General features: G+C 71.1%; 204 protein-coding genes and 18 pseudogenes (1 of these 222 only partly in view). 105 read left to right on the top strand and 117 right to left on the bottom strand.

The genetic code is table 11. The features are described from left to right. Positions 1–643 carry the 3' portion of a hypothetical protein gene (locus tag ACFQ9Z_RS17465; protein ID WP_365291042.1) on the top strand. Its footprint begins 62 nt before the window's first position, so only the last 643 of its 705 coding nucleotides appear in the window; its start codon lies off the left edge, out of view; it ends in the stop codon at positions 641–643. A 60-nt stretch (positions 644–703) separates the two neighbouring features. Here the strand turns inward: ACFQ9Z_RS17465 and ACFQ9Z_RS17460 are convergent, their stop codons facing one another. Next, complete coding sequence (locus ACFQ9Z_RS17460; RefSeq protein ID WP_143632813.1) at positions 704–1,204, bottom strand: DinB family protein; 501 nt, start codon at positions 1,202–1,204, stop codon at positions 704–706. A 208-nt stretch (positions 1,205–1,412) separates the two neighbouring features. On the opposite strand from ACFQ9Z_RS17460, the gene ACFQ9Z_RS17455 reads away from it, so the two are divergent. From ACFQ9Z_RS17455 to ACFQ9Z_RS17440, 4 genes are read left to right on the top strand one after another with little or no spacing between them, the layout of a single operon-like run. Further along, complete coding sequence (locus tag ACFQ9Z_RS17455; RefSeq protein ID WP_383017776.1) at positions 1,413–2,663, top strand: cytochrome P450; 1,251 nt, start codon at positions 1,413–1,415, stop codon at positions 2,661–2,663. Then, entirely contained in the window at positions 2,660–7,951 is a 5,292-nt protein-coding gene (locus tag ACFQ9Z_RS17450) for an amino acid adenylation domain-containing protein (RefSeq protein WP_383017773.1), read from the top strand. Before ACFQ9Z_RS17455 ends, ACFQ9Z_RS17450 begins: the two co-directional genes overlap by 4 nt. Before the next feature lie 52 nt (positions 7,952–8,003). Further along, positions 8,004–8,216 carry an MbtH family NRPS accessory protein gene (locus tag ACFQ9Z_RS17445; protein WP_143632818.1) on the top strand — a complete coding sequence of 71 codons (213 nt, stop codon included), beginning with the start codon at positions 8,004–8,006 and terminating at the stop codon, positions 8,214–8,216. Beyond that, the gene (locus ACFQ9Z_RS17440; protein WP_383017770.1) at positions 8,213–9,646 is read left to right on the top strand and encodes a hypothetical protein; all 1,434 of its coding nucleotides are present in this window, start codon (positions 8,213–8,215) and stop codon (positions 9,644–9,646) included. Before ACFQ9Z_RS17445 ends, ACFQ9Z_RS17440 begins: the two co-directional genes overlap by 4 nt. On the opposite strand, the gene ACFQ9Z_RS17435 is transcribed toward ACFQ9Z_RS17440, so the two are convergent. The 3 genes from ACFQ9Z_RS17435 to ACFQ9Z_RS17425 all read right to left on the bottom strand — a co-directional run bounded on the left by ACFQ9Z_RS17435 (position 9,639) and on the right by ACFQ9Z_RS17425 (position 17,649). Continuing rightward, on the bottom strand, positions 9,639–12,905 hold the full coding sequence (locus tag ACFQ9Z_RS17435; protein ID WP_383017767.1) for an amino acid adenylation domain-containing protein: 3,267 nt from the start codon (positions 12,903–12,905) through the stop codon (positions 9,639–9,641). The two genes, ACFQ9Z_RS17440 and ACFQ9Z_RS17435, sit on opposite strands and share 8 nt — an antisense overlap. Before the next feature lie 93 nt (positions 12,906–12,998). Then, positions 12,999–14,231: an MFS transporter gene (locus tag ACFQ9Z_RS17430; protein WP_383017764.1), complete on the bottom strand. Its 1,233-nt coding sequence runs from the start codon at positions 14,229–14,231 to the stop codon at positions 12,999–13,001. A gap of 55 nt (positions 14,232–14,286) precedes the next feature. Then, positions 14,287–17,649 carry an amino acid adenylation domain-containing protein gene (locus tag ACFQ9Z_RS17425; RefSeq protein ID WP_383017760.1) on the bottom strand — a complete coding sequence of 1,121 codons (3,363 nt, stop codon included), beginning with the start codon at positions 17,647–17,649 and terminating at the stop codon, positions 14,287–14,289. Between the two features lie 323 nt (positions 17,650–17,972). On the opposite strand from ACFQ9Z_RS17425, the gene ACFQ9Z_RS17420 reads away from it, so the two are divergent. The 5 genes from ACFQ9Z_RS17420 (at position 17,973) to sbnB (ending at position 27,660) form a co-directional block, all read left to right on the top strand. Then, a complete protein-coding gene (locus ACFQ9Z_RS17420) occupies positions 17,973–22,541 on the top strand; it encodes a condensation domain-containing protein (RefSeq protein WP_383017757.1) in 4,569 nt (1,522 codons plus the stop codon). Next, positions 22,534–24,195, top strand: a complete 1,662-nt coding sequence (locus ACFQ9Z_RS17415) for a condensation domain-containing protein (protein ID WP_383017754.1) — start codon at positions 22,534–22,536, stop codon at positions 24,193–24,195. The genes ACFQ9Z_RS17420 and ACFQ9Z_RS17415 overlap by 8 nt, the downstream gene beginning before the upstream one ends. Next, a complete protein-coding gene (locus ACFQ9Z_RS17410) occupies positions 24,192–24,947 on the top strand; it encodes a thioesterase II family protein (protein ID WP_235902651.1) in 756 nt (251 codons plus the stop codon). Before ACFQ9Z_RS17415 ends, ACFQ9Z_RS17410 begins: the two co-directional genes overlap by 4 nt. Positions 24,948–24,950: 3 nt before the next feature. Next, on the top strand, positions 24,951–26,417 hold the full coding sequence (locus ACFQ9Z_RS17405) for a condensation domain-containing protein (RefSeq protein ID WP_383017751.1): 1,467 nt from the start codon (positions 24,951–24,953) through the stop codon (positions 26,415–26,417). A 202-nt stretch (positions 26,418–26,619) separates the two neighbouring features. After that, entirely contained in the window at positions 26,620–27,660 is a 1,041-nt protein-coding gene (gene sbnB, locus ACFQ9Z_RS17400; RefSeq protein ID WP_281294190.1) for a 2,3-diaminopropionate biosynthesis protein SbnB, read from the top strand. A gap of 138 nt (positions 27,661–27,798) precedes the next feature. On the opposite strand, the gene ptlI is transcribed toward sbnB, so the two are convergent. The 10 genes from ptlI to gap form a co-directional block, all read right to left on the bottom strand. Continuing rightward, entirely contained in the window at positions 27,799–29,172 is a 1,374-nt protein-coding gene (gene ptlI, locus ACFQ9Z_RS17395; RefSeq protein ID WP_383017748.1) for a pentalenene oxygenase, read from the bottom strand. 114 nt (positions 29,173–29,286) lie between these two features. Beyond that, positions 29,287–30,300 (bottom strand): pentalenene synthase, encoded by a 1,014-nt coding sequence (gene ptlA / locus ACFQ9Z_RS17390; RefSeq protein WP_383017745.1) that lies wholly within the window; start codon positions 30,298–30,300, stop codon positions 29,287–29,289. Positions 30,301–30,424: 124 nt separating this feature from the next. Beyond that, positions 30,425–31,438, bottom strand: a complete 1,014-nt coding sequence (locus tag ACFQ9Z_RS17385) for a polyprenyl synthetase family protein (RefSeq protein ID WP_383017742.1) — start codon at positions 31,436–31,438, stop codon at positions 30,425–30,427. Then, complete coding sequence (gene ptlD, locus ACFQ9Z_RS17380) at positions 31,435–32,334, bottom strand: neopentalenolactone/pentalenolactone F synthase (protein ID WP_383017740.1); 900 nt, start codon at positions 32,332–32,334, stop codon at positions 31,435–31,437. Before ptlD ends, ACFQ9Z_RS17385 begins: the two co-directional genes overlap by 4 nt. Before the next feature lie 36 nt (positions 32,335–32,370). Beyond that, the gene (gene ptlE, locus ACFQ9Z_RS17375) at positions 32,371–34,125 is read right to left on the bottom strand and encodes a neopentalenolactone/pentalenolactone D synthase (protein WP_383018441.1); all 1,755 of its coding nucleotides are present in this window, start codon (positions 34,123–34,125) and stop codon (positions 32,371–32,373) included. Positions 34,126–34,142: 17 nt separating this feature from the next. Next, positions 34,143–34,979 carry a 1-deoxy-11-beta-hydroxypentalenate dehydrogenase gene (gene ptlF, locus ACFQ9Z_RS17370; protein ID WP_383017737.1) on the bottom strand — a complete coding sequence of 279 codons (837 nt, stop codon included), beginning with the start codon at positions 34,977–34,979 and terminating at the stop codon, positions 34,143–34,145. Between the two features lie 100 nt (positions 34,980–35,079). Next, complete coding sequence (locus ACFQ9Z_RS17365; RefSeq protein WP_383017734.1) at positions 35,080–36,534, bottom strand: MFS transporter; 1,455 nt, start codon at positions 36,532–36,534, stop codon at positions 35,080–35,082. A gap of 57 nt (positions 36,535–36,591) precedes the next feature. Beyond that, a complete protein-coding gene (ptlH, locus tag ACFQ9Z_RS17360; protein ID WP_383017731.1) occupies positions 36,592–37,443 on the bottom strand; it encodes a 1-deoxypentalenic acid 11-beta-hydroxylase in 852 nt (283 codons plus the stop codon). Positions 37,444–37,581: 138 nt separating this feature from the next. Beyond that, entirely contained in the window at positions 37,582–38,778 is a 1,197-nt protein-coding gene (gene penM / locus ACFQ9Z_RS17355; RefSeq protein ID WP_383017728.1) for a pentalenolactone synthase, read from the bottom strand. A 179-nt stretch (positions 38,779–38,957) separates the two neighbouring features. Then, positions 38,958–39,962, bottom strand: a complete 1,005-nt coding sequence (gap, locus tag ACFQ9Z_RS17350; RefSeq protein WP_383017724.1) for a type I glyceraldehyde-3-phosphate dehydrogenase — start codon at positions 39,960–39,962, stop codon at positions 38,958–38,960. 140 nt (positions 39,963–40,102) lie between these two features. Between gap and ACFQ9Z_RS17345 the strand changes: the two genes are divergently transcribed. The 4 genes from ACFQ9Z_RS17345 (at position 40,103) to ACFQ9Z_RS17330 (ending at position 43,443) form a co-directional block, all read left to right on the top strand. After that, positions 40,103–40,564, top strand: a complete 462-nt coding sequence (locus tag ACFQ9Z_RS17345) for a MarR family winged helix-turn-helix transcriptional regulator (protein WP_383017721.1) — start codon at positions 40,103–40,105, stop codon at positions 40,562–40,564. Between the two features lie 565 nt (positions 40,565–41,129). Further along, a complete protein-coding gene (locus ACFQ9Z_RS17340) occupies positions 41,130–41,972 on the top strand; it encodes a phosphotransferase (RefSeq protein ID WP_383017718.1) in 843 nt (280 codons plus the stop codon). A gap of 189 nt (positions 41,973–42,161) precedes the next feature. After that, positions 42,162–42,734, top strand: coding sequence for an NADPH-dependent FMN reductase (locus ACFQ9Z_RS17335; protein ID WP_383017715.1), 573 nt, complete (start codon positions 42,162–42,164; stop codon positions 42,732–42,734). A gap of 34 nt (positions 42,735–42,768) precedes the next feature. Continuing rightward, a complete protein-coding gene (locus ACFQ9Z_RS17330; RefSeq protein WP_383017712.1) occupies positions 42,769–43,443 on the top strand; it encodes an HAD family hydrolase in 675 nt (224 codons plus the stop codon). A gap of 52 nt (positions 43,444–43,495) precedes the next feature. Here the strand turns inward: ACFQ9Z_RS17330 and ACFQ9Z_RS17325 are convergent, their stop codons facing one another. Further along, positions 43,496–44,449 (bottom strand): hypothetical protein, encoded by a 954-nt coding sequence (locus ACFQ9Z_RS17325; protein WP_383017709.1) that lies wholly within the window; start codon positions 44,447–44,449, stop codon positions 43,496–43,498. Positions 44,450–44,692: 243 nt separating this feature from the next. On the opposite strand from ACFQ9Z_RS17325, the gene ACFQ9Z_RS17320 reads away from it, so the two are divergent. Continuing rightward, positions 44,693–45,805 carry a PP2C family protein-serine/threonine phosphatase gene (locus ACFQ9Z_RS17320; RefSeq protein WP_383018438.1) on the top strand — a complete coding sequence of 371 codons (1,113 nt, stop codon included), beginning with the start codon at positions 44,693–44,695 and terminating at the stop codon, positions 45,803–45,805. A gap of 184 nt (positions 45,806–45,989) precedes the next feature. On the opposite strand, the gene ACFQ9Z_RS17315 is transcribed toward ACFQ9Z_RS17320, so the two are convergent. The 3 genes from ACFQ9Z_RS17315 to ACFQ9Z_RS17305 all read right to left on the bottom strand — a co-directional run bounded on the left by ACFQ9Z_RS17315 (position 45,990) and on the right by ACFQ9Z_RS17305 (position 49,635). Continuing rightward, the gene (locus tag ACFQ9Z_RS17315) at positions 45,990–46,691 is read right to left on the bottom strand and encodes an alpha/beta hydrolase (RefSeq protein WP_383017706.1); all 702 of its coding nucleotides are present in this window, start codon (positions 46,689–46,691) and stop codon (positions 45,990–45,992) included. 220 nt (positions 46,692–46,911) lie between these two features. Further along, the gene (htpG, locus tag ACFQ9Z_RS17310; protein ID WP_383017703.1) at positions 46,912–48,846 is read right to left on the bottom strand and encodes a molecular chaperone HtpG; all 1,935 of its coding nucleotides are present in this window, start codon (positions 48,844–48,846) and stop codon (positions 46,912–46,914) included. A gap of 135 nt (positions 48,847–48,981) precedes the next feature. After that, positions 48,982–49,635 (bottom strand): type III effector protein, encoded by a 654-nt coding sequence (locus tag ACFQ9Z_RS17305; RefSeq protein ID WP_383017700.1) that lies wholly within the window; start codon positions 49,633–49,635, stop codon positions 48,982–48,984. A gap of 340 nt (positions 49,636–49,975) precedes the next feature. Here ACFQ9Z_RS17305 and ACFQ9Z_RS17300 point away from each other — a divergent pair, with 340 nt between their 5' ends. Next, the gene (locus ACFQ9Z_RS17300) at positions 49,976–50,725 is read left to right on the top strand and encodes a class I SAM-dependent methyltransferase (protein WP_383017697.1); all 750 of its coding nucleotides are present in this window, start codon (positions 49,976–49,978) and stop codon (positions 50,723–50,725) included. 241 nt (positions 50,726–50,966) lie between these two features. Here ACFQ9Z_RS17300 and ACFQ9Z_RS17295 read toward each other — a convergent pair whose 3' ends face one another. Next, on the bottom strand, positions 50,967–51,860 hold the full coding sequence (locus ACFQ9Z_RS17295; RefSeq protein WP_383017694.1) for a LysR family transcriptional regulator: 894 nt from the start codon (positions 51,858–51,860) through the stop codon (positions 50,967–50,969). Positions 51,861–51,961: 101 nt separating this feature from the next. Between ACFQ9Z_RS17295 and ACFQ9Z_RS17290 the strand changes: the two genes are divergently transcribed. Next, on the top strand, positions 51,962–53,083 hold the full coding sequence (locus ACFQ9Z_RS17290) for an alcohol dehydrogenase catalytic domain-containing protein (RefSeq protein WP_383017691.1): 1,122 nt from the start codon (positions 51,962–51,964) through the stop codon (positions 53,081–53,083). A 17-nt stretch (positions 53,084–53,100) separates the two neighbouring features. Further along, positions 53,101–53,241: a hypothetical protein gene (locus ACFQ9Z_RS17285; protein WP_383017688.1), complete on the top strand. Its 141-nt coding sequence runs from the start codon at positions 53,101–53,103 to the stop codon at positions 53,239–53,241. Positions 53,242–53,429: 188 nt separating this feature from the next. On the opposite strand, the gene ACFQ9Z_RS17280 is transcribed toward ACFQ9Z_RS17285, so the two are convergent. From ACFQ9Z_RS17280 to ACFQ9Z_RS17265, 4 genes are all read right to left on the bottom strand, one after another. Further along, positions 53,430–54,635, bottom strand: coding sequence for a cytochrome P450 (locus ACFQ9Z_RS17280; RefSeq protein WP_383017685.1), 1,206 nt, complete (start codon positions 54,633–54,635; stop codon positions 53,430–53,432). Then, entirely contained in the window at positions 54,635–55,645 is a 1,011-nt protein-coding gene (locus ACFQ9Z_RS17275) for a DUF1259 domain-containing protein (RefSeq protein ID WP_383017681.1), read from the bottom strand. The genes ACFQ9Z_RS17280 and ACFQ9Z_RS17275 overlap by 1 nt, the downstream gene beginning before the upstream one ends. Positions 55,646–55,986: 341 nt before the next feature. Next, positions 55,987–58,389, bottom strand: a complete 2,403-nt coding sequence (locus ACFQ9Z_RS17270; RefSeq protein ID WP_383017678.1) for a glycoside hydrolase family 65 protein — start codon at positions 58,387–58,389, stop codon at positions 55,987–55,989. Between the two features lie 95 nt (positions 58,390–58,484). Continuing rightward, complete coding sequence (locus ACFQ9Z_RS17265; protein ID WP_383017675.1) at positions 58,485–59,414, bottom strand: pyridoxamine 5'-phosphate oxidase family protein; 930 nt, start codon at positions 59,412–59,414, stop codon at positions 58,485–58,487. A gap of 114 nt (positions 59,415–59,528) precedes the next feature. Here ACFQ9Z_RS17265 and ACFQ9Z_RS17260 point away from each other — a divergent pair, with 114 nt between their 5' ends. Beyond that, positions 59,529–60,206, top strand: coding sequence for a CBS domain-containing protein (locus ACFQ9Z_RS17260; protein ID WP_383017672.1), 678 nt, complete (start codon positions 59,529–59,531; stop codon positions 60,204–60,206). 12 nt (positions 60,207–60,218) lie between these two features. Here ACFQ9Z_RS17260 and ACFQ9Z_RS17255 read toward each other — a convergent pair whose 3' ends face one another. From ACFQ9Z_RS17255 to acsA, 7 genes are all read right to left on the bottom strand, one after another. After that, positions 60,219–60,506, bottom strand: a complete 288-nt coding sequence (locus ACFQ9Z_RS17255; RefSeq protein ID WP_383017669.1) for a DUF1876 domain-containing protein — start codon at positions 60,504–60,506, stop codon at positions 60,219–60,221. Between the two features lie 123 nt (positions 60,507–60,629). Further along, positions 60,630–61,448 carry a universal stress protein gene (locus ACFQ9Z_RS17250; RefSeq protein WP_383017666.1) on the bottom strand — a complete coding sequence of 273 codons (819 nt, stop codon included), beginning with the start codon at positions 61,446–61,448 and terminating at the stop codon, positions 60,630–60,632. Positions 61,449–61,499: 51 nt separating this feature from the next. After that, on the bottom strand, positions 61,500–61,769 hold the full coding sequence (locus ACFQ9Z_RS17245; RefSeq protein WP_383017663.1) for an acyl carrier protein: 270 nt from the start codon (positions 61,767–61,769) through the stop codon (positions 61,500–61,502). A 5-nt stretch (positions 61,770–61,774) separates the two neighbouring features. Beyond that, positions 61,775–63,319: a dihydrolipoamide acetyltransferase family protein gene (locus tag ACFQ9Z_RS17240; protein ID WP_383017660.1), complete on the bottom strand. Its 1,545-nt coding sequence runs from the start codon at positions 63,317–63,319 to the stop codon at positions 61,775–61,777. 1 nt (position 63,320) lies between these two features. Then, complete coding sequence (locus ACFQ9Z_RS17235; protein WP_383017657.1) at positions 63,321–64,400, bottom strand: alpha-ketoacid dehydrogenase subunit beta; 1,080 nt, start codon at positions 64,398–64,400, stop codon at positions 63,321–63,323. After that, on the bottom strand, positions 64,397–65,422 hold the full coding sequence (gene pdhA / locus ACFQ9Z_RS17230) for a pyruvate dehydrogenase (acetyl-transferring) E1 component subunit alpha (protein WP_383017654.1): 1,026 nt from the start codon (positions 65,420–65,422) through the stop codon (positions 64,397–64,399). The genes ACFQ9Z_RS17235 and pdhA overlap by 4 nt, the downstream gene beginning before the upstream one ends. Beyond that, on the bottom strand, positions 65,419–67,251 hold the full coding sequence (gene acsA / locus ACFQ9Z_RS17225) for an acetate--CoA ligase (protein WP_383017651.1): 1,833 nt from the start codon (positions 67,249–67,251) through the stop codon (positions 65,419–65,421). The genes pdhA and acsA overlap by 4 nt, the downstream gene beginning before the upstream one ends. 289 nt (positions 67,252–67,540) lie before the next feature. On the opposite strand from acsA, the gene ACFQ9Z_RS17220 reads away from it, so the two are divergent. The 8 genes and pseudogenes from ACFQ9Z_RS17220 to ACFQ9Z_RS17185 all read left to right on the top strand — a co-directional run bounded on the left by ACFQ9Z_RS17220 (position 67,541) and on the right by ACFQ9Z_RS17185 (position 74,204). Next, on the top strand, positions 67,541–68,725 hold the full coding sequence (locus ACFQ9Z_RS17220) for a 4Fe-4S dicluster domain-containing protein (protein ID WP_383017648.1): 1,185 nt from the start codon (positions 67,541–67,543) through the stop codon (positions 68,723–68,725). Further along, positions 68,722–69,540 (top strand): FAD/NAD(P)-binding protein, encoded by an 819-nt coding sequence (locus ACFQ9Z_RS17215; RefSeq protein ID WP_383017645.1) that lies wholly within the window; start codon positions 68,722–68,724, stop codon positions 69,538–69,540. The genes ACFQ9Z_RS17220 and ACFQ9Z_RS17215 overlap by 4 nt, the downstream gene beginning before the upstream one ends. 1 nt (position 69,541) lies before the next feature. Next, on the top strand, positions 69,542–70,393 hold the full coding sequence (locus ACFQ9Z_RS17210; protein WP_383017642.1) for an oxidoreductase: 852 nt from the start codon (positions 69,542–69,544) through the stop codon (positions 70,391–70,393). Between the two features lie 24 nt (positions 70,394–70,417). Continuing rightward, positions 70,418–71,764 carry a Ni/Fe hydrogenase subunit alpha gene (locus tag ACFQ9Z_RS17205; protein WP_383017639.1) on the top strand — a complete coding sequence of 449 codons (1,347 nt, stop codon included), beginning with the start codon at positions 70,418–70,420 and terminating at the stop codon, positions 71,762–71,764. Beyond that, complete coding sequence (locus ACFQ9Z_RS17200) at positions 71,761–72,234, top strand: hydrogenase maturation protease (RefSeq protein ID WP_383017636.1); 474 nt, start codon at positions 71,761–71,763, stop codon at positions 72,232–72,234. The genes ACFQ9Z_RS17205 and ACFQ9Z_RS17200 overlap by 4 nt, the downstream gene beginning before the upstream one ends. A gap of 101 nt (positions 72,235–72,335) precedes the next feature. Beyond that, a pseudogene (locus ACFQ9Z_RS17195) lies at positions 72,336–72,925 on the top strand (DUF1214 domain-containing protein); the annotation flags it as partial. Further along, on the top strand, positions 72,858–73,670 hold the full coding sequence (locus ACFQ9Z_RS17190) for a universal stress protein (RefSeq protein ID WP_383018435.1): 813 nt from the start codon (positions 72,858–72,860) through the stop codon (positions 73,668–73,670). The pseudogene ACFQ9Z_RS17195 and the gene ACFQ9Z_RS17190, both read left to right, overlap by 68 nt. Before the next feature lie 90 nt (positions 73,671–73,760). Then, on the top strand, positions 73,761–74,204 hold the full coding sequence (locus tag ACFQ9Z_RS17185; RefSeq protein ID WP_383017633.1) for a universal stress protein: 444 nt from the start codon (positions 73,761–73,763) through the stop codon (positions 74,202–74,204). A 27-nt stretch (positions 74,205–74,231) separates the two neighbouring features. Here ACFQ9Z_RS17185 and ACFQ9Z_RS17180 read toward each other — a convergent pair whose 3' ends face one another. The 6 genes from ACFQ9Z_RS17180 to ACFQ9Z_RS17155 are packed head-to-tail and all read right to left on the bottom strand — an operon-like array spanning position 74,232 to position 80,780. Then, the gene (locus ACFQ9Z_RS17180) at positions 74,232–74,888 is read right to left on the bottom strand and encodes a potassium channel family protein (RefSeq protein ID WP_383017630.1); all 657 of its coding nucleotides are present in this window, start codon (positions 74,886–74,888) and stop codon (positions 74,232–74,234) included. Then, the gene (locus tag ACFQ9Z_RS17175; protein ID WP_383017627.1) at positions 74,885–75,544 is read right to left on the bottom strand and encodes a potassium channel family protein; all 660 of its coding nucleotides are present in this window, start codon (positions 75,542–75,544) and stop codon (positions 74,885–74,887) included. The genes ACFQ9Z_RS17180 and ACFQ9Z_RS17175 overlap by 4 nt, the downstream gene beginning before the upstream one ends. After that, the gene (locus tag ACFQ9Z_RS17170; protein WP_383017624.1) at positions 75,541–78,396 is read right to left on the bottom strand and encodes a cation-translocating P-type ATPase; all 2,856 of its coding nucleotides are present in this window, start codon (positions 78,394–78,396) and stop codon (positions 75,541–75,543) included. The genes ACFQ9Z_RS17175 and ACFQ9Z_RS17170 overlap by 4 nt, the downstream gene beginning before the upstream one ends. After that, a complete protein-coding gene (locus ACFQ9Z_RS17165) occupies positions 78,386–78,844 on the bottom strand; it encodes a cyclic nucleotide-binding/CBS domain-containing protein (protein ID WP_383017621.1) in 459 nt (152 codons plus the stop codon). The genes ACFQ9Z_RS17170 and ACFQ9Z_RS17165 overlap by 11 nt, the downstream gene beginning before the upstream one ends. Positions 78,845–78,881: 37 nt before the next feature. After that, positions 78,882–79,871: an Acg family FMN-binding oxidoreductase gene (locus tag ACFQ9Z_RS17160; RefSeq protein ID WP_383017618.1), complete on the bottom strand. Its 990-nt coding sequence runs from the start codon at positions 79,869–79,871 to the stop codon at positions 78,882–78,884. Positions 79,872–79,901: 30 nt separating this feature from the next. Further along, a complete protein-coding gene (locus ACFQ9Z_RS17155; RefSeq protein WP_383017615.1) occupies positions 79,902–80,780 on the bottom strand; it encodes a universal stress protein in 879 nt (292 codons plus the stop codon). A gap of 347 nt (positions 80,781–81,127) precedes the next feature. On the opposite strand from ACFQ9Z_RS17155, the gene ACFQ9Z_RS17150 reads away from it, so the two are divergent. Continuing rightward, positions 81,128–81,550, top strand: coding sequence for an Hsp20/alpha crystallin family protein (locus tag ACFQ9Z_RS17150; protein ID WP_383017612.1), 423 nt, complete (start codon positions 81,128–81,130; stop codon positions 81,548–81,550). Positions 81,551–81,613: 63 nt separating this feature from the next. Here the strand turns inward: ACFQ9Z_RS17150 and ACFQ9Z_RS17145 are convergent, their stop codons facing one another. From ACFQ9Z_RS17145 to ACFQ9Z_RS17105, 9 genes are read right to left on the bottom strand one after another with little or no spacing between them, the layout of a single operon-like run. Next, positions 81,614–82,234, bottom strand: coding sequence for a V-type ATP synthase subunit D (locus ACFQ9Z_RS17145; RefSeq protein ID WP_383017609.1), 621 nt, complete (start codon positions 82,232–82,234; stop codon positions 81,614–81,616). Further along, complete coding sequence (locus tag ACFQ9Z_RS17140) at positions 82,231–83,625, bottom strand: V-type ATP synthase subunit B (protein WP_383017606.1); 1,395 nt, start codon at positions 83,623–83,625, stop codon at positions 82,231–82,233. The genes ACFQ9Z_RS17145 and ACFQ9Z_RS17140 overlap by 4 nt, the downstream gene beginning before the upstream one ends. Next, on the bottom strand, positions 83,622–85,409 hold the full coding sequence (locus ACFQ9Z_RS17135) for a V-type ATP synthase subunit A (RefSeq protein WP_383017603.1): 1,788 nt from the start codon (positions 85,407–85,409) through the stop codon (positions 83,622–83,624). Before ACFQ9Z_RS17135 ends, ACFQ9Z_RS17140 begins: the two co-directional genes overlap by 4 nt. Next, positions 85,406–85,918: a hypothetical protein gene (locus ACFQ9Z_RS17130; RefSeq protein ID WP_383017600.1), complete on the bottom strand. Its 513-nt coding sequence runs from the start codon at positions 85,916–85,918 to the stop codon at positions 85,406–85,408. The genes ACFQ9Z_RS17135 and ACFQ9Z_RS17130 overlap by 4 nt, the downstream gene beginning before the upstream one ends. Then, the gene (locus tag ACFQ9Z_RS17125) at positions 85,915–86,133 is read right to left on the bottom strand and encodes a V-type ATP synthase subunit F (protein ID WP_383017597.1); all 219 of its coding nucleotides are present in this window, start codon (positions 86,131–86,133) and stop codon (positions 85,915–85,917) included. Before ACFQ9Z_RS17125 ends, ACFQ9Z_RS17130 begins: the two co-directional genes overlap by 4 nt. Before the next feature lie 11 nt (positions 86,134–86,144). Beyond that, a complete protein-coding gene (locus ACFQ9Z_RS17120; protein ID WP_383017594.1) occupies positions 86,145–86,558 on the bottom strand; it encodes an ATP synthase subunit C in 414 nt (137 codons plus the stop codon). Further along, positions 86,543–87,985, bottom strand: coding sequence for a V-type ATPase 116kDa subunit family protein (locus ACFQ9Z_RS17115; RefSeq protein ID WP_383017591.1), 1,443 nt, complete (start codon positions 87,983–87,985; stop codon positions 86,543–86,545). Before ACFQ9Z_RS17115 ends, ACFQ9Z_RS17120 begins: the two co-directional genes overlap by 16 nt. Beyond that, positions 87,972–88,901 carry a hypothetical protein gene (locus ACFQ9Z_RS17110; RefSeq protein WP_383017588.1) on the bottom strand — a complete coding sequence of 310 codons (930 nt, stop codon included), beginning with the start codon at positions 88,899–88,901 and terminating at the stop codon, positions 87,972–87,974. Before ACFQ9Z_RS17110 ends, ACFQ9Z_RS17115 begins: the two co-directional genes overlap by 14 nt. After that, entirely contained in the window at positions 88,898–89,335 is a 438-nt protein-coding gene (locus tag ACFQ9Z_RS17105; RefSeq protein WP_383017585.1) for a hypothetical protein, read from the bottom strand. Before ACFQ9Z_RS17105 ends, ACFQ9Z_RS17110 begins: the two co-directional genes overlap by 4 nt. A 166-nt stretch (positions 89,336–89,501) precedes the next feature. Between ACFQ9Z_RS17105 and ACFQ9Z_RS17100 the strand changes: the two genes are divergently transcribed. The 4 genes from ACFQ9Z_RS17100 to ykgO all read left to right on the top strand — a co-directional run bounded on the left by ACFQ9Z_RS17100 (position 89,502) and on the right by ykgO (position 91,896). Next, positions 89,502–90,386 carry a CBS domain-containing protein gene (locus tag ACFQ9Z_RS17100; RefSeq protein WP_383017581.1) on the top strand — a complete coding sequence of 295 codons (885 nt, stop codon included), beginning with the start codon at positions 89,502–89,504 and terminating at the stop codon, positions 90,384–90,386. A gap of 131 nt (positions 90,387–90,517) precedes the next feature. Then, positions 90,518–91,423, top strand: a complete 906-nt coding sequence (locus tag ACFQ9Z_RS17095; RefSeq protein ID WP_383017577.1) for a universal stress protein — start codon at positions 90,518–90,520, stop codon at positions 91,421–91,423. Positions 91,424–91,552: 129 nt separating this feature from the next. Beyond that, positions 91,553–91,717 (top strand): 50S ribosomal protein L33, encoded by a 165-nt coding sequence (gene rpmG / locus ACFQ9Z_RS17090; RefSeq protein ID WP_383017574.1) that lies wholly within the window; start codon positions 91,553–91,555, stop codon positions 91,715–91,717. Positions 91,718–91,773: 56 nt separating this feature from the next. Further along, entirely contained in the window at positions 91,774–91,896 is a 123-nt protein-coding gene (gene ykgO / locus ACFQ9Z_RS17085) for a type B 50S ribosomal protein L36 (RefSeq protein ID WP_028801377.1), read from the top strand. Between the two features lie 389 nt (positions 91,897–92,285). On the opposite strand, the gene ACFQ9Z_RS17080 is transcribed toward ykgO, so the two are convergent. Continuing rightward, complete coding sequence (locus ACFQ9Z_RS17080) at positions 92,286–92,840, bottom strand: hypothetical protein (protein WP_383017570.1); 555 nt, start codon at positions 92,838–92,840, stop codon at positions 92,286–92,288. Then, entirely contained in the window at positions 92,831–93,397 is a 567-nt protein-coding gene (locus tag ACFQ9Z_RS17075) for a thioredoxin family protein (protein ID WP_383017567.1), read from the bottom strand. The genes ACFQ9Z_RS17080 and ACFQ9Z_RS17075 overlap by 10 nt, the downstream gene beginning before the upstream one ends. 166 nt (positions 93,398–93,563) lie before the next feature. On the opposite strand from ACFQ9Z_RS17075, the gene ACFQ9Z_RS17070 reads away from it, so the two are divergent. Further along, positions 93,564–95,336, top strand: coding sequence for a P-loop NTPase fold protein (locus ACFQ9Z_RS17070; RefSeq protein WP_383017564.1), 1,773 nt, complete (start codon positions 93,564–93,566; stop codon positions 95,334–95,336). A 42-nt stretch (positions 95,337–95,378) separates the two neighbouring features. Here the strand turns inward: ACFQ9Z_RS17070 and ACFQ9Z_RS17065 are convergent, their stop codons facing one another. Continuing rightward, complete coding sequence (locus ACFQ9Z_RS17065) at positions 95,379–96,296, bottom strand: LysR family transcriptional regulator (RefSeq protein WP_383017561.1); 918 nt, start codon at positions 96,294–96,296, stop codon at positions 95,379–95,381. 100 nt (positions 96,297–96,396) lie between these two features. Between ACFQ9Z_RS17065 and ACFQ9Z_RS17060 the strand changes: the two genes are divergently transcribed. The 3 genes from ACFQ9Z_RS17060 to ACFQ9Z_RS17050 all read left to right on the top strand — a co-directional run bounded on the left by ACFQ9Z_RS17060 (position 96,397) and on the right by ACFQ9Z_RS17050 (position 98,610). Next, positions 96,397–97,458, top strand: coding sequence for a zinc-binding dehydrogenase (locus ACFQ9Z_RS17060; RefSeq protein WP_383017558.1), 1,062 nt, complete (start codon positions 96,397–96,399; stop codon positions 97,456–97,458). Positions 97,459–97,468: 10 nt separating this feature from the next. Continuing rightward, positions 97,469–97,909 carry a VOC family protein gene (locus ACFQ9Z_RS17055; RefSeq protein WP_383017555.1) on the top strand — a complete coding sequence of 147 codons (441 nt, stop codon included), beginning with the start codon at positions 97,469–97,471 and terminating at the stop codon, positions 97,907–97,909. Between the two features lie 332 nt (positions 97,910–98,241). Next, positions 98,242–98,610 carry a nuclear transport factor 2 family protein gene (locus ACFQ9Z_RS17050; RefSeq protein WP_383017552.1) on the top strand — a complete coding sequence of 123 codons (369 nt, stop codon included), beginning with the start codon at positions 98,242–98,244 and terminating at the stop codon, positions 98,608–98,610. Between the two features lie 211 nt (positions 98,611–98,821). On the opposite strand, the gene ACFQ9Z_RS17045 is transcribed toward ACFQ9Z_RS17050, so the two are convergent. Together ACFQ9Z_RS17045 and ACFQ9Z_RS17040 are read right to left on the bottom strand one after the other, a co-directional pair. Next, a complete protein-coding gene (locus ACFQ9Z_RS17045; RefSeq protein WP_383017549.1) occupies positions 98,822–99,565 on the bottom strand; it encodes an SOS response-associated peptidase in 744 nt (247 codons plus the stop codon). Between the two features lie 208 nt (positions 99,566–99,773). After that, positions 99,774–100,373 carry a cation transporter gene (locus tag ACFQ9Z_RS17040; protein WP_383017546.1) on the bottom strand — a complete coding sequence of 200 codons (600 nt, stop codon included), beginning with the start codon at positions 100,371–100,373 and terminating at the stop codon, positions 99,774–99,776. Positions 100,374–100,957: 584 nt separating this feature from the next. Here ACFQ9Z_RS17040 and ACFQ9Z_RS17035 point away from each other — a divergent pair. After that, a complete protein-coding gene (locus ACFQ9Z_RS17035; RefSeq protein WP_383017542.1) occupies positions 100,958–101,734 on the top strand; it encodes a YqjF family protein in 777 nt (258 codons plus the stop codon). A gap of 196 nt (positions 101,735–101,930) precedes the next feature. On the opposite strand, the gene ACFQ9Z_RS17030 is transcribed toward ACFQ9Z_RS17035, so the two are convergent. The 3 genes from ACFQ9Z_RS17030 to ACFQ9Z_RS17020 all read right to left on the bottom strand — a co-directional run bounded on the left by ACFQ9Z_RS17030 (position 101,931) and on the right by ACFQ9Z_RS17020 (position 104,440). Continuing rightward, on the bottom strand, positions 101,931–102,935 hold the full coding sequence (locus ACFQ9Z_RS17030; protein WP_383017538.1) for a MerR family transcriptional regulator: 1,005 nt from the start codon (positions 102,933–102,935) through the stop codon (positions 101,931–101,933). A 298-nt stretch (positions 102,936–103,233) separates the two neighbouring features. Beyond that, positions 103,234–103,590: a helix-turn-helix transcriptional regulator gene (locus ACFQ9Z_RS17025; RefSeq protein ID WP_383017535.1), complete on the bottom strand. Its 357-nt coding sequence runs from the start codon at positions 103,588–103,590 to the stop codon at positions 103,234–103,236. A 364-nt stretch (positions 103,591–103,954) separates the two neighbouring features. Then, on the bottom strand, positions 103,955–104,440 hold the full coding sequence (locus ACFQ9Z_RS17020) for a DUF6328 family protein (RefSeq protein ID WP_383017532.1): 486 nt from the start codon (positions 104,438–104,440) through the stop codon (positions 103,955–103,957). Positions 104,441–104,840: 400 nt separating this feature from the next. Here ACFQ9Z_RS17020 and ACFQ9Z_RS17015 point away from each other — a divergent pair, with 400 nt between their 5' ends. Next, positions 104,841–106,190: a dihydrofolate reductase family protein gene (locus ACFQ9Z_RS17015; RefSeq protein WP_383017529.1), complete on the top strand. Its 1,350-nt coding sequence runs from the start codon at positions 104,841–104,843 to the stop codon at positions 106,188–106,190. A gap of 148 nt (positions 106,191–106,338) precedes the next feature. Here ACFQ9Z_RS17015 and ACFQ9Z_RS17010 read toward each other — a convergent pair whose 3' ends face one another. From ACFQ9Z_RS17010 to ACFQ9Z_RS16985, 6 genes are all read right to left on the bottom strand, one after another. Next, positions 106,339–107,226: a neutral zinc metallopeptidase gene (locus tag ACFQ9Z_RS17010; protein WP_383017526.1), complete on the bottom strand. Its 888-nt coding sequence runs from the start codon at positions 107,224–107,226 to the stop codon at positions 106,339–106,341. Between the two features lie 160 nt (positions 107,227–107,386). Further along, positions 107,387–107,608 carry a hypothetical protein gene (locus tag ACFQ9Z_RS17005; protein WP_383017523.1) on the bottom strand — a complete coding sequence of 74 codons (222 nt, stop codon included), beginning with the start codon at positions 107,606–107,608 and terminating at the stop codon, positions 107,387–107,389. Positions 107,609–107,866: 258 nt separating this feature from the next. After that, positions 107,867–108,430 (bottom strand): RICIN domain-containing protein, encoded by a 564-nt coding sequence (locus ACFQ9Z_RS17000; RefSeq protein ID WP_383017520.1) that lies wholly within the window; start codon positions 108,428–108,430, stop codon positions 107,867–107,869. A 5-nt stretch (positions 108,431–108,435) separates the two neighbouring features. Beyond that, positions 108,436–108,981, bottom strand: a complete 546-nt coding sequence (locus ACFQ9Z_RS16995; RefSeq protein ID WP_383017517.1) for an RICIN domain-containing protein — start codon at positions 108,979–108,981, stop codon at positions 108,436–108,438. A gap of 1,092 nt (positions 108,982–110,073) precedes the next feature. Continuing rightward, complete coding sequence (locus ACFQ9Z_RS16990; protein WP_383017514.1) at positions 110,074–110,730, bottom strand: hypothetical protein; 657 nt, start codon at positions 110,728–110,730, stop codon at positions 110,074–110,076. Between the two features lie 288 nt (positions 110,731–111,018). Next, entirely contained in the window at positions 111,019–112,341 is a 1,323-nt protein-coding gene (locus ACFQ9Z_RS16985; RefSeq protein ID WP_383017511.1) for an MFS transporter, read from the bottom strand. A 317-nt stretch (positions 112,342–112,658) separates the two neighbouring features. Here ACFQ9Z_RS16985 and ACFQ9Z_RS16980 point away from each other — a divergent pair, with 317 nt between their 5' ends. Continuing rightward, entirely contained in the window at positions 112,659–113,369 is a 711-nt protein-coding gene (locus ACFQ9Z_RS16980) for a peptidylprolyl isomerase (RefSeq protein ID WP_383017508.1), read from the top strand. A 235-nt stretch (positions 113,370–113,604) separates the two neighbouring features. On the opposite strand, the pseudogene ACFQ9Z_RS16975 reads toward ACFQ9Z_RS16980, so the two are convergent. Then, positions 113,605–114,024, bottom strand: a pseudogene (locus ACFQ9Z_RS16975) (amidase family protein); the annotation flags it as partial. Between the two features lie 149 nt (positions 114,025–114,173). Next, entirely contained in the window at positions 114,174–114,449 is a 276-nt protein-coding gene (locus ACFQ9Z_RS16970) for a hypothetical protein (protein ID WP_383017505.1), read from the bottom strand. A gap of 125 nt (positions 114,450–114,574) precedes the next feature. Here ACFQ9Z_RS16970 and ACFQ9Z_RS16965 point away from each other — a divergent pair. Next, positions 114,575–114,730 (top strand): annotated as a pseudogene (locus tag ACFQ9Z_RS16965) (IS5/IS1182 family transposase); the annotation flags it as partial. A 423-nt stretch (positions 114,731–115,153) separates the two neighbouring features. Here ACFQ9Z_RS16965 and ACFQ9Z_RS16960 read toward each other — a convergent pair. Further along, positions 115,154–116,104: an NADP-dependent oxidoreductase gene (locus ACFQ9Z_RS16960; RefSeq protein ID WP_383017502.1), complete on the bottom strand. Its 951-nt coding sequence runs from the start codon at positions 116,102–116,104 to the stop codon at positions 115,154–115,156. 535 nt (positions 116,105–116,639) lie between these two features. On the opposite strand from ACFQ9Z_RS16960, the pseudogene ACFQ9Z_RS16955 reads away from it, so the two are divergent. Both ACFQ9Z_RS16955 and ACFQ9Z_RS16950 read left to right on the top strand, forming a co-directional pair. Beyond that, positions 116,640–116,970, top strand: a pseudogene (locus ACFQ9Z_RS16955) (site-specific integrase); the annotation flags it as partial. Positions 116,971–116,980: 10 nt separating this feature from the next. After that, positions 116,981–117,547 (top strand): MerR family DNA-binding protein, encoded by a 567-nt coding sequence (locus tag ACFQ9Z_RS16950; RefSeq protein ID WP_383018432.1) that lies wholly within the window; start codon positions 116,981–116,983, stop codon positions 117,545–117,547. Positions 117,548–117,569: 22 nt separating this feature from the next. Here the strand turns inward: ACFQ9Z_RS16950 and ACFQ9Z_RS16945 are convergent, their stop codons facing one another. Both ACFQ9Z_RS16945 and ACFQ9Z_RS16940 read right to left on the bottom strand, forming a co-directional pair. Beyond that, the gene (locus ACFQ9Z_RS16945; protein WP_383017499.1) at positions 117,570–117,980 is read right to left on the bottom strand and encodes a (2Fe-2S) ferredoxin domain-containing protein; all 411 of its coding nucleotides are present in this window, start codon (positions 117,978–117,980) and stop codon (positions 117,570–117,572) included. Then, positions 117,977–118,315 (bottom strand): annotated as a pseudogene (locus ACFQ9Z_RS16940) (heavy metal translocating P-type ATPase); the annotation flags it as partial. The gene ACFQ9Z_RS16945 and the pseudogene ACFQ9Z_RS16940, both read right to left, overlap by 4 nt. On the opposite strand from ACFQ9Z_RS16940, the gene ACFQ9Z_RS16935 reads away from it, so the two are divergent. Next, positions 118,278–118,436 carry a hypothetical protein gene (locus tag ACFQ9Z_RS16935; RefSeq protein WP_383018476.1) on the top strand — a complete coding sequence of 53 codons (159 nt, stop codon included), beginning with the start codon at positions 118,278–118,280 and terminating at the stop codon, positions 118,434–118,436. The pseudogene ACFQ9Z_RS16940 and the gene ACFQ9Z_RS16935 overlap by 38 nt on opposite strands. 122 nt (positions 118,437–118,558) lie before the next feature. Here ACFQ9Z_RS16935 and ACFQ9Z_RS16930 read toward each other — a convergent pair whose 3' ends face one another. The 3 genes from ACFQ9Z_RS16930 to ACFQ9Z_RS16920 all read right to left on the bottom strand — a co-directional run bounded on the left by ACFQ9Z_RS16930 (position 118,559) and on the right by ACFQ9Z_RS16920 (position 119,987). After that, positions 118,559–119,092: a GNAT family N-acetyltransferase gene (locus ACFQ9Z_RS16930; RefSeq protein ID WP_383017496.1), complete on the bottom strand. Its 534-nt coding sequence runs from the start codon at positions 119,090–119,092 to the stop codon at positions 118,559–118,561. Positions 119,093–119,340: 248 nt separating this feature from the next. Then, positions 119,341–119,490: a hypothetical protein gene (locus ACFQ9Z_RS16925; RefSeq protein ID WP_383017493.1), complete on the bottom strand. Its 150-nt coding sequence runs from the start codon at positions 119,488–119,490 to the stop codon at positions 119,341–119,343. Positions 119,491–119,579: 89 nt separating this feature from the next. Continuing rightward, a complete protein-coding gene (locus ACFQ9Z_RS16920; RefSeq protein WP_383017490.1) occupies positions 119,580–119,987 on the bottom strand; it encodes a peptidoglycan-binding protein in 408 nt (135 codons plus the stop codon). A gap of 423 nt (positions 119,988–120,410) precedes the next feature. Between ACFQ9Z_RS16920 and ACFQ9Z_RS16915 the strand changes: the two genes are divergently transcribed. Further along, entirely contained in the window at positions 120,411–120,605 is a 195-nt protein-coding gene (locus tag ACFQ9Z_RS16915) for a hypothetical protein (protein WP_383017487.1), read from the top strand. Positions 120,606–120,830: 225 nt separating this feature from the next. Here the strand turns inward: ACFQ9Z_RS16915 and ACFQ9Z_RS16910 are convergent, their stop codons facing one another. Continuing rightward, positions 120,831–122,429 (bottom strand): IclR family transcriptional regulator, encoded by a 1,599-nt coding sequence (locus ACFQ9Z_RS16910; RefSeq protein ID WP_383017484.1) that lies wholly within the window; start codon positions 122,427–122,429, stop codon positions 120,831–120,833. A 180-nt stretch (positions 122,430–122,609) separates the two neighbouring features. Between ACFQ9Z_RS16910 and ACFQ9Z_RS16905 the strand changes: the two genes are divergently transcribed. The 10 genes and pseudogenes from ACFQ9Z_RS16905 to ACFQ9Z_RS16860 all read left to right on the top strand — a co-directional run bounded on the left by ACFQ9Z_RS16905 (position 122,610) and on the right by ACFQ9Z_RS16860 (position 131,676). Beyond that, positions 122,610–122,891 (top strand): transposase, encoded by a 282-nt coding sequence (locus ACFQ9Z_RS16905; RefSeq protein WP_383018429.1) that lies wholly within the window; start codon positions 122,610–122,612, stop codon positions 122,889–122,891. Beyond that, positions 122,852–123,067, top strand: a complete 216-nt coding sequence (locus ACFQ9Z_RS16900) for a hypothetical protein (protein WP_383017481.1) — start codon at positions 122,852–122,854, stop codon at positions 123,065–123,067. The genes ACFQ9Z_RS16905 and ACFQ9Z_RS16900 overlap by 40 nt, the downstream gene beginning before the upstream one ends. Before the next feature lie 100 nt (positions 123,068–123,167). Next, positions 123,168–124,229, top strand: coding sequence for a phosphotransferase family protein (locus ACFQ9Z_RS16895; protein WP_383017478.1), 1,062 nt, complete (start codon positions 123,168–123,170; stop codon positions 124,227–124,229). Between the two features lie 29 nt (positions 124,230–124,258). Then, positions 124,259–125,476 carry an acyl-CoA dehydrogenase family protein gene (locus ACFQ9Z_RS16890; RefSeq protein WP_383017475.1) on the top strand — a complete coding sequence of 406 codons (1,218 nt, stop codon included), beginning with the start codon at positions 124,259–124,261 and terminating at the stop codon, positions 125,474–125,476. A gap of 1 nt (position 125,477) precedes the next feature. Next, on the top strand, positions 125,478–126,260 hold the full coding sequence (locus ACFQ9Z_RS16885; RefSeq protein WP_383017472.1) for an enoyl-CoA hydratase/isomerase family protein: 783 nt from the start codon (positions 125,478–125,480) through the stop codon (positions 126,258–126,260). 40 nt (positions 126,261–126,300) lie between these two features. After that, complete coding sequence (locus tag ACFQ9Z_RS16880) at positions 126,301–127,944, top strand: L-lactate permease (RefSeq protein ID WP_383017469.1); 1,644 nt, start codon at positions 126,301–126,303, stop codon at positions 127,942–127,944. A 21-nt stretch (positions 127,945–127,965) separates the two neighbouring features. Further along, the gene (locus tag ACFQ9Z_RS16875; RefSeq protein ID WP_383017466.1) at positions 127,966–130,074 is read left to right on the top strand and encodes an acetate--CoA ligase family protein; all 2,109 of its coding nucleotides are present in this window, start codon (positions 127,966–127,968) and stop codon (positions 130,072–130,074) included. Positions 130,075–130,132: 58 nt separating this feature from the next. Then, positions 130,133–130,309: a hypothetical protein gene (locus tag ACFQ9Z_RS16870; RefSeq protein ID WP_383017463.1), complete on the top strand. Its 177-nt coding sequence runs from the start codon at positions 130,133–130,135 to the stop codon at positions 130,307–130,309. 396 nt (positions 130,310–130,705) lie between these two features. Further along, a pseudogene (locus ACFQ9Z_RS16865) lies at positions 130,706–131,035 on the top strand (hypothetical protein); the annotation flags it as partial. A gap of 2 nt (positions 131,036–131,037) precedes the next feature. Further along, positions 131,038–131,676 carry a hypothetical protein gene (locus tag ACFQ9Z_RS16860; RefSeq protein WP_383017460.1) on the top strand — a complete coding sequence of 213 codons (639 nt, stop codon included), beginning with the start codon at positions 131,038–131,040 and terminating at the stop codon, positions 131,674–131,676. 757 nt (positions 131,677–132,433) lie between these two features. Here the strand turns inward: ACFQ9Z_RS16860 and ACFQ9Z_RS16855 are convergent. Next, positions 132,434–133,183, bottom strand: coding sequence for an IclR family transcriptional regulator C-terminal domain-containing protein (locus tag ACFQ9Z_RS16855; RefSeq protein ID WP_383017457.1), 750 nt, complete (start codon positions 133,181–133,183; stop codon positions 132,434–132,436). A 114-nt stretch (positions 133,184–133,297) separates the two neighbouring features. Here ACFQ9Z_RS16855 and ACFQ9Z_RS16850 point away from each other — a divergent pair, with 114 nt between their 5' ends. The 7 genes from ACFQ9Z_RS16850 (at position 133,298) to ACFQ9Z_RS16820 (ending at position 140,146) form a co-directional block, all read left to right on the top strand. After that, positions 133,298–134,596, top strand: a complete 1,299-nt coding sequence (locus ACFQ9Z_RS16850; protein ID WP_383017454.1) for an aromatic ring-hydroxylating dioxygenase subunit alpha — start codon at positions 133,298–133,300, stop codon at positions 134,594–134,596. After that, entirely contained in the window at positions 134,596–135,060 is a 465-nt protein-coding gene (locus ACFQ9Z_RS16845; protein ID WP_383017451.1) for an aromatic-ring-hydroxylating dioxygenase subunit beta, read from the top strand. Before ACFQ9Z_RS16850 ends, ACFQ9Z_RS16845 begins: the two co-directional genes overlap by 1 nt. After that, positions 135,057–136,031, top strand: coding sequence for a PdxA family protein (locus tag ACFQ9Z_RS16840; protein WP_383017448.1), 975 nt, complete (start codon positions 135,057–135,059; stop codon positions 136,029–136,031). Before ACFQ9Z_RS16845 ends, ACFQ9Z_RS16840 begins: the two co-directional genes overlap by 4 nt. Position 136,032: 1 nt before the next feature. After that, a complete protein-coding gene (locus tag ACFQ9Z_RS16835; RefSeq protein ID WP_383017445.1) occupies positions 136,033–137,040 on the top strand; it encodes a 2Fe-2S iron-sulfur cluster-binding protein in 1,008 nt (335 codons plus the stop codon). A 23-nt stretch (positions 137,041–137,063) separates the two neighbouring features. After that, positions 137,064–138,434, top strand: coding sequence for an MFS transporter (locus ACFQ9Z_RS16830; protein WP_383017442.1), 1,371 nt, complete (start codon positions 137,064–137,066; stop codon positions 138,432–138,434). Positions 138,435–139,179: 745 nt separating this feature from the next. After that, positions 139,180–139,302, top strand: a complete 123-nt coding sequence (locus ACFQ9Z_RS16825; RefSeq protein ID WP_383017439.1) for a hypothetical protein — start codon at positions 139,180–139,182, stop codon at positions 139,300–139,302. A gap of 85 nt (positions 139,303–139,387) precedes the next feature. Further along, positions 139,388–140,146 carry an MIP/aquaporin family protein gene (locus tag ACFQ9Z_RS16820; RefSeq protein WP_383017436.1) on the top strand — a complete coding sequence of 253 codons (759 nt, stop codon included), beginning with the start codon at positions 139,388–139,390 and terminating at the stop codon, positions 140,144–140,146. Positions 140,147–140,323: 177 nt separating this feature from the next. Here the strand turns inward: ACFQ9Z_RS16820 and ACFQ9Z_RS16815 are convergent. Continuing rightward, positions 140,324–141,557 (bottom strand): annotated as a pseudogene (locus tag ACFQ9Z_RS16815) (hypothetical protein); the annotation flags it as partial. A gap of 171 nt (positions 141,558–141,728) precedes the next feature. Between ACFQ9Z_RS16815 and ACFQ9Z_RS16810 the strand changes: the two are divergent. Beyond that, complete coding sequence (locus ACFQ9Z_RS16810) at positions 141,729–142,265, top strand: hypothetical protein (protein ID WP_383017433.1); 537 nt, start codon at positions 141,729–141,731, stop codon at positions 142,263–142,265. A gap of 57 nt (positions 142,266–142,322) precedes the next feature. Here the strand turns inward: ACFQ9Z_RS16810 and ACFQ9Z_RS16805 are convergent. Both ACFQ9Z_RS16805 and ACFQ9Z_RS16800 read right to left on the bottom strand, forming a co-directional pair. Further along, a pseudogene (locus ACFQ9Z_RS16805) lies at positions 142,323–142,475 on the bottom strand (sterol-binding protein); the annotation flags it as partial. A gap of 292 nt (positions 142,476–142,767) precedes the next feature. After that, a complete protein-coding gene (locus ACFQ9Z_RS16800) occupies positions 142,768–143,220 on the bottom strand; it encodes a hypothetical protein (protein WP_383017430.1) in 453 nt (150 codons plus the stop codon). A 118-nt stretch (positions 143,221–143,338) separates the two neighbouring features. Here ACFQ9Z_RS16800 and ACFQ9Z_RS16795 point away from each other — a divergent pair. Next, positions 143,339–143,744: pseudogene (locus tag ACFQ9Z_RS16795) on the top strand (DUF4240 domain-containing protein). On the opposite strand, the pseudogene ACFQ9Z_RS16790 reads toward ACFQ9Z_RS16795, so the two are convergent. Further along, positions 143,632–144,438, bottom strand: a pseudogene (locus tag ACFQ9Z_RS16790) (IS256 family transposase); the annotation flags it as partial. The pseudogenes ACFQ9Z_RS16795 and ACFQ9Z_RS16790 sit on opposite strands and share 113 nt — an antisense overlap. 285 nt (positions 144,439–144,723) lie before the next feature. Here ACFQ9Z_RS16790 and ACFQ9Z_RS16785 point away from each other — a divergent pair. From ACFQ9Z_RS16785 to ACFQ9Z_RS16765, 5 genes are all read left to right on the top strand, one after another. After that, on the top strand, positions 144,724–145,356 hold the full coding sequence (locus ACFQ9Z_RS16785) for a UbiX family flavin prenyltransferase (RefSeq protein WP_383017427.1): 633 nt from the start codon (positions 144,724–144,726) through the stop codon (positions 145,354–145,356). A 46-nt stretch (positions 145,357–145,402) separates the two neighbouring features. After that, positions 145,403–146,014: a UbiX family flavin prenyltransferase gene (locus tag ACFQ9Z_RS16780; protein ID WP_383017424.1), complete on the top strand. Its 612-nt coding sequence runs from the start codon at positions 145,403–145,405 to the stop codon at positions 146,012–146,014. A gap of 51 nt (positions 146,015–146,065) precedes the next feature. After that, the gene (locus ACFQ9Z_RS16775) at positions 146,066–147,487 is read left to right on the top strand and encodes a non-oxidative hydroxyarylic acid decarboxylases subunit C (protein ID WP_383017421.1); all 1,422 of its coding nucleotides are present in this window, start codon (positions 146,066–146,068) and stop codon (positions 147,485–147,487) included. Next, complete coding sequence (locus ACFQ9Z_RS16770; RefSeq protein WP_383017416.1) at positions 147,484–147,723, top strand: non-oxidative hydroxyarylic acid decarboxylases subunit D; 240 nt, start codon at positions 147,484–147,486, stop codon at positions 147,721–147,723. Before ACFQ9Z_RS16775 ends, ACFQ9Z_RS16770 begins: the two co-directional genes overlap by 4 nt. Positions 147,724–148,078: 355 nt before the next feature. After that, a complete protein-coding gene (locus tag ACFQ9Z_RS16765) occupies positions 148,079–148,531 on the top strand; it encodes a hypothetical protein (RefSeq protein ID WP_383017413.1) in 453 nt (150 codons plus the stop codon). Positions 148,532–148,907: 376 nt separating this feature from the next. On the opposite strand, the gene ACFQ9Z_RS16760 is transcribed toward ACFQ9Z_RS16765, so the two are convergent. Beyond that, positions 148,908–149,177 carry a hypothetical protein gene (locus ACFQ9Z_RS16760; protein WP_383017410.1) on the bottom strand — a complete coding sequence of 90 codons (270 nt, stop codon included), beginning with the start codon at positions 149,175–149,177 and terminating at the stop codon, positions 148,908–148,910. Between the two features lie 79 nt (positions 149,178–149,256). Next, positions 149,257–150,762, bottom strand: coding sequence for an ISL3 family transposase (locus ACFQ9Z_RS16755; RefSeq protein WP_383017407.1), 1,506 nt, complete (start codon positions 150,760–150,762; stop codon positions 149,257–149,259). A 648-nt stretch (positions 150,763–151,410) separates the two neighbouring features. Between ACFQ9Z_RS16755 and ACFQ9Z_RS16750 the strand changes: the two are divergent. Both ACFQ9Z_RS16750 and ACFQ9Z_RS16745 read left to right on the top strand, forming a co-directional pair. Next, positions 151,411–151,952 (top strand): annotated as a pseudogene (locus tag ACFQ9Z_RS16750) (dethiobiotin synthetase). A gap of 546 nt (positions 151,953–152,498) precedes the next feature. Beyond that, entirely contained in the window at positions 152,499–153,056 is a 558-nt protein-coding gene (locus ACFQ9Z_RS16745; RefSeq protein WP_383017404.1) for a DUF4253 domain-containing protein, read from the top strand. On the opposite strand, the pseudogene ACFQ9Z_RS16740 reads toward ACFQ9Z_RS16745, so the two are convergent. The 4 genes and pseudogenes from ACFQ9Z_RS16740 to ACFQ9Z_RS16725 all read right to left on the bottom strand — a co-directional run. Then, a pseudogene (locus tag ACFQ9Z_RS16740) lies at positions 153,015–153,513 on the bottom strand (IS5 family transposase); the annotation flags it as partial. The gene ACFQ9Z_RS16745 and the pseudogene ACFQ9Z_RS16740 sit on opposite strands and share 42 nt — an antisense overlap. Before the next feature lie 61 nt (positions 153,514–153,574). After that, a complete protein-coding gene (locus ACFQ9Z_RS16735) occupies positions 153,575–154,498 on the bottom strand; it encodes a transposase family protein (RefSeq protein ID WP_383017401.1) in 924 nt (307 codons plus the stop codon). A gap of 57 nt (positions 154,499–154,555) precedes the next feature. Beyond that, on the bottom strand, positions 154,556–156,829 hold the full coding sequence (gene tap, locus ACFQ9Z_RS16730) for a telomere-associated protein Tap (protein ID WP_383017398.1): 2,274 nt from the start codon (positions 156,827–156,829) through the stop codon (positions 154,556–154,558). A 433-nt stretch (positions 156,830–157,262) separates the two neighbouring features. Further along, positions 157,263–157,832, bottom strand: a complete 570-nt coding sequence (locus ACFQ9Z_RS16725; RefSeq protein ID WP_383017395.1) for a dienelactone hydrolase family protein — start codon at positions 157,830–157,832, stop codon at positions 157,263–157,265. Positions 157,833–157,899: 67 nt separating this feature from the next. Here ACFQ9Z_RS16725 and ACFQ9Z_RS16720 point away from each other — a divergent pair, with 67 nt between their 5' ends. Next, positions 157,900–158,463 (top strand): ArsR/SmtB family transcription factor, encoded by a 564-nt coding sequence (locus ACFQ9Z_RS16720; protein ID WP_383017392.1) that lies wholly within the window; start codon positions 157,900–157,902, stop codon positions 158,461–158,463. A gap of 63 nt (positions 158,464–158,526) precedes the next feature. Next, a complete protein-coding gene (locus tag ACFQ9Z_RS16715) occupies positions 158,527–158,895 on the top strand; it encodes a hypothetical protein (protein ID WP_383017389.1) in 369 nt (122 codons plus the stop codon). Between the two features lie 160 nt (positions 158,896–159,055). Here the strand turns inward: ACFQ9Z_RS16715 and ACFQ9Z_RS16710 are convergent, their stop codons facing one another. After that, on the bottom strand, positions 159,056–159,484 hold the full coding sequence (locus tag ACFQ9Z_RS16710; RefSeq protein ID WP_383017386.1) for a VOC family protein: 429 nt from the start codon (positions 159,482–159,484) through the stop codon (positions 159,056–159,058). A gap of 162 nt (positions 159,485–159,646) precedes the next feature. On the opposite strand from ACFQ9Z_RS16710, the gene ACFQ9Z_RS16705 reads away from it, so the two are divergent. Continuing rightward, the gene (locus ACFQ9Z_RS16705; protein WP_383017383.1) at positions 159,647–159,781 is read left to right on the top strand and encodes a hypothetical protein; all 135 of its coding nucleotides are present in this window, start codon (positions 159,647–159,649) and stop codon (positions 159,779–159,781) included. Positions 159,782–160,559: 778 nt separating this feature from the next. Here ACFQ9Z_RS16705 and ACFQ9Z_RS16700 read toward each other — a convergent pair. The 4 genes and pseudogenes from ACFQ9Z_RS16700 to ACFQ9Z_RS16685 form a co-directional block, all read right to left on the bottom strand. Beyond that, entirely contained in the window at positions 160,560–160,967 is a 408-nt protein-coding gene (locus tag ACFQ9Z_RS16700; RefSeq protein WP_383017380.1) for an STAS domain-containing protein, read from the bottom strand. A 491-nt stretch (positions 160,968–161,458) separates the two neighbouring features. Continuing rightward, a pseudogene (locus ACFQ9Z_RS16695) lies at positions 161,459–162,077 on the bottom strand (hypothetical protein). 134 nt (positions 162,078–162,211) lie between these two features. Continuing rightward, on the bottom strand, positions 162,212–162,538 hold the full coding sequence (locus ACFQ9Z_RS16690) for a MerR family transcriptional regulator (protein WP_383017377.1): 327 nt from the start codon (positions 162,536–162,538) through the stop codon (positions 162,212–162,214). A gap of 1,094 nt (positions 162,539–163,632) precedes the next feature. Next, positions 163,633–163,764: pseudogene (locus ACFQ9Z_RS16685) on the bottom strand (transcriptional regulator); the annotation flags it as partial. A 673-nt stretch (positions 163,765–164,437) separates the two neighbouring features. On the opposite strand from ACFQ9Z_RS16685, the gene ACFQ9Z_RS16680 reads away from it, so the two are divergent. After that, complete coding sequence (locus ACFQ9Z_RS16680; protein ID WP_383017374.1) at positions 164,438–166,240, top strand: hypothetical protein; 1,803 nt, start codon at positions 164,438–164,440, stop codon at positions 166,238–166,240. A gap of 468 nt (positions 166,241–166,708) precedes the next feature. On the opposite strand, the gene ACFQ9Z_RS16675 is transcribed toward ACFQ9Z_RS16680, so the two are convergent. Both ACFQ9Z_RS16675 and ACFQ9Z_RS16670 read right to left on the bottom strand, forming a co-directional pair. Further along, a complete protein-coding gene (locus tag ACFQ9Z_RS16675; protein WP_383017371.1) occupies positions 166,709–168,631 on the bottom strand; it encodes a glycoside hydrolase family 5 protein in 1,923 nt (640 codons plus the stop codon). A gap of 558 nt (positions 168,632–169,189) precedes the next feature. Then, positions 169,190–170,458 (bottom strand): hypothetical protein, encoded by a 1,269-nt coding sequence (locus tag ACFQ9Z_RS16670; RefSeq protein ID WP_383017368.1) that lies wholly within the window; start codon positions 170,456–170,458, stop codon positions 169,190–169,192. Between the two features lie 499 nt (positions 170,459–170,957). Here ACFQ9Z_RS16670 and ACFQ9Z_RS16665 point away from each other — a divergent pair, with 499 nt between their 5' ends. Then, positions 170,958–172,187: a hypothetical protein gene (locus ACFQ9Z_RS16665; protein WP_383017365.1), complete on the top strand. Its 1,230-nt coding sequence runs from the start codon at positions 170,958–170,960 to the stop codon at positions 172,185–172,187. 257 nt (positions 172,188–172,444) lie between these two features. Here ACFQ9Z_RS16665 and ACFQ9Z_RS16660 read toward each other — a convergent pair whose 3' ends face one another. After that, the gene (locus ACFQ9Z_RS16660; protein WP_383017362.1) at positions 172,445–172,804 is read right to left on the bottom strand and encodes a MerR family transcriptional regulator; all 360 of its coding nucleotides are present in this window, start codon (positions 172,802–172,804) and stop codon (positions 172,445–172,447) included. 62 nt (positions 172,805–172,866) lie between these two features. On the opposite strand from ACFQ9Z_RS16660, the gene ACFQ9Z_RS16655 reads away from it, so the two are divergent. Then, positions 172,867–174,012 carry an alkene reductase gene (locus ACFQ9Z_RS16655; protein ID WP_383017359.1) on the top strand — a complete coding sequence of 382 codons (1,146 nt, stop codon included), beginning with the start codon at positions 172,867–172,869 and terminating at the stop codon, positions 174,010–174,012. A 125-nt stretch (positions 174,013–174,137) separates the two neighbouring features. Here ACFQ9Z_RS16655 and ACFQ9Z_RS16650 read toward each other — a convergent pair whose 3' ends face one another. The 3 genes from ACFQ9Z_RS16650 to ACFQ9Z_RS16640 all read right to left on the bottom strand — a co-directional run bounded on the left by ACFQ9Z_RS16650 (position 174,138) and on the right by ACFQ9Z_RS16640 (position 178,999). Continuing rightward, complete coding sequence (locus ACFQ9Z_RS16650; protein ID WP_383017356.1) at positions 174,138–175,634, bottom strand: alpha/beta hydrolase; 1,497 nt, start codon at positions 175,632–175,634, stop codon at positions 174,138–174,140. A gap of 179 nt (positions 175,635–175,813) precedes the next feature. Continuing rightward, a complete protein-coding gene (locus tag ACFQ9Z_RS16645) occupies positions 175,814–177,460 on the bottom strand; it encodes an amidohydrolase (RefSeq protein ID WP_383017353.1) in 1,647 nt (548 codons plus the stop codon). 54 nt (positions 177,461–177,514) lie between these two features. Next, entirely contained in the window at positions 177,515–178,999 is a 1,485-nt protein-coding gene (locus tag ACFQ9Z_RS16640; RefSeq protein ID WP_383017350.1) for an APC family permease, read from the bottom strand. Positions 179,000–179,337: 338 nt separating this feature from the next. On the opposite strand from ACFQ9Z_RS16640, the gene ACFQ9Z_RS16635 reads away from it, so the two are divergent. Then, positions 179,338–180,069 carry a TetR/AcrR family transcriptional regulator gene (locus ACFQ9Z_RS16635; RefSeq protein ID WP_383017347.1) on the top strand — a complete coding sequence of 244 codons (732 nt, stop codon included), beginning with the start codon at positions 179,338–179,340 and terminating at the stop codon, positions 180,067–180,069. A 26-nt stretch (positions 180,070–180,095) separates the two neighbouring features. Beyond that, positions 180,096–180,297 (top strand): annotated as a pseudogene (locus ACFQ9Z_RS16630) (hypothetical protein); the annotation flags it as partial. Between the two features lie 78 nt (positions 180,298–180,375). On the opposite strand, the gene ACFQ9Z_RS16625 reads toward ACFQ9Z_RS16630, so the two are convergent. Beyond that, on the bottom strand, positions 180,376–181,188 hold the full coding sequence (locus ACFQ9Z_RS16625; RefSeq protein ID WP_383017344.1) for an alpha/beta fold hydrolase: 813 nt from the start codon (positions 181,186–181,188) through the stop codon (positions 180,376–180,378). Positions 181,189–181,300: 112 nt separating this feature from the next. Between ACFQ9Z_RS16625 and ACFQ9Z_RS16620 the strand changes: the two genes are divergently transcribed. Next, positions 181,301–182,125, top strand: a complete 825-nt coding sequence (locus ACFQ9Z_RS16620) for a helix-turn-helix domain-containing protein (protein ID WP_383017341.1) — start codon at positions 181,301–181,303, stop codon at positions 182,123–182,125. A 395-nt stretch (positions 182,126–182,520) separates the two neighbouring features. On the opposite strand, the gene ACFQ9Z_RS16615 is transcribed toward ACFQ9Z_RS16620, so the two are convergent. Continuing rightward, positions 182,521–182,985 carry a MarR family winged helix-turn-helix transcriptional regulator gene (locus ACFQ9Z_RS16615; RefSeq protein WP_383017338.1) on the bottom strand — a complete coding sequence of 155 codons (465 nt, stop codon included), beginning with the start codon at positions 182,983–182,985 and terminating at the stop codon, positions 182,521–182,523. A 414-nt stretch (positions 182,986–183,399) separates the two neighbouring features. On the opposite strand from ACFQ9Z_RS16615, the gene ACFQ9Z_RS16610 reads away from it, so the two are divergent. The 3 genes and pseudogenes from ACFQ9Z_RS16610 (at position 183,400) to ACFQ9Z_RS16600 (ending at position 184,663) form a co-directional block, all read left to right on the top strand. Further along, entirely contained in the window at positions 183,400–183,666 is a 267-nt protein-coding gene (locus ACFQ9Z_RS16610) for a hypothetical protein (RefSeq protein ID WP_383017335.1), read from the top strand. Between the two features lie 53 nt (positions 183,667–183,719). Further along, positions 183,720–183,989: pseudogene (locus tag ACFQ9Z_RS16605) on the top strand (LysR family transcriptional regulator); the annotation flags it as partial. Positions 183,990–184,177: 188 nt separating this feature from the next. Continuing rightward, positions 184,178–184,663 carry a DUF427 domain-containing protein gene (locus tag ACFQ9Z_RS16600; RefSeq protein ID WP_383017332.1) on the top strand — a complete coding sequence of 162 codons (486 nt, stop codon included), beginning with the start codon at positions 184,178–184,180 and terminating at the stop codon, positions 184,661–184,663. An 86-nt stretch (positions 184,664–184,749) separates the two neighbouring features. Here the strand turns inward: ACFQ9Z_RS16600 and ACFQ9Z_RS16595 are convergent, their stop codons facing one another. Continuing rightward, complete coding sequence (locus ACFQ9Z_RS16595; protein WP_383017329.1) at positions 184,750–185,679, bottom strand: NAD(P)H-binding protein; 930 nt, start codon at positions 185,677–185,679, stop codon at positions 184,750–184,752. 308 nt (positions 185,680–185,987) lie between these two features. After that, positions 185,988–187,109 (bottom strand): PP2C family protein-serine/threonine phosphatase, encoded by a 1,122-nt coding sequence (locus ACFQ9Z_RS16590; protein WP_383017326.1) that lies wholly within the window; start codon positions 187,107–187,109, stop codon positions 185,988–185,990. Positions 187,110–187,406: 297 nt separating this feature from the next. On the opposite strand from ACFQ9Z_RS16590, the gene ACFQ9Z_RS16585 reads away from it, so the two are divergent. From ACFQ9Z_RS16585 to ACFQ9Z_RS16570, 4 genes are all read left to right on the top strand, one after another. Continuing rightward, positions 187,407–187,709 carry a lamin tail domain-containing protein gene (locus tag ACFQ9Z_RS16585; RefSeq protein WP_383017323.1) on the top strand — a complete coding sequence of 101 codons (303 nt, stop codon included), beginning with the start codon at positions 187,407–187,409 and terminating at the stop codon, positions 187,707–187,709. Beyond that, complete coding sequence (locus tag ACFQ9Z_RS16580; RefSeq protein WP_383017320.1) at positions 187,706–188,416, top strand: hypothetical protein; 711 nt, start codon at positions 187,706–187,708, stop codon at positions 188,414–188,416. Before ACFQ9Z_RS16585 ends, ACFQ9Z_RS16580 begins: the two co-directional genes overlap by 4 nt. A gap of 584 nt (positions 188,417–189,000) precedes the next feature. Further along, a complete protein-coding gene (locus ACFQ9Z_RS16575) occupies positions 189,001–189,387 on the top strand; it encodes a DUF4440 domain-containing protein (RefSeq protein WP_383017317.1) in 387 nt (128 codons plus the stop codon). Between the two features lie 141 nt (positions 189,388–189,528). Continuing rightward, entirely contained in the window at positions 189,529–190,035 is a 507-nt protein-coding gene (locus ACFQ9Z_RS16570; RefSeq protein ID WP_383017314.1) for a DinB family protein, read from the top strand. Positions 190,036–190,172: 137 nt separating this feature from the next. Here the strand turns inward: ACFQ9Z_RS16570 and ACFQ9Z_RS16565 are convergent, their stop codons facing one another. The 3 genes from ACFQ9Z_RS16565 to ACFQ9Z_RS16555 all read right to left on the bottom strand — a co-directional run bounded on the left by ACFQ9Z_RS16565 (position 190,173) and on the right by ACFQ9Z_RS16555 (position 191,956). Next, positions 190,173–190,706, bottom strand: a complete 534-nt coding sequence (locus tag ACFQ9Z_RS16565) for a 2'-5' RNA ligase family protein (RefSeq protein ID WP_383017311.1) — start codon at positions 190,704–190,706, stop codon at positions 190,173–190,175. A 156-nt stretch (positions 190,707–190,862) separates the two neighbouring features. Continuing rightward, a complete protein-coding gene (locus tag ACFQ9Z_RS16560; protein ID WP_383017308.1) occupies positions 190,863–191,267 on the bottom strand; it encodes a pyridoxamine 5'-phosphate oxidase family protein in 405 nt (134 codons plus the stop codon). Continuing rightward, entirely contained in the window at positions 191,264–191,956 is a 693-nt protein-coding gene (locus tag ACFQ9Z_RS16555; RefSeq protein WP_383017305.1) for an NAD(P)-dependent oxidoreductase, read from the bottom strand. Before ACFQ9Z_RS16555 ends, ACFQ9Z_RS16560 begins: the two co-directional genes overlap by 4 nt. Positions 191,957–192,032: 76 nt before the next feature. On the opposite strand from ACFQ9Z_RS16555, the gene ACFQ9Z_RS16550 reads away from it, so the two are divergent. After that, positions 192,033–192,656 carry a TetR/AcrR family transcriptional regulator gene (locus ACFQ9Z_RS16550; protein WP_383017302.1) on the top strand — a complete coding sequence of 208 codons (624 nt, stop codon included), beginning with the start codon at positions 192,033–192,035 and terminating at the stop codon, positions 192,654–192,656. 228 nt (positions 192,657–192,884) lie between these two features. Here ACFQ9Z_RS16550 and ACFQ9Z_RS16545 read toward each other — a convergent pair whose 3' ends face one another. Then, positions 192,885–193,916, bottom strand: a complete 1,032-nt coding sequence (locus ACFQ9Z_RS16545; protein WP_383017299.1) for a zinc-binding alcohol dehydrogenase family protein — start codon at positions 193,914–193,916, stop codon at positions 192,885–192,887. Between the two features lie 129 nt (positions 193,917–194,045). On the opposite strand from ACFQ9Z_RS16545, the gene ACFQ9Z_RS16540 reads away from it, so the two are divergent. Continuing rightward, positions 194,046–194,408, top strand: a complete 363-nt coding sequence (locus ACFQ9Z_RS16540) for a winged helix-turn-helix transcriptional regulator (RefSeq protein WP_383018426.1) — start codon at positions 194,046–194,048, stop codon at positions 194,406–194,408. A gap of 763 nt (positions 194,409–195,171) precedes the next feature. Further along, positions 195,172–195,309 (top strand): hypothetical protein, encoded by a 138-nt coding sequence (locus tag ACFQ9Z_RS16535; RefSeq protein WP_383017296.1) that lies wholly within the window; start codon positions 195,172–195,174, stop codon positions 195,307–195,309. Positions 195,310–195,399: 90 nt separating this feature from the next. On the opposite strand, the gene ACFQ9Z_RS16530 is transcribed toward ACFQ9Z_RS16535, so the two are convergent. Further along, positions 195,400–195,777 carry an STAS domain-containing protein gene (locus ACFQ9Z_RS16530; RefSeq protein WP_383017293.1) on the bottom strand — a complete coding sequence of 126 codons (378 nt, stop codon included), beginning with the start codon at positions 195,775–195,777 and terminating at the stop codon, positions 195,400–195,402. 386 nt (positions 195,778–196,163) lie between these two features. On the opposite strand from ACFQ9Z_RS16530, the gene ACFQ9Z_RS16525 reads away from it, so the two are divergent. After that, positions 196,164–197,402: a protein kinase gene (locus tag ACFQ9Z_RS16525; RefSeq protein ID WP_383017289.1), complete on the top strand. Its 1,239-nt coding sequence runs from the start codon at positions 196,164–196,166 to the stop codon at positions 197,400–197,402. A 94-nt stretch (positions 197,403–197,496) separates the two neighbouring features. Here ACFQ9Z_RS16525 and ACFQ9Z_RS16520 read toward each other — a convergent pair whose 3' ends face one another. Together ACFQ9Z_RS16520 and ACFQ9Z_RS16515 are read right to left on the bottom strand one after the other, a co-directional pair. Beyond that, complete coding sequence (locus ACFQ9Z_RS16520) at positions 197,497–197,913, bottom strand: YeeE/YedE thiosulfate transporter family protein (RefSeq protein ID WP_383017285.1); 417 nt, start codon at positions 197,911–197,913, stop codon at positions 197,497–197,499. Next, positions 197,913–198,569 (bottom strand): YeeE/YedE family protein, encoded by a 657-nt coding sequence (locus tag ACFQ9Z_RS16515; RefSeq protein ID WP_383017282.1) that lies wholly within the window; start codon positions 198,567–198,569, stop codon positions 197,913–197,915. Before ACFQ9Z_RS16515 ends, ACFQ9Z_RS16520 begins: the two co-directional genes overlap by 1 nt. Positions 198,570–199,921: 1,352 nt before the next feature. Between ACFQ9Z_RS16515 and ACFQ9Z_RS16510 the strand changes: the two genes are divergently transcribed. Next, complete coding sequence (locus tag ACFQ9Z_RS16510; RefSeq protein WP_383017279.1) at positions 199,922–200,239, top strand: hypothetical protein; 318 nt, start codon at positions 199,922–199,924, stop codon at positions 200,237–200,239. A gap of 87 nt (positions 200,240–200,326) precedes the next feature. Here the strand turns inward: ACFQ9Z_RS16510 and ACFQ9Z_RS16505 are convergent, their stop codons facing one another. The 3 genes from ACFQ9Z_RS16505 to ACFQ9Z_RS16495 all read right to left on the bottom strand — a co-directional run bounded on the left by ACFQ9Z_RS16505 (position 200,327) and on the right by ACFQ9Z_RS16495 (position 201,819). Further along, on the bottom strand, positions 200,327–200,953 hold the full coding sequence (locus ACFQ9Z_RS16505) for an isochorismatase family cysteine hydrolase (protein ID WP_383017276.1): 627 nt from the start codon (positions 200,951–200,953) through the stop codon (positions 200,327–200,329). Positions 200,954–201,055: 102 nt separating this feature from the next. Next, a complete protein-coding gene (locus tag ACFQ9Z_RS16500; protein WP_383017273.1) occupies positions 201,056–201,373 on the bottom strand; it encodes a putative quinol monooxygenase in 318 nt (105 codons plus the stop codon). Between the two features lie 59 nt (positions 201,374–201,432). After that, positions 201,433–201,819, bottom strand: a complete 387-nt coding sequence (locus ACFQ9Z_RS16495) for a hypothetical protein (RefSeq protein ID WP_383017270.1) — start codon at positions 201,817–201,819, stop codon at positions 201,433–201,435. Between the two features lie 269 nt (positions 201,820–202,088). Between ACFQ9Z_RS16495 and ACFQ9Z_RS16490 the strand changes: the two genes are divergently transcribed. Next, on the top strand, positions 202,089–202,418 hold the full coding sequence (locus ACFQ9Z_RS16490; protein ID WP_383017267.1) for a hypothetical protein: 330 nt from the start codon (positions 202,089–202,091) through the stop codon (positions 202,416–202,418). Positions 202,419–202,486: 68 nt separating this feature from the next. Further along, the gene (locus tag ACFQ9Z_RS16485; protein ID WP_383017264.1) at positions 202,487–203,008 is read left to right on the top strand and encodes an LGFP repeat-containing protein; all 522 of its coding nucleotides are present in this window, start codon (positions 202,487–202,489) and stop codon (positions 203,006–203,008) included. A 160-nt stretch (positions 203,009–203,168) separates the two neighbouring features. On the opposite strand, the gene ACFQ9Z_RS16480 is transcribed toward ACFQ9Z_RS16485, so the two are convergent. Beyond that, entirely contained in the window at positions 203,169–203,900 is a 732-nt protein-coding gene (locus tag ACFQ9Z_RS16480; RefSeq protein WP_383017262.1) for an alpha/beta hydrolase, read from the bottom strand. Positions 203,901–204,128: 228 nt separating this feature from the next. On the opposite strand from ACFQ9Z_RS16480, the gene ACFQ9Z_RS16475 reads away from it, so the two are divergent. After that, positions 204,129–204,677: a putative immunity protein gene (locus tag ACFQ9Z_RS16475; protein ID WP_383017259.1), complete on the top strand. Its 549-nt coding sequence runs from the start codon at positions 204,129–204,131 to the stop codon at positions 204,675–204,677. 107 nt (positions 204,678–204,784) lie between these two features. Here the strand turns inward: ACFQ9Z_RS16475 and ACFQ9Z_RS16470 are convergent. Continuing rightward, positions 204,785–205,736 (bottom strand): annotated as a pseudogene (locus ACFQ9Z_RS16470) (SDR family NAD(P)-dependent oxidoreductase). 241 nt (positions 205,737–205,977) lie between these two features. Continuing rightward, positions 205,978–206,295 (bottom strand): annotated as a pseudogene (locus tag ACFQ9Z_RS16465) (TetR family transcriptional regulator); the annotation flags it as partial. Between ACFQ9Z_RS16465 and ACFQ9Z_RS16460 the strand changes: the two are divergent. Next, positions 206,254–207,156: a DMT family transporter gene (locus tag ACFQ9Z_RS16460; RefSeq protein WP_383017256.1), complete on the top strand. Its 903-nt coding sequence runs from the start codon at positions 206,254–206,256 to the stop codon at positions 207,154–207,156. The pseudogene ACFQ9Z_RS16465 and the gene ACFQ9Z_RS16460 overlap by 42 nt on opposite strands. A 212-nt stretch (positions 207,157–207,368) precedes the next feature. Then, entirely contained in the window at positions 207,369–207,626 is a 258-nt protein-coding gene (locus ACFQ9Z_RS16455; protein ID WP_383017252.1) for a hypothetical protein, read from the top strand. Positions 207,627–207,663: 37 nt separating this feature from the next. On the opposite strand, the gene ACFQ9Z_RS16450 is transcribed toward ACFQ9Z_RS16455, so the two are convergent. Genes ACFQ9Z_RS16450 through ACFQ9Z_RS16440 form a run of 3 tightly spaced genes read right to left on the bottom strand, consistent with a single transcriptional unit; the run spans position 207,664 to position 210,000 of the window. Further along, a complete protein-coding gene (locus tag ACFQ9Z_RS16450; RefSeq protein WP_383017248.1) occupies positions 207,664–207,909 on the bottom strand; it encodes a non-oxidative hydroxyarylic acid decarboxylases subunit D in 246 nt (81 codons plus the stop codon). Between the two features lie 32 nt (positions 207,910–207,941). Then, the gene (locus ACFQ9Z_RS16445) at positions 207,942–209,369 is read right to left on the bottom strand and encodes a non-oxidative hydroxyarylic acid decarboxylases subunit C (RefSeq protein ID WP_383017245.1); all 1,428 of its coding nucleotides are present in this window, start codon (positions 209,367–209,369) and stop codon (positions 207,942–207,944) included. A 28-nt stretch (positions 209,370–209,397) separates the two neighbouring features. Next, complete coding sequence (locus ACFQ9Z_RS16440) at positions 209,398–210,000, bottom strand: non-oxidative hydroxyarylic acid decarboxylases subunit B (protein ID WP_383017242.1); 603 nt, start codon at positions 209,998–210,000, stop codon at positions 209,398–209,400. Positions 210,001–210,161: 161 nt separating this feature from the next. On the opposite strand from ACFQ9Z_RS16440, the gene ACFQ9Z_RS16435 reads away from it, so the two are divergent. Further along, positions 210,162–210,998: a helix-turn-helix transcriptional regulator gene (locus ACFQ9Z_RS16435; protein ID WP_383017239.1), complete on the top strand. Its 837-nt coding sequence runs from the start codon at positions 210,162–210,164 to the stop codon at positions 210,996–210,998. A gap of 49 nt (positions 210,999–211,047) precedes the next feature. Here the strand turns inward: ACFQ9Z_RS16435 and ACFQ9Z_RS16430 are convergent, their stop codons facing one another. Then, a complete protein-coding gene (locus tag ACFQ9Z_RS16430) occupies positions 211,048–211,866 on the bottom strand; it encodes a nucleotidyltransferase domain-containing protein (protein WP_383017236.1) in 819 nt (272 codons plus the stop codon). 110 nt (positions 211,867–211,976) lie between these two features. Here ACFQ9Z_RS16430 and ACFQ9Z_RS16425 point away from each other — a divergent pair, with 110 nt between their 5' ends. Beyond that, positions 211,977–212,573 (top strand): hypothetical protein, encoded by a 597-nt coding sequence (locus ACFQ9Z_RS16425; protein ID WP_383017233.1) that lies wholly within the window; start codon positions 211,977–211,979, stop codon positions 212,571–212,573. Between the two features lie 67 nt (positions 212,574–212,640). Here the strand turns inward: ACFQ9Z_RS16425 and ACFQ9Z_RS16420 are convergent, their stop codons facing one another. Further along, entirely contained in the window at positions 212,641–213,645 is a 1,005-nt protein-coding gene (locus ACFQ9Z_RS16420) for an ArsR/SmtB family transcription factor (RefSeq protein ID WP_383017230.1), read from the bottom strand. Positions 213,646–213,980: 335 nt separating this feature from the next. On the opposite strand from ACFQ9Z_RS16420, the gene ACFQ9Z_RS16415 reads away from it, so the two are divergent. Beyond that, positions 213,981–214,784 (top strand): hypothetical protein, encoded by an 804-nt coding sequence (locus ACFQ9Z_RS16415; RefSeq protein WP_383017227.1) that lies wholly within the window; start codon positions 213,981–213,983, stop codon positions 214,782–214,784. A gap of 32 nt (positions 214,785–214,816) precedes the next feature. Here the strand turns inward: ACFQ9Z_RS16415 and ACFQ9Z_RS16410 are convergent, their stop codons facing one another. The 3 genes from ACFQ9Z_RS16410 to ACFQ9Z_RS16400 form a co-directional block, all read right to left on the bottom strand. Then, a complete protein-coding gene (locus ACFQ9Z_RS16410; protein ID WP_383017224.1) occupies positions 214,817–215,230 on the bottom strand; it encodes a VOC family protein in 414 nt (137 codons plus the stop codon). A gap of 94 nt (positions 215,231–215,324) precedes the next feature. After that, positions 215,325–216,230, bottom strand: coding sequence for a DUF2690 domain-containing protein (locus ACFQ9Z_RS16405; RefSeq protein WP_383017221.1), 906 nt, complete (start codon positions 216,228–216,230; stop codon positions 215,325–215,327). A gap of 35 nt (positions 216,231–216,265) precedes the next feature. Next, positions 216,266–217,006, bottom strand: a complete 741-nt coding sequence (locus tag ACFQ9Z_RS16400; protein ID WP_383017218.1) for a peptidoglycan-binding protein — start codon at positions 217,004–217,006, stop codon at positions 216,266–216,268. A 474-nt stretch (positions 217,007–217,480) separates the two neighbouring features. On the opposite strand from ACFQ9Z_RS16400, the gene ACFQ9Z_RS16395 reads away from it, so the two are divergent. Next, positions 217,481–218,479 carry a peptidoglycan-binding protein gene (locus ACFQ9Z_RS16395; protein ID WP_383017215.1) on the top strand — a complete coding sequence of 333 codons (999 nt, stop codon included), beginning with the start codon at positions 217,481–217,483 and terminating at the stop codon, positions 218,477–218,479. Between the two features lie 239 nt (positions 218,480–218,718). Then, a complete protein-coding gene (locus ACFQ9Z_RS16390; protein ID WP_383017212.1) occupies positions 218,719–219,135 on the top strand; it encodes a DUF2690 domain-containing protein in 417 nt (138 codons plus the stop codon). Here the strand turns inward: ACFQ9Z_RS16390 and ACFQ9Z_RS16385 are convergent. After that, positions 219,050–219,703: a hypothetical protein gene (locus tag ACFQ9Z_RS16385; RefSeq protein WP_383018423.1), complete on the bottom strand. Its 654-nt coding sequence runs from the start codon at positions 219,701–219,703 to the stop codon at positions 219,050–219,052. The genes ACFQ9Z_RS16390 and ACFQ9Z_RS16385 overlap by 86 nt on opposite strands. Here ACFQ9Z_RS16385 and ACFQ9Z_RS16380 point away from each other — a divergent pair. From ACFQ9Z_RS16380 to istB, 3 genes are all read left to right on the top strand, one after another. Beyond that, positions 219,659–220,075: a hypothetical protein gene (locus ACFQ9Z_RS16380; protein ID WP_383018473.1), complete on the top strand. Its 417-nt coding sequence runs from the start codon at positions 219,659–219,661 to the stop codon at positions 220,073–220,075. The two genes, ACFQ9Z_RS16385 and ACFQ9Z_RS16380, sit on opposite strands and share 45 nt — an antisense overlap. Before the next feature lie 421 nt (positions 220,076–220,496). Further along, a complete protein-coding gene (locus tag ACFQ9Z_RS16375; RefSeq protein WP_383017209.1) occupies positions 220,497–221,192 on the top strand; it encodes a hypothetical protein in 696 nt (231 codons plus the stop codon). Positions 221,193–221,818: 626 nt separating this feature from the next. Continuing rightward, the gene (gene istB / locus ACFQ9Z_RS16370; protein WP_383017206.1) at positions 221,819–222,700 is read left to right on the top strand and encodes an IS21-like element helper ATPase IstB; all 882 of its coding nucleotides are present in this window, start codon (positions 221,819–221,821) and stop codon (positions 222,698–222,700) included. A gap of 4 nt (positions 222,701–222,704) precedes the next feature. Here istB and ACFQ9Z_RS16365 read toward each other — a convergent pair whose 3' ends face one another. After that, positions 222,705–223,142, bottom strand: a complete 438-nt coding sequence (locus tag ACFQ9Z_RS16365; protein WP_383017203.1) for a hypothetical protein — start codon at positions 223,140–223,142, stop codon at positions 222,705–222,707. A gap of 356 nt (positions 223,143–223,498) precedes the next feature. Here ACFQ9Z_RS16365 and ACFQ9Z_RS16360 point away from each other — a divergent pair, with 356 nt between their 5' ends. Beyond that, a complete protein-coding gene (locus ACFQ9Z_RS16360) occupies positions 223,499–223,636 on the top strand; it encodes a hypothetical protein (RefSeq protein ID WP_383017200.1) in 138 nt (45 codons plus the stop codon). The last annotated feature ends 203 nt before the right edge of the window (positions 223,637–223,839 follow it).

Raw genomic sequence — 223,839 nt, 5'->3', positions numbered from 1 at the left:
CGGCGGCTACGTGTGCGGCTCCTTCGCCCGGCTGTGCCCGGCGCCGGTCGCGGTGACCCTGCACGCGCCGCCCCGTCTGGACCGTCCCCTGCGGGCCGAGGTGGGCGGCCGCAGAGCGCATCTGTGGGACGGCGACCAGCTGATCGCGACCGCCGCGCCCACGGAGCACCGGGTGGGCCATGTCGACCCGGTGTCGTGGGAGGAAGCGGTCCGGGCATCCGGACGGTACCGGGGGCAGGTCAACCACCCGTATCCGCGCTGTTTCGCCTGTGGACCGGACCGGGAACCGGGTGACGGGCTGCTGCTGGCCCCGGGCCCGGTGCCGGGCCGGGCGGCCACGGTCGCCTGCCCGTGGGTTCCGGACGAGGCGGCGGGGACCGGCGAGGACGGCCGGGTGGCCGCGGAGTTCGTCTGGAGCGTCCTCGACTGCCCGTCCGGGTGGACCGCGGACCTGGTCGCCGCGCCGAGGGTGCTGGGCTGGATGCGCGCCGAACTGGAGACCTCGCCGGCCCCCGGAGACCGGTGTGTCGTGGTGGGCCGCCTCGACACCGGCGACGATCACGGCTTCGCCAGCACGTCGGTGCTGTACGACAGCCGGGGCACCGCGCTCGCCCGCGCCACCACGCGGTGGTACGCCCCGTAGGGGGCGCCGCGGCCGTCCCCGCACGGCGCCGCGGCCGCCTGCGGGTACGGCGCCGGGCGATCAGTCCCGCGGGTGGTCGCCGGTTCGGCCGTCCAGGAGTTCGCGCACGATGTCCATGTGCCCGACGTGGCGGGCGGTTTCCTCGATCATGTGAATGAGCGTCCAGCGCAGCGTCACGGACTCGCCGTGCCAGGCGGTGCCCACCGCGTCCACGTCCAGCTCGTCGATCACCTTGTCGGACGCGGCACGGGCCCGGCCGTAGAACGCCACGATGTCGGCCGTCGTCTCCGAGGGCGTGGGGCGCAGATCGGCTTCCGGGTCGTCGTCGTCGAACGGCAGCGGTTCCGTCTCACGGCCGAACGTCTCGCAGAACCAGCCGTACTCGGTGGCGGCCAGGTGCTTCACTAGCCCCAGCAGCGAGGTCCCGGACGGCGTCATCGGCCGTCTCACCTGGTCCTCGTCGAGGCCCTGGAGTTTCCAGAGCACCACATCGCGGTGCCGGTCGAGGCTGATGCGCAGACTGTCCTTCTCGCCACCTGTGGCAGGCACACGCTGGGTCATGCGCGCACAGTAACAGCACGGTCGGCGGCCGCACCGTCGGTCCGGGACCCGGCACACCGAAGGCTTCGCCCACGCACCGGCCGTGGCCGCCCGGGTCCGGGCCGCAGTCCGGGCTTCTCCGGACTCCAGCATTCGCCGTCACGGCGATGCAATGGGGATCCGGCCGTTGAGCGGTGGCTGGCCATCGACCCGCGGGAGATCGAGCAGCATGAGAATACCCACCTCAGTGGATGTCACCGAGGACATGGACCTGGACGCGGTCGACCTCGTCGACCCCCGGTTGTACTCGGAGGGAGATCCGCATCCCGTCTGGGCCGCGATGCGCAAGTACGACCCGGTGCGCTGGCACCCCGTCGGCAGCGACCTGGGATTCTGGTCGGTGACCACCCTGGAGCACGGCTCCTGGGTGCTGCGCGACCACGAGACCTTCACGTCCCAGCGCGGCACCCTGCTCAACCTGCTCGGCAAGGACGACCCGGCCGGCGGCCAGCAGATGGCCGCCACCGACCCGCCCCGGCACACCAAGATGCGCGAGCCGCTGCAGCGCGCGCTCGCCATCAAGTCGGTGGAACGTTCCTCGGAGCAGATCAGGGCCCACGTGCGCCGGCTGCTGGAACCGGCCATGTCCCGGGAACCCTTCGACATCGCCGAGGCGGCCACCCACCTGCCCATGGCCGTGACCGGCATGCTGATGGGCCTGCCGGAGGAGGACTGGCCCCGGCTGACCAGGCTCACCCTGATGTCCATCGCCCCGGACGACCCGGAGTACACGGTGGCGGGCGGTCCGGACGCCGCGCTGCGGCAGGCCCACCGCGAACTCTTCGCCTACTTCGCCGACGTGGTCAGGGAACGGCAGCGGGACCTCAGCGACGACCTGATCAGTCTCCTGCTCTCCATGGAGTTCGAGGGCCGCAAACTGGGGCTCGGCGAGGTGCTCTCCAACTGCTACAGCCTGCTGCTCGGCGCCAACGTCACCACGCCCTACGTGCCCCCAGCGGCCCTGGACTCGCTCATCGGCACCCCCACCCTGCGCGAACTGCTGGACGGCGCCGACGGGGTCACCGTCTCGACGGCGGTCGAGGAGGCGCTGCGGTGGGCCTCGCCCGCCAACCACTTCATGCGGCACGCCCTGCGTGACGTGGAGATCGGCAACCGCAAGGTGCGGTCCGGCGACGCGGTGGTGGTCTGGCTGGGCTCCGCGAACCGGGACGAGGCGGCGTTCGCCGACCCGTTCACCTTCGACCTCCGCCGCAAACCGAACCGGCACATCGCCTTCGGCGCGGGTGGCCACTACTGCATCGGACACACGGTCGCCAGGGTCACCCTGCGGGCCCTGTTCGACGAGATCCTCAGCGTCTTCTCCGACATCGAACGGGCCGGTGAGGTCGAGCACCTCGCGTCGAACTTCGTGGCCGGTATCAAGCACATGCCCATCGTCGGGGAGGTCCGCAGCAGGTGAACGACCGTCGCACCCTGGTCGACGTCCTGCGGGAACGTGCTGACCGGACACCTGAGCTGACCTGCTTCGAGTTCGCCGGGGACGGGGAGGCCGAGCGGGTCGTCAGCTACCAGCAGCTCGACCGGCGGGCCGGTGAGGTCGCCGGGGTGCTCCGCGAACACGGAGTCACCGGGCAGCGCGCGCTGCTGCTGTACCCGCCCGGGCCGGACTACGTCGCCGCGTTCTTCGGCTGCCTGTACGCCGGGGTCGTCGCCGTCCCGGTGTACCTGCCGACCGGGCGGCTCGGGATCACCAGGATGCTGGCGGTGGCCGGTGACGCCGGCACGAAGGTCGCGCTGAGCACCGCCGCCGTCCGCGCCGAGTACGCGGCACAGCCCCTCGTGGACTCGCTCGACTGGCTCCTCACCGACGAGCCCGCGCAGACGGCCGCGCGTCACCGGACGGCGCGGGCCGTCCAGCCGGCCGACCTGGCCTTCCTGCAGTACACCTCCGGATCCACCGGCTCCCCCAAGGGCGTCAAGGTGCGGCACGGGAACCTGATGGAGAACCTCGCGGTCATCGGCCGCGTGCTGCAGCCCGACGCCGACACCAGAGCCGTCAGCTGGCTGCCGCCGTACCACGACATGGGGCTGATCGGCGGGATCCTGCAACCGGTGTACGCCGGTTTCCCGTGCACGCTGCTGAGCCCGACGGGTTTCCTGCGCAAGCCCCTGCGCTGGCTCGAGGCGATCAGCCGGCACCGGGCGACCGCCACGGCGGCGCCCGACTTCGGCTATCGCGAATGCGTCCGGCGCATCGGCGAGCAGGAGCGCGCGGGGCTTGATCTCAGCACCTTGCGGCACGCGATGATCGGCGCCGAGCCGGTCCGCGGCGACACCGTCGAGGACTTCGCACGTGCCTTCGCCGGCACGGGCTTCCGGCGCTCGTCGTTCCACCCGTGCTACGGCCTCGCCGAGGCCACCTTGTTCGTGACCGGAGGGAGGTCCCCGGCCGGCCCGCGCGTCGTCGAGGTCGGCCGCCGGGAGCTGGAGGAGGGCGAGGCGGTGCTCGCCGCCGGCCCGGACGGCGGGCCGACCGCGTCGTTCACCGGATGCGGGCGCCCCCAGGGCGAGGACCTGGTCGTCGTGGTGGACCCGGAGAACGGCGGGGCCCGTCTTCCGGGCCAGGTCGGTGAGGTCTGCGTCAGTGGCCCGAGCGTGACCGGCGGGTACTGGGGCGACACCGGCACCTCCTCCGCCTTCGGCGTGGAACTGCCCGGTCACCCGGGCCGCTCCTTCCTCCGTACCGGCGACCTCGGCTTCGAGCTCGACGGTGAACTGTTCGTCACCGGCAGGCTGAAGGACCTGATGGTCGTCCGGGGACGCAATCACTACGCGGAGGACATCGAGCGGACGGCGAGCCGCAGCCACCCGTCGCTGCGGCTCGGCCGGTCGGCCGCGTTCTCGGTGGACGCCGACGGCGAGGAGCGGGTCGTGCTCGTGCACGAGATCGCGCCCAGGCCCACGGCCGAGGAGGCGCCCCGTGTGCTGTCAGCGGTGCGCGAGGCGGTCGCCTCCGAGCACGGCCTCGCCCTGCGCGACGTGGTGCTGGTCCGCTCGGGTGCCATCGACCGCACCACCAGCGGCAAGGTCCGCCGCGACGCCATGCGACGGCAATGGCTGGACGGAAAACTGGCACCGGTGGCCGCAGCCCATGAGAGCGAGGCCGGGAACCGGGCCACGCACAGTGCCCTGACCCGGACCGTGGCCGCCGCGCTCGAAGCCGCTCCCGACCGGATCCGGCCCACGGAGAGCCTGCTGGGGCAGGGCCTGGACTCGCTGCGGGCGGTCCGCCTGATCGTCGAACTGTCCCGGACGTACGGCGTGGAACTCACCGTCGACCGGCTGCTCGACGGGCTGACCCCCGCCCAGCTGGAGACACTGGTCACCCGGCGGGACTCCGCCGCGCCGCGCGTCACCGGTCCGCCACGACGGACGGCCGTCCCGGACACCCCGAAGCCGTCCAGGGCCCAGGAGGTGATGTGGCTGCTGGACCAGATGGGCGCCGGCAGTGCCTATCACGTCCACGGCGGCGTACGGCTCACCGGGCCGGTCGACCCCGACCTGCTCGGCCAGTGCCTGAACGACCTGACCCTCCAGTACCCGGTCCTGCGCTCGGCCTTCGTCCAGGACGCCGAGAGCTCGCTCACGACGGTCGTCCGGCCCGCCGGACCGACACCGCTGCGCCGGGTCGATCTCACCGGCACGGACGGCGCCGAACGGGACAGCCGCTTCGATCAGGTGGTCGAGGAGCTCGCCACCGCGAAGTTCGACCTGACGACCGGCCCCCTGCTGCGGGCCGTCCTCGTCCAGCGCGATGCCGACGACTGGTACCTCGGCATCGCCGCCCACCACATCGTCGTCGACGGATGGTCGCTCGGTGTGCTGCTGCGCGGTCTCGGCGAGCGGTACGCCGGGCGAGCGACGGGCGGCCCCCCGCCGGCACCGGCCGCTCCCGCCGGCCCGCGCACCGCCCCGGGCCCGTCCTGGGGCGACGACGACGCCGCGTTCTGGCGGGAGACGCTCGGTTCCGCCGTCCCGCTCGACCTTCCACTCGACGCTCCACCGCCGCAGTCGCCCACCTGGCGCGGCGACTCGCTGCGATTCGGGTTCAGCCCCCGACAGGCCGGCCGGCTCAGGCAGTACGCCAGGTCCCGGCAGGCCACCCTCTTCATGGTGCTGCTCACCGGCCTGGGCGCCGTACTGGAGCGGTGGAGCGGCCAGGACGACTTCGTCGTCGGCACCCCGGCCGCCGGACGGGACCACGAGACGGCCGATGAGGTGGGGCTGTTCGCCAACGTGGTGCCGCTGCGGATCGACACCTCCGGCGCACCGGCCTTCGGTGAACTGCTGGCCAGGGTGCGGACCCGCTGCCTCGCTGCCTACGCCCACCAGTCGATGCCCTTCGACGAGATCGTGCGGCAGGTCTGCCAGGACCGCCCCGACGGGCGGGCCCCGCTCGTCCGCGCCGTGCTCGCGCTCAACGTGCCGCTCGCCCCCTGGGAAGCCGGCGGAGTGCGGGCCGAGGCCTTCGAACTGCCCGCGCCTGGAGCCCAGTTCGAGCTGGCGCTGCACCTCGCCGAACAGCCGGACGGCGGGCTCACCGGACACGTCGTCTACGCCGCCGACCTCCTGGAACGGGACACCGTCCAGCGGATCACCCGCGCCCTCACGACGCTGCTGAGCGCCGCCACCGAAGGGCCCGGGCTGCCGGACGACTCGCCGGTGACCGCCCTGCCGGTCATGAGCGCGGCCGAACGCGCCCGTGTCACCGACGAGTTCAGCGGTGTGCGCAGCACTCCGGCGGCCCCTGACATGCTGCACGCGCTGGTGGAGCGGCAGGCCGACCTGGACCCGACGGCACCGGCGGTGATCGCCGGAGACCGCGTCCTCGACTACGGCGGGCTGGAGGAGCGGGCGAACCGGCTCGCCTGGCTGCTGCGTGACCTGGGAACAGGGCCGGACCAGCCGGTGGCGGTATGCCTGCCGCGCTCACCCGAACTGGTCGTCGCCCTGCTCGCCGTACTCAAGGCCGGCGGGGCCTACCTGCCCCTGGACACCGATTACCCGCACGGGCGGCTGGCCGCCCAGTTGCGCGACGCCGGGCCACGCGTGGTGCTGACCGACCAGGACACGGCGTCCGGGCTGCTCGCCCGCGCCCTGGACGGAGCCGGACAGCCCGCGGTCGTGTGTCTCGACGCCGATCCGCACCCGGCGGCGCGCTTCCCCGCCACCAGACCGCCGGCCACCGCCACGCCGCACAGCCTCGCGTACGTGATCCACACATCGGGCACCACAGGGACGCCCAAGGGGGTGATGAACCACCACGCCGGAGTGGTCAACCGGCTCGCCTGGATGCAGGAGGCCTACGGACTGACCAAGGCGGAGCGCGTCCTGCACAAGACCCCGGTCGGCTTCGACGTGGCGGTGTGGGAGGTGTTCTGGCCGCTCGTCGCGGGCAGCCCCGTCGTCCTCGCGCGTCCCGACGGCCACCGTGATCCGGCCTACCTGGTCCGGCTCATCCGTGAACAGGGCGTCACCACCTGCCACTTCGTTCCCTCCATGCTGCGGGCCTTCCTCGACGAGCCCGAAGCGACGCGGTGCGCCGATGTGCTCCGCCGGGTGATCTGCAGCGGTGAGGAACTGGCGCCCGCCCTGGCCGCACGGACGCGGGAACTGCTGCCCGACGTCGAACTGCACAACCTGTACGGCCCGACCGAGGCGGCCATCGACGTCACGGGCTGCCGGATCCACCCCGGTCTCACCGCCCGGGCCCGGCTGCCGATCGGCCGCCCGCTCACCGGATCCCGGGTCTACGTCCTCGACGGCTCCGGTCGGCCGGTTCCGGTCGGTGTGGCGGGCGAGCTGCACATCGGCGGCGTCCAGGTGGCCCGCGGATACCTGGGCAGACCGGCGTTGACGGCCGAACGTTTCGTGCCGGACCCGTTCGAGCCGGGCGGCCGGCTGTATCGCACGGGCGACCGGGCGCGATGGTCGGCGGACGGCATGGTGGAGTTCCTCGGCCGTCTGGACCACCAGGTCAAGATCCGGGGGCACCGGATCGAGCCGGCGGAGGTCGAAGCCGCGCTCGCCGCCCACCCGCGGGTGGCCGCCGCGGTGGTGGACGTCCGCAGCGGTGTCGCGGGCGAACCGCGCCTGGTGGCCTACCTTGTCGGAGACGGAGACGGAGACGGAGACGGAGACGGGGACGGAGCCGCAGACGCAGACCGAGCGGGAAGCGGGCGGCCGGACGACGGCTCCCTCCGTGCGTTCCTCGCCGAGCGGCTGCCCCCCGCCCTGGTGCCCGCGGCCTTCGTCGTCCTGCCCGCCCTGCCGACGACACCCAACGGCAAGCTGGACAGGTCGGCCTTGCCGGAGCCCGCCGTGCCGGTCGATCACGCCGGACTCAGCCGGCCACGCGACCCGGTGGAACAGCGACTGGCGGACATCTGGTGCGACGTCCTCGAACTGCCCGCGGTGTCCGTGACCCACGGCTTCTTCGAACTGGGCGGGCACTCGCTGCTCGCCACCAGGATCACGGCCCGCATCAAACGGGACTTCGGCGTGGAGCTGCCGGTCGGCGAGCTGCTCAGCGGCAGTTCGAGCATCGCGGACGTCGCGGTCGCGGTCCAGGAGGCCCAGTGGTCGCAGGCCGACCCCACGGAGCTGAGCCGGCTGCTGGCCGGCCTGGAGAACCTGTCGGACAGCGAGGTGACCGACCTCCTGGCGCAGGACGGCCCCGACGACTGACACGGTCCGGCCCGGCCCACGACCCGCCCAACCCTTCTCACAAGGAGCACCGATGCCTGACGAGGCGCGCGAAGAGACCTACAGCGTCGTGGTCAACGACGAGGAGCAGTACTCGATCTGGCGGGCGGACGCCGAGGTCCCGGCCGGCTGGCGGGCCGACGGCATGAGCGGAACGCGCGAGCAGTGCCTGGCGTACATCGACGAGGTCTGGACCGACATGCGGCCGCTCAGCCTGCGCCGGCAGATGGACGGGAGCGCGACATGAGCACGGCGGAGCGAGTGGACGGGACCTCCGAGACCGGGCTGGACGAGGCCCGGCAGCGGCTGAGCAGGGTCATCGACGACATGCGCCGGACCTGGGCCGGACGGCGCGTCATCATGACCGTGCACAAGTTCAACGGCGGGATGAAGGCGCTGGCGGAGGAGCTGGGCCGTTCCGGCGCGAGCCTCGCCGCCGTCGTCATCAACACCCGGCCCGCCCCCGGAGATCCGCCGGCCGAGCACGTGTGGAGCTGCGCCGAGCGCGGACTCGAGATGACGCACCGGCAGTTCGAGGCGTGGCTGAGCACGCGGCCCGCCGAACTGCTTCAGTGGCTGGACGAGGTGGACCCCGGTCGTGACTGCCACATGCTGGGCACCACCTACGCCGAGTACGCCGAACTGGGCGGCCGGCCCGCGTACGGCCACTGGCGAAAGGGCTGGGAGGCCTGGGAGGACAAGACACGGATCGACGAGCTGTGGCGGACCGTCGGCATCCCGGCGCCGGCGCACGTGGTGTGCCCCGTCGACGACCCGGCGCTCACCGGCACGGCCGCCGCGCTGGACCAGGGCCACGGAGTGATGGTGGCCATCGACACGACCCGTGAGGTGCTGGGCAGTTCGCAGGGCCTGCGGTGGGTACGCAGCCGTGGCGAACTTGACGCGGCTCTGGCGCAACTGCGCGGGCGGACCGAGATGGTGCGCATCGCCGCGTTCGTTCCGGGCGTGCCCTGCAGCGCCATGGGCATGGTCCTCCCGGACGGAGTGGCGGTCTTCGACCCGATCGAGGTCATCACGCTGCACCGCCCCGGCACGGGCCAGCTCGTCTACTGCGGCACCTCGACCTACTGGCGGGCCGGGGACGAACAGCGGGAGCGGCTGCGCGAGTACGCCAGGCGAGTCGGCCAGGAACTTGCCGACTCCCTCGGCTACCTCGGCATCTTCAGCATCGACGGGCTGCTCGGCGACAAGGGGTTCGCCGCCACCGAGCTGAACCCGCGGCACGTGTCGGGTCTCGGAGTGCGCCCGGGCTGGCCGGAGTTCCCGACCCGGCTGCTCAACCGGGCCGTCCAGGACGGTGAGCCCGAGGGCCGCGAGGTCGGCTGGAAGGACATCGAGGAGGTCTACCGCGCGGAGGTTCTGCGCAGCCCGTCCGCGTCGCTGTGGGTGGCGCTGCCGCCCGGCGCGGTGGCCGTGCCCGACGGGACGGAGGCGACCGCCGAGGTCTCCGTGACGGACGGCTCGGCGGAGGTGACGTGCCAGGTGCGGTATCGGCCGCAGTGCGGCGGCGTGTGGATCGACGGCGTCGTCGGTGACAGCCTGCCGCATGACGGCGCCCTGGGGCCGGTGACCGCCGCGCTCGCCCGGGCCCTGGGCGCGCGGGACCTCAGCTCCTTCGCCGAGGTCTCCGCCGCTTCGACGCTGTCGGTCAGCTGACCGAGGCACTCTCCGCACCGGCGGCGGCCGGGAGTTCCCCGACGGGCCGGTGCGGATCCTCGGCCACGGCTGTCAGCAGCCGCGCCAGCCGCCCGGCCAGGGAGCGGATCCGGTCCGCGCCGATGAGGCCGGGCCGGTAGGTGAGACTCAGCCGCAGCCGGGGGCCCGGGGTGGCGAGGAGGCTGATGGCGTAGTGCGTGTCGTCGCTGAGCTCCACCTCCGTGACCCTGGGTTCCTCGGCCGCCCCCGCCGTGGTGTGCAGCTGCATCTCGGAGTTCTCGAACACCAGCAAGGTGTCGAACTCCGCCGACCAGCCCAGCAGCCGCTGCAGGGAGCCGAGGCCCAGGTGCTGGTGGGGCACGAGCGTCTGGTGTTCGTGCTGGAGACGTCGCAGCATGGTCGACACGGACTCCTCCGGCCGGATCCTGACCGCGACCGGAATGGTGTTGATCAGCAGCCCCATCATCCGGTCCACCGCTTCCACGTCCGGCGTACGCCCGGAGACGGTGGTGCCGAACACGACGTCCCGGGTGCCCGTCTCGCTCCCCAGCAGCACCCCCCACATGGCCTGCACGATGGTGTTGACCGTCACTCTGCCGGCCCGGCCGAGCGCGGCCAGCGAGTCGGTGGTGCGGGCCGGGAGGTCCAGGACGTACCGGGCCGACGACGGCGCCGGCCGCGCGCCGTCGGCCGCCGGGGCGAGGACGGTCGGCTCCGGTATCCCGGTGAGCGCGGTACGCCAGGCCAGTGCCGCCTCGTCGCCGTCCCGGGAGCGCATCGCCCGCAGCCAGTCGCGCGTGGACGGTGCGGGTGCCGGATCGCCGTCACCCCGGTAGCGCGCGAACAGCTCGCGCACCAGGAGGGTCAGGGACCAGCCGTCGAGCAGGATGTGGTGGTAGTCGATCGCCAGGTGGTGGTCCTGCGGCGACCTGTGGATCAGGTGCAGGCGCAGCAGCGGGGGCGCGCACAGGTCGAAGGGGACGGCGCGGCTCTCCTCGGTCAGCCGGCGGACCTCCGCATCGGCGTCGCGGACGTCCAGCTGGGAGAGATCCGTCTCCCTCCAGGGCAGCTCGGCTTCCGCGGCCACGAGCTGAACCGGCTCCGGCAGGCCCTCGGTGAAGAAGCCCGCCCGCAGGGCTTCGTGCCGAGCCAGCAGCTCGCGGGCCGCGGCGCGCAGCGCGGTACCGCTCACCCGGCCGCCGAGCCGTAGTACGAGCTGCTGGGTGTAGACGTCCGGCCCGTCCGCGTCCTGGAGCCGGTGGAACAGGAACCCCTGCTGGACCGGGCTGACGGGCAGGAGGTGCTCGATGTCCGGCCGGGCGGCCTGCAGCCGGCCCAGGTGCTTGTGGTGCAGGGCGAGCAGCGGACGTACCGGGATGTTCCGTACGTCCTGTACGGCTCCGGCGCCGGCGAGCCGGCGCGGCGTGCCGAGTTCGAACACGTCGCGTGTGCTGATGGCCTTCCCGTCGCGGCGTGCCCGGATCACCAGCCGCACGGCGGCGATGCTGTCGCCGCCCAGCGCGAAGAAGTCGTCGTCGGCCCCGACGTCGGCGACACCGAGTACCTCGGTGAAGGCGTCCACCATCGCCTCTTCGTCAGGCGTGCCGGGCCGGCCCCCGCCGCTCCCGGCTGCGGGGGAGGGCAGGGCCCGCAGGTCGATCTTCCCGTTGGAGGACAGCGGGAACTCGGTGAGCGTCACGACGGCCGCGGGCACCATGTGCGGGGGCAGCACCCGCGCCAGTTCGAGCCGGAGCGCCCGCGAGTCGGGGCGTGCCGGACCGGCCGGGACCACGTACGCGATGAGCTGCTTGCCGCCTCGGGCGTTCTCCCGCGGCAGGACGACGGCCCTGGCCACCTCGGGTCGCTCACGCAAGTGAGCCTCCACCTCGCCGAGTTCGACCCGGAAGCCGTTCAGCTTGACCTGGTTGTCGCTCCGGCCCAGGCATTCCAGCTCGCCGTCGCCGTTCCAGCGCGCCACGTCGCCCGTGCGGTACATCCGCCGGCCCGGCTCACCGAACGGGTCGGGCAGGAAGCGCTCCGCGGTCAGCCCCGGGCGGTTGAGGTAGCCCCGGGCCAGGCCGACGCCGGAGACGTACAGGTCCCCGGCGACACCGTCGGGTACGGGACGCAGCTCCCGGTCCAGCAGGTGGACGCGGGTGTTCCACAGGGGGGTGCCCGCGGCGGGCGGGCGCAGGGTGTCCGCGTCGCAGATCCAGGCGGTGACGTCCTGCATCTCGGTCGCGCCGTAGTGGTTGTGCACCCGTAGTCCCGGGTGCTCGCGCACGAAGCGCCGCATGCCTTCGCCGAGCACCAGCGGCTCACCGGACTGGACGATGTCGGTCAGCCCGTCCAGCGCGACGCCGGCCTCCTCCGCCGCCTCGCACATCGACTCGATGAGGACGTTGGGCAGGAAGACCTGGTTCACGCCGTAGCGGTCGAGCCAGTGGACGAGCCGTACCGGGTCACGCCGGGTCTCCTCGGTCGGGACGGCCAGCCGCTTGCCGTGCACCAGCGCGGCCAGCATCTCGTGCATGGAGAAGTCGAAGCCGATGGCCGACAGGTTGGCGACGACGACATCCGGTCCGCAGGCGAAGCGTTCAGCGTGCCAGGCCAGCAGGTTGACCAGACTGAGGGCGGGCATCAGCACGCCCTTGGGCGCGCCCGTGGAGCCCGACGTGTAGATGAGGTACAGCGGGTGCGCGGCCCGCAACGGCCGCGTCCGGTCGTCGTCGGTGGGATCGGCCGTCGGGTACGCCGAGGTGTCGAGGCCCTCCCAGCCGAGCAGCCGGGTGCCCGGGAGGTCCGCCGGCTTCAGGCCCACCGTGTCGGCCGCCAGCACCGTGACCGGTGCGGAGTCGGCCGCCATGAAGGCGATGCGTTCCACCGGGTAGTCCGGGTTGAGCGGCAGGTAGGCGGCACCGGTCTTGAGCACCGCCACCATGGCCACGATCGCGTCGATCGAACGCGGCAGGGCCACCCCGACCACCCGCTCCGGTCCGGCGCCGAGGCCGATGAGCAGGTGCGCGAGCTGGTTCGCCCGCGCGTTGAGCTGCCGGAAACTGAGCGTGGCCGCGTCGTCGGCCAGCGCGGTGGCGTGCGGATCGGTACGAACCCGCTCCTGCAGCAGGTCCGGCAGTGTGCGCTCGCGCGGCGGTCGCTCGTCGGCGGCGCGCGCACCGCGGTGGTCCGACTGCGCTGTGGGTGAGGAGGACAAGGCGGGCTCCGGTTCACCGAACGGGAAGGACACGGGTTGACGCAAGGCTTCATTGTGATCTTCCGAACGCCTGCCGGGGAGTCGGGAGAAACCCGGATGGGGCGGCGCCGACGCGGACCGGCGGCCGCCGTCCCGGCCTCACTCGCCGGACGGCACCCGGGCCGGTGCGGCGCTCTTCGGGAGGTCGCGGAGCAGCCTGGGCGCGGCCAGGACCAGGAGCACGCACACGGCCGCCGCCAGGTAGAAGGGCGCGCGCAGACTGTACTGCTGGGCGACGATCCCGCCGGCGAACGCGCCGAGCGGCGCGAGGCCGTTGACGAAGAGCCGGTAGGCGGCGTTCATCCGCCCGAACATGCCGGGCGGGATCAGCGTCTGGCGTACCGTCGTCGTCACCACGTTGCCCAGTGACACGCTGACGCCGACGAACAGGAGGGCCGCCGCCGCGACGAGGGGATCGGAGGTGACGCCCCCGACGACCAGGGGCAGTGGGCACAGGGCGAAGGCCACCAGCAGAGTGCGGCCGTGGCCGATCCTCGCCGCCAGGACCGGGGCGACGAAGAGGCCGATCAGTCCGCCGACCGCGACGACCGTCATCAGCAGGCCGTACGTCGTCTGGCTGACCCGCAGCACTTCCAGCGCGTAGAGCACGGCGACACCCAGTACACCGAGAACGGCGAAGTTCAGCATGCCCATGAGCAGGCACAGGGGCCGCAGGACGCGATGGCGGAGCAGCCGGCGCACCCCGTCCGCCATGTCGGCGACCACCGGCCGGGCCGTGCGCGGCGCCGGACGGGCTCCGCTGCCCCGGATTCGGAGGATCAGCGCCGCCGACAGGGCGAACGTCACCGCGTCGACGGTGAAGGGCAGCGCGTACGTCATGGAGAACAGCAGGGTGCCGAGCGGCGTGCCGAGGAACTCGCTCGTGATGAACTGGCCGCCGAAGAGCCAGCTGTTCGCCGAGTCCAGGGAACGTGAGCCGATCACCTCCGGGGTGATCGCCTGGGACAGGTTGTCGGCCAGCGTCTCGATCGAGCTGAGCAGGAACGCGGTCACCGTCAGGGTGGTGATGTCCACGCGGTCCAGGAGCGTCAGGACGGTGAAGCAGGCCATCACCGCGGCGCGCGCCACATCGCATGCCCAGAGCGTCCCGCGGCGGTCGAACCGGTCGACCAGCACCCCGGCGAAGGGCCCCACGCACAGCCACGGAAGCTGGCCGGCGACGGTGACCAGAGACACCAGCAGCGGGTCGCTCGTCAGGACCGCGGCGAACAGGGCGAAGGCGGCGAACCGGATGCCGTCGCCGAGGCCGGACACGCCGGTGGCGCACCACAGGTGCCAGAACGCGCGATCGTCGCGCGAGGACGCCGGCACGGCCGTACGCCCGCGGGTACGTGGTCCGGGGGAGGCCCTCCGGGAGCGCACCGCCTCAGCCCCGCAGCTTCGCGGTGATCTCGTCCGGCGACATGGCCCGGACGCGCAGGACGAGCCGGGCGGTGCGTGCGACGCCGTCGCCCTTCGCCGGGTCCCGGTCCTGGAGCAGCTTCGCGAGCCTCTCGATGGTGGCCTCCTCGATGACGCGGCGGGCCGGCAGCTCGATCCGGAACAGGGCGCGGATCTGGGACACGACACGCTCGGCACACTCGAGATCGCCGCCGAGCGAGGAAAACGTGTCATGGATGCCCGGGGGACTCGCCGCGGGCAGCGCGTCGGACCAGATGCCCGTCAGCACCTCCTGGACCTCGTTCGCCGGGGGAGCCGGAGGCGTCGGGGAGTCCGGAGGTGCGGCGGATGTCGGGGAGTCCGGAGGTGCCGCGGGCGTCGGAGAGTCCGGAGATCCCGTAGGTGCCGCGGGTGTCGCCGACCGGCGGCCGTCCGCCGGTGCCGGCAGCCGCTCGCGGTCCACCTTGCCCACCGGGGTCAGGGGGAAGGAGTCCAGCCGGACGAACGCCGAGGGGACCGCACCGGACGGAAGCAGCCGGGCCAGCGCCCGGCGCAGCGACGCGGTGTCGGTGACCGCCCCGGGGTGTGACGGGGTCAGGTACGCGACCAAGCGAAGTCCGCCGCCGGGTGCGGGCCGTGCGAGGACGAGGGCCTGACCGACCCCGGGAAGTGCCGTCAGCGCCGCCTCCACCTCGGCCGGTTCCACCCGGTAGCCACGGATCTTGACCTGGTGGTCGAGCCTGCCGAGGTACTCCAGAGCGCCGTCCGCGAGCCACCTGGCCCGGTCACCGGTGCGGTAGAGCCGCGCACCGGGGGACAGCGGATGCGGGACGAACCTGTCCGCCGTCTGCCCCGGCCGGCCCAGGTAGCCTCGCGCGAGCTGCACGCCGGCGATGAACAGTTCGCCCGGTACGCCGATGGGCTGCGGCCTGGCGTGCTCGTCGAGGACGTGGATCTCGGTACCGGGTATCGGGCGGCCGATCGGGATCGGGTCCACGGTCCTGCCGGTCACCTGGTGGAAGGTCACGGCGATCGTGGCTTCCGTCGGCCCGTACAGGTTGTACAGCTGGGCCGTGGGCAGCAGGTCCGCGAACCGGCGGGACAGATCGGCGTTCAGCTCCTCGCCGCCGCAGATGACCAGGCGCAGGTCGCGGGCGCGCTCCGTGACCCCCGGTTCCGCCAGGAAGTGCCGCAGCAGGGAGGGGAAGAAGTCGCACGCGGTGACGCCGTACCGGGCGTGCGCGTCGAGGAGGTAGGCGGGGTCGCCCTGGTCGCGGGCGTCGGCGAGCACGAGGCGGCCACCGCTCATCAGCGGGACGAGGATCTCCCACAGGGAGGGGTCCGAGCCCGTCGGTGTCTTGTGCAGGGTGACGTCGTCGGGCCCGAAGCCCATCGACTCGCAGAGCCAGCCCAGTTGGTTCGCCAGGCCGGCATGGGTCACCACGACGCCCTTGGGTCTCCCGGTCGATCCCGACGTGTAGATCAGACAGGCCGCGCCGGCGCCGAGGGCACCGGCCGGTGGCCGCTTCACCGGGCAGGCGGCGAACCGCGCCCGCGCGTCGCCGAACGGGACGACCTCGGTGACACCGCCACCGGACGGCGGACCGCCACCGGAGTCGGAAAGGCACAGCAGGGGAGCGGCGTCCCGGACGACGTGGTCGAGCCGTTCGGGCGGCGACTGCGGATCCAGCGGCACATAGGTCGCGCCCGCCTTGAAGATGCCCAGCAGCACGCAGACGAGGTCGAGGCCGCGGTTCAGGTGCACGCCGATCCGGTCCTCGGCGCCCACGCCGCGTCCCCTCAGCCACCACGCGACCTGGTTGGCGCGCTCCTCCAGCTCCTGGTAGGAGAGCTGAGCGGGGGAGCCGCCGATGTCGGCGATCACCGCGACGCGGTCCGGTGCCTCGTCGGCCCGCTGTTCGAACCAGGCGTGCACCGGCGGTGAGCTCGGCCCGGGCCGGCCGGCGCCACTGAAACCGGTGGTGATCAGACGGTGCTGGGCGTCCGACATCAGTGGCGGCGGCGCCGGACTGTCGGGGGCACGGGCCACCGCCCGGCAGACCGTCAGCAGTGACTCGACGAGCCGCTGCGCGGTGGCGCCGTCGAACAGATCGGTCGCGTGGATCAGCGAGCCGGTGAGGGCCCCGGAAGCCGTCGGGGCGAGTTCGACGCGGACCTGGATGCCGGCCATGGACGCCGGAACGCCGAGCCACTCGGATTCGAGCCCGGGGAACCGCGGGGGCTCCGGCAGCGGCCCGCGCAAGGCCAGGAGCGCCTGCGCGAGCGCGGGTCCCGCGTCCGGCCCGCCGCCCGCGCCGTGCGGCCCGGCCGGCGTGTCCGCGTGGGAAAGGTCTTCCCGGCGGGCGGCGTCGGTCCGCCGCAGGAGCTGCCGGAAGGGCTCACCGCCGGCCAGTCCGACGCGCAGCGGCACCACGCCGGCGAAGTCCCCCACGAGGGATCCGGGCCCGTCCGCGTCACGGCCGGGGACCGGTACGCCGATGACGACGTCCGTACGCCCCGACCAGCCCCCCAGAACGACCGCGGTCGCGCTGAGCAGCACCGTGAACAGGTCGGTGCCCTCCGCCTCGGCCAGCGCACGCAGCGCGTCGGCGAGGTCCGCGGGGAACTCGGCGGGCACGGCGGCCCCGTGACCCGACCGTCCGGGTGTGACCGGCCGGTCCGTGGGCAGCTGGAGCGGGGCCGCGCCGGCGAGCCGCCGCGCCCAGTACGCCTGCACCTCTCGCGCCGAACGCCCGGCCTTCCGTTCGCGTACCCGGGCGGCGTGCGGCGGCGTTGGTGGCGCGACCGGATCCGGCCGACGTCCGGCGAGCCGCGCCCGGTACGCCGCGGCCAGGTCCGCCAGCAGGATCTCCATCCACCGGCTGTCCGCGACGGACTCCGGGGCGCGCATCAGCACGATCCACTCCGGGGTGCCCGCCGGCCCGCCGGCGTCCCGCACCTGCCACAGCTCGGCGCGCAGCGGCGACTTCGAGCCGGGGTCCGTCCGGCCGTCCGGTACGCGCGCCAGGCGCGCCTCGACCTCCCGCGCCCCGACGTCGTCGCGGCTGAACTCCACCGCCACCCGGTCCGGCGGGTGCACCACCCGCACCGGCTCCTGGCCGGGGCCGGACGTGATGCCGGTGCGCAGGGCCTCGTGGCGGCCCACCAGATCGGACAGCGCGTCCTGGAGCGCGGAGGTGTCGAGCCGCCCCCGCAGGCGGACGGCGGCGGCCGCGGTCGGTGCGAGACCGCCCACTCGCCCGCCGCCCCCGGCGGGGCCCTGCGCCTGCCGGGCGCCGTTGGCTGTCTGCTGCGATCCCCTGGCGAGGGGGAGGGACTCAGAGGACAAGACGACTCCCTGCGAATGACGCGCTCGGTCCCTGCCGGCACGGGGCATGTGCCCCTTCACGGGTGGCCGTTGGACCCGCGCAGGGGTGGAAGTCTTCTCGCCGGCCCGGGAACGGCACCAGTCGGGGAAACGACCGATGGCCGTCCCCGCCGCCCCCGGCGATCCTCGTACCGGACCGGGAGAACGGCCGCGCCGGGGCACGTCCGGGAAGCTACCGACTACCGGCCGGGCGACCCCGGGGCAGAGCGTGTTGGCTCCAGCGGCAGGTGTGGAGTGGCGCGACAGACCCTGATCTTCTAGCAGCGCGAGGTGGTTTTACACCCATGGGGAGCGACTGGCTCAGCTCAGACCAGCGCAAGCTTCTGGACCAGCTCCTCGACGACGAGGGACTGGACCGCGCGGAGGCTCGCATCACGGCGAGGCCGGGGGAGCGTACGCACCTCCCCCTGTCCTTCGCCCAGCAGCGCATGTGGTTCTTCCACCGGCTGCAGCCGACGTCGACGATGTACAACATCGTGGGAGTGGCCAAGCTGCGCGGACAGGTCGACCACGGGGTGCTGCAGCGTTGCGTGGACGAGCTCCTCAGGCGTCACGAAGTACTGCGTTCGACCTTCCACCTCGGCGACGGGGGCGACGCGGTGCAGCGTGTCGCCGCGCCGTGCCGCGTCCCCATGCCCGTGCACGATCTGCGGGGCCTGAACGACGAGCGACGGGACGAGACGGTACGCCGGCTTCACCAGCAGGAGGTCGACAGGCCGTTCGACCTGACCCGTGACCTGCTGCTGCGGCCGGTCCTGCTCCAGGTGGCCGACGACGAGCACCTGCTGCTGCTCAGCCAGCACCACATCGCCACCGACGGCTGGTCGCTCGGCATCCTGCTCCAGGAACTGAGCGCGCTCTACGAGGCGTACGCGGCGGACCGCGAGCCCACGCTCCCCGAACCCCTCGTACAGTACGGGGACTTCGCCCTGTGGCAGCAGGAGTGGCAGGCCGGCGGCGCCCTCGACGGACACCTGGCGTACTGGCGGGAGCGGCTCACCGGCGCGCATGCGCTGGAGCTGCCCACCGGCCGGCTGCGTCCGCCGGAGCGCACCTGGGACGGTGGCTCGATCGACGTGGCGATGCCCGCCGCGCTCGTCCAGCGCCTCAAGGCCCTCGGCGAGTCCGAGCGGGCCACCTTGTTCATGGTCCTCCTGGCCGGTGTGTCCGCGGTGCTGTCCCGGTGGAGCGGCCAGCGGGACCTGGTCATGGGTGTGCCGGTCGCCAACCGGAACCGGGCCGAGACCGAGTCGGTGGTCGGCAGTTTCGTCAACACGCTCCCGATCCGCGTGGAGCCGGCCGACGGGCTGACGTTCCGCGAGTTCCTGCGCCACGTGCGGAAGGAGGCGACGGACGGCTACGCCCACCAGGACGTCCCCTTCGAGAAGATCATCGAAGAGATCAATCCCGAGCGTGAGGCCAGCGCGCACACACCCCTCATCCGGCACATGGTCGGTCTGCACAACACCCCCTGGGAAGAGCTGAGCATCCCCGGTCTCACGGTCGACATCGAGACGCTGGACACCGGCAAGGCCAGGTTCGACCTGGAGTTCGAGCTCTCGCCCACCGAGGGCGGCGGTATCGACGGCAAACTGTGGTTCGCCGCCGACATCATGGACACGGCGACCGTCCAGCGCCTGCTGAACGCCGTGTACAGCCTGCTCGAAGGCGCCGTCGCGAACCCGGACGAGGCGCTGTGGCACCTGCCGCTGTGCCCCGAGCGGGACGCCGTCGTGTGCGGCCCCGAGGGCAGCGCCCCGCAGGAGCCGCACACCGTCCTCGACCTCATCGCCGCACACCGGGACCGCGGCGCCGAGACTCCGGTCGTACGCGCGGGCGAAGACCGGCTGACCCACGGGGAACTCACCGGCGAGGCCCACCGGCTGGCCCACTACCTGCTCGCCGAGCACGGCGTCGGGCCCGGGGCCGTCGTCGCACTCCGCCTGCCGGTGTCGGCCGGACTCCCCGTCGCGCTGCTGGGCATCCTCGCCGCGGGCGCCGTCGCGCTCCCACTGGACGCCTCGCTCACCCGGGACGAGATCGCCGACGCGGTGCGGCGCTGCACCCCCGCGGTGGTGCTCACCTCCACGGAACTGATCTCCGCCGGACTGCTCGACAGCGCGCGCGACACGGGTGCGGTGCTGTGCGCGCTGGACGCCGAGAACGAGAGCATCCGCTCGTACCCGGGCACCCCGCCGGCGGTGACGCCGGGGCCGCAGGACCCCGCGCTGCTCATCCGGTCGCGGGGCGGGACGCTGAACGCGCACACCTACGCCAGTACGGCCGCGCGCGTGCGCGGCCTGCGCGGCGCCTTCCCGCTGGAGCCGGGCGAGCAGGTGACGGTGTCCGGCGAGGTCACCGCCGACCTGCTGGTCACCGCGCTGCTGTGGCCGCTGGGCGCCGGTGGCCGCCTGTGTCTCGGGTCCGCCGCGACACCGCCGACCGGAGCGGACGACGGGCAGGGGATCCTGCTCACGGACCCCGTACGACTGGAGGCGCTGCTGACCGCCTCCCGGCCGTCCGCGCCGGGCGCGGAGCCGGGCACGGCCGTGCCCCCGCGCGTGATCTGCGCGGGCGGGGAGCTGTGGCCCGACACGGCCGAAGCGTTCCTCCGTCTCGCCCCCCACGCCCAGCTCTTCAACGTCCTCTCACTGGCCGAGGCCGGTCCCGTCGCCGCCCACCGGGTGTGCCAGGGGGACCCCGCCGCCGTCGCCTCCGGCCGCCTTCCCGTGGGCGCTCCACTCGGCGACACCCGCTTGTCGGTACTGGACGAGCACGCCCGGCCGGTGCCCGCCGGTGTCGCGGGCGACCTGTACATGGCGGGTTCCTCCCGCGCCGCCGGCCATCTGGACCGCCCCCGCTGGACGCAGGACGAGCCGAGGCCGACCGGTGACCGGGCACGCTGGGTGACTCCCGGCACACTGGAGATCCTCGGCCGGCCGGCCGGACGCACGGTGCTGCAGGGCCGTCCCGTCGAACTGGGGGACGTGGCCGCGGAACTGGCCGCGCATCCCGCGGCGGCCAGGGCCCACCTCTCGGTGACGGACGCCGGCGTACTCGTCGCCCACGTCCTCCCCGAGAAGACGCCCGCGCCGGACCCCGAACGAAGGCGTGACCGTTTCGCCCAGGCATATCTGGGGCGTGACCCGGAAAGCGACCCCGCGCTCAACACCACCGGCTGGCGCAGCCCGAGGAGCGGCGAGGAGCTGACCGCCGAAGCCCTGCGGGAGTGGACCGACGCGGCCGTACGGCAGGTGCTCGACGCCGGACCGCGCCGCATCCTGGAGATCGGCTGCCGCAACGGGCTCCTGCTGTTCCGCCTGGCCCCGCGCTGTGACGCCTACCGGGCCACCGAGATGTCGGTACGCGCCCGTGGGCACATCGGCGCCCAGCGCGACCGCCTGGCGTCCAAGGCCGATGTGGTGGAGGTCCTGGACCTGGCGCCCGATGACTTCACGGCCTTCGAGGACGCCGGCTTCGACACCGTGGTCGTGAACAATCTCGCCGCCTACTGCCCCGACGCGGGCTACCTGGAGGAGATCGTCACCCACGCGGTCCGGGTGGTGTCTCCCGGCGGCAGGATCGTCGTCAGCGACGTGCCGGACTTCGGGGGGCAGGAGGCGATCTTCCTGCCGGCCGAGCTGGACCGGCTCCCGCACGATACCCCGGTGGCGCAGCTGCGCGAGGCCGTCGCCCGGCGCGCCGCCGCCGCGGAAGGGTTCGCGCTGGCGCCCGAGTTCTTCCTGGACCTCGCGGAACGGCTCCCCGGCGTGACCGATGCCGCCCTCGTGCGCAGGATCGGTCCGCACCCCGGCGAACTGACCCGGTTCCGCTACGACGCCGTCCTGCACGTCGGCCCCGGCGACGCCGTCCCGCCGCTCGTGCAACGACGGGACTGGGCGGCCGAGCGGCTGACCGCCGAGATGTTCGGCGACCTGCTGCGGTCCGCGGACGCCCCGGACCACCTCGTCATCCACCGCGTACCGCACTCGGACCTCGCCACGACGGCGGCGGCGCTGGAGGCGCTGCACGACGGCGGGACGACCACGGCCGGATCGGTCGCCGGAGCCCTGAACCGTCCGGTACCCGCCGATCGGGACGTCGACCCCGTGGCCCTGCTGGCCGTCGCGCACGCCGCCGGTTACGAGGCGGCCGCCGGCCCGAGCGGAACACGCCTCGACGAGCTGACGGTCGCGCTGCGCGCGCAGAGCGCCGAGCCCGGTTCGGCCGTGCCGCTGTCCCGGCTGCTGTCGGGCGGCTACACCCGTGCCGAGCCGGCCGCCGCCGCGCCGGCCCCCGACCCGGCGTTCGGCGCGTGGGCGCGCTCCATGCCGGCCCTGCTGCGGGGCTACCTGCGGGACCGGCTGCCGCTGCACGCCGTCCCGGCGACCGTCGAGCCCGTGACCGCCTGGCCGCTGCGTACCGACGGCCACCTGGACGTGACGGCCTTCCCGCCGCCGTACGAGGCGTCCGAGCCCCGGACCAAGGGCCGCGAGGCGGTGAAGAACCTGACCACCACCCAGCAGCGGGTCCTGAAGATCTGGGCGGACGTCCTGGGCGTCGACAACCCCGGCATCCACGACGACTTCTTCGCCCTGGGCGGCCATTCGCTGATGGGAGCCGCGGTCATCGACAGACTACGGAACGAGTTCGAGCTGGACCTTCCCCTCGGCCAGCTCTTCCAGACCCCCACGGTCGCGGAGGTCTCCGCCTACATCGACGAGCAGGCGCAGGCCCCGGAGCCCGAGGAGACACCGGCGATCCGCCCCAGGGACAGGTCGGCGTTCCGCAGGAAGCGTCCGAGCGGCTCCGGGCGCACCCCGACGACCGGAGAGGGTGCCGCCCATGACTGACGACGAGGTGCTGGTCTTCCCCGCCTCCTTCGCCCAGCGCAGCATGTGGCTGGAGAACGAGATCAACCCCGGCCGTCCGACCTACCACGTGCTGGCGGCACTGCGGCTGCGCGGCCGGCTGGACACCGAGGCACTGCGCCGCGCCCTCAACACCGTCGTGGACCGGCACGAGGCGCTGCGCACCGTGTTCGACCTCGACGAGGACGGTCCGGTGCAGATCATCGGCCCCGCCCCGGAGCTCGACGTCCCGGTGACCGACGTCGCTCGCGGCGACCTGGAGGCGGCCGTCACCGCCGAGGTGACGAAGCCGTTCGACCTGTACCGGGGCCCCCTGGTGCGGATGCGGCTGCTGCGCACGGCTCCCGAGGAGCATGTCGCGGTACTGGTCATGCACCACATCGTCACCGACGGTGTGTCGTCCGTCCTCTTCGTCGCCGAGCTGACGGCCTGCTACGGCGCGTACCTGCGCGGCGAGGACCCCGGGCTGCCGCCGCTGGAGATCCAGTACGCGGACTTCACGATGTGGCAGCACGAGAACCTGCGGGGGGAGAAGCTCAGCGGGCTGGCCCGGCGCTGGCAGCGCCGCCTGGACGGCGCTCCTCCACTGCGGCTGTTCACCGACCGCCCGTACCCGGCCGAACCCACCTTCGCGGGCGACACCCACACGTTCACGGTGCCGGCCCCCCTGGTGTCCCGGCTGGACGCGCTGGCCAGGCAGGAGCGGGCCACGGCGTTCATGGTCTTCCTGGCCGCGTTCGACGTGCTGCTCTCGCGCTACTCGGGACAGCAGGACATCACCGTCGCGTCCCCCATGGCCGGCCGGACCCGGCCCGAACTCGCCGCACTGATCGGCTTCTTCGTCAACCCGCTGCTGCTGCGCACCGACGTCTCGGGGGAGCCGACGGCCCGTGAGCTGATCCGGCGCGTCAGGAACAATTGCGCTGAGGCCTTCGACGATCAGGAGTTCCCGTTCGAGTCCGCCCTGGAGCTGCTGCGGGTCCAGCGCCGGTCCACGGCGGGCACTCCGCAGGTCCAGGCCATGCTCGTGCTGCAGAACATGCCGGTGCCCGAACTGCGTACCCCCGACCTGGTGATCGAGCCGCTGCGCCCGGACTCGAAGGCCGCGAGCTACGAACTCGCGCTCGACCTCGAACCCGACGACGAGACCGGCTACCGGGCGTTCCTCGAGTACAGCAGCGAGCTGTTCGACGCGGCGACCGTCACGGAGATGGCCGCCGAGTTCGTCACGATCCTCGAAGGCATCGCGGCCGATCCCGACGCACCGGTCTCCACCAAGCCCGTGGACCGGCAGCCCATGCCGTGGAGCGAGGAGCCGGCACAACCCGCGGCGGAGGTCCCCTACCGCGCCCCGCAGACGCCCATCGAGCTCGAACTGCACGAGATTTTCTGTGAGTTGCTCGGACTGGAGCGCATCGGGGTCGACGACGACTTCCTCGACCTCGGTGGGGACTCGCTGTCGCTGCTCCAGCTGCGCAACCGCGTACGCGAGGAGTACGGCGTGGAGTTCCCCGTGCGGGAGCTGTTCGGACGCGTCGACATCGACGGCCTGGCCCGCCGGGTACTCGAACGGCTCCTGGCGCAGGACGAGAACGGCCGCTCACCGCAGTCCAGCCCGAACGAGGAGCACCCGTGACCGGAAACCGTCGCCCACGCTGGTTCCTCGAGGAGCCGTCACCGGACGCCGGGGCGCGCCTGTTCGCCCTGCCGTACTCCGGATGCGGCGCCAGCATGTACCGGAAGTGGCCCAGGTTCACCGGGGACGTCGAGCTCTGCCCGGTGCAGTTCCCCGGCCGTGAGAACCGGCTCAGGGAAGACCCCTTCATGTCGTTCGGCTCACTCGCCGACATGCTCTGCGAGGCGCTTCTTCCTTATCTGGACCGCCCGTTCGCCTTCTTCGGCCACTGCAGTTCCGCGCTGATCGCCTACGAGACGGCGCTCCGCCTGGAGCGACGCGGCTACCCCGTGCCGGCACGCCTGTTCGTCTCCTCCCAGGTGGCCCCGCACAAGGGCGTGCACGGCCGGTTCCTCGACATGAGCGACGACGAGCTCCGCGAGGAGGTCCGCACCCTCATCACGGAACTCGGCGGCGTACCCCGCCCGGACATGGTGGAACTCAGCCTGGAGGTACTGCTCTTCGACGTGGCGGCGCACAAGCGCTACGGCGTCGCGGACCCCGACCCGCTGCCGTGTCCCGCCACTGTGCTCGGCTGGGACGAGGACGTGGAGGTCCCGCACCAGCTCCTGCACGAGTGGTCCGACCTCGGCGAGACGACCTTCACCCTCCTCAAGGGCCCGCACTACGGGTTCCTGGAAGGCCCCGACGAGCTGATGCGCACCTTCGCCACCGGACTGGGGCGGGCCCCGGGCCCCTCCCTGGCAGGGTGAGCCGTGGCACCGTCCCCCGAGGAACCCGCCGCCCCCGCGACCCCGCCGGTGGCTCCCGGCCTCGCGGCCCGGGCCGAACTCGAAGCCGGACTTCTCCGGCGGCTGCGCGGCACCCGTGCCACCATCCCGGTGGTGCCGCGCCCCCGGGGGATCGCGCGGTTCCCCGCGTCGCCGGCCCAGGAGTGGGCATGGACCAGGACACGCGCCCGCCCCCGGCCGGCCCCCGTGGTGCTGGCCGGAATGCGGCTGCGCGGGCCGCTGGACACGACGGCGCTGGAGCAGGCGCTGAACGCCGTGCTGGCACGGCACGAGATCCTGCGCACGGTGCTGCGGGAGGCGGAGGACGGCCGGCTCACCCAAGTCGTCTCGCCCGCCCTGCGGCTGCGGATCCCCGTCACGGACGGGACACTCGCGGACTTCGACGCGTTGACCCGGGCCGAGGTCGACCAGCTCCCCGGCCTGGCACACGGTCCGCTGGTCCGGGCCCGGCTGTTGCGCCTCGACGCCGAGGACCACATCGTGATCGTGGTCCTCCACCACATGGTCGCGGACGCCCGGGCCACCGAGATCCTCCTCGCGGACCTCGCTGCCGCCTACCTCGCCGCCCGCGCCGGACGACCCGCGGCGCCTCCGCCGCCGCCCCTCCAGTACGCCGACTACGCCGTGTGGCAGCGGGACCGGACCAGCGACGCCCACCGGTCCCGGCGGACCGGCTACTGGACACGGCGGCTCGCCGGCGCGCTGCCCCCCGAGCTCCCGTCCGACCGGCCGCACCCGGACCTGCCTGCGGAACTCGGGGACGCCGTGGTGCTCCCGCTGCCCGGCGGGCTGCCGGCGGCGCTGCGCGCGTGCGTACGCGAGCACGGCACCACCGTGTTCGTCGGGGCCCTCACCGCGTTCCAGGTCCTCCTCGCCCGGTACACGGGGTCCCGGGACATCTCGGTCCCGGCGCCGGTGACGTTCCGGGACCGCCGTGAACTCGAGGACATGATCGGCGACTTCTCGCACCCCATGGTGTGCCGTACCGACCTCTCCGAGAGCCCGACCTTCGCCTCGCTGCTGCCACAGGTGCGGGACGCCTTCGCCCAGGACCTCCAGCACGCGGACCTGCCGCCGCATCTGCTCACCCCCCGCCTCGCGGGCCCCGACGGCGTCAGTGACCTGCTGGACGGGCTGGAGTTCGGCGCTGAGCGTGCGGCGGACGCCCAGGAGCTGGGCGGCGGGCTGTCCGCGACACCGATGCCGCCCCGCTGGCCCTACGCACTGCGGCCGCTGAGTGTGCGCCTCAGCCACCGCCCGGACGGCGGCGACCTGGTTCTCACCTACCGCAGGCGTGACTTCTCCCCGGGCCGCGCGCGGGACCTGGGCCGGGACTACCTCAGCGTGCTGGCCGCATGCCTCGACAGCCCGGGAGCCGAGGTGTTCGGGCCGCTGGCACCCGGTCTGCGGGTGCCCCCCTCGTCCGGCTGAGCCGTGGAATCCCCACGGCCGTCGGTCACCGCCGTGGCCCTGTAGGGAGAAACACGGTCTTTGATCGCTCCGCCCCGCCTTGCTATCCATGGCGAGGCGCGGAGGAGAACCCGGCCGGCACCGATGACGAGTGCCGCCACGCCCGCGGGGCGGCGTTCCGGCCGGCCCGCGCGAGATGGACCGATACCAAGGGAGCCGTCACATGCTGCAACCGCCCTCGTTCGTGGTGATCTCCGGAGCCCAGGTGCAGGCGGCGACCAGTGGCAGGGAAGAGGAGATCACCCGCATCGTGCGAGCGGCCTACGAACTGCACGGCGCCGGTCTGACCGTGAACCCGGACTCCTACTTCCTGCGCTTCCCGGACCGTCCCTCCGCACGGATCATCGCGCTGCCCGCCTCGATCGGAGGCGAGACCGACGTGCACGGCATGAAGTGGATCTCCAGCTTCCCCGAGAACGTCGCCTCCGGGCTTCCGCGCGCCTCCGCCGTGCTCATCCTGAACGACACCAGGACCGGGTATCCGTTCGCCTGCCTTGAGGCGTCCATCATCAGCGCCTCGCGCACCGCAGCGTCCGCGGCCCTCGCCGCGGTCGAACTCCGCGCGCGGCGCGAGGAGTCCGCGGACGCGGGGCGCCCGGTCCGCGTCGGCTTCTTCGGCACCGGGCTGATCGCGCGGTACGTCCACACCTATCTGGCGGGCAACGGGCTCGTCTTCGGCGAAGTGGGCGTCCACGACGCGGTCCCCGAGCACGCCGAGGGCTTCCGCGGTTACCTCGCGCGCACCGAGAAGGCGCCCGTCACCGTGCACGACTCGCCCGAAGACCTCGTCCGCGGCTCGGACCTCGTCGTCTTCGCCACGGTCGCGGGCGAGCCGCACGTCACCGACCCGAGCTGGTTCACCCACAACCCGCTGGTCCTGCACCTCTCGCTGCGTGACCTCGCCCCCGAGATCATCCTGTCGTCGTACAACGTCGTCGACGACGTCGAACACTCGATGAAGGCCAACACCTCGCTGCACCTGACCGAACAGCGCGTCGGCAACCGCGATTTCGTGGCCGGCTCGCTCTACGACGTGCTGCAGGGGAAGACCACGCCCCCCGGCGACCGGCCGGTCGTCTTCTCCCCGTTCGGTCTCGGCGTCCTCGACCTCGCCGTCGCCCGCTACGTACACGAGCGGCTCGGCGCCACGGGCGATCTCCGGACGGTCCCCGACTTCTTCCACGACCTGAACCGCTACGGCTGAGAGGCATCGACGGGCCACGTCGGCAGCCGGGAGCAGCCGCGCCTGCGCGGGACTCCGCCGGGGGAGTCCCGCGCAGGCGCAGGGCGTGGTCGTACAGCGCGGTCGGGGGAGTGAGCGCGTCGCGCTCCTCCTGGGCGCTCACCGGGTGAGGCGGGACTCGATTCGGCGCGGGGTGCGGGCGTCCAGCCTCAGACGCAGCCGGCGCGGGTGGTAGACGGTGGCCAGCGGGACCGGGCGGACGTCCATGCCGGGCTCGCAGGTGACCCGCCAGCGGCCGAGGACGGTGGCGAGCCCCAGGGTGGCCTCGGTGCGTGCGTAGAGGTCGCCGATGCACTTGCGGGCGCCGGTGCCGAACGGCACGTAGGCGTGGCGGGCCGCCGGCGCGACCCGGTCCGGCAGCCAGCGGTCGGGGTCGAACTCCGCGGGACGGACGAAGGCGTCCTCGTACTGGGCGACCGCGGCGGGGCTGAAGACGACGGTGGAACCGGCCGGCAGCCGGCGGCCCGCCAGTTCGGTCGGGGAGGCGGTCAGACGGGTGAACAGCCAGGCCGGCGGGTGCAGCCGCAGCGTCTCGGAGATGATCCGGTCGGCCAGGGAGAGGTTCGGCAGGTCGTCCCACTGCGGGGCGCGGCCGTCGAGGACGGTGTCGATCTCGTCGTAGAGCGCGGCCTCGATCTCCGGGTGCTGGGAGAGGAGGTAGAAGACCCAGGTGAGGGTGCCGGCGACGGTCTCGGTGCCGGCCGCCATCACGGTGATGACCTGGTCGTGGATCTCCTTGTCGCCGAGCCTGCCGCCGTCGTCGTCGCGGGAGGCGAGCAGTGCGGCGAGCAGGTCGTCGCGCTCGGTGTCGGAGCTGCGGTAGTCGTCGATGAACCGCTGGGTGGTCTCGTGCAGGAAGTGCAGGTTGCTCCGGTACCGGCGCTGGGAGGGCAGCGGCAGCCGGCGGATCGAGGCCGGCAGGAACATCTGCCGGAACAGGCCGTTGAGCACGACGTCGAAGGAACGTTCCACCTGGGCCGCCAGCTCGGGGCTGACCGGGGTGGAGTACAGGGTGCGGCCGACCGTGCGCAGGGCCATGCCGTACATCTCCTGGAAGGCGTCGACGACCATGCCGTCCTGCCAGCGCGACGTCGTGTCCTCGATCTCGGCCTGCATGGCCTCGGCGTACCGTTTGAGCTGGCCGCGGGTGAACGCCGACTGCATCAGCCGGCGCTGGCGGCGGTGGTCGGCGAACGGGCAGGTGACCAGGCCGTTGCCGGCGATGTCACGGGCGCGGTCGTAGAAGACGCCGCCCTTGTCGAAGAGGCGGTCGTTGGTCAGGACGTGCCGCAGCAGTTCGGGGTGGGTGGGGACGTAGGCCCTGGTGGGGCCGATCTTGATCTCGACCAGGTCGCCGTGGGCCGACAGCGAGGTCATGAAGTTCACAGGGTGACGCATCATCTGCAGGGCGTGTCCCACGACGGGCAGCGCCCCGGGCGCCGCTCCCGCCGAGAAGGTGGTCTGCTCGGTCATTCGATCCTCGACTTCCCGTCTTCACTGGTCTGTTGACAGCCGTTCCGCTGCGCCCGGGGCCGACGCCGCCAGGACGGCCACGACACGGTGGCGTGCCGCTGCCGGGCGGCGCCGCTAATGGGTGATCCGGCCCAGCTCCTCCAGGTATCCCTGGGCGCCGGCGGCGAGCGCGAACTCGGCGTCGTAGCGGCCCGAGGAGCGGTGCCAGTCGTAGGAACCGCGGATCACGGTGCGCACGGCGTCGTCGCGGTAGCGCTCCAGGGCCTCGCGCTCGGCGTCGTCGAGCCGGTAGATGTCACCCACCTGCGGCAGGCAGGACTCCAGCACGAGGTACTGCTCAAGGCGCACGCGCACCTCGCTCTGGATGTGGGCGACGCTGCGGTCCTTGGACCAGCCGTGCTCCCGGCGCAGAATCATGACCATGTTGTTCAGCTCGCCCCGGGCCTCCTCCTTCTCCAGCGACGCGATGTCGTTGAGCAGCAGATTGACGTCGACGGCGATCTGGAGCATCGCGGAGAGCACGGCGCTGTCGAAGACCCGGTGCGGTACCTCGAAGCGGCCCGCGCGCTCGGCGAGGTCGACCGTGGGCTGCACCCCGATGGTCTGCCGGCGCACGGCCAGGTACTGCGCCGCGGAGTCGTAGGGCGTGTCCCAGAAGCGGCTCTCCGCCTCGTCGACATAGCCGGCGAAGTAGCTGCGCCAGTGCCGGGCGCTGCGCGCGCACCAGGCGGGTGTCATGCCCTCCCGCGTGCGCCGCCAGATGTCGGCGAAGCCGTGGGCGATGGGCGGCGCGGTGTCGGGGAGGGGGCCGTCCAGCGCCGCCGCGACCGCGTCGGTGAGCTGTTTGGTCTCCTGCGGGTTCTCTCCGCGCGGCCCGTCGAAGAGGTCGTCGAAGAGGAAGAACCACGACATCAGGTCGACGCCCAGGTCCAGATCGGCGCCGGTGGCGTGGGGGTAGAAGCGGGAGGCCAGGTCGGCGTAGCCGCCGCGCAGGTGGCGCTCGGCCGCCGCCTCGGAGTTGATCAGTCCGAGCGAGCGCGGCCAGGCGAGCTGCTCGGCGTCGGCACGGGCGAAATCCGGGCTCTGCCGGCCCGGCAGGGGTATGTGGAAGTCGACGTCCTGGGGCATGGGGGAATCCTCGGGAGTGGGTTCGGACGGGCAGCGGGCACGGTGGCGCCCTGGTGGGGGTGCCGCGCTGATCGGGGAGTCACCGGTCACGACGGGGCGATGGGGCAGGGGAGGCGGTCCGGAGTCAGACCTCGCGGTCGACGACGAACCGTCCGAGCGCGAGGAGTTCGTCCCGCGCGCCGGCCTCCAGCTCGACGCCGCGCAGCGCGTCCTCGGCCAGCGCCATCCGCCGGCCGGCCTCGGCCAGCGCCCAGCGGCGGCCGCCGGCGTCCTCGATCAGACGGGCCACGCGCCGCAGTTCCTCCTCGTCGGGACGGTCGCGGGCGGTGAGCCAGGCGGCCAGCTCGTCGCTGAGCGGGCCCTCCTGGTTCAGCGCGTGGCTCACCGGCAGCGTCTTCTTGCGGGAGCGCAGGTCGGAGTGGACCGGTTTGCCGGTGACGGCCGGGTCGCCCCAGATGCCGAGCACGTCGTCGACGAGCTGGAAGGCGACGCCGACCTGGTCGCCGTAGAGCGCCAGCGCGTCCACCGTCGCCTCCGGCGCCCCGGCGAGGACGGCGCCGATCGCGGCGCTCGCCGACAGCAGCGCGCCGGTCTTGCCCGCGGCCATGTCGACGCACTCCTCGACCGTGACGTGCGAGCGCTGTTCGAAGGCCAGGTCCTGGACCTGGCCGCGGATCAGGTGCCGGGTGGTCCGGGCCAGCAGCCGGGCGGCGGGCGCCGCCGTCGGCAGCCCGGTGTCCAGCAGCACCTCCTGGGCGAGCGCCAGCATCGCGTCACCGGTCAGGATGGCGCTGGAGGGACCCCACAGCTTCCACACCGTGCGCCGGTGGCGGCGCTCCTCGTCGCCGTCCATCAGATCGTCGTGCACCAGGGAGAAGTTGTGCACGAGCTCCACGGCGACGGCGCCCGGCAGGGCGACCTCCGGCGCGGCGCCGACCGCCTCGGCCGACAGCAGCGCGAGCGCCGGCCGTACGGCCTTGCCGGCGTCGGCGCTGGTGGGCGCGCCCCCCGCGGTGATCCAGCCGAAGTGGTAGGCCGCCTGGTGACGCGATCGGCGGTCGAGCCGGTCGACGGCGGCGCGCAGCGCCGGGGTGATCGTGACCCGGCTGTGGCTCAGGCAGGCGGGAGCGGTGCTCATGCGGCGGCCTCCGCGCGCCAGGGACCGGCCGGGTCGTCGAAGATGCTGACGACCTGGCGCATGACGCGCCGTTCGGCCGGGTCGAAGGCCTGCTTGGCGTGCACGGTGCCGAGCTGGTCCCACACGACGAGGTCCCCGCGCTGCCAGGTGTGCGCGTAGGTGTACTGCGGCTTGCCCGCGTGCGCGAGCAGTTCGTCGAGCAGCTTGCGGCTGTCGCCGGGGGCGAGGTCCACGATCCGCTCCGTGTTCAGGGTGCTGATGTAGACCGAGCGGCGGCCGGTGCGGGGGTTGCGGGCGATGAGGGGGTGGACGGTGGAGGTGCCGTCCTCGGGCTGGATCCGCTCGGTTCCCTCGCCGAGGGTCACCTCGCGCTGGAGCTCCTCCTCGATGGTCTCCTCGTACCCGGTGCGCAGGGCGTGGCGGACCCGGAAGGAGTGCAGGCGCCGTCGCTCCTCGGGCGACAGCGACTCGTACAGGGCGTACATGTCGGTGAAGAGGGTCTCCCCGCCGCCGGAGGACGGCACTTCGACGGCCTCGAGGAAGCCGACCTGGGAGACGCGGGGACGGAAGGAGTAGTCGGTGTGCCAGCCCATCCACTCGGCGTCGCCGACGCCGATCTTGCGGCCGTCCTCCACCAGGTTGGAGACGATCAGGATCTCGTTGTGCTCGGGGTGTGCGCCCCTGGTCAGACCGGTCTTCGGGATGTGCCCGAAGCGGCGGCCGAAGGCCAGGAACTCCTCGTAGGAGGGGGTCTCGTGGCCGCGGAAGACGAGGACGAGATACGTGTCGAGCGCCGACCAGATCTCCTCCAGGTGCGTCTTGTGCATGTCGCCGGCCACCCGGGCGCCGTGCACGACCGCGCCGAGGGGAGCGCCGGGTATCGGTGTCACTTCCATGGCGTTGCCTCCTTTCGCAGAGACGGTGGGGGACGGTCAGCGCAGTTCGAGGCCCGCCAGGTCGCCGGCCTCGCGCCAGCGCCTGAGGATGTTCACGAACTCCACCGAGCCGCCGCCGTAGCTGGAGTTGAGCAGGGGCAGTCCGCCCGGGTCGCCCTCGTTGTTGTAGAGGCCGGGCGTGCAGTTCTCGAGGAAGTCGAGGTCGCCCGGCGCGAGCCGGAGGATCTCCTCCACCCATTCCTTCTCGCCGGCCTCGGAGGCCTCCACGACCCGGTGGCCGCGCTCCTCGACGCACTTGACGATGTGCGCGAGGTGCCGGGTCTGTTCGCCCAGCATGTAGGCGATGTTGACGTGCCGCCCGGCCTGGACCTTGGACAGGATGAAGCAGTTGGGGAAGCCGTGCACCTGGAGTCCGTGCAGGGTGTGCGCCCCTTCCGCCCACTTCTCCGACAGCCGCACGCCGCCGCGGCCGACGATGTCGTAGCCCGCTCGCTCGGTGTACGGCACGGCGAACTCGTGCTCGTATCCGGTGGCGAAGATCAGGCAGTCGACCGGGTACTCGCGGCCGTTCGCGACCACCCCGGCCGCAGTGAGCCGTTCGACGCCCTGCCCCTGGGTGTCGACCAGGGTCACATTGGGCCGGTTGAAGGTCTGCAGGTAGCCGTCGTGGAAGCAGGGCCGCTTGCAGTACACGCGGTAGTACGGCTTGAGGGCGGCCGCGGTCGCGGGGTCGGTGACGACGCTGTCGATGCGGGCGCGCAGCTCCTCCATCTTGCGGAAGTCCGCCCGTTCGGCGGCGAGCGCCCGCTCCTCGGGGTCGCCTCCGGTGTCGCCGGTGGGCAGGATCGCGGCGGCCAGCTCGGCCGTGGTCTGGGTCCAGCGGTCCTGCACCAGGTCCTCGTCCTGCGGGATGCCGGAGGTCAGCGCGTGGAAGTTCTCCATCCGGCGCTGCTGCCAGCCGGCATCGAGGCTGTCCGCCCAGCCGGGCGGGGTGGGCCGGTTGCCGCGGACGTCGACCGCGGCCGGGGTGCGCTGGAAGATGTACAGCCGCTCGGCCCACTCGGCGAGGTGCGGGGCGAGCTGGACGGTCGTCGAGCCGGTGCCGATGACGCCGACCTTCTTGTCCTTGAGCCCGGTCAGGCCGCCGGTGCTGTCGCCGCCGGTGTAGCCGAAGTCCCAGCGGCTGGTGTGGAAGGAGTGCCCGGCGAACGTCTCCAGGCCCGGCAGCCCGGGGAGTTTGGGGCGGTGCATCAGCCCGATCGACATGGCGACGTACCGGGCGCGGAAGAGATCCCCCCGGTCGGTGCTCACCAGCCACCTCGCGGCGGACTCGTCCCAGCGCAGCTCGGTGACGGTGGTCTGGAACAGGGCGTCGCGGTAGAGGCCGTACCGGTGGGCGATCCGCTGGAGGTGGGCGAAGATCTCGGGCCCGGTGGAGTACTTCTCGGTGGGTATGGTGCCGATCTCCTCGAGCAGCGGCATGTAGATGTAGCTCTCCACGTCGCACCGGACGCCTGGGAAGCGGTTCCAGTACCAGGTGCCGCCGACGTCGCCGGCCTCGTCGATCAGCCGGATGCGCTCCAGGCCGGTCTCCTCGCGCAATCGGGCGCCGGTCAGCAGACCGCCGATGCCGGCGCCGACGACGGCGACGTCCACCTCGTCGCTGAGCGGTTCGCGCTCCCGCCGCTCGGTGTAGGGGTCGCGCGCGTAGCGGCTGAAGTCACCGCGCGCGAACTGGTAGGTGCGGCCGACGCCGCGCTTGTCGCGCTCCTGCCGGTACTTCTCCCTCACCGCCTCCAGGTCGACGGTCAGTCTTTCGTCGTCGCGGTCGTCGCGGTCGTCGCTTTCGGCACGGGCCACAGCTCCTCCTCGGGGGAAGGGGGCGGAAGGGGAACATGACGCCATACGTCGTCGAACTGATCGCGCAGCCGCAGCGGGGCGTCGGAGTTGCTGAAGAGATAGAAGCGGTCGGAGCCGAGGGCCTCCCACACGACTCCGGCGACGTCCTCGGCGCTCACCGAGGTGTCGCCGCCCGCGCCGCGCGGGGCCATCAGGCCTTCGACCATGGGGGTGTCGACCCGCCCGGGACACAGCACCGACACCCGGATCGCGGTGCCCCGCAGATCGGCGCGCAGACTGCGGGCGACCGCGAGGTCGGCGTGCTTGGAGGCGGCGTAGGCGGCGCTGCCCGCGCCGACGACGAAGGCGGACATCGAGGCGGTGTGGACCAGATGGGCGGGCCGGCCGCGCTCCAGCAGCCGGGGTACGAAGGCGCGGGCCACCAGCACGTGCGCCCAGTGGTTCACCTCGAAGACCCGCCGCATCCGCTCCAGCGGCACTTCCCACAGGGGCTGCCCCACGGGGCCGAGGACTCCGGCGTTGTTGCACACCACGTCGATGTCGCCGAGCCGGTCGAACGCCGTGTCCGCGAGCCGCTCGACGGCGTCCGGGTCGGTCAGGTCGGCGGTCACGGCGGTGACCCGGGCGCCCCGCGCGGTTAGTTCGGCGGCCCTGCGGTGCAGTGCGCCGCCCTCGACGTCGGCCATGACGACGCCGGCGCCGGCCCGTGCGAAGCGGGCGCTGAGGGCGAGGCCGATGCCGCTGGCCGCGCCGGTCACCACGGCCGCCCTTGTCTGTGAGTGCACTTCGCTGTCTCCGCTTCCGCGCGCGGGAACGCCGAAGGACGGCGCGCCGCTTGCCGACGAGAAGGTCTGGATCAGATCGCGCCGTTCGGGGGCCGGGGTGTCACCCGGGGTCGGGGAGCTTCAGGCTGATCAGGAGGACGGTCACCGCGAAACACGCCAGCAGGACGACGACGAGCACGGCCGCCGTGACGGTCGACAGCCAACCGGACAGGGAGACGTACAGGGTCCCGCCGACGGTCGCGCCCAGCGCGGTCGCCATCTGCTGGCTGGTCACCAGCACACCGCTGCCCATGCCCGCCTGCGCCGCGGGTACGTCGGCGAGGATCATCCGGAACAGTGTCGGGCCGGTCAGCGCCGCGCCCACTCCGTAGCAGCCGATACCGACGAGCACGAGCGCCAGGGAGGGATGCGGCCAGCCCAGCCCGATCACCAGCGCCAGCAGCAGCAGGCCCGCGCACTGGACGAGGGCGCCCAGGGTGACGATCCGGCCGCCGAGAGCGGCCGCGATCCTCGGGGTGAACAGCGTCACCACGAAGAACGCCGCGGCGAACGGCACCAGCACCCCGCCGGAGGCGAGCCCGTCCAGGCCGAAGTGGCCCTGGGCGACCAGCGCGTAGACGAACAGGAAGGCGCCGAAGCCGGCCGAGAACGGCACCATCGCCGCGAGCCCTCTGCGCATGCCCGGATGGGACAGCACCGACGGGGACAGCAGCGGTGAGCCGCCCCGCGCCTCCAGCGCGCGTTCCGCCCGCACCAGCGCCAGCGCCGTCGCCGCGGCGACCACGAGCAGCGACCACAGCCACAGCGGCCAGCCCAGGTCCGGGCCCGCCACGATGACGGCCAGGAGGCAGACCATGGTGACACCGAACAGCACGGTGCCCACGGGGTCGAACCCCGGCTTGGCGTCGGCCCTGGTCGCGGGGATGCGCCGGACGGCCAGCAGCGCGGCCACGCCGATCGGCACGTTGATCGCGAAGACCGACCGCCAGCCCATCCCCGCGACGTCCAGCGAGACCAGCAGCCCGCCCAGGATCTGCCCCACGACCATGCCGAGGGCCGCGGTCGCCCCGTACATGCCGATCGCACGGGCGCGCGCCTGCCCCGCCGTGACCGCCTGGATCGTCGCCAGCACCTGGGGTACCAGCATGGCGGCCGCGGCGCCCTGCAGCAGCCGGGCCGTGACGAGGAACTCGATGGTCGGGGCGAGTCCGCACAGTGCGGAGGTGACGGTGAACGCGGCCAACCCCCAGGCGTACAGGCGCCGCCTGCCGAAGGCGTCGCCCAGACGTCCGCCCAGCACCAGGCCGACGGCGTAGGTGAGGCCGTAGCCCGACACCACCAGCTCCAGTGCGGCGGCGCCGCCGTTCAGGTCGTCGCTGATCGAGGACAGCGCCACGTTGACGATGGAGGCGTCCACGATGGACAAGGCGTATCCGGTGAGCACCACCATGAGGGCGATGCCGCTGAGCCCCGCGGCGGCCGGTGCCGTGCCGGCCCGGGACTCCTGTGCCGCGCCGGGCTCCGTCAGAGGGGGGAGACCCTCGCGTTTCGTCATGCGTTGCCTACCAGGCTTCGGTGGGGGGCGGTTGAGGCGAGTGCGGGAATGCCGACGTCACTCGGTGGTGGTGGGAGTGCCGGTGATCTTCGACATGATTCCCTTGGAGGCGTCCTTCGCGGACTCCGGCCAGGGGGTCAGGGCGTTGAACCCCCGGTGCGAGGAGGCGGGCTGGATGCGGGTGTCCATCGACATCCGCATGCCGGCCGGGTCCACCGAGACGTTCGGCAGGGACTTGTGGCACATGAAGGCGTGGAAGAGGAGCACGTCACCCGGTTCCATGGGCGAGAACAGCAGCTCCTCGTCCGCGCCGAACTCCGCGGCCGGTATGCCGCGCACGGCGTGGCCGAAGCGGCGGAAGTTCTCGGTGAGGACGTGCTCGCGCGGCCCCTTCTTGTGGCTGCCGTCGGCGATGGCGACGCCGCCTGTGCCACGGGTCGTCGGCAGCAGCGGTATCCAGGCGGTGCGGAAGTCCTTGTTCGGGCCGATGTAGAAGCCGTCCTGGTGCAGCGGCGTCAGGAAGCTCGGCTCCGCGGAGCCCGGCGCCGAGGGGTAGTAGCGGATCGTCGTCGACTTGAAGACGAAGACGGGCTCGCCGAAGACCTTCTCCCACACCTTGAGGGACGAGGGGTGGTTCCACAGGTCGTCGTACCTGACGTGGTCGTGCATCGCCACCTCGTCGACCGCCTCGTAGGACTCGATGGCGAGGGTGTCGAGCGTGGTGCCGGGGTCGGCGTGGCCGAGCGCGATCAGGCCCTGCAGCATCTGCTCGGCGGTGGTCCGCACGAGCTCACGGTCCAGGACGCCGCGCAGATAGACGTAGCCGTGCTCGTCGTAGAACCGGTCGAGGGCCTCACGGTCGTCGAGAAGAGGCGTGCAGTCGGCGTAGTCGCTGAAGGTGTCCGTCATGGTTCCTTGTCCTCGTGACGTCTGTGCGTGGGGGAGGGAGCGTCGAAGATCCGGGTGGGCGGACGGTCTCGGTCCGGCGGCGGGCGCCGTCTGCACCATGAACGGTGGACGGCGGTGCTTTCGCCGGCGCGACGTCACTCAGAAGGTGACGGGAATTTCGTCGAACCCGCCGGTGATGCGGTGCTCCTGCCAGCGCAGCGACTCCTCGGGCACCGCGAGCCGCAGGTCGGGCAGTCTGCGGAACAGCCGCTCGAACACCGCGGTCAGCTCGATCCGGGCCAGCGTGCGGCCGATGCAGTGCCGGGCGCCGTGCCCGAACGCCAGGTGCGACCTGGGCCTGACCCGGGTCAGGTCGAACCGGTCGCCGTCGGGGAACGCCCGGTCGTCGTAGTTGGCCGCGCCGATGGCCAGCATCACCGCGTCCCCGGTCCGGATCACCGTCTCGCCGACCGTGATGTCGCCGTGCGCGTAGCGGGGGATCAGCGCGTTGGACCCCTTGCCGCCGACGCCCAGGCGCAGGATCTCCTCCACCGCGGCCGGCGCGAGTTCGGGGTTCTCCACCAACTGGGCACGCTGCACGGGATTGCGCAGCAGCAGCAGGGTGCCCAGGTCGATGCGCACGATGGTGGTCTCGTAGCCGAACAGGAGCACGGCGTTGCCCAGGTGGGCGATGTCCGCGTCGGACAGCGCGCCGTCCTTCTCGGCGATCAGCTCGGACAGGATGTCGTCGCCCGGCTCGACCCTCTTGCGTGCCACGAGTTCCAGCATGTAGTCGACGACCTGCTGGAAGGTGTTCGCCGAGTGCTCGTTGTCGCTCTGGTCGAACGTTCCCCTCGCCCACTGCCCGAACCGCTCCCGGTCGGCCAACGGCACGCCGAGCAGGTCGCAGACCACCATGGTCGGCAACGGGAACGACAGCACGCGGTGCAGGTCGACCGGCGGGGCGCTGGCGGCCAACTGGTCGAGCAGGTCGTCGACATGGTGCTCGATCCGCGTCTTCATCAGGCGCAACCGGCGCGTGGAGAACCGGGGTATGAGCAGCGAGCGCATCTGCGCGTGCCTGGCGGGCTCGGTCTCGTGGTCGTCCCCGGCCATCAACGCGACCATGAAGGCCCTGGCGGCGCTCTTGGCGGACGGCTGAGTGTTGGGATTGCTGAGACGGAGCCGGCGGTCGGCGAGCAGGGTCCGTACCTCGTCGTAGCGCGTGACCAGCCAGGCGTCTTCACCGGCGGTCCCCACCCGGGCGATCGGCCCCTCCTTCTGCAGTGCGAGCATCTGGGGGGCGATGCCCATTATGTCTGGGTTGTCGAACGGTAACCTCGGAAGATCCGTCATGTGGTCCGTCCTCGTGGCGTCGTGCGTGGGGTTCGTCGGGCATCCGGGCACGACGACGGCGTTCGCGGCGTCGGCGTGCGCTGCGCGCCGGTTCACGGGCGCGCCGAAACGGCGGCCGCCGTCGGGGCGGCCGACCGTTGCTGACGTGCGGGTGGTGCAGACGCCGGGTCGGCGAGGAACTACAGGGACGACCCGATGAGCGTCGCCAGGTCGATGAGGCGGTTGGAGTAACCCCACTCGTTGTCGTACCAGCCGACGACCTTGACCTGCGGGCCGGACACCCGGGTGAGCCCGGCGTCGAAGACGCAGGAAGCCGGGTCGCCCACGATGTCGGTGCTCACCAGCGGCGCGTCCACGTAGGACAGCAATCCCTTGTACGGTCCCGAGGCCGCAGCCGCGTACGCCTCCTTCACCTCCTCCACCGAGGTGCCGCGGCGGGTGGTGACCGTGAGGTCGGTCACCGAGCCGGTGGGGACGGGCACCCGCAGGGCGAAGGCGTCCAGCCGGCCCGCGAGTTCCGGCAGGACGAGACCGATGGCCTTGGCGGCGCCGCTGGAGGTGGGCACGATGTTCAGGGCCGCGGCCCGGGCCCGGCGCAGGTCCTTGTGCGGGGCGTCCTGGAGGTTCTGGTCCTGCGTGTAGGCGTGGACCGTGGTCATCATGCCGGTGTCGATGCCGACGGCGTCGTGCAGCACCTTGGCCAGTACGCCGAGGCAGTTGGTGGTGCAGGAGGCGTTGGAGATGATGGTGTGGCGCTCGGGATCGTAGTCGCCGTCGTTGACGCCCAGCACCACCGTGAAGTCCTCACCGCTGGCCGGGGCGGCGATGATGACCTTCTTCGCTCCGCCGTCGACGTGCGAGCGCGCCTTCGCTGCGTCGGTGAAGATGCCGGTGGACTCGATCACGATGTCGACTCCCAGGTCGCCCCACGGCAGGGCGCCGGGGTCGCGCTCGGCGAGGACCTTGATCGTCCGGTCGCCGACGCGGATCGCGCCCGGCTCGGCGGTGACCTCCTCGGGGAAGCGTCCGAGGATCGAGTCATAGGCGAGCAGGTGGGCCATCGTGGGCACGTCGCCCAGGTCGTTGACGGCGACGATCTCCAGCTCCGAGGACCGCGCGGCCGCCGCCCGGAAGACGTTGCGGCCGATGCGCCCGAAGCCGTTGATGCCGATTCGCACAGTCATTTGGTGTGTTCCTCACCTAGCGCTCTACAAATCCGTTGACGCGCCGTTGCGCCGAGGTGCAAAGCGGGCCGTTCGCCTGGACGCGGCGTCCGGCACGCAATCGATCAGGAGCTTATATAAGTCTGCGATACATTTCCAGGGTGACTCCTACTCAGCGTGCCGACCAGAACACCGACTTGGACGTGGGTGACCTCACCAGGGCGATCGAGAACTTCAACCGCTACTACATCCGGCTTCCCGCGGTGCAGAAGCTGTCGTTCACGACTCTGTCCGTGCTGGACACACTGGCCCTCAGCGGTCCGAAGCGGCTCACCGAACTCGCCAGGACCGAGCAGATCAGCCAGCCGGGGCTCACCCAGCTGGTCACCCGGCTCGAGCGTGACGACCTGGTCCGGCGCCACCCCGACCCGGCCGACGGACGCGCCGTCCTCGTCCACATCACGGACAGCGGCCGGAAGATCGGCCAGTCCCGGCGCGAGGACCGGGGCCGTCACCTGACCCCCCTGATCGCCCAGCTGACGCCCGCCGAACGACAGGCCATCGCCGCGGCCCTGCCCGCCCTCACCCGCCTGGCCGAACTCGGAGCCGAAGCCGCACGGTAGGCGCCGTGCGCCAGCGCCGGGGTCACTCCGGGGCCCTGCCGCTCGCCTCCGCCGCGGCCTGACCTCCGGTCACCGTCTCCGACGCGCGGGGTGCGCTCGAAGGCCCTGCCGCATGTCGTGGTGCCGGGTGCCGGGTGCCGGGTGCCGGGTGCCGCGTGCCGGGTGCGGGCCTGCCGGCCCACGAGCCCATGCGGTCGTGCGCACGTGCCCGGCTCAGCGCGGGCGGGTCGTCACGGCAGGATCGCGATGCCGGCGTCAGTCATGGCGTCCGCGTCGACCGTCGTGACGTCCGCGCCAGGGGCGGCCCGGCCCAGCGCGGCGGCCGGCTCGTCCGCCTCGGCCCTCGTGCGCTCGTGCGGTCGGACTGGGTGCCCACACGCCACTGCCCGGGTCCCTGTCCCGCGGGCACGTCCCACGCACCGACGACGGCGACGATCACGAGCTGCTCCTCGATGGACGTCCCCTGCCTTCCGCCCTCACACCCGCGGACGGCCACTGCCACCGATGGGGTGTCCGACTACTCTCCCCTCGGGCCCTTCGGGGGCCGGGAGGAGAGGGGGACGGTATGGAGCCGGCGGAACTCCGTCGCGCCGTCGAGGCGGCACGGGCGATCGCTTCGGAGCTGGACCTCCAGGCCGACGATGTGATCGTCGTCCACAACTCGGACCGCGTCGCGCTGCGGCTGGCCCCTTGCGGCGTTCTGGCCCGGGTCGCTCCTGCGGGGCGGCTGGCCGAGTCCGAGTTCGAGGCAGAGGTCGCTCGCCGGCTCGCCGACGTCGACGCCCCGGTGGCCGAGCTCGCGCCTCGGGCCGGCTCCCGAGTCCAGGTGCGCGATGCCTTCGCCATCTCGTTGTGGACCTACTACGAGCCCGTGGGGTCCGGGATCGCACCGGCCGACTACGCGGGCGTGCTCATGCGGCACCATGCCGCCCTGCGTCGGATCGAGCTGGCCGTACCGCGTTTCACCGATCGGATCGCCAGGGCGTTGAGAGAGGTGAACGACCGGGATCAGACCCCCGAGCTGCCCGACTCACACCGGCGACTCCTCAGCGACACACTCGGTGAACTGGGCGCCGCGGTCGGCGTCGAGAGGGCCGGCGACCAGTTGCTGCACGGCGAGCCGCATCCGGGCAACGTCCTCAGCACGAGGAGAGGGCCACTGCTCGTGGATCTCGGCACGTGCTGCCGCGGGCCCGTCGAGTTCGACCTCGCCCATGCGCCCGAGGAGGCGGCAGAGCACTACGCGGGAGCCGACCACGACCTGATCCAGCGGTGCCGCGCCCTGAACTGGGCGATGTTCTCCGCCTGGCGCTGGCGCCGTGACGACCAGATGCCCGACCGGGAGCGCTGGAGAGCGGAGGGGCTCGACCGGCTGCGTGCCGCGCTCGACCGCTGCGGACCGGGCTGAGCGGGCCGGGGTGCGGACGCGGCGCTCCTTCTCCTGGATCTCTCCGCACGCTGGAAGGCCGCCGTTGTGATTCCCTGCAACGAGGGAGCACCCGGGTGCGGGAGAGAAGAGCGCCCTCGGGATTCCCGGACGCCGATACACCCGCACGGACGCGCGCACCGGCGCGCACGGGCCGAGAATCGAGGGAAAATGCCCACGTACAAGGTCGGGTACATCATCGGCAGCCTCGCCGGCGCATCGATCAACCGGACACTGTCCAAGGCCCTCATCAGGGTGGCCCCGCCCGAACTGGAGTTCACCGAGATCCCGATCCGGGATCTGCCGCTCTACAGCTACGACTACGACAGCGACTATCCCCCGGAGGGCAGGGCGCTCAAGGAAGCCATCGCCGCCTCCGACGCCATCCTGTTCGTGACTCCGGAATACAACCGTTCGATTCCCGGCGGACTCAAGAACGCCATCGACTGGGCCAGCCGCCCCTGGGGGGACAATTCCTTCACGCACAAACCGTCCGCCGTGATCGGGGCCTCTCCAGGCGCCATCGGGACCGCCGTGGCCCAGCAGAGTCTGCGCAGCGTCCTCAGCTACTGCAACTCGCCCCAGATGAGTGCTCCCGAGGCGTACATCAGATTCATCCCCGAGGTGTTCGGGCAGGACGGCGAGGTCACCGACAGCAGGACGGAGGGCTTCCTGCGGACCTTCATGGAGGAGTACCGGAACCACATCGTCCGAGTCCTCACGGTGCTGCCGCCCAGAAGCTGAGCCCTTCACCATCACCCGGCGCAGGAGAACGCACATGACAGGTCCCCTCGCAGTCCTCTTCGACATCGACGAGACGCTGGTGCACACCGGAGGGGCGGGAAGGCGCAGTTGGGCCCGGGCCTTCGATCAGTTGCACGGCGTGCCCGCCGACATCGGAGAGCACACGTCGGCGGGCGAGACCGACCCGCAGGTCGGACGGGAGACGTTTCGCGCGGTGCTGGGACGCGACCCCAGCCACGACGAGATGATGCGGCTCTACAGCGCCTACCTCTGGCACCTGTCCGAGGAGATCTGGTCGTCCGAGACCTACCGCGTCCTGGACGGCGCCGAGGACACCTTGCGCCGGCTCGGCCGCACGGGCGCCATCCTCGGCGTGGTGTCGGGCGCGATGGAGGGCGCGGCAAGGCTCAAGATGGAACCGGGCAGGCTCGGCCGCTACTTCGTCTTCGGCGCCTACGGATCGGACTCTCCCGACCGGGAGGAGGTGACACGCCTGGCCGTCGCGAAGGCCGCACGACTGCACGGACGCGCCCTCGCGAGAACCGAGGTGTACGTCGTGGGGGACACCCCACGCGACATCGAGGCGGCGCACGCCGCGGACGCCACCGCCGTCGCGGTCGCCAGCGGCCACTACACCGCGGACCAGCTGCGCACGGCAGAGGCCGACCACGTGCTGGCGTCACTGACGGATCCGTTCCCCGGCTCGTGACCCTAGGCGTCCGGGGCGCTCGCCTTCCCGGTCCGCCCGCGGGCACGTCCGCTCAGGACGCCGCCCCGACGGCGATGGCCCGCCGGGCGGCCTCGCGCAGGACGCCGACGCTGTCCTCCAGTGCCCGGGACTCCTGCGGTGTCATCGCGGGTTCGTGCATCTGCTGGACGCCGCCCGCGCCCAGAACGCTGGACAGGGACAGTGTGACGTCCCGGGCGGGGGAGTAGGCCGCGACGGGCAGCACCGCCCGTTCGTCCCGCAGGACGGCGTCGACGAGCCGGGCGGAGACCGCGCCGATCCCGTACTGGCTCGCGCCGGTGCCCTCGATGATCGTGATGTTGGCGTAGCGGATGGCATCCTCGATCTCCGCGCGTACGCGATCGACCGGCCGGCCGTCCTGTTCCAGCAGGTCGGTGACCGGGATGCCGCCGACGCTCGCGGAGGACCACAACAGCACCTCGGAGGTGCCGTGCTCGCCGACCACCAGGGCCTGCACGTCCCGCGGCCGGACCTGGAGACGGTCCGCGAGATGGACGCGGAATCGCAGGCTGTCGATGAGGGTGCCGGTGGAGAACACCCGGTCGTGCCCGGCCAGACGCCGGGTGAGGTCGGCCAGCGGATCGGGCGGGTCGGTGACGACCATGAGCACCGCCTGCGGCACGACCTCGACCACCCGGGGAACGATGTCGGCGAAGACCTCGGCGTTGGTCTCCAGCAGTCGCAGACGCCCCTTCGCGTCGGACCGGTCGGTGGCGCCGCCGGCCTTCTCGTTGACTCCTGCGGTGATCACGACGACTGCGGCACCGGCGAGGTCCTGGTAGCCGCCCGAGCGCAGTTCGACCGTCGGCGACAAGGGGGCCGCGTACCGCAGATCGGCGGCCACGCCGTCCGCGCGGGCGGTGTTCCGGTCGATCAGCAGGATCTCCCTGCAGACGCCACCGCGTTCGACGAGGGACAGCGCCGTGGCCGACCCGACGGCGCCCACCCCCACGATGCCGATCTTCATGCCCGAACCTCCGGTCGCAGGGCAGGCCCGCTCCGCCGAGCACGCGGATCCCGGTACAGAGCGCCTTGCGCCCACCGGTTACAGCGTGGTCCCGGCGGCCCTGAGCGGCATCTCGGAAGGCCGCCGTCCTGCCAGGCCGCGACCGCCTGGTTCCGTGTGCCGGGGCGCCGTGGCGTCTGCTCGTCGGGCCCTGCCGACGGTGGCACTGTGGGATACGTGACTACTGAGGAGAACTCGGCGGGCATGTGGAGGCTTCGGCGGTCGAGCCGGCTGTTGCTGCTGATTCCCGTCGTGCTCATCGTGGTGATCACGGCAGTCGACCAACTGGTCCCCGAGGACATCCATCTCGGCCCGCTCCTGGTCATGGCCCCCGCTGTGACCGCCTCCTTCGCCGGAGCGTGGCTCACCGGTCTGATCGGCTCGCTGGCCGTGGCGGCGCAGGCGTACATCGGCTGGCACTTCGGTGTGCTGACCTCGCGCAACGTGCTGGTCCAGATCCTCGCCCTGGTGCTGCTCTCGGCCCTGAGCGTCTTCTTCTGCAGGGTGCGCGAGCGACGCCAGCGCCAGCTGGCCCAGGTACGGTCGGTCGCGGAGGCCGCGCAGCACGGGCTGCTGTGGCCGCTGCCCGAACGCATGGGGCCCGTGCAGATCGCCTGCCTGTACCTGGCCGCCGAGGACGAGGCGCAGATCGGCGGCGACCTGTACGCGGCCACGCGCCTCACGGGCGGCGTGCGCATCATGATCGGGGACGTCCGGGGCAAGGGGCTGTCGGCGATCGGTGAGGCCGCTCTCCTCATGGGGGCCTTCCGCGAGGCCGCCCACCGGCACGCCACGCTCCCGGACCTGGCGGCCACCCTGGGGCACAGCGTGAGCCGGTACCTGGCCGACTTCGAGCCGGCCACTGAGGCCGGCGAGCGTTTCGCGACCGCCCTGCTGCTGGAGCTCCCCGACGACGACCACACCATCCGGATGATCAGCTGCGGGCATCCCCCTCCGCTGCTGTTCAGCCCGGTCGGCGGCATCACGGTCCCCAGCCTGCACCCGGCGCCGCCCCTGGGCGTCGCCGAGACGGGGCCGGACGCCTACGCCATCGACATGGCCCCCTTCGAGCAGGGCGACACCCTCCTGCTCTACACGGACGGCGTCATCGAAGCCCGCGACCGCGACGGCCGCTTCTACCCCCTGGAGGCGCGGGTCGCCCAGTGGAACAGGACCGGCCCCGAATCGCTGCTCCACCACATCCACCGCGACCTGCTCTCCCACACCCGCGGTCACCTCAACGACGACGCCGCTCTCGTCGCCCTGCACCGCCACCCGGACGACCACGAGCACCGCCGCCACGGCCGCCGCATGTAGGGCGGTCCGCAGCAGTTCGGCGCATGCCTGGCGCTGCGGGGTCTCCTCCGGCAGCGCCCGCACGAAGGCGTCGAAAGAGGCACGCGGGCCGCTCACCGGCCCGCGCTCCCCGGCGGCCGTCCGCGCGTCGCGCGGCAACTCGGTCAGCTCGGAGAAGCCCTCATCGGCTCGCGCACCCGCGCCATCACCTCACTCCCGTAGCGGTGAGCTCGATGAGGTGCCGTGCTGTGCCGGCGGGATCGACGATCTGGTGCAGGTGTGCGCCGGGCAGGTGCGCCACGCGCCAGCCGCGCTCGTCCGCCTGGCCGGCGAGGTCGTCGTACGGGGGGCCGAACAGCAAGTAGGAGCAAGGATGGTCGTCCCAGCCCTCGGGCACGGGGATGTGCTGCTCGTAGTAGGACAGCGGCAGGCGCGGCTGCTCCTCGACGACTGTCCGCCGCATCGCCGGATCGCTGAACATGGGCGCGACGTCCGCCTCGTCCCACCAGTCGGTCCAGCGCGGCAGCCTGCCGTCCACCGCCATCGGGCGGAGGAACTCCAGGAAGTCGGGCGTGGCGACAGGTGTCGAACCCGCCCGGGCCGGCAGCGCGGCGTCGACGAAGACGGAGCTGACCACCGGATGGTCCAGACCCGCACGGACCGCCGGTAGAAACAGGCCGGCGTTGCTGTGCGCCACCAGCGCGACGGGACTGCCGGCCGGGACCTGCCGGAGGTCGTCGCGGACGGCGTCGGCGACACGCGGCCAGAAGGGGGGAGCGCCGGCGGCGATGTGCAGCAGGGACGGGACCCGCACCTGGTATCCGGCCGTCGTCAGGTGTTCGGCCACAGGGTGCCAGGTCGAGGGGCCCACGGACGGACTGTGCACGAGAACGAAGATCGGCTGCATGGAAGGATCCTGACGCCGACGCCATGGGAGACGCCACCGCCTCGGCCGACAGCAGAACGCTCGCCCCTCGAGGAAGCGCTCGTGCCGCAGGCGGCGGTGGCCACGGCGGTGAGGAACCGGACCCGTATGAGCCCCCGGCTCATGTGCGCACGAGCATCAGGCGGTCCCGGCGGCCCGGGCCGCGTTCGCGGCGCGGGCCGCCGGTGTCCTGGCGGGCTGGTCACAGTGCGCGTTGCAGACGGTCCGCCATCAGTTTGACGAACCGTGCCGGCTCCTTCGGCTGGCCGCCTTCGGCGAGTACGGCCAGGCCGTAGAGGAGTTCGGCGGTCTCCGCGAGCGTCGTGTGGTCCGTGCGCTCCGTGTACGCCTGGTTGAGGCCCTTCACGAGCTGGTGCTGGGCGTTGAGTTCCAGGATCCGCTTGGCGCGGGGCACCTCCTGGCCCATCGCGCGGTACATGTTCTCAAGGGCCGGGGTCAGATCGTCGGCATCGGAGACCACGCAGGCGGGGGAGACGGTCAGGCGCGACGACAGGCGGACCTCCTTGACCTCCTCGCCCAGTTGGTTCGTCATCCAGTCGAGGAGACCGGCGTACTCCTCGCCCTGCTTCGTCTGCTCGCCCTCGGACGCGTCGGAGTCCTCGGCGTCGAGGTCGATGCGGCCCTTGGCGACGGACCGCAGCTTCTTTCCTTCGTACGTGCCGACGGCGTCGGCCCAGACCTCGTCGACGGGATCGGTGAGCAGCAGCACCTCGATGCCGCGATCCCGGAAGGCTTCCATGTGCGGGGAGTTCTCGATGCTCTCCCGGGACTCGCCGGTCAGGTAGTAGATGTCTTCCTGCCCGTCCTTCATCCGCTCCAGGTACTGCTTGAGCGTGGTCTGCTCGGTGTCGTGGCGGGTGCTCGCGAACGAGGCCACGGCGAGGAGGGCGTCGCGGTTCTCCGAGTCGGTGACCAGCCCCTCCTTGAGGACGGTGCCGAACTCCCGCCAGAACGTGGCGTAGCGGTCCGGGTCCTTGGCCATCAGGTCCTTGACGGTGGAGATGACCTTCTTCGTCAGGCGGCGGCGCATCAGGTCGATGTGGCGGTCCTGCTGGAGGATCTCGCGGGAGACGTTGAGCGAGAGGTCGGCCGCGTCGACGACGCCCTTGACGAAGCGGAGGTACGGCGGCAGCAGCGCCTCGCAGTCCTCCATGATGAGCACGCGCCTGACGTAGAGCTGCAGGCCCCGCTTGTAGTCGCGGTTGAAGAGGTCGTAGGGGGCGTGGGCGGGCAGGAACAGCAGGGCCTGGTACTCGAAGGTGCCCTCCGCCTGGAGCCGGACCGTCTCCAGCGGGTCGCGCCAGTCGTGTCCGACGTGCCTGTACAGCTCGTGGTACTCCTCCTCGGACACCTCGTCGCGGGAGCGCGCCCACAGGGCCTTGGTCGAGTTGAGTGTCTCGAACGCGGGCGCCTCCTGGCTCTGGTCCGCCGCGCCCGTGCCGTCCGGCCCCGCGGCGTCGGACGCCATGCGGATGGGCCAGGTGATGAAGTCCGAGTACCGCTTGATGATCTCCCGGATCTTGAACGGGGAGGTGTAGTCGTGCAGTTGGTTGTCCGGGTCGGCGGGCTTGAGGTGGAGGGTGACCGAGGTGCCCTGGGGTGCGTCGGCGACCGTCTCCAGCGTGTAGGTGCCCTCACCGCGGGACGTCCAGCGGGTGCCCTCGCTCTCCCCGGCGCGCCGCGTCACCAGGGTCATCGCGTCCGCCACCATGAAGCCGGAGTAGAAGCCCACGCCGAACTGGCCGATGAGACCTTCCTCGGCCCCTTCTCCGGCGCCTTCCCTGGCCTCCCGCAGCTCTTGCAGGAACTGGGCGGTGCCCGAGTGGGCGATCGTGCCGATCAGTCGCCCGACCTCGTCGTAGGACATGCCGATGCCGTTGTCGCGCACGGTCAGGGTGCGGGCGTCCTTGTCGACGTCGAGCTCGATGTGCAGGTCGGACACGTCGGCGTCGAGGGAGTCGTGCCGCAGCTTCTCGAGGCGCAGCTTGTCCAGCGCGTCGGAGGCGTTGGAGACGAGCTCGCGGAGGAAGACGTCCTTGTTCGAGTAGACGGAGTGGATCATCAGCTGCAGCAGCTGACGGGCCTCCACCTGGAACTCGAAGGTTTCGGTTGGCATGTTCGCTTATACCTCACAAGTCCTGTCATCGGACAACTGGCTCAGTTACTGAAAACAACGTCGGACGTGAAGATCGGGTCGCCGCCGGCCCGTCGGCGGGCTCCCGGCCTCACCGGGCGCCGTGCCGGCCGTCGGCTAGCCGGAGTTGGCGGCGGACGACGTGAGGGCGTCGAGCCGGGCGGCGAGGTCGGGGTGGGCCGTCAGGTGGGGGCGGGCGGCGTTCAAAGGGCGGACGAGGGCGGCGGGATCGTCCTGGGCGAGGGCCGCGTCGAGTTCGCCCAGCGGGTGGCGGGCGGCGTCGGGAAGGTCCGTCAGCGCGGTGATCTGGGCGGCGACGCGACGCAGGTCAGCGGCGTGGTTCCGGGCCCAGGCGCTGGTGCTGCGCTGGGCGGCGCGGTGTTCGCGGGCGGCCTGGACACGCTGTTCACCAGTCGTCCCGGCGGGACCTGGCCGGTTGCGCAGGTACCGGCGTTCGGCGGCCTGACGGCTGGCGACGCCGAGGGGTCGGGCGAGGTCGGCCCAGCTGGCACCCGCGTCCCGGGCGGTCTCGATGAGGCCGGTCTCCCATCCGGCGAGCTGCTCGCGGACCCGGCGCAGCAGCATCAGGGAGGCCAGAGCCCGCTCCGCTCCGACACCGGACGCGCTCGAAGCGCCGGGCGCTTGCCGCTGGGCGGTCCGCAGGGCGTCGTCTATGGCTTCGAGGGCCGCGGCAGCGGCGAGAAACGACGCCGGGCCTCCGCCTCCTGCGGGCGCAGAGGCCGGTCGGTCAGGTCGATCCGCCGTCGTCATGGCACCTCCTCCGCATCGTCATCGTCTGGATGACCGTGACGGTTGTCATCCATTGGATGACAGGTTACAAGGGGAGGAGCTTCCGTGAGGGGGCGAGGTCTCGACGGCGAGGACGGTCCCCTGCGGGCGCTTCGAAGAAGTGGGCCGAGCGCGACTCTGGAAGCAGCCGTCACGCCCCTCTGCCGGGCGAGGGGCGGCCGCGCGTGCCGGGTTGGCGGTCGTAGCTCGGGGAGCCGGCTTCGAACCTCTCCACCGGTCACTGTGTGCCGTCGCGGCGTGCGCACCGAGGCGAGACGTCGTGCTCCTGGCCGTACTGTCTCCCCACACGAAAGGGGGCCCGATGGACCGGAGCATCCGCACCGTCGAGGACGTGCTGAAACTTCTGGACGACCTGTTCACGCCGCAGGCCGACCGCTGGACGAGCGGCGCGGCAGCTTGGTGGGACACCTTCTACGCCGACCGCTCCAGAGCCGTGCCGTTCTTCGAGGCCAAGCCGGACGAAAACCTCGCCTCCTACCTCGACCGTCGGCTCATCCGCCCGGGCCGGGCGCTCGACCTCGGCTGCGGTCCCGGACGCAACGCCCTCTACCTGGACTCCCGCGGCTTCCAGGTGGACGCCGTCGACCTCTCCCCGGCAGCCGTGGACTGGGCCGAGGAACGCGCCCACGAGGCCGGAGCCCGTATCCGGTTCCACAGGGGGGACGCCTTCGCCCTCACGGGCACCGGGCTGAGCGGGCGTTACGACCTGATCTACGACTCGGGCTGCTTCCACCACCTGCCGCCCCACCGCCGCATCAGCTACCTCGCCCTGCTCGACGAACTCCTCGCACCCGGCGGCTACTTCGCGCTCACCTGCTTCACGGACGCGGAGAACGGGGGATCCGTCCTCCCCGACGCCGCCTTCTACCGCGACGCCCGCCTCCACGGAGGGCTCGCCTACACCCCGCAGTCCCTGCGCCGCATCTTCTCCGACCTCACGGAGGTGGAGATCCGGCGGATGCGCGACGAGCCCGCCGAATCCGCCCACTTCGGCGAAGCCTTCCTCGTCGCGGCATTGTTCCGACGCGAGTTCCGCGGCCCAGGAGGCTGATCACGGCACCTGAGTCGCATCCGTTCTTCTCGCCGACTTCCGACGAGCCGGAGTGGGCGGCCGAAACAGCGGACAGCGCCGGGACACGATCCGAAGGCGATCCACCGATCGATGCCGTGGAGACCGCACTACGACGCATGCTCTGAGCCGACGCCTGGCCGGCGCGCCGGTTCCCGTCCGATCGACTCCTCCGCAGCGCCGCATCGCCCTGCCTGGTCACGGCGGCGCGCTCCGCGAGGGATCAGGTGGTCGAGGTGATCGCTCGGGTGACGGCCGTGATCGCCGGGCTGGGGTGGCCGGGGAGTCTCGCCACGAGAACCCGGCGGATCTCGGGAGGCGCGCCTTCGACGTGCAGCAGGCTCACCCCGGGCGGCAGCACCGGCGACAGCCGCAAGGGCACCGTTGTCACCCCGAAGCCACCGGCGACCAGCTGAAGCTTCGTCAGCCAGTCGCGTGCGCAGTGGACGACGCGCGGCCGCCCGGGCAGGCCGGGCCAGACGCCGAGCAGTGGCTCGGTGTTCGACGCCGGAGCGGCGATCCACGCGGCTGCGACCAGTTCGTCGACGTGCACCGCGGTGCGGCCGGCGAACTCGCCGGTCGAAGACGCCGCCACGACCAGCTCGGTGTCCGCGACGGTTTCGGCGTGCAGGCGCGGCGACTCGCCGTCCAGGGGCCGGTGGGGCGGGCGGGACGTCAGGACGGCGAGGTCGACCGAGCCCGCGCGCAGTGCCCGGATCAGGGAGGGCGTGCTGCCCTCGGTGGTCGTGACCGTGATCTGCGGGTCGCTCCCCGCGAGGCGGGTGAGTGCGGGAGGCAGGAGGGCCGCGCCGGCGCTCAGGAACAGCCCGAGCCGCACCAGTTCGGTCCGCGGGGCGGTGCCGGTGAGGTCGCGCTCGGCGGCCGTGAGGCAGTCCAGCATCGTGCGGGCGTGGCGCAGCAGGGTCAGGCCCGCCGGGGTGAGCCGCACCCCGTCGGGGCGGCGTTCGAACAGAGTGGCGCCCGCGCTCCGTTCGAGGGACGCGGCCTGGCGTGAGACCGCCGACTGGGTGTAGCCGAGCCGGGTGGCCGCCGCGGTGAAGCTGCCGGACTCGGCGATCTGCCGCAGGACCCGCAGACCTGTACTGGAGACATCCATGCCACCTACGCATACCACGGATGCGTGATCGTCGCTTCCCGCATGTCCGCCCGGCCCCTAGTGTCGATCGTGGCGAACACGGAGGAACACGGAGGTCATCAGTGCGAGCAGCAGTTCTCACGCGGTTCGGAGCCCCGCTGTCGGTGCGGGAGGTGCCCGACCCCGGGGCCGGCGGCGGCGAGGTGGTGGTCGAGGTGATCGCCGCCTGTGTCGCCCCGTATGCGGCCGAGGTCTTCAGCGGCGAACGGAACTACCCCCTGGTCCCTCCCGTCGTGCCCGGGATCGGCGGGGTGGGACGGGTCGTCCACGTGGGCCCGGACGCCACCCGGCTGCGCCCCGGCGACCTGGTGTGGTGCGACTCGACGGTGCGTTCGCGGGACGACGCCCTGACGCCCGACATCACACTCCAGGGCTGGAGTTCGCGCGGCGAGGGCGGCGCGCGGCTCGCCCGGCACCTGCACGACGGTTCGTTCGCCGAGTTCATGCGGGTCCCGACGGAGAACGTCTTCCCGCTGCCCGCGGCGGCGGGGGACGACCCGGCCCGCTGGGCCGCGCTCGGCGTGCACGTCATCCCTTACGGCGGGCTGCTGGCCGGCGGGCTCGCAGCCGGTGAGACGCTGCTCGTCAGCGGGGCCACCGGCAACCTCGGCAGCAGTGCGGTCGCGGTCGCGCTCGCCATGGGGGCGGCCCGCGTGATCGCCCCGGGCCGCAACCGGACCGCCCTCGGCCTCCTCGCCGACCGGTTCGGTCCGCGTGTGCGCCCGGTCCCGCTGACCGGGGACGAGACCGGCGACCGCGCTGCGATGTCCGCGGCGGCTGACGGCCCGATCGACATGGTGATCGACCTGCTGCCGCCGAGTGCGCCCAGTTCGGCGTCGCGCACGGCGGCCATGACCGTGCGCGAGTCCGGCCGCGTCGTTCTCATGGGCGGCGTGGGCATGCTCGGCGGCGACGACCTCGCACTGCCGTACCCATGGATCATGCGCAACTCCATCACCGTGCGCGGCCAGTGGATGTACCCGCGTACGGCGAACGTCGGCATCGTCCGGCTGATCGCCTCGGGCACACTGGACCTCGCCCCCGAACGGGTGCGGTCGTTCGGCCTCCACGCCGTCAACGACGCCGTCGCGTACGCCGCCGCACACGGTGGCCCGTTCGACCGCACCGTCCTCATCCCGTCGGCTCGCCGACCGGACCGGGGGCGGGCCTCGGCACACGGCTGAGGGAATGACCCGGATCGGTGCTCAGACTGAAAGTCGCGAGCGCGGTGAGCCACGTGGTCATCTGGTCCATGCGCTTCGACGCGAAGACCGTGCTGTTGCACCGGACGGCGGCCGTGCCCAGCCCCGCCCCGCACCGGGCGAGCCGGTGCGGTGCGTGATCTCGGGCATGAACGACCGCATCTGGACGCCGTCGACGCTCTCGCCGCTCGCCGCGGCGGCGGGCCTGTCGGTCACCGGCGGGAACCGGCCCTGCTGAACTCGGGCGCCGCCGACGGCGCCCCCACGGTCACACTCGTCCTCGCCCCTGCCGGAGCCGCGTCTGCGTGACGCGGACACACGGAGGCGTCTACCAGGCCACCGGCAACTCCAGCGGGAACCGTCTGATCGTTTTCGTGTCCCACCGCACTTCCTCGGGTGCCACTGCGAGCCTCAGCCGGGGGAACCTCTCCACCATCCGGCCGATGGCCACTTCTAGCTCTGCCATGGCGAGGGGCATCGCGATGCACCGGTGTCCGCCCCAGCCGAACGTCATGTGCGGAGCGCTGGGGCGGTCGAGGTCCACGACGTCCGGATCCGGATAGCGCGCCGGGTCCCGGTTCGCCGTCAGGTACGAGACGTGGACGAAGTCGCCTGCCCGGATGTGCACACCGTCGAGTTCCACGTCCTCCAGAGCCACCCGGGGGATTCCGACCCCCTTGCGGAACGGGATGTAGCGGAGCATCTCGTGCAGGACGTCGGTCACGGTCTCGGGCCGGCTCCTGAGGTGCTGCAGCAGCTCGGCACGGGTCAGGAGCAGATAGGTGATGTTGCTGATCTGACAGGTCGCGGTGTCCTGGCCGCTGAGCGCCAGCGTCAGGGCGAGGAAGGCCAGTTCCCTGTCGTCGAGCTGCTCGTCGCCGTCCTGCGCGGCGGCCATGGCGCTGATGATGTCCGGACCCGGTGACTTTCGGCGTTGTGCGACGAGTTCGGCGAAGTAGGCCGCCATGTCCGCCTTGGCCTTCATGGCGGCATCCTTGTTCTCCGCGCCCACGACGAGGAGTTGGTGCACGGCGTCCTCGATCCAGGGCCACTCCTCCCGCCTGACGCCGAGGAGGTCCAGGACGGCGTGTCGGGGGAGCTTGTCGGACAGGTGCTCGACCACGTCCGCCGGCGGTCCCTGTTCCTCCATGTCGTCCAGCAGGCGGTCCACGAGCTGCACGATCCGGTGCCGCATGCCGTCGACCTGCTGCTGCGTGAAGGCCTGCGAGGCCAGGTGCCGCACGCGGCTGCTGTGCGGCGGGTCCATCACGTTGATCGACTCCGGGGAGACGATGGGCTCCGGCGTCATCCGGGGGTAGTCGTGACCGGTGATGCCCGCCCTGCTGAACCGCTGGTCGGTGGTCACCTGCTTGACGGCGTCGAAGCCCGTGACCAGCCAGGCATCCGCACTGCCGTAGGGAAGCCGGATGCGCACGGGCGATCCGTGCCGCATCAAGGACTCGAGCGAGGGATCGAAATCCAGGGCTCTGCTGAAGTCGAACGGGCAGATGAGTGTCTCGTTGTCCGCGGTCATCAGCCGGCTCCTCCGACCATGGGTACGACGTTGGTGGTGTCCACGGCCTTGCGAACGGCTTCGGCGAGCCTGACCGCGTTGCCGACGGCCCAGTAGTGGACGAAGAACAGGCGTGGTTGGTCGTTGAGGTTGTGATGGTGCAACTCGACGAGTTCGACGCCACCGCGTCGCAGGGCCGTGAGCGCGGGCTGTACCTCGTCGGCGACCATGACCAGGTCACCGCTGAGGGCGGCCCGTCCGCCACCGAGTGGCTGGAAGTTGACCGAGGTGGTGGCTCCCAGCCCCGGAGGCAGCACCATATGGCCGTCGGTGACGGTCTCACGACGGACGAAGGTGCTCTTGTAGATCACACCGTCAGCGATGCCCTTGACGCCCATCGCGGCGTCGATGGCGGTGGTGTCCAGGTCGACGGGCGGCGTGGACCCGGCGGGTACGGCCGGCGGGGTACCGGTGCGGTCGAGCGCGGCGCGCAAGCCCCGGGCGACAGCCACCGGATCGTGACCGTGCGCGTGCACATGGACCCACCAGACAGGCGGCTGGTGGGCGAGCAGGTGCTTGTGGATGGCGGTCTGCATGATCCCGTGCCGTTGCAGGACATCGCAGAAACGCTGCAGTTCGCCTTCGGTGACCACGGTGTCGCCCATCAGGAGCGTGCTGAGGTCCGCGTACCGGACGAAGGACACGTGTGTGCCCAGGGCGAGCGCAGGATCGACCAGAACGCCTCGAGAGAAGACCTTGAGGTCCAGGCGCGGGAAGGCTGTGTGGTACATGAATCGCTTCATGTCACCAGGCCGGCCCAGTGCCGCGCCGACGTCCGCCCAGTCCGTCAGCTTGGTCATCACCGGTTGGATCAGGGCGTGGTCGTCCTGCCGGCCGGACAGGGCGCCGGCCCGGGCCGGCGTAGCGCCGAGCACGGGCGCGAGGGCGGGCGCGAGAGCGGCCGCGGCCAGTACCCGGCGCCGGGACGTAGGGATGGGGGATGGTGAGTCCTGCTGTCGCTTGTCAGCCATGACATATGCCTCCTGACTCGATCGAAGCACCGGAACCCCCGTTGTCCGGTGACCGACGCAACACATCCCGCAGGTGGGCTAACGCACGAGTCGGAGGCGCGGCCCGTGGTGGCCCGGGCTCCTGCCGGAACCACGGGGGAGGCCGACGGGGAGGTCGCGGGACGTCGGAGCGCGCCGGTGCGGGAACGCGGCGACCCTCGCGGCGCGGCGTGCGCCCGCTAGTTCTTCTGTCGTCCTCGCCTTCACCGTCACGGTCGTCGAGCCGCTGGTGCTCAGCCTGAACCTGCCGCAGGTGACCTGGGCCCTTCATGTGCCGGCGCACGGCGGCTACCGCCGCGGCGTCAGTCCTTCGGCAGAATGAGCGTGCACGTCTCCCCGGGGGCGATGGTCACCGCCCGGTCGGCCAGGACCACGCGGATCGCGGACTGCTCCGAGTCGGGTACGGCGATCTCCAGCTGTCCGCTCCGGCGGCGCACGCCGACACCCCAGTGACCCCGGTAGTGGAGCGAGAACCCGTACTCGGACAGCGCCGGCAGGGGCACCGGGTCCAGCCACAGGGCGTCCTCGCGTGTCTCCAGTCCCGTCAGGCCGCGCTGGACCAGGTCGAGGGTTCCGGCCATGGCCCCGAGGTGGATGCCCTCGCCCGTGGTGCCGCCCTGGATGTCGGCGATGTCCGCCTCCAGGGCTTCGTGGACGTACTGCCAGGCGTCGGCCCGTCTGGCTCTGGCGAGGACCAGGCCGTGGACGAGTTCACTGAGGGTCGAGCCGTGGCTGGTGCGCCGGAGGTAGTAGTCGACGGTGCCGCGCCAGATCTCGTCGTCCAGGTGGTAACCGAGACGCCGGAACAGGGCACGCAGTTCCGTGGGCGAGAACAGGTAACCGAGCATGAGGACGTCGGCCTGCTTGGACGCCTTGTACCGGTTGACCGTGTCGCCCTCCGCCTCGAGCACGCGGTCCAGCCGCCGGATGCTGCCGTAGCGGGTGCGGTACGCGTCCCAGTCGAGTTCGGTCAGGTCGTCGTAGCCCTCGAACTGGCTGATGACGCCTTGGTGGAAGGGCACCCGCAGCCGTCTGGAGACATCGTCCCACTCCGGCAGAGTGTCGGCGTTCAGCCGGAGCCGCTGGAACAGTTCCTCGCGCCGCCACGCGGGGAGGCGCCGTACGAGCTCCAGGGCGCGGGTGAGGACCCAGGCGGCGGTGACGTTGGTGTACGCGTTGTCGTCCAGCCCGGGCTTCGCGGCGCCGGGACAGCTGTCGTGGTACTCGTCGGGGCCGACGACACCGCGGATCCGGTAGCGGCGGGCGCCACGGTCGAAGACCGCCAGGTCCGCCCAGAAGCGGGCGATCTGCAGCAGCATCTCCGCGCCTTTGGTGTGCAGGTACTCCTTGTCACCGGTGGCCTCGCAGTACTGCCAGACGTTGTAGGCGATCGCCGAACCGACGTGGTGCTGGAGGCGCGAGTGGTCCGGCAGCCAGCGGCCCGACGCGGGGTTGAGATGCCACTCCTGGGACTCCTCACGCCCGTTGCTTCCGCTCTGCCACGGATACATCGCCCCGGCCCGGCCGGCCGCGTCCGCCGCCGCGCAGGCCCGGGGTAGGCGCCGGTGACGGTAGTCCAGCAGTGCCCGGGAGACCTCCGGCAGGTGCAGGTTGAGATAGGGGAGCACGAAGAGCTCGTCCCAGAACACGTGACCCCGGTAGGCCTCGCCGTGCAGACCCCGGGCAGGCACCCCCACGTCCAGCTCCGCCGTGTGCGGTGACAGCGTCTGCAGGACGTGGAAGAGATGGAAGCGGAGGACACGGCCGGCCTCTCCCGGCACCCGCACGTCCGCGCGTCGCCACAGCCGGTCCCAGGCCGCGGCATGCGAGCCGAGCAGGGTCGTGAAGTCCGCCGCCGCGGACACCCGGTCGGCGGCCTCGCCGAGGGGGCCGCTGATCGCCGTGTCCCGCGAGGTGTGCAGGGCCACCGTCTTGTCCACGGTGACGGGCCGGCCGCGCGTGACGGGGACGACCAGACGGTGCACGGCGCGGTGGCGGGCGGGCCGGAACACCGAGGAGACCGGAGCCTCGTCCCCGCGGACCGTCGTCCGGGCGGCCAGGGCGACGGCGATGTCCGATGTGCTGGTGCGGCAGGTCAGCCAGATGGTGTGGGGTTCGTTCGCACCGGTTCGCACGTGGTTCAGGTGGTGGCGGTCGAGTGCCCGGTAGCGGTGCACGTTGCCGTTGATGACGTCGCCGTCCAGAGAGCTCTCGATCTCGATGTGCCCGGTCCAGTCCTCGGCCGTGAGCACGGTCCGCAGTGCGGCCAGGTGCGGGTCCTCCATGTGCACCAGGCGGGTCTGCTGGACGTCGAACACGCCCAGCTCGTCGTGCCGGTGGCGGGAGGAGCGCGCGAGTGTGCCTCGGCGCAGGTCCAGGGTGTGCCGGTGCTCCAGCAGGGTGTGCGTGCCGGGGGAGAACCACGGGCCCCACGTCCCGTCCGCGTGGCGCGCCCGAAACCGCAGGCAGAGCCAGTTGGGGAGATTGACCATGTCCTCGTTCACGACCCGCCGCCCCGCGACGGCCGACTCCAGGCGGTTGTAGCACCCCGCCGCGTAGGTGCCCGGACAGTGGACCAGGCCGGCCCGGCGTTCCGGCAGCGCGCCGCGTGTGGCGAAGTAGCCGTTGCCCAGCGTGCAGAGGGACTCACGCAGTTGCTCGGCGGCAGGGTCGTACCCCGTCCAGTCCCAGGTCCACTCCGACATCCGGCGCCATTCCCTCCGCTTCGCGGGCTGTGCCGGCCCGGCCGGGCCGCGGACCGCAGCGGCCGTGCCGCCGGCGAGCGCCGGCGACCACGCGGCTACCGGCCGGCAGGGGTGATCCGGCGGCCCGTGAGGCTGGTGGGTTCGATCGACACCCACATCTCGCGCTCGCCGCCCGCCCACGGCCTGGTGTGCGCCCGCTGGGTGAGCCGGCGTACCGCCTCCGGGTCCGTCAGCACACGTGCCGGTCCGACGGCGAGTACGCTCCAGCCCTGACTCAGGGCGTCGTCCACGTGGTCCACCTCGAAGGCGACCTCCGTCTCCGCTGCCGCCGCCGTCACGGAGTGGGGTGCCGTCCGGAAGACGATGGCGTCATCGACGAATTCGTAGTTGACCGGGACCACCGCCGGGCGGCCCTCGGACGTCGACAGCGCTACGCGCCCCACCCCGTGGGTGGAGAGCAGGGTGCGGCACTCCTGCGGGCTGAGGTCCCGGAGTTCGGGATGCAGCAGCGCGCGGCCCTGACCGGGCGGGAGATCGATGCCTCCGCCACGCAGCGCCGCGACCGACGTGCCCAGCGCGTCCGCCAGCCTGATGAGCGTCGCCAACGACGGATCGGCCGGCTGTTCCTCCAGGTAGGCCAGGTAGTGGGGCGACATCCGCGCGCGGCCGGCCGTCTCCTCCCGGCTGAGGCCGCGCCTTCGGCGTTCGGCGGCCACCCGCCGGCCGGTGTCACCGGGGTTGTCCTTGCCGGTCGGCCCTGTCGGCCCGGTCGCCGTGGTCGCGGCCGCCGCCTCGCCGGTTGTCGGCGGCGCCTCGCCCGCCTCCGGCGACCGTTCGTGCTCGAGATGGCGTAGGTGGGCGTCCGGGCCGGGGAACACGAGCGTCACGTCGTCCGTGTCCGACCAGCGCACGTCGTAGGGGGGTGTTCCGTCGTCATGGTGGAGTCCGACGATCTCGCCGTCGCGCCTGGCACCGCCGGTGGCCGGGCTCTCGATGACGAGTTGGTCGCCGAGGTGAGCTCGCATGCTCGCCGCCCTCTCCTGAGAATGGTGCTGTATCCAACCTGCCACGCGGGCCGCACCGCCGCACGGGGCGGCGGCTCCAGCAGCGAGGCGGGCGCCCCGCACCCGGGAGGCACCATGCATCACCGAACAGTCGAGGAGCTCATGTCCCGGGACGTCGTCCGGGCACGGCCCGACACGTCGTTCAAGGAGCTCGTCAGGCTGCTGGAGGACAATGGGGTCACCGCCGTACCCGTGGTGGACGAGATCGGCCGTCCGATGGGCGTGGTGTCGGAGGCCGACCTGCTGCGCAAGAGCGCCGACCAGGCCGACCCGTCCGGCAGGGCCCCCATCCCGCATCTGGAGGCCTGGGAGCGGGCCAAGGCCGGGGGCTCCCGCGCCGAGGAACTCATGTCCGCCCCAGCGGTGTGCGCACGGCCCGAGTGGACCGTGGTCGAGGCCGCCCGCCTCATGGAGACCCAGAAGGTCAAACGCCTGCCCGTGGTCGACGAGGCGGACCGGCTGCTGGGCATCGTCAGCCGGAGTGACCTGCTGCGGGTCTTCCTCCGGCGAGACGAGGCCATCCGCGAGGAGATCACCACAGATGTGCTGCGGCGCACCCTGGGGCTGGATCCGAGGGACGTCACCGCGGAGGTGCGCGACGGGCGGGTCGCCCTCGCGGGCACCGTGGAGCACGGAAGTCTCATCCCCGTCGTCGAGCAGCTGTGCCGGGGGGTCGACGGCGTGGTCTCGGTCACAGCGCGGATCGCCGTCCGGACCGGCGGCGCAGGGGAGACCCCTGCCGGAACACCGTGAGGCAGCCGGGTCTCAGAGGGGCTGTCCGGCCGTCCGACGGGTGTCGGGTCGTGCGGCGGCCATGGCCCGGACGTCGCGTTCGGCGGTCTCCAGCAGCTGATGGGCGAGATCCACCAGGGCCCTGCCCGCCGCCAGCTCGTCGCCGATCTCCGGCACGTTGGTGTCCGCCGGATGGCAGTGCGCGGACCCGTGGCCGGTGAGTGCCGTGGTGCCGGTGTCCAGCACCAGGTGTGCCTTGGTCGTACCGTCGTCGTCCTCGAAGAGGTCGAGACGTACCTTCCACTGTCCTGTGTGCGGCATCGTTCTCTCCTTGCCTGGCGTTGCCTGGCGCCCCTCCACGATGCGACGGCAGCCGTGCCGCAGCACGGGGCCGAAGGTCCCCGGCGCACCGGCGACCGGCCCTGGAAGCCGGTCCCGCGGCGGTCACACCTGCGGGACGACGGCCACGGGACACGGTGCGTGATGCAGCAACGCGTGGTTGACCAGGCCGAGTTGCAGCCCCGGATGCCCCAGCCGCCGCCTGGCGCCCACGACCAGCAGATCCGCGGCCGACGCGGCCTCCAGCAGCGCCCGGCGAGCCGGCTCCTCGATCAGGCGCCGGCTCACCCTGGTGTCGCCGTACCTCTCCGCGGGCCGGCGCAGGGCGTCGTCGAGAACCTGGGCCGGGGGACGCCGGTGCGCCTCCAACTGCCAGGAGGACGCCTGCGGCGTCGTACACGCACCGGCCGGTGCGCTCCAGGCGTGCACGGCCTCGAGCCGGCAGTGCCGCACCTGGGCCTCGCGCACCGCGAAGTCCACGGCCGTGCCGCTGTTCTCGCCGTCCTCGACGCCCACGACGACGCTTCCGAACTCGGCGGCGCGGTGCTCGGAACCGCCGCGGACCACGACCACCGGGCAGTCGGCGCGCGCTGCCACGGCGAGGCCGACCGAGCCGAGGAGCATGCCGGAGAGATCCCCGAGGCCCCTGTTCCCCAGCACCAGCGCGAAGGCGTTGCGCCCCTCGCCGACCAGGGCGGTGGCCGCGTCCTCGTGCGACACCTCGCTGGACAGCACCACCGCCGGAGCGGCCTGCCTGGCGCGCGCCGAGGCAGCGCCGAGCACTGCGGACGCCTCCCGCTCACCGGCCGCCGCGTGCAGCAGGTGGAGCGGGACCCCGTGCCGGGCCGCCTCGCCGGCGGCCCAGTCGACGGCCTCGAGACTCGCCTCGGATCCGTCGACGCCCACCACCAGGGGAATCGTCACCGCGCCTGTCTCCTCTCCTGCCGCACGCGCCGCTTTCGTCACTGAGCCCGGTCATGCCCGCTGGCCGGTGCCGGTCCTTTCGACCAGGAACCGTGTCGTGGCGGACAGCGTGGTCAGGTCCGGGTAGTCCTCCTCGTCGATACGGACGCCCGCACGCTCGGACAGCAGCTCGACCAGGCTGAGGAAGTCGAGCGAGTCCAGTTCGAGCACGTCGCGGAACCTGTCGTCCGGTCCGACCAGGGTGAAGTCGGCATCGGGGACGATCTGCGTGATCGCCTCCTCGACCAGCGACCGGGCCTCCGTGTCGTTCAGTGGCTTCATCCAGCTCACAGCTCCTCCGGTCTCTGCAGAAGTCGGCCGACCGCGGTGAGATAGCGCGCCCCCACGGCGCCGTCCGTGGCCCGGTGGTCGGCGGCCAGGGTCGCGGTCACCACCGGACGCACTCCGAGCATGCCGCCCGCCGCCCACGGCCGTTCGACGACGGCGCCGAAGCCGACCAGGGCCACCTGGGGCGGGTGGATCACCCCGAACACGGCCTCCACGCCCTGGTCGCCCAGGCTGGTGACGGTCAGGGTGGCGCCGGCCGTCTCGGTCCCGCGCAGCCGCCCCCGGCGGGCACGCTGCACCACCTCCTTCAGACGGGTCATGAGGACGTCGGGCGGCAGTGTGTCGGCGTCGTGGATCACCGGGGCGAGCAGTCCGCCCTGCCGGAGCGAGACCGCGATGCCCAGGTTGATCTCGGGGGCGGGGGCGAACCCGTCGTTCAGCCAGTAGCCGTTGAGCGCCGGCACCTCGCGTGCCGCTACGGCGGCGGCCTTCAGGAGCAGGGCCGCGGGCACGAGCCGGCCGGCGGGCGAACGGTCGCGGTTGGTCCGGCGGAGCCAGTCCTCGGCCGCCGTCAGGTCGATGGTGGTGGACAGGTAGTAGTGCGGGATCTCCCGCTTGGAGCGGCTCATGAGACCGGCGATGGCACGGCGCATGGTGTCCGTACGGTCCTCCGGGCGGCCCTCGCCCCGCTCGGCGGTGTCCGGACGCCGCTCGCCGTTCAGTGGGCCCGGCTCCGGTCGCCCGGGCCCGTCTCCACAGGCGGGGGAGCGCACGGCCGTGCGCACGTCCGCCGCCCGCACCGCTCCGGCGTCCCCGGTGCCCCGCACCGCCGTCAGGTCGACGCCCAGCTCTCGGGCGAGCCGCCGGGCGTACGGGGTGGCCCGCACTCTCGGTTCGGGGGGCGGCTGGGCGTGCTCCACGTCGGCGCGTGTGATCCGGCCGCCGCGGCCGGTGCCGCGCAGTGTGGCCAGGTCGACACCGTGCAGATCGGCCAGGTGCCGTACGAGCGGACCCGTGCCGGGCACCGGGACGGTTCCACCGGGCGGCCCCGGGCGCGCGCGTGCGTGCTCCTCGGTCGGCTCGTCCCGGGATCCGGCGCATACCGGCTCCACAGCGGCCTCGGGCTCGCGGGCCGTCTTCCGCCGGGGCGCGGGGCGCCGGTGCCGTGCGGACCGTTCCCGGCCGGCCGCCGCCGGCGAGGACGCCTCGCTCGCGATCGCCTCCCCGGCCGGCTCGGCGGACCCGGCCGGAGCCCGCTCCGCCCCGGCCGTCACCGGCCCGCCGGTGCTCGCCCGCACGTCCGGCACGGCCTGGTCCTCGATGAGCGCGAGCGGGGTCCCCACCGGTACCCGGGCCCCCGGTCCGACGAGCAGCCGACCCACGGTCCCGTACTCGAAGCACTCGACCTCGATGGCCGCCTTGTCCGTCTCCACGACCGCCATGACATCGCCCTTGCGCACCCGGTCCCCAGGGCGCACCAGCCACTCCCGCAGCAGTCCCTCGTCCATGTCCGCGCCGAGCGAGGGCATGGTGAACGCGGTCATCTCAGCCCGCCCTCCCGCCGACCGGCTGCCGTTGCGCCCCGGCGGCTGCAGCCGGCGCCGGTTCGCCCACGGCGCGGTGCGCGGCCGCGACGATGGTGCTCACCTGGGGCAGCGCGGCCTCCTCCAGCCTGCGCGCGTAGGGGATGGGAACTTCGGCGCTGCACACCCGCTCGACGGGGGCGTCGAGATCGTAGAAGTGCTGTTCCGTGAGGCGTGCCGAGATCTCAGCGGCGAGGCTGCCGGTGCGCCAGCCCTCGTCGACGACGACGGCACGGTGGGTGCGCGCGACCGAGTCGCCCACGGTGGCGTCGTCCAGGGGGCGCAGCGTGCGCAGATCGATGACCTCGGCGCTGACGCCGCCGGCGGCGAGGTCGTCGGCGGCGGCCAGCGCCTTGGGCAGGGAGCCGCCGTACGTGATCAGTGAGACGTCCGTGCCGGGGCGGCGGAGGGCCGCGTGGTCGATGTCGACCGGCCCCGCGTCGGCCGGCACGTCGCCGGAGACGTTGTACAGGGTGCCGTGCTCGAAGATCAGCACCGGGTCGGGGTCGGCGAGCGCGGGTGCCAGCATGCGGCGGGCGTCGGTGAGGGTCGCCGGGGCGAGGACCCGCAGGCCGGGGATGTGCGCGTACCAGCCCTCCAGGCTGTGCGAGTGCTGGGCCGCGAGCTGCCGTCCGGCGCCGGTGGTCATCCGGATCACGATCGGCACGGGCAGTTGGCCGCCCGACATGTGGAGCAGGGTCGCCGCGTTGTTGAGGATCTGATCCAGCGCCAGCAGGCTGAAGTTGACCGTCATGATCTCGACGATCGGCCGCATGCCGGACAGGGCGGCGCCGATGCCGGCGCCGACGAACGCCGACTCGGACAGCGGTGCGTCGCGGATCCGCTCGGGCCCGAACTCCTCCAGCAGGCCGAGGCTGACGCCGAAGCAGCCGCCGTACCGGCCGACGTCCTCGCCCATCAGGAACACCCGCTCGTCGGTGCGCAGGGCCTCGCGCAGGGCCTCGCGCACGGCCTCCCGGTAGGTCGTCTTCGGGGCGGAGGGTGCCGCCGCCCCGGCCGCGGGGGTGTGGGTCGTGGTCATGGCCGCGTCGCCTCCGCCGGGCTGGTCACGTACTTCAGCAGGTCCTCGACCGGCTCCTCCGGAGCCCGCTCGGCCACCTCCACGGCCGTGTCGATCTCGGCGGCCAGCCGGTCCTCCAGCGCGGTGCGGGCCTCGTCGGTGAGCTCCTTCGCCTCCCGCAGCCGCCGGGCGAGTCCCTCGACCGGGTCGCGTTCCTTCCAGTGCTCGATCTCGTCCTTGTCGCGGTAGCGGTCGGAGTCGTACATGGAGTGGGCGCGGAAGCGGTACGTGCGCATCTCCAGGAAGTGCGGTCCGGTCCCGGCCCGTACCCCTTCGGCGGCGCGCAGGGCGGCGTCCTCGACGGCGAGGACGTCCATGCCGTCCACCGCCCAGGAGACCATGCCGTAGGCGGCCGCACGCAGCGCGAGGTCGGTCTGGGCCTGGTGGCGGGCGAGCGCGGTGCCCATCGCGTACAGGTTGTTCTCGCAGACCAGCAGCAGGGGCAGGCGCCAGAGCGCGGCGAGGTTGGCTGTCTCGTGGAACTCGCCCTCGGCGAAGGCGCCGTCACCGAAGAAGCAGCAGGTGACGCGGGAGCGGCCGGTCATGCGGTCGGCGAGCGCGAGGCCGGCGGCGAGCGGGAGCCCGCCGCCGACGATCGCGTTGCCGCCGTAGAAGCGGCGGCCGGCGTCGAAGAGGTGCATCGAGCCGCCACGGCCGCGGCTGCAGCCGGTGACCTTGCCGAACATCTCGGCCATGATCGCCTCGGCCGGCACCCCGCGGGCCAGTGCGTGCCCGTGTTCGCGGTACGTCGACACGACCGCGTCGTCGTCCGTGAGCGCCTCGCTGACGCCGACGGCCACGGCTTCCTCGCCGATGTACAGGTGCATGAAGCCCCGGACGCGCGCCGCGCTGTACAGCTCCACACAGCGTTCCTCGAACCGCCGGACGCGCAGCATCGACTCCAGCAGGGCCAGGCGGTGTGCCGCCTGACGGTTCGGCCGGGCGGCCGGCCGTGGTGCGCGGGGAGTGCGGGTGGTGGTCATGCCGGCTGCTCCGTCCTCGCCGCGGGGGCGGGCCGCGAAGTGGAGTCCTCCAGGGTGGAGATGTCGCCCTCGGGCAGCCCGAGCTCACGAGCCCGCAGCAGGCGGCGCATGACCTTGCCGCTGCGGGTGTGCGGTAGGTGCTGCTCGAAGGCGATCTCGCGGGGCGCCACGGCCGGCCCCAGCCGCCGCCGGGCGAAGGCGAGCAGATCCCGCCGGGTCGCGCCGCTCGCGTCGTAGCCCGGCCGCAGCGTGACGAACGCCTTGACGATGTTCCCGGCCACGGGGTCCGGCCTGCCGATGACCCCGGACTCGGCGACCGCCGGGTGCTCCATCAGGGCGCTCTCGACCTCGAACGGACCGATGAGGTGCCCTGCCGACTTGATGACGTCGTCGGCTCGCCCGACGAACCAGTACCAGCCGTCGGCGTCGCGTCGCACCAGGTCGCCGGTGAGGTACCAGCCGTCGGCGAAGGCCGCGGCGGAGCGGGGCTCGTCGTGCAGATAGCCGCGGAACATGGAGGGCCAGACGGGCCGCAGCGCCAGCTCACCGTCCACCCCGGGCTCCTCCAGCACGGTGACGCGCCCGCCGGCGACCTCGGCCCGGCCGTCCTCGCCGCGCCGCAGCACAGCCGCCTCCACGCCGGGCAGCGGACGCCCCATCGAGCCGGGGCGGATGTCGCAGGACGCGAAGTTGGCGATCATGATGGCGCCGGTCTCGGTCTGCCACCAGTTGTCGTGCACCGGCAGCCCGAGCACGTCCCGGCCCCACACCACCGCCTCGGGGTTGAGCGGCTCGCCCACCGACGCGATGAACCGCAGCGCACCGAGGTCGAACGAGCGGGGCAGGTCGAACGGCCCCGTCCGCGGCGTCGTCCGCATCAGCATGCGCAGCGCCGTCGGCGCCGTGTACCAGACGCTCACCCGCTGCTCGGCGAGGATCCGGTACCAGCGGCGGGCGTCGTAGTCGCCCTCGTCCACGACGACCGTCACGCCGTGCATGAGGGGAGCGACGATCCCGTAGGACATGCCCGTCACCCAGCCCGGGTCCGCCGTGCACCAGAACACGTCGTCCTGATGGAGGTCGAGGGCGTACAGCGCGGTCATGTAGTGGGCGACGGCCGCCTCGTGCACGTGCACCGCGCCCTTGGGGATGCCGGTCGTGCCGCTCGTGAAGTGCAGCAGGGCCATGTCGTGCGGTGAGGTCGGCGGGATGGTGAAGGTATCGGCCGCGGCGGCCATCAGCGCGCCGAAGGACCGGGTGCCGGGCAGTTCGTCCGCCCCGTCCCCGACGATCAGAACGTGCCGCAGGCCGGCGAGGCTGTGCCGGCGCCCGGCGACCTTCCTCCGGTACAGGTCCGCCGTGGTGACCAGCACCTGCGCGTCGCTCAGCGTCACCCGCTGGAACACCGGGTCCGGTCCGAAGGCGGAGAACAGCGGGCACAGGACACTGGTGTTCTTCAGCGTCCCGAGGACCACGGTGTACAGCTCGGGGCAGCGCTCCAGCAGCGTCACCACCCGGTCGCCGTACCCGATGCCGAGGCCGCGGAGCACGTTGGCGAACCGTGCCGTCGAGCGGGCCAGGTCCGCATAGGTCACTGAGGTGACGGAGTCGTCCCGCCCGACACAGCGCAGCGCGACCGCCGTGGCCCGCTCCGACGCCGCGTGCCGGTCCACGGCCTCGTGCGCGATGTTCAGACCCCGCCCGCCGGGCAGCCCCTGCATCCTGCCGCGTGCCGCCTGCCAGGAGAAGCCCGCGCATTCCTTGTCGTAGTCGCGCAGATTGGGGGCGGTGCGCGGCGGGGTGTCCTTCCGGATGGTCTCCCATGGCATGCCGGCCCCTCCTTCCTTCAGGCCCGCTTCGACCATCCACCCGGCACGCCCCGTCCGCACTGGGTCGAAGGACCCCCGTCCGCGGCCGGACGGCTCAGATCCGCGGTCCCGGCCCGTGACGGCCTCCGGTTCCCCGGAGAGCTCCGGGCGGGGGCGACGGGACCAACGGCCCCCGCACAGGTGCCACGCGGCTCTGTCGGCGCGGCGCCGCACCCGAAATGCTGCGATCGTGGGCTTGGGGGGACGGCGGCGCTCCGTGCGCCGTCCGCTGTGCCGAAGGAGGTCGGTCATGGGTGCCGACGCCGAGGTGGAGGTATCCCGGCCGGCCGCTCCCGACGGGGTCGTCATGGGCCGGGACGGCATGACCGCGCTCGTGGACGTGCTGATCCGGCGCGGTTACACCGTGATCGGACCCACCGTGCGGGACGGGGCCATCGTGTTGGCGGAGCTGGGTTCGGCCGACGAACTGCCCTACGGATGGGGTGTGGAGCTGGAGGCCGGGCGGTACCGGCTGCGACAGCGGCCGGACGGCGCTGCCTTCGCGAACGCCGCCGGCCCCCAGTCGTGGAAGTCCTTCCTGCATCCGGCGCGGGTGCGCGAGTGGAGCGCCGACCGGGCGGAGGGCGGACTGGTCTTCGGCGCCGACCGGGCCGAACCGCCTCGATACGCCTTCCTGGGTGTGCGCCCGTGCGATCTGCGGGCCATCGCCGTCCAGGACCGGGTGCTGACCGGCGGGGCGCACCGCGACCCCGGGTACGAGCGGCGGCGTTCCGGCGCCCTGCTGATCGTGGTCGAGTGCACGGAGCCAGGAGCCACGTGCTTCTGCGTCTCCATGGGCACCGGACCCGCGGCGGGTCCCGGCTACGACCTGGTGATGACCGAGGTGACCGACGAGGACGGCCACCGCTTCTGGGTCCGCAGCGGCAGCCGGGAAGGCGCGGAGATCCTGGCCGAACTGCCCGCCCGCCCGGCCGACCCGCAGACCCAGGAGACCGCTCGCGCGGGCGTCGATGCCGCCGCGGGGCGCATGGGCCGGACGATGCCGGAGGCCGGTCTGCGGGAGCTGATGGCGGGGACACTCGACGCGCCGCGCTGGGACGACGTCGCCGGGCGGTGCCTGACCTGCGGAAACTGCACCATGGTGTGCCCCACCTGCTTCTGCACCACCACCGAGGACGTCACGGACCTCACCGGTGACCACGCGGAGCGCTGGCGGCTGTGGGACTCCTGCTTCGACCTGGACTTCTCCCGGCTGCACGGCGGCCCGGTCCGCTCCTCCGCGCGCAGCCGCTACCGCCAGTGGATGACCCACAAACTCGGCACCTGGTACGACCAGTTCGGCTCGTCCGGTTGTGTGGGCTGCGGACGCTGCATCGTGTGGTGCCCGGTCGGGATCGACATCACCGAGGAAGCGGCCGCCCTGCACGACTGGACACGGTCTCAGGAGCCCGCAGCCGATCCGGAGCCACCGTGACCACCGTGACGCCCCCGCTGCCGTACCGGGTCGCCGGCGCCTGGGACGAGACCGCCGACACCCGGTCGGTCGAGCTGGTACCGGCCGGGCAGGCACTCGCGCCCTTCTCGCCGGGGCAGTTCGCCATGATCTACGCCTTCGGGGTCGGTGAGGTGCCGGTCTCCGTGAGCGCGCTGCGCGGCCGCCACGGGGGGCTCGTGCACACCGTGCGCGCGGTGGGCGCCGTCTCGACCGCGCTGTACCGGCTGCGCCCGGGCGACACCGTCGGACTCAGCGGGCCGTACGGCACCGGCTGGGACCTCGAAGCGGCCGCGGGGCACGACGTCCTGGTGGTCGCCGGCGGCATCGGGCTGGCTCCGCTGCGGCCGGTCGTCCACCGGCTCCTGGGCCGGCCGGCCGCACACGGCCGGCTGGCGGTCCTCGTCGGCACCCGTACGCCCGGCGACCTGGTGTACCGCGACGAGATCGAGCGCTGGCGCGGCCAGGCCCGGGTCGAGGTGACCGTCGACCGGCCCGGTCCCGGCTGGCGGGGCGCGGTCGGCGTGGTCACCACGCTCCTGGACCGCGTCGAGCTGCGCCCGGCACGCTCGTGCGCGCTGGTGTGCGGGCCCGAGGTGATGATGCGCCACACCGCACGCGCCCTCGTCGTCCGGGGCGTCGTCCCGCACCGCGTCCAGGTGTCCCTGGAACGGAACATGCGGTGCGCCACCGGCCACTGCGGCCACTGCCAGCTCGGCCCGCTCCTGCTGTGCCGCGACGGCCCGGTAGTCGGCTACGACCGGGTGGCGGACCTGCTCCTGGTGGGGGAGTTGTGACATGCTCACCGAACTCGGCCCGGACATCCGCACACGGCCGACGCTCGCCGTGTGGAAGTTCGCCTCCTGCGACGGCTGTCAGCTGACACTCCTCGACTGCGAGGACGAACTCCTCGGCCTGACCGAACGCGTCCGGATCGACCACTTCGTGGAGATGACCCCGGCCGAGGGCGGCGAGCAGGAGCGTGCCCGGCTCGAGGGACGCGGCCCGTACGACCTTTCCCTGGTCGAGGGGTCGATCACCACCGCGGAGGACGCCGAGCGGATCCAGCACGTCCGCCGGATGAGCCGGTACCTGGTGACGATCGGGGCCTGCGCCACCGCGGGCGGCATCCAGGCACTGCGCAACTTCGCCGACGTCGACGACTTCCTCACCGCCGTCTACGCCCGTCCGGAGTACATCGCCACCCTGGAGACCTCGACACCGGTCTCGGCTCACGTGCCGGTCGACTTCGAGCTGCGCGGGTGCCCCATCGACCGCCGCCAGCTCCTCGAGGTCGTCAACGCCCACCTGGCCGGCCGCCGGCCCCAGATCTCCGGTCACAGCGTCTGCTTCGAGTGCAAGAGGCGCGGCACCACCTGCGTCACCGTGGCCCACGGCACCCCCTGCCTCGGCCCGGTCACCCACGCCGGCTGCGGCGCCATCTGCCCCGCCTACGGACGCGGCTGCTACGGCTGCTTCGGACCGTCGGACCGGCCCGGCCTGCGCTCCATGATCGCCCAGTTGCGCCACGACGGGATGAGCGAGCGGGACATCCAGCGTGTCTTCCGCACCTTCAACGCCGCGTCGCCGGAGTATGCCCCCGTACCCGACCTCGCGGCCGAGGAGCGGCAGCAGAGCCCACCGGCCTGACGGACCACGCCCGGAAAGGCTCGCATGAACCGTCGCGGAACCCGCGTCCTGCGGCTGGACGCGCTGGCCAGGGTGGAGGGGGAGGCGGCCCTCCACCTGCGCGTCGAAGGGGACACGGTCGCCGAGACGCGGCTGCGCATCTACGAACCCCCGCGCTTCTTCGAGGCGTTCCTGACCGGCCGGGGACACACCGAACCCCCGGACATCACCGCCCGCATCTGCGGCATCTGCCCCGTCGCCTACCAGATGAGCGCCTGCCAGGCGATCGAGAACGCCTGCGGCGTCACGGTCGACGGACCCCTCGCGGACCTGCGCCGCCTGCTGTACTGCGGTGAGTGGATCGAGAGCCACACCCTGCACATCTACCTGCTGCACGCGCCGGACTTCCTCGGCCACGCGGACATGGTGGGACTCGCCCGCGACCAGCGCGCCGCGGTGGAACGCGGCCTGCGCCTCAAACAGGCCGGCAACGCGATCCTCGAACAGCTCGGCGGTCGCCCCATCCACCCCGTCAACGTCCGGGTCGGCGGCTTCTACCGGACACCGGCGCCGGCCGAACTCCGTCCGCTGGCGGAACGGCTGGGGCAGGCCCGGGAAGACGCGCTGGAGACCGTCCGCTGGGCGGCGGCGTTCGACTTCCCCGAGGCCCGCTGCGACCACGACCTGCTCGCCCTGCGTGATCCGGGCCGCTACGCCGTCGACACGGGGACACCGGCGGTCATGACCGTCCGGAGCGCAGGCCCGGCGCTGCGGGAGTTCGCCCTGTCCGAATTCGAACAGCACGTCCGGGAAGAGCAGGTGCCGCACTCCACCGCCCTGACGGCCCAGCTCGACGGACGGCGCTTCCTGACCGGCCCGCTGGCCCGCTACGCGATCAGCGGCCGCTGGCTGCACCCCGTGGCGGCCGAGGCGGCCCGGGACGCCGGGCTGGGTGATCCCGCCACCGGGACGATCTGCGACAACCCCTTCCGGAGCATCCTCGTACGTGCCGTGGAGGTGCTGCACGCCGTCGAGGAAGCCCTGCGCCTCATCGACGGATACGAGCAGCCTCCGCGGCCGGCCGCGGAGGTCCCACCGCGCGGGGCCGTCGGCGCCGCAGCCACCGAGGCGCCGCGCGGCCTGCTGTACCACCGCTACGCCCTCACGGCGGACGGCACGCTCACCGAGTCCCGCATCGTTCCGCCCACGGCCCAGAACCAGACCGCCATCGAGGAAGACGTACGCAGGGCCGTCCAGGCGCGTCTGGACCGCGCCGGGCCTGCCGCCGACGACGAGGAACTCACTCATCTGTGCGAACGAGTCATCCGCAACCACGACCCCTGCATCTCCTGTGCCGCTCACTTCCTCGACCTGACGGTGGAGCGCCGGTGAGCGGCCGGGTGGTGGTCATCGGGGTGGGCAACCCCCTGCGCGGTGACGACGGGATCGGCCCGGCGGCGGTGGAGGCGCTCCAGGGCCGGGTGCCGGACGGCACCGTGCTGGCGGTCAGCGACGGCGAACCAGCACGCATGCTGGACCTGTGGCGCGGTGCGGACGCCGTGGTCCTGGTCGAAGCCCTCCGTACGAGCCCGGCCCGCCCGGGTCGGCTGCACACCCTGACACCGTCGGAAGCCGCCCGCCACGCCCCGGGCGCGGCGAGCACGCACGCCTTCGGCCTGGGGGAGTGCCTCGCCCTGGCACAGGCCCTCGACCAGTTGCCGCCACAGCTCGTGGTGCACGCCGTGGAGGTGGCCGACGTCGCGCTCGGCGCAGGACTGAGCCCGGCGGTGCGGTCGGCGCTCCCCGGCCTGACCGAGCGCGTCGCCGCCACCGTGAGCCGGGCCCACGAACACCGCCGCTAGGGCCTGTTGCGAACGCGCCCTTCGCCGCGCGGCGCCCTTGACGACGCGGACGGAAACAAGCTGGCCCCGGGCGGCCGGTACGAACTGCACTTCCCGGCGACGCCCTGCCGCCGGTCGGCGCCTTCTGGTCGCTGACCGCCTACGGGGAGGACATGAACGTCATCGCCAACCCGGCCGACCGCTACTCGGTGGGCGACCGCAGCACCGGCCTGCGGTGGGACGCGGACGGGGGCTGACAGTTCATCTGCAGAGCGAGGCGCCCGCAGAGGAGCAGGAAGCCAACTGGCTGCCCACCGCCGGGGACGGCACCTGGTTCGTCGCCCTCCGGATGTACCGGCCCCGCCCCGAGGTGATCGACGCGACCTGGGAGTGCCCTGCGCTGACCCGCGTCGCCTCACACCGACGTCGGCACCGGCCACGTCGAGCCGCGGGGGCGGGGCCGAAGGTCCTTCCAAGCGGGCCCAAGCGCCCCTCGCGGCGCCCCAAGACCGGTGCCACGGTGAAATCTGCCCCACTGTGCCGCACGCGGAGGCGGCCCTTGAAAGGCGGTGGGCAAGATGTCACTTCCCCTGGTGGTGGGCGTCGACGGATCGGACTCGTGTCTGCTCGCCGTCGACTGGGCCGTGGACGAGGCCGCGCGCCACGGCGCCCCGCTCAGGCTGGTGTACGCCTCCCTGTGGGAGCGCTATGACGCCGGCCTCCCCTCGGTGGGGCCGGGGCGCCCTTCCGGACAGGTGCTGGCCGAGCACATCGTGGCCTCGGCGGCCGATCGTGCCGAACGGCGCAACCCGGACGTGAAGGTCACCACCGACATCATCCCCGAGGACGCGGTGGACGCTCTCGTCCGCGAGGGCCGGGACGCCTTCACGCTGGTGACGGGTTCGCGGGGCCGGGGCGAGGTCAAGGGACTGCTCCTCGGATCGGTCGGTCTTGCCGTGTCCGCCCGAGCGCACTGCCCGGTGATCGTCGTCCGGGGCGATCCGGCGGGGCTGGCGGGCACGCACGAGCGGATCCTGCTGGGCATCGGCGACGTCGACGACATGAGCACCGAGGCCGTGCGGTACGCCTTCCGCGAGGCCGAGCTGCGCGGCTGCGTCCTGGACGTGGTGCATGCCTGGCGCCGGCCCGCCTTCGACAGGAACGGCAACCGGATTCGCACGAGAGAGCCGGCGGACACGTACGAGGAACGGGCCGCCGCTGTCGTCGAGGCCCGGATCGGGGCCGCGATCGCCGGTCATCCGCAGGTCCGCACGCGCCCGGCCACGCCGGAGGGCCCGGCCGCCAGGGTCCTCGTGGACCGCTCGGCCGCCGCCGACATGGTGATCGTCGGGGCGCGGCGCCGGGCGAGGACCGTCGGATTCCAGCTCGGCCGCGTGAGCCACGCCCTGCTGCACCGTGCCCGGTGCCCGGTCGCCGTCGTACCCGAACGGCGGTGAACGGTTCCCGCCGGCGCGAGAGGGCCCGCAGCATGGAGGACACGGGCGCGGGACACGGCGGGCCCAGACACCGAGAGAGAGGTAGGACGCATGGACAAGGAGGCTTCCGGGCGCCGGGTGGTGGTCGGCGTCGACGGGTCGCGGTCCTCCTACGAGGCCCTGCGCTGGGCCGTGCGCTACGCCGGCCTGGTGGGCGCATCCGTGGACGCGGTCACGGTGTGGGAGCTGCCGGGCCTGTACGGCTGGTCGGGTCCCGCGGTGGACATGGACGTCGACGAGGAAGAGGCCCGGCAGAAGATGAGCCGGGAACTGACCGAGGTGCTCGGCGATGACGCCGCCGACTCGGTGCGGACCCACCTGGTGCACGGCAACGCAACCGACGTCCTGCTGAGAGCGGCCGAGGGGGCCGAGGCACTCGTCGTCGGCAGCCGGGGCAGGGGCGGCTTCGCGCGTGCCCTGCTCGGTTCGGTCAGCCAGCATGTGTCGCAGCACGCGGACTGCCCGGTCGTCATCGTGCGCTGCCGGGAGCAGTGACGCGGGGCCGGTCCAGTCCGCTGCGGCTCACTGGAAGGCCGCGTGGATCTCCTGCTCGGTCGCCTCGTGCGACACGAGCAGCAGCTCGTCGCCAGGCAGCAGCCGCACCTCGGGACCCGGCACAGTGGGCTGCCCGTCCCGTACGACGGTGGCCACCACGGTGCCGGGGGGCAGCGCGATCTCGCCCAGGGCGCACCCCGCGGCCCGGGACCTTTCGGTGATCGCGGTCTCGATGACCTCGACCCCCGCCTTGCTCAGCCGCAGCAGCGCCACCGTGTCCGTGGCGCCGGTGGCCTCCTCGATCAGGGAGATCAGCGGGGTGGCGGCGGGCACCGCCGTGTCCACGCCCCACCGCTGGTCGAAGAGCCAGGCGTTCTCGGCCTCGTTCACGCGCGCGGCGACCCGCCCCACCCCGAACCGCCGCTTCGCCAGCAGGCTGATGACCAGGTTGTCCTCGTCGCGGCCGGTGACCGCGATGAGGAGGTCGCAGGCCAGCGCGCCCGCGCTCTCCAGCAGGCCCGGCTCGCAGGCGTCCCCCACCACGAGCCGCACGTGCGCCAGGCTTTTCAGTTCCGCCGCACGCGCATCGTCGTGCTCGACGAGGGTGACGTCGTTACGGGCGGTGGACAGCACCTGGGCGATCTGGGCGCCGAGCCGGCCCGCGCCCGCGATCAGGACCTTCACGTTCCCAGCTCCTTGTCGAGGAAGCCGCTCAGCCGGCCCAGCGCCGTCGCGGCGACACCGAAGGTGACGAGGTCACCGGGCTCGGCCAGGACACCGTGTGCGGGGAGCAGCGACCGTCCGCCACGCGTGATCTCCACGACCCGGATCTCGCCGTCGACGTCGAACTCCGTGACCTGCCGGCCGGTGAGATAGGACGGCAGCCCGGAGCGGACCAGGAGTGTCTCGCCGTTGCCGAAGGAGAGCTCGGGGGTGAGGTGCCGGTGCAGCAGCATCTGGTGGATGCGGCCCACGGCCCAGCGGACGCTGGAGATGGCCGGGATCCCCAGGTCCCGGTAGACGCCGGCGCGCCGGGGATCGTGGATGCGGGCGAGGACGATCGGGACCCGGTACGTCTCCTTGGCGGTGCGCGCGCTGACGATGTTGCTGTTGTCCGCGGAGGTGACGGCGACGAAGGCGTCCGCGTGGGCGACGCCGGCCGATTCCAGCGCTGAGCGGCTGAAGCCGTTGCCGACGTGGAAGGCGCCCGGGAAACCCGGTGGCAGCCTCCGCCGCGCCCCCGCCCGGCGGTCGATGAGGTGGACGTCGTGGCCCTCGGTGACGAGCTGCGTGGCCAGGGTGGCCCCGAGCCGGCCGCAGCCCACGATGATCACTCTCATGGCCTCCCACCCTTCGGGATCGGACTCCTGCGCCGCAGCGCCCACTTGCGGAGTTCCTCGGCCGCCAGCAGCAGCGCTCCGAACGCGGCGAGGACCGCCCAGTCGCCGGGGGCCAGCGGTGCGGTGTGGAAGACCGCCTGGAGCGGCGGCGCGTAGCTGATGGCGGCCATCAGACCGATGCCGAAGCACCCGGCGGCCAGCAGCCACGGATTGCTCAGCAGACCGGCCCGGAACACGCTCTGCCGGTCGGTGCGCACGGCGAGTGCGTTGAAGAACTGGCTGACGACTATGCCGGCCTGGACCATCGTGATCGCCTCGCGGTAGACGGGGCTGTCCCGGGTGAAGTCCGCGTACGGGATGCCGGAGGCGTGGATGTGCCAGAAGAACACGGCACACACGCCCAGGGCCTGGATGCCGCCGAGGAAGAATATGCGGCCCATGACCGCGGTCGAGAAGAGCCGCTCCTGGCGGGGCCTCGGCGGGCTGTTCATGACGTCGGGTTCCATCGGCTCGGCGCCGAGCGCGAGGGCCGGCAGCACGTCCGAGCCCAGGTCGATGGCGAGGATCTGCACGGCCGTGATCGGCACCAGCGGGAACCCGGCGAAGGTGGCGGCGAGGATCGGCACGAGTTCCGCGATGTTGTGGCTGAAGAGGTAGATCAGGAACTTGCGGATGTTGCGGTAGACCGAACGGCCCAGTCCGACGGCGGTCGTGATGGAGGCGAAGGAGTCGTCGAGGAGCACCATCACCGCGGCCTCGCGGGCCACGTCGGTGCCGGAGGCGCCCATGGCGACGCCGATGTCCGCGTGCTTGAGGGCCGGCGCGTCGTTGGCCCCGTCGCCGGTGACGGCGACGACCTCGCCGCGCCGCTGCAGCGCGGTGACCACCCGCATCTTGTGCTCGGGGCTGACCCGGCACAGCAGCAGTTCGCGGGCGCCGGTCAGCAGGGCGTCGAGGCCGCTGTCGTCCATCGCGTCCAGTTCGGTGCCGGTGGCCACGGCCGGAGCCGTCTCACGCACGATGCCGACGCGACGGGCGACGGCCTCCGCCGTCAGCGGATGATCACCGGTGACCATGACGATGCGGATCCCGGCCCGCCGACAGGCGTCCACCGCGTCCCGCACCTCGGGCCGCGGCGGGTCGTACATCCCGGCGAGCCCCAGCAGGGTCAGCTCCGACTCGACGTCCGCGATCGGCGGCCGCGGCCCGGACACCCGCCGCCGGGCGACCGCCAGCACGCGCAGGCCCCGCCCGGCCATGCCGTCCGCGGCCTCGATCACACCGCGGCGGTCGGCGTCCGTCAGCGGCGTCCTCCCGTCGCCCCGCTCCACGGCCTCACAGCGGGTGAGCACCTCGAGGGGAGCCCCCTTGGCGCACGCGAAGTACGTCCCGTCGCCGTCGCGGTGGACGGTGCTCATCAACTTCCGTGCCGAGTCGAAGGGATACTCCGCCACCCGGGGCGCCCGGCGCTCCTCCTCCGCCGGGTTCAGACCGGCTTTCACCGCCGCCACCAGCAGCGCGCCCTCGGTGGTGTCTCCCAGCACCCGCCACGCGTCCCGCCCGGCGGTCCGCACCAGCCGGGCGTTGCTGCACAGAGCCGCCGCCCGCAGCAGCTCCCGTAGGGGCGCGGGGTCGGCGACCTCACCGTCCGGCGCGTACCCGACTCCCGACACGGCGTGCGGCACACCGTCCGCCCACAGCAGTACGACGGTCATCTCGGCCTGGGTGAGAGTGCCCGTCTTGTCGGTGCAGATCACGCTGGTCGAACCCAGCGCCTCCACGGCGAGCAACTGCTTGACCAGTGCGTGCCGGCGGGCCATGCGGCGCACCCCGATCGCCAGCGACACCGAGAGCGTGGCCGGCAGCCCCTCCGGCACGAGGGCGACCATCACGCCCAGCGAGAAGACGAACGTGTCGACGAACGGCTGCCCGCTGGGCACGCGCACCGCGAAGAGCAGGGCCCCGGTCGCCAGTGCCACGCCCGCGACCCGCCGCGCCATGGCCGCGACCTGCCGCTGCAGCGGGGTCTGCTGCCGAGGGGCGGCGGCCGTGAGCCGGAAGATCCGCCCGAACTCGGTGGCCGTACCGGTGGCCAGTACGACGCCCTTGCCGGTGCCTGCGACGAGGTCGGTGCCCATGAAGACGCAGTTGCGCGCCTCCAGCGGCGGCCCCGGCGGCACGGGTTCCGCGACGCGCGTGACGGGATCGCTCTCGCCGGTGAGCGCGGCGTTGTTGACGGCGGCTTCCTGGGCCTCCACCAGCCGGCAGTCGGCAGGGACCGCGTCCCCGGCCTCCAGGACCACCACATCGCCCGGCACCAGATCCCGCGCGGACAGCTCCCGCCGTTCGCCGTCCCGCAGCACCCGACAGGTGTGCGGCACCATCGCCTGGAGGGATTCCGCCGTGCGCTCGGCGGAGTACTCCTGGGCGAAACCGATGCCGGCGTTCAGCAGCACCACGCCGAGGATCGCCAGGGCCAGTTGCAGGGTGGCCGGATCCCGGGGCTGCCCCAGCCAGTAGGCGAGGAAGGTGATCGCCGAGGAGACGAGCAGGACGACCGCGAAGAGGTCGGTGAACTGGGCGAGCAGCCGGCGCCACACCCGGCGGTGGCTCGCTGCGGGCAGCTCGTTGGGGCCGTGGCGGGCCCGTCGCACGGCGATCTCGGCCGGGGTGAGACCACGCGGGGAGCTCTCCAGGGCGGCGAAGACCGCGGAAGCCGGGAGGGAGAGGACCGACGGCACGGGGACGCCGGGGCGGCCGGCGGGCGGCGCCTGCTCCGGAGCCCCGTCGCCCGCCGCCGGACCGCCGTCGCGGAGCGCGGTCGTGCTCTGCCGCGCCCGTTCAGGGCTCATCCGGGGCTCCGGCCTGCTGGGGCGGTCCCGGAGGCTCCTGCAGGACGCTCCAGGCCACCGGCCCCAGCAGGTCGGTGAACCGCCGGAACAGGTCGAGGAACAGATCGTCGATCGTCAGCACCCCCACCACCCGGCCCCCGTCCAGGACCGGAAGCCGGCGGACCCCGGTGCGGCGGAACATGCGATGGGCGGCCCCCAGATCCTCGACGGCCTCGACTGTGACGACGCGGGCCGACATCACCGCGTCCACCCGGGTGCCGGCGTCCAGGCCGCCGCCCATGCCGCGAACGGCGAGGTCGCGGTCGGTGACGATGCCCTGCAGGACTCCGTCCTCGACCACCACCACCGATCCGACGGCGCTCTCGGCCATCAGCCGGGCCACCTCGACCAGTGTGGCGTCCGGCGTCACGCACACCGGAGGAGCCGTCATCACCTCGGAGACCTTCATGGGCTCCTCCTCGCTGTCCCGTTCCGCGGGGCCGGACTCAGCGGACGTCGAGCAGTTCGGCGGCTGGCCGCCGCGGGCTCGCGGGGCCTTCGGGGCCGTGGCCGAGCCGGATGACCATCTGGACGTGACCCATCGCGGAGAGGGGGTCGCGGACGGCCCACCTGGTCTCGGGCCACTCAAGGGGCTGCGAAGTGACCGAGGCGACCAGCCCGTCCACCGTGGCCTGGAGCAGGACCCGTTCCAGTGCCTGGCCGGCCGACAGCCAGTCCGCGGGCCGGTCGTGGGCCGTGCCCAGCAGGGCGATGTTCGGCCTCCGCTCGAAGAGCGCCCAGCCGCGTCCGGGCAGCGAACGACCGACGGCGAAGTCACGCACGGGGACCGAGGAGCGGCGCTGCCGTGGACCGAAGGCCTCGGCGGCGATGCCGTCGGCTGCCCCGGCGTCGCCGGAAGGACCGGTGTGCGCCCAGCGCGCCGTCTCCTCGCGCACGTCCGGCGCCTGTGCCTCCCTGCCCTCGGCGTCGCTCACCAGCTCCAGGATCGACTGCACGTGCCACGCGCCGGGGAACAGCAGCTGTGCGCCCTCGGCGAGCGCGGCGTCCCGCAGCGTCTCCTGCACGGCGATGGGAAGCGTCTCCTCGCGGAAGGGGAAGCGGCTGGAGTGACGGCGGTGGATCGCGGGGCTCAGCCGGGCGAGCTTTTCGTCGGGGGTTCCCGTGCCGCACAGCCGTACCTCGGCGAGGAACTCCGGGCGGGCCGGGTCCGGCAGCAGCCGGACGAGCGGCGCGAGCCCGGCTGCCGCGGCGGCCGCGCGCAGGTTGAACAGGGCGGCGCCGCACCCCACGTGCAGCCCGCGGTTGTCGGGGTCGGTGCGCGGCAGCGCCCGCTCCAGGTCCGCGTACAGCCGCAGGACACCGGTGTCCCGCAGGTAGCGGAAGGTCCACGGCTGGGCGTTGTGCAGCGAGGGCGCCGCCGCGGCGTCGGCGACGAGTCCGGCGACGGTGTCCACGTCGGGGGGTTGTGCGGTCACGGCGGCTCTCCTTCGTACCGGTCTGCCGGTTCACTCGCGGGTCGGTACGGCCATGACGGGGCAGCGGGCGTGGTGCAGCACGCCCTGGCTGACCGAGCCCAGCAGCATCCCGGCGAAGCCTCCGCGCCCCCGGGTCCCCACCACCAGGCCCAGCGCATGCGCCGCGGCCTCGGTGAGCACCTGGACCGGATGCCCGACGAGTACTTCGTGGTGCAGGTCCACCTCGGGATAGCGGGCCTGGCGTCCTGCCACGGCCTCGGAGAGGAGCCGGCGGGCCTCCTGCTGCGGCTGGCTCTCGTCGAAGATCCTCAGCGGTCCGGGCTCCCAGACGAGCAGGGCCCGCAGCCGGGCGCCACGCAGGGCCGCCTCCTCGAAGGCCACGTCGACCGCGGCCGCGGAGTGCCGGCTGCCGTCCACACCGACGACGAAGTACGACGGCTCCTCGGTGACGTGTTCCGGCTCCGGCACGACCACCAGCGGACAGTGCGTACGTGCCATGACCGGCAGGGCGATGGACGAGGAGCCGAACACCTCCTGCTTCCGGCTCAGGTGACGCGATCCCAGCACGACGGCGCCGGCGTCGCGGCTCTGCTCGCGCAGCACCCACACCGGGTCGCCCTCCGCGAGCAGCGCGTCGACCTGGAGCTGCGGGTGCCGGGCCGTGACGAAGTCCACCGCCTGCCCCAGCACCTGCTGGCCGGCCTTGTGCAGGGCCTCGTTCCACTCCTCCCAGGACGGCGGGACCTCCTGCCTCCGGTAGCCCCGGGTGGGCACGCCCTCCACGTGGACGGCCCGCAGCGGAAGCCGTCTGCGGGCGGCCTCGTCGGCCGCCCAGGCCAGTGCCATCCGGTGGACGGGATCGGGATCGACGCCGACCACGATCGGCCGGCGGTCACCGTGCCAGGACATGCCCGCCTCCGGTCACGAGGTGCCGGACGTACGCGCCGGTCGCCTCCGGGCCGGTCTGCGTGTTCCTCGCTGGTGCGGGAGCGGACATCGCCCTCGCCTCCTTGACTGCGGCGGCGCGCGGGGATGCCGCCGCCAGTTCCATGGAAGGCCTTGCCGGCGTCGGCCTGCCAGGGGCCATTGGTCCCCACGGGAGTCCTGCCGGCCCTCCGCCGGCGGCATCGTCGCGACCGTGCGGCAGGGAAAGGACCTCAGGGAGGCGCGCATGGGCTCTTCGGCCCCAGCGAAGGGGATTCCGCCGCGCTGAACTGGTCGTGTCCGCGCGAAGGACCGAGCCGGGAGGTACGGCGATGACCGCACTCGCACGCAGACAGAGGTTCGCGTTCCCGGGGATGCCGGACTGGTTCGAGACCCTTCCGACCCGTTTCAGCATGCCCACGATGAGTGAGCTGTACACGGTGCGGATCGAGGACTGCACGGAGGACGACCGTTACGTGATGCGGGCGGAGCTCCCGGGCATGGCGCCCGAGGACATCGACGTCTTCATCGCCGACGGCGTACTGACGGTCCAGGCCGAACGCACCGAGAGGGATGTCACGAAGAACCGCAGCGAGATCCGGTACGGCGCGATGAGCCGCAGCGTGTCGCTGCCGGCCGGTGCCGACGAGGACGACGTCAGGGCCGAGTACACCGACGGCATGCTCACCGTCAGCGTGGGCCTGGGCGCCGAGAAGGCGGAGGCGAAGCACGTGAAGATCCGGCACGGCGACTGACGCCGCCCGGTGACGTCCGGCGGGCCTTGTCCGGGGCCCGCCGTCGGTGTCCGCACGCGAGCGTCATCGGTCGGTGCGGGTGGCGGCCCATCGGCGCCGTACCGCCTCCTCGTGTTCCGCCGCCTCCAACGCCAGCTCCACTGAGCCCAGTTCGGCCTGCAGCCGCGGGATCCAGTGTCTGCGCAGGGCACGCACCCGCCGGCGCGTCCGTTCGGCCTCGGCGGCCAGCAGGTCGGCTGCGGCCTGACGCGCGGCGAGTTCCGCCGCGGCGCGGACCGCGGCCCGATAAGCCGTCTCGGCGTGGGCGAGCGCCGTGTTGGAGGGCGTCGGCTCCGCCGGGGAGCGTACGGGCGCCGCGCACTCCACCGCTGCCGGGTGGCGGACGCCCATCAGCGCGGCCCACCGGATGTCGACGCGGGCCCGGTCGACAGGCGCCGCCCGGGCCAGCGCGCGTTCGCCGCCGAGCAGCAGCCCGCGCAGCAGCCAGGTGTCCGCGTCGGCCAGCGCCTCTTCCCACGCCCGGCGCGCCTCCTCGGCAGCGCGGCGTGCCGTGTGTTCGCGGTCCAGCAGGAGCCGGAGTTTGCGTTCGAGCAGGTCCGCTCCGCGCAGCGCCGTGGCGAGACCCCGGCGCAGCCGCAGGCGCCCGGCCCGCCCCGTCGCGGTGCGGCTCGCCCGCGGGCTCATCGCCGTTGCTCTCGCGGAGGTGGAGCGTGGGCGTCGAGCAGGTCGGCCGGGAGCATGCCGAGCTGGCTGCGCGGCAGGGTCAGCAGCACCTCCCAGGCCCGGTCCAGGGAATCGCCCAGCGACCGGTCCTCGTCGGCGCCCTGCGCGAGGAAGCGGTCCCGGAAGGCGCCCTGGAGGTCCAGGTGGCGCAGATCGGTGGCACTGAGCGCGGCGCGTCCGATCAGGTCGACGAGTTCGGCGACCTGCCGGGACCGGGCCAGCGCCGCGGTCAGCTGCGCGGCGACGGCCGGATGGTCGGCACGGGTGCGTCCCGCCCCGGTTCCCTTGCGCATCAGACGCGACAGCGAGGCCAGCGGATCGACGGGCGGGTACGTCCCCGCCGCCTGGACGTCGGCGGACAGCACGATCTGACCTTCGGTGATGTAGCCGGTCAGGTCGGGGACGGGGTGGGTGATGTCACCGGCGGGCATGGTGAGCACCGGCAGGACGGTGACCGAGCCCGGCCGGCCCCGGATCCTGCCGCAGCGTTCGTAGAGCGAGGCCAGGTCGCTGTAGAGGTAGCCGGGATAGGCACGCCGCGCGGGTATCTCGCCGCGTGCCGCGGACACCTCGCGCAGCGCCTCCGAGTAGGCCGTCATGTCCGTCATCACCACCAGAACGTGGCGGCCGGCCGTGAACGCCAGGTGTTCGGCGACGGTCAGGGCGAGCCGCGGAGTGAGCAGCCGCTCGATCACGGGGTCGTCGGCGGTGTTGAGGAACAGGACGAGTTCCCGTGCCGCGGAACGCGCGGCCAGCCCGGCACGGACGAACGCCGTGTCGGCGTGGGTGAGCCCCATCCCTGCGAACACGACGGCGAACGGCTCACCCCCGCAGGTCGCCTGGGCCGCGATCTGCACGGCCAGTTCCAGGTGCGGCAGCCCCGCGGCCGAGAACACCGGCAGCTTCTGCCCGCGCACCAGCGTGGTCAGCACGTCCACCGCGCCCACCCCGGTGAGCACCGGTTCGTTCGGCGGTTCCCGGCGTACCGGGTTGATCGGCGCGCCGCCGACCGCCTCGTAAGACCCGCCCAGCACCGGCGGCCCGCCGTCGGCCGGTTCGCCGCGCCCGTTGCAGACCCGCCCCAGCCACCCGGCGCCGACCGGGATCCGCATCGGCGACCCCGAGAAGGCGACACGGGTGCCGGCGCGGTCCATGCCGGCCGTGTCCTCCAGGACCTGCACCACCGCGAGGTCGCGGTCCACCTCCAGGACCAGCCCGTGCCGCCGTTCACCGGAGTCGAGCACGATCGTGGCGGACTCGTCCCAGCCGACCCCGCTCACCCCTTCGACGACCACGAGCGGGCCGCGCAGCTCGCGCACGCCCGTGTACTCGATCCCCGCCGGGCCGCTCACGCCGTCTCCTCGAGCCGGGCCAGCACGGTGTCGCGGGCAGCCGTCACCGGCGCCGTCTCCGCCGGGCCCGCCGCCTCGCGCGCCCGCAGCAACGGGCCGAAGTCGGCCGCCTCGACGACCTCGGCCCGGGTACCGGCGTCCACCGCCTCCAGACAGCGGTCGATCACGGCCAGCACGGCATCCACCAGGGCCGCCGTCTTCTCCGGGGAGCTGAAGGCGTCCGCCGGGGACAGCGCGTTCTGCTGTATCGCCGCCTCGCGCAGCAACCGTCCGGCCAGCACGGTGACCCGTTCCCGGGGCGGCAGAGCGGTGACGCCGACCAGTTCGACCAGGCCGGCCAGCCGGTCCGCCTCCGCCAGCTGTCGCGCGACGCGCCCGCGCCGCTCGCTCCACTCCGGGTCACCGGCACGCGCGTGCGCGTCCGACAGCGCGGCGGCGTCCCGGGAGAACGACTGCGACCAGGACACCGCCGGATAGTGCCGTGCGTAGGCCAGGTCGCGGTCCAGGCTCCACAGGCACCGCACGAACCGTTCGGTGTGGGCGGTGACGGGCTCGGTGCGGTCGCCGCCCGGTGGAGACACGGCGCCGATCACCGTGACGGACCCGGTGCCGCCGCCCAGCGTGCGCACGGCGGCGGCCCGCTCGTAGAACGCGGCCAGCCGTGAGGCGAGCGAGGCCGGGTAGCCCTCCTCGGCGGGCAGCTCGCCCATGCGGGAGGCGAACTCGCGCAGCGCCTCCGCCCACCGGGACGTCGAGTCGGCGATGAGGACGACGTCGAGACCCATGTCGCGGAAGTACTCAGCGACGGTCGCGCCCGTGTGCACGCTCGCCTCGCGCGCCATCATCGGCATGTTGGAGGTGTTCGCGATCGTCACGGTACGCTCCGCCAGCCGGCCGCCGGTCCGTGGATCGGCCAGCTCCGCCAGCTCCTCGATGACGTCCGCCATCTCGTTCCCGCGCTCGCCGCAGCCGACGTAGACGATCACGTCCGCGTCGCACCACTTGGCGATCTGCTGCAGCAGCATGGTCTTGCCGGTGCCGAACCCGCCGGGGACGGCGACCGTGCTGCCGCGGGCCACGGGGAAGAGCAGGTCCACGGCACGCTGCCCGGTGTTCAGGGGCGTGTCCGCCGGCAGGCGCCGCGCGACCGGCCGTGGCCTGCGCACCGGCCACGACTGCGCCGTGCGCACTTCGACCCCGCCCACCACGGCGAGCGGGACGTCCGGGGCGTACGCGCCGGCCGACGCGATCCGTGTGATCTCGCCCGACAGGCCCGGGGGTACCAGAAGCCGCAGCGGGACACGTGCGCCGATGTCTCCGAGGACGGCACCGGGCCCGGCCCGTTCCCCTCGTATCACCCGAGGCGTGAACGACCGCGCCGCCGTCTCAGCGGTGGCCGGCCCGCTCGTGGACAGACGATCGCCGGCGCCCGCCAGGGGGCGCAGCAGGCCGTCGAACACGCCACCGAGCAGCTCCGGGCCCAACCGCACCGTCAGGGGCCGCCCCTGGGGCCGTGCGGGGTGTCCGGGCGCCAGCCCGCCGGTGTACTCGTACGCCTGGACCGAGGCGGTGTCCCCGTGGATCGCGACGACCTCGCCCGGCAGCCTCAGGCTGCCCAGCAGGACGAGATCGTGCATGGCGACCGTGGGAGGGCAGGCGATCTCCACGAGGGAGCCGGCCACACGGAGGACGCTCGGGCCGGTGGCCCGAGCACCGTCCGCCGCGTGTGCGGGGGCGTTTCCACCGGACTGCTCCGGCTCCTTGCCGCCGGCAGTCGTCGTCACGGCGGACCCCACAGTGTCTCGGCCCGCACGCCCAGCCGGTCCAGGGCGCGGTCGGCGAGGGCGTCGGCCGACAGATCGACCCGGCGGCCGGGCGCTTCGGCCGTCACCCCGCCCTGCGCGGCGGCCGTGACCTCCGCCTCCCGCCCGAGCGCCGCTCGCGCCACGTCAGCGAGGTGCGATCGCGCCACCGCACCCTCCCGGGCCAGCGCCCGCCGCACGCCCTCTCGGACCTCGGCCTTGAGCGCCGCGTGCACCTCGGCGCGGACCGCGAGTTCCGTCTCCCAGGCCTGCTGCGCGGCCCGCACCCTCTCCCGTTCGGCCTGTCGGGCGCCGTCGGCCTCGCCGAGTCCGCGGGCCCGCGCCAGCACTGCCCCGGCTTCGGCACGAGCCGCGAGCAGGATGTCGGCCGCGTCGGAGCGTGCCCGGTCCAGGGTGGCGTCGGCCGCGGCTCGTGCCGCGCGCAGCAACTCGGCGCGGACGGGTTCCAGCTCGTCGGCCGGCGCGGTCATGAGGGCATCACCACCGTCAACGGCCGGGCCGGATCCGGCGCCGTCGCCGCGTCCCCCAGCACCTCGGCGGCCTGCGCCGTGAGGATCACCAGGCCGACCGTGCCGGGCAGCGCCCGCCAGGCCGCGCGTACGGCGTCCGGGTCCTCCGCCACGAGGACGTCGACCCCGGCCAGTGCCAGGCCGCACACCTTGGTCCGGGCGCCGATGGCGGCCACCGTACCCACCGTCAGGCCTTACCGATCAGCAGGATCGCGACGACCAGCCCGTACACGGCGATGCCCTCCGCCAGGCCGACGATCACCATGGCCCGGCCGAACATCTCCGGTCGTTCGCTCAGCGCGGCCAGCGCGGCGGCGCCCGTGTACGCGACGGCTATCGCCGCTCCCAACGAGGCTCCGGCCACCGCGATGGCCGCGCCGATCAGGGCGGACCCGTTGACCCCGCCGGACGCGGCGGCCCGCGCCGAGGCCAGCGCGGGACCCGTCAGCGCCGTGGTGAGGACGACCAGGGCGCCGCCCAGGAGAACGAGGTTCGCGGCCAGGAGCCAGCGGAAGGCGTGTCCGGCCCGGCGCCTCCGCAGCAACCGGACGACACCGAGCACCGCTACCAGGACCGGCAGGACGATCAGCCAGGTGAGCATGGGATCACCTTCGCAGCGGGTTCGGCAGGTTCCGCCGGGGGAACGTGCCAGGGACGGAACGGGCGACCCTCGGTCTCGAAGAGCCGGGAGAAGAGCTCGTAGAACTCCAGCCGCAGGGCCTGCACACCGGCCACCAGGGCCTCCAGGGCGAAGGAGACGGCCGTGCCCACGGTGAACAGCAGGGCGGCGCCCGCGACGCCGGCCGCGCCACGCCCCGCCAGAGCTGTGGTGCCGCGCCACACCAGGGCGGCGAGCGCGGCATGGGTGAGACCGAAGGCCGCGAGCCGGGCGAACGACAGGGTGTTCGTGCCGGTACGCACGACGACGTCGAACAGCCGCACCACCGTCTCGGCCACCCCCGCGCCGCCGCCCGCGGTGGCCCGGAACATGCCGAACGCCACCAGCGCCAGCCCGGCCACCGCGCAAACGGCCCCGGCCACCGCCCAGGCCTGGCGGTGCAGGAGCAGACCCGCCGAGACCTGGGCGAGCCCCAGGTAGAACAGCAGTCCGGCACACCCCGTGGCGGCGCAGAGGCCCACGGCCCAGCCGTTCTCCCGCACGCGGTTCACCGCGCCCGCGGCGTGGGCGAGCACCAGCAGACCGGCCCCGAGGGCCACGGCGGCGGCCAGCAGACGGGCGGGCTCGTCCAGCGGGCTCAGCCACAGCACCGGCAGCAGCCCGGTCGGCCCGAAGAACTCGCCGTAGGCGGCGCCCGCCAGCATGGCCGCGACTCCCGCGCCCGCCAGGAACGGCCACAGCCGGGTGAAACGCGCCAGGGCGCGGGGCCGCCCGAGGCGCAGGGCGAGTGCGCCGAGCACCAGCAGCGCGCCGTGTCCCACGTCCCCGAACATGATGCCGAACATGACGACGTAGGCCAGACCGGCCGGCCACGAGGGGTCGAGATCCGCGTAGGCCGGTGTGCCGTACGTCGACACCAGGGGCGTGAAGGAGGCGGCCCGGCCCGAGCGCAGCAGCGTCGGCGGATCCGTGCCCCGCGGCACGGGCAACGGCAACAGCGCGCCGCCCGCCGCGGCCAGCCGGTCCGCGACCCGCGGCACCTGCGCGGCCGGACACCACCCGGCCAGCGCCGCCACCTCCCCCTGCCGTACGGCGCCCTGCGCGCGCTCCTCCAGTTGTGCCTCACCGGCCAGCAGGGCGACGCGGCGCCGAAGGTCGAGCAGGCCGAGATCGGGCGCCGTGACGGCCAGGGCCGCCGGAGCGGCGCTCCCGGACCCGGACGACGTTCCCCGTCCGCGCAACCGCTGCAGCCGCACGGCCGCCTCGCCCGGAGCCGCCTCCTCGGCGCGGTCCAGTTCCACGCAGCCCTGCTCCGCTATCCGCACCAGCGCCTCCCGCAAGCCGGTCTGCGGTACGACCACCGCCACGCGGCGCATCCGGACCGGTGTCACCGCCTCAGACCAGGGCATCGAACGCCTCTCCCGGCCGTCCGCCGCGCGCCGCCGACTCCAGCGCGGCCCGCACCCGCCAGGCGTCCGCGGACAGCGACGCGACCGCGCCGACGACGACCGCGGGCCCGGTCCGGCCCTGTCGCAGCATCACCGCGCCCTCGGCCTGTACCGTCCGCCACCAGCGGGCCTCGGCGCGCCACAGCTCACCGGGCTCGTCGGCATCCGCCAGGACCCACCGGGCGGCCGAGGGCAGGCTCTCGCGGAACTCCCGGTAGGACGGGGCGGCCGGCGCCCGGGTCCCGAGCAGTCGTGCTGCGTCGCGACGCACGGACCGCGTGGGGGAGCGGCGGTGCACGAAGAGTTCTCGCGCGGTCAGCAGAACCGCGCGTCCCCGCGCCCAGCGGCGTGCGGGCGGGACGGACACGGCGACGCGCCGCGCCGCGGCCATGCGCATGCCGGTGACCAGGGCCCACGGAGTGTCGTCGCCCGGGTCGCCCCAGGGCGAGGCGGCGAGCGCCGCTCTCAGCTCCGCGAGCGTCCCGGCACCCTCCAGGCTCCGCCAGGCCGTCTCCAGGGCGCCGAGCCGGTACGGCTCCACCGGCTCGGCGCGCCCGCCCTCCGGCGCCGGCAGCCGGGACACCACGTTGGCGATCTCGAATCCCGAAGCGAGCGGAACCAGCAGGCGGGCGCCGCCGCGCGGCAGCCACCCGGCCAGCACCCGCAGCTGCCACAGGAGGGCCGCGGCCACCGCCCGCTGGGCGCCGGCAAGGCCGACGGCGGCCCGTGTGTACCGCGCGTACGGCGTCGTCGCGAGGCGCCGCAGGGCGTCGTCGAGCGTCGGACCCCGCGCGATCTCACGTGCCCCTTCGGCGCCCGGACACCTCGCGACGAAGGCCCGCGCCCGCACCGCCCCGGCGACCCACCCGGCACTCACGGATCCGCCGCCGTCCCGCTCGCCGGCCGCATGGCGTCGGCCACGGCGAGGTCCACCAGGTGCGGCATGCGCTCCCGTGCCCGCTCGCGAATCGCCGAGGCCCTGCGGTCGCCGGCCGCGCGCAGCGCGTCGGCCTCCCGTCGGGCTTCTCGCAGGAAGGGCTCCGCGGCCTGCCGGCGAACCTCCGGCGCCCCCTCCCGCGCGTCCGCGAGGAGACGTTCCGCTTCCCCTGAGGCCTCCTGCCGAAGAGCCTCCGCCCTCTGCTCCGCGGCCACACGGATCCGTGCCGCCTCCCGCTGAACGTCAGTCAGCCGGTCGAGGGCCGGCTGCAGTTCCGCCGCGCGCTCCGCCGCACGGTCGGCGGGCACGCCGGTCGCCGACGCTCCGGGCGTCCCCGCCGGACGGAACCGCTCCAGGAAGTCCCGCAGACTCATCGGCAGCCTCCTGCGGTCGGTGCCCCCTTCAGTTTCACCGTTCCCGGTCCGCACCGCACCGGATAGGGTCCTTACGCCGTTCCACCAGGGCCGTTCGGCTCTTGGCGCGGGCCACGGGCACGACAGACTGGGACGGTAGGCGACTCGACGGAGTCAGGAGGCCGCCGTGAACGCGCACGATGACTTCCGCGCGGAGGCCGACGCCCGGCAGGGTGTGCCCGCACGTGCCTGGAGCCCGGGAGAGACGGCTCGGCAGGACATGCTGCTCCGCTATCTCGGTGCGGTCGCCTCAGCCGCCGCCAGGCACTCCGGCAGTACGGCCGAGCAACCGGACACCGGGGAGCGGGCACCGGGGGAGCGGGCCCCGTCGGCCGGGACGCCCGCGCGGCGGCCGGGCCTCCCGCAGGAGCCCGGCACGCCCCTGGTGCGGGACGTGATGGACGTGCCCGCGACGTCCGTCGGCGAGGACCTGGCGTATCGCGACATCGCCCGGTTGCTGGCCCGCGAGCAGGTGGGCGCGCTCCCGGTCGTGGACTCCGAGGACCATGTCGTCGGCGTCGTCTCGGAGTCCGATCTGCTGGCCAAGGTCGCGTTCGAGGCTTCTGGTCACCGGCCCGGGCACATCGGCAGGCTGCGTGAACGCCGGATGCACGGCAAGGCCCGGGGCGAGACGGCCGCCGACCTGATGACGAGTCCCGCGATCACCGTGCTGCCGGGCACGACGGTGGCCGAGTCCGCCTGGCTCGCCGCGCTGTCCCGGCTGAAGCGGATGCCCGTCACCGATCGCGACGGCCGGCTCGTGGGCGTGGTGCGCCGTGACGCGTTGCTGGAGGCGCTGATCAGGGATGACGCCGGTATTCGAGTGGAAGTACAGGCCGCGCTCGAAGCCTGCTGCCCGCCGGCCGACCGCGAGGGGGTGGCCGTGACCGTGCACGACGGCATCGTGGAGCTGACGGGCCGGCTGACGCCGGCGACGATGGCCCGGCTGGTGGCGGAGGTCGAAGGGATCGCCGACGTCGTCGAGGTGAAGAACCTGCTCACCGCCGACTGAGCGAAGGTCCTGTGCGGATCTCCGGTCCGCGGAGGGACGCTCGGGCCCCGGTGGGGCCGTGTGGCCCCTGATCCTCCCGGCACCACGACGTCACGCTGGTGTCGGAACCCTCGCCGTGGGAGGTGGAGACGATGTCCCGCACCGTCACCGTCGGTGTCGACGACTCGCCCGAGAGCCGGGCCGCAGCGGAGTGGGCGGCGCGAGAAGCGCTGCTGCGCGGCCTGCCCCTCAAGATCATGTACATCTCGGAGCCGACTCCCCGGCTCCTGGCCAGGACACCTCTGCTGGATCCGGACACCTACCGGCACTGGGCGGAGCAGGTGACGAGGGAGTCCGCGGACGGCATCCGGCTTCGCCACCCGGGCATCGAGGTGATCACCGAGCGGCTCACCGGGACCCCGGCCGACCTGCTGTGCGAAGCGGCGGGCTTCGCCGAGCTGCTGGTCCTGGGCTCGCGGGCCCTCGGCGGGCTGGAGGGGTTCATGGTGGGCTCCGTGAGTCTGGGCGTGGTGGCCCGCGCCGAGCGGCCGGTGGTGCTGGTGCGGGCGGGGGAGCAGGCCGCCGACGAGCACAGGATGGATCCGGCGGGCGTTCCGTCCGCCGCTGCACCCTTCCGCCCCGTGGTTCTGGGGCTCGACATCGACCAGGCGGACGACACCCTGATGGAGTTCGCCTTCGACGCCGCCGCCCGGCGCAAGGCCACCCTGCGGGTCGTGCACGCCTGGTCGGAACCGCCGGCCTCGTTCCGCCGTTTCGCCGGCGATCCCGAACTCCACGACTCGCTCCAGCGCGGTCAGGCCGCTCTCCTGAGCAAGGTGCTGCAGCCCTGGCGGCAGAAGTTCCCCGACGTCGAGGTGATCGAGGCGAGCCGGTGCGGCAGCGCCCCGCAGGTCCTCGTCAACGCCTCCCGTGACGCCTCCCTGGCGGTCGTGGGCCGGCGCATCCGGACCAAGCCGTTCGGCGCCCGCATCGGCCACGTCGTCCACTCCGCCCTGCACCACATCGCCGCTCCGGTCGCGGTCGTCGCACACAGCTGACCTGCTCCTCCGCCGGGACCGGGGTGTCCGAGCCCCGGGAATGCGCTGCTGGACGGTGTTGTTGACGAGGCTGTCTGGCATGGCGAAGTCAATCCGCTCGGGATGTCGGACAAGCGAAGGAGGCTCCCCATGGCACGCAGCACCGCACGGCCCGTCGTCACGCTGAGGTCGACGGCCGGAACCGGTACCGCACACGTGACCCGCAAGAACCGTCTGAACGATCCCGACCGGCTGGTCCTGCGCAAGTACGACCCCGTGATCGGCAAGCACGTCCCGTTCCGCGAGGAACGCTGACCCCTCCGGCCCGCCACTGACCGCGGGCCCGTCCGATCTTCCGAGAGGAGGCCTTCATGAAGGTGCGCAAGTCCCTGCGCTCGCTGAAGTCCAAGCCCGGCGCCCAAGTGGTGCGCCGACGGGGCGTGACCTTCGTCATCAACAAGAAGGACCCCCGCTTCAAGGCCCGCCAGGGCTGACAATGAAGGCCCCTGGTCCCCGGTTCAGTGCCGGGACCAGGGGCCTTTCGCCGCTCCGAAGGCGGCTACTCGGCGCCGAAGCCACCGACGCTCCCGGTCCCGAGAGTGCGGCACCGCACTGCGCCTGTCGCGTGGTGCCCCGGCAATCCCGTTTGTGCGGGACGGCCGTCGGGGACTCCGTTGACCATGGGTGACTACAGCGACAGCATCACGGTGAGCACATCGACCGCAGCCTGGAGGAAGCCCTGAGCGGCATCAAAGAGGCAGTGGAGCGCGAGGAAACGCTGAGGACCGCCTGCACCACCGGCGCCGTGACGGGCGGTCTGCCCCTCGGGCCCCCAGCCCCAGCCCGAGCCCCCAGGCTCCGGACCGTTTCGCGGGTCGACAACTCACGCCGGCCGGAGTTCCAGGGTCACGGCACGGTCGCGCACGGGCAGCAGACACCCCTCGCGCTCGCTGCACGCCCCGTAGGTGAGGAACACCCGCGCACGGTCCCGGCCGGTCTCCTCGACCCGCCGCACGGGGAGTTCGAGGGTCACCCGGCCGTCCTCATAGACCGGCAGCCGGACGCCGAGGCCCTCGGGGCGCAGTACGCGCTGCTGGGCGTCGGTGGTCGCCGGGCCCGTGGGCCGCAGGGCGCCTTCAGCCCGGATGCGGGTCGGGATGCCGATCCCGTCGACGCCGCCGTCCGGAAGGGCGAGGCTGTACACATGGAAGCCCGCCCGCTCCGGCCGCAGTTCGGCGAGGACCCGCAAGCCGTCGTCGCGCGGCTCCACACGGACCGACACGGCCACGCCACCCGCCGAGAACGGGGCGGCCACGGCTGCGGGACCGCTCTCCCGCGCCGCCCCCGCACAGCCGGTGAGGGGAAGGGCGAGGGCCACCAGCGCGAGCACCGCGGCCGTGTTCGCTGCGCCGGCTCGGAGCCGGGCGGTCATGCCCATCGCTTCAGGAACTCCTCCACCTGGTCGGCCGACATGGTTCGCGCGTTGGAGAACTCGCCCCGGTTCGTCGCCACCTTGGTCCGGCCGGAGGCGGGGTCGAGGACGACCAGTGCCGGTATACCGCTCGTTCCCAGGTGCACGTAGCGCGCGGCCACATCCAGATTGTGGTCGAACTCCCCGACGTCGACGGTCACCACGTGGTATCCGGCGAGCGCCTCGGACGGCCCGGGCTCCTCGAAACGGGCGCCCAGGACACGGCAGTCCAGGCACCAGTCGGCGCCGAAATCGACGAGCACGGGATGGCCGTCCTTCTTCCCCGCCGCGAGAGCCGCCTCGATGCCCGCCGCCGCGTTCGCGTGCGGGTCGTAGCCGTGCGCGGGCTTCGCGGGCGCGGCGGAAGCGGGGGAGGTGGCCGGCGCCGCCTGTCGGGTGTCGCGAGTGGCCGCGACAGGGGGAGGGGTGCCGTGGGACGTTGAGGACTCACCGGCACAACCGGTGAGTGCCAGCAGGGCGATTACGGCCAATCGCAGCGGGGCCGGGAACAGGTGACGTCTCACGTGACTCCTCATCGTCTCTCCCGTCGAAAGCCACGCGGCCCCTTCGGGTGCGCTGACGCGCACGCGTGATCCAACCACGCGTTCGGCAGGCGGGCGCACCGTTTTCGGAGGCAGCCCGCGAGCCGCGCCGAAGCGGTAGCTTGAGCTCGCCAAGGGGAGGGCGGGGATGAAGTTCTCATTGTTGAACGACGAGCCGGTGACCGAGGCGGACGCCGATCTGCTGAGCGTCGGCCGGGCCGCCGGGGAGCTGGCCCGGCTGCTGCACGACTCCCGCACCTCCACACCCTTCACCCTGGCCGTCGACGCCGGGTGGGGGATGGGCAAGAGCAGCCTCATGCGGCTGGTCGAGGCGGAGCTGCGGAAGCAGCAGGACACGGTGACCGTCTGGTACAACGCGTGGACGTCGACCGGTGCGGACGCGCTGGAGGGACTGATCAAGTCCGTCCTGATGCGGTTCGACCGTCGGGTGTTGCGGCGTGCGCTCAACCGTCTTGCCGAGCGGCGGACGCTGGTCACCGCCGCCCGCACGGTGGCCACCGTGGCCGCGGCCCCGCTCGGCGTCGCGGGGCTGGTCGACCGGTTATGGCAGGAGCTGTCCATCGACGCCCCGTCCCGCAACGCGATGCGGGACGCGTTGCGCGAGCTGGCCACGGAGTGGGCTCAGGCCGCCGAACACGCGCCCCAGCGGCTGCTCGTGGTCTTCATCGACGACCTGGACCGCTGCTCGGAGGAGACGGTGCTCGCGGTGTGCGAGGCGGTGAAGGTCTACCTCGACGTCCCGGGCCTGGCCTTCGTCATCGGCTGCGACCGTTCGGCCCTCGGCCCGTCCGGCCTGCTGCGGGAGCTGTCACCGGCCGGATCGGCGTTCATGGAGAAGATCTTCCAGACGAGCTACCGGCTACCGGCACCCGCACCGGACGACATCGAGGTCTACGTCCGCCGGTGCGCGCTTCGTTCCGGTCTGCGCGAGCTGCTGGACGCCGACCTGGTGAAGCTGATCGCCGAGCGCTCCGCCCGCAACCCGCGCCGGATCAAGCGGCTCATCAACGGCTTCGGGCTGGAGTACGGTCTCAACCCCGTATGGGGCCGGTTCGCTCCCGAAGCAGTGATCAGGATGTTGCTGCTCCAGCACCTGTACGCCGACTTCTACCGCAACCTGCTCGCGGGCGACCGGAGTCATCCGGACACGGCCCGGGAGTTCCTGGACTACCGCAGGGCCCGCAGGGTGCTGAGCAGGCCGACGGTGCCGCCGGATCCGCAGGACTGGCGGATCACCGTCTCCTGCGTCCTGGAGCACGGCATGACCGCGCCACTGCGAGACCAGCCCGAGGAGTGGGGGGCATTGCTGGCCCGGCTGGAGGAGTACCTCCCCACCGGCTTCCCGGCTCTGGAGCGGGACCAGAACTTCGTGACGCTCCTGCAGGAGCTGATGGCCCTGGACGGCGCCGACGAACTGCTGCGCGTACTCCAGCACGGTGCCGCTTCGGTCACTTCCGTGTACGCCGGCCAGGAACCACTCGCCGTGGATGAGGAGAGCCCCGGCTCCTCGACTCCCTACCTCGGCTTCCACGTGCTCTGGGTGGACGACAACCCACAGGGCAACGGCCTGCATGTGCAGCGGCTGGAGGCGCGAGGGGCGCGGGTCTGGCTCGCCTCCGACGACCAGGAAGCCGAGCGCGTCCTGGCCGGGACCCGAGTCGACCTGTTGCTCTCCGACGTGGGGCGAGGCACGGACAGCGACGCGGGGTTCGTCGCGCTGCGGCGCTGGCGTGACAGCGGGCGCTACCGCGGGCCGGCGATCTTCTACACCGGTCGGATCACCCCGAACCGTGTGGAGCAGAGCGACCGCCTCGGCGCGCAGATCACCACGTCCAGTGCGGAGTTGAGCCGGATGATGGACGCCCTCGTCCGGGCGGCCGCGGAGCACCCGCGCGGCTGACCTCCAGTCCCGCGGGGGAGTGGTCTCACGCGCTCGACCTGGTCAGGACCCGGTCCTGGATACGCCCGCCCCCCGAGGGACCGCGGCCCGCAGTTCCCTCACCAAGGCCCGCACGACGGCGGATCCCGCCAGTTCAGGCGTGGTGACGTAGCCGACCTGGCGGGTCGGGCGATCGGGGCCGAGATCGGTGATACGCACCGAGCCCGGTGCTCCGGCCAGGGAGAGCGCGGGCATGATCGCCATCCCGTGGCCGCCGCTCACCAAGGAGAGCACCGCTCCGTCGTCCTCGGCCTCGACGGTGGCCTTCGGGATCCAGTCCTGCGCGGCCCACCAGTCGCGGGTGTACGAGCCACAGTTCTCGGCCCAGTCGACCAGCGGCAGCGAGCGCGGTGCGGCGTGACCGGACGCGTGCACCAGGGCGTACGGCTCCTCGAAAAGCCGGCTCGTGACCAGACCCGGTGGAAGCGGTGCTCGGCCGCCCAGGGTGGCGATGGCCATGTCGGCCTTCCCGTCGGCGACTTCGCCGGCGGTACCGCGCCCCACCTCGCGCACGATCCGCACCCGCGGCTCGATCCCGGGATGCCGGGCACGCAGCCGCCGGAGCGCGGGCGGCAGCAGGTGCAGAGCGGCGCTGCGGAAAGCCGCGATCCGCAGGGGCCCTTCCGCCGCGCCGGGCCGGGCCGCCCCGCGCACCTCGGCGGTCAGTACGTCGAGCAGGCGCAGGATGTGCCGGGCGTGCGCGACGGCCTTCGCTCCGGCAGGGGTGGGGCGGGCGCCGGCGCGGCCGCGTTCGAACAGGACGGCACCGATCTTGCGCTCGCTGCCGCGCACCGAGTGGGAGACCGCGGACTGCGTCAGCCGGAGCGTCTCGGCCGCGGCGGAGAAGCCGCCGGTGTCCGCGACCGCCACCAGGACGCGCAGTTCGTGCGGAGCCAGATCGGAGTCGGACCTGCGGGCCACGGGGCGCTCACCTCGGCGTATGAGAACTGCTCATGGAAGGGCGTGTCACATGAGCCCAACCGGCTGCCCGGCAGGCGCATTCCCGGCCTACGGTCCCGGCATGAACGAGACCGCGCTCACCGTGCACCAGACCGCCCGCCCCCACGGGTTCCCCACTCCGGCGCACTTCGCCTTCGTCGAGTCCGCGCTTCCCGAACCCCCGGCCGGAGCCGCGCTCGTGGAGAACCTCTACTGGTCCGTGGACCCCTACCACCGCGAGATGATGGACGACGTGCCCGGCGGCTTCGCGCTGGGCGTACCGCTGGAGGGGCGCTCCATCGGGCGGGTCATCGCCTCGCGCACGCCTCGGCTGTGCGAGGGCGAGATCGTGTTCCACCGCCGGGGCTGGCGCACGCACGCCGTGGTCACGCCCGAGGAGACGCGGAAGCTGCCGCGCTTCGACGGGGTGCCCCTGACCGCCTACCTGAGCACCCTCGGTGGCACCGGGCTGACCGCCTACGTGGGCCTGACCCGTATCGCCCGGCTCCAAGAGGGCGAGGACCTGTTCGTGTCGGCCGCCGCGGGCGGTGTCGGCACCGCGGCCGGGCGGTTCGCCCGGCTGCTCGGTGCCGGACGGCTCGTGGGCAGTACCGGTTCGGCGGCGAAGGCCGTCCATCTCGTGCGCGAAGTCGGTTACGACGCCGCCTTCGACTACCACGAGGGGCCCGCCGACGATCTGCTCCGCAAGGCGGCGCCGGACGGCGTCGACGTGTTCGTGGACAACGTGGGCGGCGGACAACTGGCGGCTGCGGTACGAGCGTTGCGTGAGTTCGGACGCATCGTGCGCGTCGGCACGATCAGCCAGTACAACGACCCCGACGCGTCGGCGCCACGCTTCGACCACGCGGACATCGTGGAGAAGAGCATCCGTATGGAGGGCTTCCTGGTCAGCAACTACCGCCATCTCCAGGAGGAGTTGTACGAGTTCGCCGTGCCGCATCTGCAGAGTGGACGCCTCGCCCTGGACGAGACGGTCGTCGACGGGTTCGAGCACATCGTGGACGCGTTCCTGGCGATGCTGAGCGGCGGGAACACCGGCAAGATCATCGTGCGGGGCCGCACAGAACGGATGCCCGGGTCTCGGCCGTGGGTCCTGGCCGATGGCTTGCCACAGAGGTCCTAGGCTCGGTGACATGACTATTCAGCGGATGGACAACGTCGCCATCGTCGTCGACGATCTGGACGCGGCTGTCGCCTTCTTCGCCGAGCTCGGCATGGAGCTGGAGGGCAAGGCACAGATCGAGGGTCTCTTCGCGGACCTCACCGTCGGACTCGACGGCGTCCGCAGCGACATCGCGATGATGCGGACCCCGGACGGCCACAGCAAGCTGGAGCTGACCAAATACCACACGCCCGCGGTGGCCGACACCGAGCCGCGCAACCCTCCGCCCAACACGCTGGGCCTGCACCGCGTCATGTTCGCCGTCGACGACATCGACGACACCATCGCCCGCCTGCGCGCCCACGGCGCCGAACTCCTCGGCGAGGTGGCGCGGTACGAGAACATCTTCCGGCTCTGCTACCTCCGCGGCCCCGCGGGCATCATCGTCGCCCTGGCCGAACAGACCGGCTGACGCGGGTCCGCTGCCCGGAGGACGGGGCTCGCGCGCTCGGTGCCGGCCCTCACCGGTTGAAGGTGGACCGCCTGTACGGCACGGCGCTCGACGTCGACGGCTAGGACAGCAACGGCCTAGACGGAGCAACGCCTCTGCTCCTGACTTTGATCAGGCACGACATGACACCGGGCATCGCCATGGGGTCAAGGCCTCATTACCTGTGCGGTAATCGCGCGGTGAAGCGGGACGCGGCATGGTGAAGCCATCGGGTTCGGGCCGGCGCACTCCGGCTCGCACCCGGCCCAACCGGGCCAGACGCCATGTCATCTCACCGAAACGGGAGTCCCGCCATGTCGATCTATGCTGCCGCCGTCGCCCGCTACTTCGAGGCCTGGAACGCCACCGACGCCGACACGCTCGCCAAGGCGGTCGCCGCCGCGTGGTCCGAGGACGGCACCTACACCGACCCGCTGGCCGACGTGCGCGGCCACGAGCAGATCACCGCGGTCATCCAGGCGGCACACGAGCAGTTCCCCGGCTTCGAGTTCAAGCTGGCCGGCGACGTGGACGGCAACCATCACATCGCCCGCTTCCGCTGGGAGCTGGTGTCCACCGCCGACGGCTCGGCTCCCGTCGCCGGCTCGGACGTGATCACCCTGACCGAGGACGGCCGGATCACTGCCGTCCTCGGCTTCCTCGACCGGCTCCCGCAAGCCTGACCCCGCAGTCCCGCGCCCCGGCCCAGCCGGGGCAAGCCCCCCACCACGCCGGCGTCGACCCGACGCCGCCAGGCGCGGACCCTTGCGCGTACAGCGCCCATGCTGCTGACGGTGGCTCCGCACGCGCCCGGCCGTTGCCGCAGTCACGGTCGCGCCCGCGCCCTCGGACGCCCGGGGGACGGCCCGTCGTCGACCGCCACCCGTACTGCGATCACAGGCGGATCGGGTCGAGGAGTTGGGGGCCGTTGTTGCGGACATTGTTGACGGCCGTGGAGACGGGGCGCGCATCGAGGTGTCCGCCGGCGGGTTGGTCGAGGAGAGCGCGCAGGTGGTCGGAGTCCTGGTGGGTGGGGTCGAGCCAGGCCTCGTAGTGGTTCTCGGTCAGCGCCAGCGGCATACGCGGATGCACACGGCCGGCCGCATCGGTGGCCTCGGTGGTGATGATCGTGCAGGTCATCAGCCAGGCGGCCGGGTCGTCATGCTGAGTGACGGCCGGGTCGCGCCAGTATTCGTACAGCCCGGCGAGCGCCATCACCTGGTCGTCCTCGGGATGGATGAAATACGGCTGCTTGCGGGCCTTACCGGTGACCGGGTCCTTACCGGGCTGCCACTCGTAGAAGCCGTCCGCTGGGAGCAGGCAGCGGCGTTTGGCGAACGCGCGGCGGAAGGCCGGCTTCTCGTGCACGGTCTCCACCCGGGCATTGATCATCCGCGCCCCGATCTTCGGCTCCTTCGCCCAGGACGGCACCAGACCCCAGCGCAGGGGCCGCAACTCCCTCGCGGGCGCAGTGGCACCGTCATCGCCGCGGGGGGTGCGTTCCAGAACGGCCCAGACGTCATCGGTCGGGGCGACGTTCCAGCTCGGTGCGAGCACCTCCGTGACCGGCCACTCGTCGACGTGGAACAGCTGCGCCAAGTCCTGCGGGCGCCGGGTGGAGACGTATCGACCGCACATGCGCCCACCCTCTCACCGCCCAGCCGCGCACGGGCCGACGCTCGGCTTTTCGATCAGGTGTGTCACGTCCGGCGTCACGAACCGCACGTCGACTCCGAGGATCATCCGGCCGACGCTGCTCCTCGGATGCGGCTTCGACCCGCTATCTGTGGCTGCCGTCACGGAGAGTCAGATCTTCGGCGTCGGCGGCGGTGAGCGGTCCGGGCCGTCAGTGCTCGCCGAAGAAGATCTCCTTGACCTCACGCAGGGCGTAGTGGACCAGCACGTATCCAGCGGCCGGGTCGGCCCACCACAGGCCGGCCAGAGCGTTCAGCACGAGGCCCAGCAGCACGGCGGCGGCCAGCAGGCCGTCGATCAGGGTGACCCGGCCTTCCGTCTTCAGCACCGGGTTGTCCAGGGCGGTGCCGGTGCGTGTCTTGCCTGCGGCGAGCACGAACATGACCGCGGCCGTCACCGCCGTCCAGCCGATGCCCAGTGGCGAGCGGTGGGGCCGGAAGCCGGTGGCCAGTACCCAGGTGGACTGCACCAGCAGGTACACCGCCAGAAGCCCGAAGCCGAAACCGATCAACCTCAACGCACGGCGCCGGCGGTCCTCTCCGGTACCGGACAGCTCCCAGATCACCACGGTGGACGCGCCGATCTCGATCAGGGAGTCCAGGCCGAACCCGGCCAGCGCCACGGACCTCGCCGAGATCGCCGCGAGGGCGAGCACCACGATGCCGATCACGTTCCAACCGAGGGTGGCGTACTCGAGAGCCAAACCGCGGCGGAGAAGCGTCTGGCGGGCGGTGTCATCCGTTCTGGTCACCGCGAGATCTTCCCGCACCTGCCCGTCACGTTCCTCAGAGGGAGGCGTGAAAGGGACACCGATACGCCGTGACGGCTACGGCCGACTGCCGGGTGCCGATCGCGGACCTGAGCGGGTCCTGTGCCAGGAGGAGCAACACGAGGGGCAACGTATCAGCGGTGCGGGCCCCGATCAGAAGATCCCGAGCTCAGACGTGTGCCGCCTGTCGGGCTGCTTGCTCGTCTTGCCGGCGGCTGCCGCCATTTCGAAGGATGCCCCTCCCCGTCGGCGGCACGCTGGTCAGCGCCCTCGCCTCCGAAACAAACGCCGGTAGCTCCCCGCACGTCTCGCCCCACCCACGCCCCTCCCGGCGCCGGGGGCGATGGCGTCGGGCCGGCCGGGGTGAGGACGCATCCGGCGACTGGCCCGACCGCGAAAAGCAGATGTCGGAAAAAAGACCGCGGGCGACCGCGGCCTGGGGACGCAGGAGCAGCCGCACGGCCCGGCAGGAGGCGGACATGCACCATGAAGCCGTCACACGCGCGGACCACAGCACACCGGTCGTCGCCCCCGCCCCGCCCCACACCCGCTAGCCGGAGCGGCCCATGACAGCGCATCATCACAGCCGGCGAGCACCCCACGCCCGCGCCCTGGAAGCGGTGACGCCCAGCGCGCCCCGTGCGCTGGACCGCGTGCTCTTCCGGCAGCGCTGGCAGGACGTGGTGTTCCTGCACTGGCCGGCCGACCCCTTCGAGGTCGCCGGGCTGCTCCCGCCCGGGACGTTTCCCGACCTGAGCCACGGCCGGACCTACGTGGGCCTCGTCTTCTTCCGCATGCGGCATCTCGCCCTCGGGCCGCTGCCCCCGCTGCCGGGCGTCGGCGCCTTCGACGAGGTCAACGTACGCCTGTACAGCAGGGACGCGCTCGGCCGGCGCGGAGTGGTCTTCCGCTCCCTGGACTGCGACCGGCTCGCACCCGTCGCCGTCGCCCGAGCGGCGTTCGGACTGCCCTACCGCTGGTCGCGCACGCTCAGCCGCTGGTACGGCTCCCGCCTGCTGTACCGCTCCCGCGGACGCGCCGGGCCGCGGCCCACCAGCCAGGTCTGGGTCGACGTCACCGGCCGGTCCGTGGCGCCGCAACCCCTGGACGGGTTCCTGACCTACCGGTGGGGCCTGCACGCCCGCCTCTTCGAGCGCTCGTACTACCTGCCCAACACGCATACGCCGTGGACCTTCCAGCACTGCGACCTGCTCGACTGGGACGCCTCGGTCGTCGCAGCGGCGGGACTGACCCCACCCACGACACAACCGGTCAGCGTCCTGTACTCCCCTGGCGTGCGCGTGGAGTTCGGCCTGCCGGCCTTCCTGCCCCCTTCCCCCTGACCGGCGCGCCGGACGGTGACCCCGCCAGCCCGCTCACGGCACCCGGCCCCTGCGCGACGAACACCACGGCAACGAGGAAGCCACGGGGAACGCCCACCGTCCGCTCCGGCAAGGCCCCCGGTACTCGCCGTCCTCCGCGCTCTCCGCTCCGCTCCGCCCGAGCGAGCCGCGGCAGGAGACGGGGGACGTCGCTGTCTCACCGCACCGGTGCGCCCGGTGCACAACGCCGTTGCAGCTCGGTCAGCACCCGCACCGCGTCGCCCAGGCTCTCCGCCTGCAACAGGCCCGCCCCACCGTCCGTGGGGGAGCGCCACCCGGGACCGCACAGCAGCACCGGGGAACCGCTGCGCGCACCGCGGACGCCCCACCGGGCCGCCGCGACACGGCGTGCCATGCGCAGGTCCGCCGTGGGGCGGGTCTGGGACCACAGGGCCACTCCCGCGGGCGCGACCCGCTGCACCGTGCTCATCAGCGCATCCGCCGGTACCGAGCACCCCAGCATGAGCACCGTCAGACCGCCGTCGGCCAGCACGGCGGCCAGCGCCTCGAAAGGGAGGGTGTGGTACTCCCCGGCCGGACAGGACAGCATGACGGGAAGAGCGGGGGGATGCCGCTCGCCGTGGGTTGCGGACTCCACGTACCGGTGCCGCAACGTCGCCGAGATGTGCCAGGACAGCAGGTGTTCGACCTCGACGTACCGCTCACCGGACGACTGCCACTTGCGGCCGACCGCCCGCAGCGCGGGTGCCATGACCTCCTCCCAGGCCACAGCGGGCCCGTGGGCGGCAACTGCCTCGCGCAGCCGCTGCTGCACTTCGAGGCCGTCCATGCGCACCGCGGCGCGGGCCAGCCCCCTGCACTCGAGCCGGACGCGCCCGAGCGGCAGCCCGCTGCCCGCCTGCTCGGCCCGGGCCACGGGCTGGGCTGCGTCCTCTTGCACGGCGGGAGGAGTCCCCCCGCCTGGTGTTTCGGCCGGGTGCGCGCGCAGTCCCTGCCGCTGTGCGACGCGGGCGGCCTCCGCCGGTGACACACCCGTTGCGGTGAGCCGGCACATCTCCCGCATCATCGCCACGTCCTCGGGCGACCAGCGGCGATGACGGCCGTTCGCCCGCACCGCCGGCCCGAGACCGTAGCGGCGGTCCCAGGACCGCAAGGTCGTGGGGGACACCCCAAGCAGCCGGGCGAGCTGACCGGTGGTCATCCTCGCCTGCGAAGCGGGATCACCGCGCTGCTCCGTAGGTACGCCCCGACCGTTCGCCATGCAGATGGTTCGGACGCCGCCCCGTCCGCGGATGCGATGCCCCCTCCGCGTCCCCGGCGGAGCGGCGCAGGACACCCCGCGGGGAGCGGGAGCGACCCGCCCCGCCCCGTGACGGCACCGACGTGCGTGCTCGCATCGTTTGTGCGCTCCGGCGTGCTCAAATCCCGTACGCAGGCCGGTCCGGCCAGTCCCGCACCCACGACGACCACGTCCCACGGCCCGGCCGCCCACCCGACGGTCACCCCGCGGGATCCTGACACGGTGCGGGGGATGCTTGAGGGAAGCTCTGGGGGGCTTGCTGCGGCGGCTGGGCGGCGGCGAGATCCAGCAGGGCCGGAACGGACAACGAGGCCTCGGACGGATGCCGCCCGCCACGCTCCCTGTGCGGCGTGTAGCGGGTGCGGCGCCCGACGCGCTGCCTGCTGAGATAGCCGGCCTGTTCCAGATCGGCGATGACGGCCTGCGCGGTGCGTTCGGCTATCCGGCAGGCCGAGGCGATGTCCCGGACAAGCGCATCGGGATTCCGGGCTATCACCATGAGCACCCGGGCGTGTGGGGTGAGGAAGGACCAGCGTCCTTGGTCGTGGCCGTTCACGTGCGCTCCCTCGCAGCGGCGCGGTGTATCTGTCTCCCGTCTCACCTACGGGTGCGGGGTGGCAGCCGGATGCAGCCGGCCCTCACCTGTCGGCACGGTGAAGGCGTGGTCCCACAGCGGCGCGGGCACGTGCTGGCCCCAGGAGCGGTGCGGTTCGGACGCGGGGGAGTCTCCGGCCACTCCTCAAGCCGGACGCGGGGGAGTCTCCGGCCATCCCTGGAGCCGGACGCGGGGAGTCTTCGGTCACCCCCCAGCCGGACGCCGGGAGTCTTCGGTCACCCGGGTCGAGTGCGCCGAGCCCCCCGTCGTCGGTGCGAGGCGCGCAGCCCGCTGTGCGGGCGGACGCGGCGGTGGTGTCCGGGGGTCAGCGGTCGGCGTGCCGGTAACGGGCCCAGAGGGGCAGGACGTACCAGCAGGCCAGGTACCAGAGCAGGACGGCTCCGACGAGCCAGGGCACGAGCGCGTTGTGGGTGGCGACCCTCAGGACGAGCAGGAGCGAGGAGACCATGGTGGCCAGCAACAGGAGCAGGCCGACGAAGGTCAGGCGGGATGCGAGGCGAACGGCCTCGGGCTTGACCCGCTGCCCGGACACCAGGCGGTGCAGCGACACCGGTCCGATGAGGGCCCCGGTGGCGCAGGCGCCGAGGACCACGGTGACGATGTAGATGACCTGCTCGACGTGGCCCAGCTGGCTGTACTTGGGAGTGAAGACCACGGTGAGCAGGAACCCGAACAGGATCTGCACCCCGGTCTGCGCGACCCGCACCTCCTGGATCAGCTCGCCCCACTTGCGATCGGCGCGCTCTTCCGCCGTCTCGTCGCGCCCGGTTCGTCTCTCCGCATCTGTCATGGACTGCGGATAGCCGACATATGATCGCTCAAACAGGCGTTCTCCGGGGAGGGGCAGCGCAGGCGCCGGCCGCCGCGTCGGTCCCAGGTGCGGACGCTCAGGCCGGAGCGGTTGGCGAACGGCACCGGACTCGTCATGGAGCACTGCCGCGAGCGTGGCCAGACCGAACTCCCGGACTGCGGAAAGACCGCAGAATCGACCACCCCCAGCGGACTGTCACCGCCGGCGGGCGGGCTCCAGCCACTGCTGCATCCTTGTCCAGTCCAGCACAAGCCGATTGCTTTTCTCTGGCCGCTGAGTAGATGGGTGAGGCACCGCCCCGAAGTCGGGGCTGGTTGTCCAGTGGGGTGTCAGACTTCGGGTCGGGCGCAGGGGTGTGGCTGAGGGAGGGGAAGCAGAATTGGGTCTGGAGATCGAGAGCCGTCCGTCGGAACTGCCGTACATAGAGCGAGTCTGGCGCAGCCGCAGCGAAGACGTCAGCGCGATGATGTCGGTCGCGACGTCGCACTGGGAACTGGTGTTCTGGGAACGCCGAGGCGAGACACGGGCGGCGGTGCTGGGACCGGAGGCGAAGGCGTCTCGTGCGCCGGTCCCCGGGGACGCCGTCTTCTTCGGGATCAGTTTCGCGTTGGGCACCTCGATGCCGCACATCCCGGACAGCCGGCTGGTGGGCGGCAACACGGCGATCCCTGACGTGACCCGGCGGTCGCTGTGGCTGAAGGGGTCGGCCTGGCACGTCCCCGACTTCGACAACGCCGAGGCGTTCGTGCGGCGGATGGTACGAGAGGGCATCGTGGACCTGGAGCCGACTGTCACCGCGGTGCTCGGCGGCGCGGCCCCGGATGTCTCCGCTCGTACCCTGCAGCGGCGCTTCGTCGCGGCGACCGGCCAGACACAGGGCGCCATCCGGCAGGTCCGCCGCGCCCGCCAGGCAGCGGTGCTGATCCAGGAGGGGATACCGGCCCCGGAGGTCGTGCACCGGCTGGGGTACTTCGACCAGCCGCACCTGGCGCGTTCCCTGAAACGGTACGTGGGGCGACCGCCACGCAACTGGGCGCGCCTGACGCGGCGGAGCCGCTGTCGCTTCTGTACAAGACCTGCCCCTGAGCGCCTGCGTAGGTTTTCTGCCGTAGTCGACCGGGGCGGCCTGCCAGGCGGCGGCAAGCCACGGCCCCCGGATCATCACGGAGGAACCATGCGCAAGGTTGTCTCAAGTCTGTTCATTTCGCTCGACGGTGTCGTTCAGGTGCCCAACGAATGGCAGTTCGAGTTCGACGAGGAGATGGGCGCGACACTGGCCGGCACGCTGGAGAGCGCCGACACGATCCTGCTGGGTGGGAGGACGTTCACCGAGTGGGCCGGGTACTGGCCGACGGTGACCAGCGGTGAGGACGCCGGTTTCGCTAAGTGGATCAACGAGTCGCCCAAGTACGCCGTCTCCTCAACGCTGGACGGCGTCGACGACTGGGCGAACAGCACGCTGATCAAGGGCGACCTGGCGACCGCGGTCAACGAGCTCAGGGAGGCCGAGGGCAAGGACATCACCGTGGCGGGCAGCCCTACGCTGGTGCGCTCTCTGCTGGAACTGGACTTGCTGGACGAGCTCGTGCTGCTGATCCACCCGGTGGTGGCCGGCGAGGGCCGCAAGAAGCTGTTCGCCGACGACACCGCGCTGAAGAAGCTGCGGCTGGTGAGCGCCCGGCCGACAAGCAGTGGGGTCATCATCGCGACCTACCACCCGACACGCTGAGCCGGAGGCAGGATCAGCGAGCCCTGGCCGCTGTGTGCGGCGGCGACCGGTTCGTCCTCGTCCTGAGCGGCGAAATGTCGCGCGCGGGCCCCGTTAGGCAGCACACGGATCGGCACAGCCGGGCGTCGGGCCGTGGTTGTCAGCGTGGTCAGCTGAACGTGTTGCAGTTGGCGACGCGGCCGGAGCGGTAGCCGGTGGAGAACCATTGCTGGCGCTGGCTCGCGGAGCCGTGGGTCCAGGTGTCGGGTGTGACCTTGCCCTGGTAGCGCTGCTGGATACGGTCGTCTCCGACGGCGGCGGCCGCGTCCAGCCCGCGCTTGATGTCGTCCTTCGTCAAGTCGGTGATCAGTGGCTTACCGCTCTTGGGGTCGGGGGTGGTGGTGGCGTGGTGGGCCCAGACTCCGGCGAGGCAGTCGGCCTGCAACTCGAGTTTCACCGAGCCGCTGTTCTGGCCCTCTCCGCTGCCGCGGGAGATCGTTCCGCTGAGGTCCTGGAAGTGGTGGCCGTATTCGTGCGCGATGACGTAGGCCTCGGCGAACGGGCCGCCCTTGGCGCCGAACTTGCTGCTGAGGTCGTTGAAGAAGCCGAGGTCGAGATAGACCTTGTCATCGGCTGAGCAGTAGAAGGGACCGACGTCGGAAGACGCGTTCCCGCAGCCGGTGTTCACACTGCCGGTGAACAGGAACGTCGGGGCCTGCTGGTAGGGCTTGCCGGCGGCTGTCGCCGTCTGCTTCCAGAATGCCTGCACGCTGTCGACCACGGCGACGATCCGGCACTCGTCCTTGCGGTTGGCGTCGGCACCGGTCCGGCAGTCCGCCGCGAGGTCCGCGGCTGACTTGCCGGACGAGGACGTGTCGTTGCTGCCCGAGCCGAACATGCCGGGGTCGACACCCAAGAGCACGGACGCGACCAGCACCACGAGCCCGACCAGTCCTCCGCCGACGGTCTTCCCGCCGCCCGGGATCCCGCCCAGCGCACCTCCCCGACCGTCCTCGACCTCGGACGTGTCCAGAGCAGCATCGTCGTCGAATTGCATACGTTGACCTCCCTCAACCAGCACGCCGGACCGCCCCGCGTCGTCCCGCTCGCCTACCCCGTACGAGGACATCCTCATCCGATACTTTCTTCAGCGGTGACCGACTGACGCGGTGCGAGGGCGATGAACCACTGGAAGTGACGCCCGCCACAGTGCCGGCCTAGTCCCACCAGTTGAACATCAGCTCGCCGACTGTGCCGGGACGCCAGTAACGCACCTGTTCCAGCTCTGCCTCGGCGAGCTCGCTGATGTCAGCCGCGGCCAACGGCGTGCTCAGTTCGTCGACGTCCAGCAGCCGGAAGCCGCCCAGCTCGAACGTGTCCGCCCACGCCGGTGGCGATGTGAAGTCCGTCAGAGGCGCACCAGCCCGTGGCGGATCCACGCACGACTCAACTCTCGTTCCGTCCGTCAGGTCTCACAAGGATGCCAAGTGACCGAGCGACTGATCACGCACCGATTCTGCCACCCGCCGAAGTCCTCCCCGGGGGCCATCTCGGCCACGAGGGAGAATTCCGCGGACCTGCCCCTGGGGGATCACGCGTGCGCACGGTCTGGGCCGGGGCGGCACGCCCGTTTTCCGGCGTGCCGCCCCGCTGAGCGTGCGTGCGCTCCCCCTTACGAGCCACACCCTGGACAGGGGTCAATCGGGAATGGACCAGAGCTGGTTGGTGCGTCCGTTGCAGGTCCACTGGATGACGGCCGCGTTGTTGGCCGTCGAGGCGCCGCGCACGTCGGCGCACTTGCTGCTGTGGGTGGGCTTGAGTGGTGTCTTCGAGGGGGCGCCGATGTTGATGTAGAAGGACTGGTTGGAGGCGCCGACGCAGGTGTACTGGTCGATGGCCGCTCCCTTGGCCTTGCTGGCACCGTGGACGGTGAGGCACTTGCCGCTGTGCGCATTGCGCAGCGCGTACGAGACGCCTCCGGTCCATTCGAACGTCCAGCGCTGGTTGGCGCCTCCCACGCAGGTGTACTGATCCACCTTGGCGTTGTTGGCCTTGCTGGCGCCGTGCACGGTCAGGCATTTGCCGCTGTGCCGGTTCTTGATGTACCCGACGACGGATGAGGCGTTGGAGGCCGTCCTCGCGGCCGGCTGCGCGTGCGTCGACCCTGTGGGTGCGGTCGCGCTCGCGGGTGTGCTGGCGGCTGCGCCGATCAGGCCCGCTGCGGCCCACGCGACGAGCACGGCGGTTTTTGATGTCCTCACTGTTTTCACCCCGTCAGGTACCACTTCTGATTGGTGCCGCCGTTGCACGACCACTGGATGATCGGCGCGTTGTTGCCGGTCGATGCTCCCTGCACGTCCAGGCACTTGCCGCTGCGGTAGGACTTGATGGCGGTCTTGCCGCCGAAAGCGAGATGACCGACGAAGAGCTGGTCGCCGGCGCCGTTGCAGGTCCACTGCACCAGCGGCGCCCCCTTGCGCTTGCTTCCGCCCAGGATGGACAGGCACTTTCCGCTCTGATAACCCGTCACCCGCACCAGGCCGTTCGAATGCAGCTTGTAGACGACCCACCACTGGTTCTGGGCGCCGCTGATGCACCGGTACTGATCGATCCGGGCCCCCTTGGCCGTGCTGGCGCCGTGGACCGTCATGCACTTTCCGCTGTGCTGGTTCTTGATGTAGTAGACGTTGTCCGCGGCTCCCGTGACGTGCTGGAGGACCGTCGCTGGGGGAGCGGGCGCAACAGCTCCTGCGGTTGACCCGGTGAAGGCCATGCTCGCACCGAGCAATGTGGCGCCGAGGGCCGTGGCCAAACGAGAACTCATTGCCGTGTGATCCCTTCTGCGTGAGATGGGTGGTCATCGTGGAGGCGTGGTCTCAGCCCCCGATGAACACTCGTTCGCTGCTGTAGGCGGTGTCGCACGTGTGCTGGATGAGCCATGCGCCGTTGCGGGTGCTGGACCCGGCGATGTTCAGGCACCTTTCGCTGTAGGCCTTGCGCGCTGCCGACGTCCTGCTCGTACGACTGGCTGTGGGAGTCGCCGCGGCGGCAGGTCCCCCGCACCAGGCGCGTGCCGTTGGCCCTCGCAAAGCGGGGGCGTTGGCGCCCGCGCATCTCCCTGATCGGCATGCGGTGACTCCCTTCGTTTCTCTTGTCCGTTCGCCAAAGGTGACGACCCGTCCGCCTGGCCTCGACTGTTCCGGTCGCGGCATTGAATGGCAGCCCGCTTCCGCCACTCTGATCAATGGCGGACTGCGCTGATCAGGGCACCGGCGTGCGGGGCCGTCCGGGTCGGAAAGCGAGGGTTGTCGCCGCTGTGAGGCGTGCGTGGCTCGGCGGGCGATCGGTCCGCGTCCAAGGGGGAAGCGGGGGAGGGGGCGAGGGGGAGCGACGCCTGGTCGTCCGGAGAGCCCGCTGGACCCGACCGCCCGGCCGGTGCAACGGGTGGCGTCCGAGTTACGCGCGCTCGTGCCGAGGCCGGCAGCCCGACCTAGCGGTCGTCGGCGCAGCGCACGGGTCGGGCAGCGGGCACGCTGTCGCAGGCGGCCGCAGGCGAGCGACTGCTAGCCCTGCCAAGTCCGCCCAGAATGTCGTCGTCGGGCGTGGTGCTGCCGGAACACATCGGCAACACCACGCCGCCGGCTCCTGCTTCGTCGGGTTCCTGCTGGTGAGCGTGCAGGCATCACCGCCCACATCGCCCTGCTAGGCGCCCCAGACGGCGCGATCGCCGGCCCCCTTCTAACAGCAGGGCAGGCGGGCAGGACGCACGGGACTTCGAGATGAGCGGGACGGTAGCCGGACGCGGACCGGGCGCTCGTACCGAGCTGTCTTCACGGGAGCGGTCCGAGCAGCAGCCTGACCCGCCGACCCCGACCTGAACCTCCTTGGGCGTAGAAGCCTGAGCCTATGCCCGGGGTGTGCCGTCCCAGCGCCATGTGGTGAGACGAGGGTGTCCGGGTAGTTCGGCCCGTCCGGTCGCCCACAAGAGGGTGAGCCAGGGGTCCGTGGGCGACGGTGCGTCCGGAAACAGCCGGGCGAGCACCCGAGAGCACAGATCGGCAGGCGGGCTCCATGCGAGGCCGAGCCCTTGTGTCAGGTCGTGCGTGTGCACCAGGGTCTCCACGATCCCCATCGCGGCGAAGCCCTCGGGATCCGAGACGCCGAAGACGTGGTGAGCGCGGGTCTGCGGAGGCCTCGTGCGCACCATGGCGACCAGCATCGCGCCGCTCGCTTCCAGGACCTGCAGCAGGCCCACGGGCCCCGCCTCGCGGTTCGCGTGAATGGCGTTCGCTGGGCCGCCGGGCCGTCGGCTCTCCCACACGAAGGGCACTTCGCCGTCCAAGGGCGGTGTTGTGGGCCCCAGCTGCGCAGCGTAGGCGAAGAGATCGTCACTGAGGTGCTCGACGGTTTCCCAGCAGTCCCATTCAAGCGAACCGGCCTTGCTTTCCCACATGGCTTGGGGCGCCTCGCGAAGGACTGCCAAAGCGAGTTGCAGAGCAAGGTGGACGTCGTCCGCGGTGACGGGGGGCTGGGAGCGGGCAATATCGGGTGATCGGGACATGGCAAGACCGTATCGGGCGCGGAGGGAGCGGCCCCTCCCTTTTTGATCAGTGGGCCATCAACCCGGTGAAGGTTCGCGGTCACAGCACTAGCTGTGCATCCCCCGTGCCGCCAGGCACCGAAGCGCACTGCCCGCCGGCCCGCCCCGGCTAGGCGCTCGCGCTGTGCAACGGAGCGGGCGGTAGCAGCGGCGCCACCCGCTCTCCCAGGTCGTTCGGAACAAGATCAGCCCTCATCCTGATGCCGGGCAGAACACAGGTCGAAGACGCCGCCGCAGGTCCGGTCGAAGTCATCCGTTGACGGATGGCTGCTGTTCCGCGTCCGACGTCCGTTCCCGCTCGAGTTCGAGCACTGCGGCGGTGCCGCGGGCGACTAGGGGGGACCGGCGCAGGGCTGTGGCCGCGGAGAACACGACCGGGGCCGCGGCAAGTGAGAAGCACACAGGCAGGGGGAATCGGCCCACCAACAGCCCTGTGGCGGCTGTCGCCCCCGCTGAACCGGCGTTGAAGGCAGTGTTGACCCATGCGCCCGCTTTGGTGCGGGCGGCCGGACTGGCGCACTCATCGGCGATCAGGTACCCGGTGGTGATGGCCGGGGCGACGAACAGACCGCTGAGCGCAGCCCACACGATGAGCACGTAGGGATGGGGGGAGAGCCCCGTCGCGGCCAGGGTCAGCCCCAGGGCCGCCGCAAGGAATGCCAGCCGCGGTCTGCTTGAGGCGCGCCATGCGACGGCGCCGTAGACCAGGCCGCCGATTGCGCTGCCTCCGGACAGGGCGGCCAGGACCCAGGCAACCACCTCAGGGTCTCTGTGCTCGTCGGCGAAGGCGATCACGAGGAGATCGAACGCTCCCAGACACACGCCCACCGCGGCGGAGGTGGCGATCGCCTGACGCAGCCCGGGGCTGCCATGCAGCAGACGCCAGCGCAACGGGGCAGGCTGCACCGCTGAGACGGGTCCCTCTTCCGGCGCCAGCCCGGCGGGGGTCTTCTCACGAGCAACCCAGCCGCGGACCGCCGGAGACGAGATCAGGGCGAGTGAACCGGTCGACACGAGTGCGGCGCTGACTGCGAGACCGACCGACGGCGCCGCGACGTGCACCAGCACTCCCACCAGCAGCGGCCCTGTGACAAAGAGGAGTTCCTCGGCGACCGTGTCCAGACTGTACGCACGCTGCAACAGCCGCCGGTCGGGAACCAAGTCGCTCCACAACGTCCGCATCACCGGGCCGAGCGGTGGCGTACACGCGCCGGCGGACACCGCCAACACCCCCAGCAGAACTCCTGGCGCACCCGGCCACGAGGTCGCGAAGGCCAACCCGGTCAGCAACAGCGCATAGGCAGCTGCCACGGGGAGCAGAGCTCGGCGTGGCCCGTACCGGTCGATCAGACCAGCACGGGTCGGCGAGAGAAGGACACTGGTCAGCCCGAACAGCGCCATGACGGTGCCGGCTACGGCATAGGAGTTGGTGGCCTCTTTGATCGCCAGCACCAGCGACAAAGAGACCATTCCGTAGGAAAGCCGGCCCAGCAGTGCCGCACCGAACGTGCGGCAGGCGTAGCGCGTGCGCAGCACAGCCGCATACGAAAGGGCCATGGAAGACGAAGACATGATCATGTTCCTCGGGGACAGCGCCGACCTGATGGCGCTCAAACGTGCATGGGCGGCAAGAACCGCGCCCGGTGGGCGCAGTCAGCACTGGCTCCTATGCACGAGAGAGGAACATGCGGGCACCGTAGCAGAACGTGGGGCTGGCCGGGCCACGCCCGTCATCGCAGGTGTTGGCAAACGATGGCGAGCTGAAGCGTCGGCGCATCAACGCTGCTTGGCTCGCGGGCGGGTTCTCGCCTGCCAGCCCGCGCCCTAGACTGCGACCGCTCCGGAATCTGACGATCTTTTGGAGGGTGTGCAGGATGAACCGAGCTCTCATGACCGCATTGGCGGCGGCAGCGTTGGTCGTGTCCGGGGGCAGCACCACCGCCTCCGCCTCCGGTGCCCCGCCGCGTACCACGCACGGTCCTTGCCAGTACACCCAGACCCCGGACGAGCCGGCGGCGCGGCCGGTTCCCCTGCCGCCCGATCCACGACGCACCCCCAGTCACGGCACCGTCGATGTGGCTGTCCGGACCAGTCAGGGCCCGCTCCCGCTTCGTCTGGACCGGGCGAAGGCGCCGTGCACGGTCCAGAGCTTCGTGCACCTGGCGCAGCACCGGTTCTACGACCGCACGGTGTGCCATCGGCTGACGGCGTACCCGACCCTGAAGGTCCTGCAGTGCGGCGACCCGACCGGCACCGGCGAAGGCGGGCCGGGGTACAAGTACAAGGACGAGCTGCCGGTGGACCTGCCGCCGGCACCGAGCGATCCGACCGGCGCCCGTCGCCTTTACGGGCGCGGTCTGCTGGCGATGGCCAACGCCGGGCCGGACACGAATGGTTCCCAATTCTTCGTCGTCTACGGTGATTCCGCGCTGCGACCGAACTACACGGTGTTCGGCACGGTCGGTGCCACGGGCTTGGAGACGCTCGACAAGATCGCTGCCGGCGGTATCGAGCCAACTGCGCAGGACCCGGCGCCCGTCGACGGCACGCCCGTGCTGCGCACCGAGCTGCTCAGCGTCCGGCCGTCCTGCCGGCCCTAGCGGTTTCCGGCGCGGTCAGGGCGGTCCAGCTACGCGTCTGGCCGCGCCGCTGCTACGAAAGGCCGACGGTTGCTACGAGCAGCAGCAGGCCCGACCCCGCAACAGGCCTGACGCGTAACGGCCCCTTCTGCTCCACTACACGGAGGCCGTGTGAAGTAGCTGGGTCAAGCGCCGACGAGGCCCCTCGGGAGACCGGAGTGCGTGCGCAGCGGGGCTTCGCCCGCTGTCGTAGCGCCTACCGCGCGGCAGCCGGGGTCGCGGGGCGAGGGTTGATCGGCGCGAGCACGCCGAGACGGTCCTCGATCGCTTGGGCAGCGGCCAGGCACAGGTCTTCCCGGAACGCGCGCGCGATGATCTGTACACCGGATGGCAGTCCGTCGGCGAGTCCGGTTGGTACGGCGACCGCGGGTACGCCCACGAAGCTGGTCACCGTGCACAGGCGCATGCCCTTGGCCACCCGTTCCCGCCCCGCTTCGTCGCGTGATTCCAATCCCGGCTCGACGGGCGGCTCGGTGAACACCGGTCCGAGTAGCAGCGGGTACTCGTCAAGGAACTCTGCCCAGGAGCGGCGGATGCCGAGCCAGGCTCCCATAAGCTTCGTGAGCTCCGCGGCGTTCGCGGGCGGTGTCCTGTCCATGGCCATCTGGATGCTGCGCGACGCAGGCTAGACGTAGGGGAGATAGCGGACGTTCCGCGTTTGGACGAGGCGCTAGAGGCGTACGGCCGGATCACCGTCACGGAATTCGCCCCGACCTGGCCGGTGGTGCGGAAACTGCTCGGCGAAGGCGGAGACCTCTACGCCGCTCACCGGCCCGCTGAAAACGCGGCCCCGAACTCGTGGGCGGCCGTGTGGAAGGTGGAGCGGTCGATCAGCGCCCTGGCCAGTGCTCGTGCTCCGTCCACCGGATCGTGCTGAGACAGTCGACGGGCCAAGCGCACTCCGTCGTCGAACAAGGGGCGCGCTCGCTCCACGAACCGCTGGCTGCGCTGCTCCCAGTGAACGGCGGAGCGGATGGTGAAGGCCCTTTGCAGCCTGACCAGTTCGCCCAGATGCTCGTCCGCACCCTCCGAGGCACGCACGGCAAGCGCGTCCACCGCTTCCCCAAGAGCATGACGGCCATCGACGTAGCGCCGTCTGGCATCGGACGACCAGGGTATGGGTGCCGCCCCTGAGCGGAGACGTGGTTCACGGGCGAGGGCAGGCCGGCGCCGTCCACGACGTTCGGGCCGCGCGCGAGCACGGCATCATGGAGGCACTCGCCGAGGCCGACATCACCTGCTGGGCAGACAAGGGGTACCAGGGTGCAGGCGGCACGGTCCGTCTCCCTTACCGCGGCCGATGGGACAGCCTCTCCATCGGCGCGGCATCTCGTCCGTGCGAAGCCCTATGCGGTGCTGTTCGCCGGTGGCCGCTGCCTCGAGTGCGGCAGCCGGCACCGTGCGCGAGGAAGGTGGATCTCGGGACCGTTGGCCATGGGTAGATCCACGAGTCGGGGCCGGGGGCCAGGGTCACTCGGTCAGCCAACACCCACCCACCGAACGGGTGAAACAGCGCTGAACAAGGCTGGCGAGCCGCTCCACCTGCTCCCGACTCAGAGTGGCCCGCCTGCTCTTGACGTTCGACAGCCATACCCCGAGCCGAACCGCTGTCCAATCCGCCAGCACCGCGGTGTGGTACGGCTGATGGCTTCCACACCGTCTGTGCGCGCCCGGTACTGCTCAAGGGCCGCACACCCGCCGGCCCATGACAACACGCCCCAGCCGCAAACTTCACGGCCTTGACACTAGTCCACGACCAGCACCAGCTTCCCCGTCGTCCGGCCGGTTTCGCCCAGCTCGTGTGCTTTGGCGGCCTCGGCCAGCGGGAAGGTCCTCGCGATCGTCGCCTTCAGCTGCCCCGCCTCCGCCATGCGGGCGACCTGCTGCATCCCGTACCGGTCGGCGTCCACCAGGATCCGCACCCCCCGCACCCCGAGCCGCTCGGCCTCGTCGAAGAAGTCCTGGCCGCCGAACGGCACGATCGACACCACGATCCCGCCCGGCCGCAGCACCTCCAGCGAGCGCACGGACGTCTCGCCGCCCAGGGTGTCGAGGACGACGTCGACGTCCCGCACCGCCTGCGTGAAGTCCGTGGACCGGTAGTCGATTGGCTCGTCCACGCCGATCTCCCGCAGGAAGTCGTGCTTGCCCGCGCTCGCCGTGCCGATCACGTATGCGCCGAGCGTCTTGGCGATCTGCACCGCCACGTGCCCGACCCCGCCGGCCGCAGCGTGGATCAGCACCCGCTGCCCGGACCGCAGGCCGGCGTGCTCGGTCAGCGCCTGCCACGCCGTAAGCGAGACCAGCGGCAGCGCGCCCGCCTGGACGTGGTCGATCGAGGCGGGCTTGTGCGTCAGGGCGCGGACCGGGGAGATGACGTACTCGGCGTGCGAGCCGTGGCCGAAGGGGTAGGGGAGCATGCCGAAGACCTCGTCGCCGGGCCGGAACGCGGCCGCGCCGATGCCGGTCTCGGCGACCTCGCCGGAGACGTCCCAGCCGAGCACGAACGGGGGGTCGCCGATGAATCCGCCGGTCGCCCGGTGCTTCCAGTCGGTCGGGTTGACCCCGGCGGCCCGCACCCGGACCAGCACCTCGTTCGGACGCGGCGTGGGCCGCTCCAACGTCACTTCCTTCAGGACCTCGGGTCCGCCGAGGACGTCCTGGCTGATGGCGCGCATCGTGTTCATATCGTTCATGGTCACCCAGCCTGCAGTGGTTCGCCTGTCCGGGATACGGCATCAAGGTCATCCTCCGAAAGGCTCGTGCCATGCGTGGCGCCTTCCCGGTCCGGTCGTGGCCTGTTCCTCTCGGCCGTCGCCGGTCGGGGGATCACGGCCGTGGAACGCGTCATCGGTGTCGCGGGCCCCGGACTCGGCAACCTCCGTGGCGGCCTGGTGGCGTCGGCCACCTCCGCCTCCTTCTCCTTGGTCTTCGACGGACTGTCCGCCATCCTGACGATCGCCGCCGTGTCCGCGGCCGACGTGCCCCTTCGCACCTACTGCCCGCCATGCGACGGTCGCAGTGAAGGGTGGCCTGGTCGGCGACGAAACAGCGGCTCGGGCGTCATCCTTGGACCGTCGAGCGCACCGTCTCCTGGCTTGCTGGGGGCGCCGACGTCACCGTCGCACCGAACGCAAGGCCGAGCACTTCCTTGCCTTCGCCGGCATCTCTGCGGCGTTGATCTGCTTCCGGCGCCTCGCACGTGAGCATCATGGAGTTCGCCGGTGCTGCACGAAGTCACGCCGCCGGGGCCAGGTCCGCGAGGACTTCGTGCTGGAGACCGTGTACTGGGACGCCGGTACTGCCCGGCTCCTGCCCCGGCTGCTTAAAGGGGCGCACCCGCGGGCCCGTGTCCGTCGCCCATCGACGCCCCGGCCCGGGGAAGGTCGTCAGCCCTCGTGACATCTGCCCGGATACCGGCTTTGCCCGGCTGTCGTACGGGCAGGCCCGCGCCCTGCTGGACGAGCACACCGCCGTACGCGGGCCCGGGACGGGCTGGGATCTGCAGGAGTACCGGCACTCCTCCCTGACTCACCTCGGCGAGGCGGGGGCGAGTCTGCTAGCGGCGCGGCCTGCTGGCTGAGCCGCAACGCAGCAACGGCGGCCACCGCCTCTACGGCGAGGACGCCGTCGTCGCGCTAAGGGTGATCAAGGCCGCCCAGCGGCTCGGGTTCACGCTGGAGGAGGTCGCCGAACTGCTGGAGGCCGGCCGCCACCGGCCCGGCCGCCCCGTGGCCGGGCTCCAGGACCGCGCCGCGGCCAAGCTCGCCGAGGTCGACGCGAAGATCGCCGACCATCGACCTCGCCGAGGAGGACCGCCATGCCGGACCTTGCTGCTGACCGCCCGCACCGCGGCCCCGAAGGCGCTCGGAGGCCTGGCCGCGCTGGCCTGCGTGGCGTGCTGCGCGCTTCCCGTCCTGATCACCGCCGGGGTCGTGGGCGCCGGCGCGGGGGCGGTGGTGGGCTGGCTGCCCGCCCTCGCCGTCGTCCTGGCCGTGCTCGCCGCCGGAAGCTGGTGGCTCGGCCAGCGCCATCGCTCCTGCTCCTGGACGGCGAAGACCGCAGGTGAGGACGGGTGCGGCTGCAAGGGGTCGGAGGACCCGCTGAAGATCGGCGACGCGGGCCGGCAGATCGTTTGACGACAGGCAGCGGGCGCGGGGGTCACGTGTCGTGGAGTTCGGCCTGGACCCTGCGGGAGGGGCGGAACGTGTAGAGGTCGAGGATGCCCGGCGGGTCGGCGAGTCCGGGACCGCCGGCTTCGATCCAGGTGGTGATGTCGTCGGTTGCGTCGGGATCGTTGACCAGGCCCAGCCAGACCGGGCGGCCGCCCTTCTTGCGGCCTTCGGCGGAGGGCTGGACGACGATGACGTTGGCCTGCTCGCAGGTGTCCAGGCAGTCGGTCACCCGGACCTGAGCGATGCCGTCGAGTGCGCGGCGCAGTCCTGCGAGCTGTGCGGCGTGGTCGATGCCGGGGATTTTCGCGGTGCCGCAGCAGCAGCCGCGGCAGGCGTAGACGGTGCAGCGGGCTGCCCCCGCGGTGGCGGGGGCAGTTTTGCGGGCGCGGCGGCTCACTGGCCGGTCCCGGTGCGGGCGCGGCGCCAGGCGCTGTCAGCGAGCAGGCGCAGACCGTTGAGGCCGACGATGACGGTGCAGCCTTCGTGGCCTGCGACACCCAGCGGCAGGGGTAGGTGGCCGGCCAGCTCCCAGATGACCAGGCCGGTGATGAACACCGCGGCGATGACCAGGTTCTGCACCACCAGGCGGCGCGCTTGGCGGGAGAGGCGTACGACGGTGGGAATAGTGGCCAGCTCGTCGCGTACCACGACGGCCTCGGCGGTCTCCAGGGCGAGGTCGGATCCTGCGCGGCCCATGGCGACGCCGCTGTGGGCGGCGGCCCGGCTCGCCGCCGAGGTCGGCATCACCGACGTCCACGCCGGTCTGCTGCCGCGGGGAGATCCGTTGAGCAAGTGTGGGGTCATTCCCGAGCTGGAGGTGGCTGTTTCCAAGTCTCTGTCCGCAGTTCCGTGAAAGCGCGGGTCGGCGATGGGAAGACACTATCTGTCCCTCGTGTCCGTATCGTCGCGATCCATGCGCTCGGGGACGTAGGGACATTAGTCGGCTGTCCTGCGCTGATCGATGGTTCGGCCGATTTACGCCTGGAACTCAGTGAGGTCGATGGCGTGAACGCGCAGAGGGTAGCCGTACACCGGGTGCACCGTCTCCCGCTCGGGCACCATGCCGAGCTTGCGGATGACGTTCTCGGAGGCGTTGTCCCCCACCCGGTTGATGCTGATGACGCGGTCCAGGCCGCGGTCCTGAAGCGCGAACTCCAGCGTGGCGTGCGCGGCTTCGGACGCGTACCCCTGGTCCCAGAACTGTGAACCCAGCCGCCAGCTGATCGCCACGGCGGGCATCACCTCCGGCAGGAACTCGGGCACGGACAGTCCCGTGAAGCCGATCAGTTCGCCCGAGGCCAGCAGCTCGACGGCGAAGAGCCCGAAGCCCTCCTCGTCCCACTCCTCCTCCCATCGCTCGATGGCCTCGGCCGTCTGGTCCAGGTCGCGCACCGAGCCGTCGTCGATCCAGCGCATGACCCTTGGGTCGGCGTTGATGTCCGCCATTGGCACGACGTCGTCGTCGTGCCAGCTACGGAGGAGGAGACGGGGTGTGCGGATCTCGGTCATGCGCCCATACTGCCGAAGGTAAACGCCTCATCGGTAATCCGGAGCCCGCCCGCGCTGCCGCTCCGGAAACACAAGGCGTCAAGCCGCGGGCTGAGGGCTGTGCAGACGACGTACCACTTCGGCAGCACATTCGGCAGCAGCCTGCCGCAGCACCAACATCATTCACGGAACCGCGGACAGAGCCGCGCGCGCCGCCGGACTTGCGGCGCCGGACGCGAGTGCGGGGGAAGCCAGAGTCCACAACTGGCTCAGGTCGGAGACCAGTGCGCGTCCGGGTCCGCCAAGACATCGACTTCGTTGAGGCGCTCGACGATGGCCTTGCCGCTCGCGCAGGCCAGGAACACTGTGACCGCCGCCCACCCGGCGGGCGCGACGCCGAAGCTCTGCAGCGGCCACAAGCCGACGGCCCCCATTCAGGTACCGGCCTGATGGGTGGTGAAGGGCGTTCACGTGAGGCGGACCGCCAACTAGAGTGAGCGGCGCGTCACTATATGTACATCGCCGCGTAGTACCGCAGCTCGGGCCAGGTCTGTGAGCCGACGATGCCGTCCACCTTCATCACGGTGTATCCGGACCTGTCGTTCACATAGGACTGGAATGCCCTGGTAGCGGCCTTGGAGTTGCTCCCGAAGACACCGTCGATCGTGCCGGGGTCGAACCCGATCTTCTTGAGCAGACACTGGGCCTCGATGCCCGAACTCGATACTCCGGTGGAGCTGGGAATGACCGTCATACCGCGGTAGTGGCCGGCGTATCCGTTGACCCCCGACTGGGAATACTGGCAGGTGTAAGCCTGGGCGGTGACGGTGCCGGCGAAGGCCGCAGGGGCGGTGACGGTGCCGGCGATCAGTGTTGCGGCGGTCAGGGCCATCGCGAGGTTGCTCCGTGAAGCCATGTCGTCTCCTTCGTGGGTGTCCAGTGGCAACTGCGGAGATCAGAGTGCTTCAATCACGCATGGCCGGGCGACCGTGTGCGCCACGATTCGATCAGGTTCGAACGGGCGGTCGCGAGACCGGCGGGGCCAGGCCGGACAGGGGGAGGTTCATGATCGAGCTCACCGTGGACGCCGTCGGGCTCGCCCGGTCTTGCGGCTGCTGTAGCCCAGCACATACCGCAGGATGATCACATCGGCCTGACGCTGCGGCAATCCCGTCGCGTGCCGCGCACAGCGCCTCGTCACCGACGACGTGCCGCAGGATGCTCCAGGCCTGCTGCGGCAGGTTCACCTCGGTGAGCAGCGCGTCCCAGGTCCGGAGCACTTCCAGGAACGCGCGGTGTACCGCGCGCTCGGCAACGTCGGCACGACTGCCTGCGCGCCTTGACCGCCGAGTGGCCCGGCGCCGAGCCTCTGCCGACCGAGGAGGCCGACCGGCTGCCGGGGCTGACCTCCCTGGTCCGGTTGACCGCCCTGGTCTGCCGGTTGCCGCCGGGGGTGTGGCTGAAAGCCGAGGAGGACCTCCTTGACCTCTACGACACCTACACTGTCGGCACCCTGCCCGACGCTCCGCCTTGAGCCCCCCCTGCTCGTGGCCTGTTTCAGGCGGGGACGGTGCGGTCGGAGACGAGGCCGGCGGCCAAACACGACCCGCCCGCTATCACGCACCAACTCGTTAACGCAGGAGTCGCCCACTACCGGCCCAACCCGAATCTCACCAGACCAGTGTGATGGTCGATCTCGATGTCCCACCCGAGAGGGCACCATCCCGGGTCGATCGCCTCCAGCGCCTCGAACCGGCGCTCAGGTGAACAACGTCCCCGCAGTCAGCAAGCGAGTGAGTTCGGTCGCCGTGGCCACGGCGCGGGCCGCGTATTCCTCCGTGCGCGCTGGGTCGAAGCGGTAGCGCGGGATGGTGATCGTGATGGCGCCCGCCACCGCGCCGTCGGTGAAGAACGGCGCCGCGATGCCGGAGGCTTCCGGGATGCGTTCGCCGGTGCTGACGGCGTAGCCGCGTTCACGGATGAGGGCGAGGTCGGCCTGGAGCGCGGCACGGTCCACAATGGTCGTGGGTGAGAAGCGCTCGAAGTGCTGCGCGCCGAGCGACTCCGGGCCGCTCCAGGCGAGGACCGCTTTGCCGGCCGCGCCGGCGTGGAGGGGGGCGGTGGAGCCGAGCGGGATGACGTACTGGATGGGTTTGTCGCTGGTGCGGCCGGCTTCGAACACGACGCCTTCGGCGGCAGAATCGTACTGGGCCAGGTAGGCGCTTTCGTCGATGTCGCGGACGAGTTCGGCGAGCAGGTCAGCCGCGACGGGGCCGATGCCGGTGCCGCGGTCGAGGCGGGCGGCCCAGACAAGCAGTTCCGCTCCGGCTTCGTAGCGGTCGGGGGCGAGCGGGCGGGCAAGGCCGAGGTCGGCGAGGGCGCCGAGCAGGCGGGCGGCGGTGGCGCGGCCGCTGGAGATGCCCATGGTGAGATCATCGACGGAAAGGCCGTCGGCGGACGAGCGCGCGAGGGCGTCCAATGCCGCGGCGACGCGGACGATGGAGCGGCGTTCGGCCGACACACCTGACGGCTCTGCGGCGCCCACCGCCGGTGTACGCGAAACCTGAGCGGACGGGACAGCCAGGGCAGCGGTCAGCCGGTTGGCCGCGGCTTTGACGAGTTCACCGAGCCGCCGCAGCTCGTCCTCATCGGACAGGCGGTGCCGGGGGACGGTGACGTTGATGGCGCCGGCGGGTTCGCCGTCGCGGAAGTAGGCGGCGGCGGCTCCAGCGGCTTCGGGGATGCGCTCGGCGATGCTCGTCGCGAAACCCCGCTCGCGCACCTGTTTGAGCTCGGTGCGCAGCAGGTCGAGATCGCCGATCGTCGAACCCGTCAACGCCGGACGGCCCAAAGTGGCCAGAAAACTGCCCGGAAGGTTCGCGAGGATCGCCTTTCCCGCCGAACCCGCGTGCAACGGCGACTTCGATCCGATGCGGACGGTGTAGCGCACCGGCTTGCCGCATTCGACCGAGCTCACGATGCTGGCGGACTCTTCCCCCGCCGTGTAGGTCAGCAGCATCGCCGTCTCGCCGGCCTCGCGCTCGAGCGCGACGAGCTCGTCGTGGCCGCGAGTGAGCAGCACGTTGCGCTCACCGAGGAACTTCGCCCACGCCAGCAGCCGCGGCCCCGGGTCATACCGGCCATTCGGCTGCCCGCGCACGACGCGCAGGTCGCCCAGCGTCTGCAGGATCCGGTGTACCGCACTCCGGCTGACGTCCAGGTGCGCCGCGAGCTCCCGCACGCCGGTGTCGCCGTCCTGCCGCGTGATGACGGCGTCGAGCACCGCGAACACCCGTCCGGTCATCCCGAGCGAGCGGAACCGCGGCTCCGCCTCGACGGCCACACCCTGCCCGCTCATGCCTTGTCCCCGTGTACCAGTCACCTGTCTCCCCTCTGAGGCCACTGTAACTAGTGGCTCGTCACGCAGCCTTGGTCTGGTAATCGATCGGCTGCTCGTTGGCCAGCAGACTGTCTCCAAGACCTGATCTCGGAGGTGGTCGTGGGACGTTGACCGAGTGTGTTCGTCCGGCCGGTGACCATGGCGGAAGGCCGGAAGTTGCAGCGGATCAGCCGGAGTGCGAAGGACCCGGTGAAACTCCGCCGGGCGATCGTGGTGCTGATGTCCGCGCAGGGCCAGACGGTCAAGGACATCACCACGCTGATGCAGGTCGGCGAGGAGTACGTCCGCGATGTGATCCACGCTGCCAAGGAGCGGGGCTTCGACGCGCTGGACCCAAAATGGAGCGGGGGACGCCCCGCGCCTGGGCGGCTGGCAACGACATGGAACTGGTCTTCCTGCCGACCTACGGCTCCTGGCTGAACTGGATCGAGGCCGAGTTCGCGGCCCTGCGCTACCTCGCACTCAGCCACGACGAGCAGAACGCGGCCACTGCCGCCTACGTCCGCTGGCGCAATGCCCGCGTCGCACCGAAGACGGCTGTCGCACCCGACTCACCGATCCGCTCATGGACCGATTACCCGGCCAAGGCTGCGTGACGAGCCACTAGACCTTGACAACCCGCGCTCGCCGAGGCCAGGATCCGTCACAAGTTCGGGACACTGTCCCGATTTTATCCCGTCGGTCAGGAGGTCGAGGGTGACGTCAAGGTCGCCGAACCAGCCGAACCAGCCGAACCAGGAGCCGCCGGGCGTCGACATACCGGCGCTCACGGCGTGGCTGGCCGGGCAGGGCAGCGCCGTCGAACCGCCGATCACGGTGACGACGATCTCCGCGGGCCGGTCCAACCTCACGTTCTCGGTGCGCGACGCCATCGGCGCGCAGTACGTCCTGCGCCGGCCCCCGCTGGGTGCGCTGGAATCCGGTGCCCACGACGTCTTGCGGGAGCGGCGCATCCTCTCCGCGCTGAGCGCCACGGCGGTACCCGTGCCGAGGCCGGTCGCGGAGTGCACCGACCCGGACGTGATTGGCGCGCCGTTTTTCCTGATGGACTTCGTCCCCGGGCAGACGTTGAGCCCGGACACGGCCGCGGCGCTCTCGCCCGAGGTCAAGCGAAAGATCGGCCGGCGTCTGCCGGAAGTCCTCGCCCAGTTGCACGCCCTGGACGTCACCGAGATCGGCCTGGGCGATCTGCGCCGGGACCGCGGCTACGTCGAACGCCAGCTGCGCCGCTGGCAGAGGCAGTTCGACGCGCTCGGCCTCCCCGCCGGCAGCCCCCTGCGGACCGTGGCCGACCGGCTCACGGCCCGCATCCCCGAGCCGCAGGGGAACTCCCTGCTGCACGGCGACTACAAGGCCGAGAACGTGCTGCTCTCCGCGGACGGCGACGTGGCCACAGTGCTCGACTGGGAGCTCACCTCCGTCGGCGACCCGCTCGCCGACCTGGGCTGGCTGCTCGTGTGGTGGGCGCTGCCGGACAACCCCGGCAGGTGGATCTCGCCGCCCGCGACGCTCGCCGGCGGCTTCCCCGACCACGCCGACCTGGTGAACGCCTACTCCGCCCGGTCCCCCGTCGACGTCTCCGACCTGCCGTACTACGTCGCGTTCTCGTACTGGCGCCTGTCGTGCATCAACACCACCACCCGCGCTCGCTTCGTCGCCGGTGCGATGGGCGACAAGGAGCTGGACGTGGCCGCGCTCGACGCGCAGGTCGAGTGGCAGCTGGCCGAAGCGCTGGCGGCACTGGCCCACGCGGCCTGACCGAACCGACCCCGAACCGGGAGCACTGAATGGATTTCTCCCTTTCCCCGCAAGCGACTGAACGCCTGGCCCAAGTCCGTTCGTTCATGACGGACCTCGTCTACCCCGCCGAACCGGTGTACGCGCAGCAGCGCGAGGAGCTGATGGCAGCTGGCCGCACCAACGACGTGCCACCAGTCCTGGAAGACCTCATCGCGGCCGCGCGTGAACGCGGGCTGTGGAACCTCTTCCTGCCCGACGAGTCCCATCTGACCAATGTGGACTACGCCGTGCTCGCGGAGGAGACGGGCCGCTCGCCGTTCATCGCACCGGCCGCCATGAACTGCCTGTCCCCCGACAGCGGCAACATGGAGCTGCTGCATCTGTTCGCCAACACCGAGCAGCGCGAGGGCTGGCTGCGACCGTTGCTGGACGGCACCATCCGCTCTGGGTTCTCGATGACCGAACCGGACGTGGCCTCCTCCGACGCCACCAACATCTCCACCTCGATCGTGCGCGACGGCGACGAGTACGTGATCAACGGCCGCAAGTGGTTCACCACCGGCGCCGCCGACCCGCGCTGCCGGCTCCTGATCGTGCTGGGCAAGAGCGACCCCGGCGCGCCGAAGCACCGCCAGCACTCGATGGTCCTCGTGCCCATCGACACGCCGGGTGTGAAGGTCGAGCGCGTGCTGCCGGTGTTCGGGTTCCGCGACCAGCAGGGCCACGCCGAGATCAGCTACACCGACGTCCGCGTGCCGGTAGGCAACCTGCTTGGCGAGCAGGGCCACGGGTTCGCGATCGCGCAGGCGCGGCTCGGCCCCGGGCGGATCCACCACTGCATGCGCGCCGTCGGCATGGCCGAACGGGCCCTCGAGCTCGCCTGCAAACGCGCCCTGTCGCGTACGGCCTTCGGCGGCCCGCTGGCCGACCAGGGTGTCGTCCGCCAGCAGATCGCCGAGTCGCGGATGGAGATCGAGCAGGCGCGGCTGCTGGTGCTGCGCACGGCCTGGCTGATCGACGAGGTGGGCGTGCGCAACGCGCGCTCCGACATTGCCGCCATCAAGGTGATCGCGCCGCGCGCGGCGCTCAGTGTCCTCGACCGGGCGATCCAGATCCACGGCGGTGCCGGCGTGACCGACGACCTGCCGCTGGCCGAGATCTGGAGCCGGGCGCGCACCCTGCGCATCGTGGACGGCCCGGACGAGGTGCACATCCGCACCGTCGCCCGGCAGGAGCTCAAGCGCTACCAGACGGCGGAGAACTGAGATGGCCGATCTGGAGTTCGAGGTCACCGACGGCGTCGGGACCATCCTGCTGAACCGGCCCGAGCGCAAGAACGCGTTCACGCTCGACATGCTCGAGCAGTGGGTGCGCATCATCCAGGACGCACGCACCGACGACGCGATCCGCGTGCTCGTCGTCACCGGGGCCGGCGGCGCGTTCTGCTCCGGGGTGGACCTCGCCGTGTTCGACGACGAGACACGCACCCCGCTCACGGACAAGACGCTGCTCACCGATCGCGTGCACCGGATCGCCTACGCGCTCGAGGACTTCGACAAGCCCGTGATCGCCGCGGTCGACGGGGTCGCGGTGGGCGCCGGCATGGACTTCGCGCTCATGGCGGACATTCGCGTCGCGTCGGTGTCGGCACGGTTCTCCGAGGGCTACGTCCGCGTCGGGCTCGTGCCCGGCGACGGCGGGTGCTACCTGCTGCCCCGGCTCGTCGGGATGTCCCGCGCGCTGGAGCTGCTGTGGACCGGCGACTGGGTGGCCGCCGACGAGGCGGAACGCATTGGTCTGGTCAACCACGTCTACCCCGACGACGAGTTCGCGGACCGGACCCGGGAGTTTGCCGCGAAGCTTGCGGCCGGGCCACCGATCGCCCTGCGCACCATCAAGCGCGCGACCTACCAGAGCAGCCGCACCGACCTGCGGACCGCACTGGACCTCATCTCGTCCCACCAGGCCGTGATCCAGTCCACTCGCGACTCCGCGGAGGCCCTGACCGCCTTCCAGGAGAAGAGAAAAGCGGTTTTCGAGGGCCGGTGACCGCACCGGCCCCACCCCCGGACCCCACTGGAGAACAACGTTGTTCACACAGATCCTTGTTCCGGTCGGCGACTCGCTGCCCCTCTCCGCCCTCCTGGCGGCGATTCCGCTGCTGCTCCTGATCGTGCTGCTCGGCGTGTTCAAGACGCCAGCCCGCATCGCCGCGCCGGCCTCTCTCGTGGCGGCGCTGCTCGTCGGCATCGCGGCGTTCCGGCTCCCGGCCTCCATCGCGTTCTCCGGCGCCGCGGAAGGTGTCGTCTACGGAATCTTCCCGATCCTGTGGGTCGCGATCAACGCGATCTGGCTGCACAAGGTCACGGAGCTGCGCGGGCACTCATCCGCACTATGCACGGCGTTCACGCGCGTCAGCGACGACCGCCGGGTGCAGGCGATCCTGGTCGCCTTCTGCTTCGGCGCGGCGCTGGAGGGCCTGGCCGGTGGCGGCGCCCCGGTGGCAATCTGCGCGGTGATCCTCATGGCGCTGGGACTGTCGCCGATCAAGGCCGCCGCCGCGTGCCTGATCGCCGACACGTCACCGGTCGCGTTCGGCGCGCTCGGCCAGCCCATCGACGTGCTGGCCACGCAGACCGGGCTCCCCGTGCACGACCTGGCAGTGATGATCGGCCGGCAGACGCCGTTGCTGGCGCTGTTCATCCCGCTCGTCCTCGTGCTCGTGGTCGACGGGAAAACCGGGCTCAAGCAGCGGTGGGGCGTCGCTCTCGCGGCCGGCGTCTCGTTCGCCGCGGTCCAGTGCGCCGCGTCGGTGTTCCTGACGCCGGCGCTGGTGGACACGGTCGCGGCCGTGGTGTCCGGGGTGGTCACGATCCTCGTGGCGCGCGCCAGCCGCGTCTCCGCCACGGCGGTGCGGCAGCGCACGCCGGTGACCGCGGGCGGGGGCGTCGACTTCGCCACCCCGTCGGCCGAATCGTTCACTGTGGACGAGAAACAGCCACCCGTGCTCGCCGCGCTCGCGCCATACCTGTTGATCGTCGCTGTGGTCGTCATCGCGAACCTGCCCGGAGTGTCGGACCTGATCGCCTCGCTCACGACCAAGCTCCAATGGCCCGGTGTCGACGTGAGCAACTCCGACGGGGAACCGCTGACCATCGGGAAGATCAAGTTCGCGTGGGTCGGGGCGCCCGGTTCGCTCGTGCTCATCGCCGGGCTGCTGAGCCTGCCGGTGCTGCGCGTCGGGCTCGGCCGCGCGGCCCGCGTGTGGCTCGCCAACCTGTGGCAGCTGCGCTGGGCGATCTTCACGGTGTGCTGCGTCATCGCGCTGAGCTACGTGATGAATCTGTCCGGCCAGACCACCACACTCGGCGTCTGGCTCGCCGGCGCCGGCGCGGTGTTCCCGCTGGTGTCGCCGGTGATCGGATGGATCGGCACCGTACTGACCGGGTCCGACACCTCCAGCAACGCGCTGTTCGGCCTGCTGCAGTACACGACCGCCCACCACGCGGGCCTGTCCGACGTGCTGCTCACCTCCGCCAACAGCAGCGGCGGGGTGGTCGGCAAGGCCGTGTCGCTGCAGAACCTCGCGATCGCAGCCGTCGCCGTCGGCCTCGGTGGCAAAGAAGGCGTGCTCTTCCGCCGGACCATCGGCTGGACGGTCGTGATGATCGTCGTGCTCTCCGTGCTCGTCTACCTGCAATCCACCCCTGTGCTCGGCTGGCTGGTCCCCTGACCGGCCCGAAAGGACCCATTCATGCCCGTTGACTCCGGCACTCACTGGGCGCAGCGCCTGCTGCACCCGCGCTCGGTCGCGATCGTCGGCGCGTCCGCCCGGCCTGGCAGCATCTCGACGCAGACGCTGGCGAACCTGCGGGACTTCGGCTACGCGGGCCGCGTGCTGCCCGTCAACGCGAAGTACACAGAGCTCGACGGGCTGCCGTGCTACCCCTCGCTGGACGCTGCACCGGGGCCGGTCGACCTCGCGCTGATCCTGGTGCCGGCGGCCGCGGTGCCGGGTGCGATCGACGACTGCGTGCGCGCCGGCGTCGGGACGGCGGTGGTGTTCTCGTCGGGGTTCGGTGAGCTCGGCCGCGAGGGCCTGGTTGTCCAGGAGCGGCTGGCCGGGGCGGCGCGTGCTGGTGGTGTGCGCCTGCTCGGGCCGAACTGCCAGGGCCTGATCTACCGGCCCAGCAGCCTCGTCGCGACGTTCAGCGAAGCCGCCCAGGCCGGGCTCGGCGAGTCGAGCGGCATCGCCTACGTCGGCCAGAGCGGCGCGATCGGCGGCTCGTTCCTCGGGCTTGCGCGCGAACGCGGCATCGGGCTCACGGCGTGGGCCAGCAGCGGCAACCAGGCCGACCTCGGCGTCGCCGACCTCGCCGCCGGATTCCTGGAAGAGGACGAGGTCCGGGTCGTCGCGATGTACCTGGAGGCGATCCCCCCGGGTGCCCAGTGGCAGCAACTCACCGCGCGGGCGCGGAAGCTGGGCAAGGACCTGGTGGTGCTGCGCTCCGGGCGCTCGGCCGCCGGGCGGCGCGCGGCCGCGTCGCACACCGGCGCCATGATCGGGCCGGACACCGCGTTCGAACTGGTCTCCGCGGACAACGGCGTGATCGGGGTGACCGACATCGACCAGTTGCTGGACACCGTTGTGGAGCTGGCCGCGCGCAAGCCCGTGCGCGGGCCGGCGGTGACCGTGGTGACGAGCTCGGGCGGCGCGGGCGGGATCGCGGCGGACTGGCTGGAGGAGGCTGGGCTGCGGACCGGCGAGCTGGCCGCGGATACGCGCCGTGAACTCGAGCGGTTCATCCCCGCATACGGCTCCACGAGCAATCCCGTGGACGTGACCGCGCAGCTGTTCTCGCAGGACGACGGATCGGTTTTCCACGTGTGCCGGACGATCCTCGACGATCCGGGCACCGACGTCCTCATAGTGATCATGACGAACGTGACCGGCGCCCGCGCGGCGCGGGTGGCCCGCCACCTCGTGGCCGCGGCGGAGGGCACACCGAAACCGCTGGGCGTGGTGTGGCTCGCCGACGGCAACCAGATCGCCGAAGCGACGAAGATCCTGCGCGACCACCACGTTCCGCTGCACGACTCGATCGGGCGCAAGGCCCACGTGCTGGCCCGGTTGTACCGGGCCAACGCCGTCCGTCCGTCGGTGCGGCCAGAGCCGGCGGTCGACGCGACCGAAGTCTTCGTCGGCTCCGGCGTGGTCACGGAGGCGGCGGGCGCCGCACTGCTGGACGCGCTGGGAGTGCCGCGGCCCGAAGGCGTGCTCGTCACGAGCGCGGAGGAAGCGGCCGAGGCGGCGGTCCGCCTCGGCGGCCGGGTAGTGCTCAAGGTGCAGTCCCCCGACATCACGCACAAGTCCGATGTGGGCGGTGTGCGGGTCGGCGTCCCCGCCGCCGAAGCCGCCGCGGCCTACAAGGACACGGTCGACGCCGTACGCGCCGCCCGGCCCGATGCGATGCTCGACGGAATCCTGGTGCAGCGCCTGGTGCCGCCGGGGATCGAGCTCCTCGTCGGCGTCGAGGGAGCCGCCGACGGCTACCCGCCCGTCGTGACCATCGGCTTCGGCGGCGTCACGGCCGATATCTACCAGGACGTGGTCACCGGGCTCGCCCCGCTGTCGGAACCCGACGTGCGGGAGTTGCTCACGCGGCTGCGCGGGGCGCCGCTGCTGCTCGGCTACCGCGGCAGGCCGGGGGCTGACGTGGACGCCGTGGCCACCGCCGTGGCGGCCCTTTCGCGGTTCGCGGCCGGTCTCGGTGACCGTCTCGCCGAGCTCGAGATCAACCCGCTCATCGCACACCCGAACGGGGTAAGCGCGGCAGACCTGGTGCTGCGCTTCACCGAGTAGATCTTCCACCGGCCCGCAACGAAGCGAAGTCTTCGGAAGGAGTGGTCATGACGTCGGGATGCTGCACCAGGACCTCATCGGCCTGCTCGGCCTGCCCATCGGAGAACAGTGGAAACTCGACATCCTGTCCGCCCACGCTGCGAACGGGGGCGGCTACACGTACCTCGTGGTGGTCAAACCGCTTTACCTCGTCGGCGGCGTGGGCTCACCGGCCAACGCGGTTGCCCTCTGCTGACCCACTCCCCGCTGGGCTGCCTCCCGAAACAGGTCGGCCCTTGCGCACGCTGCCAGGGGCTGACGGTGTGCTACGGGGGCAATTGCCGGGCGACGGGGCAGCAAAACCGCCGGCCTGTCCTCAGCGGCCCGGACAGGGCGCGTGCAGACGGCCGAAGGCCCCGCCCCTTGCGGGGGTGGGGCCTTTGTCGCTCTCAAGGGGTCTGCGACGCTCACCTCTTCGGTGACCCTAGCTGGCCTCAGCTGACTCCCTCAGCCCCGTTCCCAGGGCTCTGAGAGGTCGTTCTCTTTCCGAACCTGACATGCGGTTTCCGCTGGTCCGGCATGAGACGGCGGCTGGCACGGAAGTCTCGGTCCGTTGCTGACCGAGGTGTCGTGGGGGTGGCGGATGCCGTCGATGCGGGCGGTGTCGGAAGCGCGGCAGAAGGCCGCGGCGGTGCGGGTGGAGGGTCTCGAGGCCGAGCTGGAGCAAGTGCGGGCGGCTCTGGTGGAGGCGGAAGAGGTGCTCAGGCGCCGGGTGATCGGCCTGGAGCAATATCTGGAGGCGCTGGCCGAGGAGGAGGCGCCCGCCGAGGCCGTCGCGTCGCAGAGGAAGCCGGTGGGTCCGCGCCGGGCGGTGCCTCACCGCCAGGACGCGGCCGGAACCGAGGTGCTGTCACCTGGAGGGGCCTCACCGGGCATGCGGACGGGGACAGTGCTCGCCTGGAGGACCGGCGCTGCCGGCCGGTCGTGGCCCTGCTGACGGTCGCTGCCCAGTGCGCCACGGTTCTGCGGCGCTGGGAAGAAACCCAGCCGGACTGCCAGATCCCGCGCGTCTCCGTCCAGCCGGTGGAGCGCGCCATATGGAGGGCCCACCGCACCCGCCGCGCCAGAGCCAGACGGCACAACGAACGGCAGTTCAAGGCCCATGCCGGCTTGGTGGTGGGCGCGCTGCGACAGGCCGAAGCACGACAGGACTCCAAGCCGGGCCCCGCTCTGGAAGACCTCACCGTGATGCTCCTGACCATTGCCGAACGCTATGCCGAGGGTCGTATTGACGGCCTTCTCGATGCAGACCGCCTCACAGGCGTGACTCCGGCTGCACCGAGAGAGCGTCTGCGGGCGATCGTGGTGGGGCTCACGGTCGTCCTGGTGATGGCTGGCGCAGCGTCCCTCGGCCTGCCCGACGCGGCTCTCATTCCTCTGCTGCCGGTCGTGGTCGTCTTCGTCGCGGTCGTCGTCAACCGTGGGCGGATGCCAACAGTTCACCGATCTGATCATTCCCCGATGAGGCGGAAGGCATCGGGGAACAGACACCCGGCGGGGAGCCGATCCACGGTGCCTCCTTCGGCAGATCCAAGAAGACCGTGGTCCGACCTCAGCCGATGAGTGAGCGGAGCACCGGGACGCTGACGCCGGCTGCAGTCAGACCAGCCAGAACAGCAGCGGCCACGGCACCGCCGCTGAGGAAGGTGAGCCCTCTGACGACCAGGCCGATGACGACCGCGGTCATAAGGACGGCGGCCGTGTGGATCGTCAGGAACGGGGGCGGTCCTTGCGGCGTCGGTGCGATGTGCCGGTTTGGTGTCGGTGGGTGGGTGTCAGTGACGGCACGTCAGGACGGGGTGTCTCCGCTGGTGGGGTGCTGAGGTCGGGTGGGGGTCACTGTTGTGGGGCGGTGCGTGTGGTGGGTGTGGCTGTCGTGGGGTCTTACACCCCGCTTCGCTCCACTGTCTTACGGACCGCGCCGCACGCGGTCCGTCCCCTCCTTCGTGTTCCCGGGGCTGCGGGCGGGAACGTGGTGGCGCTGCACCGGCATATGAGGGGGGCCGGGGGAGAGGTGCCCTCGGTGGCGTCGTTGCACCGGGTGGTGTGCCGGGGCCTTCAGGCCGGCAGGGTCCTGCCGGACCGTGCGGTGGTGCGGCGGGAGCGGGATGAGCAGCAAATGCGGCAGGCGCTGTCGGAACTTGCTCTCGCCGGGCCGAGGGAAGGCGACGCGGCGAAGGTGGCGGCGCGCCGGCCGCCGCACCCTGCGCCGACGGCGATCATGGGCTTGCCGGTGGGGGAGGGCGGTGCGCTGGAGGGTGAGTTCACCCCCCGGCGCGGCCGCATTTGTCAAAGTGACAGGTTGACCGGATCCCGTCTCCTACAGCTTCCGGCCGAGCGCTGCCGCGTGCTGCTGCATCACCGGGGCAACCCGGTCGCGGAGTTCATCGACGGTGACGCGGGAGCTTGAGGCGCTGACCGAGATGGCGCCGACCAGCTGGCCGGCCGGATCGTGGACTGGTACAGCGATGGAGAGCAGCCCGAGTTCCAGCTCCTCGGAGTTGATCGCCATGCCTGCGGCGCGGACAGCCCGGACGCGGTCCTCGACTTCGGCGGCCGTGGTAGGGGTTCCTGGGGTGCGTGCGGGAAACGGAGCGGCGCCGAGGTAGTCGGTCAACTCGGTTGAGCCCAGGGCGCCGAGCAGAACCTGCCCGGTGGAGGAGGCGTAAAGGGGGAGCCGGGCGCCGACACGTATGCCGTTGTCGATGAGCCGGGTGCCTTCGCTGCGCGCGATGAACAGTGATTCGTTGTCGTAGCGCACGGCCAATGAGGCGGACTCGTCGGTTGCGTCGCGGATGGCGGCGAGGTGCGGCTGGGCGAGTTGGGGAAGCGCGGCGGACTCGCCGTAGGTGGCGCCGATGCGCAGTACGCGGGGAGTGGGCGCGAAGAACTTCCCGTCGAAGGTGACGTAGCCGAGCTCGGTGAGCGTGTTCAGGCAGCGGCGTGCCGTTGCCCGGCTCAGGCCGGTGGCGCGGGACGCATCACTGATGGTGAGCCGGGGAGTGCTGTCCCCGAATGCCTCGAGGACTGCGAGTCCCTTGGCAAGTCCTGCCATTCCTTCGATGGCCATGCGGCCTCCCCCCTTGACAGATGTGACTACTGGCAAATCTACTGGCGCTCTGTTCGGATAGCGAGCAAACGTTCGCATAGCGAACGAGGATTGTCAAGCACTGGAGGTGCACGCATGAGCGCACGGAACACGGGGGCGGGTGCTCCGGCCCCGGCCGGGATTTCGGAGCGCCGCTGGCCCGAGTCCCTGACCGAGGTGCCGTACTGGGTCTTCCAAGACGAGGACGTCTACCGGGCCGAGCAGGAGCGGATCTTCCACGGCCCGATGTGGAACTACCTCTGCCTCGAGGCCGAGCTGGCCGAACCGGGCGACTTCTGCGCCACCTTCATCGGCGAGCAGCCGGTGCTTGTGACCCGCGACCACGACGGCCAGATCTACGCCTTCGAAAACCGGTGCGCCCACCGCGGCTCTCTGATCGCTATGGAGCACTACGGCCACACCAAGGACTTCACCTGCGTCTACCACGCCTGGACGTACAACCTTCAGGGTGACCTCACCGGTGTCGCTTTCGAAGAGGGCATCAACGGCAAGGGCGGCATGTCGCCGGAGTTCTGCAAGGCCGCTCACAGCCCCCGGCGGCTGCGGCTGGCCAATGTGCACGGCTTGGTCTTCGGCAGCCTGGACAACGACGTGCCGGAGATCGAGGAGTATCTCGGCCAGGAGATCCTCGACCGGATCGAGCGGGTCCTCGGCGGCCGCAAGCCGGTCGTGCTAGGCCGGTTCACCCAGAGCCTGCCGAACAACTGGAAGCTGTACATGGAGAACGTCAAGGACTCCTACCACGCCAGCATCCTGCACCTGTTCTTCACAACCTTCGGGCTCAACAAGCTGAACCAGAAGGGCGGCATCATCGTCTCGGAGAACGGTGGCCACCACGTGAGCTGGTCGGCCATCAACCCAGAGGTGGAGGCCGCGGCGCACTATAAAGACCAGAAGATCCGCTCCGACTCCGAGTACCAGCTCGAAGACCCCTCGCTGGTCGACAACTTCAGCGAAGTCGGGGACGACATCACGCTGCAGATCCTCTCGGTCTCGCCCGGCTTCGTACTCCAGCAAATCCAGAACTCCGTCGCCGTACGCCAGGTGCTGCCGACCGGGGTCGACTCCACCGACCTCCACTGGACCTACCTCGGCTTCGAGGACGACACCGAGGAGCAGCAGCTGATCCGCCTCAAGCAGTCCAACCTGGTCGGTCCGGCCGGCTATGTCTCCATGGAGGACGGCGCCATCGGCGGCTTCGTGCAGCGGGGCATCACGGGGGCGAGCAAGGAGTTCGCGACCGTTCAGATGGGCGGTGACCAGGCGGTCTCCAGCGAGAGCCGGGTCACCGAGGCTTCGATCCGCGGCTTTTGGAAGGTCTACCGCGAAGCCATGGGTTTCGCCGTCAGCGCGGGCAAGGGAGCACAGGCCTGATGGATGCGCACAACCTGATCAGCCGGGCCCAGGGGCACTACGTCCGCGCCATCGATGACGGCCCGATCGAGGACTGGCCGGAGTTCTTCGCCGACGACGCCTTCTACAAGGTCACCACGGCGGACAACCACCGGCGCGGGCTGCCGGCCGGGATCATCTGGGCGAACAACAAGGCGATGCTCAAGGACCGGGTCTCTGCACTGAAGGAGGCCAACATCTACGAGCCGCATGCCTACCGGCACATGCTCGGCCAGCCTGCGGTGCTTCAGGAGAGCGAGGCCGGCGCGACCAGCGAGACCTCGTTCCTGGTCATCCGCATCACCGGGAACGGGCCGACCGATATGTTCGCCAGCGGCCGCTACCTCGACGAGTACATCTTCGAGGACGGCAGAGCCCTGATCAAGAAGCGGATCGTGGTCTGCGACAGCTCCCGTATCGACACACTGCTGGTACTGCCGCTGTGACCGGGATACCCAGACTGCTGCTCACCACCGGCGATCCGAACGGGATCGGACCGGAGATCGCGCTCGCGGCGGTCGCCGAGCTCGATGACCAGGCGCCGGTCGTGGTGGGCGACCGTCATGTACTCCAGCCGTACGCTGAGCGCGCGGGGCTCGCGCTGCGCGCGGCGCAGCCGGGTGCGGCCGCCGAGCGCGGCGTGTGTGACCTGGTCGACGTCGGCGCCCTGGCCCCCGGTGACCTGGCGGTTGGTCAGGTCACCGCGCCTGCGGGCGCCGCCACCATCGCGTACACCGCCGCAGCGGTACGGCTAGCGATGGACGGCAGTTACGCCGGTGTGGTCGCCTGCCCGCACTCGGAGACGGCCGTCCACCGGGCCGGAATCGCCTTCGCCGGCTACCCGCCGCTGATCGCGGAGCTCACCGGAACCCCGCTTGAGAAGGTCTTCCTGATGCTGGTCGGCGGCGGTCTGCGAATCGCGCACGTCACACTGCACGAGCGGCTGGCCGACTCGCTGGCCCGGCTCACCCCCGAGCTGGTCACCAACGCCGGGCTGGCGCTGCACAGGGCGCTGCGGGCAACTGGCATCGCCGATCCCCGGATCGGCGTCTTCGGGCTCAATCCGCACGCCGGTGAGAACGGCCTGTTCGGCGACGACGACAAGCTGGTCACCGAGCCTGCGGTGGCTGCTCTCCGCGAGCTCGGCGTCCCTGCCGAGGGCCCTGTCGGAGCCGACATCCTGCTCGGCGGCGCCCGCCACCACGACGCCTACCTGGCGATGTACCACGACCAGGGGCACATCCCGGTCAAGATCCTGGCCGGACGTACCGCGGCCGCAGTCACCATCGGTGCCGGTGCGCCGTTCGCCAGCGTGGGCCATGGCCCCGCCTTCGACATCGCCGGGCAGGGCAGTGCCGACCCGGGCGCCGTGCTCGCAGCTCTCCGGCTGCTCGCTCCGACTGTTCAGGAAGGCTGAGATGACCTTCACCATCAGTGTCCGCGGCTCTGATATCGCCTTCGGCTGCGAGCCGGGGCAGAACATCCTGGACGCCGCCGAGGAGGCCGGTTGGGCGATTCCGTACTCCTGTCGCAAGGGCGTGTGCGACACCTGCCTCGGCTCGGTGACGGCAGGCCCGCTGGACATGCCAGGCAGTGGTTCCGTCTGCGGCCCAGCCGAGGTCCGGCTCTGCCGGGCACAGCCAACCGGCGATATCGAGATCGCGCCGCGCCGGATCGCGGCACGGACCCCGCCGGTGCGCAAGCGGCTGACCACAACGGTGTACCGGCGCCGCCAGGTCGCCCCCGGCGTCACCGTCCTCGACCTGCGCTACCCCATCGGCCGGCGGACGCCCTTCCAGGCCGGCCAGTTCCTCAACGTCATCCTCGACGACGGCGACACCCGGTCGTACTCGCTGGCCAATGCACCCCAGCACAACGACCTCGCCCAGCTGCACGTCCGGCACGAACCAAACGGCGTGTTCTCAGCCCGGATCCTGCAGCAGCTGGAGTTCCACGACACCGTGGAAATCGAGGCGCCCTTCGGCGAGTTCTTCGTCGAGGACGGCGACGGGCCCCTCCTCCTGCTCGCCACCGGCACCGGATTCGCCCCCATGCGGTCGATCATCCTCGACCACATCGCCCGGCGCCTGACCCGCCCGATCCACCTCTACTGGGGCGCCCACACCCTCGAGGATCTCTACGCCCGCACCACCCTCCAAGCCTGGACCCGGCGCCACCCATGGCTGCGGTTCACCCCCGTGCTCTCCCAGCCGCACACCGGCTGGGAAGGCGCCACCGGTTGGGTACAAGCAGCCGCGATCGCGGACCATCCCGACCTGAGCAGCCACCACATCTACGCCTGTGGCAGCGAAGCAATGACCCGAACCGCCGCCCAGGAGCTGGCGCGCGAGCGCGATGTGACTCCTGACCGGTTCCACTCCGATGCGTTCGTCTCGGCCGCGGGAGCCCTCGCCAGAGTCGAGTAACCCTTCTCCATGTGGAGTGCATTATGTCCAAAACCACTTCATCCCCGTCCGCCGCCGTAGCGGACCCGCAGGGGCCGCTCAGGCTCCCCGGCTTCATCGACGGACGCCGCCCGGGCGGTTTCCAACTCCGTACCGTGCTGCTGTGCGGGCTGATCATGCTGCTCGACGGGTTCGACACCCAGGCGATCAACTACATGGCCCCGGCCATCACCCACGACTGGGGTGTCTCCAAGGGCACCATGGCCACGATCTTCTCGGCCGCACTGGTCGGCCTGATGATCGGCTATCTGCTGCTGGCCCCGCTCTCCGACAAGTTCGGCCACAAGCGGCTCGTCATGGCGGGAGTCGCAGTCTTCTCGCTCTCGACACTGGTCTCGGTGTGGGCGCAGAATCCCGACCAGCTCATGATCATGCGGGTGATCACCGGAATAGGCCTCGGCGCGGCCACCCCCAGCACCATCGCGCTCACCGCCGAGTACAGCCCCAAGCGGCTGCGGGCCAGCCTGGTCCTGGCGATCTACTGCGGTTTCTCACTCGGGTTCGTGGTCGCCAACTACGTCGCCGACTGGCTCATCCCCGCCCACGGATGGCGCTCGGTCTTCGTCGCCGGCGCCGTGCTGCCCCTGGCCCTGCTCCTCGTACTGGTCCGGCAGCTGCCCGAGTCGATCTCCTATCTGCTGCGCCGCGGGGAAAACGCCAAGGCGTACGCCCTGTGCCGCCGGATCGACCGGACGCTGCCGGAGACGGACAAGGCGCAGGTCGAGGCGGAAAGCGCCGGCCCTGGCAAGCGGGTCAAGGTCACCGAGCTGCTCTCGGGCCGCCAGCTGCTCGGCACGGTCCTGCTGTGGGTCGTCTTCGCGATCAACCTGGCGTTGTTCTACGGCCTGCAGAGCTGGATGCCGACCATCCTCGCCGATCGCGGCTACTCCGCCGGCACCCTGGCGACCGCCGCGTCCATGACGACCATCGGCGGCATCGTGATCGCCTTCGTGGTCGGGCCCGCGATGGACCGGCTCGGCGCCTACGGCTCCCTGGGCACCCTCTACTTCGTCGGCTGCGGCTTCCTGGTCCTCATGGGCCTGGTGCTGGGTTCGCCGGTCTGGATGGTCCTGGCGGCGATCTTCCTGGTCGGCTGCGCCGTTAGCGGCGGCCAGAAGAGCGTCATCGCACTCGCTGCGGCCTTCTATCCCGAAGAAGTACGCTCCACCGGTGTCGGCTGGGCGTTGGGCATCGGCCGCGTCGGCGGCATCGTCGGCCCGCTGATCGTCGGAGGCATGCTGGCCGGCGGCATGGGCCACGAGCAGCTGTTCCTGATCCTTGCGGGCCCCACCGCGCTGTGCGGTCTGATCGTCCTGTACCTCGGACACCGCGCGAAGCAACTCAAGACAGCCTGACCCCGGAGGCCGGGAGGCCGTGCTGGCTCGTGCCGTCCCCTGCACACGGTGTGCGTGCCGATTATTACGCCCGGGCAGGTTGGGCCGCGTGTGTGTACTCGTGAAGGACGCCGCCGAGTCGATCACGTCGATGGATGTCCAGCTGGTCGAGTCGGCCGGGCTCGGCGATCGATTCGAGGCTGGCCGCAGGGGTGCTGCGCGGTGCAGGGCGAGGTGCAGCCTGTGCTCGTGTAGAACGATTCCAACTCGACGAGTGCGTGAAGTGCCGCGCCCGCATCACTGCCCCTTGAGGAAGACCTGACCGCGACCCGCACCAGCCCCGAAGAATGATCCGCCAGCCCGTCGACGCACGACGCAGCCGGCCCGACGAGGAAGGCCCCGGCCGGAACGCTCCGGCCGGGGCCTACCGGTCACTCCCGGAGCTGTCCGTCCCCGCTCTGTACGCAATCCGCAGCGGATCGCTGCGGTCGACGTGGACGGCTGTGGCAGTGAGCCGTGGCCGGGTATGGTCCCGAGACGCACGTGACTCAGAAGTGGTTCGGGCGGTGCTCCCCGCGCCTGCGGGGATGGTCCCATCGAGCACTTGCAGGGCTGGGGCGAGGCCCTGTGCCTCTCGTCCGTGCACGCCTGGGCGCGGGCTTCATCGGCCTCGTGTCCGCCGTGTCCGTTCACCTGACTGCACCGGCCTTGCGGTGGATGGGGCAGGCGCACGGCGGTAGCGCGGTCATCGGCGTGGACACGGGCTGTGGCTGTAGGGCACACGGTGGCGCGGCACCGACTTCTCGCCCTCGCTGCCTACAAGCGGTTCGACAAGCAGAAATACGGCTACTCGAAGGTCGTGCTCAGGCCGTACGAAACGGCCGCCTGATCCGATGGAGCCAGCCGTGCACGGCCAATGCCCCTGCCGTCGGCCGTGCACCCCTGGCGCGTTCGAGCTACCGGGGTGAGCGTTCATGACCATGGAGCTGTGGCGGCGGTTGGCCGCGGAGGCGATCGGTACCGCGCTACTGGTGATCTTCGGGGCGGGCTCGTTCGTAGCCGCCTTGGTGGTCGGCAGGGGGGAGCTGGGCTACGCCGCGATAGGGATCATCGGCCTCTCGTTCGCTTTCGTTATCGCCGCTGTCGTCTACGTGTTCGGCCCCGTCTCCGGGGCGCACATCAACCCAGCGGTGACCATCGCGCTGGCCGCGATACGACGCTTCCCCCGGAGGGAAGTCGTCCCTTACGTCGTCGCCCAACTGGGCGGGGCGCTCGTTGGCGGCTTGCTGGTCAACGTGATCTTCGGCCCGCCCGCCCTGACCGCCAACGTCTCCGGCGGCACAGTGGTCCAACCCGGCCATACTTACCTGCAGGCTGGCGTGGCCGAGGCACTGGGAACCGCGCTGCTGCTGCTCACCATAATGGCGTTGGTCGTGGACGCGCGTGCACCGACGGGCTGGGCCGGGCTGGTCATCGGCCTGGTGGTGGCCTGCGAGATCATGGCCATCGGCCCCATCAGCAGCGGCTCGGTCAACCCTGCGCGCACCTTCGGACCCTACGCGGCCACGACTATTTTCGGCGGCCATACGCCGTGGCAGGAGTTCTGGCTGTACTGGGTCGGTCCCGTGATCGGTGCCGTCGCCGCCGCCGCGGTCTATCTGTTCGTTGCCCAACCTCGACCTTCCACACCGCCGCCCGGACGAAAGCCTGAAGCCGGGCCTTCGCAACGCTGACGGCATCCCGTTCTCGGCTACCTCACACCGGAGGCCGAGCCCCCATGCTGATGGCAACCCAATGACCTGCTGCTTCGTCCAAGCTGGGGCGCCCGCCTGGCGGCGCGTGAACGCGCCGAGGACCGCCTTGTCGAGTTCTTCGCCGATCGTGACCATCGACCCCTGCCCCCCTTGCTTCTACTCTCCGGTGTCCTTGGCGGTGACCTCGCCGGTCTTGCACGCACCGGGCGAGGTTGGCGACATGGCCGTCGCCTGCGAGCTGCTCGAGGACGTCGGCGCCCCACAGCACGCTCTGGGTGCCCTCGTGCTTGACCATCCCGGGGGAGACGCCGAGCCGGAAGGAGCCGGGGACGGTCTTGCCGTCGGCGTCGTAGGGCAGGACGTCGAGCGGGCTGGGCCCGTCGGCGGCGTACACGGCGCAGTCCGAGAGGACCGCGACCGGGTACCGGCCGGTGGCCGCGGCGAGGGCGACCATCTTGCGGTGCATGTTGATCCGGGCCCGGGAGATGACCGCGGCGCGGATGTCCGGTCGCCACGTCGGCCGGGCGAGGGCGGGCCACGCCTGTCCCGGTTTCCAGCCGCCGCCGCGGGCCTTCTCCTGCAGCTTGCCGATGCCGCCCTTGACGGTCATCTTGATGGCGTCACTGCTTGCCGACCTTCACCCGGTTCAGGTCGACGTGAAAGAGGTCGACCAGCCAGGAGCCGGGCAGCGCCGCGTCGAACGCCGGGTCGGTGACGTGCACGGGCGGCGACGCGAGGTCGACAACGGCGCCGTTGGCGGCCGCGCCGAAGGCAAGGTTGACGTCGATGCCGACCAGGTGGCGCTTCATGCACTCCTCGTCGGTGAGATCCCGCGCCCAGTCATAGGCTTCCTCGAACAGCCGCTCGTCGGGGCCGCGCACATGGAAGCGGGGAAGGTCGGCGAGGACGGGGTGTCCGTCGGGCGCCTCGCACGGGGCCGGGTCCACCGGCTGGGTGCCCAGCGAGCCGGGACGGTGTCCGGTGTGCCTTCTGCCGTCGGCGTCCGGGGCGCTGGCGCGGGTGGGCGGGTTCAGCGTGGTCATCAGCTGCAGGCCGGTTACAGCCGTGGACCCCACCGGTGTCATCACCCGCGTGGCGTACACACCCAAACCTGCGCCAGCTCCGCGGGCTCCAGCTGCGCGGCATGGCCCCACGCGCGGCCATCGAGGGCGCGCCAGGAGGGGATGCACAGCTGCACGCACTGCCGCCGCCCGCCGTGGGCGGGACGGTTGATCCGCGCCCACGGTCCCAGACCCCGCTTGGTCAGCTTCCACTCGGCGCGCTGGAGCTGCTTCATGACCTTGTGCCCCTCCGGCAGCCGCCCGGCGAGCCGTTCCTCGTGCGACAGCGCGGCGGGCAGGCCGTAGCGCTCGCGCGCCGCCGCGGTGACCGCGCCCGGCCAGGCCCCACCGACCCCGGCTGTGACGTAGCTCCTGTCGCCCTCGGGGGAGGCCGCCGTACCGTTGTCCGCACCTCCCCGCCCGGGCGCGCAGTGCCCGCGACCGGATCACCCACACCGGAACACCCAGGACAGGCGGGTATACGCACAGGACGGTCGACCATGCCCACCGCGCTCTCGCCCGTCATCGCCGCCTCCGCACGCTGGCTGCTGGCGGCCTTCCCCCCGGCCACCGGCCCGCTGAACCAGGCCCTGGCCGAAGCCCAGGCAGGCCATGCGGCCACCATCGCCGCCGCCCTGCGCTACCCCACCGCGCTGGACGCCGAACTGCTGGACCTGCTCGGCCCCGGCGGCTCCGGCCGGCTGGACTTCGTCACCGGCGCCGACGCACCCCCGCTGACGGACGCCACCCACGCCTGGCGCACCCAGGTCGACGAGACCGTCGTCAGCTGGGCGGCCTGTCTGCTGGCCGACGCCGACCTCGCCGCCCTGGCCGCCGCCTGCCTGGCCGCCACCCACCACGGCCCCGACAGCGTGGGCGACGCGCGCCGGCTGACCATCCCCAGCCCGCGCGACCACCGCGCGGCCCCCCTGCTGCGCCACCCGGACTTCCTCGGCCCGATCGCGGACCTCCACCGCGAGACCCTCCTCGGCCTCCTCGGCGCCGCCCCGGCCGGCACCGCCCCCGAACCCGGGTGACCACTGAGCCCGTACGACCACAGGCAGCCACCGTCGGGCCGCCGCGGCCCGTCGCGCTCAGGGCGCCTTGAACAAAGCCGGGAAACGCGGAGCGAGCCAGGGCTTGCGCCCCCCGACCAGGATGCGGCCCTGAGCGAGGGGACCCCACTGGCCCCGGCGCCCGAGCGCCATCAGGAGAAACGTGACCGGCTCGATGAGGATGGTGCAGTCCGTAACCGCTCCACACTCGATGGCAGGCCCCGACAGGCCGGACCACAACTCAGCCGGCAACGGACGCAAGCGGCACCTGCGGCAGCTTCATCGCCCCGGCCGCTGTGGGCCAGCGCCGAAAAGAGGAGATGTAGGTTCCCGCGACCCGTGCCATCTGCCGCACCTCTGACCTCGACGGTTCTTGGACTTCCCACGCCATGTCATGTGCTGGATTCCCAGCGCCGTGTCATTTTCCTGGCTCGCCCAGCCAGAAACGGCGACGCCGCCGCCCAAGAAGAGGTTCACCGGACGGTCAGAAGCTCCAGCTGTAGAGGCCGCCGCCCGTGGTCACCGCAGACGCCGCAAGCCGGGACACTGCCTGCAGGACCGCCAGCAGATCGTCGTCGGTCATTTCGTCCCCGTCGGCGGACCTGAGCCTCGCGGTCCAGCGATCTGCCAGCTCCTCAAGCTCAACGGAGGTGGCGTCGGCCAATGCCCGGATCAACCGCGGCGGCAGAGCGAACACCTCAACACCATCGTTCAAGGGGGCAGTGACCCACTCCGGCCACGGCCATGCAAGGAGCTGCTCGATCGGCGGGAGCTCGGCCGCGGGCTCCTCGAAGTACATGTCCCACTCCGCGATGGCACTGTCCGGCTCTATGAAACGGCAGGTCACAGACTCAAACGCCGGACCAGGTCCCTGTCGGCGCGTCGCAGCGGCACTCTCGTCGTCCGGAGCGAGGAAGAACACGACGTCGTGGGCCATCTCAGAATGGTGGCAGCCTGCCGAGCTGAGTGCCGGCAACGGGTATTGCGACCAGTGACCATGCTGCTCTTTCACCCGCTGCCCTCGGTCTGTCATAGGCGCCAGCCATAGTGCCGCCGTGGACAACGACTCCTTCTGGGAGATCATCGAGGAATGCCGGTCGAAGGCTCACGTCAGGGCTGAGCGGCTGGCGTGGTTGAAGGACGAGCTCGCGCGAAGGCCCGTGAAGGAGATCGTGGGGTTCCAGGCTTGCCTTGACCGTCTGTGCGAGCAGGCGTTCACCTGGGATCTTCGGGCTGCCGCCGATCTTCGGCGGCTGGTGCTCGGATGACGGCTTCTGCTACTTCCGTCTGTGGGCAGTCGGTCTGGGCCAGGCCACGTTCGAGCGATCCAGGAGGCCGCGTGGGCTTCGGGGCGTTCAACGAGGTGTCCTCGTTCGAAGCGGGCTCCGGCGCGGACGAGGGCGACGAGGTGGGGCGCATTCACGGCCCGCCACGGCTGCCGGGCGGACTCGACGAGCTTGAAGACCATGGCCAGGGCGGCGGTGCGGGAGCCGGCCCCGCGGGTGACCTTGGTCCGCAGCCGGACGGTGGAGAAGGTCGACTCAATGGGGTTCGTGGTCCGCAGGTGGATCCAGTGCTCGGCCGGGAAGTCGTAGAAGGCCAGCAGTTCGGCCTCGTCGTCGGTGATCTTTTTGACGGCCTTGGGGAACTTCGCGCCGTAGAGCTGGGCGAACGTCCAGATCGCCGCCTCGGCATGGTCGCGGTCCTCGGCGTTGTAGATGTCCTGCATGGCCTTCTTCGCGCCCGGCTGCGCGGACTTCGGCATGGAGTCGAGGACGTTGGCCGTTTTGTGAACCCAGCACCTCTGCTCACGGGTTTCGGGGAACACCTCGGCCAGCGCCTTCCAAAAGCCCAGGGCGCCGTCCCCGACCGCGAGCACCGGGGCGCGCATGCCCCGGCGGGCGCAGTCCCGCAGCAGGTCAGCCCACGACTCGCCCGATTCACGGTAGCCGTCCTTGAGGGCGACCAGCTCCTTGGAGCCGTCGGCGCGGACCCCGATGAGCACCAGCACGCAGGCTCTGGCCTCCTCCAGGCGGACGTTGAGGTGGATACCGTCGGCCCACCCGTAGACGTAGTCGACCTCTGCGAGGTCGCGGTCCATGAAGGCGGCGTGGTCGGCCTGCCACTGAGTCGTCAGCCGGGTGGCCGTCGCCGCCGGTCAACTCGGCCATCGATCCATCGGGAAGGTACGCCTCCTTCCGTCAGGAGTGATCCACAGGATCTGAGCATTGCTCGGCCGTTTCCGCTTCGGCCTGCACGATGAGAATCCGCTGACAGGGTGAGCTTGGGTTCGGCCGGCTGCGGGCGCGGTAACGATCGGACGTGCGTACCGCCAGGCCACAACCAGCGCGGCGGCCGGGTGTCATCGGTACCGGCCGCAGCCCGGTGCCTGATCGTTGGTGGCACACGGCAGTTGGCGATGCGTCACGAAGGAGATGGCATGACCCAGCACAACGTCACGGTGGCCGTGACGGGAGCGGGCGGTACCGGTGTGACCAAGCGGCTGCTCGCCGCGCTGCAGCGTGACGACCGGATCGGCCATATCGATCTTCTGGTGTCGGTCAACGGCCGCAAACTGGTGGCCTTCGAGTTCCAGACCAGCGAAGACCCCGACGCGGTGGTCCAGGCGCTGGAGGCGACGTCACCGAAGGTGCGACTCCTGGACCCGGCTGACATGGCTGGACCGGTGACTAGCGGCAGCTACCCGAACGACATGATGATCATCTTGCCGTGCGCGGCCGGCGTGCTCGGACGGATCGCCCAGGGCCAGGCGGAAGACCTCATTGAACGCGCCGCGGATGTGGCGCTGAAACAGCGCCGCACGCTGGTGCTGTGTCTGAGGGAAACACCGCTGAACCTGATCCAGCTGCGCAACATGGTCGCCGTCACCGAGGCCGGGGCGACCGTTTTCCCGATGATCCCCACCTACTACAACGTGCCGGAGACTCTGGCTCAGTTGCAGGACGAGTTCGTCGAACGCGTGATGCAGTTCCTCAACCTTCCCCGCACCGACCGCTACCAGTGGGACGGTTCGGACACGACGGCGCACCGCGAGCACGCCCAGGCGCGGTAGCAGGCCGACGTCCAGTGGCTGCCCAGACGGGACACGGAGGCGTCGAATGCGGCTCGTCATAGGGATGACTGGCGCCACCGGGGCCATCATCGGCGTACGCATGCTGCAGGTACTGCGCGAACTGGGTGTGGAGACGCACTTGGTGATGACGCGCTGGGCCCGGGCGACCATCGCCCAGGAAACCGACTACACCGCGCAGTCGGTGATGGCTCTGGCCACCGTGTGCCACCAGCCGCAGGACCAAGGCGCGGTGATCTCCAGTGGCTCGTTTGCCACGGACGGCATGATGGTCGTGCCGTGCAGCATGAAGACAGTTGCCGGAATCCGCACCGGCTATGGCTCCGGGCTGGTGACCCGGGCGGCAGACGTGACGCTGAAGGAGCGTCGTCGGCTGGTCCTCGTCGCCCGGGAAACACCTTTGTCCACGATCCATCTGGAGAACCTGCTGGCCCTCTCACGAATGGGGGCCACGGTGCTGCCACCGGTGCCGGCCTTCTACAACCATCCCTCGGGACTTGACGACGTCGTGGAGCACATCGTGGTCCGCACTCTCGACCAGTTCGGTCTGCACCTGCCCACCGCGCGCCGCTGGACGGGCATGCGCGCCGCTTCCGCTGCCGATGCCTGCGCGGTCGCGCCACAGCCATCCAACGGCTGAGGCTCGCGTGGTCAAGCAGATCCGTTTGCCGTCCTAAAGGAGGAGCCCACCGTGGCCTACGCCGATCTGCGCGAATTCCTCACCACGCTCGACAACAACGGTCAACTGCTCACCTACTCCGAGCAAGTGAGCTTGGAACCGGACCTCGGCGCCGCTTGCAGGGCCATGTCGAACCTGACTGACCGCGGGCCGGCGCTGCTGTTCGACAACATCGACGGCTACCAGCCGGGCCAAGGCCGGGTCGCTTTGAACATGGTCGGCTCCTGGCCCAACCACGCCCTCATGCTCGGCCTCGACAAGGACACCCCCGTCAAGGAGCAGTTCTTCGAGTTCGCCAAGCGCTGGGACAACTTCCCCGGCCCCATCGAACGCCAGAACCACGCCCCCTGGCAGGAGCACACGCTGACCGAGGACATCGACCTCTTCCAACTTCTGCCGCTTTTCCGCCTCAACAACTACGACGTCGGCTGCTACATCGACAAGGCCGTCGTGATCAGCCGTGATCCGGACGACCCGGAGCACTTCGGCAAGCAGAACGCCGGCATCTACCGCATCCAGGTCAAAGACAAGGCCCGCCTGGGCATCCAACCGCTGGCCGCCCACGACATCGGCCTGCACCTGCAAAAGGCCGAAGAGCGCGGCGAAAACCTCCCCATCGCCATCGCCATCGGCAACGAACCCGTCATCACCACCGTCGGCGGCATGCCCCTGGCCTACGACCAGTCCGAATACGAGATGGCCGCCGCCATCCAAGGCGCCCCCTACCGCATCACCACCGCACCCCTGACCGGCCTGGACGTACCCTGGGGCTCCGAAGTCGTGGTAGAGGGCGAGATCATCTGTGGCAAGCGGGAGATCGAGGGCCCCTTCGGCGAATTCACCGGCTACTACTCCGGTGCGCGCAGCCAGCCGATCATCCGCATCACCCGGGTCAGCCACCGCACCAACCCTATCTTCGAGCATCTCTACCTCGGCATGCCGTGGACGGAGATGGACTACACCCTCGCCCTGAACACCAGCGTCCCGCTGTACCGGCAGCTCAAGGCCGACTTCCCCGAGGTCGTGGCGGTCAACGCCATGTACACCCAGGGCCTGGTGGCCATCGTGTCGGTCAAGCAGCGTTTCGGCGGCCACGCCAAGGCGGTCGGCATGCGCGTCATGGCCACCCCCCACGGCCTGGCCTACTGCAAAGTTGTGATCATGGTCGACGAGACCGTCGACCCCTTCGACCTCCCCCAGGTCATGTGGGCCCTGTCGGTGCGCTACCACCCTCTCCACGACACCGTCCTCATCCCCAACGCCTCCGTCCTGGCCTTGGACCCGAGCTCCGAACCGGCTGGCATCACCCACAAAGTCGTCCTCGACGCCACTACGCCCATCGCCCCGGAGACACGTGGCCACTACTCCCAGCTGGTCGACCAGCCGCACACCACCGCCCGATGGGAGACCCTCCTCAAAGGACTGCTGCCGTGACCAACACGTCTGTCTGCCCCCGCTGCGACACCGACACCGTCCGCGTCCTGACCACCTCGCCCGTGCCCGATCGCTGGGTCATGTACGTCTGCAGCACCTGCATCTACAGCTGGCGCTCCACCGAACCCACCCAGGCCACCGATCCGGCCACCTACCCGGCCGCCTTCAAGATCGATCCGGCTGATATCCCCGCCCTGGCGGCCATCCCGCCCGTACCACCCCGCCGCCAGGCCTAACCGACCGCACCCACCGGCCACCGGGACGTGGCGTCGGTGACTGACGAGATGAAGGGCCCGCGCCGCGGACGCCTCCACAAGCGCCTGTGTCGCGTGAGTCGTGCCCTTCTGACGACGGCTGGGTTCTTCCTCGTCAATCCACTCTTCGGCCGTCGCCGGCCGGCGGACGCCTATCGCCTCGACGTCGATCGTCGCGAGGGCTGGGCGGAAATGGACTGTCCTTGGTGCCGATCACTGTCACGGGGCCCATGGACGGCGCCCGCGCAAGAAGGTCAGGACTGGTAGCGAACCCACAGCGCACTCGGCTCCCCGGGGGTGCGAGCAGCCGTCCGCTTCTGTCGTCGCGCACGACGAAGTGTATGAACGTCACGGCGACGAGGGCTCCAGCCGCTACCGCGACCTGGCCGACCTGCTGCTGATCAGCCAGCAGGAGACGGTCGACGGACCCACGGTCTACCAGGCCGTACACCAGGAAGCCGAACTGCGCCGTCAACGAGGCGTCGACCTCGATCTGCCCAAGAACTTCGAGGCTCCCGGAGCAGCCTGGCCCAGGTACTACCCCGCTGCTGCGGCACTGGTCATCGGGCTCCAGGGATGCCGCACCTTCCCAGAGGCAGCCCAAGCCGCCGAGACCTTCTTCAACCCGCTGCTCGACGGCAGCGTGCGGGGGAACTGGGATCCCGGGAAGGGGCGCCATCGTCCTGTACCTGGGCGCCGCCCCCTCGGCGTGCGCGGTCTCCGCGGCGGCGCCTTCATCACCGTCTCCGGCTTCGTCTTCTTCCTCGAGGAGAAGCCCAACCTGATCTGACACCACGAGCGGTACCCGGAGAGCGCCAGCTCCCGGGGCATCGGTTTGGGCTGCTGCGGCACCCTGGGACGAGATCATCGGCACCGTCCAGCGACTACGAAGGCCGACCACGGCAGGTCGGCGCCCCGGTCGACGGCGGTGAAGCAGAGCCCATCGCGTGGCCCAACGAATAGGGGCCCGGTCGGCGGGTGGCTTTGTACACGACGTTCTCGCGCGCCGAGCCAGGGGGCCGTGCCGCTTGCGATCACACGAGTCCGCCGAGGTTCGTCCTGCCGGTGTATCGGCATGACAGCGGGGCTGGGCGAGACCTTCCTGCCCAGCCCCGCTGTGGCTGCGGATGCGCCGTCATTGGCTGCGGATTCGCATCAGCCCACCGTCAGCTGACCTGCACGGTGACCAGGGAGGAGCGGAATGTGCCGGACTTGGTCGCCACCCGGACCTGCTCGGTGCCCTTGGTGGTGAACGTCCGTTTGATCGTGTAGGTGCCGTTCTTGTTGACGGCCGCCGTGGTCTTCAGCGTGGTCCACTTGCCGTTGCGCTGGTGCTGCAGCACCAGCTCGTCGATCAGCTGGTCGTCCACGGCCTTCGCCGACACAGCCGCTGCCGACTCGACAGTCTCCTGCTCGGCCACGTTCTCACTGGTCATCGATGCATCTTCCATGATCGGGAGTTACACCGAACGATTGGGTCTGTTCCGTAGTCGGTGGTGACGGAGGGTGCGGATGTCAGCCCAGGAGGATGCGGTGGCGGAGGAGGGGGAAGCTTGCGCGGCCGTACATCTGGTGCTTGATCAGCTTGGTTTTGTTGTTTACGCCTTCGGTGCCGCCGTTGTGATGCGGCAGGGTGAGGGCGGCATCGACTGCGGCGCGGTCCTTCTCGAGGCCACGGGTGAAGGCATGCAGGTGGGGCAAGTCCTCGGCCTGGGCCGAGGTCATCCAGGTGCTCAGCAGGGCGGCATTGTCGTCGGCGGGATCCAGCAGCACGGCGAAGCGGTGGATGAGGTCGGCCAGAGCGGTCATCTCGTGGCAGGCGGTGCGGGCGGCCTCGATTCGTTCCCGCTGATGGTCCTTGAGGCGGTCGGGGCGGGTGAGCAGGTAGCGGGCGAGGCGCCGGGGCGAGAGTGCGGGCCGGTCAGCCTCGACGCGTCCCTGGTTGATGTAGCGGACGAGCAGGTTCGAGCTGCCGGTGTAGCCCAGTCCCCTGATCTCCTTCAGGAGATGGGTGACGGGGACGGCCGGGTTCTCCAGCCGACGTCGGCGCAGGTGATCGCGGTAGGGATCCACGAGGGTGGGCCGGTACTTGGTGGCACGGATGAGGCGCTCGGGCTCGGCGACGCGGTCGTAGCGCTTGACGGTGTTGAAAGCCAGGTTCAGGCGGCGCGCGCACTCCAGAAGTCCGACTCCGCGCTCGCGCAGGGCGTGGACCTGCTGCCAGCGCTCGCGGGTGGTGGCGGCCTGTCTCCCCTCGGCCGGGGGCGGGCCCGCTTTCGCCCAGCAGGTGCTGTGGGCGGCGACTTCTTTGCGGACGGCCTCGGCGAGGTTGTGCCACAGGTGCCAGCGGTCGCTGATCTGGACCGCGTCGGGCAGGGCTCGGCGGACCGCCTCGGCGTAGGTGGCCGACCCGTCCCGGCACACGGCCTCGATGCCCGGATGTCCGCGCAGCCAGGCTTCCAAAGTGGCGGCTTCGCGGCCGGGCAGTACCTCGATCCGCTCACCGGTCTCGGCGTTGATGATGACCGTGGCGTAGCTGTGCCGGCGCCGCAGGGCGAAGTCGTCGACCCCGATCACCCGCGGGACCTGTACCGCCGGCACGGGCACCCGCCGCAGCAGCCGCAGGGCGGAGGCGTACGACACGGGCACGGCCAGCGATTGGGAGAGTCGGGCGGACGCCCGGCCGCATAACTCCTTGACCAGCTCGGAGAGCTGCCCGGTCAGACGTGTGGTGCGGCGCTGATGACGCTCCAGGAGCCCGGGGACCTGCTCTCGGAAGGTCTGCCGCCTGCAGCCCAGGACCGGACAGACCAGCCGTCGTATCCTCACCCGGACCACGACCTGCCGACCGTCGACCGGCACATCCCGCACCGTCCGGCCGTGATACCCGTGGACCCTCCCCGTCACCGCCCCGCACACTGGACAGGGAACGGGAACATCTCGGGTCCGAGCCGAAACCCGGACCATCTCGCCACCGTCCGCCACATCCTCGATGACCAACGCCGACAACCCCGAAAACACCGCTCCCACAAGCGCGTTCACATCATGCACGCTCAATGATCACAGGCGAGCGCTCACCGTCACCACCGACTACGGAACAGACCCGAACGATTTACAGTCCCGTCCTCGGCGCCTACACCCTCCCCCGCCTCACCCGCGCCTTCACCCTGCGCAGTGCTGTGCGCAGGCTGCTGCGCTGATTCGCCTAGAGCAGCCGCTGGCTCGAGTACCGGGCTTTTTACCGTGGCGGTGAGAGGTTCGTCAGGGGTAAGAGCAGGTCGCACCGTCCGACGGCCTGCAACAGGGCTCCGTCGAGGCCTCAGGCAGGGGTGGGAGGACCCGGTAGGCACGGCCCTGGACTGGGTGGGAGACATTGAATTCGCCTGGACCGGTGCCCGCCGCTGACCTGGCGATCGCCCTCGCCCTCGCCTCGGTGGACGAGCGACGTCCTCCCTCCAGGGCGAGCTGCTCGCGCATCGGCGAGGAGCATTTCGCTGCCCAACAACGTTTGATCAGCTGCCGCCGGGTACTACTGCTTGTCCTCTGGTTGCGGCAGCCGGAACGGTGCGAAGCACGCCTGTTGTCGTATGTCGGTAGGCCGCCAAAGAAGCTCACGCGTCAGACTCAGGTGATCAAGCTCAGGGAGAAACTAGAGCCGGGAGATCCACCATGTCCCAAAACACATCGTCACATTCCACCCCTGTGCCTCGCAGGGTGCCATACGTAGCAGTAGTCGGTCCCGAGGCGGCAACGCCGTCCGAGGTTGAGACGGCTCAGCGACTGGGAAGGCTTCTGGCGCAACGGCATTGCATCGTGGTCTGCGGCGGACTCGGGGGGGCATGGAGGCAGTGTGCCAGGGGGCGCAGAGCAAGGGGGGTATCACGGTCGGACTCCTTCCAGAAAGTACGCGGGCAAAGGGAAACGCGTTCCTTTCAGTAGCTTTGCCGACCGGCCTTGGAGAGCTGCGCAACGGCCTGGTCGTAAGGAGCGCTGATGCTGTGATCGTCGTAGGTGGAAGTTGGGGAACCCTGAGTGAAATGGCGCTAGCTGTACGCACGAGCAAGCCCACGATTGTCATCGGCGGATGGGAACTGCGATTGCCTGGTGAAATCGATAATTCAGAGCTGCGGGTGGCTGACTCGGTGGAAGATGCGGTAGGGATGTTGGTCTCGATGGTTGGCCCCGATGCCGCAACAGGTGATGTCGTGTGACAGCTCTGCCTAATGAACCTGATCGTGCAGATCTATGGCACGCCTACGATCGAGCGCAGGCTCATTACGATGCAGACCTGCAGCTTTTCTCTAGCCGGATGAACTTCTTTCTGTTGGTGCAGAGCGCCCTCGTGGCTGTCGCTGCAGGCAGTAGTACAAGGCTGAGGCCCATGCGGAGGGGCAGCTCAGACAGCTCTGAAGCCCACGGCACGCCGGGGGCGTTGCCGTGCCGGCATGTCTCGTAAGCTGCGTCTGCCCCGATCAGTGATGGGCGGTGTCGGTGCCCGCGGCTAACGTGCGCGCATGTACTCGTCACTGCCCGATGGGCTTCCGCCAGGCCGTTGCCTCCCCGAAGTCGTCCCAGGCGACGCCCCACCACCGCGCATGTGGCTATCCGAGGAACCAGTTTCGGATCCCGTGGGGTCGTGGACGCACTGCCACGGTCGACGCGAGGGAACCGGACTGTGGCCACTGCTCGTCTCCGCCCCTTACGGACCTGGGCGGCCCACCGCCCTCGCGTCCGTCGACGCACTGGACCTTCACGACGTGCTGGAACGGGACTGGCACTCCTATCGAGCCTTCCAACTGAGGCAGCTTGCGGCGCCGCAAGAGCCGGAGGACCTGCCAGAGGGCGTCGAACCCTGGAACGAGGATCCCGGGGCGCCGTTCGACCGCTGGCCCGGCCTGGCGGCCTGCCTTCCTTCCCTGGCCAACGACGACCCTGATGCCGCCGCCCGCACCGCCATCGCCCGGCTCATGGCTGACCCTTACCCGCTGCCCAAGCCTCATCTGGCCCTGGTTGCGGCCGCCCGCTCCGCCGACATTCCCGCGGTCATGGGCTGGCAGACACAAGCCCCCCTGCCCCTGCTGTGCGCCCTGCTCCGCAGTTGGGAGGACCGCTTCGGCGCACGGGTCGTCGCCTTTGACGGCGCAATGATTCACGTCTCCGTCGCGCGGCCGCCCCGGGACGCCGATCATGCCACCCATCTCGCTCTCGAACATGTGCTGACCGGCGCCGACAACATCAACGACGGCACCGTTCCGTATCCCGACTACGCCGCCTCACTCGTCAACTCTCCCCTCTGGTCCTTTTGGTGGGACTGACAACGGCCGACACAGCAAGCTGAGCTGCCGGTGCGTGATCAGGCAGCAGGCGAGTTTCAGGAAGGCTTCATGGATGTCGGCTCGGCGTTCCCAACGGACGCGCAGGCGCCGGAAGCCGTGGAGCCAGGCGAAGCTCCACTCGATCACCCAGCGATAGGTGCCAAGCCCCGTGCCGTGTCGGGTGCCGCGGCGCGCGATGGCCGGCACGATGCCACGGGCCCGGACTTGGTCGCGGTACAGGTCGGTCGGCGAATAGCGAGTCGGGCTTGCGCCGGGGACGGCCTACCCGGCCGTGGATTGGTGGGATCGCGTCAAGCAGCGGCAGCAGTTGGGTGACGTCATTGCGGTTTCCGCCGGTCAGGATGATCGCAAGCGGGGTTCCGTGCCCGTCGGCGACCAGGTGGTGTTTCGAGCCGGCCCGGCCCCGGTCGACCGGCGAGGGACCCGTATGGCTCCCCCATTTACGAGTTGGTGCGTGATAGCGGGTGGGGCGTGTTTGACCTGGTCGTGGCCGGATTTCAGGCGTTGACGGTGCGGTCGGAGACGAGGCCGGCGATAGCGCGGTAGGTGTCGGGCAGGTCGTCGCGGCGGTGGGTCCAGCGGGTCAGTTGCTTCCAGCGTTTGTGATCGGCGAGGGCGTGTTCGACGGTGATGCGGTCGGAGGGGTGACCGTGGCGGTCGCGTTCCCACTGCTCGACTCTGCCGGGCAGTGCTCCCGGACGCGGTTTTCTGGGCGGTGTGATCGCTTGCCCGCGGTGGTCGCGGCTCAGGCCGAGGCAGCCGTCGTCCAAGAGGACCTCGGCGTCGGGGAAGTGCTGGAAGCAGCTGGCGATGCCTTCGTTGCGGGCGGCCGTGGCATCGTGCATACGACCAGGCCGCAGGGCATCGGTCCATAACGTGCGGCCACGCCAGTCGGCGATGACGGTGGCCTTCATCGTGTTCTGTTTCTTCTTGCCGGAGACGAACGCGCGTCGGCCGCCACGTCCGGCCGGCGGACGACGGACCTGGATCTCGGTGGCGTCCAAGCGCAGCTCGATGCCCTCGGCCTGGGCGTAGGCGAACACGTCTGTCAGTGTCCGCAGCCGCAGACCGGGGCGGTTGGGGACCGCGCATCCCCGCTCGGCCAGGAGCGTGCGTACTTCTGTGATCGCACGGGTGATGGTGGAGCGGTCGACGCCGAAGAGCAGTCCCAGCACGGAGTGCGGCAGGTCGTGTCGCAGATGGATCAGTGTGGCCACCAGCCGGTCGACGAAAACCAGTTGGTGGCGGGCGCCGGCACCCGCGGCTCGCTTCCTGGCCCCACCCCGCGCAGCATGACGGCGGCCCTCCAAGCCGGCCTGCCACGACACAGCCAACTCCTCGACCAGACACGCGAGATGACGCTCCGAGATCCCCGTAAACAGCCGATGCGCTAGCACTGTCCGATTGACCGTGATCGCCACACCCGGATCATGCCACCACCTGGCACGACACCTCACCCGCTATCACGCACCAACTCGTTATTCTCCGGTGTCCTTGGCGGTGACCTCGCCGCTCTTGATGTAGCGGGCGAGGTTGGCGACGTGGCCGTCGCCGGCGAGCTGCTCGAGGACGTTGGCGCCCCACAGCACGCTCTGGGTGCCCTCGTGCTTGACCATCCCCGGGGAGACGCCGAGCCGGAACGAGCCCGGCACGGTCTTGCCGTCGGCGCGGTAGGGCAGGACGTCCAGCGGGCTGGGCCCGTCGGCAGCGTAGACGGCGCAGTCGGAGAGGACCGCCACCGGATACTGGTCGGTGGCCGCGGCCAGGTGCAGCATCTTGCGGTGCATGTTGATCCGGGCCCGGGAGATGACCGCGGCGCGGATGTCGGGCCGCCAGGTGGGCCGGGCGAGGGCGGGCCATGCCTGCCCCGGCTTCCAGCCGCCGCCGCGCGCCTTCTCCCGCAGCTTGCCGATGCCGCCCTTGACGGTCATCTTGACCGCGTCCACGACGATGCCCAGCTCCGCGTCACGGCTCTTGTAGCCGTCCATCGCCTCCAGGAACTCGTGCGGGGGCAGCTTCTCGCCCACGCCCAGGTCCTTCATGGTGGCGACGTAGGCGTCGCGGAGCCGCTTGTACCAGCCGTCCAGGAACCGCCCGCTCTCGCGGCGCACCCACGCTTCCACCGGGTCCACCTCGTAACCAAGTTCGACGGCGTAGGCGACGGTGGGGGTGGCGTACCAGGCTGGACCCTCGGGGCGCTGTCCGGTCGGTGTGAACGGGCTGGGCAGCAAGTCGCCGTCGAGGTCACGCCACTGCTTGCCGACCTTTACCCGGTTCAGGTCGACGTGGGAGAGGTCGACCAGCCACGAGCCGGGCAGCGCCGCATCGAAGGCCGGGTTGGTGACGTGCACGGGCGGCGACGCGAGACCGACGACGGCGCCGTTGGCGGCCGCGGCGAACGCCAGGTTCACGTCGATGCCGACCAGGTGGCGCCGCATGCACTCCGCGTCGGTCAGGTCCCGGGCCCAGTCGTAGGCCTCCTCGAACAGCTTCTCCTCGGGGCCGCGCACGTGGAAGCGGGGCAGGCCGGCCAGAACGGGGTGTCCGTCGGGCGCCTCGCACGGCGCCGGGTCCACCGGTTCGGTGCCCAGCGAGCCGGGCCGGTGCTCGCGGTGCCGACGGCCGTCGGCGTCCGGCTCGCTTGCACGGGTCGGCGGGTTGAGCGCGGTCATCAGCTGCAGACCGGTGACGGCTGGAGAGCCGACCGGGGTCGTCACCCGCGTCGCGTACAGGCATAGCACCCGGGCCAGTTCCGCCGGCTCGAGCTGGGCGGCATGACCCCACGCGCGGGTATCGAGGGCGCGCCAGGGCGGGATGCACAGCTGTACGCACCTTCGGCGGCTCCCCTGGGCGGGGCGGTAGATCCGCGCCCACGGTCCCAGCCCCCGCTTGGTGAGCTGCCAGCCGGCGCGTTCGAGCTGCTTGATGACCTTGTGCCCCTCCGCCAGCCGCCCGGAGAGCCGCTCGGACTCTGACAGCTGACCGGGCAGGCCGTACCGTTCGCACGCCGCCTCGGTGAGCACCAGCAGCGGATCGGCGTCCTTGCCCGAGCCGTGCAGCCGTTCTGCTCCGAGCCGCGCCTCGGTCAGCGTCCACTCGACCAGCGCGGGCAGGGACTTGGCGGGCACATCCAGGATCAGGCCGCCGGCCCCGTAGCCGGTCACATTCCGGTCGGCGTCGGCGTCGAGGACGAGCAACGGGCCGTGCGCGTACGCGTCGCCGACCGCTGGCGGGTGCGCCGGGGCCGTCTTCGCGCCCGGGCCGCGCGAGTTGGTCAAAGGCCGGGCGGCAGGCGCCGGACGGGACGGTCCCGCCGGGGCGGGACCGGTGGCGGTGACGCCGGGCGCGGGTGCGTCCAGCGTGGTCGGGGCGGCAGATGGTGTGGTAGCGGACGCGGCCCGGCTCCCAGCCTCGGGCATCGTGTCGACGGGTGCTGGCGGCACCGTCGGACGTGGTTCAGCGAACGTCTCCGGCGCAGCGGTGTCCTCCTGGGATGCACCGGTGCTCTCCGTGGCGGGATAGAGCTGCGTGAGCTGTCTGAGCAGGCGCGCGTAGGCCTCTCGCTGCGGCGGCCGCGGTTCGGTCTTGCCCGCCTCCCAGTCACCGATGGTTGCGCGCCGCACGCCCAGGGCGGCGGCCACTTCGTCAAGGGTGAGCGCATGAGCCTGGCGCAGCCGCCTGCGCTCTGCCGGCGGCGGCAGCGGCGACCGGGACGCCACCAGGGCGTCCACTGCGTCGAACAACTCGGACATGGAGCACCTCCGCCCTCACTCTACCCACCAACCGGTCACAACGCGTGCGTCCAGCGTACGAATGCCGAGCATTCTCCGTGCGGGTGTCACGGCCCACCAAGCATGTTCCGCCTCGGAATCGAGTGGGAGTCGACTGCGGCCGGCGGGAGGTAGGACGAAGAGCGAGCACGGTGCGATGCCGAGATTCTGAACCAGGACGCGGACGGAGACTCCGTACGCCTCAGCGAATGGCACCGAGGGCCACTACGACCTGGGGGTCGCCGCCGACGGCCTCGGCTCCGCCACCCGCGCCGCCGCGATCGGCGGGGGACGTCGCCGGCGGCGCGTCGAACGGAAGAACCGCTGGCAGCTTGCCGAGCAGGCGGGCCTGGTGACCGGCGCCGCCACGGCCCGCAGCTCGACGCTGAAACACGCGGCAGTCGGCCCGCGCCGGTCAGGCGGAGGTGAGGAACGTCCGCACCCGCTCCAGGAGCAGCCGGGACGCCTCCGGGTCGTACGCGGCAAGCGAGGAGTCGGCGAAGAGGTGCTGGTCGCCGGGATAGACGAACAGTTCGGCGGCCGCCGTGGCGCCGGCGAGTTCGCGTGCGGCCGGCAGGTCCTCTTCGAAGAACTCGTCGCCTTCCTTGCCGTGGATCTGTACCGGCACTCCCACCGGCCACGCCTCCCCGAACTCCGTGACCGGGAGGCAGGAGTCGATGAGCAGTGCCCCGCGGGCCCCGGGCCGGGTCTGCGCGAGCCGCTGGGCGATCGTCACGCCGAAGGAAAATCCGGCGTAGACGAGCTCGGGGCCGAGGTCGTCGGCCGCGGCGGCGCCGCGCTTTCTGATCGCGTCGAAACCCTTGTCTCGCGCGAACGCGAATCCCTCCTCGATGCTGGCGAACGTGTGGCCGTCGAACAGGTCGGGCGTGTGCACGGTGTGCCCCGCCTGCCGCAGGTCGTCGGCGAAGGCCCGCACGCCGTCCGTCAGGCCCTGGATGTGGTGGTACAGCAGCACTTCGGCCATATCCGCGGTTTCCCTCGCTGAATGTTCGACTATTTTGGAACGTTCGGCGATGCTAGACTGTTCGATCGTGGCCGACAACCCCCCGGACTACGAGCTGGCCGATCGGATGGCGCTGACCAGGCCGGCCCAGGTGAAGGCCATCAGCCACCCGCTCCGCACCACGATCCTGCAGCTCCTCCACGAGCGGGCCGCGACCGTCACCGAGCTCGCGACCGCGGTCGAGCGACCCAAGAGCACGGTTGCGCACCACGTGGACGTGCTCACCCGCAACGGCCTGCTCCAGGTGGTGCGCACGCGCAGGGTTCGGGCGATCGAGGAGCGCTTCTACGGGCGCACCGCGCGCATGTTCCACGTGGCAGCCGAGCCCTCACCCGCCGGCGAAGAGATGCCGGGCGACTTCAACGACTTCGAGGTGGCTGCACGTGAGTCCTCTACGGCGTTCGAGCAGGGAAAGCTCTGGGGCTTCATCCGGCATGCGCGTATCTCGGAGGATCAGGCCTCCCAGTTCTGGCTCCGGATGACCGAATTGGTTGATGAGTTCGACCGGATGCCGAGGTCCGGCGAGACCGTGTACGGGTTCGCGATCGGCATTTACCCCGCCGACCACCCGACCCTTCCTGCAGCGGAGTGATGCGACCCTGCCCGAGAACCGCGGGCGGCTGATCACGCGCCAGGGCATGGGGAGATGCGCCGCGTGCTGCGCCCCGCCGGCCTGCTGCTGGTCAGCACGCGCCCGTACGACGATCTGCGCCGCGAGCGCCCGACTTCCACGCCGCTACAGGCCCACCGGAACGCCGACGGCGCCGACGGGAAGGAGCGGACCGTGTCTTTCCAGCTCTGGCACTGGTACGACGACGGCGAGCACTACGACGTGGCACACTTCCAACTCCTCCCGGCAGGCGGAGAATGGCGTGTGAAGGTCGGCCGGACCACCTACTGGGCAATCGGCCGGGACCGACTGGCCCACCTTGCAGCCGCGACCGGGTTCGTCGACCCCGAGTGGCGGTTGCCTCGGGAGACAGGTTTCTTCCAGCCGCTACTCGCCGCTCGCGCCGGCACGTAGACGCCACGGACCAGCAACCCTGGCCAAAGGTGACGGCGTTCACGCCGCCATGCTCGCCATCGCCCGGCTGCACCACCTCGCCCTCTCGGGCTGACTCCCGCCCTGTCCGAGAAGAGAGGCCCAGTGGACGTGGCTCCCCGCTCTTCGCCTCAGAGGGTGTTCAGTCGATACAGAACTCGTTGCCCTCGATGTCCAGCATCGGGATGCACGAGTCGTTGCCGTCGTACAGCGTCTGCACGTGGACCGCGCCGAGCGGGATCAGCCGTTTGCATTCGGCCTCAAGTGCGGCGAGGCGCTCCTCACCCACGAGTCCCGTCCCGACCCGCACATCGAGATGCACCCGGTTCTTGGCGGCCTTGCCCTCCGGGACGCGCTGGAAGTACAGCCGCGGGCCCACACCCGAAGGGTCGACGCAGGCAAACCATGCATCCCGCTCCTCGGGCGACTGCGAACGCTTGAAATCGTCCCAGGTGGCGAACCCCGCGGGTGGCGGCGGTACGACGTAGCCCAGTACCTCGCACCAGAAGCGGGCGAGGCGCTCGGGTTCCGCGCAGTCGAAGGTGACCTGGAACGTCCTGATCTCTGGCATCGGCGCACCGTACCGCGTACCAGGCGGACCCCGCCGCTCAATTCCCCAGGCGGATCCGCCCGCCACTCGTCGCACCATGGACCGCCCGGGACACGTGACACCGCGTCAGACAAGGGGATTGCCCAGCTCACGGCATCGTGCAACACCCTTTAGGCTCGGGCCATGACGCCTGTAGACGGATCGCTTGCGCGCGACCTGGCCCCTGCCGGAGTGCTGCGCGCCTCCATCAACCTCGGCAACCCAGTCCTTGCTCAGGGCACCGCCGAGGAGCCGTCCGGGGTCACCGCCAACCGCTGACCGCGCACGTTTCCCAGCGGGCCGAATTGCGCCTCCTGGAACCCGCGTTCATGACGATCCGGCAAGCCATGGGTACTGCGAAGGAGCGGGGTCCAAAGACCACACGGTTCCTCAATGCACTCGTGACCGAGCTGGTGACGTCCGGATTCGTCGCCGAAGCGCTGCGCCGCTCCGGCCAGGACCCGACGCTGACTGCCCTCGCCGCGGTTTGACCGAGGACCTGGACGTCGACAGCTCCCGCGACGACCGAGGGAGGCGCGTGCCGAAGGGACCAGCTCGCGCCGGGGAGCGCGGGAGGCAGACGCCTGTGCCCCCTACGTGCTCGAGGGAGCGGGGTGCAACGGGGAGAGCCTCGGCGAGCGAGGAGCCGGCGGTCTCCGTTGCACGCGCTCGCCGAGGGGTTCGTGGCGCGTGGGGACCACCTCCTTCACCTCGTGGAGGCCCAAGCCCACTGGGCGCCGAGCCTCCATCGAGCGGTACCCGACCCGGCGGCAATTGCCTGGGGCTGCGGGAAACAGGCTGCCTGAGCCGAGGCACCAACCAGCCCGCGACGGCTTCCGCTCCGCCTGGGATCAGCACGATCGTCCCGGGATCAGCATGATCGTCGAGACGGCGGCCGGAGCGGCTCACCCGTACGCACCCGTGCTGAACGCCCTCCCGTCTCACTGGTCGCGGTGCCCGGGCCCCTGCCCTCTGGGCAGGCGCACGGAGTGACCCAAAGGCTCCCTCGTGTATAGCCGCGATGGAGTGCTCGGAGGGCTCAGGCGGAGTGGATTCGCTATTGATCCACCGTGTCGTAGGCCGTGGGATCCGACACCTCGTCCTTCCGGCCCAGGAGGGCTTCACAGGCCGCGTCCGCGCTGTCGAATATCCGGCAGGTCATGCCGACCCCGGTGAGGTCGAGCACACGTCGCACCACTGGGCTGGGCGCGGCCAGGGACACGGAGCCGTCGATGTTCCGCATTTCGTTGACGGTCCGTACGATGACACGCAGCCCGGAGGAGTCCATGAACGGCACGTCCGCCAGGTCCAGCACCAGGTGGCGTCGCCCGTGCACCACCTGACCGGCCAACTGGTGCTGAAGGGCGAGGCCGGTGTCGGTGTCGAGCTCTCCACTGACGGTGATGACCGCGGCATCGGAGCTGATCACGGCCACCTCAACACCCAGACCTGCTGGTTCGCTCATAAGTTCTCCTCGAACGGGCTTTACACGGCAGCAGCCCGCCTACCCCGTCCCGTGACCTTCATCCGCGCTGGACGCGGTTTCCGTCGGCCAACTGAAGGCCCCACGCCGCCCCAGGTTGTCCGCGCCGGGCTTCGACGGTCCCTCGGTCTTGTTGTGAGGAGCTGCTTCATCGTGGGCATGGTCAACGGGCAGCCGAGGCCGAGCGGTGGTCCGGCGCGTATGTCCAGGATCTCGGCGCCGCCTCGGGTTCGACGCCCATCCGGGGGGACGGGCCCGGGCCATGGGTCACCGTCCGCCGACCGGGTCGTGGACGGCGTGATTCCAGCTCGCTCGGCGGGTTGCTTCCACGGCAGGCCGGCGAGCCGCGGCCGTACTGCAGAAGGAGCGGACCCCGGCGGCGGCGCACTCGTCGTCCGGCCCGTCCACGAGGTGGCTCACCGCCCATCGCGCAGTGGGCTCACCGCCCACTGCGCAATGGTGGGGCATGCGTGTCACCTACCTGTCGGCGGGTCCTGGTGCGCCGGTCGGAGGGAGAGCAGGGTCAACTGCCACCAGTCGGAAAGGCGGTCGGTGACCATCGCGGGGCCGTCGAGCGCATCCGTGAGGGAGCACACGCCGAAGAACGCACGCACCAAGGCCCGGGCCGCGCGGGCGGGCCGGACGTGCGCGTTCAGATGGCCGGCGAGCCGGGCCTGGGCGAGGAGTCGCGTGGCGGCTGCGGTCAATAGCGCGAAAGGATCGGGAACGGGCGCGTTGATCGTGGAGCGTTCGGCCCACAGACGGGCGCCGGCAGGCGTGATCCGGCGGATCGCCCGTGACGAGTACGCCTTGTCGGCGATGACCGCGACGGGCCTGCGGCGCGGTTGGGTACTCGCGGTGCGTCCCGGACCGGATCCATGGTGGTGGCGCCGTTGGCGTTGCCCAGCGTGAGGATGAGGGCCCGAGGCAGGCCCCGACCGTCGCAGGCCGGATGAACCTCCAGATCGTCTGCCAAGGCCCGAAGTGTTCTGGCAGGTCACGCGACGGAGGAACCGTACGCAATCGTCGCCACGGCACTCCATTGATCACTTGTCGGTGATCCCGCGACCTCGACCAGGACTCCAGCGGCATCACCGTCCTGCTCGCGGCCTGCAACCACGCCCGCGCCTCCCGCGCCCCCCTGTGCTGGTAGCTGTTCCCGGCATGATCAGCTGGCTAAGGGTGTCGATGTCGCGCCAGCGCCCCGATCAGGCCGAGGTCTTGGGCTACGGCTCGCTGTGCTGGGAGCGCAGTTGCTCGTTGATGCGCTGGGCTTCTTGGAGCTGGTCTTCGAGGATGACGATGCGGCAGGCGGCCTCTATGGGTGTGCCCTGATCGACGAGTTCGCGGGCGCGGGCGGCGATGCGCAGCTGGTAGCGGGAGTAGCGGCGATGACCGCCTTCGGAGCGCAAGGGGGTGATCAGGCGATGTTCGCCGAGGGCGCGGAGGAAGGCGGGGGTGGTGGAGAGTATCTCGGCGGCCCGGCCCATGGTGTAGGCGGGGTAGTCGTCGTCGTCAAGGTTGTCGACGGGGCGGTGACTGGCAGGGGGCACAGACCTCTTCTTTCAAGAACGCGTCGGGGGGCCCGGGTGCCGAACTGGCACCCGGGCCCCGAGCTTTCAACACCATCTACCGGCAACTGCGCCGGACTTCTGTTTCCGCAGAGTCCGCCTGGGAGGGCGGGGACTGCGGGGATCGCGGATGCGTGACCGGGGACCACCTTCCAATCCGGGGCCTGCGGTACCCGGGCGGACTCCTCCCGCCCGGGCGATCCTGATGGCGTTCTGCTCCTCACCTTCGGTTACTCGGTTGTACTGCTTGGGTACCGCGGTTCTGCTCACGGCCGCTGTGGGCCGCGTCCTTCTCAGCCTGCTTGCACGGTAGTTCGTGTCTGCCGTGCCGACTTCGACTTCCTGAGTACAGCAAGACAGTAACTCCGTGATGCGCCAATGTCTACCGCTGCCACGACAGATTTTCTTCCTGGGCTTTGAATGGAGTTCGTCCGTGAATGCACACGAAAGAGTGACGCTCAGGGGTGCGTTCCGGCTCAGCGGGCGCCCACTGACTGGGCCGGACGGCCCAGCGGATCCAGGCGGGGTGGTGGAGCGGGACCGACATGGAGGCGACACGTACGGAGGCCAGCGGCGCCCGTGTCGCGGCTGAGAACAGTCACGCCGGCATCGCTCAGGTGCTTGATGCCGGCCGCGCCTTCGTGGACGCAGTGGATTCGCCTGCGGGCCGCAGAAACGGTGGAGACCCCGGCTCTCGCGATCTCAGAGCGCGCACCGACGCCGTGCGCCCTGGGCCGCCGCTGCACCTCCAGCCTTGACGCCACCGCTGACGCGGTCCACATCGCCTGCCCGCCCGCGAAGACGCGCTCCGAGCGACGGCCGGGAGGTCGTATCCGGGCTGTTCACCCCGGATGTGCCTGGCGAGCCGGCTCACCGGACGTGACCACTTCGGTCGCCGTCGGGCAGCCCGGACGCGGCAACCGAGTGGCGCGGGCCCCCGACTCCGTGCGGCCCCGGCTACGGTGCAAGCCGGGCACGCTTCACACGCCGACAAGGTGTACGACTACGACGACCCGTGCTGCCCTGGCCGGGCACCTGAATCAGCGCCATGTCAGAGGTCGGCATCGTCCTCGCGTTCGTCGCAGTTCGTCGAAGCGGCACGGGTGCTCGCAGAGCTCGTTGAGGACGCTGAGCGACCACCTGTCGAGGATCTGGTCGAGCAGCTCGCGGTGCGGGGCGTCGATGCGGAGGTCGTCGGCGGTATCCATCCAGCCGCCCACCGGCGCTCTCACACCAACCTGATCCGGTGCAGGCGGGATTGACGGTCTTGCCCACCGCCCGGTCAAGGGGTGGCCTGCCGGGCCGGGGGAGCGGTGACACCCCCGTCGGCCCCCTCGGTCGGCATCGTCCCATCTCACCTCCGCCTTCGAAACGGAACTGCCGTTCGCCGCAGCTATGCGAGAACAGGGCACAGCCGGCCGACAGGGCCCGTCGTCCCGTCTCGCGGCTGCGAGGTGCGGGGCCGCGCGGTAAATTGGAGGCCGGGCGTGGTGTCGGAATTCCACCGGGTACAGGTGCGTTGGCCCTCCCGGCAAGGAGCTGAACATCATGGCCAAGTCCGTCCGCCTCGGCATCATTCGGGCCCGGCACGACACCACCCTGCCCGTCATCCCTGATCCGGCGTGTATCGCGATGCTCATGACCGGCGACCACGCCCTGCTCCGGTTCTGGGAGGACACCACCCGGGGTTACCTCGACTTCGTCGACTCGTCGATGTTCCCGTGGGTCGACATGACGATCGGGACCGACACATCCCGGAAGGCCCAGGCCCGCGCTGCCGTCGACGCGCTGCGCGCCCGGTTCCCCAATCCCCCGGAGTGGCCCCACCTCGACGGTCTGATCGTCATCAGCCACCCGGGACAGCGCATCGTCCCGAATCCCATGGCGGGCCAGCCGGGCCAGCCCGCTACGATCACCCAGAGATTCGACGGCGGCACGGATGGCGTTGACGGGCTACCGGTCGCCGTGTGTCCGGTGATGTCGAGCGACCTCACCTTCATGTGTCACGAGGTCGGCCACCTCGTCGGTCTGGACCACACCTTCGGGCTCGACAACAACGGCACCGATTGGGATGCGACCGACGCCACCATCGTCGTCGGCACGGAATACGGCTCTCCTTACGACCTCATGTCGTCGGCCACCTTCGCTGGCCGCTTCCTCGGCGCGGGGCCGCACTACTCCGGCCAGCCGACCTTCACCGGGCCGACGGTCACCGACTGGCCGTATGCACGAGCCTTCGCCATGGGCCCGCACCTCTCGCGCGCGAACCTGCATCTGTTCATGCCGGACGCGCTGGCCGGGCGGGTGGTCGAGGCGCCTTTCCCACAGCCGGGCGCACCGGTCGCCGCACGCATCGTGCCGGCGTCCGCGCCGGACGGCAGGTGCCTGCTCGTGCTGCACCCGCCCGGCGAGCCGGCCAGCGGGGTGGGCCGGGTCTACGTCGAGTACCGCGTCCCGGCGGGCTGGGACGCCGGCATGGACCCACTGGGGCCGAGCCTTTCGCGGGAAGGGGTGGTTGTCCACTCGGTCGTCGACATCGCCAACAAGGGACCGCGCGCGTGGTACCGGGGATCGGTGCCGACGGCATCGCCGGACACCGATGTCGCCGTCGCGACGACACCGCTCGTTGTGCGCACCGAAGCTGTCGATCTCGAACGGCAGTGGGTGGACGTCTCGGTCACGGCGGGCGCGGCGAAGGCGGTCGAGATCGTCCGAGGGCTCCAGACCGAGGACGTCATCGGCCCGGTCGGTGAGGTCCAGGAGACCACGACGCCGTGCGGTGACCCCCTCCGGCGGGGAACCTTCGCCACCTCGACGACCGCTCACTTTGGTCTGCGCAGCACCGGGTTCGGCGGCAGCGGCGAACCCGTCAACCCACAGCCCACGATCGCCTGGACCGTCGGTGGAGTGCCGCTGAGCGCGCCGAGCGGGAGCGTCAGTGTTCCCGTGGACGGGACGGCGTTCACGCTCGACTACACGATCGACCCCGTCATGTTCGAGCTGACGCTCACCTCCCGGGGCGGGGAGCGCTTCGAGACGCCCGCGGTGGTGACGGTCAGCGGGGACGGGGCGACGACGTCCGCCACCGCCGTTTTCACGGCCCAGGGCTGGTTCGAGGGGATTCATCCCGACGACGTGCAGAAGTTCGGTGACTGCCTGCGGCGGATCACGGAGCGGTACCGGCGAATACCGGCGCCGTTCCGCAGGCCGACGCCCGAGCCGCCGTGGAGCGACCTGGCGACGCGTCGGCTGGCTGAAGAGAACTGGCTGAGGCAGGCGTTCCGGCTGATCAGCCAGCCGCCGGATCTCGACGCCGCCGGCCGCGGCGAACTGAGCCGGCTCCTCCAGGTGCAGGCTTCGCCCACCGCGTTCATCGACGCGCTGGAGGAGGCGGCCGTCGACTACAGCGTGCCGGAGGCGGAGCTTACCGACTGGCTCCGCAACCCCGAGTTCACCCCTTACCCGGCGCTCGCCCAGGCGCTGCTGCTGAGGCTGGACAGCACGCGATTGCAGCGTCCGGTGTTCCTGGACGTCATCACGTTCAACTACGAGAACTCGTCTGGGAAACCGTCGCCGCGGCTGCTGGAGGACGTGGAGACGCCCGTCCTGGAGGCGGCCGTGGTTGAGGGCTGGAACGTCCGGTACGGGGAGGCGGTTTCGGAGTTCGGCAAATTGTTGGTGTGATGGCGCTGCTGATGCAGGGTCAGTCGGACGGGCCAGCTTCCTATGCCACCCGACCCGCGCAGAACGCCGGTCCCGGACCCGAACCACGTGCCGGTCGGTGAAGGGGCAGCAGCGGGCGCGGACGGCGGAGCCGGTGCGACGGTCGGTGCCACCGCCGGCGGCACGATCCTTTGCCCACGGGCCTCCTCCATCGCGGACCGTCCTGCCGCCGGCCTGGTAGGGGACGGAGTCCCGGCGGTCGGCAGGGGCGGCGGCGAGCGCCAGGCCTCGCCCGTCTCTCGCGCCGACCGCCTGACCGGCTCGTACGCGGGGTCTGCACGCTTCGAACCGGGTGCGGCGGGCCCTCCCCGCCGGGTACTCGGGTACGACACAGACGTACCGCCGGGAGGCCCGGGTGCCATGGGGCGCCGGGAGCCGCACCGCAGACCTCGTTCCGGGCCACCCGCCGCCCGATCCTCAACCACCTGATCACCCCGGCTCGCCACCACCCGTACCACACAGCAGGGCGTCGGGCCCGGGGCGGCTGCCGAACCGGGTGGTGAACGCGATACCGGCGGCGTACTCGTTCGCCGCGCACTGCCCCTTGTAGTCGCCCTGGGCGAAGTCACCGCCCGCCGCCCCGCCGGGGCGGTTGTCGGACCGGTCGAACCACACAGTGCGGGCGGCCCCCGCGAGCGTGGTACGGCCTGGCGCGCACAGCGCAGCCGACACCCGCTCCCCGCGCACGCTGTAACCGGTCAGGAGAGCGCCCGGCGGGCACTGGAGCTTGGTGTACCCCGACGCCCAGTCGCCGCCGGCGGGCACGTACCGCTCGTCGGTGACGACGGTCTGCCCCGCGTCCGTGGCAGGAGCCGCCCTGCCGGCGTCGGTGCACAGGCCGCGGCCGCTGGTGTGGCCCAGGCCGATCAGCCGCAGCCCGTCCGGGCAGGCGGCCTTGCGGGCGCCGGGGTCCCAGTCGCCCGTGGCCCGTGTGCGCAGCGACTCCACCGCGTCGCCGTGGTCGGTGGCGAGCATCCGCCAGACGGGCACGGACGCCACGGGACCGGCCGTGCCGGGCGCGGACATGAGGTGCCGCCAGGCCGTGCCGCGCCAGTCGGCGGCGTCGAGGACACCGGAGCGGTGCCCGGCACCGTCGTAGCGCAGCAGTGCCCAGTCGTCGTGGCCCTCGAAGCCGACAAGCGGCCAGTACGCGAAGTCGGCGTCGTGGTCGGCGAGGTAGTCGGTCATGTTGCCGAACCAGGTGCGGGCCGCCGGGTTCGTCTCGCCGCTCCCGATGCCGAACTCGCTCACCCAGACGGGCGCGGTGTAGTGCCGGCCGCTCTCCTCGACGAAGAACGCCTCGTCGTCCAGCGCCGCGCCCAACTGCTCGCGGGTCATGTCCTGGTAGCGCAAGTCGTGTGTCTCGCCGATGCCGGTGGCGCCGCTGTGGTGCGGACCGGTGTAGCCGTAGAAGTGGGCCGAGTACACCAGCTTGTGGGCGTCCACGAGCGTGTGCGAGAGCGTGCGCACCGGGGTGAGCTGGGGCCTTCCGTGCGGGAGGCCGTCGACGGGCAGGCCGGTCCAGTTGATGCCTTCGACGACGATGAGCAGCCGGGGGTTGCCCTCGGTGAGGATCCGGTCCGCCGCGAGCTGGGCGGCCGCGTACCAGTCGTGATCGTCGCCCAGGCCCCAGTTGGGGTCGTCCAGGACGTTGCGCCTGACCTCGTTGTACAGGTCGGCGCCCACCACGCCCGGGACCCCGGCGTAGCGGCGGGCCATGAAGACCCAGTCGTCGGCCCACTGCCGGGTGGACTGCCCGGTGTTCCACCGCTCATTGCCGTCGACACCGCAGCACCAACGGGAGGTGTTGGTGTGGTTGTTGAGGACGACCGCGAACCCGCTCCGGCTGAGCGCGTCCACGACGGCGTCGTAGACCTGGAGCGGTGTCCTGCCGCGCAGCTGCGGGTTGGCGCTCACGGCGCTGTCGGGCACAGCGGCCGTGCTGTGGACCATCTCGTTGGAGAACGGCAGCCGGACGGTGTTGACGCCCAGTTCGTGGAAGTCGGCGAGCAGCCCGTCCAGCGGAACGCGGTCGAGACCGAGCGGTATCCCGTGGGAGTCCTGACCCGCATGATGGCTGGCGGGATCGCCGATGTCGCCGCTGCCCGTCCACGAACCCTGCGCGCCGTCCCAGTTGGCGCCCTTCAGCCGGAAGCGCTCCCCCCGGGCGTCGACGATGTAGCGGCCCCGGGTGGACAGGGGCGGGTACCAGGTCTCGGCCGCCGCCGAGGCGGCGGTCGGGGCGGGCGAGCGGGGCGGCGGCGCGGCGGACGCCGTGGTCGTCTGCGCGGCCAGGAGCACGAGGCCGGCGACTGCTCCGGCCAGACGCAGGACAGTTGGTGCCATCGACATGTGGACAGCCCTCGGTCGGTGTGGGGGAACCCTTCTCCGGGGCTGTACGGTGCCCTGTCCCGCCTGGAAGGTCCAGACCGGCCGACGGATGCGGCGCGATCCGTGCACCATGGCGGCTCAGATGTAACCCGGGCGGCCCCGGGTGCGCGGGATCGAAGGCCGCGACCGAGTTCTCCGTCCGGGCGCTGGACGCCGAGGTGCTCTACGACACGTTGCGCCGGAGGGACGGGCCGAAGAGCGGGCCCGCGACGGAGCGGCGGCTGGGCGTGCCGCCGGGCAGCCTGGAACGGTCCATCCGGATGCTCGCCCTGCCGCACGGCTCCGGCCTGGAACTCTTCGAGTTCGACGCCCCGCGGCAGCGGTCGCCGGCCTTGCCGTGCGACTTCGGCTGGCAGCATCCCGCCGTCTACGTCGACGACCTCGACCACGCCGTCGCCCGCGTCGTGGAGGCAGGCGGCCTACGAATACGGTCGACGCCTCGACGTGGGCCCCCGCACCGGTTCACCGCCCCGGACCAGGCCAGGTGCTCACGGGCAGATCGGCAAGAGGTCAGTCGGGTCACCGGGTGCGGCGACGGTGCTGGACGAGCAGCGCGCCGGCTCCCATGGCTACTGCCGCAGCGGCCACGCCGGCGGCCGGTAGCACGGAGGAGCCGGTCTCCGCGAGGTTGCCGCCGCTCGTCGTCCCGCCGCTCGTCGTCCCGCCGGTGACAGTGGAGGACGATCCGCCGTCCGAGCCGTTGGTCGAAGTGCCCGTCGAGCCGTTCGAGCCGCCTGTCGATCCGTCCGTGCCACTGGTCGAGCCGCCCAATGATCCCTCGGAGCCACCCGACCCCTCCGAGCCGCCTGCCGAGCCGGAGGAGCCACCGCCCGCTACGTCCAGGGTGATGTCGGCGTGGTCGTCGGTCTTGTCGGGATCGAACGGCCGGGCTTCGGTGCTCAAGGCTATGGACCCCTTGGCGCCCGGCACACGCTTGTCGATGCGCAGGTCGAAGGCGTAGGTCTCCCCGGAGCCTTCGTAGAGCGACCGCATGCCGCAGACGTACGCCCCGTCCTCGGCCCGGCAGAAGCTGCCGCGCTTGACGACCGTAGTTCCGGTGGGAGGAGTGATCACCACGCGGACGGCCTCGTCCCCTTCCCTGGGCCATACCCAGGCGGGTCCGGCGTTGGTGAACTTCACCTTCATCGTGACCGTGTCCCCGAGGCTCCCCCTCAGTGCGGCACCCGTCACCTGGTAGTCGGCCGTGTTCACGGTGGTGACGGGCACGTCGACGATGCGCGCCGACCCCGCGCCCCCGGCCTTCGCCGCGACGAGCTTCACAGGCGGTGCGGTTCCCGGCACCGGGTCGCTGCCGTTGTCATCGGCTCCCGGATCAGCACTCTCGACACGCAGGCGCAGTTCGTCGTTGAGCGCGCGGTCCAGAGCCGTGACGCGCAGGGGCCTGTCGGTCGTGTAGACGGCGCCGGGTTCCACCGTCTGGTCGAACGCGCACACCGCGGTCCACCGCTCGGGCATCTCGTCGTAGGACCGCACGTGCTGCGCCTGGCAGTTGGAGGGCACCTGGGCGAAGTCGAGCCCTCGGGTGACGGAGTAGGCGACCCACACCTTCCCGGCCGTCACCGTGCCCTTGTTCCCCACGGTGGCCGAAACGTCGATACCGTCTCCCGGTCGCAGCCCGCTGACCGGCGCGACGCCCCCGACGACCAGGTCGGGGGTGTTCTCTTCGCCGAAGGCGGCAGGCGCGGTGGCCAGTGCCACAAGACCTGCCGCGCCGAGGGCGGCGACAGAAGACCGGAAGGTGCCTAGGGCTGGTGAGGGTGTCGGCACGGAGAAATCCTTTGCTGGGGGCGAGTGAACAGACGGTGTCTCCGAGGGAACGGTCCCCGCTCGCTAGACTCCCGCCGACCGCGCACGGTTGCCCGTCCGGCGCAGAGCGGTTGTACGCGACCGGCTGGTCGCGGCTGACGACGTCCCCGTACTCGGCTGCGCTCAGAGCCGTGACGCAGTCGGGCCGAGACGACTCCAGTTCGAGGCCCCTTCATCGAGTGTTCGGAAGTACGCAGTGCAGGGAGCGCTCGAACCCCCGCCGAACTGCGGAATCGTCGCCACACGCCGTGCGGCCCCAGGGGCCGAGTCCGGAACTTCGGGCACTTCATCCGAGAGCTTGGTGGGTTACGCGAGGCATCGCGGATGGTCACGGCCGCGTCGAGGTGACCTTCCTCATGCCGCAGGCGACCGCGCATTCAGGTTGTGTGCAGGTTGGCCGGGCCAAGCTCGTCGCATGACAACGACGAGCGAAGCCCGCACGGGTCGCAGTGGGCGATTGATGCTGAACAAGGTTCCCGAGGTCACCATCTGGTTCTGGGTGATCAAGATTTTGTGCACGACCGTCGGTGAGAGTTTCGCCGACTGGATCAACATGAAGCTGGGCGTCGGCCTGGTGAACACGGCCTGGATCTTCACCGCGGTGTTCGTGGTGGTCCTGGCCGTCCAGCTGCGGCTCAAGCGGTACGTCCCGTTCCCCTACTGGCTGACCGTGGTCGTTGTCAGTGTCACGGGCACGCTGTACACGGACATCCTCACCGACCAGCTCAACGTGCCGCTGTGGATCAGCTCCGCGGTGTTCTCGGTCCTGCTCGCCGTGGTTTTCGGCGTCTGGTGGTGGCGCGAGCGCACCCTCTCGATCCACTCGGTCACGACGCTGCCGCGCGAGTCGTTCTACTGGCTCGCCGTTCTCGTCACCTTCGCGCTCGGCACCGCGACCGGCGACTGGACCCTCGAGCTCACCGGCTGGAGCCCGGGAGTCTCGGTCCTTCTGCCGCTCGGCCTCATCGCGGCGATCACGCTGCTGTGGAAGTTCGGCGCGAACCCGGTGCTGTCCTTCTGGCTCGCCTACATTCTGACCCGCCCGCTGGGCGCAAACATCGGCGACTGGCTCGCCTCGCCGAAGGTCGCGCAGCCGGGCGAGCCGACCGGCCTCGCACTGGGTACCTTCGCCACCAGCCTGATCTTCCTTGGCCTGATCCTGGCGACTGTCATCTACCTGACGGTGACGCGCTCCGACGTGACCGAGACCCACGACGCCGCGCACACTCCGCAGATCACCGCGAACCCGCGCAGGGAGCGCTTCGCGCTGGCGGGCTTCGGCCTCCTCGCCGTCGCCACCGCGAGCCTGCTGATCTGGGCGCACAGCCGGCCGCACGTCGGCCCGGCGCCGGAGGAGGACGCAACCTCCACCGTCCACCTCGCCCCCGGCCAGGCTGTGAAGCACTTCCCTTCACAGAAGGTCGCCGCGCTGAAGGCCCTCGCGTCGACCTCGCTCAAGGATGCAAAGGCGGGGAACGCGACCGGGGCCCACGCAGCTGCCCAGTCGCTGCGAGACCTCTGGGATGCCGACCAGGCCGCGTTGCAGCCGCTGGACAACACCGGCTGGACGTTCATAGACGCCCAGATGGACCAGGTCCTGAAGACCTTCGGCATCGACCACTCGAACCCGCCGTTGTCACCAGCCCGTCAGGAGACCGAACTCAAAACCCTCCTCACCGACATGCGCTGACGGACCTGATCGGCGGCGGCTCCTCGGGGGACCCCGCCGATCAGGCTCTGGCCCCGGCCCCCGGAGCACTGGAGAGTCAGCAGCGGAAAGCCGAGCGAGAGCAGCTGAGGGAAAGCCGCCCGCGTCATCCTCACCGACCAGGAAACTGGTGAGGTACTGGCTTTGACCAGCCGGGGGGAGTGGCCCATCTGGGGGGGGGCGGCTTCACGGCCCGTGCCGGGGGAGAGGGTGGCTTCCTGGTGAGCGGGCGGGGCCGGTCAGGCGTCCTGGGCCGTGCGGATGACCTCGTCCAGGGTCTCCCGGGAGCGGCGCAGGTCGGCGATCATGCGGTCGATCCGGTCCCGCTCGGCGGTCAGGTCCTGCACCAGGCGCCCGGTGGCGATCGCGGAGGGTCCGCCGTCCCGGTCGCGCATGCAGGGCAGCAGTTGTCGGATCTTCTCGCTGTGCAGCCCGGCCGCGTAAAGTTCCTGGATCCGGATGACCCGGTCGACGGCCCACTCCGGGTAGTCGCGGTGGCCGCCGGGGGTGCGCTCGGCGGTGAGCAGCCCCTGTGTCTCGTAGTAGCGCAGCGACCGCTCGCTCACGCCGGTGTGCCGGGCCAGTTCACCGATCCGCATGTCCGCCTCCGCCGGGAAGTGGGCTTGAACCTCACATCGGTGTCAAGTTCTACCGTGCCGGCATGACGCGGACAACGGACTTCCTCGCCCCCGCCCGGCTCGGCCGGCTCGCCCTGCCCAACCACCTCGTGATGGCCCCGCTGACCCGTAACCGCGCGGAGGCCGACGGTACCCCGACGGACCTGATGGTCACCCACTACACACAGCGCGCCTCGGCCGGACTGATCATCGCCGAGGGCTCGACGCCCAACCCGGCCGGACAGACGTACCCGGACATCACCGCGATACACACCGGCCGGCACGCTGCCGGCTGGCGGCGGGTCACCGACGCGGTGCGGGCAGCCGGCGGACGGATGTTCCTGCAGCTCCAGCACGGTGGCCGGGTCAGCCACCCGGCGACCACCGGCCTCACGCCCGTCGCACCCTCCGCCGTGCCGCTGCCGGAGAGGATCTTCACACCGCAGGGCCACCTGCAGGCAGCCGTCCCGCGCGCGATGACGACGGGGGACATCCGGGACACGATCGCCGACTTCGCCGCCGCCGCACGCCGGGCCGTCGACGCGGGATTCGAGGGCGTGGAGGTGCACTCGGCCAACGGGATGCTGCTGCACCAGTTCCTGGCGGACAACACCAACCGCCGCACCGACAGCTACGGCGGCTCCGCCGCGCGGCGGGTGCGGTTCGCGGCGGAGGTGACCGAGGCGGTGGCCCACGCGATCGGCGCGGACCGGGTGGGCATCCGCATCTCCCCCGCGAGCACGGTCAACGGCGTTATGGAGGAAGACACCGACCGCCTCTACGCCACGCTCCTGGACCGCCTGAAGGGGCTGGACCTCGCCTATCTGCACCTGGTGCGCTCGGACCCTGCAACCGGCTGGTACCGGCGGATCCGGACCGACTGGCCCGGCGTCCTGATCGGCAACCCGGACCTTGCCGACCTGTCCACACAGGCCGTCACCCGGGCCACGCGGGAGATGCTGGCGGCCGGAGCCGACCTGGTGGCCCTCGGCCGGCCTTTCCTCGCCAACCCGGACCTCGTCACCCGGCTGCGCCTCGGCGCACCCCTCAACCCGGTCAGGGACCGGTACTTCATGTATGTGGGCGGGGCCGCCGGTTACAACGACTATCCCACCCTGCCGAATCAGGCGGGACCACTGTCCGGCGACTCGGTCCTCCTGCCATGCCTGGATACGGGAGCAGTTCTGTAGGCAGACTCATCAGGGGTGCCTCGCTGTGAGGCATCACGCCGCATCACGAACGAGCTGGGCGCGCGGGACCGGGCGCAACCGGTCATCGGGGTCCACGAGCCGGGGCTGGTGACGCCGGTCGACCGTCAGGCGCAGTAGGTGTCCGTGTCCGGCCGTTGCCCCGTCGCAAGGAAGCGGGAGACCGTGCGGTCGCCGCAAGCGTTGCCGTTGGCGAGGTAGGCGTCGTGCCCGGTGGAGTTCACCGTCACCATCACCGCGCGCCGGCCGAACGCCTCCCGGAGCTTCCGGGCGCCGCTGAGCGGGGTCGCGACGTCCCGCTCGTTCTGGACGAGCAGGATGCCGGACGGCCCCCGGCCGGTGATCCGTACCGGCGCCTCACGCGGCGGATACGGCCAGGCGGCGCACGGCATCGCGTTGCGGGGCATGCCTGCGGTGAGCGGGTACTTGGCGCGGCTCTCGGCGACGTCCTTCTCGTACACGGCCTTCGACGCGGGCCACGCGACGTCGTTGCACATCGTGCCGGCGCCGACGGCGGCGACGTTCTGCAGGACGGCCTCGGGCGGCGCCGCGGGCGCGGGCGGCACGGTGCCCTGCTGCGCGGCCCGTATCAGCCTGGCGAGCGTGGGATAGCGGCTGGGGGAGTAGAGGCTGTCCAGCATGGTCTGGCGCAGGACGTTGCCGTTCAGCTCCTCCGGGTTGGCGCCGGGCCAGGGGAGGGGTTCCCGGTCGAGCCGGGCGGCCAGCCGCAGGAACATCGGCCGGACGTCGGCGGCCCTGCTCGCGACGCGGTCCGGGTTGTCCGGCTCAGACGCCCACGCGGCGAAGTCGGGGAAGGTGTCCTCCACGCCTTGCTCGTGCCCGGCCAGCCAGGCGCGGGCGACGCGGGTGGGGTCGGGGTTGTCGTTGCTGTCCAGCACGATGCGGTCGGTGCGGTACGGGAACAGTTGCGCGTACACGGCTCCGACGTACGTCCCGTACGACACGCCCCACGCGGAGAGCTTGTGCTCGCCGAGCGCGGCGCGGAGGCGGTCGATGTCACGGGCCTCGTTGGCGGTGCTGAGATGCCGGATCAGTTCGCCGCCGTTCGCGGCACAGGCGTCGGCCATGCGGCGGGCGGTGGCCATGTTCCCGTCCACCGAGCCGTCGGCGGCGGGCCAGGGGCGGAGCTTGGAGATGGCGAGGTCGCCGTGGTCCAGCCCGCAGTCGACGGGCGTGGACGGGGCGAGCCCGCGTGGGGCGAACCCGACCAGGTCGTAGGCGTCCAGGACGTCCTGGGGGAGCTTCTGCCCCCTGCCCGAGGGGTCGTTCAGGCTGGAGCCGCCCGGCCCGCCGGGGATCAGCAACAGGGTGCCGCGCCGGGCCTCGGGATTCTCGCTCGGGATGCGCGAGACGGCGATGTCGATGAGGGGGCTGCCGGGGTCGGCGTAGTCCATGGGGACCTGGAGGGTCGCACACTGCTGACGGGGGTCGACGCCGACGCCGGAGCCCTCGCAGGCGGTCCAGGTGAGGCCCGCGGAAGGGCTCGCGGCCACGGAGGCGGTCACGGGCGCGGTGACGGCGAGAAGGACGGTGGAGACGCCGACGATGCCGACGTTGCGGATGGTGCGTGTGCGCTGCGTCATACGACGAGCCTCGCGGATCCCAGGGGCCCGCCCCATCCGGGCAACAACCTGAAACGCCTTGGGGTTTACCCCACCGTCCCCCTGACGAACTACACCCAGGCGGTGCTTCCGACGAGGGCCACGTGTCGTCGGCCACCTTGCTGTCCCGGACGTTAGCGTGGCGGGGACACACGCCACGGTCAGGCGTCGGCCGCCGAGTGGACGCGCCGGCCGTCGACGTAGGTGAGGTGGACGCGGGTCCCGGCGATGGCCCCGGGGGGTGCGGCGAAGGGGTCGCGGTCGAGGACTACGAGGTCGGCGCGGTTGCCGGGGCGGAGGGTTCCGGTGTCGTCGAGGTGGTTCACGTAGGCGCTGCCCGCGGTGTAGGCGGCCAGCGCGGTGGTGAGGTCGAGGGCCTGCTCGGGGAGGAACGGCTTGTCGTCGGCACCGGGCAGGGCGCGGTTGACGGCGACGTGGATGCCGGCCAGCGGGTCGGGGCTGGAGACGGGCCAGTCGCTGCCGGCCGCAAGGGTGGTGCCCGCCCGTACGAGGTCGCCGAAGGGGTACTGCCAGGCGGCGCGTTCGGGCCCGAGGAAGGGGATGGTGAGTTCGTCCATCTGGGGTTCGTGAGCCGCCCACAGTGCCTGGATGTTGGCGGTGGCTCCCAGCTCGCGGAAGCGGTGGATGTCGTCGGGGTGGACGACTTGGAGGTGGGCGAGGTGGGGACGGGTGTTGCGGGTGCCGTTGACGGCGCGGGCGGCGGCGACGGCGTCGAGTGCCTCGCGGACCGCGCGGTCGCCCAGGGCGTGGAAGTGGACCTGGAAGTCGGCGGCGTCCAAGGCGGTGACGTACCGCTTGAGAGCTTCGGGGTCGACGAAGCTGAGACCGCTGTTGGCGGTGGCGCAGCCGCAGCCGTCGAGGTATGGAGCGGTCATGGCCGCGGTGTGGTTCTCCGCGACCCCGTCCTGCATGATCTTGACCGTGGAGCAGCGGAGCTTGCCGTGGGTGAGGCGCTGCCGTTTGTGCAGCAGGCCGGGGATCTGCTCCTCGCCCACGGACCTGCGCCACCACAGGGCGCCGGTCACCGAGGCGGTCAGCGTGCCGTCGAGGGCTGCCGCCAGGTAGGCGTCGGAGGGGTCGGGGTAGCCGTCCGCCCCGCACAGCAGGGCGTCCTGCCAGGCGGTGATGCCGAGACCGTGCAGGAGTTCCTGGGCGCGCAGCAGCCCGGCGATCCGGTCGGCCGGTGTCTGCGGCGGGAGGTGGGCGCCGACCAGGCTGACCGCGCCTTCCTGGAGCATGCCGACGGGTGTGCCGGCCGGCTCGCGTTCGATGCGGCCGTCCTGCGGATCGGGGGTGGCGGCGGTGATGCCGGCGATCTCCAGTGCCCGGGTGTTGACCCAGGCGCCGTGGTGGTCCCGGTTGACGAGGTAGACGGGACGGTCGGGCACTAGCGTGTCGAGGAACTGCCGGGTCGGTATGCCGCCCTCGAAGCTCTCCATGGACCAGCCGCCGCCGGTGATCCATTCCCTGTCGGGGTGGGCGTCGGCGTAGGCACGGATACGGCGGGCGTACTCGTCGGGGTCGGTGGTCCCGGTCAGATCGCACTCGCCGAGTTCGATGCCGCCCATGACGGCGTGGACGTGAGCGTCCTGGAAGCCCGGCAGCAGCGGGCGGCCGCGCAGGTCGACGACCTCGGTGCGCGCTCCGACGAGGTCCTTGACCTCGTCGTGGCCGACAGCCGTGATGCGGCCGTCGGTGACGGCCAGGGTGGTGGCCCGGGTGCGGGCCGGGTCCATGGTCAGGACCGGTCCGTTGGTGAAGACGAGGTCGGCGGCGAGGTGGGACATGGGTGTGGAGGTCCAATCGCTGGAGTATGGGGCCGGGCCGGGAAGGCGCCGCGGTCAGGACAGGGACTCGGCTTCGGAGGCCGGGACGGCGACCGGTGCCGTCGTGCGGGTGAAGGCGGGGGCGCGGCGGTACCACTTGGCGACTGCGGACACCGCGAGGCCGGTCACAAGGATGACGGAGGGACACAGCAGGTTGAACCAGCCGTTGTCGACGCTGACTTCGAAGGTGTCGCTGAGGGTCGCGTAGTAGAACGCGAGGTAGGCGCCGAGGGCGAACAGGACGACGGCGCACACCGACGGCACGACGACGGCGAGGACGGCTTCGCGCGGGCTGGTGCGCAGGAGACCGCGGAAGCGCAGGGCGCAGGCGATGGCGGTGAGCCCGTAGTAGAGCGCGACGAGGATGCCGATGGCGTTGACCGCGGCCAGGATCGCCTCGTTGAGCTTGGGGATCACCACGGTCAGGATCGCGACGACCGCGGAGATGACGGTGACGATCACGGTACCGGCGGTGGGTCCGCCGTGCCGGGCGCTGATGCGTGCCCAGACGGGTCCGAGGGTGCGTTCGCGGCTCATGGCCAGTGTCAGGCGGGCGGTGGGGATGATGCCGGCCTGCAGGGAGGCCACGGCCGAGAACATCAGGGCGACCAGCGGGAGGGTGGCCCAGGGCTCGTCGGCGAGCCGGGAGGCGTAGTAGGTCAGTCCCTGGGCGCCGGTCTCGCTCATCTCGGGGGTGGCCATGACCCGCTGGAAGGCGACAGCGCCCAGGAGGAACAGGCCGAGCATGGTGAACAGGGCGATGTAGCTGCCCCGGGCCGCGTCACCGGCCCGCTCCGTCTCCTCGGTCACCGAGAACGCGGCGTCCCAGCCCCAGTAGAAGAAGACCGCCAGGACCAGGCCCTGGGCCAGGGCGGCGGGCGAGCCGAAGGCGAAGGGGTTGAACCAGGACAGCGAGAAGGGCTGGTCGCCCGCGAACAGTCCCCAGCAGCAGAAGACCAGCAGCACGGCGTACTCGAAGACGAGCAGACAGGTCTGGAGCCGGGTGGCCTTGTGGACGCCGGTCACGGCGGTCACGGTGACCGCGGCCAGGACGACCAGGCCGATCAAAGTGCACTGGAGGGTGGAGTTGGCGTCCAGGTGCCGGCCCAGGAGGCTGTCGACGCCGGCCTTGTGGGCGCACTGCACCAGGACGGAACCGGTCACGGACGTGGTGTAGGCGAGGAAGACGACGCCACCGGCGAGCGGGACCCAGCCGGCGATCATCCCGAGCCACGGGCCCATGCTCCGGCCGACCCACACGTATCCGGCACCGCAGTTGGGTTCCGCCTTGTTCAGACGGGCGTAGGCGCTGGCGATGCCGAGCATCGGCAGGAAGCCGAGGAGCAGGATGAGTGGCGTCCGCCGCCCCGTGATCGAGGCGAGGACCCCGAGGCCGATACCGATGCTGGTGGTCGCGGCGGTACTGGAGGCAGCCAGTACGACGCCGTCCACGACTCCCAGCGATTTCTTCAACTCAGTGGAAGAACTGGTGTGTTCCATGGGCAACCGGTCCAGGGGTGCGGGACGCACGCGCGGCGTCCGTGAGCGGAGGAGTAGGTCTGCAGGTGCTGCGGCATGGAAGCGGCGGTCCGCGGACCGCCGCCGGGTGGCGGAGAAGACGTGGCGGACAGTGCGCCGGACCCGTCGGGGCACGGCTGTGTCGACGGACCGCCGGGCAGGTCGGCCCGTACCGACCGGCCCCGCGCCGTCACCGTCGGCACAGGCCGACACGGGCGTGTAGCGCTGGTGGAGCCACATCAAACAGCCCTGGACTTTTAAGGTCAATCGCGTTGTCATAAGAACGTCTGCCACTCGTTCCTTCTCAGATCGGACTCCGGATGAGCACCTACGGCGATACGGACGACACGACTCCGCCCGGGCGACTCGCGGCCGGACGGCGGCGCCGCACGACGAGGACGGGCACGGTGCTCAGCCAGGAGCTGATCGTGCGGACGGCGATCCGCTTGCTGAGCCAGCACGGCCACGACGCGCTGGGCGTGCGACGCCTCGGCATCGCGCTGGGGGCCGACCCGTCGGCGCTGTACCGCTACTTCCGCAGCACCGACGACCTCATCCTCGCGGTCGCGGACGAACTGATCGGAATGAGTCTCAAGGACGTGCGGATCACCGGAGAGTGGCGCGGTGACCTGCGCTGTGTGGGGCTCGAGCTGCACCGCACGTACACCGCCCACCCTCAGGCCGCGGTGCTGGCGGCCTCCCGGGTCACCCGCCGCCCCAACGAGATGCGGGGGGTGGAGACCGGTCTGGGCATCCTGCGCGACGCCGGCTTCGGGCCGGACGACGCGGCCCACTACTACCACCGGTTCATCGACTTCACGCTGGGCTTCGCCGCCATCGACGCGGCCGCCCACACGCTGCCGGCGGAAGCCGAAGCGGCCGACCGCGGGGCCTGGCAGGCGACCTACACCCGTCTGCCCGCCGACGAATACCCGCGCATCGCCGAGTCCGCGCACGCCCTGGCGCAGACGATGAGCACCAGCGCCTACCCCGGCGCGCTGGAGGTCTTCCTCGACGGACTGCAGGACGCGCTCGACCGGCACGGTCGTTGAGGGGTGCGCGCGATGAACCGGCGCCAATGCGCACCTCTCCGGCGCCATGCCCTTCGAATCGCCACGAGTTGCCGGCCGATCCGGTCTGCGGGCGGCGATGGGCCGACCATCGCCGCCCGTTGGAGGCCATCGCGTGAAGTACCGCACGTGCTGGCCCTGGAGCGGCCTTCGAACGAGTCCGGATCGTTCCCGAACACTCCCGAACGGCTGATTCGGCACGGGATCGACGCCGACCGCGTTATCCGTGACCGCCGCCTCTGACACGCCGTATCCGAGCCCGACGCATGAGGGGGGTCAGGCGAGTGATCAGGGGTGAAGCCCGTCGTCGGGCCGCGCGGCGGGGCAGGCTGCCGGCGCGAAGGCCGTGATTGCGTCGATGAGTTCGGCCGGGACCTCCAGCGGGATCAGGTGACCGGTGCGTGGGATCACCATGAAGTCGGCTCGGGAAAGATACGGCACCAGGTTGCAGCGGAGCACATCGGCGGGCTCGACCTGATCGTTCTCTCCGGCGATCACGAGGGCGGGAACGCTGACCATGCTCGTGTGCACGGTGATGTCCTGTGCGATGCCGTGCAGCGGCCACTCGGTGCGGGCGGCTTCGGTGACGGTCCGCGAGTCGGTCACGATCTGTGCCTTGACCGAGGCGGACAACTCTGTAGCGGTGAGGATGTGGTCCCGTGCTCCGGCGACGGACTCGGCGGAGTCGTAGGCGTGGGAAAGAGCTTCCCGGTACTCGGCGGTGATCTGTGCGGCGGGCTTCGCCGGACCGGAGCCGACCAGGACGATGCCGCGCAGACCGGCGGGCCCGGTGGCCGCGACCATCTGTGCGACCTTGCCGCCCATCGAGTGCCCCACCAGCACGTAGTCGCTGATCCCCGCGTCGGCCAGCACGGCGAGCGTGTCGTCGGCGAGCTGACCGAGCGTGTAGGGGCCGGGCAGGCCGCTCGAACGACTCCATCCGCGGAAGTCGAGCGTGAGCGTGTCACGGTCCGCGAGGTGGCCGACGACGAGGTCCCAGGTGCGGGCGGAACCACCCCAGTAGTGCAGGAACACCAGGGTCGGACCGGTCCCGGGCCGGTGGTCGTAAGCGGGCAGATGCGTCTGCTGGGTCGTGTTCACAATGGTCTCTTCGGGTCGGCGTGCTGGGTGATTGCCCTTTGTGTTCATCGAACCCTTCGCAGCTGGGCGGCGCATCGGCGTGACTTGTCACCCCATGGTGAAAAATGGACTCGTGAGCGTGATCCGGCAGATGAGCTACCAGCCCGCAGGGCACCGCGCCGCCGCAGTCGAGACGATGACGTTCGACCGCCTCCGCGAGCTGAACGACGGCGGTACGCAGCGCGCCGACTTCCATGTCCTAGCCGTCGTCGCCGCCGGGCAAGGCACGGTCACGGTGGACTTCCTCCACCACCCGCTCCAGGAGCGGTCCGCAGTGTGGATTCCACCCGGCGCGGTGCACCGGTGGGACGACATCGCCGATGTGGCGGGGCACCTCGTGCTGTTCGTGCCGACCGCGCCGGTCACTCAGGCCACCCGGGAACTCGTCGCGTCCCCTTACCTCGTCGCGCACTGGAGGGTCCCAGACGCCGACTGGCCCTTCGTCGAAACGGCGCGCGACCATCTCCTCATGGAGGCGTCCGCCCCACCCGAGAACGCCCCGACGGAGCTGCCCCAGATCCTGCTCTCCGCGCTCATCGCCCGGCTGCCGCCGCCACACGCCCAAGCACGGTTCACTAACCCGGTGTTCCAGTTGTTCCGCTCCAGCGTGGAAGCGCACTTCCGGGAACACCACGACGCCGGCTACTACGCCCGTACCTTGGGATACGCGCCCCGCACCCTCTCACGAGCGGTGCAGCAGGCCACCGGCCGCACCGCGAAGGCGTACATCGTCGAACGGATCGCCCTGGAGGCCAAACGACTACTCGCCCACGACCGCCTCACCGCCGCTCGCTGCGCCGCCACGCTCGGCTTCCCCGACGCATCGAACTTCTCGGTGTTCTTCCGCAAGGCGACAGGCATGCGCCCGGGTGCGTGGCAGGCGGCGGCCGTCGAGTAGGAAGTGCACAGAAGTGCACATACCGACAACACGTGAGCCGGGTCTGCTGCCGGGCCCGTGCGCGCTCTGCCACCCAACGCGTTCTCCCCGGCCCGGAACCGTGGGGGGCGCCTTCGCGGGGGTGATGGGTATACGCCGGCGTCAGTCGAATCACCGAGTACGCGGCATGAGACGAGCGGCATCAGTGGGGCGTGCCGACATTCGGTCGTGCGGCGCGCCGGGATCGGCCCTTCGCCGCACGGCCTCCTCCGCAGGGCCGGCCGCACCGGAGCGACGGTGGCGGATGGTACTCGAGGGGGAGTCGGGGAACGGGTGGGAAAACCGGCTCGCCGCCGGTGCTCACACACCCGGGCGCGTCGTCCTCCCGGAGGGCGGCCGCGCGGCAGGCGCGCGTCTCACTGCTGGGGGTCCAGCTTTGCGATGATCGAGTCGGAGATCTCCGCCAGCAGGGCGGTCTGGCCCGGGGTGAGGTGGTCCAGGAACAAGCGCCGGACGTCTTCGACGTGTTGCGGCGCGGCGCTCTCCAGGGCCGCGCGCCCGGCCGGCGTCACTCTCACGTAAGCGCCACGGCCGTCGTCGGCGCACTCCTCCCGGTCGACGAGGCCGCGCTTGGCCATGCGTGCGATGTGGTGGGAGACCCTGCTCTTCTCCCACCCCAGCACCTTCGCGAGTTCGAGCACCCGCAACCGGTCGTCGGCGGACCGGGTCAGCTCGGCCAGCACCTTGTAGTCGGTCGCGGACAGCCCGAAGGAGTTCTGCATCGACCGACCGGCCTGGCTGACCAGCAGGTCGTGCATGCGCAGCAGACCTCGCCAGGCACGCTCCTCGACCGGGGTCAGCCATCGGGTTGATTCCGTCATGTGTCCAGCCTATGAGAAGGTTGACACTTCAGTCATCTTCCCGACCCGCGTGATTCGCGCCCGGCAGCAGGACGCCCGGCAGTGCTCCCGCCCGCGCCCCACCGCGGGTCACCCGCCCCACTGAGTGGGTTGCCCGCCCCACGCGTCGAGCAGACGGTGCAGACGCAGCTCCGGACTCCAGATGCCGGTGTTGCCGATGTCCATATGGCGACGCTCCTCTTCTACCTGCCGCAACCGTGCGGTCACCCTTCGGACTAGATGATGCGTCAACTAAATGGGTGTGGGCATGCCGTGGTCGGTTCCGGGGGACGCCGGATCGCTGGTTGGCGGCAGCGCGCGGCTGAGCTCCGACGCGAGGTGATGCCCAGCCGGTGGAACACCTCGTGCAGCCGGCCGCCGGTTGACGCTCTGGACGTGGGCTACGGCTTCTCGGACATCCCGGCCGATGCCGCACGGTGGATCATCGGCGACATCGTCGAGGCACTTGCCCGGCGGCCGGAGACGCCACCGCTGTGTCTGCAGGCGACCGACACCGGCCTCGTTCACGCCTTGGGGGCGGGCGGTCCCACGGTCAGCGGACGGCAGGCCGACCTCCTCGCCTGGCTCAGCGGTCGCTCTCCCGGTACGGGGCTTACCGTGGCCGGCGGCGACACGGTCCCGCCGGCGCCCTTCTGGATCTGACCGGTGTCCACATGAGTCAGCCGCCGCTGAGCCGGGCGATCAAGCAGTTGGAGGGCACCGACCCCGTCCGGCAGTCGTACTGGAACGGTGGCCGGCCGCGTGCGGGCCCGGTGGTGCGCGCCGTCCAGGAATGCCTGCAGGCCGTGCTGTGGAACGGCACGGTCGGCCTGGCCCCGCTCGGACACGACCTGCCCGCTGAGCTGGCCGTGGTACCGCTGACCGACATGGAACCGAGCCGCGTGGTGGCGGTGTGGAACGCGGGGGACACCAATCCGTTGATCCGGTCCTTCATAGAGACCGCCACCACCGCGTACCGTCACTGAGCACCGGCAGCCTGTGCTGCCGCGACGGACTTCCGCGAGGCGCATCGCACTGCGGACCCAGAAGCTCCTGCCACCTCGACACCGCTGACCCGGCCAATCCGAGGTGCTCCTCATCCGGAACGCCGTGATGTGCGGAAGAGGAGATGCACACGGCGAACAGTGTGCCCCGCGCACCACGAGGAGACGGTATGGCCGACTTCACCGATCGCGAGATCGAGTCCGTGTGGGACTACCCGCGGCCGCCTGCCGTGCTGCCGGACGACCGCCTCGTCCGTGTCGAGTGCGGTGGCCACGTCGTGGCCGAGACAAGACGTGCCGTCCGGGTGCTGGAGACCAGTCACCCTCCGACCTTCTACATCCCGCCGGAAGACGTCCGCTCGGATCTGCTGTTCCTCACCGAGGGCCACACCTGGTGCGAATGGAAGGGCAGGGCTCGTTACTGGGATCTGATCGTCGGTGACGCGGTGCGAAGCCGGGCCGCATGGAGCTACCCGAGCCCCGAGCCCGCGTACGCGGTCCTGAAGGGCTACTTCGCCTTCTACGCGAGCCGTGTCGACCGCTGCCTCGTCGGCGGCCAACAGGTGCAGGCCCAGGAGGGAGACTTCTACGGCGGATGGGTCACCGAGGATGTGCGGGGGCCCTTCAAGGGCGCGCCCGGAACGCGTGGGTGGTGAGCGGGCGGTGAGTAGGTGGTGAGCAGTCACAGCGACCCCGCAGCCCGAGAACGGCGTCGCGGGCCCTCCCGCGGCGGCGAACGGCTTCAGCGAGTGAACAGCTCGGGGTTCGCGTGGACGAAATCGGCTACTCCGGCAGCGGACCGCCCGGTGACCTCGGCCATGCCGTCTGCCTGGCGGTCGTAGCGGCCGGCCACGTGTAGACGAGCCATGGTGGAGATGTGCTGGAGGACGTGGTCCGGCAGTCCCAGCGCCCCGAGATCGTCGTCGAGCCACTCCTGCAACGGAACGTCGGTGTAGCCGACTGTGCGCCCCAGAGCATCGGAGATCTCCGCGGCCAGAGCGGCGACGTCCTGTGATCGGGGACCTGTCAGCTCATAGGTCCGGCCGACATGCCCGGCCGGATCGGCGAGTACCTCCTCGACGACCGCGGCGACGTCACCGGCCGCGATCGGGGATGTTCTCGCCTTGCCGAAGGGCCACCTGATGACGCCGTCCTCGGCGATCGAGGAGAACACGGTCTGGAAGAGCGGGTTCTCCATGAAGACGGTGGGCCTGACCTGGACCACGGGCAGGCCCGACCAGTCGAGAACCTGCTCGACCAGCCACTGCTGACGGTGCTGATGCGACTCGGAGCCGCTGGTGGCGTCCATCTCGGCGACGGTCAGCTGCGACATGTTCACGAGTGCCTCCAGCCTTCCGTAGGCGCGCGCGACCGCCGCTGTGGTCACGGCGGCCAGCAGATACTGGGCCGACACGGCCATGCCGAAATACATCCGACCGCAGCCGTCGAGGGCGTCGGCGACATCACGGGCACGCGTCAGATCTCCGACCACGACCTCGGCACCCGTCGCGCGCAGCGCCTGGGCGCGGTCGTCATCCCGGCGCACCAGAGCCCGGACCTGAAGGCCTCGACGCCGTAGACCCAGGACCACAGTCCTGCCGACGGCCCCCACGCTGCCCGCCGCACCGGTCACCAGAATGGGCCGCACGCCTGCTTCCGGGCTGGAATTCATGGGGGCAGCGTGCGACCCGCACGACGACGGCGCAACCGGTGACGTCCAGCCTCGGCGAATCGGCCGGCCGTCATACCAGGGCCGGACGGCGCCGGCGGCCCAGCCGGCGCCGTCTTCGTCTCCGGGGCGAGTCGGGATGAGGCATCACCTGGACGGGGGCGCCGAGGGGGCAGGTGGTTCCGACGCCCGTCTGCACCCATGCGTCGGGGAGGGCCGCGGCGAAGGTGTGCTGGGCGCGCCAGCCGGTGCAGTGGCCGGGGACGACCAGCTCGGGTGCGACCGGATCGTGCGGGGAGCGGAGAGGGGGATCAGACGGCCAGGCGGCGGATCGCGACTGCGGCCGCGTCGTCGCCGAGGCGGCCGTGGACGTGGGCCAGCAGGTCGTCGTGGAGAGCGCGCAGGAGTTCGTCGGGGTCGTCCTTGGTCCACTCGGGCGCCCGTTCGGGGAACGGGTAGAAGCGGCCCTCGGGGTCGCGCGCCTCGATGACGCCGTCGGTGTAGAGGAGCAGCAGGTCGCCGGCCTCGAACGGGAACGTCTGCACGTCGTAGGCGGCGATGCCGAAGGAGCCGCCGAGTCCGATCGGAAGGTGGCTCGCGTCGGGCGTGAGTGGGGTGACGTGGGTTCCGCTCAGGAGGAGCGGCGGTGGGTGGCCGCAGTTGATGAGGTGGACGACCGGCTCGTGATCGGGGACGTCGAGCAGGATCGCGGTGGCGAAGTCCTCGTCGGTGTCCCGCTCCGTCGGTGATCGCCACTGGCTGGTGTCCCAGCGGAACGCGGCGTCCAGGTGGACGGCGAGGCGGGGCAGCGTGGCCTGCCGGTGGGCGGCTGCCCGGAAGGCGCCGAGCAGCAGGGCGGCGTTGCTGATCGCGGCCAGGCCGTTGCCGCGTACATCACCGATGAGGAGCCGGGTGCTGTGGTGGGCGGTCCGTGCGGCCGCGTACAGGTCTCCGCCCAGGTCGGCTTCCTCCTCCGCGGGGATGTACAGGCCGGCGATCCGCAGCGAGCCGGTGCGGGCGGGCAGTGGCCGCAGCAGCACGCTCTGCGCGGCCTCGGCGACGGACCGGACCTGGTGCAACTGGCGTTCGCGTCGATCGCGTACCACGCAGATGGTGACACAGACGACGGAGACGACGATCAGAGCGATGATCTGCGCCTGGATGTTGGCGGTGGCCAGGCTCTCTCTCAGCGTGCCGATCAGCACCTGGCCCGCCACCGCGACCACTCCCATCAGCGCGGTCACGCGGGCGCCGGCGAACGCCACCGTGATCGCCGGTGCCGCAACCAGCAGGGGGCCGAGGTGAATGTGCGGCGGAGTCAGCAGGTCCACCGCACAGACCGTGCCGATCAGCCCGAGAGGGATCACCATCAGCGCGGGTGCGTGACCCGGCTGCCAGGAACGCCGGAAGTCTCTCCATGGTCGCAAGGCCATGTCCCAAGCCTTCCACTCGCCGGGGCGGTCAGCTGGTCGGCACCTGCGGTGTCGACGACCAGGGCAAGCTGGTCGAGGGCGCGGCGGGCCGGGCACGATCGGCATGCCGGCCGGCTTCGGGGGCGTGCGGCGGGCCGGCTCCGGGGGCGTGCGGCGGCGATGCGAGCCTGGCGTTCCGGTGGTCAGCGGGTTGCATTCAGGCGGAGTACACGCTGTTTCAACCTCGTGTCACCAGAGTTCCGCCTCGTGCCTACTTCAGAATCACGCGTCGGCGTCACCTCGTTATGCGCCGCGGCCTTGACGTTCTCAGGACTGGTCGCCACCGGGCTGCTTGCCGCCCAGTCGGCGGCTGCCGCCGACCCGGTCGGCTATCAGAACGTTCGCATCAACGAGGTCACCTCCTCGAACAATGACACCGTGGAGCTGTACAACACCGGCTCCACCGCGGTGAGCCTCAGCGGCTGGAAGATGTCCGACGACGGCTTCTCGCCGCAGTCGTTCACCCCGTCCGCCACCACGATCCCAGCCGGCGGGTTCGTCACCTTCGACTCGCCCAAGGGGCTCGGTGACTCGGACAAGCTGGTGACTCCGAGGGAGTGACGGTCGGCGGCAACGGCCACATCTACGTGACGTCCGAGCGTGACAACGCCGACAACACGGTTCCCAAGGACACGATCATGGAGTTCGACCCGGCCGCGACCGGCTCGACACTGACACCGGTCCACCAGTGGGACATGACGTCGCAGTTCCCCCAGCTCGACACCGGCAGCAAGGACGACGCCAACCTCGGGTTCGAGGGCGTCGGCTACGTGCCCGACAGCTGGCTGACCGCGAACCGCTGGGTCGACCCGCGCACCGGGGCCGCCTACGACCCGGCGAACTACCCGCTGCACGGATCGGGACTGTACTTCGCCGGCCTGGAGTGGGACGGCACGCTGCACGTCTACGGCCTGAACTCCGACGGCACGTTCACCACGTTCGGCACCGTCTCGACCGGCAAGACGTCCGTCATGGACGTGACGTTCGACGCCGGCACCCAGCGCATCGTCGCGACCTGCGACAACACCTGCGGCGAGACGCATACCTTCCTGAAGGTCAGCGCCGCCGGCACGATCGTGCCGGACGTGACCTACACGAACCCGGCCGTCATGCCGGTCGACAACCTGGAGGGCTTCGCGATCGCGCCCACGTCGACCTGCGTCAACGGGGCGCGCGAAGCGGTCTGGAGCGACGACGGCGTCTACGGCTTCGGCTCCGGAAGCTCCTCCTACGGACACGCCCTCTACAGCGGCACCTTCCCCTGCTGACCCCCTGATCGCGGGAGACCGCGGCCGTCGCCGTCCACCGCACACGGCCGGCGTGGCCGGGCGCCTCCGTCAGGTCCCGCTACTCCAGGCCACCGCCGGTCCGTGTCGTGGTCATCGCCCGCTGCCGCTCGCCAGTACCCGAACCCGTCGGCGCGCCGGCGTCGACGCGCAGGCGCAGAGCTTGGCCAAGGAGTCGCGGTCGACCTTGCCGATTGCGGAGACCGGCATCACGTCGATGGACGGTATGACGGGGCAGGAAAACCCTCACGGTGCATGCAAGGCCTCCAGGGGAATCGGGGCTTTCCTCTCATAATGGACCGACGGGTGTCCGTAGTACGGACGGACACGGCGTCCTCGCCACGGCGTTCGAACAGGTCGTTGGCGCCGGTCGTACCGGCCGCCCGGCGCAACGGCTGCGGCCGGCCCGAGTGAGTGCCTCCACGCCGGCCGGAGTACCCCGGGACCGGCACGGGCTGGTACCCCGCGGGCCGTGGGGAGGGACGGGCAGTCACGGAGGCCGTGCCGTGGGCTGTGCGCGGTGACCCGTTTGCAGGGGGCCTGGTCGCTTGAGTGAAGATGCTCGCATGAGCCGAGAGACAGATGAAGTGCGCGAAGCCATCGCAGGCGAGCTGCGCCTCATGGATCCCAGTGTGCGCAGTTCACGATCCCTCGCCCGACAACTGCTGGACCCGGACTTCGTCGAAGTCGGCGCTTCGGGGCGGCGGTGGACGTATGACGAGATGCTGGCCGCGCTGCCCGAGTTGGACGGTGCGCCGGAAAGCGGTCCACGCTATGAGCCCTCTGACTTCACCGGTGCCGTGCTGGCACCCGGACTGGTCCACCTCACCTACGAGACCACCCGGGAGGGAAACCGGGCCCGGCGGAGCTCGCTCTGGCGCAAGCAGGGTGCGGGGGCGAGATGGCAGATGTACTACCACCAGGCGACACCCGTCCCGCCCGACAGCGTCTGACTGCCGGCTATTACCGTGCCCGGCGGGCCCACCGGCGCTGAACCGCTGTGGCGACCGCCGGACAAGGAGTCGGGTAGAGCAGGGCCGGCCCGTCGATAATCGCCTCGACATCGGTCGTGGTGATCAGGGACGCTTCACGCGATGACCAGAATCGATGACACGCCGCGCGCGTGGGACGAGCGCACCCAGCTCACCACGTTCCTCGACTACGTACGTGACACCGCCCGCGCCAAGTGCGATGGCGTCTCCGCGGAGAACGCCCGCAAGGCGCTTCTGCCGGGCTCACCGCTGATGACCATGAGCGGAGTGGTCAACCACCTCCGCTGGGTCGAGTACCACTGGTTCCAAGTGGTCTTCCTCGGGGAGGAGGACCGGGGCCCCTGGACCGAGGAGGACCCGGACCGCGAGATGCGTATCGCCGTCGACTTCCCGCTCACGCAGTTGCTCCACGAATACGCTGAACAGAGCGCCCGCTACCGAGAACTGGTCGCCGGGACCAGCCTGGACGAGCAGGCCCAGAGAGCCGTCCGCGACGGCCTCCACGTCGACCTGCGCTGGATCCTCCTCCACCTCATCGAGGAGACGGCCCGCCACAACGGCCACCTGGACATCCTGCGCGAGATGCTCGACGGCACGACCGGCGACTAGGACCGGCGGAGATCATGGGCGGAGCCAGAGCCAGAGCCAGAGCCAGAGCCAGAGCCGGATCGAGGCGACGGCGACCGTGCCGTGGAAGGGGTAAGCGTCGAGCGACGCCTGGAGGCGGCGGTCACCCTGCGTCGCACTCAGGGCCGAGGCTCCAGCACCTCCAAAGCGCCGGTCCCGGTGTCGTAGCTGCGCAGAGTGGTGAGACGGACCGACAGCGGTGGAGCTGGGAGCAGTTCGGGGATTCGCCGGCCGGTGAAGGCGCCGGCGCGCCGGGTGCGGCCGAGGGTGACGTGCGGGCTCCAGCGCCCGGGCTCGTGGAAGGGGTTGAGGGTCTCGGGAGGGCTGTCCGAGGCCACGGCCTCCCACACCCGGCGATGCAAGTCGACCAGCGCGACGTCCAGTTCCAGCGCCCAGGCCAGAACCGAGGTCGGCCGCTCGAAGCGGACCACGCCGGTGAACCGCACCGGCAGCGGCAGAGCGGCGGCCACCCCGCCGAGCTCCCAGCGGATCGGGGCGGTCAGCTCCGGGCAGGCGGCCAGGGTGAGGTGCGGGCTGTTGGTCGGTGAGCGATGGCGCGCCTGGCTGGGCAGGCCGGCGTCCGCGAGCCGCCGCCAGGCCTTCCGGACCGCCAGCTCTGCCGCTTCGTCCAATAGGAGCTCGACCGTGCGCACCGCCGCAGCCTACCGGCAGCCGCCTGGCGTTTCCGTGTGCCCGGGGGATCACGCTGCTGCAGCGCGGTGTGCTGTCCATCTACAGCCACGTCGCCCGCTGCTGCTCCAACGCGGAGGGCAGATATCGCGATGCCCTTGGACCTCCCTGCAGAAGCTTCAGAGGTTGCGGCTCAGCACGCGGTCGACGGCGATCTCGATGACGACCAGGTCCAGCGGGCCGGGCGGGAGAGTGCCGTAGGGGGCGCTGTAGCGGCGGACGGCCTCGGCCAGGCGTCCGGGTTCGTCGGTGACTGCGGCCCGGCCTTCGAGGGTGACCCGGCGCGAGCCGTCCGCCTGGCAGAGCGGGACACGGGCCGCCGGTCCGCCCGCGGCCACGTTCCGGGCCTTGCGGGCCCCCGCCCGAGTGGTCACCCGGGCCAGAGCCGAGGCCGGGTCGAAGGTGAAGCGGACCGGGGTGACGTGCGGGGTGCGGTCGGGGCGCAGGGTGGTGACGGTGGCCGTGCACGCGTATGTGAGGAAGACCCGCACCCGGGACGGGAGTTCGACTGCCGCCCGGCTCACTTCTTCTTCACGCCCTCGTTCCAGATCAGCTTGGCGACGTTCGGTTTCACAGCCGTGGTGATGACACCCATGGCCGTGCGGACGTACCGTCGCTCCTCCAGCTCGCGCAGCATGCTCGCGGCCAGGTCGGGGCGGGCGGTGAACACGCCGTCGGCGCTGGTCTCGGCGGTGCGGTAGGCCGTTACGGTGGGATGGTCGAAGAGGCCGGAGGGTCGGACGAGGGTCCAGTCGAGGTCCGTTCGGCGGATCAGGGTCTCCATGCGGCGCATGTCCTCATGAAGGGTGCGGCCGAGGCGTCGGTTCACCAAGGGGTCGAGCACGAGGTTGAAGAAGTGCGCTCCGGTGGGGCGCCAGTGCGGGTCGGCGATGCTTGAGCTGACGGTGAGCAGCCGTTTGACGCCATGGCGTGCCATGGCCCCCGTGATGGCCGTGGCACTCGCCGAGTAAGTGGTGATCGTGTCCTTGCTGAAGCGCGCACCCAGCGCGGACAGGACGGCGTCGGTTCCGCCGATCGCGGCGGTGACGGCCGCATGGTCGGTGGCGTCGGCGACGGCCACAGTGAGGCCGGGCCGCTCGGTGAGGGAGCCGGGGCGGCGGGTTACGGCGACGACCTCGTGGCCGGCGGCGAGGGCCTGGTCGGTGAGGTGGCGGCCAGTCGGTCCGTTGGCGCCGAAGACTGCGATGCGCATGGTGTCGGGTCATTCCTTCGTGGGGTTCGCGGGACGCCCTTGACGGTGCCGACCACAAGAAGCAGGCTCAACGCCGATGAATAACCAAGCTCCAGCCGCCGCCCGGACCCGAGGCCGCCCCCGCGGCAACCCGCCGACCCGCGAGTCGATCGTCTCGGCGGCCCGCGCGCTGTTCCTGGAGCGCGGCTACCAGGGCACCACGGTGCGCGCGGTCGCCGGGGCTGCCGGGGTCGACTCGGCGCTGATCGCCTACCACTTCGGCTCGAAGAAGGGCCTGTTCGCAGAGGTCATGCAGTTCCAATGCGCCAGCGCACTGGCAGTGGACGCCGTCCTCGGCGGCGACCCGGCCACCCTCCCCGGCCGCCTGATCGACGCGCTGACGAACCTCTGGGAGGACGCCGACTTCCGACGGCTCACCGGTCATGGCGACGCGGCCGCAGAGGTGATCCGCGAGTACCTGGAGCACGAGCTGTTGGCCCCGCTCGCTGAATTTCTCGGCGGCTTCGACGCGACCGCCCGGGCCACGGCCGTGGTGACCGTCCTCGGCGGCCTCATCTACACCCGCTATGTCAACCCCCTCCCCACTTCCGCCGGCCTCACCCCGTCCGAGACCCGGCGCATCCTCACCCCGGCGCTGCGCGCGGCACTGGCCCCGAGACCGCGCACCGGGGCAACCACCGGCCCAGGCCGTCGGCACTGACCGGCCTACGGTGACACGCCGTCTGCCCTCGCCGTCCATCGGCGGGCGTTTGCCGGGCGGCACCGGCGTGAAGGTGCGTACACGGGGGACCGACCCCCCGGCGGGGGCCGGCGCGTCCTCGCGATGTCCGCGGGTCGCGCCGCGGTGGTGGGTCCGTGCGTCCGGTGCCACCGCAGGCGCGGTCGTCGGAGTCGTTGTCCGCGCGGTTCCCGGATGGGGCGGGCAGGCTCAGAAGCCGGTCAAGGTTATCTTCCCGATCGTCCTGCCCGACTCCAGCATGCGGTGGGCCTCGCGCAGGTGCTCCGCGTTGATCGTGCCGAGGTCGGTGGTGGCCGTGGTGGTGATGATCCCGGCGTCCGCCAGGCGGGCGATCTGGTTCAGGATGTGCCGCTGCACCGCCAGGTCGGGCGTCTGGTGGAGCGAGCGGGTGAACATGAACTCCCAGTGGAAGGAGATGCTCTTGGACTTCAGCAGGCCGATCTCGATCGGACCGAAGTCGTCGATGGCCACGACCCGTCCGAGCGGCTTGAGGATGTCCGCGTACGCGGCCAGGTTCTTGTCCGTGCCGGCGGTGCTGAAGACGTAGTCGACTCCGCCCGGGGTCACCTCGGCCACCTGCGGGGCCAGTGGCTCGCGGTGATCGACGATGTGGGCGGCCCCCATACGGCGGGCGAACTCGGTGGTCTCCGGGCGTGAGGCCGTGCCGATCACGGTCAGGCTGGTCAGCGCGTGTGTCAGCTGGGCCACCATCGCGCCGACGCCGCCCGCAGCCGCGGTGACGAGCAAGGTGCCGGTCTTCTCAAGGGCTCCCTCGCGCAGACCGAGGTGCTCGAAGAGGCCCTCCCACGCGGTGAGCGACGTCAGCGGCAACGCTGCCGCCTCGGTGAAGGAGAGGCTGGCGGGCTTGTGGCCGACGATGCGCTCGTCCACGGCGTGGAAGAGGGAGTTGGAGCCGGGCCGGTCGATGGCCCCGGCGTAGAAGACGTCGTCGCCGACCTCGAACTCCTCCACCTCGTCGCCGACCGCGACGACCGTGCCCGCCGTGTCCCACCCGAGGACCCTCGGCTCGCCGCCCGGGTCGTTGTTCTGCCGCACTTTGTAGTCGACCGGGTTGACCGCGATGGCCTCGACCCGCACCAGCAGGTCACGGGGGCGGGGCTGCGGTACCGGCAGCGTGACGTCTTCGAGGCTTTCGGCGTCGTCCACGGGCAGGCTCTTGCGGTAGGCGACAGCGGGCATGGTGGCAGGTATTTCGCTCATTTCCTGGCTCCTGGTAGTGCTGTTGGTGACTGCGCTCGTAACGTAACTCCAGGGACGCAGTAACCTTCAAGGGCAGCTACTTCCCAAAAGGAAGCATGGCCGTAGTCGAACACGAGAGAGGGCGTGACCATGGTGACGGCATGTGCATCCGAACGGCACGACCACCACGACGTCTACGCGGCCCAGTGTCCGTGTCGCGAGGTTCTGGACCTGCTGGCCAACAAGTGGTCGGCGCTCGCCATCGGAGCGATGGAGGAGGGGCCGCAACGATTCGGGGCGCTGCAGCGGCGCTTGGAGGGCGTCAGTCCGAAGGTGCTCACCTCGACGCTACGCCGTTTGGAGGAGAAGGGCTTCGTGGACCGGACGATCTACCCCGCCGTGCCGCTGCACGTGGAGTACGCGCTGACGGACCTCGGGCGCAGCGTGGCACAGCCGCTGGCGCAACTTCGGCTGTGGGTGGAGACCCACGTCGACGAGATCACTCCGGGCTGACGCCGATATCGCTCAGGGCTGACGCCGATCAGATCGCTGACCGTAACGGCCTACCCCTCGCCGACCGGCGACCGGCACACCCTCACGAGCGCAGAGCTGCGCCGACCGTGCGGGCGACCACCTCACCGCGCTCCGGGACGAGAGCACCGGTGACGACACCACCTGCCTCCGGCTTCCATGAGCCGGCGCCCACTGCGTGCTGGGGGCGCCTGGTTTGCAGGTTCAGCGGGAGGGCAGGTGAGGTCTGTGCTTCGGACCGGAGGCGCGCGCCCAGCGGGAAGACCCGGGCTGCCGACTCCGTCCAGCGGCCGCGGTGCTCCCTCGCGTGGCGAACCCTGACAGCACCGTTGGGGTCGGCTCCGGAACACGCCGTCTTCGGGGCCGCCGCCCCTCAGACCGTTTCTGGAGCGATCCCGCATGCCGACCGACACACCGACGAGCCTTCCCGGCACGTCCACGACGACCCCCGGCTCGACGCCCGTGCGACGAGCGCGTGTCGACGCCCCCGGCACCGCCGGGCAGTGCAGCCGCAGTCGCTCCCGCGTCCGCGGTGCGGCTCTCACCCGGCGGCCCGGCAGCCGCCGCGCGGTGTGACGCCGACCGCCCGCGCCACACGGAGCCCGCACCCATGCCACATCAGCACGCGGCGACCACACTGACAGCCGCAGCAGTCATCGCCGCGATCCTCTTCGCCCGAGCTGCGGTCCTGTACCGCACCGGCCGCAGCCGCGGCGCGCCCTTCTTCCGCCCTCCGCGGCGTGTCATGACATCCGAGTCCGGGACGCGCCGACTGGTCGTCGTGCCGTCGGAGGAGGTCGCTTCTTACGCCGTACGAGAGGCCGAGCAGCACGTCCACCGTTGCTGGCAGCAGCTACGGCCCCAGACCGACCCGTCCGAGTGACCGGCTGTCCACCGCCGACCCTTCGCCCGCCGAGACCCGTGCGCGGGCCGGCCAGGAGCCTGCCTCTCTCCGCGGCCGGCGGGCGAGGGGTCAGTCGGCAAGCGCCTGGTCGAGGGTGTCCCGGCAGTCGATGACGGTGTCTACGCCGACGAGTTGCAGGGTGCGCAGCACCATACCTGTCGGGCTTGCCAGGCGGAGCCAGCCGCCGGCCTCCGTGAGGGCGCGGTGCGCGGCGATGAGGATGTTGATGCCACTGGAGTCCATGAAGGCCACCTGCCTCAGGTCCACCACGACCCGGGGGCGGGGCGTGCGGGGGAGGTCAAGGGCCCTGCTGAGCGCGACACCGGTGTGATGGTCGATGTCTCCGGCCACGGCCAGCACGTGGATCCCGTCGGTGGCGGTGGCCACGATGGACAACTGCTCCGGCTGCTCGGCCTTCTTGATGTCCGCCACTTCTTCCTCAGCCATGTCGGTGATCCTGGCACATCCAGGCCTTCATCCGGAATCGCTGCCCCGTATGCATCGGGTGATGCCCGGGTGAGACGGAGATAACGCAGGAGGTGTCGTGTGTCACTCGGTGTTCGAGCTGTGACGGCTGTCCGTGCGCGTCTCCATGGAGGTGTTGATCTTGCAATCATCCCCGTCACCCTGTGACACTCCTGTCGGGTCGCACGCTGATCTGAGTGACCCCGGGCGGGGTCGTGGCGCCCAGCCTCCGGGGGAGGGCAAACGGGCGCCCAAGGGGCAGGCCTGGTTTCCCCCCGTAACCGGGCCTGCCCTGTCCGCCCCGTAGCGGAGGCGTGCGAAGGCTTGGGGCGGGGGCCGCGGAAGTACGAGCGTCGTTGTTGATCGGGGTGGGTGTGCAAGGGCTGCTGGCGGGCCGCTATCAGTTGCAGGAACGGCTGGGGCGTGGGGCGATGGGGGAGGTGTGGCGGGCCGCCGACCAGCTCCTGGGACGCCTCGTGGCGGTCAAGCTGCTGCACAAGGAGATGGCCGCGGACGCCGAGCGTTTTCGTCTCGAGGCGCGGACCGCGGGCCGGCTCAACCACCCCAACGTCGTCGGCATGTACGACTTCGGCTCCGAGCACGACCAGTTCTACCTGGTCATGGAACTCGTCGACGGCTGGACCCTCGCCCAGGAACGGTCCCTGCGCGGGGTACTCGACCCGCAGGACGCGGCAGCCGTCGTCGCCCAGGCGGCAGCCGGTCTGGCCGCGGCGCACCAGCGCGGAGTGATCCACCGGGACATCAAGCCCGCCAACGTGATGCTGAGCGCGGACCGCACAGCGAAGATCGCCGACTTCGGGATCGCCCGCTTCGCCGACGAGGCGGCCAGCACGCTGACCGCCACCGGGAGGATACTCGGCACCGCCGACTACCTCGCTCCCGAACGCGCCCTCGGGCGCGCCGCCCAGCCCGCGTCCGACGTCTACTCCCTCGGCTGTGTGCTGTACGAACTCCTGACGGGCAGGCCTCCGTTCCGCGGCGCGACCTCGCTGGCCGTGGTGCAGCAGCACGTCGACGCCATCCCGGCACCGCCCAGCCGGCTGCGCCCGGGGATACCGCAGCAGCTCTCCGACTACGTGCTGCTCCTGCTCGCCAAGGACCCGGCCCACCGGCCCACCGCCGAGCAGGCGGCCTACTGGCTCGCCGGCTCTCACCGGACGCCGACCCCGCCCGCCCCGCGCGGTGCGACGAGCACGCCCGCGGCGCCCGTGACCTCCGCTTCCGGACCAGCGCGCCGGCCATCCCGGGGCACGACGCACTCCCGCCCGCGGGGCCGCCGCGGACTGGCCACCCGGGCCACCGTCTGCGGCATCGGCCTGGCGCTCTTCGCTGCCGCGGCGGCGCTGGGAGCGTCGATGCGATCCGGCGACGACGCCCCCGCGGCGCCGTCCTCGCCCGCCCCGGCGACGGTCACCCCGGCCGCGGTCACCTCCGTACCCGTGACGCCGACACCGTCCCCGGCCGCAGCCACTGCCACTTCGGCCGTCACCGTGCCACCCGGGCGGGAGCGCGATGACGGCCGGAACCACGGAGGCAAGGACGGACAGCGACGGGGGAAAGGCAAGGGACAGCGCTCCGACGACTGAGCCGTGCCCGAACGCGGCACAACAGGCTCCGCGCCACCCCTGCCAGTCCTCCGCCCGCCGCCGCAGCGGCAGGGGAGTGGTCACGGTGTCCTGGTCACAGTCCGCAGGAACCGCGGTCGAGGTGGAAGTAGCGGGCGTTGGCCCAGCGGCACAGCCTGATGCCGACGGTGACGCCGAAGATGGTGACCAAGGCGGGAAGGTATCCGCCGGCGACCTGGATGATCGGAATCGCCGGGCACCCGCCGGAGATCGCCCAGCCCGTGCCGAACAGCACGGCGCCCGGGATCACCCCGGCGTGGATGCGCCCTGGGGTGCGGCGGATCCGCAGCAGAGCGAACGCGCACACGATGATCCCGACGGCGCCGGCGAAGGAGAAGAGCATGCGCGTGTCCTGGAAGGTGAACATGCGGTTCAGTTCGCTGTAGTCGCCGAAGCCGATGTTGGAGACCGTGAAGCCGAGAGCCAGTCCGGTGATGATGTTGGCCAGCAGGATCGCGCCCCGAGTACGCATCAGATCACCTTCCACAGCAGGAACGACACCGCGACGGCGGTACCGAAGAACACGGCGGTCGCGACGAGGCTGACCGGGCGCAGGCGGCCGCAGCCGTTGAGTCCGTGACCGGAGCTGCATCCGCCGGCCAGCCGAGTGCCGAAGCCGACGAGCACGCCACCGACGAACAGCAGGACGAGCATGGTGATCGGATCGGCGGTGACCACACTGCGAAAACCCGGGCCCATGTCGAAGCGGAGGTGGAACCGGCCGGAGGTGAGCGCGGCGATCAGTCCGCCGACGAAGATCGACACCAGCAGGGCGGCCTGGGTGACCAACGGGGCTGGGCCCGGCGCGGCGGCCGGGATGTCCTCATTCGCCGTCGGCTCGGCGTCCGCTGCGAGTGGCTGTGACGACCCGTACGCACCCGGCGGCACCGCGGGCGCGCCCGGGCTGGTGCCGAAGTGCTCCGCCGTGGCGGCGGCGAGGGCTTCCGCCAGAGCACGGTCGTCGGTGAACTCCTCGTCCATCTTCTCCAGGTGCCGCTCCCTGCGCCAGTGCAGCACACGGTCCCACGCGGACGACACCCCGAAGGACCGGTCCGTGGTGAGGGCGTAGTTGATGGTGATCAAGGCGAGCCCGGCAGCGCCGGCCCACCAGGGCCAGTAGCCGCTCATGCGGGGCCTCCCATCCATTCGGTGAAGCGGGCCCACAAGCCGCGCTTCGGGCCGGTTCCTTGCCGCGCACTCCGGGACGGGCGGTCCTCAGGCTGGGGCAGCTGCGGAGACGGTGACGGCCGGTGTAGCGAGACGGGGATCGGTGCGGACGCCGGCCCGAACCAATTCCCGGTCTCCGAAGCTGCGGCCGCGGGTCCAGATGCCTGTGGTGGCAGCGCCGGTTCGGGCTGCGACCAGGGAGTGCTCTCCGGTGACCACGGACGCTGCTGGGGCGGCGGGGCCTGCGGTTGCCCCTGCCGGGGGTCGACCGCGCCGGACCGGCCCGTGTCGGTGGCCGCGTCCTCGAGGTGCCGCGCGACGGCTCCGTTGGGCAGCAGGCTGATCGGCACGCGCTCCCCGGTGAGTGACATCTCGTAGCGCGCGCAACCGCGCCAGTGATCCTCGCTGTCGCAGTAGTAGTCACGCCACCCTTGCAAGCTCGATCTGAGCAAGGGGAAAAGGGGACACCCTGCGGCGTGCGAGCAACTCACGTTGCTCCCTTCTTACTGGCACACACCACCCGTTCGACTGAGCGGTTTGCCCGTTCTCGGTTCCATGCCCTCGCCGCGCCAGGCCGACGATCCCAAAATGGCGCGGTGACGGCCTGTCAATGCGGAACGTCTGCTCCATTTTCTCGGCCGGGCGTGATCGAACCACTGCGCCGGTGCCCCGGGCAACTTCAGGGGGACCTGCCGACGTGACCGGTCGACCTCGCTGGGTGAGATGTGCCACGCGGTACTCAGGCCTTCCTGTCCCCAATAGTTGGATAAGGGCGACCAATGGTGAGGTCGGATTGGAGGCTGGAATGGCCGTCACGGCCGGTCCCGTTGCCGCAGGGGCCGGTGATTTGTGGAGACCGTGCCCATTCGCAGGCTCGTTGTGGTGGAAATGTAAATTTCAGTTGTGACGAAACTGTTGATATTACTGAGCCGTACATCAGGGTCTGCTTCAACGGAGGAAACCATGTGCCGACGTGCTGTCTGCAGGGCATGCCGGAAGGCGACCTATGAGGGCTGCGGAAGACACGTGGAACAAGTACTCGCCGGTGTGCCGGCGCATCAGCGATGCACGTGCGAGTCGACGCCGCGCACGAGTGCCGGCACGGAGGAGCCGACACCCCGAGCAAGGCGGGCACCGGCCCGGCCGGACGCCGAGGGCGGCTGGTGGACCCGGCTCGTCGCTTGGATCAGGAGTCCGGCCTGACCTCGGCGGGAGATCCCCTGGGTCTGGGCGCATGACCGTGGACGTGCGATGCTGCCGGTGACATGATCATGTTGTGGTCGGCCGTGGCCCAGGTAGGCGGGGGAGAAACCGTGAAGCTGTACCTCGCAGTGCCTCTTGTCCTGCTCGTCCTGCTCATAGCCGCCTCCGGCCTTGCGGCGGTCACCAGCGGCTGGGTGCTCCCCATGAACCGGCGCCATGTCCGGGCCCCGCGGCTCTACGGCTGGGGGCAGCTGGTGGTGGCCTTCGCACTGTGCTGGCAGCTGGTCTTCGGTCTGATGATCAGCGATTCCGACGCTCGGCCGCTGGGAACGCTGATCGGCGCCGCGGTACTCCTGGCCGGCGTCGTCGTCATGCTGGTGGGTCAGCTCACCGGTGGCAGGGCCAAGGGCAGCGGCGGCACACCGTGACCCGCTCCAGCCGGCATGTTCGGCGACGTCCGCGTCGAGAGGGTTCCGCGTCCTGCGTCCGCGGCAGCGAGCTGTCTCCGACGGTGATCACCGCGAGCCGTCGAGTGCGGTGACGAGTTGGTCCGCGGTGACGATGGCCTGGGCGTAGGTGGGACCGTTGAGTCGGTGAGCGGCGTGCATCATCTCGGGACTGAGGGCCGCGGTGGCGTCGGTCACGAGCGTGACGTGGTAACCGAGTTCCATGGCGAAACGGCCGGTTGCCTCGACGCAGGTGTTGGCCAGGACGCCGACGAGAACGACGTGGCTGATGCCGTGCTGCTTGAGCTGCATGTCCAGGTCCGTGTTGGCGAACCCGCTCGACCCCCAGTGCTCCTGCACGACGATCTCGCCCGGCCGCGGCTGGAAGTCAGGGTGGAACTCACCGCCCCAGGAGCCCCGGGCGAAGTGGTGGACCTCCTGGATCTTCCGCTGCGAGGGTGTCGGATGGTCCCACGTCTCGTAGTCGCCCGGCTCCCAGCGGCGGTGCGGTACGAACACCACGCGCACGTCGCTCTCCCGGGCGGCGTCGATCACGGACCGCAGGTGGCTCAGAAGACCGACATCATGGGCCACGGGCTCCAGACGGGGCCAGACCTTGCCGCCCTCCGAGAGGAAGTCGTTGTAGGGGTCGACCAGCAGGACGGTCGTGTGGCGAGGATCGTACGTCGTGGCCATGGCTGCTCCTCGTGACTGCACCACTCGGGTGGTTCGGTCCCGGGCTGCTCCCTGACCATACGATTCGTGACCAAGCGGCACAGTCGGCGCCGGCACGTACCGCTATGCGGGCTGGGAGGGGTACTTGCCGGCGTAGGGCCGGAGGTGGTCGATCTCTGTGTTCTCCGCGTATTTCTTGCTCTCACTGAGCAAGTGACGGACGTGGGGCTGACGTCCGTGTTCCTCGAAGGCGGCGCGGTCGGCGTACAGCTCGAAGAAGAGGCGCTGGTTCGGCGCTCCTTCGACCTCGCTGCAGGCGTACACCAGGGTGCCCGGCTCGTGTTCGAGGACTGCCGCGGTGGCCTCCCGGACCAGCTCGTCGAACTCTTCCCCTGCACCGTCACGCAGTGTGAAGCGGACGCAAAGCGCCATCTGGCTCATTCGGGCCTCCTTCTGCCACTCCCAGTCTCACCGCAGAGCCGGCGGCACGCGCGCCGACGTCACCGGCGGTGCGTGTGTCGCAGGAGCCTCCGCAGAAGCCTGCGCACCGGACGCCATGAGGGCCGAGCCATGCCGGACGGGGTGGTGTCCGACTGGGTCAGTGGCATCTCGGGCACAGGGTGCCGGCGTCCGGCCAACTCCAGCACGCAGTCGCCCGCACGCTCGGGAGTATCACCGGATCGCAGGGTGATGCGGAACAGCTGGGGCGGATCCCCGGGCAGCTCGGCAGCGAGCGTGGTCGTGTGTTCATGGTGTCCGGCGTGAGCATGCTGGTAGCCGACCACCTTGCCGTCCACGAGCAGCTCGGTCTCGCGTGCGGCATGGCGTGTCTGCACGGTGACGGAGTGACCTTCCACCTCTAGGTGAAAGCGATGGGTGCGGGTCACGACACGACTCCCTGGTTCGTGAGGGCGGCGCGTACTTCCAGCGTATGCGGCGTTTCACGACGGTGTGGGGTCGGGCCGACGCGATGGTGCACGCGAACGCGACCAGGCCCCTCCGTCACGGAACCCGCATCTGCCGCGTCCTGCTGCGGCCAGGGCCAGAGGTCTGCCGACAGCCGTCGCCGGGCTGTGGCCCGAATGGCGCGAGACGGACCGCGCGGGAGGGCGAGACGCCCTGCGCCGCCGCTCCGGGGAAGCCGTTCAACCGGCCGGTGGGGACCGGCGGTGACCGCACGGGCGACGAATGGTTCGCCGTCGAGCACCCTGAGCAGTTCGCCGCAGTGCTGTTGCCGCCCAACGACCAGTCCTACGACAGACGAACGTGCGAGCAGGACATAATGTGCATTCTGGCCCTGTCGAGCATCGGCCTCGGCCTCGACGCCGCGGTTGCCGATTCGCTCAAATGGGCGATACTGAAGGTATCCAATGCCCTAAATGTCGTCGGCGTTTGCCTCGTTGTGAGAAGCGTGCGCGGGATGAATCACGAACGTCCCCCAGTTGCCGATCGAGGAAGCTCGGCCGTTCCGGCCGAATGGCATTGAGCTCGTCGTCTTGCCGCTCCTGGGATGGGATCTCTCCTGGAAAGAGACCAGCGAAAGGGTCGAAGCACATGACTGCCATAGACGAGAAGTGGGCCACGATCCCTTGGATCGGGGCACCGGTGGACGCCGGTGCCGGCACGGCCGAGGGCGCGAACCCCGACGGGCGCGGGCGCTCGCGCGACTTCGAACACGGCACGATCGACTGGTCACCGCAGACGGGGGCCCACGAGGTGCACGGAGCCATCCGAGACCACTGGGCCTGGTTGGGCGCCGAGAGGTTCCTGGGTTATCCGATCACGGACGAGACGGGAACTCCGGACGGGGTCGGCCGCTACAACCACTTCGAGAACGGTTCGATCTACTGGACCCCGGAAACGGGGGCTTGGGAAGTGCACGGTGCGATTCGCGACAAGTGGGCGAGCATGGGCTGGGAACGCAGCCAGGTCGGCTATCCGACCTCGGACGAACACGGACCCTCGAACCACCGGTCGAATAAGTTTCAGCACGGAATGTACCTGACCTGGACCCCTACGGCCGGCGTGATCCTGGAGACCAGTTACGGGGACGACTACGAGCAGAACCCGGTGTAGAAAAGGGCTTTGCGGGCCCGTGCCGAAATCGGCGCGGGCCCGCGGTGTGAACAGCGCGCGGGCCCGCGGTGTGAACAGGCGGGAGCGCCGGGATCCGCCTACGGCGGGCGGCGCTCGGCCGACGCGGTTCACCGTCCGCCGGCGGCCTGACGGCCCGGTCTCAGATCAGGTGGCGGGCGAAGAACCGGGCCCCGGCGTCGAGTTCGAACTGCGGGACGCCGGTGTGGCCGCCGAGGTTGGCGTGCAGGGTCTTCTCCTTGGAGCCGAAGGCGTCGAACAGGTCCAGGGCCGCCTGCCGGTCGTTTCCCTCATCGTCCCACTGCAGCAGGACCTGCAGCGGGATGGTGACCTGACGGGCCTCCTCGAACATGGCGGCAGGTACGAGACTGCCGGCGAAGAACCCGGCGGCCACGATGCGCGGCTCGACCACCGCGAGGCGGATACCGATGGAGATCACTCCTCCCTCGTACCCGACCGGGCCGCCGAGCTCGGGCAGCGGCAGCAGGGCGTCCAGGGCGGCCTGCCATTCCGGTACCGCCTTCTCGACCAACGGGAGGACGAGCGCGTCGACGATCTCGTCGCCGACCGGCTCGCCGGCCCCCATCGCCCGGCGCAGATCGGCGCGGGCCTGCTCGACGGCGTCCCAGCGGGGGCGTTCACCGCTCCCGGGGAGTTCGATGGTGGCCGCGGCGAAGCCGTACCGCGTCGCGTAGTACCGGGCCCGGCCGGCCAGCCGGGGGTACATCCTGCGCAGTGCGAGCGGGGGGTGGCCGATGAGGATCAGCGGCGCCGGCGCGGACGCGGGCGTCCACAGGATGCCGGGGATGTCGTCGAGGGTGAATTCGCGCTCGAGGACGCCGTCTTCGAGACGCCGTTCAGAAGTGAAGTGCACGGTCGTGCCTTTCGGGAGTGCTCAGGAACGGCGCTCCCGGACGACCCGTCGCCCGACCGTGACCCCGGAGGGGAGCACCCATGTCGAAACTGTGTTCACGGGTACCACCTCCTCGTTCTCCAGCACGGCCTACGGAAAGGTAGCAGCGGTCGCGCCGGTCCGCCAAAGGGATTCTCGCGCCGCTCCACGAGCGGACGCCGGCCCGTCGCCATGGCCGAGGATGGACTCATGGCAGGAGACGAGGACAGGATCGCGCTGAGTACGCAAGACCTTCGTGAGCTCACCGCGTTCGCCGCGGCGTGCGCGGAGGTGGTGCTCGAGGTGTTCGAGGCCGACCAGCCCGACGACTCGCGACCTCGGGACGCTGTCGGTGCCGCCTGGGAGTTCGCTCGGGGTGGTGGGCGAGGGAAGTCCTTGCGCGACACGGCATGGGCGGCCCTCAGGGCAGCCAAGGCCGCGGACACTGCGGCCGCGAGCGAGGCAGCTCGGGCGGCGATGTCCGCCGCAGGCGCCGCCTACTTGCATCCACTGGCCAAGGCCACGCAGGTCAAGCACATTCTGGGAGCCGGTGCCCACGCGGCCAGAGCGGCCGAACTCGTGGCGGGCCACGATCCGGCGATCGCCGCCGACCACGTCGAGCGAGCGGTGCGCCGCGCGACACCGGTCGTTGTGGAGGTGCTCAAACGCTTCCCAGCGGCACCCGCCGGCGGTGGACGGGTTGGCGAGCTGATCCGCATGCTGGACGCCGGCCTTCGTTCCCCCACCCCTGCCGAATGACCCCCGACGCCCGTACGGCGCCGCCCGCCTGACCGCGAGCATCAGCCCGCGCGCAGACAGCGGTCGGCGCCGGGCCTCCGCTTCGGGGCCCCAGGTGGGGCTCGCGACTACCGAAAGCCGAGGTGAGGATCGGTGCGGGCCAGCTCTGCGCTGGCGGCCCACAGCCGAGCGGCGACGGCCGGGTCGGCCATGTGAGAGGGGACGGGCTCACACCGGGGTTCGCCGCGCAGGCCGAAGACCCTCGGCCCCCACAACTGCCCTCCCCGCACCTGCGAGTCGAGGACGGCACGGGCGATGGGCCATGCGCCGGCGTCCTTGCCCTGCACCAGGAGCGCGGACGGCAAGGCGCGTAGCCGCTCGCCGGCGGTCGTCGCACTCACCGGCGGGCGGGACGGGGTGAGGGAGTCCAGCGCGCCGCCGGGGTGGGCCACCACGCTGAGCACCGTGCTGCCGACGGCACGCAGGCGGCGGTCGAGTTCGAAGCCGAAGGACATCTGCGCCAGCTTCGACCGGCCGTAGGTGCGCTTGGGCCGGTAGTCCCGGGTCGACTGCAGATCGCCGAGATCCAGTCGTTCGGACCGCGCCGCGAAGCTCCCCCACCGTGACGACGCGGGCCGCCGGCGCCGCGGACAGCAGGGGGGCCAGCCACTGGGTCAGCGCGAAGTGGCCGAGGTGGTTGGTGCCGAACATCAGCTCGTGGCCGTCCCTGGTCACCTGACGCGGCGGGTCGTCCAGCGCGCCCCCCGCGTTGTGGACCACCGCATCGAGGCGATCGCACTCCAGCCTGTCCACGGCGGTCTTCAGGGACGAAAGGTCGGCGAGGTCGAGTTGCAGATGCCGCACCTCGGCGCCGGGGACGCGCGAACGTACAGAGGCCCGAGCGGCATCCGCCTTCGAGCGGTCCCGGCTGCCGAGTACGACGACGGCGCCGGTGGCGGCGAGCTGCTCCGCGACGAAGTAGCCGATCCCGGCGTTACCCCCGGTGACCAGGAAGGCTTTTCCCTCGGCAGACGGCAGCCGGTGAACGTCCCACGAGCGGCTCTGGGATGCGGAAGACACGATGACAGCTCCTTGCGCTCTCGGGCGGCGTGCTCGTCGGGAGCACCGCCAACACGCCCCAAGATCGCAACCACCGCCGACATCCCGCCGAGAGATGACGCGCACGGCCGACAGACTCCCGACACCCCTGACGGCGAACCGCATCGAACGAGCGGGCACGGAGCCCGCACGGGTGCGGTCGGCGGACCCGGCTCAGGTGCGGCGCCCGATGGTCACGTGAGTGATCGCCCCTGCCTCGCTCCTACAGCGCGTGTCGCCCGACCAAGTCCTGGGCGAGGTCGCGGGCGTGGCCGAGGGGATCCGGGAAGACGCTCAGACCGTGGGCGACGAGCCCCCCTTCGTGCAGGAGCATCAGCGACCGGCCGAGGCGCTCGGCCGTTTCCGGGGCGACTTCGCGGGCGAGGTCGGTGAACAGGGCGAGCATCCAGCGCTTCTGCTCGGCGATGATCGCGTACGCGGGATGGGAAGGATCGCTGATCTCGGCGTGGGCGTTGACCATGCCGCACCCCTTGGAGCCGTGCTCGGCCGACCAGGCGCGCGCGGCGTCGAAGACGGCCACGTCGGCGCCAAGCTCGGCGCCGGCAGCGCCTCCGCGGTCACGATCCTGATGTGGCGGTTCCTGCCGCTCGCCGTGCTCCTGATCGCCACGGTCCCCTTCACCCGAGCCTCGTGGCGGGGGCTCTCCCCGCGCGCGCTGGGCAGGCAGATCGTCATCGGCCTGCTGTCCCAGAGCGGCTACCTGCTCACGGTGTACGTCGCCATCCAGCACGGGGTCCCCAGCGGCACCACCGCACTCATCGACGGCGCCCAGCCCCTCGTCGCCGGGGCGCTCGCCGGACCGCTGCTCCGGCAGTACGTGTCCCGCAGGCAGTGGCTCGGCCTGGTGCTGGGGCTGACCGGCGTCATCGTCGTCACGGCTGCCGACGCAGGATCCGGCGCGGACGCCCCCGGGTGGGCCTACCTGGTGCCCTTCCTCGGGATGCTCTCGCTCGTCGCCGCCACGTTCCTCGAAGGCCGAACCCGCACGCAGACTCCTCCCTCGGTGGCGATGACGGTCCACTGCACCGCCAGCGCCGTCGTCTTCAGCGTCCTCGCCCTGTGCGCGCGGGCTGCGCGGCCGCCCGCCGATGCATCGTTCTGGATCGCGGTCACCTGGCTCGTCGTCCTGTCCACGTTCGGCGGCTACGGCATCTACTGGCTCGTCCTGAAGCGCTCAGGGGTCGCCAAGGTCAACACCCTCATGTACCTCATGGCCCCGGTCACCGCGATCTGGGGAGCCCTCGTCTTCCGGGAACCCTTCGGCCCGCAGTCCGCCTGCGGGCTGGTGATCGGTCTCGCGGCGGTCGCCGTCGTCCACCGCGGCGCACCGGGAACTCCCGCGCGCAGGGCCCCAGTTGCTTCCGGAGCGCGCCGGCCGTAGTCGCCCGGCTCCGTCGGCGACGTCAGCGGCAACGGCGGTAAGCGTGCGCAGAGGCCCAGTAGCCGAACCGTTCGGCGGCCGCTGCCTCGACGAGGCCGTAGCGGTGGCGATTCGGCCGTTCAGTTTGATCAATCCGCGCCCAGCGGCGTGCCACCGGATTCGCGCGACACCGCGCCTTCGCGGCCTGGTGCTGGGACCGCCGCATCGCCCTGATGGCCACCGACACCTTCGACGTCGAGGTCCTGCCCGTACTGGCCGGCATTGACTTCCGGCACGCACCCGAGGGCGACGGCATGATGCACCAGGAACTGATCGCCAGGCTGGGCCTCCCGCTGGGTGAACTGTGGAATCTCCACGCCCTCGCCGTGGACTGCCGCACCACCGGCCGCTGGGACAGCCTCCTGACCGTCAAACCCCTCAACCTGACCGGCGGAGTCGGCTCACCCGCCAACGTCACCGCCCTGCGATAGCCACGACACGTCACCGGACGAGGGCTGGCCAGTGCGGTCAGTTGTGGCCTCGCAGCGGTGGGACCGCGGGTACCTCGATGGCGTTGTCGATGTCGTCCTCGGTCAGCCTGAAGGCCTCCGGGTAGGCGTCGCGCCGGGTGCGGCGGGCGGGTTCGATCGTCCGCCAGGTGTACAGGCAGCGCCCGCACTGGAGCACGTCCCACACTCCTGGGACGGGTGACGTGGCGAGCCGGGTGACGGCCTCGAAGGCGCACCTGGGGCACTCAACAGCGGTGTCGTTCACGGAAGTCGTCCTCTCGTGGGTACTACGGGGAGTCAGCGGCGGGCCGCGAGCAGCCGCTGCAGGCGGGCAGCCCACTCGGCGGTCTCGGGCAGGTCCTTGGCCGGCGTGGAGAAGTTGCCGCGGACGTCGGGGGCGACCGGCGTCGTCGCGTCGATGATCATCTTGCTGGTGATGCCGGCCGGCTGGGCCGCGGGCGCGAGTTCCAGGACCGACAGGTTCGGGATGACGACGACGTCGTCCTTCGGATTGACCTTGGCGGACATGGCCCACATGACCTGCGGCAGGTTGAACGGATCGACGTCCTCGTCGACCAGAATCACCTGGGACACGTAGCCGAGGCCGTGCGGTGTCGTCATGGCCCGCTTGGCGACGGCCTTGGCGAAGCCGCCGTACCGCTTCTTGGTCGAGATGATCACCATGAGGCCGTGCGTGTACATGGCGTTCACGGCCTGGACCTCGGGGAACTCGGCGCGCAACTGCTTGAGGAGCGGCACGCAGGTATTGGGTCCGACGAGGTAGTCGCACTCGGTCCACGGCATGCCGAGGTACAGCGACTCGAAGACCGGGTGCGTACGGTACGAGACTCGGTCCACACGGATGACGGGCATGCGGCGCCCGCCCGAGTAGTGGCCTGTGAACTCGCCGAAGGGGCCTTCTATCTGCCGCTTCCGTGACTCGATGACGCCCTCGATGACGACTTCGCTGCCCCACGGCACGTCGAACCCGGTGAGCGGCGCGGTGGCGATCGGGGCGGGCGCGCCGCGCAGCGCGCCCGCCATCTCGTACTCGCTCTGGTCGTACGCCATCGGCATGCCGGCGACGATCGCCATCACGGGGTCGTTGCCGAGGGTGATGGCGATCGGCAGGTCCTCGCCCGCCTCCTCGGCCTTGCGCAGATGCTGGGCGACGTCGTGCATGGGCACGGGCTGGATGGCGAGCCGGTCGCGGCCGATGACCTGGATGCGGTACGTGCCCACGTTCTGCTTGCCGAAGTTCTCCGGATCCTCGGGGTCGCGGGAGACGACGGCGGCCTTGTCGAGGTAGAAGCCCCCGTCGCCGTCGTTGAGGCGGAACAGGGGAAGGACGGAGAAGAGGTCGACGCCGTCGCCCTCCTGATGGTTCTCCCGCCAGGGTGCGTCCTCGCGGCGCTCGGGCGGGACGGGGAAGGCGTCCCAGCGGCGGGCGAACTCCTCGACCTGTTCCTTGACCGGTGTGTTGCGCGGCAGTCCGAGGGCGAGCGCGTGGTTGGCCCAGGAGCCGTGGACATTGAGGGCGATGCGGGCGTCGGTGAAGCCCTTGACCTGGTCGAAGTAGAGGGCGGGGGCGTTCTCGCCGATGCGGCCGGTGGCGTTGGCGGCGGCCGCGAGATCGGGTTCGGGCAGTACTTCTTCGGTGATGCGCAGCAGCTGGCCCTCCGTCTCCAAGGTGCTGAGGAAGCTGCGCAGATCGTCATGGGCCATGTTGAAGTCCTTTGCGGGGTGGATGATCTCAGGCGGCGTCGGCCGAGGGTCGGGAGGCGGTACGGGCCGCGCGCATACCGGCCCAGCGCTTGGCCGCGGGCGCGGGCAGGTCGAACTGGTCGAGGATGCGGGCCACGACGTGGTCGACGATGTCGTCGACGGTGCGCGGGTCGTTGTAGAACGCCGGCATGGGCGGCACCAGCTGCACGCCCATGCGGGCCAGGTCGAGCATGTTCTGCAGATGGATCTCGCTCAGCGGTGTTTCCCGCGGGACGAGGACGAGCTTGCGGCGCTCTTTGAGGGTGACGTCGGCGGCGCGGGCCACAAGCCCTTCGGCGTAGCCGGTCCTGATCCCGGCGAGGGTCTTCATGGAACAGGGCACGATCACCATGCCGTCGGTGCGGAAGGACCCGGAGGAGATGGTGGCTCCCTGGTCGTCGGGGTGGTGCGTGACGTCGGCGAGCGCGGACACGTCGGCCGCGGACCGGCCGGTCTCCAGCTCGATGGTGGCGCGCGCCCACCGGGTCAGCACCAGATGTGTCTCCACGTCCGGCAGCTCCCGAAGCTGCTCCAGGAGACGGACACCGAACGGGGCTCCCGTCGCCCCGGTCATTCCCACGACCAATCGCACCGATCACTCCTCACACTTCGCTGACCTGTGCTTTTACGCTAGGCCGCAGTCGGAGGCGGGCAGCGGTACCCTCGGGACTCACGATGGGGAAAAACGGACAGCCTGAAGTGAGGGATCTGGCCTACACCCCGACAGTGGGTGCCGCGGCCGGGCTCGAGGTGATGGAACTCGCAGATCTCTACGAGCGCTCACGCCGTCACGGCAACGACCCCTATGCGCCGCTGCGGCCGGCCTTCCACCAGTTGATCGCCGTTCGCGCACGGCCGCTGCGGATGTGGGTGGACTTCGTCGAGCACGAGTTGCGGCCCGGAGCGTGGCTGTGGATCCGGCCGGGGCAGGTGCAGCGGTTCGGCCCCGACCTGGTGGCGGCGGACGGGGTGGTGGTGCTGTTCCAGCCGGGCTTCCTGCCGCCGGCCACGGTGACGGCGGCGCACATGGATCCGCCGTACGAGCAACGTCCGACGACGCCGGAGGGCCCGGCCGTGGAGGGCCTGCGGCGGGCGCTCGACCACCTCGTGTACGAGTACCGGGCGATGGCCTCGCTGCCTCTGTCAGTGCACGCGGACGTGCTGCGCGCTCTGCTGTCCGTGCTGGTGGTGCGGCTCGCGCAGGCGCGTGGCCCGGCGCCTCGTCCGGCGCCGATGTCGGAGACCTTCCGCCGCTTCCACGCGGCCGTCGAGCGGGACCACGCAGTGACCCGGCGTGTGGAGGACTACGCGGCGGCGCTCGGCTACAGCCCGCGGACCCTGACCCGCGCGACGCTCGCAGCGACGGGCCGCACCGCCAAGCAGTACGTCGACGACCGGGTGCTTCTCGAGGCGAAGCGCCTGCTGCGGCACAGCGGCCTCACCGCGAAGGAGGTCGCGGACCGGCTCGGGTTCACCGACGCCAGCGACTTCACCAAGTTCTTCCGGCTGCGGACGGGCCTGACGCCGGGCGCGTTCCGCGAGGACCCGTCGCCGCGCCGGCAGAACGGGCACCACGAGACTGCCTCCTGAACGCTCCCGGCTCCAGCGCCTACGCGGCCGGCGAGGCGGGAGGGGCTGGTCACCCAGCAAGCTCACTGCATACTTCGGCGACCAGCCCGTCAGCCTCATCGAGCGCGGCAGCGAGCGTGTCCGGCGTAGTACCGAGCGCGGAGAGCAACTCGTGAGCCCGTCGGGCGAAGTCCGCGGAGGCGGCGGCAGGGAGGTCTCCCGCGGCACGCACGGCGCCCTTCTCGTTGAGCACCCAGCACCTGTCATGGGCGTGGAGCGCGTGCACGAGGAGTCCGACCGCGCGGAAGAGGCAACCGGCGACGTAGAAGGTGTCACCGCGGGCCGCTCCCTTGCGAGCGCCGGCCAAGATGAACGGTGCCTCCCATCGCGCGTTGTCGATGAGCGCCTCGCGCAGAGGCTCCGGATAGAGACGCGTCTGCTCCTGCAGGGCCTGAAGCTCGCCGTCGGGGTCGGCGAGGACGCGTCCCAGGGCGACTTCACCGGCATAAGCGTGGGAGTACACCCCCAGAGGGTGGCCGGGCTGAGCGCCGATCTCGAACCGCCCAGCCTGGCACTGCCGCCAGATGCGGTGGACCCGATCCATGTCGCGGTAGATCCAGTCGACGCGATGGCCGTCGATGGTCAGCCAGCCACCACCGTCCACCCACGGCCCCCAGCCGCCCGGCTCGGTGACCTCCACGGGCCCGCCGGTCAGCTCGGCCGCCAACCGACGCAGAGCGGCGGTATCCAACGGTGGCCGGTAGTACAGGCCCAGGTCGTAGTCTGAATCGGGGCTGTGCAGGCCCCTCGCCCGGCTACCTCCCAGACAGACACCGACGACGCCGCTGACCCCTACCAGCCGATCGGCGATCTCCACCAAGCGATCCACGGACCTCAGTCTGCAGAGGCAGACCACCGGCCGCGACCGATTTACCCGGCGCCCGCCCCTCGGCCGGTTGCGGCGCGATCACCCGCAACGGCCTCGTCGTCGGCACGGCGGTGCGGACCCTGGCCCTGTGGCACCACACCCTCCAGCCGATCCCGGACCCGACCGCGCTCGAGTTGGCCGTCAACGCCCTCTACGCGCTGCCACGCCTGCTGGTCCGAGGGCTGCTGGTGCTGCTCGTCCGGCTGACCTCGCGGGCCGGGACGCGAGCCGAATACCTCGCCGACCGGCTGGCCGCCCGCACCGCTTCCACACAGGCCGCGGTGGGCCTCGTGGACCGGCTGCTCATCAGCAACTCGCTCGCCGTCCTGCTGCGCAGCGAAGCCAACCGCGCCGCCCTCGGCGGGTCCAGGTCCGCCCGGGAGGCGAAGGCCCGCGCCGACGAACTCTGGGGACTGCTCACCGCCTACACGGCGTCCGTCCCCGAGCACGAGTACGAACGGCAGCGGCGAGCCGGAGCCCGGCGCGGGCACCAGGCCGACGCCACCCACCCGCCGACCCATCTGCGCCGAGCCTGCCTGCTCGCCGGCGAGCCCGCCACGGCTCAGGTAGTGCCGCGGGTCCGCCAAAACGAGCGGATCACCACGGAACTCGCCGCGGCCCGCACCGAGGTGGCACGGCGCCTGCTGCGCGACGGCCTCGTGCACTGAGCTTCCGATCGACCCGCCCACCGTTCAGAGGCACTCCGGCCGGTAGCCGGAGCGGGTTCCGCTCCGCCTACCGGCCGCCCGCCAGCCGGGATCCGTTCGGTGTGCGGCGGTAGAGCGTGGACCGGCCGGACCGGGTGCGGGTGACGAGGCCGGCCCGGTGCAGTACGCCGAGGTGGTACGAGACCGTCGCGGGGCTGAGGAAGTGACGTGCTGCCAGCTGCGCGGTGGAGGCCGGTTGTGCCAGGGCGGCGAGCAGCGCCGCGCGGGTGGGGCCGAGCAGCTGGGCCGTCTCGGTGGACGGGGCTGCTGGGATGATGGCGTCGGTGACGACTTTGTCGCGCACGGGATGGACGAGCATCGGGGGCCTGACTCCGTCACGCGTCGGATCCACGGCCACGGCGGGCCGGGGCGCGACGAGTGACGGTACGACTATCACCAGGGGCACGGGCAGCGCGATCTGGAACCGGCTCTCCACGAGCAGGGTGCCGTCGGCCCATCGGACGTCCGGGTGCAGGGAGTTGAAGAGCCTGGCCGCTCCCTGCCGGGCCAGCACGCCGGCGCATCGCTCGACCTCGGCGTCGAGAGCGCTCCTGGCGGTCTCCCAGTGCGGGGCGAAGACCAGCTCCCAGTAGAGCCGCATCTCGTTCGCCGCTTGTCCTGCCACGTACGCACCGCCCCGCGCCATGGCCCGCCGCACCGCCGGCGGCAGCTCACAACCGGCGAGACCGCTGCGCGGTCGCCCGTCGCGCAGCACCCGCAGCTCACCCAGGACACGCTCGGGCGGGGTACGTCGAACCCGCTCCAGCTCCTCCTCGACGCTGGGGGAGGGCCCGACTGGATGCGGGCTGAGGAAGTCGGGCACGTACCCACCCGCGTCCAGAGCCAGTTCGGACAACAGCGGCAGCCGAGCCCGGTTCCGGCGCAGCACACGTCGTGCCCGGGCGACCCACACCTCGGCATCGGGGGGCGGGCGCATGCCCCAGGGCAGCAGGGTGGCGACGGCCTCATGCAACGGTGAGACGGCGAAGCGGGAACGGGCGAGCCCGGCGGCGTCCACGGTGAGCTCGATCAACGAACCTCCCGGCTTTCCGGTCCCGCGGCTGTCCCTTCGAAGCTGATCGAATCATGGCACGGAACGTCGCGGCAGCACGCCTGATTGGCGCAGGCTGGCGGTCCGGCCCAATCGCCGATGGTTCGTCAGATGTAGTCAGCAAAGGGACTGATGCAGCAGTTCCGGCGTGACTCGTTTCGGGAGGTGGATGGATGCGCGTCATGACACGCCTGGTCTGTCTGGGGGCTTCGGTGCTGCTCGCGGCGGCCGGCCAGGCAGCCCCCGCGGGTGCTCGGGACCTTCCCGACTCCTACGTCGTTTCGCGGGATCCCGGCATCCTGCCGGAGGGAGTCGCGGTGGAGCAGGACGGCACGATGTACGTGACCTCCAAAGGCACCGGTCGGCTGTTCACGGGACGCATCGGTGACGCCGAGCTGCGGCCCTTCGCCGCTCAGGGCGTCGCCGATCGTCCGAGCGCGCTCGGCGTGCACACCGACGCCCGTCACCGCATCGTCTCCGTGGGCGGCTCGACCCTGACGGTCCACGATCGAAGTGGGCGGCTGATCGCCCGCCGTAGCGCCGCCGACGGTCCCCTCGGCGCCGCGAGTCTCAACGATCTCGTCATCACCGAAGACGCCGTCTACGTCACCGACTGGGCCAATCCCGTGATCCACCGGGCTGATCTGCGCGCCGGTCGCCTGGGCCCGCTGCGGCCCTGGTTCGACATCCGCAGCGCCGCTCCCCAGTTCCCGGCGCGGTACTGGCTGCTCAACGGCATCACGGCTGACCGCTCCGGCAGGACGCTGCTCGTGGCGTCCAACGGCACGGAGGCGGTGTGGCGGGTGAGTACCGAGACGAAGGCCGTTGAGGAGGTGCAGCTCGGTGGAGCGTCGTTCGGAGCTGACGGCATGCTGCTGCACGGTCGGTATCTCTATGCGGTGCTCAACTACGGTGCGCCCGCCGGGGTCTACATCGCCGAGCTGAGCAAGGGGCTGCGCAGTGGGAGGGTGCGCTATCAGGTCACGGGTGACCGGTTCGACCTGCCGACCACCCTCGCCCGTCACGACTGCCGCCTCTACGTGGTCAACAGTCAGCTCGATGAGCCGCCTGGGCAACCGCCGTACACCGTCTCGGCCGTTTCCGATCCCGCATGCCGGTAGCCGGCGCTCGTGCGCGGTAGGCGGTGAGACGTCTAGGCGGGCCGTCCGCCGGCCTCCTGGGGTGCCAAGGTGCGCACAACGTCGAACTCGTTGCCCTCGGGGTCGGCCATGACCACCCAGTTCCGGTCCGATCCCTGGCCCACGTCCACCTTGACGGCGCCGAGACCGAGCAATCTGGTCACCTCGTCCTCTGTGCTGCGGTCGATCGGGCTGACGTCGAGGTGAAGCCGGTTCTTGACGGTCTTGCCCTCAGGCACCCGGATGAACATCAGGGTGGGCGGCATCTGGCGGGCCCGGACCTCCTCGACGGTCGGCACCCAAGAGCCGATCTCGACCTTGCCCACGCTCCGGTCGATCACCTTGAAGTCCAGGACCTCGCACCAGAAGGTCGCGAGCCGCTCCGGATCGTGGCAGTCAACGGTCAACTCGGTGAACCTGCTTGTCATGCTTCTCCCTGATAGTGCGGACGGGGCCCCAGCGTAGGTCGCCCGCCCGGCGCTCAACAGGTCATGTCACCAAGGTCCTGGCCGTCTGCAACCGCTAGGCGTCGAAGCACTCTCTGCCGGGCCGGTCGGCGGAGGGGTAGTAGCAGGCGTGCAGGCGGGAGGGCTGAGGTGCGGAGATCATGGGTGTGGTGACGTAGTCCTCGCTGGATTTCCGCGTCGCCGTGTTGCTGCGGGAGCGCTGCCCCGGAGAACTGATCTCGATGCGGAAGCCGGCGTGGGTGGGCCGGGCACGGATCCAGCCGGCCTCGCATCGGGGGCTGAGGCGGAGTTCGAGGCGGGTCCCGTCTGCCGCGGTGTGGGACGCCAGTGTCTTCGGGTCCTCGCATGCGGTGGTCCTGGGGTCACGGCCGGAACACGACTTCAGCCGGCAGATCGGCGGGAGGATCGAGGATGCCCGGGCGGTGTTGTGGGACGCGTGGTAGAGCGCGGCTGGAACGATCATCATGGCTGAGGCGAGGAGCACGCCGATCACTGTGACGACCGAGTGTTCGGTGGTCTTCTCGGAGGCGGCCAGCAAGAGGGCGCGTACCCGTCCGGGTGACCGAACCGGTTCTGGCCCCGGAGTTCGGGCCGGTGCCGGGAGCACGGCCACCCCTGACGCGTTCCCGGTCACGGCGGGGGAGAGCTCTGCATGTGCCGTGAGTCCCGGTTCGCGTCCGCTCCAGACCGCTTCGGCGCGCACCCACCGTTCCATGATGTCGGCGTCCGGCGACCGCACTGTCAGACAGAGGGCGTCGACGGCGTGCCGGGGTGGGAACTGCTTGCCGTTCAGGTAACGCTCCCAGGAGGACTTGCTGATGCTGGTCAGGTCAGCCAGCTCCGCCAGCGTCAGTCCGCTGCGGTCCTTCAGTTCCCGCATCCCGTTGACCAGGTGCGCGTAGGCCTCCGGAAGAGCGGGGGGCAGCGGGCGCGGCCGCGTCCCCTTCGGGTACTTCCTCATCGTCGAAACCCCCGTTTCGGCATACCGGTCATTGATCACTGCACATGCCGCAGCAGGCGCCAGGTGTCCTCTCCCACGACACCGTCGGCCGGTAAGTGGTCCTGCTCTTGCAGCCGTTCGACCTGGGCTTGGGTGTGGGGCCCGTAGTACCCGTCGACATCGCCCGGGGACAACTTGTGGCGCACCAGCAGGCACTGCACCTCGGCGACGTCCGGACCGGTGCTGTTGAGCATCACTTGGCGGGACGACGTGGTGCTGTTCCCACCGAACAGCAGATCGCCGCGCCGTGTGTAGTGGCAGTCGTACTTGCCGACACCGTTGTCTGATCCCGGCGCGGAGCCGGGCGGGGGGCGATGGGTGTCCAGGATCAGCGCCACGGACAGCGCGGTGGAGCACAGAAGCGTTCCCACGGTCAGGGACAGTGCCAGGACGCGAATGCGTGGGCCGTCGGCGCCCGGGCCGCTCCTCGTCCGCTCCGGCTGGTGCCCGGCAGCGGCCGTACTCACTTCATCCGCGTTCCATGTCTTCTCCGCGGCATCGCGCAACGCCAGCAGGGATCCGACATCCGCGTCGGTGATCCGGGCCAGAGCCTCGACTGCCGCCGCCGGAGGAAAGGCCGTGCCGTTGAGATATCGGGCCCATGACGAGGCGCTGAAATAGGTCTTCGCCTGCAGGGCTTTCAGTGTCAGCCCGCTGTGGTCCTTCAACTGCCGCAGCGTGCTGACGAACCGTCGTCCGTTCGCATCCAACGACGGTGGCAGTGCCTTCCACTTCACTCTGCTCCTTTCCGCGGTGCCGCCGCTCCCGCTGAGTATGGCCAGTACCGGCACCGGTGCGACGCGGCTTCCCCATGGGCACATCTGCGCGCAGGTCGGTTCCGGTCATCGGTGAGGCCCGGGGCCACAAGGCCGGGGTGAACGCTCCTCGCTCACGGGCGAGGACCGGTGAGCTTTCCCGGGATCTTGCAGCTTCAGGCGAACGCGCAGGTGACAGACCTGAGAAATCCCGGGACGTCGCTGAGCCCACCATGCGCTGGAGGTGCGGCCCTGGCGACGCCATGCTCGTTTCCGTCGCAGGTCGCCGACGGATGCCGCGCTGACACCCGCCGTGAAAGGACTTGATCCCTGCGTGTGCCGACGCGCCCGAGCAGGGGTGTCGTCATATCAACGGCAGCGGTTCCGCCCCGGGCCCACGCACAGCAGCCTCCTCAGGCCGCACCTGACAGCAGATCAAGGAAAGGAACCACCCTCATGCTCACCACCACTCGAAGGCGGCCCCGCCGAAGCGTGGCCGCGTCCATGCTCCTCGCCATGGGCCTGGCAACCGGCGTCACGGCGGCCGGTGCGACCACCGCTGCCGCGACCGCCCTGCCCGACACGGTGCGGGCAGGCTCCAGCGCCGGCGTCGCCGTGCAGGCGTCCTGGCCGACCGTCAAGTCCGGGCAGCGCGGTGTGGACGTGGCCACCGTCCAGCTGCTGCTGACCGCCCGAGGCTACCCGCTCACCGCCGACGGGGTCTTCGGTTCGGGCACCGCGGCGAAGGTGAAGGCCTTCCAAAGGGCGAAGCACCTGACCGCCGACGGCATCGTCGGACCCAACACCTGGGCCAAGCTTGTCATGACGGTCAAGTCCGGCTCCAGGGGTGTGGGCGTCAAGGCCGCGCAGCGCCAGCTCACCGACAACGGCTACGCCGTCACCGCCGACGGGGTCTTCGGTTCGGGCACCGCGGCGAAGGTCAAGGCCTTCCAGAGGGCCAAGCACCTGACCGCCGACGGCATCGTCGACGTTCAGACGTGGGCCGCCCTGGTGAGGGGCGGCGGCGCCGGTGGCGGCGGTGGTGTCAAGCTCAGCGACGCCCAGGCCGCGGCACGGCTGAGGGCGGCCGGCATCACCCGTTCCTCCTCGGGCAACTGCACCAACCGCAACAACAGGAACTGCACCAGCCTGCAGGACATCCGAGCCCGCACCATCGACGGGGTCATCGCCCTGAAGCAGAAGAGCGGCTGCCGCATCGTCATCACCGGCGGCACGGAGACCGGCCACGCGGGCGGCACGTACAGCCACTGGAACGGCTACAAGGTCGACGTGGCCCGCACCTCGTGCGTCACCAACTACATCCACGCGCACTCCAGGAAGCACCACAAGCGCGGTGACGGCGCCTGGGTGTGGCGCGTCACCTCCGGCGGCAAGACGCTCATCGACTACGCCGACGAGTCCTGGGCGAACCACTGGGACATCACGTACTACTGATGCCTTCACGCGGGGAGCCCGGCTCGCCCTGGATGCCGGCCGGGCACCGTCCCCGCGCCGGCGGGGGCGGGCCGGCCGCGGCGAACCCGCCCGCGGCCGCTTGCCACCCGCAGGCGTCCGGTGCGTTCCGCCCCGGGGCGGGCCGACTCGCCACACCAAGCGACCACCGGGACACCGCCCACCACGGCGGCAGGCTCGCCGCCGGCTCGTGACACCCGATCCGACTAGGAAGGCATCCCATGAAGCACCTCGCGACCGTCCTCCTGGGCACCGGAGCGCTGCTGGCCGGCGGCCTGGTCGCCGCGCCCGCGGCCTCCGCCGCCACCAGTTGCCTCGGCTCCTCCTGCAACGGCGTGAACCCCGGCAACACGACCTGTGCGAACGACGCCCGCACAGTGGCCGAGGGCTCCGGCCCGGTCACGGCCATGGAACTGCGCTACAGCCCCTCGTGCCGGGCCGCCTGGGGCCGCTTCCGGATCAGCGCCCCGTCCGGCTCCAAGATCGTGATCAAGAACAGTCAGGGAAAGCAGTACACGACGTACGGCAGCGGCCACTTCTACAGCGTCATGGTCAACGACAAGGACGTGAAGGCCTGGGCGTGCGGTACGTGGAAGGTCCAGGGCTCCGACGACACCGACTGCACCAGCAGCTACTGACGGGCGGCGCCGCCCCCGGGCCGCGCGTCTCGGGCCCTGCCCTGGCGCGGTCACCGCTGACCGTTCTCCACTTCGTCTGACGGCCGCCGGTCTGCCGGGCTTTCCCACGAAAGCCCGGCTCCGGCATTTCCAGGGCCACGGACAGTGCTTCCGCCACAGGCCCGAGTGCTCCGGTGGGTGGCGGACCTTCCTGGCGGAGCACTCGGCCGCGCGACTCACCAGCGTTCCGCCAACCAGGCGTCCGGCCCTCCGCGTCGACGTCCTCGGCGTCGATCAGAACGTGCCGTCCACGCCCCCGCCCGAATGCGTCAGGGCACTCGCAGGCGGCCCGCAGGCAGGCCCAGCTCCGCTTCCGTGATGGTGCGGGCGAGGTCGATGAGGGTTTCATGCGCTGGTCGGCGCTGGTGTTGATGTATGCGCTGGCTCCGTCGACAACGGCGAGGATGCGTACGGCGGCCGCCCATGGATCCGCGCAGCGGAACGCCTGCTCCGCCACGCCACGCGTGATGACCTGTTCGATGCGGTGGCACCAGCGCAGTTCCTGGCTGACGACCTGGTCGCGGAGCACCGGACGGTAGCGGGACAGGTGCCGCGCGTTGAGCCAGAGCTTGCTGACGTTGTCGAACGCGGCGCCCGAGATCAGGGCGAAGAAGCGCTGCAGGGCGCTCAGCGGGCCACCGCCTTCGGGCTCGGCCGCCGCCTCGGGCAGGAGGCCCTCCAGCTCTGCCGTGGTGGCACTCGTGAACGCCTCGGCCACGAGTTCCTCGACCACCGGAAAGTAGTGGTGGGTGAGCCCCGACTGGACTCCGAGGCCCTCGGCGATCCGCTGCCGCAGGACGCACTCCAGGCCTTCCTCCAGTCCGACCTGCGCGGCCGCTGCCACGATCTCGCTACGGCGCTCGGCCGCCGATTTGCGGACTTGCTTTCCCGGGCCCCTTGACGCCATTGCTGTGGGGTCGGGGGGTGCTGCTGTGGGGTGCGCTGTCGGGGTCGGGGTGGGGGTCGGGTCGTGGGTGGGGTCGGGGGTGGGGTGGGGGTTGGGTCCGGGCTGGGGTGGGGTTGTGGCTGGGTCGTGGGTGGGGGGTGGGGGTGTGTAGCACGGGTTGGTGGGTGGGGTGGGGAGCGACGCGCGGGGGTGGTGGGGGTGTGGTGGTGTCGGAATGTCACCCGGAAAGGCTAATAGTATGTCAATCGGCTTTTTCGGGTGTTGATGTGATGTGGTGTCAGGTGGGGTGTGGGGGGTCGAAAATCCCCTGTTCGGGGGTCTGTCGTGGGTTGTTGGACATGCCCGGTTTTCCGGCTTTGGGTACGTTCTTCATGGGCCGGCTGAGGTGTCGGCATCTGCGACAGGAGATAGTGAGATGAAGGTTCGTTCGACCGTGGTCACGGCTGCTGTGTCGGCTGCCGCAGCTTTGGCCGCGACCGGTATCACGTATGCCTCGGCTGCGTCTGCTTCCGAGCCTCAGGAGGCTCCGGCCGTGGTTGCCGCTGCTCCCGGTGGTGGCAATGTGCAGAACGGCAACGGCAACGGCAACGGCAACTACGGTAACGGCAACGGCAACGGCAACAACAACAACGGCAACGGCAACAACAACAACGGCAACGGCAACAACAACAACGGTAACGGCAACGGCAACAACAACGGCAATGGCAACGGCAATGGCAACGGCAACGGCAAGGGGAACGAGGGCCGGGGCGAGGAGGGCCGGGGCAATGACCGGGGTAACGACCGGGATGAGGACAACGAGGGCCGGGGTGAGGAGGAGGGGGGCCGTATCCAGATCAACGAGCGGTCGTACTTCGCCCACCCGGGTGACTGCATCACGGTGGTCAGCGGTCTGGGTGCGAAGACGCTGAACATCCGTAACGAGAGCCGTAAGACCGTGGAGGTGTTCCGCGGGGCGGTCTGCGACAACGGCGCGCCCATTGCCACCGTCGGGCGCCACAGCTCCGCTTACGGTGTGCGCCCGGGCTGCGTCGAGGGTGTCGAGGTCGACGACGGTGTGCTGGCGAGCTTCCGGGTGATCAAGCGTCACCACGGCGAGGACGAGTACTAGATCGCGGTTCGCCGTGACTGTGGAGGCCCCGGCCCGCCGGAATCGGGCCGGGGTCCCGGTGTGACGGGTGTGCGGGGCGGTCACGTCCCGCACGGTCTTTTGCCGCTGCCGCTGCCGCTGCCGCTGCCGCTGCCGCTTGCCGGGTGTCGGGTGTCGGGTGTCGGGTGTCGGCTTCCGGGTGCTGGGTGCTGGGTGCTGGGTGCTGGGTGCTGGGTGCTGGTGGTGCGGTGTCCGGTGCGGGGTGCCGGGTGGCGGCTTTCGGTGCGGAGTGCGGAGTGCGGAGTGCGGAGTGCGGGGTGTCCGGTGTCCGCGTGGCCAATGCCGGTGTGCCGGTATCTCTCGGTGTGCCGGTTTGTCGGTGTGCCGGTATTTCGTGGTTGTCGGTTGTCTCGTCTGCGGGTTCGTCTTCTGCGAGTTCAACTCGTCTGGGTGGTATGCGCCCGGACGGTGTTTTGGGGTGGCTTTCCTTTCGGGTGGGGATGTTGGGGCCTGTCTGGGGCGGGTGAGGGGGTGGGGTGGGTGTCTGTTTGGTGGAGGGTGTGAGTGAGGGTGGCTGTGTTCTGGGTGGTCTTGTTGTCGCGCTGATTTTGGTGCTGTCCTGGTGGGGGCTTCGGGTGTGCTGGGGGATGTGTGGCCGGCTGGGGGAGGTGGTCGGTGTGGCTCGGGTGATGGGCGGGGTGGTCGTGGAGTTCGGGCTGGTGGGGATGCTCGGGCGGAGTTGCGGCCTGTCTTCTTTGGTGCGGGGTGCGGGGTGCGGGGTGCGGGGTGCGGGGTGCGGGGTGCGGGGTGCGGGGGTGTGGTTCTTGGGTGGTCTGGGGTCGGTTGGCGGGTGGTGGCGGGGTTGGCCTCACGAGGAGTATCTGGCCGTGCTGCTGCAGCGACGGGTCGCCGACCGGGAGAGCAAGGGCACCGCGATGCGGATCCGCACCGCCCGCTTCCCGCAGGTCAAGACGCTGGAGGACTTCAACCTCGAGCACCTGCCCTCGCTCCGTCGTGACGTCCTCGCGCACCTGGCCACGGGGACGTTCGTCGCGAAGGCGGAGAACGTGGTCCTGCTGGGGCCGCCCGGGATCGGGAAGACACACCTGGCCATCGGGTTCGGGGTCAAGGCCGCCCACGCGGGCTACTCGGTCCTGTTCGGCACCGCCAGCAACTGGATCTCCCGTCTCGCCGAGGCTCACCATTCCGGCCGGCTGGAGGCGGAGCTGGAGAAGATCCGCCGCTACAAGTTGATCATTATTGACGAGGTGGGCTGCATCCCGTTCGACCAGGACGCCGCGAACCTGTTCTTCGAGTTCATAGCCTCGCGTTACGAGCAGGGCTCCGTGATGGTGACCTCGAACCTGCCCTTTGGGCGCTGGGGAGAGACCTTCTCGGACGACGTCGTCGCAGCCGCGATGATCGACCGCCTGGTCCACCACGCCGAGGTCCTCACGCTCACCGGTGACTCCTGCCGGACCCGGGTCCGACGCGAGCTGTTGGCCCAGGACCGGGCCGGGCGGGAGTGAGCCGTCACAGCGTCCACCAGCAGTAAAGGCGCAAGTCCGCGGCGCGAGCCCGTCTGGCCAGGCCGGCCAGGGCCTCCAGGGCCACCGCTGCCGTCGCCGCATCGAGTCCGACGCCCCCTCCGGGCGCAGACCAAGCCTCGGCCGCGGCCGCAAGGTCGTCCCCGGAGGCGGAGACCAGGACATCGCACAGCGTGTCCGACACGGTCAGGACGAACGGGCTGTCGACGTCCTCAGAGGACAGCAGCTGTCCCACCCTTGGGCGCTGGCTTGCCTCTTCATAACTGCAGCCGGTCATCACTGCTTCGACCTGGGCTATGGCATCGACCGGATCGATGTCCTTGAGGAAGATCACGTCCAGCCCTGCACGGACCGGTCCGCCAGCCTCGATCACGGCAACGGCGGACTCATCGTCGGCGGCAGAGAAGTAGTCAGCGTCTGGCATGCCACGGATTCTGGCATCCGCCACTGACGATCAACGTCTCCGGACCTGGACCGGAGCCTCACACAACCGGGGGTCAATTTTCGGAGACTGCCAGAGGGCCACTTATCGCGAAGCGTTGACACTTGGTGTGGGGTGTGGCGGTCATGGCCGGTGTTCCGGGTGTGTGGTGCGGATCCGGTGCTCGCGCGGGCGGCTTCCTGGGTGGGGTCGGTGTGGCGGTGGGGGGTGTGGGGTGGGTGTGTGGGTGTCACTCGAACGGTCTATGTGTTTTCGTTTCGGGTGTGCGGTGTTCGCCTGTTCGGCCCATTCTGGATGTGGATCGGCAACTGCTGCGTCCTTCCCGTCAGGGAGGCGTCATGGCCGCGTTCGCCCTGCTTGTCCCGGTTGTGCTCATGCTCATGATGTTCGCGTTGGATGCGTTCGAGGATCTGTTGTTTCCCCCGCCGCCTTCTCCTCCCGATCCGGTGCCGGAGCAGGTCGACGGGCCGTCCTGACCGTGTGAGGCCTGTGCCCGTGGTCGCGGCCCGGGTGTGTCGGAGCGTGTCCGTCCCGGCCCCTGCCTCGCCCGGCCCCTGCCTCGCCCGGCCCCTGCCTCGCCCGGCCCCTGCCTCGTCCCGGCCTCGGCCTCGTCCCGGCCTCGGCCTCGGTCCGGCCTCGTCCCGGCCCCGGCCTCGTCCCGGCCTCGGCCTCGTCCCGG

Origin of the sequence: Streptomyces sp. NPDC056580 (assembly GCF_042793175.1) — a bacterium.
Classification (GTDB): Bacteria; Actinomycetota; Actinomycetes; order Streptomycetales; family Streptomycetaceae; genus Streptomyces.
Note: the sequence above shows the minus strand (reverse complement) of the source record. Positions and strands in the feature narration are given on the sequence as shown.

What these genes read in the sequence shown, in the direction of transcription:
- ACFQ9Z_RS17460 (WP_143632813.1), bottom strand. Translation starts at nt 1,204, where the DNA reads ATGACCCAGCGTGTGCCTGCCACAGGTGGCGAGAAGGACAGTCTGCGC.
- ACFQ9Z_RS17455 (WP_383017776.1), top strand. Translation starts at nt 1,413, where the DNA reads ATGAGAATACCCACCTCAGTGGATGTCACCGAGGACATGGACCTGGAC.
- ACFQ9Z_RS17445 (WP_143632818.1), top strand. Translation starts at nt 8,004, where the DNA reads ATGCCTGACGAGGCGCGCGAAGAGACCTACAGCGTCGTGGTCAACGAC.
- ACFQ9Z_RS17440 (WP_383017770.1), top strand. Translation starts at nt 8,213, where the DNA reads ATGAGCACGGCGGAGCGAGTGGACGGGACCTCCGAGACCGGGCTGGAC.
- ACFQ9Z_RS17420 (WP_383017757.1), top strand. Translation starts at nt 17,973, where the DNA reads ATGGGGAGCGACTGGCTCAGCTCAGACCAGCGCAAGCTTCTGGACCAG.
- ACFQ9Z_RS17415 (WP_383017754.1), top strand. Translation starts at nt 22,534, where the DNA reads ATGACTGACGACGAGGTGCTGGTCTTCCCCGCCTCCTTCGCCCAGCGC.
- sbnB (WP_281294190.1), top strand. Translation starts at nt 26,620, where the DNA reads ATGCTGCAACCGCCCTCGTTCGTGGTGATCTCCGGAGCCCAGGTGCAG.
- ptlI (WP_383017748.1), bottom strand. Translation starts at nt 29,172, where the DNA reads ATGACCGAGCAGACCACCTTCTCGGCGGGAGCGGCGCCCGGGGCGCTG.
- ptlA (WP_383017745.1), bottom strand. Translation starts at nt 30,300, where the DNA reads ATGCCCCAGGACGTCGACTTCCACATACCCCTGCCGGGCCGGCAGAGC.
- ACFQ9Z_RS17385 (WP_383017742.1), bottom strand. Translation starts at nt 31,438, where the DNA reads ATGAGCACCGCTCCCGCCTGCCTGAGCCACAGCCGGGTCACGATCACC.
- ptlD (WP_383017740.1), bottom strand. Translation starts at nt 32,334, where the DNA reads ATGGAAGTGACACCGATACCCGGCGCTCCCCTCGGCGCGGTCGTGCAC.
- ACFQ9Z_RS17365 (WP_383017734.1), bottom strand. Translation starts at nt 36,534, where the DNA reads ATGACGAAACGCGAGGGTCTCCCCCCTCTGACGGAGCCCGGCGCGGCA.
- ptlH (WP_383017731.1), bottom strand. Translation starts at nt 37,443, where the DNA reads ATGACGGACACCTTCAGCGACTACGCCGACTGCACGCCTCTTCTCGAC.
- penM (WP_383017728.1), bottom strand. Translation starts at nt 38,778, where the DNA reads ATGACGGATCTTCCGAGGTTACCGTTCGACAACCCAGACATAATGGGC.
- gap (WP_383017724.1), bottom strand. Translation starts at nt 39,962, where the DNA reads ATGACTGTGCGAATCGGCATCAACGGCTTCGGGCGCATCGGCCGCAAC.
- ACFQ9Z_RS17340 (WP_383017718.1), top strand. Translation starts at nt 41,130, where the DNA reads ATGGAGCCGGCGGAACTCCGTCGCGCCGTCGAGGCGGCACGGGCGATC.
- ACFQ9Z_RS17335 (WP_383017715.1), top strand. Translation starts at nt 42,162, where the DNA reads ATGCCCACGTACAAGGTCGGGTACATCATCGGCAGCCTCGCCGGCGCA.
- ACFQ9Z_RS17330 (WP_383017712.1), top strand. Translation starts at nt 42,769, where the DNA reads ATGACAGGTCCCCTCGCAGTCCTCTTCGACATCGACGAGACGCTGGTG.
- ACFQ9Z_RS17325 (WP_383017709.1), bottom strand. Translation starts at nt 44,449, where the DNA reads ATGAAGATCGGCATCGTGGGGGTGGGCGCCGTCGGGTCGGCCACGGCG.
- ACFQ9Z_RS17320 (WP_383018438.1), top strand. Translation starts at nt 44,693, where the DNA reads ATGTGGAGGCTTCGGCGGTCGAGCCGGCTGTTGCTGCTGATTCCCGTC.
- ACFQ9Z_RS17315 (WP_383017706.1), bottom strand. Translation starts at nt 46,691, where the DNA reads ATGCAGCCGATCTTCGTTCTCGTGCACAGTCCGTCCGTGGGCCCCTCG.
- htpG (WP_383017703.1), bottom strand. Translation starts at nt 48,846, where the DNA reads ATGCCAACCGAAACCTTCGAGTTCCAGGTGGAGGCCCGTCAGCTGCTG.
- ACFQ9Z_RS17305 (WP_383017700.1), bottom strand. Translation starts at nt 49,635, where the DNA reads ATGACGACGGCGGATCGACCTGACCGACCGGCCTCTGCGCCCGCAGGA.
- ACFQ9Z_RS17300 (WP_383017697.1), top strand. Translation starts at nt 49,976, where the DNA reads ATGGACCGGAGCATCCGCACCGTCGAGGACGTGCTGAAACTTCTGGAC.
- ACFQ9Z_RS17295 (WP_383017694.1), bottom strand. Translation starts at nt 51,860, where the DNA reads ATGGATGTCTCCAGTACAGGTCTGCGGGTCCTGCGGCAGATCGCCGAG.
- ACFQ9Z_RS17280 (WP_383017685.1), bottom strand. Translation starts at nt 54,635, where the DNA reads ATGACCGCGGACAACGAGACACTCATCTGCCCGTTCGACTTCAGCAGA.
- ACFQ9Z_RS17275 (WP_383017681.1), bottom strand. Translation starts at nt 55,645, where the DNA reads ATGGCTGACAAGCGACAGCAGGACTCACCATCCCCCATCCCTACGTCC.
- ACFQ9Z_RS17270 (WP_383017678.1), bottom strand. Translation starts at nt 58,389, where the DNA reads ATGTCGGAGTGGACCTGGGACTGGACGGGGTACGACCCTGCCGCCGAG.
- ACFQ9Z_RS17265 (WP_383017675.1), bottom strand. Translation starts at nt 59,414, where the DNA reads ATGCGAGCTCACCTCGGCGACCAACTCGTCATCGAGAGCCCGGCCACC.
- ACFQ9Z_RS17260 (WP_383017672.1), top strand. Translation starts at nt 59,529, where the DNA reads ATGCATCACCGAACAGTCGAGGAGCTCATGTCCCGGGACGTCGTCCGG.
- ACFQ9Z_RS17255 (WP_383017669.1), bottom strand. Translation starts at nt 60,506, where the DNA reads ATGCCGCACACAGGACAGTGGAAGGTACGTCTCGACCTCTTCGAGGAC.
- ACFQ9Z_RS17245 (WP_383017663.1), bottom strand. Translation starts at nt 61,769, where the DNA reads ATGAAGCCACTGAACGACACGGAGGCCCGGTCGCTGGTCGAGGAGGCG.
- ACFQ9Z_RS17240 (WP_383017660.1), bottom strand. Translation starts at nt 63,319, where the DNA reads ATGACCGCGTTCACCATGCCCTCGCTCGGCGCGGACATGGACGAGGGA.
- ACFQ9Z_RS17235 (WP_383017657.1), bottom strand. Translation starts at nt 64,400, where the DNA reads ATGACCACGACCCACACCCCCGCGGCCGGGGCGGCGGCACCCTCCGCC.
- pdhA (WP_383017654.1), bottom strand. Translation starts at nt 65,422, where the DNA reads ATGACCACCACCCGCACTCCCCGCGCACCACGGCCGGCCGCCCGGCCG.
- acsA (WP_383017651.1), bottom strand. Translation starts at nt 67,251, where the DNA reads ATGCCATGGGAGACCATCCGGAAGGACACCCCGCCGCGCACCGCCCCC.
- ACFQ9Z_RS17220 (WP_383017648.1), top strand. Translation starts at nt 67,541, where the DNA reads ATGGGTGCCGACGCCGAGGTGGAGGTATCCCGGCCGGCCGCTCCCGAC.
- ACFQ9Z_RS17210 (WP_383017642.1), top strand. Translation starts at nt 69,542, where the DNA reads ATGCTCACCGAACTCGGCCCGGACATCCGCACACGGCCGACGCTCGCC.
- ACFQ9Z_RS17205 (WP_383017639.1), top strand. Translation starts at nt 70,418, where the DNA reads ATGAACCGTCGCGGAACCCGCGTCCTGCGGCTGGACGCGCTGGCCAGG.
- ACFQ9Z_RS17185 (WP_383017633.1), top strand. Translation starts at nt 73,761, where the DNA reads ATGGACAAGGAGGCTTCCGGGCGCCGGGTGGTGGTCGGCGTCGACGGG.
- ACFQ9Z_RS17175 (WP_383017627.1), bottom strand. Translation starts at nt 75,544, where the DNA reads ATGAGAGTGATCATCGTGGGCTGCGGCCGGCTCGGGGCCACCCTGGCC.
- ACFQ9Z_RS17170 (WP_383017624.1), bottom strand. Translation starts at nt 78,396, where the DNA reads ATGAGCCCTGAACGGGCGCGGCAGAGCACGACCGCGCTCCGCGACGGC.
- ACFQ9Z_RS17165 (WP_383017621.1), bottom strand. Translation starts at nt 78,844, where the DNA reads ATGAAGGTCTCCGAGGTGATGACGGCTCCTCCGGTGTGCGTGACGCCG.
- ACFQ9Z_RS17155 (WP_383017615.1), bottom strand. Translation starts at nt 80,780, where the DNA reads ATGTCCTGGCACGGTGACCGCCGGCCGATCGTGGTCGGCGTCGATCCC.
- ACFQ9Z_RS17150 (WP_383017612.1), top strand. Translation starts at nt 81,128, where the DNA reads ATGACCGCACTCGCACGCAGACAGAGGTTCGCGTTCCCGGGGATGCCG.
- ACFQ9Z_RS17145 (WP_383017609.1), bottom strand. Translation starts at nt 82,234, where the DNA reads ATGAGCCCGCGGGCGAGCCGCACCGCGACGGGGCGGGCCGGGCGCCTG.
- ACFQ9Z_RS17130 (WP_383017600.1), bottom strand. Translation starts at nt 85,918, where the DNA reads ATGACCGCGCCGGCCGACGAGCTGGAACCCGTCCGCGCCGAGTTGCTG.
- ACFQ9Z_RS17120 (WP_383017594.1), bottom strand. Translation starts at nt 86,558, where the DNA reads ATGCTCACCTGGCTGATCGTCCTGCCGGTCCTGGTAGCGGTGCTCGGT.
- ACFQ9Z_RS17115 (WP_383017591.1), bottom strand. Translation starts at nt 87,985, where the DNA reads ATGCCCTGGTCTGAGGCGGTGACACCGGTCCGGATGCGCCGCGTGGCG.
- ACFQ9Z_RS17105 (WP_383017585.1), bottom strand. Translation starts at nt 89,335, where the DNA reads ATGAGTCTGCGGGACTTCCTGGAGCGGTTCCGTCCGGCGGGGACGCCC.
- ACFQ9Z_RS17095 (WP_383017577.1), top strand. Translation starts at nt 90,518, where the DNA reads ATGTCCCGCACCGTCACCGTCGGTGTCGACGACTCGCCCGAGAGCCGG.
- rpmG (WP_383017574.1), top strand. Translation starts at nt 91,553, where the DNA reads ATGGCACGCAGCACCGCACGGCCCGTCGTCACGCTGAGGTCGACGGCC.
- ykgO (WP_028801377.1), top strand. Translation starts at nt 91,774, where the DNA reads ATGAAGGTGCGCAAGTCCCTGCGCTCGCTGAAGTCCAAGCCCGGCGCC.
- ACFQ9Z_RS17080 (WP_383017570.1), bottom strand. Translation starts at nt 92,840, where the DNA reads ATGGGCATGACCGCCCGGCTCCGAGCCGGCGCAGCGAACACGGCCGCG.
- ACFQ9Z_RS17070 (WP_383017564.1), top strand. Translation starts at nt 93,564, where the DNA reads ATGAAGTTCTCATTGTTGAACGACGAGCCGGTGACCGAGGCGGACGCC.
- ACFQ9Z_RS17060 (WP_383017558.1), top strand. Translation starts at nt 96,397, where the DNA reads ATGAACGAGACCGCGCTCACCGTGCACCAGACCGCCCGCCCCCACGGG.
- ACFQ9Z_RS17055 (WP_383017555.1), top strand. Translation starts at nt 97,469, where the DNA reads ATGACTATTCAGCGGATGGACAACGTCGCCATCGTCGTCGACGATCTG.
- ACFQ9Z_RS17050 (WP_383017552.1), top strand. Translation starts at nt 98,242, where the DNA reads ATGTCGATCTATGCTGCCGCCGTCGCCCGCTACTTCGAGGCCTGGAAC.
- ACFQ9Z_RS17045 (WP_383017549.1), bottom strand. Translation starts at nt 99,565, where the DNA reads ATGTGCGGTCGATACGTCTCCACCCGGCGCCCGCAGGACTTGGCGCAG.
- ACFQ9Z_RS17035 (WP_383017542.1), top strand. Translation starts at nt 100,958, where the DNA reads ATGACAGCGCATCATCACAGCCGGCGAGCACCCCACGCCCGCGCCCTG.
- ACFQ9Z_RS17030 (WP_383017538.1), bottom strand. Translation starts at nt 102,935, where the DNA reads ATGACCACCGGTCAGCTCGCCCGGCTGCTTGGGGTGTCCCCCACGACC.
- ACFQ9Z_RS17020 (WP_383017532.1), bottom strand. Translation starts at nt 104,440, where the DNA reads ATGACAGATGCGGAGAGACGAACCGGGCGCGACGAGACGGCGGAAGAG.
- ACFQ9Z_RS17010 (WP_383017526.1), bottom strand. Translation starts at nt 107,226, where the DNA reads ATGCAATTCGACGACGATGCTGCTCTGGACACGTCCGAGGTCGAGGAC.
- ACFQ9Z_RS16990 (WP_383017514.1), bottom strand. Translation starts at nt 110,730, where the DNA reads ATGTCCCGATCACCCGATATTGCCCGCTCCCAGCCCCCCGTCACCGCG.
- ACFQ9Z_RS16985 (WP_383017511.1), bottom strand. Translation starts at nt 112,341, where the DNA reads ATGTCTTCGTCTTCCATGGCCCTTTCGTATGCGGCTGTGCTGCGCACG.
- ACFQ9Z_RS16980 (WP_383017508.1), top strand. Translation starts at nt 112,659, where the DNA reads ATGACCGCATTGGCGGCGGCAGCGTTGGTCGTGTCCGGGGGCAGCACC.
- ACFQ9Z_RS16960 (WP_383017502.1), bottom strand. Translation starts at nt 116,104, where the DNA reads ATGAACGATATGAACACGATGCGCGCCATCAGCCAGGACGTCCTCGGC.
- ACFQ9Z_RS16935 (WP_383018476.1), top strand. Translation starts at nt 118,278, where the DNA reads ATGGCGACGCCGCTGTGGGCGGCGGCCCGGCTCGCCGCCGAGGTCGGC.
- ACFQ9Z_RS16930 (WP_383017496.1), bottom strand. Translation starts at nt 119,092, where the DNA reads ATGACCGAGATCCGCACACCCCGTCTCCTCCTCCGTAGCTGGCACGAC.
- ACFQ9Z_RS16920 (WP_383017490.1), bottom strand. Translation starts at nt 119,987, where the DNA reads ATGGCTTCACGGAGCAACCTCGCGATGGCCCTGACCGCCGCAACACTG.
- ACFQ9Z_RS16910 (WP_383017484.1), bottom strand. Translation starts at nt 122,429, where the DNA reads ATGAGCGGGCAGGGTGTGGCCGTCGAGGCGGAGCCGCGGTTCCGCTCG.
- ACFQ9Z_RS16905 (WP_383018429.1), top strand. Translation starts at nt 122,610, where the DNA reads ATGGCGGAAGGCCGGAAGTTGCAGCGGATCAGCCGGAGTGCGAAGGAC.
- ACFQ9Z_RS16900 (WP_383017481.1), top strand. Translation starts at nt 122,852, where the DNA reads ATGGAACTGGTCTTCCTGCCGACCTACGGCTCCTGGCTGAACTGGATC.
- ACFQ9Z_RS16890 (WP_383017475.1), top strand. Translation starts at nt 124,259, where the DNA reads ATGGATTTCTCCCTTTCCCCGCAAGCGACTGAACGCCTGGCCCAAGTC.
- ACFQ9Z_RS16885 (WP_383017472.1), top strand. Translation starts at nt 125,478, where the DNA reads ATGGCCGATCTGGAGTTCGAGGTCACCGACGGCGTCGGGACCATCCTG.
- ACFQ9Z_RS16875 (WP_383017466.1), top strand. Translation starts at nt 127,966, where the DNA reads ATGCCCGTTGACTCCGGCACTCACTGGGCGCAGCGCCTGCTGCACCCG.
- ACFQ9Z_RS16870 (WP_383017463.1), top strand. Translation starts at nt 130,133, where the DNA reads ATGCTGCACCAGGACCTCATCGGCCTGCTCGGCCTGCCCATCGGAGAA.
- ACFQ9Z_RS16855 (WP_383017457.1), bottom strand. Translation starts at nt 133,183, where the DNA reads ATGGCCATCGAAGGAATGGCAGGACTTGCCAAGGGACTCGCAGTCCTC.
- ACFQ9Z_RS16850 (WP_383017454.1), top strand. Translation starts at nt 133,298, where the DNA reads ATGAGCGCACGGAACACGGGGGCGGGTGCTCCGGCCCCGGCCGGGATT.
- ACFQ9Z_RS16845 (WP_383017451.1), top strand. Translation starts at nt 134,596, where the DNA reads ATGGATGCGCACAACCTGATCAGCCGGGCCCAGGGGCACTACGTCCGC.
- ACFQ9Z_RS16835 (WP_383017445.1), top strand. Translation starts at nt 136,033, where the DNA reads ATGACCTTCACCATCAGTGTCCGCGGCTCTGATATCGCCTTCGGCTGC.
- ACFQ9Z_RS16830 (WP_383017442.1), top strand. Translation starts at nt 137,064, where the DNA reads ATGTCCAAAACCACTTCATCCCCGTCCGCCGCCGTAGCGGACCCGCAG.
- ACFQ9Z_RS16820 (WP_383017436.1), top strand. Translation starts at nt 139,388, where the DNA reads ATGACCATGGAGCTGTGGCGGCGGTTGGCCGCGGAGGCGATCGGTACC.
- ACFQ9Z_RS16810 (WP_383017433.1), top strand. Translation starts at nt 141,729, where the DNA reads ATGCCCACCGCGCTCTCGCCCGTCATCGCCGCCTCCGCACGCTGGCTG.
- ACFQ9Z_RS16800 (WP_383017430.1), bottom strand. Translation starts at nt 143,220, where the DNA reads ATGGCCCACGACGTCGTGTTCTTCCTCGCTCCGGACGACGAGAGTGCC.
- ACFQ9Z_RS16785 (WP_383017427.1), top strand. Translation starts at nt 144,724, where the DNA reads ATGACCCAGCACAACGTCACGGTGGCCGTGACGGGAGCGGGCGGTACC.
- ACFQ9Z_RS16780 (WP_383017424.1), top strand. Translation starts at nt 145,403, where the DNA reads ATGCGGCTCGTCATAGGGATGACTGGCGCCACCGGGGCCATCATCGGC.
- ACFQ9Z_RS16760 (WP_383017410.1), bottom strand. Translation starts at nt 149,177, where the DNA reads ATGACCAGTGAGAACGTGGCCGAGCAGGAGACTGTCGAGTCGGCAGCG.
- tap (WP_383017398.1), bottom strand. Translation starts at nt 156,829, where the DNA reads ATGTCCGAGTTGTTCGACGCAGTGGACGCCCTGGTGGCGTCCCGGTCG.
- ACFQ9Z_RS16725 (WP_383017395.1), bottom strand. Translation starts at nt 157,832, where the DNA reads ATGGCCGAAGTGCTGCTGTACCACCACATCCAGGGCCTGACGGACGGC.
- ACFQ9Z_RS16710 (WP_383017386.1), bottom strand. Translation starts at nt 159,484, where the DNA reads ATGCCAGAGATCAGGACGTTCCAGGTCACCTTCGACTGCGCGGAACCC.
- ACFQ9Z_RS16705 (WP_383017383.1), top strand. Translation starts at nt 159,647, where the DNA reads ATGACGCCTGTAGACGGATCGCTTGCGCGCGACCTGGCCCCTGCCGGA.
- ACFQ9Z_RS16700 (WP_383017380.1), bottom strand. Translation starts at nt 160,967, where the DNA reads ATGAGCGAACCAGCAGGTCTGGGTGTTGAGGTGGCCGTGATCAGCTCC.
- ACFQ9Z_RS16680 (WP_383017374.1), top strand. Translation starts at nt 164,438, where the DNA reads ATGGCGGGCCAGCCGGGCCAGCCCGCTACGATCACCCAGAGATTCGAC.
- ACFQ9Z_RS16675 (WP_383017371.1), bottom strand. Translation starts at nt 168,631, where the DNA reads ATGTCGATGGCACCAACTGTCCTGCGTCTGGCCGGAGCAGTCGCCGGC.
- ACFQ9Z_RS16665 (WP_383017365.1), top strand. Translation starts at nt 170,958, where the DNA reads ATGCTGAACAAGGTTCCCGAGGTCACCATCTGGTTCTGGGTGATCAAG.
- ACFQ9Z_RS16660 (WP_383017362.1), bottom strand. Translation starts at nt 172,804, where the DNA reads ATGCGGATCGGTGAACTGGCCCGGCACACCGGCGTGAGCGAGCGGTCG.
- ACFQ9Z_RS16655 (WP_383017359.1), top strand. Translation starts at nt 172,867, where the DNA reads ATGACGCGGACAACGGACTTCCTCGCCCCCGCCCGGCTCGGCCGGCTC.
- ACFQ9Z_RS16650 (WP_383017356.1), bottom strand. Translation starts at nt 175,634, where the DNA reads ATGACGCAGCGCACACGCACCATCCGCAACGTCGGCATCGTCGGCGTC.
- ACFQ9Z_RS16645 (WP_383017353.1), bottom strand. Translation starts at nt 177,460, where the DNA reads ATGTCCCACCTCGCCGCCGACCTCGTCTTCACCAACGGACCGGTCCTG.
- ACFQ9Z_RS16640 (WP_383017350.1), bottom strand. Translation starts at nt 178,999, where the DNA reads ATGGAACACACCAGTTCTTCCACTGAGTTGAAGAAATCGCTGGGAGTC.
- ACFQ9Z_RS16635 (WP_383017347.1), top strand. Translation starts at nt 179,338, where the DNA reads ATGAGCACCTACGGCGATACGGACGACACGACTCCGCCCGGGCGACTC.
- ACFQ9Z_RS16615 (WP_383017338.1), bottom strand. Translation starts at nt 182,985, where the DNA reads ATGACGGAATCAACCCGATGGCTGACCCCGGTCGAGGAGCGTGCCTGG.
- ACFQ9Z_RS16600 (WP_383017332.1), top strand. Translation starts at nt 184,178, where the DNA reads ATGGCCGACTTCACCGATCGCGAGATCGAGTCCGTGTGGGACTACCCG.
- ACFQ9Z_RS16595 (WP_383017329.1), bottom strand. Translation starts at nt 185,679, where the DNA reads ATGAATTCCAGCCCGGAAGCAGGCGTGCGGCCCATTCTGGTGACCGGT.
- ACFQ9Z_RS16590 (WP_383017326.1), bottom strand. Translation starts at nt 187,109, where the DNA reads ATGGCCTTGCGACCATGGAGAGACTTCCGGCGTTCCTGGCAGCCGGGT.
- ACFQ9Z_RS16575 (WP_383017317.1), top strand. Translation starts at nt 189,001, where the DNA reads ATGAGCCGAGAGACAGATGAAGTGCGCGAAGCCATCGCAGGCGAGCTG.
- ACFQ9Z_RS16570 (WP_383017314.1), top strand. Translation starts at nt 189,529, where the DNA reads ATGACCAGAATCGATGACACGCCGCGCGCGTGGGACGAGCGCACCCAG.
- ACFQ9Z_RS16555 (WP_383017305.1), bottom strand. Translation starts at nt 191,956, where the DNA reads ATGCGCATCGCAGTCTTCGGCGCCAACGGACCGACTGGCCGCCACCTC.
- ACFQ9Z_RS16550 (WP_383017302.1), top strand. Translation starts at nt 192,033, where the DNA reads ATGAATAACCAAGCTCCAGCCGCCGCCCGGACCCGAGGCCGCCCCCGC.
- ACFQ9Z_RS16545 (WP_383017299.1), bottom strand. Translation starts at nt 193,916, where the DNA reads ATGAGCGAAATACCTGCCACCATGCCCGCTGTCGCCTACCGCAAGAGC.
- ACFQ9Z_RS16540 (WP_383018426.1), top strand. Translation starts at nt 194,046, where the DNA reads ATGGTGACGGCATGTGCATCCGAACGGCACGACCACCACGACGTCTAC.
- ACFQ9Z_RS16535 (WP_383017296.1), top strand. Translation starts at nt 195,172, where the DNA reads ATGACATCCGAGTCCGGGACGCGCCGACTGGTCGTCGTGCCGTCGGAG.
- ACFQ9Z_RS16530 (WP_383017293.1), bottom strand. Translation starts at nt 195,777, where the DNA reads ATGGCTGAGGAAGAAGTGGCGGACATCAAGAAGGCCGAGCAGCCGGAG.
- ACFQ9Z_RS16520 (WP_383017285.1), bottom strand. Translation starts at nt 197,913, where the DNA reads ATGCGTACTCGGGGCGCGATCCTGCTGGCCAACATCATCACCGGACTG.
- ACFQ9Z_RS16515 (WP_383017282.1), bottom strand. Translation starts at nt 198,569, where the DNA reads ATGAGCGGCTACTGGCCCTGGTGGGCCGGCGCTGCCGGGCTCGCCTTG.
- ACFQ9Z_RS16505 (WP_383017276.1), bottom strand. Translation starts at nt 200,953, where the DNA reads ATGGCCACGACGTACGATCCTCGCCACACGACCGTCCTGCTGGTCGAC.
- ACFQ9Z_RS16500 (WP_383017273.1), bottom strand. Translation starts at nt 201,373, where the DNA reads ATGAGCCAGATGGCGCTTTGCGTCCGCTTCACACTGCGTGACGGTGCA.
- ACFQ9Z_RS16485 (WP_383017264.1), top strand. Translation starts at nt 202,487, where the DNA reads ATGACTGCCATAGACGAGAAGTGGGCCACGATCCCTTGGATCGGGGCA.
- ACFQ9Z_RS16475 (WP_383017259.1), top strand. Translation starts at nt 204,129, where the DNA reads ATGGCAGGAGACGAGGACAGGATCGCGCTGAGTACGCAAGACCTTCGT.
- ACFQ9Z_RS16455 (WP_383017252.1), top strand. Translation starts at nt 207,369, where the DNA reads ATGGCCACCGACACCTTCGACGTCGAGGTCCTGCCCGTACTGGCCGGC.
- ACFQ9Z_RS16445 (WP_383017245.1), bottom strand. Translation starts at nt 209,369, where the DNA reads ATGGCCCATGACGATCTGCGCAGCTTCCTCAGCACCTTGGAGACGGAG.
- ACFQ9Z_RS16435 (WP_383017239.1), top strand. Translation starts at nt 210,162, where the DNA reads ATGGAACTCGCAGATCTCTACGAGCGCTCACGCCGTCACGGCAACGAC.
- ACFQ9Z_RS16410 (WP_383017224.1), bottom strand. Translation starts at nt 215,230, where the DNA reads ATGACAAGCAGGTTCACCGAGTTGACCGTTGACTGCCACGATCCGGAG.
- ACFQ9Z_RS16405 (WP_383017221.1), bottom strand. Translation starts at nt 216,230, where the DNA reads ATGAGGAAGTACCCGAAGGGGACGCGGCCGCGCCCGCTGCCCCCCGCT.
- ACFQ9Z_RS16395 (WP_383017215.1), top strand. Translation starts at nt 217,481, where the DNA reads ATGCTCACCACCACTCGAAGGCGGCCCCGCCGAAGCGTGGCCGCGTCC.
- ACFQ9Z_RS16390 (WP_383017212.1), top strand. Translation starts at nt 218,719, where the DNA reads ATGAAGCACCTCGCGACCGTCCTCCTGGGCACCGGAGCGCTGCTGGCC.
- ACFQ9Z_RS16375 (WP_383017209.1), top strand. Translation starts at nt 220,497, where the DNA reads ATGAAGGTTCGTTCGACCGTGGTCACGGCTGCTGTGTCGGCTGCCGCA.
- istB (WP_383017206.1), top strand. Translation starts at nt 221,819, where the DNA reads ATGTGTGGCCGGCTGGGGGAGGTGGTCGGTGTGGCTCGGGTGATGGGC.
- ACFQ9Z_RS16365 (WP_383017203.1), bottom strand. Translation starts at nt 223,142, where the DNA reads ATGCCAGACGCTGACTACTTCTCTGCCGCCGACGATGAGTCCGCCGTT.
- ACFQ9Z_RS16360 (WP_383017200.1), top strand. Translation starts at nt 223,499, where the DNA reads ATGGCCGCGTTCGCCCTGCTTGTCCCGGTTGTGCTCATGCTCATGATG.